This window comes from Pseudomonas sp. NPDC089741, assembly GCF_044748825.1.
Taxonomy (GTDB): Bacteria; Pseudomonadota; Gammaproteobacteria; order Pseudomonadales; family Pseudomonadaceae; genus Aquipseudomonas; species Aquipseudomonas helmanticensis.
The window spans coordinates 56879-287564 of sequence record NZ_JBIVGT010000003.1; the positions used below are offsets into that span (position 1 = coordinate 56879).

Consider the following 230686-nt stretch of genomic DNA (forward strand, 5'->3'; position numbering starts at 1 on the left):
CTGTCAGTAACGAGTAAGTTGACTGACACACCGCTATCGCGAGCAGGCTCACTCCTACAGGGGTTGCATTCCAAGGGGGAGGTCAGGAGTTTTCGATCAGGCTCTGCCGGCAATCGAGCAGCAGTTTCGCCCCGCCCAGATCGCTGCTGCCGACTTCCAGGCTGAAGCCGTGCAGACTGACAATCGCAGCCACTATCGACAAGCCCAGACCAAAGCCACTTTGCGGCTGCCCACCTTCAGCACGATAGAAGCGCTGGAACACCGCCTCACGTTCCGATTCGGGAATCCCCGGCCCTGAGTCGTGCACTTCGATCCGCGTCTGCCCACCGGCATTCACCCCGCGCAACATCACCGTGCCGCCGGGCGGGGTGAACTTGATCGAGTTGCTCAGCAGGTTCGCCAACGCCTCGAACAACAACGCCCGATCACCATTGAGCGGCGGTAATGTCTCCGGCATGTTCAGCTCGAAACACAGCTCGCCTTCCTCGGCCAACGGCAGGTAGAACTCATGCAATTCTTCCAGCAGTTGCACCGGATCCAGCTCGACGAACCCTGAACGCCGCTGCCGATCCTCCAGCTCGGAAATCCGCAGCAATCCGCGAAAACGCGCCATCAACGTGTCCGCTTCCGCCAGCACCAGATCCAGTTGCGCCGCCTCCTGCGTGCCTTCGCCGGCCTGTTGCTGCATGCGATACAACTGCGCGCGCAGGCGCGTCAGCGGGGTGCGCAAATCGTGGGCGATGTTGTCGCAGACGCCTTTGACCTCATTCATCAAGCGCTCGATACGTTCGAGCATGGCGTTGACGATGGCCGCGAGCATGTCCAGTTCATCGCGGCGGTTGGACAGCGGCAAACGGTGCGTCAGGTCACCGGCAACAATCGACTGCGCGCTGGCCTGAATCGCCCGAATCCGCCGCAACGGGCGGCGCCGCAGCAAATGCCAACCGGCAATCCCTGGCAGAATCGTCAGCGACACACCCCAGAACAGCGCATGCAAAATGATCCGCGTCACCGCGAACAGCGAGCCGTTGTCGCGCAGCAATACCAGCCAGCGCCCATCGCGGGTTTGCGTGGCGACGGCATCGCAGCTGTCATTGGGCAGGGTCGGGTCATCGGAGTCGGCGCAATCGGCGAGCATGTGGATCTTGCCGTCCAGCGGCAGGCCTTCGGGGATCTGCTGCAAGGCGCCGCCGAGGTAGACGCCCTGCGCGTCGAACAGACCGTAGGCGTCGATGCCGCGAATGTCGAAGGTCATGCTCGCGGCGAGGGCTTCTTCCAGTTGTTCACCGCGAAAGTGCGAGAACAGATGCTGACGTTGCATCAACGAATGTTTGGCGAGGTTGTCGAGGTAACCGGAGACTTCGTAATACATGACCCCCATGAGGATCGCGCTCCACGCCACGAACAGCGAACTGTACAGCGCCAGCAAACGGCTGCTGGAGGAGCGCCAACCGTCAGACGGGTTCGGCAATGACATAACCCGAGCCTCGTACCGTGCGGATCAGCGGAACGTTGCCCACTGCGTCGATCTTCTTGCGCAGACGGCCGATGTGCACGTCGATCAGGTTGGTGCCCGGGTCGAAGTGATAACCCCAGACTTCTTCGAAAATCATCATCCGCGAAAGGATCTGGCCACTGTTGCGCATGAGGAATTCGAGCAGTTTGTATTCGGTCGGCAGCAGCGTCAGTACCTGTTCGGCACGTCGCGCTTCGTGGCTGATCAGGTCCAGCTCAAGGTCGGCGACCTGCAAGGTGGTGGCCTGAGTCGCGCCGCTGTTCTGCCGACGCAGCAACACTTCGACCCGCGCTGCCATTTCATCGGTGGCGAACGGTTTGGTCAGATAATCATCGCCGCCGGCACGCAAGCCGCGCACGCGTTCATCGACATCGGAGAGGGCGCTGATCATCAGAATCGGCGTGGCCACGCCCATGGTGCGCAGCGTGGTGACGATGGCCAGGCCATCGAGTTCGGGGAGCATGCGATCGAGGGTGATCAAATCGTAGTTGCCGCTTACGGCGCGGTCGAGGCCTTCACGGCCATTGTCGACCCAGTCTACGTCCAGCCCGTGGCTGCTCAGTTCGGCGACGATTTCCCGAGCGGTCACGGCGTCGTCTTCGATGGTCAAGATACGAGTCATAGGCAGGCCTGCTGATCGGTTCAAACGGAATGGCAGCATTTTGCCAAGAAAATCCGCTGACGCTTTAAATTAACTTTCATGTTGTAGCTGTCATTTGCGCGCCTTGGCGATTAATTTGCGAGAACGTTGATATCATCTGGCCATAAATTCAATCAGGAGCGGTCCTGTGCGTATCTCCATTCGCCGTGGCTGGATGCCAATCACCGGGTTCTTATTGTTGCTGTTCAGCGCTTCAACCTGGGCGGCCAACACCCCGTGTTCCGGGAAAAAGGGCGGCATTGCTCGCTGCGATGGCGACCTGTTCCTGTGCAATGACGGCTCGATCAGCGGTTCGAAGAAAAGCTGCGCGGCCATGTTTGGCGAGCGCCAGCAGGCCCGACCGCAAAACTTCCTGCAGAGCGACGATGGCTGCGCCTGCGGCAGCGGATCGTTCTGCACTGGCCCACGCGGTGGCGTGTATTGCCTGACGCCCAGCGGTCACAAAAGCTACAAACGCAAATAGCTGGCATTTGTGCCAATGCATAAAACCCGCTGTTATCCGGCTGTTGTTGCAATTTGCATGGTCCTGGGAAGTTCATTCTTTATAACTGATTGAAAACAAACGATTTATTTAATTTCTGCGACTGGCACGGTCGCTGCAATTCCTCTGATGACGAGTTGTAACACCATTTTTCATGCCTGGAGCAGAACAACAATGAATAGATCCTCTGATGGGTTATATCCTGCCTTTGAAGAGTCGAGCAGCGTTTCGGGCGTGTCCTGGGGCGCGATTTTCGCAGGTGCTGCGGCAGCCGCTGCCCTGTCGATGATTTTGGTCCTGCTCGGTTTCGGTTTGGGTTTCTCTGCCGTTTCACCGTGGGCCGGAGAGGGCGTCAGCGCCAAGGGCCTGGGTATTTCAACCATTGTCTGGCTGGCGGCGACGCAAATCATCGCTTCCGGCATGGGCGGTTACATCGCCGGTCGCCTGCGGGTGAAGTGGGCGAACATGCACGGCGATGAGGTGTATTTCCGCGACACCGCGCACGGTTTCCTTGCCTGGTGTGTGGCGACGTTGGTCACCGCGGTTTTGGTGGTTGGCTCGGTCAGCAGCGTCATCAGTGGCGGTGTCCAGGCCGGTGCCAGTGCCGCTGGCGGTGCAGCCAGTGCCATGACTCAGGCAGCAGGTTCCGCTGCGGCGAACACCGACAGCAACCAGTACGGCTACTACATCGATAGCCTGTTTCGCGATGACCGTCCGGCCTCCGTCAGCGATGACGCCGCGCATGGCGCAGTAGCCCGCATCTTCGCGCAAAGCCTGGCCAACGGTCAGCTCAGCGCCGAAGACCGCACCTACCTCGCACAACTGGTGGCCCAGCGGACCAACCTGACGCAGGCCGATGCCGAACGTCGTGTTGACGAGATCTACGCCCGTACCCAGAAAGCCCTGGCCGATGCCAAGTTGAAAGCTCAACAAGCCGCCGACACCGCTGCCAAAGTCGCCGCCTGGACTTCGCTGTGGATGTTCATCTCGCTGCTGGCCGGTGCGTTCTTTGCCAGTTTCGCGGCTACTTTCGGCGGTCGCCGTCGCGATGCAGTCGAATACGTTGAAGTCGATACCTACACCACGACCACTCCAGTCCGTTAAACAAGGAGCATGACCATGCGCTCATTACTGCTGTTTTTCCTCGGCGTACCGATCCCGATCATCATTCTGATTGCTCTGTTCGTGCACTGATTGCTCCATTGAGGCCCATGCCTCGGCCGCTTCCACCTTCGGGTGGAAGCGGCTTTTTGCTTTCTGCGGGAACAGCGGCGAGAATCGGCGCCGGAAGTGGATTGGCCGCTTTTAACTCTCTTTAAGGATGAACACGTTGGACAAGAAGGAAACCAGGCGCCAGTTGGTTGAAATGCTCGAAGGCGGGCGCTCGAAAACTGAAACCTTCAAGGCGTTGTCGGGTGGTGCGGTTAAAGATCGCGTATTGGCGGCCTGGATTGCGGGTCGTCCGGATCCGGCACTGAGGGATAAGCATTCACTCAAAGTCACCCTGCTGGTTGTGTTGACCTGCATCCAGGCATTTATCGGCTCAGTCGCCGGCTTCTTCCTGTTCTATGACGCGAGCGCCGGCCTGGCATTGACCATGCTGTTGATCGCTGGTGGCATTCCGTTGTTGTTTGCATGGTGTTTTTACAAGAACGTGGCGGCGGCTTATACCGTCTACATTATCCTGACCATCAGTCAGGTTTCACGCATGTTCAAGGGTTATGAAGAAGATCCGGTATCGACCGTGATTGGCGTCGTCATCACTCTGGCCATGGTGTTCTACGCTGCCTGGGTCAAATCGCTGCTGTTCCCGGACCTTGCGTTGATCGGCCCGAAAAAGATCAAGGGGCAGTTCGTCTTCTCCAATTGATCGTTGGACAATCCGACCGCTTTCACTGGCCTGGATCAATATTTCCCGCGGCGATATCCCCTAACTTAAAAGATCCAAGCCCTTGCCGCGGGATCGACTACATTACCTGCACGCGCACCAGGTTGCGCTGACGGAGTACCGTAGTCCGACCTTCAAAATGCATTAGAAAAACGGGTCGACACGGTGTAGTGCAGCAAGGAGCTGGCGCAAAACTCCACTAAATTTTCACGGAAGATCATTGCAATGCACTGCCTAGAAAGAACCTTCGATATCCAGCCCTTGGCGCAGGCGGATATGACCGTCCACATCAACGGCCAAGCGGTCACCGCTGCAATCGGCGAAACCGTCCTCAGCGTCATTCAATCCCTCGGCGTACGCCAAATCGCGCGTAACGATCATGACCAGATCAGCGGCGCTTACTGCGGCATGGGCGTGTGCCAGTGCTGCCTGGTGAAAATCAATGGCCGACACAAGCGCCGCGCCTGCCAGACCGTGGTGCGCGACGGCATGCAGATCGAAACCCAGGTCAACCGCATCACTGCGCAGGAGGTCGTATGAACCTGCAACCGGTGATCGTCGGCGGTGGTCCGGCGGGAATGGCGGCGGCCATCGAACTGGCTCGTCATGGTGTGCGCTGCACCTTGCTTGAAGAGGCCTCGCGCCTCGGCGGCGTGGTCTATCGCGGGCCGCTGCGGGACGGTGTGCAACTGGATTACCTGGGGCCGCGCTACTCCGAAGCACTGGGCAAACTGCACGGTGAATTTCAGGAACAGTCCGGGCTGATCGACGTGCGCCTCAACCATCGTGTGGTCGGCGCCGAAGGCAGCCGCGCCTTGGTGGTGCTGGACGCCGACGAGCAACTGCACGAGATCGCGTATCCGCAGCTGCTGCTGGCGGCCGGTTGCCACGAACGCAGCGTGCCGTTTCCCGGCTGGACCTTGCCTGGGGTGATCATGCTCGGCGGTCTGCAACTGCAAATCAAAAGTGGTGTGGTCAAGCCGCAAGGGCCGGTGATCATCGCCGGCACCGGGCCGTTGCTGCCACTGGTGGCGACGCAGTTGCATGCTTCCGGCGTCAGTGTCGCCGGCGTGTATGAGGCCTGCGCATTCGGCAAGATTGCCCGCGAGAGCCTGGCATTGCTGAACAAACCGCAGCTGTTCCTCGATGGCTTGAGCATGCTGGCGTACCTGAAACTGCACGGCATCCCGATGAACTACGGCTGGGGCGTAGTCGAAGCGCATGGAGAAGGCGAGCTGAAAAGCGTCAGCGTCGCGCCGTACTCGGCGACGTGGGAGCCTGATCTGAGCCGGGTCGAGCGCTTCGAAGCGAAGACGCTGGCGGTCGGTTACGGCTTTATTCCGCGTACCCAGCTCAGCCAGCAAATGGGCCTCGATCACGGCTTCAGCGATGACGGATATCTGCGCGCCAATTCGAATGTCTGGCAGCAAAGCAATGAACCTCACGTGCATTTGGCCGGCGACATGGGCGGGATTCGCGGCGGTGAAGCGGCGATGCTGGCGGGCAAGATCGCGGCGACTTCGATCCTCCTGCAACGCGGTGTCCTCGAAGAAGAACTGGCCGGCGTGCGCCGCGACCGCTACCTGAGCAAACTCCGTGCGATCGTGCGGTTCCGCGCCGCCGTCGATCGCTACACCGAACGTGGCGTCGGCCAGACCGCTTTGCCGGCCGCCGACACGGTAATCTGCCGTTGCGAGCACGCCACCCGTGCCGACATCGATCTGGCGCTGGAGCAGGGCGTGCAAGACATCGCCAGCCTGAAAATGCGCACCCGCGTAAGCATGGGCGATTGCCAGGGGCGCATGTGCGTCGGCTATTGCAGCGACCGCTTGCGTCAGGCCACTGGGCGCAAGGATGTCGGTTGGCTGCGTCCGCGTTTCCCGATTGATCCGATTCCTTTTTCCGCGTTCCAGTCCATCGGCACGGAGGCCGCTGCCCATGAGTAAGTTCTATGACGTGGTCATCGCCGGTGGTGGCGTGATCGGGGCGTCCTGCGCCTATCAATTATCCAAGCGCAAAAACCTCAAGGTCGCGCTGATCGATGCCAAACGCCCGGGCAACGCGACCCGTGCTTCTGCCGGTGGTTTATGGGCGATCGGTGAGTCGGTCGGGCTTGGTTGCGGGGTGATTTTCTTCCGCATGATGTCGGCCAATCGCAAGCGCGAAACCCAGGGCGCAGCGGTGGCGGTCGATTCGAGCACGCCGCACATTCTGCCGGAGTCGTTCTTCGATTTTGCCTTGCAGTCCAACGCGCTGTACCCGGCGTTGCACCGCGAGTTGAAAGAACAGCACGGCATGGATTTCAAGTTTGAAAAGACTGGGTTGAAGTTCGTTATTTATGACGACGAGGACCGGCTCTACGCCGAGCACATCGTCAGCTGCATTCCGCACCTGGCCGATCAGGTGCGCTGGCTCGATCAGGCGGCGCTGCGCGAGGCCGAACCGAGCGTCAGCCATGAAGCGCGCGGGGCGCTGGAGTTTCTCTGCGACCATCAGGTCAGCCCGTTCCGCCTCGCCGATGCCTATGCCGAAGGTGCCCGGCAAAATGGCGTCGACTTCTACGTCAACACCAACGTCACCGGCGTGCTGCATCACGGCTCGCGCGTGACCGGCGTGCAGACAGCCGAGGAGGGCGTGTTCCACTGCAAGACCCTGATCAACGCGGCGGGCGCCTGGGCGGCGGATCTGAGTGAATGGGCCAGCGGCATTCGTATCCCGGTGAAACCGGTGAAGGGCCAGATCCTGCTGACCGAACGCATGCCGAAAATCCTCAACGGCTGCCTGACCACCAGCGATTGTTACGTCGCGCAAAAGGACAATGGCGAGATCCTGATCGGCAGCACCACCGAAGACAAAGGCTTCGACGTGACCACCACCTACCCGGAAATCGCCGGACTGGTGCAGGGTGCGGTGCGCTGTCTGCCGGAGCTGAAGGACGTCAACCTCAAACGCACCTGGGCGGGATTACGTCCGGGTTCGCCGGATGAGCTGCCGATCCTCGGACCGATGCGTGGCGTGGAGGGTTATTTGAATGCCTGCGGACATTTCCGCACCGGTATTCTGACCTCGGCGATCACGGGCGTGCTGCTCGACAAACTGGTCAACGACGAGCCGCTACCGCTGGACATCACGCCGTTCCTGGCGGACCGCTTTGAAGCGGCCCCGGTCCGACCAGCGCCCGAGCTCGAGCTGGCCTGACCCAATCCCCCGTAGGAGCTGCCGAAGGCTGCGATCTTTTGATCTGGTTTTTAAGATCAAGATCAAAAGATCGCAGCCTTCGGCAGCTCCTACAGGGTTCCGGGTCGTGTACAGAATATGGGTACGACTCGACCACTGTGGGAGCGGGCTTGCTCGCGAAGGCGCCAGTCCGGCCAACCTCATATTTGGATCTGTGCAAAGACGTCAGGTGTTGCGGGATTCTTCTTCGAGTTGATCCGACTCAAACAACCGCGCCAGTTCTGCCCGGGCTTCCTGGGCGGTTTGCAGGACTTTCGCCGCGTCGTCGTAGACCGCGTGTTGCGCCTCCAGCACCTGTTCGTCGTGATGCTTGAAGCGCTTGATCCGCGCATCGGCCTGAGCTTGCGTCAGACCGAGGCCGACCAGCGTGCGCCGGCTCATCTCCAGACTTGAGTAATAAGTCTCGCGAATCGCTTCCGCGCCGACATCGACCAAGCGGTGCACGTGCTGACGGTTACGTGCCCGGGCGATGATCTTCATGTGCGGATAGAGCTTGCGCACCACCTCGGCCGTCTTGATGTTGGTCTCCGGATCGTCCGTGGCAATCACGAAATACTCCGCCTCGCCGGCCTTGGCCGCATTGAGGATCTCCGGGCGCATCGGGTCGCCGTAGAACACCGGCACACCGCCAAAACTGCGTGACAGTTCGATGGTCTCCACCGAGGTGTCCAGCGCGACGAACTTGATGTTCTGCGCCCGCAGGATACGCGCGACGATCTGCCCCATCCGGCCCATGCCGGCAATCACCACGCGTGGCGTTTGCGTATCGATCTGGCGGAATTTTTCCGGCACTTCCACCGGTTGCACTTTCGGGCTGACCAGCCGCGCGCAGATCAACTGCAGCAGCGGCGTTACCGCCATCGACAGGGTAATCGTCAGCACCAAGAGGTCGTACAAACGTGGTTCGAACAGACCCTGATCGCGACCGATCTTGAACACCACAAAGGCAAATTCACCACCCGCCGCTAGAACGATGCCGAGGCGGATCGCACTGATCTTGTTCAACCCACCAGCCAGACGCCCGACCACAAACAGCAGCGGCAACTTCAGACCGATCAACAGCAGCGTCAGGCCCAACACCGTAATCGGCGCGCTGAGCAGCAGGCCGAGATTGGCACCCATGCCGACACTGATGAAAAACAGCCCGAGCAGCAGGCCCTTGAACGGCTCGATCTGCGCTTCCAGCTCATGGCGATATTCCGAGTCCGCCAGCAGCAGTCCGGCGAGAAACGCCCCGAGCGCCATCGACACACCAACCAGATCCATCAACCATGCCGTACCGATCACCACCAGCAACGCGGTGGCCGTGGACACCTCCGGCAGACCGGTTTTTGCCACCACGCGAAACACCGGACGCAACAGATAACGCCCGCCGACCACCACCACGGCAATACCGCCGAGCACCTGCAAGCCGTGATTCAGACTTTGCGCATTGCTGCTTTCATGGGCGCCGCCCGCCAGCATCGGCACCAGCGCGATCAGCGGGATCGCAGCGATGTCCTGGAACAGCAGAATGGCGAACGCCAGCCGCCCGTGGGGGCTGGTCAGTTCCTTGCGCTCGGCAAGGCTTTGCAGGCCGAACGCGGTAGACGACAGCGCCAGGCCGAGACCCAGCACAATCGCACTGTTCAACGGTTGGCCGAACACCGACAGCGCCAGCACGCCGATCACCGAAGCGGTCAGCAACACCTGCGCCAGCCCGACGCCGAACACCGATTTGCGCATCACCCACAACCGTCGCGGCGACAACTCAAGGCCGATGATAAACAGCAACAACACCACGCCCAGCTCGGAGATATGCGCAACGCTTTGCGGATTACCGATCAGGCCCAACACCGACGGGCCGATGATCACCCCGGCAAACAGATAACCGAGCACCGCGCCCAGTTGCAGACGTTTGGCCAAAGGCACGGTGAGCACGGCCGCGAACAGAAACACGACAGCGGCTTGCAACAGATTGCCTTCATGGGGCATGGAATGACTCCTGACAACGGTACGGCGGGGGGTGACAAGGATAAGGGCTGAATCGATTCCAGATCCACCGAAGATCTCCTTGTAGGAGCTGACGAGTGCAACGAGGCTGCGATCTTTTGATCTTGTTTTTGATTGCAAAGAATCAAGATCAAAAGATCGCAGCCTGCGGCAGCTCCTACAGGGGATTTTCATCGTTTCTGTGATAATTGGCATCAATTGGTTACATTCATAACCTCTGCGTATCAATCTCTAGAGTCCGCCATGGCCATCAACTTCGACCTCAACGACCTGCAAGCCTTTCGCGCCGTGGTCGAGCAGGGCAGTTTTCGCAAGGCCGCTGACACCGTGCGCCTGTCGCAACCGGCCTTGAGCCGACGCATCGAAAAACTCGAAGACGCCCTCGGCGTGAAGCTGTTCGAGCGCACCACGCGCAAGGTCAGCCTGACGCAGGCCGGGCGCGCCTTCATGCCGAGTGTCGAGCGTTTGCTGGATGATCTGGACGTGGCGTTGCTGGGCATCAGCGAGGTGGCCTCGACGCGTCTGGGCCATGTCACCGTGGCTTGCGTGCCGTCTGCGGCGTACTACTTCATGCCGCGCGTGGTCGCCCGCTATCACCAGCAATTCCCGCGCATCAAAGTCAAAGTCCTCGATTCCAGCGCCCACGATGTGCTCAGTGCGGTGGTCAATGGCGAGGCGGATTTCGGTTTGAGTTTTCTTGGCACGCAGGATGCCAAAGTCGACTTCGAAGCGCTTGTGCAGGAGTGCTACGTGGTCGCCTGCCGACGCGATCACCCGTTGGCCGGACGCAGCAGCGTGACGTGGGACGAGTTCTATCAGCAGGATTACATCTCGCTGGACAAGACTTCGGGCAATCGCTTCTTGCTCGATCAGGCCTTGAGCAGTGTGGTGCCGCAGCGTCAGAGCATCTGCGAAACCAAACATGTGACAACGATGATTGGTCTGGTCGAGGCTGGATTAGGCGTTGCGGCGGTGCCATTGATGGCGATGCCGGGGCCGGATCATCCGATCCTGACGCGGATACCGCTGACCGATCCGCAAGTGATGCGCAGTGTCGGCATCATCAAGCGCCGGGATCGCACGTTGACCCCGGCGGCATTGGAGCTGGAGCGGCTGGTGGTGGAAATGAAAGTCCAGCCGCCCACCATCAACGCTTGACCGAATCCAGCCCGGTGGCCTGCACATCCGCTTGTGCGGCAGGCGCGGCGAGGTAGGCGAGCAGGGCTTTCGCCTCTTGCGGATGTTGCGCACCGACGGGGATGCCGGCAGCAAAACGCGTCACCGACTGCACCGATTCCGGAATCTTCGCGACAAAACTCACCCCAGGCACCGGCAGCAATTCACTGACCTGCTGGAAGCCCAGTTGATAGTCGCCGGTGGCAACCACCGAGCCCACCGGGATTTTCGCGATCATCTTCGTCTTCGGTTTCAGCTGATCTTCGATGCCGAGTTTCTTGAACAACTGCTCTTCGATGTACACGCCGCTGGCGCTGTCGGAGTAGGCCACCGACTGTGCGTCGAGCAGGGTTTGCTTCAGGCCATCGACGCTGCTGATGTCCGGTTTCGGCGCGCCTTCACGCACCACCAGACCGATCCGTGAATCCGCCAGTTCGACGCGAGACGCCGGGTCGACCTTGCCTTGCTTGATCAGGTCATCGAGGGCGTAACCGACCATGATCACCACGTCGGCGTGCTCACCGCGCGCGAGACGATTGGGGATTGCCTCCGGTGCCTTGCCCATCGACGGGCCGAGTTGGGTGTCGAGGGTATTGCCGGTGGCGGCGGCGAATTTCGGGCCGAGAATTTTATAGGCGGCAGTGAAGCCGCCCGACGTCATCACGTTCAGTTGTTCTGCGTGTGCCAGAGCGCTGAAAGCGAAGAGGGCGATGGCAGTGAAGCTGAAAAGTTTTTTCATGGTCATCGCTCCTTATGCCGCCACTGGTTGCAGTCGACCGCCCGCGCGGCGATAGAGGTACAGCGTCGCGCACAACGCGCACAACGCGCCGATGCTCATCCAGTAACCTGGCGCGGCTTTGTCGCCGGTGTACTGAATCAGGAAGGTCGACATCGCCGGGGTGAACCCGCCGAAAATCGCCGTCGCCAGGCTGTAGGCGAGGGAGAAACCGGCGACGCGCACTTCGACCGGCATGATCTCGGTCAACGCCGGAATCATTGCGCCGTTGTACATGCCATAGATGAACGACAGCCACAGCAGCGACAGCAACATGTGGCTGAAACTCGGTGCCTGCACCAGGTACGACAGCGCCGGATAGGTGGTGGCCAGCGCCAGCAACGACATCGCAATCAGCACCGGACGACGACCGATACGATCCGACAACATGCCGCCAATCGGCAGCCAGAAGAAGTTCGACACGCCGACCAGCAGCGTCACCAGCAACGCATCGGAGGTGCTCAGGTGCAGCACGGTTTTGCCGAAGGTCGGTGCGTACACGGTGATCAGGTAAAACGCAGTGGTGGTCAGGGCGACCATCAGCATTCCGCCGAGCACCACGACCCAATTCTGGCCGAGGGTGCGGAACACTTCGCCCATGCTCGGACGGTGTTTGCGCGCAGCGAACTCTTCGGTTTCCGCCAGGTTACGGCGCAGCAGAAAGATGAACGGCACGATCATGCAGCCGACGAAAAACGGAATCCGCCAGCCCCACGCGGCAATCACCTCCGGCGCCATCCACGCGTTCAGGGCAAAGCCCAGCGCCGCCGCTACGATGATCGCCACTTGTTGACTGGCCGACTGCCAAGCGGTGAAGAAACCTTTGCGGCCCGGCGTGGCGATCTCGGACAAATACACCGAAACCCCGCCCAGTTCCGCACCGGCGGAGAAGCCTTGCAACAAGCGCCCGAGCAACACCAGCGCCGGTGCGAACAGACCGATACTTTCGTATCCGGGCACCAGCACAATCAATATCGTGCCGCTGGCCATGATCGACAACGTGACGATCAAACCCTTGCGGCGACCGACGTCATCGATGTACGCACCGAGCACGATGGCCCCCAGCGGGCGCATCAAAAAGCCTGCGCCGAACACTGCAAACGTCATCATCAGAGAGGCGAATTCACTGCTCGCCGGAAAGAACACCGACGCGATCTGCGTGGCATAGAAGCCGAACAGAAAGAAGTCGAACTGTTCGAGGAAATTGCCCGAGGTCACCCGGAAAATGGCGCCGGCCCGCGAGCCGCCGTGTGGGATTGAGGCTGTCATAGCAAAGGACTCCACCGCTTTTATGACGTGCGCCACGGAGAGTCAGCGCACGGATGTTATTGAGGCGGATGGTGGCCTAGGTGTAACAGGATGTTAATTGCATTATTGGCATGGATTGATGTGCAAAGCCGATCAATGTTCAAATCCCAACCAACTCACTAACCCTGTGGGAGCGAGCCTGCTCGCGAAAGCGGTGAATCAGGCGATGAAATGTCGATTGTGCTGGCCCATTCGCGAGCAGGCTCGCTCCCACAGGTTTTCGGGGTGCCTGCAACCTTCGCTAACACCCTGGCCCCTTGTGGGAGCTGGCTTGCCAGCGATGGCGGCCCGACTGGCGACTACAATCCCCGAGCCCTCCCAGGCAAAAAACACGGAATGATTGCCGAACTGTGCAGTCGGAGTTCAGGTATCACACATCAATGGAGGTTCACCGATGAACAGCAAAACCCTAATCGCCAGCCTGGCCCTCGTTGCCGGCATCGCTGGGATCAGCCCACTCGTTCAAGCGGCGCAAACCTCAAGCGAACCCTCCGTTCAATCGCCCGTCAGTGAACGCGAGTTGAAGGTCAACGACCGCGCCCCGGATATTTACCAACGCAGTGAAAAAGCGATCGACTGGAAAACCAAAGGCCTGAAGCAACCGGTCGATCAGGCGCAGTGGGTGCAGATCAATGACCAGTACGTCATGGTGATGATCACCAACGGGACCATTGTCGAGATGAAGCCGGTTCCGCGTTGAGTCTCCAGCAATAATTGGCCATGGAAGGCTGATTGCAATCGAGCGCCGTTCAGGTAAAACCCTTGAGGCCTTTCGAGTGACTGGAAGTCAGGAGCAATTGGTTGGACAAGAAACCTCTTTACCGCAAAGTAAACACGACCGCCCATAACGTCTGGCGTAACAATCCGGGTGGGCACTATCGATATGAGCGCAACACCAAGGCTGAAATCAACAGCCAGGCGTTGCGCGGTTCGATGCATGGCATCAAACATCACGGTTACGACTACACGCCGCTATTTCGTTTCCTGCTATCGCGAGTTGGCGGTAACTGGGATGAGATCTACAGCGAGGCCATTTCTCGACTGGATCGGCCAGATCCGGTGTACTGGCTGGTCGCGCAACATGAACATGAACGCCGGGATATCGTGGGAGTGGGGGAGTCTAGTTGTTTCAGCGGCTTATACATTGATGAACAAAAACGCCTGCAAATCGTTAATCCCACACTGAAAGCCGAGGACATGACGCCGACTTGTACCTGCTGTACGCATACCTTCAACGGTGTTGTGATCGGCGAACCTAAAGCCTGATTTCACTCCACGCGGCTATGGCTCATGGTCTGCCCACCACCCAACCGATACTGATTATTGCCACTGCGCTTGGCCTCATACATCGCCAGATCGGCAATGTGCAGTAATCGGTCCATCGCGGTCGCATGATCCGGAAACACTGCAACCCCAAGACTGGTGCCAATGTGGCGCTGGTCATTGCCGATGCTGATCGGTGGCGATAGCTCGATGAAAATCTTCTGGCAGATGCGCCGGGCTTCGTCCTGCAGATTGAGGCCAGGTGCCAGGCCTTGCAGGATGACCACGAATTCGTCGCCGCCGATTCGGGCAACGGTGTCGGTGCTGCGCAGGATGCGTTTCAGTCGCGACGCCATGGTGATCAGCACCCGGTCGCCGGCGGCGTGGCCATAATGATCGTTGATGGTTTTGAAACTGTTGAGATCAACGAACACCAGCGCAACCCGCGTGCTGCTTTGGCGCGCTTGATCCAGAGCCTCCGACAGCCGTTCTTCCAGCACCAGACGATTCGGCAACCCGGTCAGCGGGTCGAAATGGGCGAGGTGCTTGAGGTAGCTGGCCGAGGCTTTTTCTTCGGTGATGTCGCGCACCACCCCCATCATTTTGATCACCGCGTCGTGATCGTTACGCACCACGTTGCCGGTCTCGCGCAGCCAGCGGATCGTGCCGTCAGGCCAGACCACGCGATATTCCTCGTCGTGGTTTTCGCCGGTTTCCAGACAACGCAGTTCACCATCGCGCACCCTGACGCGATCGTCCGGGTGCACGCAGGAGCAGAAGAGTGCATAGGACGGCGTGATTTCCCCGATTTTGAACCCGAACATGCCGTAGATTGCGTCCGACCAGTACAGCCGATCCGTGTCGACTTCCCAGTCCCAGGTGCCGATGCGGGCGAAATACTGGCTGCGCTTGAAGCGCTCGGCGTCGCCGTCCTGATGGATGTTCCGGCCTTCAGCGGAGCGATTCAACAGGTCGCGGTATTCGGCGAGCTGGCGGCGCAAACCGCGTTCGCGCCAGATCAGCCAAGCAATCACGGCCAGCATGGTCATGCCAATGGCAAGGACGATCCAGAGCTGAATCATTCGGGCGCTGCCAGCATGGCGAATCGATCCGTGAAGTAATGGCGGTTGGCTATCTTAATTCTTCATCACTCGATTCGGATACAGCGTTGATCTACGCGTGCGGGTTGCCAATAACCGCCATTTCTGGGAAAACGGCGGCCTGCTGAACAATAGAGTGATTGTTATGAATGATGAATTGCAGGTAATCGATCTCCAGGTAGGCGAGGGCAAAGCCGCCGTAAAAGGCGCGCTGATCACCACGCAATACACTGGCTGGCTGGAAGACGGTAGCGAGTTCGATTCTTCCTACAGCCGTGGCAAACCTTTTCAGTGCGTGATTGGCACCGGCCGGGTCATCAAGGGGTGGGATCAGGGGCTGAAGGGCATGCAGGTGGGCGGCAAACGTAAATTGCTGGTGCCGGCGCATCTTGGCTATGGCGAGCGGACGATGGGCAAGATTCCGCCGAATTCGAATCTGGTGTTCGAGATTGAGTTGCTGGAAGTTTTGACGCGGGATGATTGATCACCAGAGTATCGTTCGGGAGTCGGATAAATGGATGTTGATCAGATTATTTACAAGGCAGTCGCGTGGCTGAGTCTTGAGCATGAAGGGCGGCGAGGGCCGATTCACAACATAGAAATCCTGTTGATGGGCGCCGGCTGTATTTTCGCAATGTTCGTATCGAAAAGTGCCCTGGCAAAACGCAAAGCCTTCACGGCCAGCACTGCGCAAGTTTTAAAAACGGCAGTCCTGACGGCGATGTCCTTTACCGAGAAAAATGGACAGCGGGTCAAAGTTTCAGGCGTTTTGCTTGAGGAAGGTGGCGCTTACATCGTCAAGGTGTCGCACGACGATGAAGAGGGTAAAACCCAATCCAGTGATTTACTCCCTACGCTGGAGGACGTCGAAGCTTATCTCAGGGCCCACACTCCGTTCATCCTGGCGGATTTTCGGCGGTGAATGCGCCGATATCGTCAAGTGTGTCCTCGATAGACCCGACCAGAGAGGGGAATTTCCCCTTGGTTATTTCGAGCGCTGGCAGAACCTCGTCGGTATCCAATTCGCCATGTCGGCGAGCGATGTGGCCAAGAGCGGTAATGGCAGAGGCAACGATTGCTTCGGTTTCGTTGAACAGGTGTTTCAGGCAGAGGTCCTGAGCCCAGACTCTGTCCACTTCATTCAGGCCGATAGAAGTCAGCGCAGCAACCACGTTTGCGGTTGCGCCGTTGGCCAGAAGTCTTAGAACCTCGTCTTGGCTTAATGATGGGTCTTGATAAATGAGGCTCATTGGCGAAGTTACCCCCTGATGCCGATAAAAAGATCGAGTTCCGATGGTAACTGTTGGTTAATCGCCAAGCCGATTTTTAGAACTTGGTCGGGAGTCAGCAAGTACTCGCCCTCAGGACTTTTACCAAGGTTTTTCCAGCCCATGGCAGCCAGGACTGCGGATTCAAATTCCAGCCCAACTGTCAGTTCGTATTTTAAGGCGTCGTCTTCGTCGTCACCTTTTAAGAAACCGCTAATCCATAAAAACATCTGAAGCCTCCTGTTTAAGAACGCTTTCGCGAGCAGGCTCGCTCCCACATTGGCATGGCGGTGTACTCAAATGCTGTGAGCCACCGCGAAGCTGTGTGAGCGCGCCTGCTCGCGAAGAACGATCACGCGGTCAATCAGGCTGCATGCGCCATCTCGGCCAGTGTGTCGGCCACGGTCCTTTGCAGTGAGGGGAGTCGTCGAGTCACGCGGCGCAGTGCGGGTAGCACAGCGTCGACTTCCAGTTCATCGAGTTGGCCGGAGGCGTTGACGGCGCAGGCGACGATGGTTTCTTGCTCACTTTCGCACAGCACCAGGCAGGCGTTTTGCGCCCAGCGTCCGTCTCGTTCGTTGAAGCCTATGGCCATCAATACCGCGACAACCTGTGCATCTGTTTTGTTGGCCATGGTCATTGCCTCAGGTCCGGCTCCAGGTTGTCGAGCGCGCGGTTGACCGCGAGTTCGCCAAGCATGACCACTTGCTGAATGCCCAGCAGGGTGTTGCGGTAAGGCGTTTCGAGCATGGCGGCGAAGTCGCTGAGCATGATGCTGGCCGAGGCCATGGATTCGCAGGCGTGGGCCAGCAGGGATTCGGTGTCCATGTCCGGGGCGACGAGGAACATGGTGCTGGGTGTTCGCTGGGGCGGGGCGTGAGGTTTGAGGTAGTGATCGAGGGCGCGTTCGGCGGCGTCGTTGAGTTTTGTCGGGTCGAGCGTGGAGTAGGGGGATGTTGGATCTGATTCGGGTATGGCATCCGCTTCTGGCGGATTTGGCGTTACTTTTAACATTTCGGAGGTTTCCAAAGTGATGCTGACACCACCTCGCGACTAAACCAGAAGGTGGCAGCTATGCACAGGTTAGTCGACCGGAAACCCACCCAAACCGGCGCACCCGAAGGCGCCCTGCGCACAGCTACCATTGAGTGAGGTATCGAAATACCTACTGTCTGGAACGTCGTGCAGTTTGAATGGATTACCGAGCGACTAAACCCGATCACTGAACATTCAGTGACGCGAACCAAGCTACCGGCAGCCCCCAAGCCGCACAAGCCGGCGGATTCTGGCGTAGTTGTAGGCAAAGGCGCAAGGCGCTGTAGCCTCCCCGATGATGCCGAAATGATGCTGCGTTTTTCAGCCCGCCATCGCCAGCAGGCTGGCTCCCACAGGGGATTTGTGTCGGGCACAAAATCTGGCAATAGCACGGATCAATGTGGGAACGGGCTTGCTCGCGAAGAGGCCGGCACATCCAGCATCTATGCAGTCAGGTACACCGCCTTCGCGGGCAAGCCCGCTCCCACAGGGTGATTTGTGTCGGGCATAAAACCTGACAACACGGCCAACCCAATGTAGGAGTGAGCCTGCTCGCGATGAGGTTGGCACATGCAATATCGACCTGCACGTCTGGCAGGTCGGCCCGCAAGCGCGGGCGGCGATCGTCAGCGTGGTGGTGGCGGCGGGCGTAACGGCAGAGGCGATTCGTGAGCGGTTGGCGCCAGTGCATGAGCTGGCGCATCTGACCATCGAGCTGCGTAGCGCCTAAGGTGTGGCCTCGGTGAACACTGGCATGCGCCCGTTGAGAGAAGGGCGGTAATGCCAGTGCAACCGGTCCAGATCGACGCCGTGAGCGAGGATCTCGCTGACCGTGGCGCTGGCGATGCTCATCGCCAGCAACTGCCCCGGGCATTGATGCCGACCACCGCCAAAACTGAAACTGCGCCGATTCGGGCGCTCGAGTAAAAACGCGTCAGGCCGTTCGTTGAGCGCCGGATCGCGATTGGCTGAGGCGAGTAACAACAGAATGACCTCTCCGGCCTCGACACGCACACCGTCAATCTCGCACGCGGCGGCGACAAATCGCCGAGTATTCTGCACCGATGGATCGAAGCGTTGCACTTCGGCCAACAGCGCCGGCATCGACGCAGTGCGCAACTCAGGCTGACGGCGCAACGTCAGCAACGCATTGCCAATCAAACCGCCGCTGGCCTCGTAAGTCTGTGAACAGAGGCCGATCAGATTGGCGATCAACCGCTGTTCATCACCTTCGAATCGCCGCCGAATACGCCTCAGCATTTCGCTGTCCGACTCGGCCAGCAACTCGATGAAATATCCGCGCAACTGCTCAGCCGCCGCGTGTGCCGCTGCCAATTGCAGGTCATTGCTCAAGGGGGACAGGCACGCGACGAAATCAGCGGTCAGTTCACTGATCGCCCGACCCTGCGCGGGGGTAAACCCAAGCAGTGCGGCGACCACGCACACCGGGCCGCGAAACATCGCTTTGTGCAAACCTCCGGCGTCTACCGTGATCAGTCGCGCGGCCACCAATGCGTTCACCGCAGCAACATCGATCAGCGCCAGTTCCGGCTCGATCGCCGAGCGCGGGCAACGCTGATGTTCGCCTTCATTCATCCGCATCAATTGCCCGAACACCTCGCCAGCCAAGCCTGAAGCAATCGCTTTGGGCACTGGTTCCTGCAGCGGGCGCACCCGACAATCGACGTGAGCCAACACCGCACACACCGCGCGCGCACTGCTGGCGACCCACAGTTTCAACTCGTGATGGAAGGTCAATCCGCCCTGAGCCCGCAGTTCGGCGTAATAAGGGTAGGGATCGGCAGCAGTCGCAGCGTTGATCGGGTCCATGGTTCGCAGCCTTGTCGTCGTGAAAGTGATGCGAGTATCTTCAGTCCACAGCGACGATGATTCGTCGGGGAGCGAAATATGTACGCAGAACATCAAGACATCGGCGTCTCGCAAGTGGCGGCGGCCATCGCGGAGCCGGCGCGAACCAAAATGCTCTGCTCGCTGATGGACGGCCATGCGCGCACCAGCACCGAATTGGCGGCCATTGCCGAGGTCAGCGCCTCCACCGCCAGCGCTCATTTGGCCAAACTCAAGGATCTGGCGCTGGTGCGCCTGCACGTGCAGGGCCGCCATCGTTATTACAGCCTGGCCGACAAGCGCGTGGCGCAGGCGCTGGAAGCATTGATGGTGATTGGGCAGAACACCGCGCCGACGTTCAAGCCGCACACGCCGGATCGCCTCCAATTCGCCCGCACCTGTTACGACCACATGGCCGGGACGCTGGCGGTGTTGCTGCATGATCGTTTGCTTGACGCGGGGTGGTTGCTGGAGACCGACGAGCAGGTGTATCGCTTGAGTGACAGTGGCGCGGCGTTGTTCGAAGCATTGGGTATTGAGGTGGAGGATTTGAGCACGATGCGGCGCAAATTTGCCTGCCCGTGCCTGGACTGGAGCATGCGTCGGCCGCATCTCGGCGGGTCGCTGGGGGCGGCATTGTTGCAAGCGGCGTTGAAGCGTAAATGGGTGACGCAGGATCTGGACAGTCGGGCGCTGGCGTTGACGGTGGTGGGGCGCAAGGAAATCGCTGTGCGGTTTGGGGTTGAGTTGGCGATTGATAAAAGCCAGATCAAAAGATCGCAGCGTTCCGCAGCTCCTACAGGGAGTTTGATCACCGGATAAATCCCGACTTTACCGAATCCATGTAGGAGCTGCGGAACGCTGCGATCTTTTGATCTTGAGCTTCCGCCCGACGAGGTGCGCATCTGCCACCTTGTAACCCCGCATCCGACTCTATACTGTATATCCAAACAGTAAAGAGCCCGCGCCATGCAAATCATCGACAAGCTCAGCATCCTCGCCGACGCCGCCAAGTACGACGCCTCCTGCGCAAGCAGCGGCGCGCCCAAGCGCAGCTCCGAGGGCAAGAGTGGCTTGGGCTCGACTGATGGCATGGGCATCTGCCACAGCTACACGCCGGACGGGCGTTGCGTGTCGTTGTTGAAAGTCCTGCTGACCAATTTCTGCCTTTACGATTGCCAGTACTGCGTTAATCGCCGCTCCAGCGACGTCCCCCGCGCGCGCTTCACCCCCGAAGAAGTGGTGGCGCTGACCCTGGATTTCTACCGGCGCAACTGCGTCAGCGGGCTGTTCCTCAGCTCCGGGATCATCCGTTCGGCGGACTACACCATGGAGCAACTGGTGCGGGTGGCGAAGCTGTTGCGTGAAGTGCATGAATTTCGCGGCTACATCCACCTCAAGACCATTCCCGACGCGGATCCGGCGCTGATCGAGGAAGCGGGGCGTTATGCTGATCGCCTGAGCGTGAACATCGAACTGCCCACCGATGCCAGCCTGCAAACCCTGGCGCCGGAGAAAGATATTGGCTCGATCAAGCAGGCGATGAACACCATCTACACCGGTGTGCAAACGGTGCTTAACGAACCCCGTTCGGCGAAGTTCGCGCCCGCCGGGCAGAGTACGCAAATGATCGTCGGCGCCGATGACACCGACGACAGCACAATCTTGCAAAGCGCTCAGTCGCTGTACGGCAACTACCGCTTGCGCCGCGTTTACTATTCCGCGTTCAGCCCGATCCCCGACAGCCCGAAAAGCGTGCCGCTGGCCGCGCCGCCGCTGATGCGCGAACACCGTTTGTACCAGGCCGATTTTCTCCTGCGCAGCTACGGGTACCGCGCCGACGAGCTGCTCAAGGGGCCGGGCAATCTGGCCTTGGACATCGACCCGAAACTGGCGTGGGCGTTGCAGAATCGCGAGGTGTTTCCACTGGATTTGAACCGCGCCGAAGCGTCGCTGATCGCGCGTATCCCGGGCATCGGCCTGCGCACCACCGAGCGGCTGGTCGAACTGCGCCGCCAACGAAAGATCCGCTATGAAGATGTCGCGCGCATGCGCTGCGTACTGGCCAAGGCCAAACCGTTCATCATCACCAGCGACTACCACCCGCAGCAGGCCGAAGTCACCAGCCATTTGCTTTATCAGCAATTGCGCGACCGGCCGATGCCGCAGCAGATGGGACTGTGGGGATGATCAATCTCGATTGCGACGACCTGTTCGGCACCTGGCGCCAACAAGCGCGCTGGCTACTCAGCCATGAAGTCGATCCAAGCCTGGTGAGTTGGGCATCGGAAGGCGTGGGCGATCTGTTTGCCAATGATGATGATCCGGTGCCGGAAGGGCAGGGGCCGTTTATGGCGAAGATTCCGCGCGTGTTGCTCGATACATTGGAGCAAGCGGCGCAATATCGAGGCGATCAACGCTGGAGTCTGCTTTACGAAGTGTTGTGGCGCGTCAGCCACGGCGATCGCACGGCAATGATGGCCGGTGACAAACTGGGCAGCGAGTTGCAGCGGCGGATCAAACAAGTCAACCGTGAAGCGCATCACCTGCATGCCTTTGTGCGTTTCATCGAGCGCCCGTCATCCAGTGCCGGCCCGCAATATGTCGCGTGGCACGAACCGGCCCACGACATCCTGCGCAGCGCCAGCGAGCATTTCGTCGGGCGCATGGGCCAGCATCGCTGGCTGATCGCCACGCCGCGTGACGGGGTTTATTACGATGGCGAACAACTGATCCATCAGCGCCAATGCCCGCTGGAATGGCAACAGTTGGCGCAGAACGTCGACGATCCGCATGGCGAACTGTGGCTGACCTATTACAGCCACATCTTCAACCCGGCGCGGTTGAACGAGAAGGTGATGCAAGGGCATTTGCCGGTGCGGTACTGGAAGAATCTGCCGGAGGGGGAGTTGATTCCGGGGTTGATTACGCAGGCGCGGATGGGCAAGCAGCAGAATGGGCAGGCGAGTGGGATAGCTGAACGACTTGGTAAACGGATAACGCTGAAAAGCCCCTCACCCTAACCCTCTCCCGGAGGGAGAGGGGACTGACCGGGGCGTTCTCGCGTATTACATCGACCTGAACTATCGAGCCGAACTCACATCTCGAATACCACAAAGATCGGCCCCCTTTCCCCCTCGCCCCCCTGGGGGAGAGGGCTGGGGTGAGGGGGAAAAAATCTCAAGCCCTACCCACCAAACGCAAAAAAAGCCCCCCACCAATCACTCGGTGGAGGGCTTTTCTACATCAGCAGCCGTCAGTTCAAACCTTGACGATCCAGCCCGCTGGCGCTTCGATGTCGCCGGTCTGCACGCCCGTCAGCTCTTTGTAGAGCTTCTGGGTTACAGGACCCACTTCGGTCTCGCTATGGAACACATGCAGATGATCGTTGTAGCTGATGCCACCGATCGGCGTGATCACCGCCGCGGTACCGCAAGCGCCGGCTTCCTTGAAGTCCGACAGCTTGTCGATCAGCACGTCGCCTTCAACCACTTCCAGGCCCAGACGCGATTTCGCCAGTTCGATCAGCGACAGGCGGGTGATGCCTGGCAGAACGGACGGCGAGTTCGGGGTAATGAACTTGTTGTCGTGGGTGATCCCGAAGAAGTTGGCCGAGCCGACTTCCTCGATCTTGGTGTGGGTCATCGGGTCCAGGTAGATCGCGTCAGCAAAGTTGGCTTTCTTGGCTTTCGAGCCCGGCATCAGGCTGGCCGCGTAGTTGCCACCGACCTTGGCCGCGCCGGTGCCTTGTGGGGCCGCGCGGTCGTAGCTGGAGATCTGGAAGTTGTGCGGGGTCAGGCCGCCCTTGAAGTAGGCGCCAACCGGAATGCAGAAGATCGAGAAGATGAACTCGGGTGCAGTGCGCACGCCAATATTGTCACCGACGCCGATCACGAACGGGCGCAGGTACAGCGCGCCGCCGGTGCCGTATGGCGGAATGAAGCGCTCGTTGGCACGCACCACTTCCTTACAGGCTTCGATGAACTGCTCGGTGTCGACTGTCGGCATCAGCAGACGCGCGCAGCTGCGTTGCATACGCAGGGCGTTCTGGTCCGGGCGGAACAGGTTGATCGAGCCGTCCTTGCAACGATAGGCCTTCATGCCTTCGAAGCACTGCTGGCCATAGTGAAGGGCAGTCGAGCCTTCGCTGATGTGCAGCACGTTGTCTTCGGTCAGGGTGCCTTTGTCCCACTCGCCATCGCGAAAGTACGACAGATAGCGTTTGTCGGTCTTGATGTAGTCAAAACCCAGCTTGTCCCAATTGATGCTTTCGTTACCCATGACACCCTCTATCACTGAACAACCGTCGAAACGGTTCAAGGCTTCTGACGTTTTTTGGATGGGCACAACAATACTTCATTCTTGAGCGGTTTCGCAGCCCGGACTATCGGATGACAGACAGATAGTTCGTGTTGACCTCAAGAATTCGCGAGCAGGTCGAATCGTCGCACCGTCGCTCCCACAGGGAAGTGCATTTCAAATGTGGGAGCGAGCCTGCTCGCGAAGGGGCCTACAGGTGCAACGCATGCCCGAGAGCACGCAACGCTGCTTCCAGCACCGCTTCACCCAAGGTTGGATGCGCATGAATGGTGCCGCCGATGTCTTCCAGCCGCGCGCCCATTTCGAGGCTTTGCGCAAACGCCGTGGACAATTCGGAAACCCCGACGCCCACCGCCTGCCAACCGACAATCACATGGTTATCCCGACGAGCGACCACGCGCACGAAGCCGCTTTTCGACTCCAGCGTCATCGCCCGGCCATTGGCGGCGAACGGGAAACTGGAAACGATGCAGTCCAGCCCCGCAGCCTTGGCCTCGTCCGGGGTCTTGCCGACCACCACCAGTTCCGGATCGGTAAAGCACACCGCAGCAATCGCCGTCGGGCTGAATTCGCGGGTTTTGCCGCTGATCAACTCGGCAACCATCTCGCCCTGAGCCATCGCACGGTGGGCCAGCATCGGCTCGCCGCTCAAGTCGCCGATGGCGTAGACGTTGCGCATGCTAGTCTGGCAGCGGCTGTCGATCTTGATCGCCGAACCGTTCATGTCCAGACTCAGTGCTTCGAGGTTCCAGCCCTGGGTATTCGGTTTGCGACCCACGGCGACCAGCACCTGATCAGTTTCCAGGTTCAGGGTTTCGCCCTCAGGGTCGCGCACCTGCAACGTGCCGTTGAACCCCAGCACGCTGTGTTTCAAATAGAGCTTCACGCCGAGTTGTTTCAGCGCGTCATGCACCGGTTGCGTCAGTTCGGCATCGTAGGCTGGCAGGATACGATCCTGCGCCTCGACCACACTGACGTCGGCGCCGAGCTTGCGATACGCGATACCCAGTTCCAGACCAATGTAACCACCGCCCACCACTACCAGACGTTTCGGCACGGATGTCGGCGCCAGCGCTTCGGTGGAGGAGATCACCGGCCCGCCAATCGGCAGAATCGGCAGATTGACGCTGGTCGACCCGGTTGCGAGCACCAAGTGCTCGCACTGAATGCGCGTGTCGCCGACATCCACGGTCTTGCCGTCGATGACTTTCGCCCAGCCATTGATGACCTGAACTTTGTTCTTCTTCAGCAGGGCAGCCACGCCAGTGGTCAGGCGATCAACGATGCCGTCCTTCCACTCGACACTTTTAGTGATGTCGAGGGTCGGCGCGGAAACGCTGATGCCCAGCGCCGAATGCTGACTGTGATGCTGGGTCTGGTGAAACTGCTCAGCGACATGGATCAGCGCTTTCGACGGGATGCAGCCGATGTTCAGGCACGTACCGCCCAGCGATTGGCCTTCGACCAGAATCGTCGGAATGCCCAGTTGCCCGGCGCGAATCGCCGTTACATAACCGCCGGGGCCGCCGCCAATGATCAGCAGCGTAGTGTTCAGAGATTGCATGCGAGCCTTACTCCACAAACAAAGTGGCAGGTTGTTCGATCAAGCCGCGAATGGCCTGGATGAAGAGTGCCGCGTCCATGCCGTCGACCACGCGGTGATCGAAGGAGCTGGAGAGGTTCATCATCTTGCGGATCACTACCTGGCCTTTGACGACCATCGGCCGTTCGACGATTTTGTTGACGCCGACGATCGCCACTTCCGGCAGGTTCAGCACCGGCGTGCTGACAATGCCGCCGAGTGCACCGAGGCTGGTCAGGGTGATGGTCGAACCGGACAACTCATCGCGGCTGGCCTTGCCATTGCGCGCGGCGTTGGCCAAGCGCGAGATCTCGGCGGCGTTGTCCCACAAGCTGCGCGCCTCGGCGTGACGCACCACCGGCACCATCAGGCCGACATCGCTTTGCGTGGCGACGCCGACATGCACGGCGCCGAGGCGAGTGATGACCTGGGCTTCGTCGTCGTAACGGGCGTTCATCTGCGGGAAGTCGCGCAGGGCGACGACCAAGGCGCGGACGAGGAACGGCAGCAGAGTCAACTTGCCACGGCTGGCACCGTGTTTTTCGTTCAGGTGCGCACGCAGCTCTTCAATCGCGGTGACGTCGATTTCCTCGACATAACTGAAGTGTGCGGCGCGCTGGGTCGCGTCCTGCATGCGCTGGGCGATCTTGCGGCGCATGCCGATCACTTGAATCTGTTCTTCGTCATTACGCTGGGCGTAAGCAGCAGCAACCGGCGCCGAAGCGTTCGACTGACCTTGCGCCAGATAGGCTTCAAGGTCGTCATGCAGCACACGACCGGCCGGGCCGGAACCGCGCACCAGACGTAATTGAATGCCCAGATCCAGCGCATGTTTGCGCACGGCCGGGGAGGCGAGTGGGCGTTCGTCTGCTTCGCGAGCAACCATCGGGCCTTGGCAAACGGCAGCCGGGCGCGGGGCGGCAGCAGCAGATTTGCTCTCAACAACGGTTTCAACTTTCGGCGCAGCCGGCGCTTCTTTGACGGCAGCCGGCGCAGCGGATTCTTTCAGATTGCCAGCACCTTCAACCTCAATGCTGATCAGCACACTGCCAACCGCCATCACTTCACCCGGCTGACCGCCGAGGGCAATCACCTTGCCGTGTACCGGCGACGGAATATCGACCATTGCCTTGTCGGTCATCACGTCCGCCAGCACCTGATCTTCAACCACCAGATCGCCGACCTTGACGTGCCATTGCGACAGTTCTACTTCTGCGATGCCTTCGCCGATGTCCGGCATCTTGATAACGTGCGTGCCCATTCAGACCTCCATAACCCGTTTCAACGCCGCGCCCACTCGGGACGGCCCTGGGAAATACGCCCACTCCTGCGCGTGCGGGTAGGGAGTGTCCCAACCAGTGACGCGTTCGATCGGCGCTTCCAGGTGATGGAAGCAATGCTCTTGCACCAGCGACACCAGTTCGGCGCCGAAACCGCAGGTGCGAGTGGCTTCGTGTACCACTACGCAACGGCCGGTTTTCTTCACCGATTTGACGATGGTTTCCAGGTCCAGCGGCCACAGGCTGCGCAGGTCGATGACTTCAGCGTCAACGCCGCTTTCTTCGGCAGCGACTTGCGAGACATACACGGTGGTGCCGTAAGTCAGCACCGTCACGTCTTTGCCCGGACGGGTGATCGCGGCAACGTCCAGCGGCACGGTGTAGTAGCCATCCGGAACCTGGGCTTGCGGGTGTTTCGACCACGGGGTTACCGGGCGGTCGTGGTGGCCGTCGAACGGGCCGTTGTACAGGCGCTTTGGCTCGAGGAAGATCACCGGATCATCGTTTTCGATGGAGGCGATCAGCAGGCCTTTGGCGTCGTACGGGTTGGACGGCATTACGGTGCGCAAGCCGCACACCTGAGTGAACATCGCCTCGATGCTCTGGCTGTGCGTCTGACCGCCGTAGATGCCGCCGCCGCAAGGCATGCGCAGGGTCATCGGTGCGGTGAACTCGCCGGCCGAGCGATAGCGCAGGCGCGCCGCTTCGGAAATGATCTGGTCGGACGCCGGGTAAACGTAGTCAGCGAACTGGATCTCGGCGACCGGACGCAGGCCGTAGGCACCCATGCCCACGGCGACGCCGACGATGCCGCTTTCCGAGATCGGCGCATCGAACACACGCGAGGCGCCGTACTTGGTTTGCAGGCCTTCGGTGCAACGGAACACGCCGCCGAAGTAGCCGACGTCCTGACCGAACACCACCACGTTGTCGTCACGCTCAAGCATCACATCCATGGCCGAGCGCAGGGCCTGGATCATGGTCATGGTGGTCGTGGTCATGGCGGTTTACATCTTATTTTTTTTGTTGTGATCGTTCATGTCAGATCCCCAACTGCTGACGCTGGCGCTTCAAGTGCTCCGGCATCTCTTTGTAGACGTCTTCGAACATGGTTGCGGCGCTTGGAATCTGCCCGCCGGCGAGGGTGCCGTACTGTTCGGCCTGTTTCTGCGCGGCAATCACTTCGGCTTCGAGTTCGGCGCTGACGGCGGTGTGTTCTTCTTCCGACCAGTGACCAACCTTGATCAGGTGCTGTTTCAGGCGCGCGATCGGGTCGCCGAGCGGGAAGTGGCTCCAGTCATCGGCCGGACGGTATTTCGACGGATCGTCGGAGGTCGAGTGCGGGCCGGCGCGGTAGGTGACCCATTCGATCATGGTCGGGCCGAGGTTGCGGCGGGCGCGTTCGGCAGCCCAGGCAGAAGCGGCGTAGACCGCGTAGAAGTCGTTGCCATCAACCCGCAGCGAAGCGATGCCGCAACCGACGCCGCGTCCGGCGAAAGTGGTGGCTTCACCGCCGGCAATCGCCTGGAAGGTCGAAATTGCCCATTGGTTGTTGACCACGTTGAGGATCACCGGCGCGCGATAAACGTGGGCGAAGGTGAGGGCGGTGTGGAAGTCCGATTCGGCGGTGGCGCCGTCACCAATCCACGCCGAGGCGATTTTGGTGTCGCCCTTGATCGCCGACGCCATGCCCCAGCCGACTGCCTGAATGAACTGGGTCGCGAGGTTGCCGGAAATGGTGAAAAAACCTGCTTCCTTGACCGAGTACATGATCGGCAACTGGCGACCCTTGAGCGGATCGCGCTCGTTGGACAGCAGTTGGCAGATCAGGTCGACCAGTGGCACTTCGCGAGCCATCAGGATGCTTTGCTGACGGTAGGTCGGAAAGCACATGTCGTCGATGTTCAAGGCCAACGCCTGGGCGCTGCCGATGGCTTCTTCGCCGAGGCTCTGCATGTAGAACGACATTTTTTTCTGACGCTGGGCAACGACCATACGGTTGTCGTAGATGCGCGTCTTGAGCATGGCGCGCATGCCTTTACGCAGAATCTCGACCGGCACGTTCTCGGCCCATGGGCCGAGGGCGTTGCCCTGATCGTCGAGCACACGAATAAGCCCACGCGCCAGGTCGGCGGTGTCGGCAGGTTCGACGTCGATGGAAGGTTTGCGCACCGTACCCGCATCGGTCAGATGCAGGTAGGAAAAATCGGTTTTGCAGCCTGGACGGCCCGAGGGTTCAGGGACGTGCAGACGCAGCGGTTCATACGCTTGGGTCATGGCTTCTACGCTCGATCTTGTGAATTTCTTGTAGTGAGCTGGCAGTCATTCCTCGGTAGAGGAAATCTTGTCCTACAACAATCATAGGCCCGGGCAAGAAGAATATTTATCTCTGTTTCGTTGCGCTGGAGACGATTTGCAGATAGAAATTCTGCATAAACATAAAAAACAGGTGGTTTTGTCTCATGCGCAAACTGGACCGTACCGACATCGGCATTCTCAACAGCCTTCAGGAGAACGCACGCATCACCAACGCCGACCTCGCACGCTCGGTGAATCTGTCGCCGACGCCGTGCTTCAATCGGGTTAAAGCGATGGAAGAATTAGGCCTGATTCGCGAGCAGGTGACGCTGCTGGACGCCGATCTGCTTGGGCTGCATGTGAACGTGTTCATTCACGTCAGCCTGGAGAAACAGGTGGAGGAGGCGTTGCAGCATTTCGAGGAAGCGATTTCCGATCGTCCCGAGGTGATGGAGTGCTATCTGATGGCTGGCGACCCGGATTATCTGATACGGGTGCTGGTGCCGACGATTCAGTCGCTGGAACGCTTCATGATGGATTTTTTGACCAAAGTGCCGGGGGTGGCGAATATCCGCTCAAGCTTTGCGCTGAAGCAGGTGCGCTATAAAACTGCGCTGCCGTTGCCGGCGAATGGGTTGACGCTGGGGACGTGAAGATCAAAAGATCGCAGCCTGCGGCAGCGCCTAAGTGCTGATCGTTCCCACGCTCCGCGTGGTAATGCAGCCCGTGACGCTCTGCGTCACTTCCCGAAGCGGAACGCGGAGCGTCCCCGGGGGCATTCCCACGCAGAGCGTGGGAACGATCAATTTCTCCTGTAGGAGCTGCCGCAGGCTGCGATCTTTTGACGTTAAAGCTTGTTGATCGGAATCTTCAAATAAACCACGCCGTTGTCCTCAGCCGCCGGCAAATTCCCCGCCCGCACATTCACCTGAATCGCCGGCAGCAACAGCGTCGGCATGCCCAACCCGGCGTCACGCTGGGTACGCATCTCGACGAACGCCGCTTCATCAACCCCGTCATGCACATGAATATTGCTTTTACGCTGCTCGCCAACCGTGCTCTGGCACTGCGACTCGCGGCCCTCTGGCGGATAGTCGTGGCAGACGTAAAGCTTCACGCTCGCCGGAAAAGCCAACAGCTTCTGGATCGAGTTGAACAGTTGATGCGCATTACCACCGGGGAAATCACAGCGTGCCGTACCCACGTCGGGCATGAACAGCGTGTCGCCCACCAGAATCTGCTCGCCATCGATCAAATAAGCCATGTCCGCCGGCGTATGCCCCGGCACATGCAGGGCCGTGGCCTTGAGGTTACCGATGCGGAATGACTCGTTCGGCGCAAACAGATGATCGAACTGCGAGCCGTCGACGCAGAATTCCGGCTCGAGATTGAACAGGACCTTGAACACGTTCTGCACTTTGCTGATCGACTCGCCAATGGCGATCTTGCCGCCCAGTTCCCTGCGCAGGTACGGCGCGGCGGACAGGTGATCGGCGTGGGCGTGGGTTTCCAGCAGCCACTGCACTTGCAGATTGTGTTGGCGCACGAAGGCGATGATCTTGTCGGCCTGCGCGGTACAGGTGCGGCCGGCGGCGCCGTCGTAATCGAGTACGGGATCGACAATTGCGCATTGCCCGCCGTCGGCTTCATAGACCACATAGCTGTAGGTCGAGGAGGCGGGGTCGAGGAACGATTCAATCTGCGCGGGCATGGACACCAACCTGAACAAGGGAAATGGGTTGCAACACTTTATCTAAAAACATAATGTTCGCAGCTTAAGTGACGTTGAAGGCATCGTGCAAATGCAATCCAGTCTGACCGAATGTGAAGTCGCCCAACTGCGCGCCTCGGCCTCCAAGGCCTGTGCGTTGCTCAAGGCGTTGGCCAATGAAGATCGCCTGTTGATTCTGTGTCAACTGACCCAGGGCGAACGCAATGTCGGCGAACTGGAAAAGATGACCGGCGTACGTCAGCCGACGCTGTCACAGCAACTGGGCATCCTGCGCGACGAAGGCATGGTCGCCACTCGCCGCGAAGGCAAATACATTTTTTATGGGCTGGCCAGCCCGGAAGTGATTCAGGTGATGAAGACCCTGTCGGGGCTTTATTGCGGGGCGGTGCTCAAGAGCTGGGAACAGCCGTAAATGCCAGCCAGTACACCAATCCCCCTGTAGGAGTGAGCCTGCTCGCGATAGCGGTGTACCAGTTGATAAAGATATTGGCTGACCCACCGCGATCGCGAGCAGGCTCACTCCTACAATGGATCTGTGTGATGGCTGAAATCCTTGCGTGCAGCAAAAGGAACAAGCAATGAACGATCAACACTGGGGCCCATCCATCAGTGCAGACATCGTGGTCATCGGCGGCGGTACCGCCGGTATCGGCTTCGTCGCCAGTCTGCTCAAGCGCGATCCGGACCTGAAAATCACCGTGATCGAACCAAGTTCACAGCACTATTACCAACCGGCGTGGACACTGGTCGGCGGTGGTGCGTACGACGTCAAGGACACCGTCAGGCCGATGGCCAAGGTGATGCCGCGCCAGGTCAATTGGGTGCAGGCCGCCGTCGCCGCGATTGACCCGGACGCACGCCAGTTGACCCTCAACGATCAACGCACGGTCAGCTATCAAAACCTGATTGTTTGTCCCGGCCTGCGTCTGGCCTGGGAGAAAATCGAAGGCTTGCAGGAAAGCCTTGGCCAACATGGCGTGACCTCCAACTACAGCTACCAGCACGCGCAATACACTTGGGATCAGGTGCAGAAACTGCGCGGCGGCAAAGCCCTGTTCACCCAGCCGGCGATGCCGATCAAATGCGCCGGCGCGCCACAAAAGGCCTTGTATCTGTCCTGCGATCACTGGCTCAAAACCGCTGTGCTGAACAATATCAATGTTGAGTTCAACCTCGCCGGCGCCGCACTGTTCGGCGTGGCGACGTTCGTGCCGCCACTGATGAAGTACATCGAAAAATACAACGCGCAACTGGCGTTCAACTCGAACCTGGTCAAGGTCGACGGCCCGGCGCAAACCGCCTGGTTCGAGACCAGGGACGCCGACGGCAACGTCACCCGCGAGGCGAAAACCTTCGATCTGCTGCACGTCGTGCCGCCGCAGGTTTCACCGGATTTCATTGCACAAAGCCGGCTGGCCGACGCCGCCGGCTGGTGCGAAGTCAATCCGCACAGCCTGCAACATCCGCGTTATCCCGACGTGTTCGCGCTCGGTGATATCTGCGGCACCAGCAACGCGAAAACCGCCGCGGCGGTGCGCAAGCAAGTCGTGGTGGTGGCGGAAAACCTGTTGGCGTTGCGCAAGCAACAACCGCTGCCATTAAAGTACGACGGCTACGGCTCGTGCCCGCTGACGGTGGAGAAGGGCAAAGTGATCCTTGCCGAGTTCGGTTACGCCGGCAAGTTGCTGCCGACCTTTCCACTCGACCCGACCGTGGCGCGGCGTTCGGCGTGGTTCCTCAAGGCGACGCTGCTGCCGTGGTTCTACTGGAACGGCATGCTCAAGGGTCGTGAGTGGCTGACCAGCCTGTCCAAGGTCGACTGAGAAAACCCTATGTTGCTGGCAAGTCTGTTTGGCGTGGTGATGGGGTTGGTCCTCGGTTTGACCGGGGCCGGCGGCGGCATTCTGGCGGTGCCGGCGCTGGTGCTCGGCCTCGGCTGGACGATGACGCAAGCGGCGCCAGTGGCGCTGTTTGCCGTCGGCAGTGCGGCGGCAGTCGGGGCCATCGACGGTTTGCGTCATGGTCTGGTGCGTTATCGTGCGGCGCTGTTGATTGCCGCGTTGGGCGCGGTGTTCTCGCCGTTGGGCATCTACTTCGCGCATCAGTTGCCGGAGAAGATCCTGATGATTCTGTTCAGCCTGCTGATGGTCATGGTCGCCTGGCGCATGCTGCGGCGTGAGCGTCAGGAAGCAGGCCCGAGCGATCATGGTCACGGCAGTTGGGGCCAGAAAAACTGCATGCTCGATGCAGAAACCGGGCGCTTCGACTGGACCGCCAAATGCACCGCGACCCTCGCCGCATTGGGCGCGGTCACAGGGGTCGTGTCGGGGTTGCTGGGGGTGGGTGGCGGCTTTTTGATCGTGCCGGCGTTCAAGCAACTGACCGATGTGCAGATGCGCGGGATTGTCGCGACGTCGTTGATGGTGATCAGCCTGATTTCGGTGATCGGGGTGATCGGCTCGTTTCACGCTGGTGTGCGGATTGACGGGCAGGGCGGTGCGTTCATCGTTGCCAGCATTGTTGGCATGATCATCGGGCGCAAGCTGTGCGCGCGGGTGCCGGCGCGGGCGTTGCAGGTGGGGTTTGCCAGTGTGTGTCTGGTGGTGGCGGGGTATATGTTGTTGCGGGCTTGATTATTTGAAGATCAAAAGATCGCAGCCTCGTTTCACTCGACAGCTCCTACATGGGAATGCGATTTCTGTAGGAGCTGCCGAAGGCTGCGATCTTTTAAGTTGTTACAACACCAGATGCGGCAACCACAGCGAAATCGCCGGAACGTAGGTCACCAGCATCAACACCAGAAACAGCACTGCGTAAAACGGCATGAGCGCCTTCACCGTGCTTTCAATACTCACCTTGCCCACCGCCGAACCGACAAACAGCACCGCACCTACCGGCGGTGTTATCAATCCGATCCCCAGGTTCACCAGCATGATCATGCCGAACTGCACCGGGTCTACGCCAATGCCGAGAATCACCGGCATCAGGATCGGCGTCAGAATCAGGATCAGCGGCGCCATGTCCATCACCGTGCCGAGCAACAGCAGCATGACGTTGATGCACATCAGGATCACGTAGCGGTTGTCCGACAGGGTCAGGAACAGCGTGGTGATTTTCGCCGGGATCTGCATCAGGGTCATGATGTAGCCGAAGCTCGCGGCGAAACCGATCAGGATCATCACGATCGAAATCGTCCGCACCGTGCGGTGCATCAGTTTTGGCAGTTCGCTCCACTTGTAATCGCGGTAGATGAACATGGTGACGAAGAACGCCCAGAGCACGGCAATCGCCGCCGACTCGGTCGCGGTAAAAATCCCCGAGAGAATGCCGCCGAGAATGATCACCATCGCCATCATGCCCCACAGCGCTTCGCCGCAGATTTTCAGCGCCTCACGCAGCGGAATGACGTCGCCTTTCGGGTAATCGCGTTTGCGCGCGAAGATCAGGCACAGCACCATCAGGCACGCGCTCATTAACAGGCCCGGCACCACGCCGGCCATGAACAGCGATGCAATGGACACCGTGCCACCGGCTGCCAATGAATACAGCACCGAGTTGTGGCTTGGCGGTGTCAGCAAGGCCTGCACCGAACCGCTGACGGTCACCGCTGTAGAGAACTCGCGCGGATAACCCTTGCGTTCCATCTCTGGAATCAACACCGAGCCTACCGAAGCCGTGTCGGCTACCGATGAACCGGAGATCGCGCCAAAAAACGTCGAGGCCATGATGTTGACCAGCGACAGGCCGCCGCGCACGAAGCCGACCAGCACCCCGGCAAACGCCACCAGCCGCCGCGACATGCCGCCCTCGGCCATGATCGCCCCGGCCAGGACAAAGAACGGAATCGCCAGCAGCGAGAACTTGTTGACCCCGCCGGCGACCTGAATCATCAAGGCCTGAAACGGAATGTCGATCCACCACGCGCCGATCAGTGCCGACAGCCCGAGGGCGTAGGCGACCGGCATGCCGATCAGAATCAATACGATAAAACTGCCCAGCAGAATCAATGCGTCCATCAGGCAGCCCCTTCGTTTTCTTCAACCAGATCGAACCGCACAACCCGACGGTTGCTCTGGTCGCCCAAAAACAGTTTTTCCAGTACGAACACCAGCGTCAGCGCGCCGCCAATCGGGATCGGCATATAGGTGATACCGACGCGCAAGGTCGGCAGCGCGCTCATGAACTGGTTCCACGTCGAAGCGCACAGCTTGGCGCCCCAGATCGCCATGAACAGGCAGATGGTGCCCATCAACAATTGGGAAATGATGCTCATGGTTCTGCGCAGATTCGGTGGCAAGCGGTCGGTGACCATCGCCACGGCCATGTGCGCGCCGGCACGATAACTGGCAGCTGCACCGATGAAGGTAAAGACCATCATCAGCAGGATCGCAGTGGGCTCCGGCCAGCTCGAACCGGTGCCAAGGGCATAGCGGGCGAACACGCCCCAGGGAATGATCAGGGCGATGGCCAGTACCGACAGGCCGGCGACCCAGATGCAGGTCATGTACAGCTTGTCATTGAGGCGCAGCAGCGAATTCTTCATCGGGTTCCACCGTAACCGGGCAGTCGCAAACGTCTTCGGACGCCAGCGCTGCCGGGCCTTTCATTGAGGGCTAAAAAAGTTATTGCACGGCTTCGATGCGCTTGATCAGGTCGGCATAAGGTGCGCCGTATTTCTCGCGAACCGAGGCAGTGGCCTCGTAGAAGGGTTTCTTGTCGACGGTGATGAACTCGACGCCGGCAGCCTTGAGTTTCTCTTCGCTGCTGGCGGACTTGGCATCCCACAACTTGCGCTCTTCAAGCTGTGCATCCTTGGCGGCTTTTTTCACCAGCGTCTGTTGGTCTGGGGTGAGTTTTTCCCAGGTGATTTTCGACATCACGATTGGCTCGGGCAGGATCAGGTGCCCGGTCAGGCTGTAGAACTTGGCGTTCTGGAAATGGTTGTGTTCGAGCAGGGTCGGCGGGTTGTTTTCCGCGCCGTCGATGACCCCGGTCTGCAGCGCGCTGAAGATTTCCCCGGTATCCATGGCTATGCCGTTGCCGCCCATGGCGTTGATGGTCTCGATGAACATCGGGTTGCCCTGCACGCGGATTTTCATGCCTTTGAGGTCTTCGAGTTTACGCACCGGTTTCTTGGTGTAGATGTTGCGCGTGCCGCCGTCCATCCAGGCCAGCGCGACCAGGCCGAATTCGGAATTGGTGATCTTGTCGAGGATCGCATCGCCGACTTCACCATCGATCACTGCGCGCATGTGCGCCTGGTCACGGAAAATGAACGGCATGTTGAACACGTTCACATCCGGCACCACCGGACCGACGATGCCGAGGCTGACGCGGGTCATCTGGATCGCGCCGACCTGTGCCTGTTCGATGACTTCTTTCTCCGAACCGAGCACGCCGCCCGGGAAGTATTTGAAGGTGAGTTCGCCATTGGTTTCCTTGGTCAGGGTTTTGCCCATGCTTTCTTCAGCGACCACGGTCGGATAACCGGCGGGGTGAATATCAGCGAACTTGATTTCCAGTGCCTGCGCGGCACCGGCGAAGGTGAACATCAGCGGGAGTGCAGCGGCGAGCAAGGTGCGTTTGAAGTCCATTGGGGGTGTCTCCAGTCTTGTTATTGTTGTGTTCAAGGCGCAGCGGTGCAGCAGAGGCGGGTTACAGCAAAGCGTCGAATAACGGTTCCGGCAGGCCTTTGACGCCGGGGTTCAGGGCGAACACGCCGCCGGCCAGGGAGCGCGGATCATGGTCGTCACCGGGGCGGATCGAGGCGACGAACAAGGTGTCCATCGCGCTGCCACCGAAGGCACACATGGTCGGTTTTTTTACCGGGACTTCGAGCGAAAAATCGAGTCTGCCGTCCGGTGCGAAACGGTGGATGAGGCCGGCGTCATTGGCGCAGATCCAGTAAAAACCTTCAGCGTCCACGGCCGCGCCATCGGGGCGACCGGGGAAGTGGTTCATGTCGACGAAAACGCGTCGGTTCGACGGTGTGCCGCTGTCAGTGTCGTAATCGAACGCCCAGATCAACTGCACGTCTGGATGCGAGTCGGACAGGTACATCGTTTTACCGTCGGGGCTGAAGCCGAGGCCGTTGGGCACGATGAAACCGTCGAGTTGCGCATCAACCACGCCAGACTGCCCGGCACCGTAGCGATAGAGCCGGCCCTCGAGCGCATTCAGGCCCATGTTCAAGACCATGCTGCCGGCCCAGAACCGGCCCTGACGGTCGCAGCGACCATCGTTGAGACGCATGTCTTCGCGGCTGTGTGCGACGCTGGCCAGCAGCTCACTGTCGAGGCTGCCGTCGGCGTGCGGCTGCAGATGAAAGAAACCGCTTTCCATGCCGGCGATCCAGCCGCCACGGCTGTGGCGAACGATGCAGGCGAGCATTTCCGGGGTTTTCCAGGTCTGTACATGCCCAGTGTCGGCGCTCCAGCGTTGCAGGCTGCCGTTGGGAATATCGACCCAGTACAACGCGTTTTCCTCTGGCACCCAGACCGGGCTTTCGCCCACGGCGTTGCGAGCATCGACGATCAATTCGGCTTGCATACTCAATCCCTTGTGTCGTTGTCAGAGTGTTCAGTCGCCAAACGGACCGGCGGCGACGAAGGCACCGCCCTGGTATATCCGCGCCGGGTCATCGGCGGCCGGCAGCGGCTGGGCTTCGACTTTTTCGCGGAATATTTCGGAGCTGTCCTTGGCGGCAAAACCGAGGTGGCTGGCGAAGCGGTTGTCCCACCACACGTCCTTGTTGGCGGACATGCCATAGACTACGGTGTGGCCGACGTTGGGCGTGTACAGCGAGTGTTCGAGCAATTGCGTGAGGTCGTCGAAGCTCAGCCAGGTGTGCATCATTCGGCGGTTTTGCGGCTCGGGGAACGAGGAGCCGATGCGGATGCTGACCGTCTCGATGCCGTAGCGATCGAAGTAGAAACTGGCCATGTCTTCGCCATAGGACTTGGACAAACCGTAGTAGCCATCGGGGCGGCGCGCGGAGCTGGCGTCGAGGTGTTCGTCCTGTTTGTAGAAGCCGATGACATGGTTGGAGCTGGCGAAGATCACCCGCTTCACACCATGCCGGCGCGCGGCTTCGTAGATATGGAAGACGCCGCAGATGTTGGCGCCGAGGATCTCTTCAAAGGGACGTTCAACGGAGACGCCGCCGAAGTGCAGGATCGCGTCGACGCCCTCGACCAGTTGGTGCACGGCGTGTTTGTCGGCGAGGTCGCAGAGCATCACTTCTTCGCGATCATCGACGGCCGGGGCGAGGGCGGCGATATCGGACAGGCGCAACACATTGGCGTACGGGCGCAAGCGTTCGCGCAGGACTTTGCCGAGGCCACCGGCAGCGCCGGTCAGCAGCAGGCGATTGAAAGGGGCGCGGGGAGTAGAGGTAGACGTCATGGCAATCCCTGGACACATTGTTATTAGGTTTGTTGTAGGTTGTCGTATGACTGCGATGAAGTATCGGTAGGGTTTCAGGAACTTGTCAACGCGACTTTCGGTGTAAATGACGGAAGGTGAAACAGTTTTTCTTTTCAGCGATCTCGCCTTGCAATGCATCACCTTGTAGGAGTGAGCCTGCTCGCGATGGCGGTGTATCAGTCCAGGAAGATATCGGCCGACACACCGCCATCGCGAGCAGGCTCACTCCTACAGAGGGCTTGCTCCCCGACGGCTTACAACAACGAAATCGGATAACTGATAAAGATCCGGTTCTCGTCAAACTCGTTGGTGCTGAAGTCCCGGCGCATGGTCGCGTTGCGCCATCTCACGTTGAGGTTCTTCAACGCTCCGCTCTGTACGGTGTAAGCCAGCTCCGACTCGCGGCCCCATTCCTTGCCGTCGGTGATGGTCCCGGTGTGCACGTTATCGCCGCTTATGTAGCGGTTCATCAGGGTCAGACCGGGAATGCCGAGGGCGACGAAGTTGTAGTCGTGACGCAGTTGCCAGGAGCGCTCCCTGGCGTTGTCATAACTGGCGTTGTAACTGTCGTTGGCCAACGTGCCGCCGCTGGTGCCGTTGACCCGCATCCAGGCATCGTCGCCGCTGAGTTTTTGCAGGCCGACGTAGAAGGTGTTGCCACCGTATTTGGCCGAGAGCATGGCGAACGCAGTTTTGTTGTCGAGATCGCCAGCCTGGGCACTGCCGTCTTCCTTGCCGGTGAAGAAACCGAGGTTGGCGCCCAGCGTCCAGTCGCCCAACGGCTGGCTGTGGCTGAGGTTGAAATACTGCTGCTGGTAGATGTCGCTGAGTTCGGCGTACCACACGCCAATCAGGGTGCGCTTGTCATTGAAGGTGTATTCACCGCCGCCGAAGTTGAAGCGGTCCGAGGTGAACGCGCCGCGACCATTCATCGACATGTCTTCCATGCTGGCGTCGTTGCGCGGGCTGTTGCCGCGAAACTGGCCGCCGTAGACGGTCAGGCCATTGATCTCGGTGGAAGTGATCTGGCCGCCGCGAAAGGTCTGCGGCAGGGAGCGGCCATCGTCGGAACGCAGGATCGGCAGCACCGGCATCCATTCACCGACCTTCAGTTCAGTCTTCGACACCTTGGCCTTCAGCGCGACACCAAGGCGCCCGAAGTTGTCCGCCGGACGTCCGTCATCGTGGATCGGCAACAGTTGCGTGCCGCCGCTGCCTTTGCCGCCATCAAGCTTTTGCGAATACAGCCCCAGCACATCAAGACCGAAACCGACGGTGCCCTGAGTGAATCCGGATTTGGCATCGAGAATGAAGTTCTGCGTCCACTCTTCGGCCTTGCCCTGGGCATTGGCCGGGTTGACGAAGTTGCGATTGAAGTAGGCATTGCGCAGGTTCAGCGTGGCTTTGCTGTCTTCGAGAAAGCCTTCGGCATCGGCGCTCATCGGTAGGGCGAGGGCCAGGCTGCTGCAGCCAATCAGGCTCAGGGTGGAACGCGGGCGAATAACGGAAAAACGCGAAGGGCGAACGGAATTGCGGACGAGTGTGCTCACTGTGACGCTCCCTGTTTCATTTGTTGTTTTTATTATTTGTCATACGTCGTCGTACAACATGGTTGCGGATATTTCCTGCGTTTCCCGGGAATGTCAACTCAAAGTTATACGATGACCTTTGTAGGAGCTGCGGCACGCTGCGATCTTTTGATCTGGCTTTAAAATCAAAAGATCGCAGCCTCGTTTCACTCGACAGCTCCTACAGGGGTTTGTGTTGTCCATGGGATGTGTGTTGCCGGTGAATTTGCGGCAAACTTCATCCACCTTCCGCACAAGGCCTTTCAATGGATCAATACGCCCCGCGCAACTGGCAGCCCCACGAGAAGCCCAGTCTGCCCGGTTCCCCCTCGACGCCGTTGCACTCCAACCGCAAGCGCCTGGCCTATGCGCTGGTCGGTTTGCTGGTGGCGTTGACCGGTGGGTTGGGCAACTCGCTGGTGGTCGCCAACCTGCCTTATCTGCAAGGTGCGCTCGGCGCGACCACAGCCGAAATGGCCTGGTTGCCGGCGGCGTACGTGATGACCAACGTGTCGATGAACCTGCTGCTGGTGAAGTTTCGTCAGCAGTTCGGTTTGCGCGCGTTCACCGAGGTGTTCCTGGTGCTGTATGCGCTGGTGACCTTCGGCCATTTGTTCGTCAATGACCTGAATTCGGCCGTGGCGGTGCGTGCGGCGCACGGCATGGTCGGTGCGGCGTTGAGTTCTCTGGGCCTGTATTACATGGTCCAGGCATTCCCGGCGAAGTGGCGGATGAAGGCGCTGGTGCTCGGTCTTGGCACCTCACAACTGGCCTTACCGCTGGCGCGGTTGTTCTCTGAAGACTTGCTGCAAATCGCCGAATGGCGTGGCTTGTACCTGTTCGAATTGGGCATGGCGCTGCTGTCGCTGGGCTGCGTGCTGATGCTCAAGTTGCCGCCGGGCGACCGCTTCAAAACCTTCGAAAAACTCGACTTCCTGACCTTCGCGATTCTCGCTACCGGCGTGGCGTTATTGTGCGCGGTGTTGTCGTTGGGGCGGATCGATTGGTGGCTGGAAGCCGACTGGATCGGTGTTGCCCTGGCCGCGTCCATCGCGCTGATTCTCGCCGGCCTGGCCATCGAGCATAACCGCAGCAACCCGATGCTGATGACCCGTTGGCTTGGCAGCGGAACGATGATTCGCCTGGCGCTGGCGGTGACCCTAATTCGTATGGTCACCTCGGAGCAGTCCACCGGGGCGGTGGGTTTCATGCAGAACCTGAACATGGGCTACGAGCAGTTGCACAGCCTGTACGTGGTGATGCTGATCGGCAGCGTCGCGGGGTTGTTGACCAGCGCGCTGACGATCGACCCCAAACACCTGCTGATGCCGTTGATCATCTCGCTGGGTCTGATGGCCACCGGGTCGGTGATGGACAGTTTTTCCAACAACCTGACCCGCCCGCAAAACCTCTATTTCAGTCAGTTCCTGCTGGCCTTCGGCAGCACGTTTTTTCTCGGCCCGACCATGGTTCTAGGCACGCGCAACGTGCTGACCAATCCGCGCAACCTGGTGAGTTTTTCCGTGCTGTTCGGGATCTGCAATAACCTCGGCGGCCTGCTTGGCGCGGCGCTTCTGGGCACCTTTCAGATCGTCCGCGAGAAATTCCACTCCAGCCAGATCGTCGAGCATCTGGTGATGTCCGATCCATTGGTGGCCGCGCGGGTACAGAGTGGCGGATCGGCGTACGGTTCGCTGCTCGCCGACCCGAGCCTGCGCAACCTGGCGGGTATTCGTAGCCTGTCCAACGCCGCCACGCGTGAGGCCAACGTGCTGGCCTATAACGACGTGTTCATGCTGATCGCCGTTATTGCGGTGCTGACCATGATCTGGCTGTCCATTCGCGCACTGTGGCTGATGAGCACCACCAAAGCCGTCGCCCCAGCGCCATCCACACCTTCCAGCGGTGCCACTTCTTCATGACCGAACCGACCACCACAACCACCAATGCCATCGCCGCCACGCCTGAGGGTGTGGCGCCGCCGTCATCGCCGAACACCGAGCCGCGCTCGCTGCGGGTGCGCATCATCTCTTCAATGGGCTTTGCCGCGATTGCCATTGTTGGTGTGTTGATCGTGCTCTACGCCTGGCAATTACCGCCGTTCAGCAGCGCGGTCGAGACCACCGAGAATGCGCTGATTCGCGGGCAGGTGACGATCATCGGCCCGCAGCTCGCCGGTTATGTCTACGAAGTGCCGGTGCAGGATTTCCAGTACGTGAAGGCTGGGGATTTGCTGGTGCGTCTGGATGATCGGATCTATCAGCAACGCCTCGACCAGTCGCTGGCGCAATTGGCAGTGCAAAAAGCCGCATTGGCCAACGTCGTGCAGCAACGCAACAGCGCCGAAGCGACAATCAAGTTGCGCCAAGCGGTGCAGGCTGACAGCGAAGCGCAATTGCGCAAGAGCGAGGCGGATTTGCGTCGCAACAAGGAATTGGTCAGTGACGGTTCGGTGTCCAAGCGTGAAATGGACGTAGCGCTGGCGGCCAATGCGCAAAGCGTTGCAGCGGTGGCGCAGGCCAAGGCCAATCTGGAAATCGCCCGGCAGGATCTGCAAGCAGTAATCGTCAATCGTGGCTCGCTGGAAGCGGCGGTGGCCAGCGCCGAAGCGGCGGTGCAACTGGCGCGAATCGACCTGTCGAATACGCGCATCGTTGCCCCGCGCGACGGCCAACTCGGGCAAATTGGCGTGCGCCTCGGCGCCTACGTCAACTCGGGGGCGCAGTTGATGGCGTTGGTGCCGAACCAGAAATGGGTGATCGCCAACATGAAGGAAACGCAGATGGACAATGTGCGGGTCGGGCAGCCGGTGCGCTTCAGCGTCGATGCGTTGAACCACCGTAAATTTACCGGGCATGTGCAGCATATTTCGCCGGGGACCGGGTCGGAATTTGCTTTGTTGCAGGCGGACAATGCCACCGGCAACTTCGTCAAAATCGCTCAGCGGGTGCCGGTGCGGATCACGATTGATGCGGATCAGCAGGAGGAGGAGCGGTTGCGTCCGGGGATGTCGGTGGTGGTCAGCATCGATACTGCAGCGGGTGATACCCAGCACCATTAAGATCAAAAGATCGCAGCCTTCGGCAGCTCCTACATGGGTAATCTGTAGGAGCTGCCGAAGGCTGCGATCTTTTGTTTTTCAGGCGGTGATCATCGGGGGCAGGGTGCCGAGTAGCGAGACGGCGGCTACGGCGCCAATGCCGAGCAACCACTCCAGCATCACGCTGCGCCGCAGGGTGCCCATGCGTTGTTCGCAGTCATCGATGCGCAAGCGGTTGAACAATGCCAATCCGAGCATGGCCAACACCAGCATTGCCTTGATCAACAGAATCAGTGCAAACCCGCTGAACAGTGGCGTCGGCCACCACTGCCCGGTCAACACGCGCACGTTGATCAAACCCGTGATCAGCAGCCCCGCGACCAACGCATAACCCACTCCACTGAAACGCCGCAGAACCACCGACATCGGTTCCGTTGGCTGACGCAGAATCATCACCAGCAACAACAGCCCGCCAAGCCACGCGGCGACGCAGGTCAGATGAACGATCTGATTGAGAATCAGCAGTTGCCCGCTCAGACCATCCAGCATCGCGCCGTGTCCGACCGGTGCCAGCGTCGCCAAAAGCAAGCCACTCAAGCCCAGGCGCAAAGGCATGCTTGAGCGCCAAGGCGTAAACAGCAAGGCCAACAGCGCGGCATTGAGCAGCAGGTGCCAGCGCCATACCTGACCAAAAAACGTGTTGCCCAGCACCAGCGCAACCGTGTCCGGATCAAACGCTGCCGCAGCCGAACCGGCCATGCTTGCCGTGATCAACAGCGCCCAGGCAATCCCGCTGACCAGCGCAACGGCAACCAACCAACGCGCCAGTCGCGCCAGCTGCCGGTCCACTTGCAGCGCTTCATCCTTGAGCAGCAACGGCCTGAACAGCCAGGCCCCGAACAACATCAACACCACGATGAAATGCACAAAGCGGCACAGCACCAGCGCTTCACTCATGAATTATTGGCCAACCTTGAACTGATAGGCGCCTTCGCTCTTGTGCGTGTCGACCGACACCGCGTGCCATTCGACTTTGTATTCACCGGCCGTCAGTGGTGCGGCCGGGGTGACGATGAGGGTTTTCTTGTCGCCTTCGGTGGTCAGCGCCTTGACGGCGACCGGCGCGCCATCGCGGGTCAGGGTGACTTTGGTGAAACTGGCTTCGACGCCTTCGGAGAAGGTCAGGCGCAAATCGGCCGGAGCAGCGACAGTGCTGTCGGCCGCCGGGGTCTGGCTTTTCAGGTGGGCGTGGGCAAATACCGAGGAAGCGGCGAACAGCGAGGCGAGCAGGGCAGTGGTGGTCATGACGTTCTTGAACAGCATCGCGGATACCTCTGGGGCAGGATCAAAGAATCGTCAGTTTAGCCATCCGCTCGCCGCTGTACGAAGTTTTGTTTGCAGCGGTCGCCCGCGCACCAGAGCGGATGCTAGTCTTGGGCAACGCTGTTGTCAGGGAGCCCACATGGGCAATCACAAGATCGAAATTCGCCGCAATAACGTCGAGAAAATTCTGCTCGCGGCGGAAAAAGTCTTCGCCGAAAAAGGCTTCGGCAGCACCGCGATGGCCGACATCGCCGCCGAAGTGCAACTGCCGCGTTCCAATCTGCATTATTACTTCAGCACCAAGAGTGAGTTGTACAGCGCGGTACTGTTCGACCTGCTGGAAGTGTGGAAGCAGGACGCGTTGTGCTTCGAGATGTTCGACGACCCGCGCGTGGTGCTGAGCAGCTACATCCGCGCCAAGATGAACCACTCGCGCAGTCGCCCTTACGGCTCGAAAGTCTGGGCCAACGAGATCATCCATGGCGCGCCGACACTGGGCGAGGCGCTGGATGTCAGCCTGTATGACTGGGCGAAAATGAAGGAAGCGAAGATTCGCCAGTGGGTCGAGGACAAGCGGATTCTGCCGGTGGAACCGTCGAGCCTGCTGTACATGATCTGGGCGTCGACGCAGCACTATGCCGACTTTGATCATCAGGTGAATATCCTCAACGAGCATCAGCCGTTGTCGGACATGCAGTTCGAGCGGGCGGTGCAGACGGTGACGAGTGTGATATTGCGCGGGATTGGCCTGGAACCCTAAAGCAGACCCTCACCCCAGCCCTCTCCCGGAGGGAGAGGGGGCCGACCGAGGTGTCTCTCGAGGTACATCGACCTGAAGAACCGAGTCGATTGCGGATTCAAAGCAAATCGTTCAGGTCGGTGGATTTCTGAAGCATCCCCCAATCAGTCCCCTCTCCCTTTGGGAGAGGGTTAGGGTGAGGGCCTTTCAGGATCATCCCCCAATTCAGACCGCAACGTGATACGGATTCCTCGGATCATGATTCCAGTCCAGAAACGGCTTCCCAGTTTCCATCGCCACCATCTCGATACAGTCCGCCACCGGACAAGTGATACATGATCGTTCCCACGCTCTGCGTGGGAATGCCTCTAGGGACGCTCCGCGTTCCAATGGGACGCAGAGCGTCCCGGGCTGCATTCCCACGCAGAACGTGGGAACGATCAGTCAAACCGCAACATGGTAGGGATTGCGCGGATCATGATTCCAGTCCAGAAACGGCTTCCCAGTTTCCATCGGCACCATCTCGATGCAATCCGCCACAGGGCAGGTGATCTGGCACAGATTGCAGCCCACGCACTCCTCATCGATCACTTCGTATTTATGCGTGCCATCCGCCTGCTTCAAACTGCTGATCGCCTGGTGTGACGTGTCCTCGCAAGCAATGTGACAACGCCCGCAACCAATGCACGCGTCCTGATCAATCTTCGCAATGACTTGATAGTTGATATCGAGGTACTTCCAGTCGGTGGTATTGCCCACCGCGCGCCCGGCAAACTCGCTGATATTGGCGTAACCCTGGCTGTCCATCCACCGCGACAGGCCGTCCTTCATCTCCTCGACAATCCGGAAACCATGCAGCATCGCCGCCGTGCACACCTGCACCGCGCCGCTGCCCAGCGCCATGAATTCCGCCGCATCGCGCCAACCGCCAATGCCGCCAATGCCGCAAATCGGCAGGCCCTGGGTCTGCGGATCGCGGGCGATTTCGGCGACCATGTTCAGCGCAATCGGCTTCACCGCCGAGCCACAGTAACCGCCGTGGGTGCTTTTGCTGCCGACCGTGGGCAGGGCGACCATGTGTTCCAGGTCGACGCTGGTGATCGAGTTGATCGTATTGATCAGCGACACCGCATCCGCACCACCGCGATGCGCCGCGCGGGCAGCGACGCGGATGTCGGTGATATTCGGCGTCAATTTGACGATCACCGGCAGCGAGCAATAGGTTTTGCACCAGCGCGTGACCTGCTCGACATACTCTGGGACCTGACCGACCGCCGCGCCCATGCCACGCTCGGGCATGCCGTGCGGGCAGCCGAAATTCAGCTCGATACCGTCAGCGCCGGTGGCTTCGACCAGCGGCAGAATGTGTTTCCACGACTCCTCGACGCACGGCACCATCAGCGACACGATCAACGCGCGATCCGGCCAGTCCTTCTTCACCTGAGTGATTTCACGCAGGTTGATCTCCAGCGAACGGTCGGTGATCAGCTCGATGTTGTTGATCCCGAGGACTTCGCGGTTGTTGCCGTAATGCGCCGAGTAACGCGACGAAACGTTGACCGCCGCCGGGTCCTCACCGAGGGTTTTCCAGACCACACCGCCCCAGCCTGCTTCAAAGGCACGGACGACGTTATAGGCTTTGTCAGTCGGCGGCGCGGAGGCCAGCCAGAACGGATTCGGTGCTTTGATGCCGGCGAAGACAATCGAAAGATCGGCCATTTACGCAGCCTCCACGTTGAGCATCAGTTGAGCGTTGATCGCCTCGGCGGCACATTTGCCGTGCTGCACGGCTTGCACGGTGAGGTCCTGATCGAGGCTGGTGCAGTCGCCGCCGGCATACACGCCGGGGATGCTGGTGCGCAGGTTTTCGTCGACCTGAATGCGTTCGCCCTGGCGCTTGAGTTCGCGGGCCAACGGGTCGGCGAGGGCGTTGCTGTCGAAGGACTGGCCGATGGCTTTGAAGATCGCGTCGGCCGCCAGTTCGAAGGTTTCGCCGGTGGTTTGCAGGCGCCCGTCGACCAGATCGGTGCGGGCGAAACGCATGCCGCGCACCTGGCCCTGAGCGTCGAGCAAGACTTCTTCCGGTTGCGCCCAGGTCAGCAGGCGTACCTGATTGGCTTTGGCGATGTCTTGTTCATGACCGGTGGCGCCCATGTCGGCGGCGCCTCGACGGTAAACAAGGTTGACGTCGCGAGCACCGAGACGAGCCATTTGCACAGCCATGTCGATCGCCGTGTTGCCGGCGCCAAGGACGATGCAGCGCTCGGCCAGCGGCAGTTGCGTGAGGTCATCGGCCTGGCGCAATTCGCGGATGTAATCGGTGGCGGCGAGCAGGCCCGGCGCATCTTCGTGGGCCAAACCAAGTTGTTTGCTGGCATTCAGGCCGAGGCCGAGGAACACCGCGTCGAACTGCTGATGCAGTTCGCTGAGGGTCAGATTCTCACCGAGCTTCTGCCCGTGGCGAATCTCGATGCCGCCGATCTGCAGGAGGAAATCCAGTTCCTTCTGCGCGTAATCGTCGACCAGTTTGTATTTAGCGATCCCGTACTCGTTGAGTCCGCCAGCCTTCTCCCGCGCTTCGAAAATCACCACCTCATGCCCATGCATGGCACTGCGATGTGCACAGGACAACCCCGCCGGCCCGGCACCGACCACGGCGATGCGTTTACCGCTGGCGGCGGCGCGCTGGAATGGGTGTTCGGTGAAGTGCGCGTTGTCGACGGCATAGCGTTGCAGCAGGCCGATCAGCACCGGCGCGCATTCGTGGGCGTTGTTGCGCACGCAGGCTTGCTGGCAGAGGATTTCGGTGGGGCAGACCCGCGCGCAACTGCCGCCGAGGATGTTTGCCGAAAGGATCTTCTGCGCGGCACCGGGCACGTTGTCCTGATGGATATTGCGGATGAACGAAGGGATGTCGATCTCGCTCGGGCACGCATTCACGCACGGCGCGTCGTAGCAATACAGGCAGCGCGAGGCTTCCAGATGCGCCTGTCGGTCGTTGAGCGGCGGCGCCAGATCGGTGAAATGGCCGGCGAGGGCGGCCGCGCTTTCGTGCGGGTGGGGGAGATGGTTCAGGGTCTCGATCACGGTTTTTTGCCTCACGGTAACTGCCTCTATCGGGCATTGGCCAAATCCCCGTGTAGGAGCTGCCGAAGGCTGCGATCTGTTGATCTTGATCTTAAAAAACAAGATCAAAAGATCGCAGCCTTCGGCAGCTCCTACAGGGGAATGCATTTCAAATGTGGGAGCGGGCTTGCTCGCGAAGGCCTCGATGTCAGCGTTTCACAGCAACAGGTTTATGCAACTCAGCCCGCTTGCTCAGCAAATCAAACACCGCCGGATACGCCGGCCGTTCGATGTAGCGCCCGGCACCACGCTCGGCGCGCAGATCGCCATCGGCCCAGACCACGCGGCCCTGGCTGACGGTATGGCTCGGTACGCCGCGCACGGTCTTGCCTTCGAAGATGTTGAAGTCCACCTGCTGATGGTGGGTCTTGGCGGAAATGGTGCGGCTGCCTTGCGGATCCCACAGCACCAGATCGGCATCGGCGCCGACGCGGATCGCACCTTTACGCGGATAGAGATTGAAGATCTTCGCGGTGTTGGTGGACGTGAGGGCGACAAAATCCTGCATCGACAAGCGACCGGAGTTGACCCCTTCATCCCACAGCACCGCCATGCGGTCTTCGATGCCGGCGGTGCCATTGGGAATCTTGCTGAAATCATCACGCCCGGCGGCTTTCTGCTCAGCGCAGAAACAGCAATGGTCAGTGGCGGTGGTGTGCAGATTGCCGTTTTGCAATCCGTGCCACAGCGCCTCCTGATGACCGCGCGGACGAAACGGCGGGCTCATCACGTAACCGGCAGCGGTCTGCCAATCCGGATGCTGATAGACGCTGTCGTCGAGCAGCAAATGCCCGGCCAGCACTTCGCCGTAAACCGGCTGGCCCTTGCTCCGTGCATAGGTGATTTCGTCGAGGGCTTCCTTGGTCGAGACGTGCACCAGGTACAACGGCGTGCCAATGGTTTCGGCGATACGAATCGCCCGGCTCGCCGCTTCCCCTTCAACCTGCGAAGGCCGCGACAGCGGATGCGCTTCCGGCCCGGTGATGCCCTGGGCCATCAACTTGCGTTGCAGGTGATAGACCAGTTCGCCGTTTTCCGCATGCACGGTCGGCACCGCGCCGAGTTCCAGGCAACGCTCGAAACTCGCTACCAGCGTGTCGTCGGCGGCCATGATCGCGTTCTTGTAGGCCATGAAATGCTTGAAGCTGTTGATCCCGTGATGGCTGACCAGCTCGGCCATTTCCTCACGCACCTGCTCGCTCCACCAGGTGATCGCGACGTGGAAGCCATAGTCCGACGCAGACTTTTCTGCCCAGCCGCGCCACTGATGAAACGCTTCCATCAACGACTGCTGCGGATTGGGAATCACGAAGTCGATGATCGACGTGGTGCCTCCGGCCAGACCGGCCGCCGTGCCGCTGTAAAAGTCTTCACTGGCGACGGTGCCCATGAACGGCAGTTGCATGTGCGTATGCGGATCGATGCCGCCGGGCATCAGGTATTGGCCGCTGCCGTCGAGCACTTCGGCGCCGGCGGGAATATCCAGGTTTTCACCGATGGCTTTGATCACGCCGTCGGCGCAATAGACGTCGGCGCGATAACTTTCATCATGGGTAACAACGGTGGCGCCACGGATCAACAGAGACATTCCGAGTTCCTCGCAGGCATGACCGACTGGTGCCGGTTCTAGATGTTTTATTGATGTACAGCGTTGCAGGGTGTATTCCTGTCAACGCTGTCAGGAATAGAAACTAGTCGCAGATTTGCAATAGATCAAGATTATTTTTTATAAGCTTATTACTGTTTTAAGTGTATGAAAAATAACGATAAAAAACGTAAATCACCAAAATGGTGAGGCCGTTCACCATTTTGACGCACTTGACAGGATGGAAATATGAGCAAGATTTCCTATGTGAAATCAGCCGCTTGAAGTTGAGCTGCGGTTGCTCGTTCACAATGAAAATAAATGCAGTGCACCAGTTTGAGTCCTGTCTGTTCGGACAACTTGCCAGGTGTTTAGCCTGAGCACCCAGACAAGTTTCCGCGAACTCATCCGGTGAATAATTAAAACTGATGAATATCAGAAAGTTGCAAAGCGTTTAACCCTCGGCCCGATGCGTAAGCGGGGCACCCGGCACGTTTATTGATGCCGCCGCTGACACCATGGCCGGTGCACGAAAGTTGTCAGTTCCTCCGGCCATCGTCCGGCTCGCACCTCGTGTGCCAGCCGCCTGATGAGCAAAAAATAATCAGAAGAACAGTGGAGCGGCCATGCAACAGAACAGATCGCAAGTGACCGAGCGCGACGGCTTGTTCGAACTCGAAGCCGGCAGCGACGTCCTCGACAGTCCCCGTTACAACCACGACATGGCACCGACCAAGGTGCGCGAACGAACCTGGAACAAATGGCACATCACCGCGCTGTGGGTCGGCATGTCGATCTGCGTGCCGACTTACACCCTCGGCGGTGTGCTGACGGCGTACTTCGGTTTGAGCGTTGGCGAAGCGCTGCTGGCGATTCTCTTCGCCAACGTCATCGTGCTGATTCCGCTGACTCTTAACGCGTTTCCCGGCACCAAGTACGGCATTCCGTTTCCCGTTCTACTGCGTTCGTCGTTCGGCATTCTCGGCTCCAACGTGCCGTGCCTGATTCGCGCGTTGGTGGCGTGTGGCTGGTTTGGCATCCAGACGATGTTTGGCGGATTGGCGATTCACCTGTTTCTCGGCTCGGTGTTCGACGGCTGGAAATCCCTCGGCGGCACGGGGGAGGTGATCGGCTTCATGGTGTTCTGGGCGCTCAACCTGTGGGTGGTGATTCGCGGCGCCGAGTCGATCAAGTGGCTGGAAACCTTGTCGGCGCCGTTGCTGGTGGCGGTCGGCGTGGGGTTACTGGTGTGGGCGATGCCCAATGTGTCGATGACAGAGCTGATGGCAATTCCGGCCAAACGTCCGGAAGGCGCGAGCGTGTACGGCTACTTCGCCGCCGGGCTGACGGCGATGGTCGGCTTCTGGGCCACCTTGTCGTTGAACATTCCCGACTTCAGCCGCTACGCCAAGAGCCAGAAGGATCAGATCCTCGGGCAGATTATCGGCCTGCCGCTGACCATGTTCCTGTTCGCTGCGCTGGGCGTGGTGATGACCGCCGCCTCGGTGAAACTGGTGGGTGTCACGGTGTCTGACCCGGTCACGCTGATCGGCCACATCCAGAGTCCGGTGTGGGTCGCGGTGGCCATGGCGCTGATCATCATCGCCACGCTGTCGACCAACACCGCTGCCAACATCGTGTCGCCGACCAACGATTTCCAGAACATCGCGCCGAAGGTCATCAACCGCACCAAAGCGGTGTTGCTGACCGGGTTGGTCGGGCTGATATTGATGGCCCATGAACTGCTGAAAAAACTCGGCTGGATCGTTTCCGACGTGAGTCTGGAAAGCGTCTATTCCAACTGGTTGCTCGGTTATTCGAGCCTGCTCGGGCCGATTGCCGGGATCATGGTGGTGGATTATTTCCTGATCAAGAAACAGCAACTTGACCTGGCCGGGTTGTATCGCGACGACGTTTATCCGGCGTGGAACTGGGCCGGGTTTCTCGCGTTTGGTGTGCCGGTGGTGCTGACGTTGTTGTCGTTGGGCAGCGATGCGTTCAGCTGGTTTTACAGCTACGGCTGGTTCACTGGTTCGGCGTTGGGCGGATTGATTTATTACGGGTTGTGCGTGATGCGCGCACAGCCTTCTGCCGTGAAAACAGCGGTGTAGGTGAGGGCCCCATCGCTGGCAAGCCAGCTCCCACAGGGATCGAGTCGTACACAAATTTTGTGTTCAATCCAAAACCTGTGGGAGCTGGCTTGCCAGCGATGGTGGCCTCAAAAACACCACAGCAATATCCATAAGAAAAAGCAGCCTGAGGAGATCCCCATGAACGCAGCCGTAGACGTTCTGCAATCGACCCATCAGCACATCAACCGCGATCGCCTGTGGGCCTCGCTCATGGAACTGGCCAAGCTCGGCGCCACGGTCAAGGGCGGCGTCTGTCGCCTGGCCCTGACCGACCTCGACCGCCAGGCCCGCGACCTGTTCGTGCAATGGTGCAAGGACGCCGGATGCAGCGTCACGGTCGATGAAGTCGGCAACATTTTCGCCCGTCGCCCGGGACGCAATCCCGATCTGCCGCCAGTGATGACCGGCAGCCACATCGACACGCAACCCACCGGCGGCAAGTTCGACGGCTGCTTCGGCGTACTCGCCGGTGTCGAAGTGCTGCGCACCCTCAACGACCTCAAAGTGGAAACCGAAGCACCGCTGGAAGTGGTGGTCTGGACGAATGAAGAAGGCTCACGCTTCGCCCCGTGCATGATGGGCTCGGGCGTGTTCGCCGAGAAATTCACCCTCGCAGAAACCCTCGCCAAGGTCGATGCCGAGGGCATCACCGTTGGCGAAGCGTTGAATGCCATCGGCTACGCCGGGCCGCGCAAGGTCAGCGGGCACAAGGTCGGTGCCTACTTCGAAGCGCACATCGAGCAAGGCCCGATCCTTGAAGACGAACAGAAAACCATCGGCGTGGTGCTCGGCGCGCTGGGGCAGAAGTGGTTCGACCTCAAGCTGCGCGGCGTCGAGGCCCATGCCGGCCCCACCCCGATGCACCTGCGCAAGGACGCCCTGGTTGGCGCCTCGGTGATCGTCGGTGCAGTCAATCGCGCCGCCCTCGGCCATCAACCACACGCCTGCGGCACGGTCGGCTGTCTGCAAGCCTATCCCGGCTCGCGCAACGTCATCCCCGGCGAAGTGCGCATGACCCTCGATTTCCGGCATCTGGAACCGGCGCGGTTGAATTCGATGATTGCCGAGGTCAAGCAAGTCATCGAAGCCACCTGTGAGGAACATGGCTTGACCTATGAGCTAACGCCGACCGCCGACTTCCCGCCGCTGTACTTCGAAAAAGGCTGCGTGGAAGCGGTGCGCGGTGCGGCGAAAGGGTTGGGGTTGTCGCACATGGACATCGTCAGTGGCGCTGGGCATGACGCGATTTTCCTCGCCGAACTGGGCCCGGCCGGGATGATCTTCGTGCCGTGCGAAGGCGGCATCAGCCACAACGAAATCGAAAACGCCGCGCCGGATGATCTGGCGGCGGGCTGTGCGGTGTTGTTGCGTGCGATGCTGGCGGCTTCGGCGATGGTGGCGGCCGGTAAAGCCGCCGCATAAACATCAAAAGATCGCAGCCCTGTGTAGGAGCTGCCGCAGGCTGCGATCTTTTCCTGTCACCCCAATGTCATGAAAATATGCGACGTTGCCGCCCCATGAAAATCATCACCTCCGGCGCGTCCTATCTGGACATCGACGCCTACGCTTGCTGCATCGCCTACGCAGAACTGCTCAATCTGCAAGGCATCCCCGCCCGCGCCGTCAGCAGCGCAACACCCAACGCCAGCGTCTCGAAAACCGTGCTTGATTGGGGCTACGCTTTTCAAACGCATGAAGCATCGCTGACGGATGAATTCATCCTGGTCGACGTATCCGACCATCACCATTTCGATCCCTTGGTGGTGCTCGACAGAGTGGTTGAAGTCATCGACCATCATCCGGGTTACGAAGATTACTGGGCACAGAAATTCGGTTCAGCCGCCGACATCCGCCCGATCGGTGCGGCGGCGACTCAGGTTTTCCAGCGTTGGCAGGCGGCAGGTTTGCTGGCAAAGATCAGTCAGCAAAGCGCCGCACTGCTGGCCACCGCAATTCTCGACAACACCCTGAATTTCACCAGCCAGATGACCACGCCAGCGGACATCGACGCCTACGCTGACCTCGCAGCTCGGGCGAACCTTGCGGCCGGCTGGCCCGAGCAGTACTTCCTCGAATGCCAGGCCAGCATCGAATCAGACCTTGCCAATGCCTTGGCAGCCGACCTGAAACGGATGAAACCCGAAAGCAATCTGCCGCAGATTTTCGCGCAAATGACCGTGTGGGATGCCGACGTATTGCTGCAAAAACACCGGCCAGCGATTAGCCAATGGATGGCGGAGCAGGGCGAAGACTGGCTGCTGAATGTCATCAGTATCCGTGACCGGAAAAGCTGCTTTCTCGCCGAGTCCGAACTCAGTCAACAAAAGCTGAATAGGCTGATGCCGTTTGGATGGTGGTGTGGAATGGCTGTTGTCGAGCCATCGATGCTACGCAAAGAACTCCTGAAGCTGAGCCTTTCAGTGGCTCGCTGTAGCAAATCCTGAAGACACTATGGAATTTGTAGGAGTGAGCCTGCTCGCGATAGCACACTGTCAGACACTGCAATATTGTCGGATGTACCGCCATCGCGAGCAGGCTCACTCCTACAGGGGATTTATGTGTGCAGTTGAGTCATGCGATTAGCCAGGACGGTCGTTTTTGTTTGTCTGGCTCTGGCGGCGGTCATTGCCATGCGGATTGCCGACATCCAGCAACCTTCTTTCCACTAGTACAACCTCTAGCGCTTGACGCTCGACCGGCGCCATTTGGTGTTCGCGCTTTTTCAGCTCCAGCAGAATGGGGCTGGACCAGGTGCGATAAGTCTGTTCGATGTTGCGACGCGACGTCATCAGTCTCTCCTTGATCAAGAGCCCGGTGTTGCTGGCAGGGGCTCAATCCGATGAGGGAATAACCTTAGTCGACAAACCTGGAAGTCGCGAATGGCCCTCTTTTTTGTTCATTAATGAGATAAATCTAAAGACTTAACTGTAGGAGAGACCTTATCTCTACCTTTGATCTAAAAAGCAGTTTCAAAATCTATCCTTGTCGGTGAGTATGGCCACTGTTTGTAAGCACTCAGAAGTCGTTACGTCGAATTTTCCATGGAGAAAATGGTTCATGACCATCAAGATCGAGGGAGTGATCGCCAGCAAGATTGGCTTTGCTTCTCACCAGAATTCTGTCCCGGTCCTCAGAGAGCTGACCGTTCACAACGATGGTGAAGCTGATTACAGCGATCTTGAACTGGAGCTTGTCGCGGATCCGCCCTTCCTTGAAGGCAAGACTTGGCGTCTGGATCGATTAAACAAAGATTCGACGCTGCATATTTCAGAACGCGATTTAAAGCTGAATGCCGCTTATCTCGCCGATTTGACGGAAAGCCTCAGTGCGACCCTTGTGCTGCGTCTACGTTGCAACGGTGAAGTTCTCAATAGTCAAATCTTCGCGGTTGAGCTTTTGGCAAGAAATGAGTGGGGTGGCGTTAACTCCATGCCAGAGCTCCTGCCCGCGTTTGCGATGCCAAATGACCCTGCGGTAGATCGGATACTCAAATCTGCTTCTGATGTTCTGCGCCGGGCTGGCAAAGCGGATGGCATCAACGGTTACGAAAGTAAGTCCAGAACCAGAACCTGGGAGCTCACGTCCGCAATATGGTCCGCAGTCTGCGGACTTAAATTGAGCTACGCGCTGCCACCTGCAAGCTTTGAGACTTACGGCCAGAAAGTCAGAACGCCAAGCCTTATATTAGAGGGCGGTGTTGCAACATGCCTGGACACAGCGTTGCTCTTTGCCGCAGCACTGGAGCAAGCCGGACTGAACGCACTTCTCTTGCTGACGAAAGGTCATGCTTTTGCAGGCGTTTGGTTGCAGCCTCAGGAATTTTCTCAACTGATTACAGATGAAGCTTCAGCGGTACGAAAGCGTATCGATCTGAAAGAAGCTCTCGTATTTGAAACCACTCTGGCAACGCAATTTCCTGTGCCTGGTTTCAGTCAGGCGATTAGTACAGCTGAGAGGCAGGTCAATGATGAGGATTTCATCATGGCCATTGATATGCATCGAGCACGCATGCAGCGCATTCGCCCTTTGGCAACGTCAATTCCTGCATCGAAATCAGATGTGATTCAAGAAGTGGAGGCGCCTCTTGAGGCATTGGAGATCGCGCCACAATTACCGGGCTTTGACGTAGAAATTCTCACTGAGTCAGAAACACCCGCCGGTAAGCTGACGCTGTGGCAGCGCAAGCTTCTCGACCTGACTACTCGAAATCGACTTTTACATCTACCGGATAGTGCTAAAGGCGTTCGCTTGATCTGTCCTGAGCCCGCTGAGCTAGAAGACCAATTGGCCAGCGGCAAGCGCATCAGGATCGTGTCTATACCGGATCTGGAGGCTGGAGGTAGAGATGCGGCACTCTATGAGCAACAAAATCGGGAGTCGCTCAGAGATGAATACGCTCGCAGTGCATTGTCTCGTGGTGAGGTCCTGGCCACCCTTGAGAAAGCTAAGCTCGAAGTAGCGCTGATTGACCTGTACCGTAAAGCTCGAAGTGATCTTGATGAAGGCGGAGCAAATACTCTCTTTCTTGCACTCGGGTTTTTAAAGTGGAAAAAGTCAGCAGACGACCCAAAAACCTATTCCGCTCCTTTAATTTTGCTACCCGTAAAACTTGATCGTAAAAGTGCGTTGTCCGGCGTGACGATGACTTTGCTTGAGGATGAGCCTCGCTTCAATTTGACCCTGCTCGAACTGTTACGACATGACTTTGAACTCGTTATTCCGGGGCTTGAAGGTGAGCTTCCCACCGACGACAGTGGCATTGATGTCACAGGGATCTGGAATACGGTGCGCCGCGCCATCAGAGATGTGCCGGGCTTCGAGGTCACCACAGAGCTAGTGCTGGGAACGTTCTCCTTCGCGAAATATTTGATGTGGCAGGATCTGGCCGCTCGCTCTGAGCAGCTTTTGAAGAGCCCGATGGTCAAGCATTTGCTGGAGAGAAGTGTTGGCGGTGAAGGTTTTGCTACGTCGGGGGAGTTTCCGCAGCCTCACGAGTTGGATAGAAAAGTCAGCCCGGCCGAGCTGTTTACACCGTTACCGGCTGACTCCTCCCAATTGGCTGCAGTTGTTGCCTCCGCCAGTGGTTGTGATTTCGTTCTTGATGGACCTCCCGGCACCGGTAAGTCCCAAACCATCGCCAACATGATCGCCCACAACCTGGCGCTAGGCCGCAGGGTCTTGTTCGTCGCAGAAAAAATGGCCGCTTTGGATGTTGTCTATCGTCGGCTTGAAGAAAAGGGGCTAGGCGAATTCTGCCTTGAGCTGCACTCCAGCAAAACATCCAAGGTTGAAGTACTTAAACAACTGGAGCGGGCTTGGGATGTTCGCGATGCATTGACCGCTGAAGAGTGGGCTGTAGAAACGGCAAAACTGCACAAGCTACGAAATCGATTGAACGAAGTCGTGGGAACCTTGCACCGTCGGCAACCTAATGGATTAACAGTCCATCAGGCGATAGGTCGTGTTGTACGAGATGGATACGCCGCGTTACCGCGTATTGCATGGCCAGAGGGAACATCTCACGACGCGGAAGATTACGTGCGCTTGCGTGACCTTGCCCGGCGTCTCGACTTGAATAGTCAGGCTGCCCACGATCTGTCAGCTGACTTCTCGCTCATCGCTCCAACCGAATGGTCAAACGGCTGGCAAGAGTCGATCGCTGCAGTATCCAGGGAACTGCCGGGAGTCATTGAGCGGCTGAAGATTGCCTGTAACAACTTGTTGAGAGCCACCGATCTTCCCCTAGCCGTTACGAGTGGGGAGGACATCGAGCGTTTTTGCCAGTTTGTAGCATTGTTGGTAGATACGCACGGTATCGATCTCTCTTTCGCATTCACGTTGAATGCAAGTGCCAAGATCGTTTCAGCCAAGAAAGCTGTGCAGATCCTCACAAATTACCAAGAGATTGAACACTCGCTGTCGGTGCGTTACGCCTCAGAAGCCTGCCGCACCATCAACCTCGAACAACTCAAAAGCGACTGGGAAACGGGCAAGACCAAGTTTTGGTTCCTCGCTACTTTGGCCAAGAAAAAGGTGGGTAAAAACCTTGCGGGTCAGGGCGGAGCGGTTGGACTCCCGAACGTTGAGCAGGATCTTGCCAGACTCTTCGAAATGTGTGATCTGCTCATTTCGCTGGACAGCTTGTCTGCAGATATAAACGCTGTGCCAGGATGGAGCGGAGTTTCTAGTGATCAATCCGCGATGACAGTAGCTTGGGAGCTCGCTGAACGCCTGAGAACATTGATCAGCTCAAACGCTGAATCCCCTGAAGATCTGATTGCACTGCGGGGGGCCACACAAAAGCTCGTGGTTGAAGCCAATGAGTTATTGGGCGGGGGTGGTTTTATCGCAGCAGGGCTTCACCAGTTAAAAGACGCATTGGAAGCGTTCAGTCAAACGAGCAAACGTTTCAATGAACTTAGTAATCGCCCGGTAGAGAGCAAATTAACAATTGAGTCGTTGCTTGATGCGTCCAATGCTATCTCTCGACAGGAGTCGAAGCTGAAAGCTTGGTGTGATTGGTGCCGGGTGCGTGATGAGGCAATAGCATCTGGGCTTCAACCGTTAACTGATGCATTGGCAATCAAAGGGTTGCCAGAGGGCGGGACTGTAGGCGCGTTCGAAACATCTTATGCACGTTGGTTCGCAAGGGTGATGATCGACGCGGAACCGTTGTTGCGTAATTTCGTGCCAGCAGAGCACGCTAGCGATATTGAGGCGTTTGTACGTCTGGATGATGATCTTTCCAAGCTAACTGTTCGATACATTCGAGCCAAGCTGTGTGGATTAATCCCGTCGAAAAACGAGATCGGCAAACAAGGTGGTTTCGGTATCCTGAAGCACGAACTGCAAAAATCACGTCGGCACAAACCCGTGCGACAGCTTGCTGTTGAGATGGGCGATGCCATGTCGAAACTCGCTCCTTGCATGCTGATGAGCCCTCTTTCGATTGCGCAGTATCTTCCAACGGATCTCGCACTTTTTGACTTGGTGATATTCGATGAGGCATCGCAAATTGCACCATGGGATGCCATAGGTTCAATCGCGAGGGGCAAGCAGGTGGTCATTGCGGGTGATCCCCGTCAGATGCCCCCAACAAACTTCTTCAATCGCGCCGCGTCTGCTGCAGAAGACGACACTGCTGAGGACATGGAGAGCATTTTGGATGAGTGTCTGGGCGCAGGCATCCCAAGTCATAGCCTCAGTTGGCACTACCGTAGTCGCCATGAAAGCTTGATCGCATTCTCGAATCATCGCTACTACGACAGTAATCTCATCACCTTTCCGGCGGCTGAAACGCGTGCCAGCGCTGTAGAGTGGCGACGTGTAGATGGTGTCTATGCAAAAGGCAAGGGCAGGCACAATCAGGCCGAGGCCGAGGCCATTGTTACCGAGACTGTGAAGCGTTTGATGGATCCGGCGTTTGTTGCGAGCGGGCATACTATTGGGATCATCACACTCAATAGCGACCAGCAAAGACTGATCAACGATCTACTGGATAGGGCGCGGCAACAGTTTCCGCAGATCGAGCCGTTCTTTCAGCACGACATTGCCGAGCCCGTCGTCGTAAAAAACCTGGAGACAGTCCAAGGCGATGAGCGCGATTTGATCATGCTGGGTATCGGGTATGGCCCAACCGAGCCAGGCGCGCAGGTTATGTCGATGAACTTCGGTCCATTGAACAAAGAAGGCGGATGGCGTCGTTTGAACGTGGCGATAACCCGTGCACGCAGGGAGATGATGGTTTTCTCATCTTTTGATTCTTCGATGATTGATTTAAATCGCACCAACGCCCGGGCTGTTCGCGATCTTAAGCACTTCATTGAGTTTGCCCAGAGAGGGCCAAGGGCTCTTGCTGAGGCAGTGCAGGGTTCAGTGGGCGGTTATGACTCGCCTTTTGAGGAAGCTGTTGCTCAAGAGCTGAGACGAAAAGGCTGGCAAGTCGTGCCGCAAATTGGGGTATCTCGTTTCCGAATTGATCTAGGCATTGTCCATCCGGACAGACCTGGTGATTATCTGGTTGGTGTTGAATGTGACGGTGCGACCTATCACAGTGCTGCCACCGCGCGCGATCGTGACAAAGTTCGTAGCGCAATCCTGCAAGGGTTGGGCTGGAAGCTGGTTCGGCTCTGGTCTACAGAGTGGTGGATTGATAAGTCTGGCGCGCTGGATCGGTTGCATGCATCGCTTGAGGCTCTTTTGGAAGAGTCGCGTGCAGCCGCTCTCGTTAGAAAACCAGTTCAGCAGGAATCCTCAATACCTCTTTTGTCATTGGTGCATAGCGCTCCATTGGCAAATGGCGTAGAGCAAGAGGAAATTTCTGCTATATCAGAGGGCGATTATTCTGACGAACTGCCTCCCGAAGTCAAAATCGCAAAGTCGTTTGCACTGCAGGCCTCACCCGCAATCAAGGATGAATACCGTGTCACCGACTTCACAAGCGTGGGCGAAAGAATCAATGCGGACGCGTTTTACTCGCCTGAATATGATGCAGTTCTTGCTGAATTGATTGCACATGTTTTGTTGCAGGAGGCTCCAATCCTCGACTCAGTGTTGGTACAGCGCGTAGCCCGGGCACATGGTTTTCAACGCTCTGGGCGTCTCATTCGAGAGCGAGTTCTTGATCTGACAGAGCAAAATCATCATCTGAAAGCGGATCCGGTTGATGGCCAATTTGTTTGGCATTCCGAAAGTGATATTGCTGGTTGGAACAAATATCGGACACCTGCGACTTTGGATGACGGCAGGTCGATGGAGGAGATCGCCGCTGAGGAACTACTGATGGTCGCCTCGTTGATTTCCACTGGCGACATGCCTTTGGAAATTGCCAAAACTTTTGGCGTGAAGCGTTTGACTGGAGCTGCACGTGAAAGGATAGAGCTGGCAATCAAGTCGATGTCAGATTTGTGATTTTTTTAAAGCAGTAAAACGAAAGGAGAGCATGGTGGTTGCCAGCTCTCCTTTTTCATTGCCTGTTTACTCGGTCGACTGAAAGTACGCCATCGCGAGCAGGCTCACTCCTACATGGGTTTTGTGGTGGGTTTGGGTCAGTCGTCGATGTTCATCAGTTGTTGGACGCCTTGCCAGGCTTCGGCGCGCATGCGTTCGATGTCGAGGCCCGGGATCACGCCGTTGTCGACAACAATTCTGCCGCCGACCAGGCTGTATTTCACGCTGATCGGTTCGCCCGCGACCACCGGGGCGACGGCGCTGTCGTGGAAGCCATAGAACCGAGGATGATCGAGGCTGTAGACCACCAGATCCGCCGCTTGCCCGACTTCGAGGGTGCCGACGGCGCCAAGGCCCAACACCTGCGCGCCACCCGCCGTACCCCAGTGAATGACATCTTCAGCGGTAGTCGCCGAGGCGCCTTGTTCGGCGCGGTGGATCAGCCATGCAGTGTTGGCTTCACCGACCATGCTTCCCGACTCATTCGACGCCACGCCGTCCACCCCCAGGGAAATCGGCACGCCGGCCTCATACATCTGCGGCACCGGTGCGACGCCGCTGCCCAGCCGGGCGTTGCTCACCGGGCAATGGGAGATGCCGGTGCCGGTTTGCGCCAGCATGCGGATTTCGCCCGGTTGCAGGTGCACGGCGTGGGCGAACCAGACGTCGGGGCCGAGCCATTCGTGTTCGGCGACGAACTCCACCGGCAGGCAGTTGTATTTTTCGCGGCAGAAATTCACGTAGTTCTGCGTTTCCGACAGGTGCGTGTGCAGGCGCAAACCGAGGCCGCGTGCGCTGTGCGCGAGTTCGCGTAGCAGCGTTGGCGGTAGCGAGAACGTCGGTGTGGTCGGGGCGACGACCACGCGGCGCATCGCGTCCGGGGTGTCCTGGTGATACAGCGATTTCAGCCGTTCGATATCGCCGACCATCTGCTCGAGGCTTTCCGGTTGCAGCGCGGTTTTCGAGAAGCCCGGATGTGCGCTCGCCGATTCCAGTGCGCCGCCACGGCACAGCACAAAACGCAGGCCAAATTCATCGGCCATATCAAACAACAGGTCGCCGGTCTCGGTGCTGCCGTGGGCGTGGTAGAGATAGTGGTGATCGGCGCAGGTGGTGACGCCGGACAGCAGCAACTCGACCATGCCCAGCCGTGCGGCGATCCGCGCCAGTTGCGGGGTAAAGCGGTTGAGCCGCGGGTAGGGCACGCTCGCCAGCCAGCCTTGCAGATCCTGATTCAACCCTTCGGGTACGGCTTTGAGCAGGTTCTGGAACAAGTGATGGTGAGTGTTGATCCAGCCCGGATAGACCACGCAATTGCGCGCGTCGATCAGCCGTTCGCCGGGTTGTGGTTCAAGGTTTGCGGCCATTTCGGCGATGCGACCGTTGACCACGCGGATGTCCACAGCGCCGGCCCGTGCGCGAGGGCCGCGCAGGCCGGTCATCACCGCGACCGGGTGCTTGATCAGGATGTTCTGAAGTTGTGTCATGGGCAGCTCCAAACTAAAGGATGTGCGAGGCGGATTTGCTGGCGGTGGTTTCCGCCACGCTGACGCCATTCAGCGCGGCGTTGAGCAGCACCGACACCAGGCAGGCGATGACCACGCTGCTGTGCAGGAACGGCTGCGACCACTCGGGAAGTTGTTTGAACAGGGTGGGGGCGAGCACCGGCACCAGCGCGGCGGCGATGGTGAAACCGACGATCAGCACGTTGTAGCGATTGCGCTCGTAGTCGACCTTGGCGAGGGTCTGAATACCCGCCGCCGCGACCACGCCGAACATCGCAATGCCGGCGCCACCGAGGGCGGCGGTCGGCATCGAGGCGATGATCGCGCCGGCCTTCGGCACCAAGGCAATCGAGCACATCAGCAAGCCGCTGACCGCGACCACCCAACGGCTGCGCACGCCGGTGAGGATCACCAGGCCGACGTTTTCCATGAAGGCGATAAACGGGAACGCCGCGAACATCCCGGCGATGGTGCTGGCCAAGCCATTGGCGCGCAGACCGTTGATGACTTGTTTGTCCTCGACCGGTTTTTCGACGATGTCGCCGATGGCCACGAACAGCCCCATCGACTCGACCATCTGCACGATCATCACCACCACCATGGTTGCGATGGGGATCAGGCTGAAGGTCGGCAAACCGAAGTAGAACGGGTAGGGCACGGTCAGCCACGGCGCTTCTTCAACGCTGTGAAAACTGCCCATGCCCAAGCCGTAGGCCAGACCGGCGCCGACCAGCATGCCGATCAACACCGCCATGTTGCGCAGCAGCGGGCTGCCATAACGGTTGACCAGCAGAATCGTCAGCAACACCACCACTGCCACGCCGAGGAATGCCGGCGCGCCAAAGTTGCTCGCGTTGCGCCCGCCGCCGACCCATTCATAGGCAATCGGGAACAGCTGCAAACCAATCACGGTGACGATGCAACCGGTCACTACGGGCGGGAAAAATCGCCGTAATCGACCGACGAAAGGCGCCATCAGCATGGTGAAGATCCCCGCGCCGATCACCGCTCCGCAAACCCCGGCAAACCCTACGTCCGGGTTGCTGCCGATGGCGATCACCGGGCCGACGCTGCTGAACGCCACGCCTTGCAGAATCGGCAGGCGCACGCCGAATTTCCAGAAGCCGACGGTTTGCAGGAGGGTGGCGATGCCTGAGCAGAACAGCGTGGTGCTAATCAACACCACCGTATCGGCATGGGACATTTTTAAGGCGCTGGCGACAATCAACGGCACGGCGATGGCGCCGATGTACGAGACGGCCATGTGCTGCAGGCCGAGGGTGAGCATCTGTCGCACCGGCAGAATGCGGTCGACGGGGTGCACGGTGGATGCGTTTTTTGCTGGGGATGTGGCTGACGACATGGGGAAACACCTCTGGCTGTTTTTATGCGGTAGAGAGGGGTATTCGTCTGATGCCTGCTGCAGATTCCCTGTAGGAGTGAGCCTGCTCGCGATAGCGATGAATCAGTCACCATCATTGCTCAATGACACACCGCTATCGCGAGCAGGCTCACTCCTACAGGTTTTGTGGCATCAGTCATTCGTACACAGGTGCCCGAAGCCGCCATCCACCGGCTTCGATGCCTTGTTTCAGCCTGCCAGGCAGGCGGCGAAGCCCTGGTTCAGCGCCGCGCGGTCCAGGTCGCGGCCGATGAAGACGATCTTGCTTGAGCGCGGCTCCGTGCCCCACGCGGTCGAGGCGCGGAATTCGACCAGGCTGTGCACGCCTTGCAGCACGTAGCGCTGGTCCTCGTTAGCCACAGCGAGCACGCCTTTCATGCGATAGAGGTTGTCGGCCTGGGACGAGCGCAGTTCGCTGATCCAGCGATGGAACGCCATCAGGTTGACCGCGCCGTCGACGGCGATGCCTACCGATGACACGCTTGGATCGTGTTGGTGGTCCTGCTCTTCAATAGAGTGCTCAGCGTGATGCTCATGGTCGTGATGATCGTGATCGTGCTGCTCCGCGCCGATTTCCATGAGCTTCTGCGTGCATTCAAATGCGCCGATACCGAGGATTTTCGTCAGGTCGATCTGCGCATGGGTCGAGGTCACCAGTTCCGCTGTGGCATTCAAGCCACGGATCTTGCCGCGCAGGGTTTCCACTTCGGCGCTGCTGACCAGATCGACCTTGTTGATGACGATCCGGTCGGCGCAGACGATCTGATCCACCGCCTGATTATCGACCCCGTCGAGTTGCAGATCCTCCAGGTGCTGGGCGATGTGCTTGGCGTCGACCATGGTCACGATCGCGTCGAGTTCGACTTCATCGGCGATCGGATCATTGATGAAAAAGCTCTGCGCCACCGGGTATGGATCGGCCAGGCCGCTGGTTTCGATGAGGATGTGATCGAGGCGCACCGGGCGCGCCACCAGCTCACGGACGATGCGCACCAGATCCTCGCGAACCTCGGCGGTGCAGCACACGCAGCCGTTGACCATCTCGTAGATTTCTTCGGTTTCCGAGCTGAGGACGAGGTCGCCGTCGATGCCGACTTCACCGAATTCGTTTTCGATCACGGCGATTTTGCGGCCGTGGTTTTCCTTGAGAATGTAATTGAGCAGGGTGGTTTTACCGGCACCGAGGAAACCGGTGAGGATGGTCACGGGGATTTTGGTGTTGCGCGTTGGGGCGTTGAAGGGGGTGTTCATGGTGAGGCTCCTTTGATTGACCGGTGCACACTGAATTCGGTTGACGCTGCTTTTTTGTAGGAGTGAGCCTGCTCGCGATAGCGGTGTGTCAGTCGACATTTACGTTACTGACACGCCGCCATCGCGAGCAGGCTCACTCCTACAAGGGGATAGGGGTTCTTGCCATCGTTGAGCGACGCCGGCATCAAGGCCGAACAGGTCGAGCACGCGGCCGAGGCTGTGGTCGACCATTTGCGCGAGGTTTTCCGGCCGGGCGTAGAAGGCCGGCACCGGCGGGGCGATGATCCCGCCCATCTCGGTGACGGCAGTCATGTTGCGCAGGTGGGCGAGGGTCAGCGGGGTTTCGCGGGCCATCAGCACCAGCGTGCGGCGCTCCTTGAGGGTGACGTCGGCGGCGCGGCCGATCAGCCCCGATGAGGTGCCAGTGGCAATCTCCGCCAGCGTCCTCATCGAACACGGCGCCACCACCATCCCGAGGCAGCGAAATGAGCCGCTGGCAATCCCGGCGGCAACGTCATCGGCGCGGTGGTAATGAGTGGCCAGCGCGGTGACGTCGGCGAGTTTGTAATCCGTCTCGTGGGCCATGGTCAGCAGCGCGGCGCGGCTGATGATCAGGTGGCTTTCGATGTCCAGGTCGTCGAGCAATTGCAGCAGGCGCACGCCGTAGATGAAGCCGGACGCGCCGCTGATGCCGACCACCATCCGTTGCCGGTTCACGACTCAAGACCTTTGAGCAAAAGCCGCGCGCGTTCGAGTACATCCTGATCGAGCTGCGCCTTGATCCCGTCGAAAGCCGAACCGCGTGTGGCATCCAGGCCCATTCGCGAAGTGGTGCCATTGACCGAGGACGAAGGATCGAGCGGACTGCCCGGCAAGCCATCAATGGTGAAAATATCCAGATGCGGCTGAAAGTGCGTGGCCAGCGCCCACAGCACCTGGCTGTCATCGCTGATGTCGATATCGCTGTCCACCGCGATCACGGTTTTCAGGTACGGATCCCAACCGAGCAGCGCCAGCATGATCTGCCGCGCTTCGCCGTCGCGGCTCTGGTCCAGCGCCACATAGCAATGAAAATGCGTGCCGGAGTTCGGGTAATGCACGGCGGTGACGGCAGGGAAACGCGCCTTGAGTTTCTCGCTCATTTCCGCTTCGCGCGGCAGACGGGCGAGGGTCAAATGCTCGGCATAGCGGCCGCCCATCACGTCGACCAGCCAGGCGTCCTTGCGCCGCAAGAGGGTATCGACGCGCAAGACGTTGTTGGTCGAGCGATCGGAGGAATAACCGCTGAACTCGCCGAACGGACCTTCCTCGGCATACGCCGCCGGATCGATAGTGCCTTCCAGCACGAACTCGGCAGAGGCCGGGACACCGATGCCGTAGCGCGGGGTTTTCACCAGCTCCAGCGGTGCGCCGAACAGCCCGCCGGCGACAGCACGCTCATCGCCGCCATAAGGCAGGCGCGCAGCAGCGGCGAGCATGAACAGCGGGTGCGCCCCCACCACCATCGCTACGCGCAATTCTTCGCCACGTTCGCGTGCGGTTTGCAGCATCCGCCACAAATGACCGCGTGAATGCAGGCTGGTGGCGAGGGCTTGACGGGCGTGGCGCATCGAGCGGTGATAGCTCATGTTGGCGATGCCGGTCAGCGGGTCTTCGGCGATGATGATCGCGTTGGTGATGTACGGGCCGCGATCGCTGTCGAAATGCTTGAGCATCGGCAACAGCGCCAGATCCAGCGCTTCGCCTTCGAAGACTTCATCGAGGATCGGGCCGCTCTCCACGTAACGCGGTGCGATCGGATTATTGGCGCGGGTCTGGAAGGTTTCGTGCAGCTGCGCCGGCGTTACGCCGAACAGCCGGGCGATGCGGGTCCGCGAGGCGAACATATTGCTTGCCACCGGCACGCCGAGGTGGCCGACGTTTGCGCAGATCAGCAGAGGATCGCGGCCCTGGGCGGCGAGGGCATCGACCAGGGCGGTGACGTCCTGATCGGCAGAAATGGCTTGGGTGATGGTCAGCACATCGTCCGGGTACTCACGGCGATAGGCGTCGATGAACACGTGAAAGTCCTGAGAATCGCCGAGCGTCGAACGGGTCATGGTTTCACCTCGTAAAAAGCAGGCACGCAGGGGTGATAGAGCGTTCGCGCGGCCAGCCGTTGGCCTGCCGGTCGAGCGAAACGCCGGGTCATCTTCGTGCCTGTAAAGTCGCTGTGTGTCGGTCGTAACACTGACCCCTGTGGGAGCGAGCCTGCTCGCGAATGCGGTATGTCATTCAACGTTAATGGCGACTGATCCACCGCTTTCGCGAGCAGGCTCGCTCCCACAGGTTTTGTGTATGGCTACAGGTAGGTGGTGGTCAGGCGTATGTCGGCCTCGGCCAGGTCTTTGGGCGGTGGCGTCGGTTCGATTCCGCACAACCGGGCGATGTTGTTGCCCAGGTAATCCTCGAGATGATCTTCATCTATGCCCAAGCCCTGCGGCGCCGGCGAGCACAACACCTCCAGTTCCCTTAGCCACATCCCCGGCTCATTCGGCGGTGAGTCCGTGCCGAATACGATCTTGTTGCGCGGCAGTTCCTTGGCGAATTCGACGATCCGCGACTGGAAACACCAGCCCGATTCGCAGTACACGTTCGGCGTGTCCATGGCCATCCAGAACGCTTCGAACGAGTAGTTGCCGCCGGTCTGAATACCGAAATGGCCGATGATGAAATTGACCATCGGGAACTCGCGGATGATCGGGTAGAACATCGTCGGAATCGTGTACGGGCCGTCGCCGGTGTGGATCAGCACAACGATGTTGTACTTGGCGCAGACCTTCATTGCCGGACGCAGCCAGTCGAGTGCGCGATCCGGGCGATAGCCGTGCATGTTGGCGTGCAGCTTGAGCATCTTGAAGCCGTATTCCTTGATGTGGAATTCCAGCTCCGCCGCACCGTTTTCCGGTCCCCAGCGCGGGTTGAAGTTGAAGTTGCCGATGAAGCGATCCGGGTACTTCATGCACAGTTCGGCGATGTACGACATGTAGTCGCGCACGCCTTCGCGGCCCCGGCGGTTGCCGTCGCGATAACCGGTGTTGCCCGGTGGCGGCTGGATGAAACCCATGTCGATGCGACGTGGTTTACCGTTGATCATGTACGGGCCGTCCATCAACTTGAGCATGCGCTCGCCAGTGAACGGTTCGCCGGTGTGGCGCCAGGCCTCGTCGACCAGATTTGTTGGGTGCAGATGGGTGTCGATGATCATCGGTTCAGCTCCTGGCCAGTTGAGTGGTGACGGGACGCTTGAGTTGCGCCTCTGCTTCGGAAACGGAACGGGGTGGCGGGGTCGGTTCGAGGCCGATCATCCGCGCGGTGTTGTTGCCCAAGTAGTCTTCGAGGGTGTCCTCGTCGAGATTCAGGCCTTGTGGCGGCTCGTGGCAGAGCACTTCGAGCAGGCGCAGCCACATGCCCGGTTCGTTCGGCGGCGTGTCGGTGCCGAAGAGGATTTTGTGCGTCGGCAAGACCTTGGCGAATTCGACGATTCGCGATTGCAGGCACCAGCCGGATTCGCAGTAGACGTTGGGCAACTCCATCGCCCATTGCATCGGTTCGAACACGTAGACGCCGCCGGTCTGCACGCCGAAGTGGGCCATGATGAAATTGACGTTGGGGAATTCCTTGATCATCGGCACCCATTCCGACGGGATGCTGTACGGCCCGTCGCCGGTGTGCAGCTTGACCGGAATGCCCAGTTCGGCGCATTTCTCGAAGCATGGGCGTACCCAGTCGAGCGCACGGTCAGGACGGTAGGCGTGCATGTTGGCCTGCATCTGCACCATGCCGAAACCGTGTTCCTTGACGTAGCGCTCGATCGCTTCGACGCCGTTTTCCACGCCGCAGCGCGGGTTGTAGACGAAGCAGCCGATGAAGCGATCCGGGTAGGTCTGGACCATTTTCAGGGTGTAGGCCATGTAAGCGTCGATGGATTCACGGCCGGTGAGGTCGCCGTCGGTCCAGGTGTAAATCGTGTTGCCTTGCGGCGGCTGGATGAAGGCTTTGTCAATGCGGCGAGGCTTGCCGTTGACCATGTACGGGCCATCCATCATCTCCAGCAGACGCTCGCCAGTGAACGGGTCACCGTCATGCCTCCAGGCGAGGTCCACGAGATCCGTGGGATAGCAGCTGATATCGATGATCATTGCAGTCGATCTCCTGATAGCGGGGAAAGGAGCCTTGCGGCTCTCGGCATCCACGTCCCGGGCAATCGGCCGTTGCTATGCGCAAGACACGCGCATTCCCTCGCCTGTTCGCATCCGGCCCGGGTGGGTGGCTGCTGAGGGCGAGTATTGGAAGGCGGGGTTGGGTTCGTACAATATTAATTGGGCGGGGTGGTGATATGCGTTCGATATGGGCAGATCAGGAGCTACCCTCACCCCAGCCCTCTCCCGGAGGGAGAGGGGGCCGACCGAGGTGTTTTTCGCGATGCATCGACCTGAGAAACCGAGTCGATTATGGATTCGGTGAGGCAGATTCAGGTCGACGATTTTCTGAAGCATCCCCCTCTCAGATCGAGTCGATTATAGATTCACAGCTGATCTCTCAAGTCGGTGTAACTCTTCAATATCCCCCAATCAGTCCCCTCTACCTCTGGGAGAGGGTTAGGGTGAGGGCTGGATTTCAAGCGTACACAAAGCCAACTGTTTGATGATTTCAACCACCGGCGCCACACGCTCCGCCTGCCCATGCGGCCACACCGCGTAAAGGTTGTAATGCGCGGCAATCTGCGCCTCGTTCAACGCCACCAACCGCCCACTGCGCAACGCATCGGCCGCCAATAATCCGCGCACCAGCCCCGCTCCAACGCCAGCCTCTGCAGCGGCGATAAGGTTGGCAGCATTATCAAAAATCACCCGCGCCGGCGGCTCGGTCGGCGTCATCCCGGCCGCATCCAGCCACGGAATCCACGACCGCCGCGTATACCCCAACAACGGCAACTGAAGAATCTGCGCCGGACTCAACGGCACCTGCAAACCATAGCGCTCCAGCAATTCCGGCGAGGCCACCGCCAACACTCGGTCGCCACAAATCTGCGTCATCTCGCAGTCATCCCAATCGCCATAGCCGTAGCGCAACGCCAGATCAACCCGCTCAAACGAGCTGCGATCACTGCGCGGCATCGACAGCAGCGTCACCTCGTAATCCGGCAGCCCGTCAAGCAACTGCGGCAAGCGCGGATTGAGCCAGCTCTGCGCCAGTTCGCTGTCCACGTCGAGGGTCAAACGCTGCGCCACGCTGCGGTTTTTCACCGAGGAAATCGCCCGGTCAATCTGCGCCAGACCATCCGACAAGACACTGGCAAACAACTGCCCGGCATCGGTCAGATTGCTGCCGCCGCCTTCACGCACGAACAGCGGCTGGCCGATGAAATCTTCCAGCGCGCGGATCTGCTGACTGATCGCGCTGTGGGTCAGATCAAGTTTGCGCGCGGCGCTGGAGAAACTGCCGCTGCGCGCGGCGTGGATAAACGCGCTCATGGACTGCACCGACGGGTATCGCTTGTACATGTTGTTAGTCCTGCTTACAGCGGTTGGCAGAAATCGTCGCTGGCCGGGTTTTGCTCGGGGTTCCAATAATCGGTCACCAGGCCCGCACAAAGACGGGCCGCTCTTTTGGAGCCTGACAATGATTGCATTCACGGTTAACGGCGAACGACGCGAGCTGGATGAAGCGTCCTCCTCCATGCCCTTGTTATGGGTCTTGCGTGATCAACTGAAACTCACCGGCACCAAGTTCGGTTGCGGGATGGGCCTGTGCGGTGCCTGCACCGTGCACCTGGACGGCGTTGCGGTGCGTTCCTGCCAACTGCCAGCGGCCGCCGTCGCGGGCCATAGCATCACCACGATCGAGGGGTTGTCGCCGACACAAAACCATCCGCTGCAACTGGCCTGGGTCGCCGAAGATGTGCCGCAATGCGGCTACTGTCAATCCGGGCAGATCATGTCCGCTGCCTCGTTGCTCAACACCGGTGCGGCGGTGACTGACGATTCGATCCGCAATGCGATGTCCGGAAATATCTGCCGTTGCGGCACTTACGGGCGCATCAACAAAGCCATCAAACGCGCGGCGAATACGCCGAAGGAGGCCTGATGAGCCTCATCGACGACACCCGCCTCGAACTGCCGCGCCGGGTATTTCTCAAGCAAGCGGCGACCGTGGCTTCAGGCCTGGCGATTGCCCTGTACCTGCCGAGCGGTATTGCCGCCAGCGACCCGAAAGCCCCGGCACCGGCCAGCGAATTCGAGCCGAATGCCTGGGTGCGCATCTTCCCCGACGGCACGGTGAAACTGGTCGTACACAAGCACGATTCCGGCACCGGCACACAAACGGCATTGGCTGCGTGCGTGGCCGAAGAGCTCGACGTCAACCCGATGACCGTGCAGGTGATCACCCCGGAAGATCCATTCTTCGAAACCTACATTCATCCGATCTGGAAAGTCTTCTCCACGGGCGGCAGCACCAGCGTTTCCCTCGAATACGATCGCTTGCGCATGGCCGGTGCCACGGCGCGGGCGCTGTTGATTACCGCTGCAGCGAAACAGTGGAAAGTCAGCCCCGACAGTTGCACCACCGAGGAAGGTCGCGTCGTTCACACGTCGAGTAAGCGTAGCCTCGGTTATGGCGAACTGGTCGGGGTCGCGGCGAATCTGCCAGCGCCGACCCACGTCACGCTGAAAGACCCGGCGCAGTTCAAATACATCGGCAAGCTGCGCCACAAACGTGATGCCGCAGCCAAGGTGTGCGGGCGGTTCAAGTACAGCATCGACGTGCAATTGCCGGACATGCTGGTCGCAGTGATTCAGCGCGCGCCTGTGGTTGGATCGAAAGTGCTCAGCGTCGATTCAGCAGCCGCTCTGCAAGTGCCGGGCGTGCGTAAAGTGCTGGCGATTCCAGGGCGTCCCGATGTGCTCGGCGGTAATCTGGAAGGCGTCGCGGTGTTGGCAGATACCTTCTGGGCGGCGCAGCAGGGCCGCAAAGTGCTGGAGATCAAGTGGAGCGATTCGCCGCTGGCCGGTTTTGACAGTGAACAGTTGTCCAGCGCTCAAGCCCAAGCCATCGGCGATCCGCAAGCACAAACGGTCAAAGCCATGTCCAACGGTGATGTCAGCGGGCAATGGGCGGGTGCGGCGAAGCTGATCGAAGCCGATTACACCATGCCCTACAAAGTACAAAACCCGCTGGAACCGATCTGCATCACCGCGCAGGTTAAGGACAAGGCGATCACCTATTGGGGCGGCGTGCAGGTGCCGTCCTCAGCGCTGGAAGCTGCGCAGACCGTGTGCGGGATCGACAAGGCCAACGTGACCATTCATGAGTTGGTCTCTGGCGGCAGCTTCGGTGCAAGGGAGGCCAAATACTGGTTGTTCGAGGTCGCGTATCTGGCGCAGAAAACCGGCGTACCGGTGAAGTTGCTCAACAGTCGCGAAGACGAAATGCATGCGCTGTTCAATCACCCGGCGACCTTGCATCGGGTCAAAGGCGCGCTCGACGCTCAAGGCAAACTCACCGCGCTGCAACTGCACGCGGTGTCGCCAGCCTCGCCGGAGCAGTGGGAGCCGGGTTATTTCGAACGTCCAGACAAGATGGATTACAGCACCACCGAAGCGATCACCGCGTGGGACTTCGCCTATCGTCCGCCGCACCTGGAACTGAACTGGGTCAAGCACGAAAGCGATGTGCCGAGCGGTTGGTATCGCTCGGTGAGTTTCATCCCCAACGTGTTTGCCGTGGAAAGTTTCATGGATGAGCTGGCCCATGCGGCGGGCGAGGATCCATTGGCGTTCCGGCTGGCCAATATGCACGAGCGGCCTCGCCATGTCGCGGTGCTCAAACAGGCTGCCGAGCGCGCCGGATGGGGTCAGCCGTTGCCAGCGGGCACGGCGCTGGGGATCGCGACCAATCAGGGCTACACCAGTTTTATCGCGGTAGTCGCGCGGGTCGCGACGGTGGATGGCAAGCCGAAAATCGAGAAACTCACCTGCGTGGTCGATTGCGGTTTGGCCGTGTCGCCGGGCGGTGTCGAGGAGCAGATCTACGGCGGCCTGATGTGGGGCTTTGGTCATGCGTTGTTCGATCGACTCGAGATCAAACAGGGCAGGGTGGTGCAGAGCAACTTCCACGACTATCGCGTCACGCGCATGTCCGATATGCCGGCCACCGACATCCTGGTGCTTGACGGTGAACCGAGCAAACCCGGCGGCGTTGGCGAGTTGGGCAGCCCTTCGGTGGTGCCGGCCATCGCCAATGCCTTGTTCGCGCTGACCGGCGTGCGCCAGCGTTCGACGCCACTGAGCCTGGGATAAATCGCCATGGACTTGCGCCTGTTGCGGTACTTCATGGCGTTGGCCGATGAGTTGCACTTCGGTCGCGCTGCCGAGCGCTTGCACATCTGCCAGCCGCCGCTGAGTCAGCAGATTCGTTTGCTGGAGGAGGAACTCGGCACGCCGCTGTTCGAGCGCAGCCATCATCGGGTCGAGCTGACGGCGGCGGGGCAGATGCTTAAGGAGCAGGCGCCGCTGGTTTTCGAGCAGCTCGAGCGGGCGCTGGATCTGACGCGGCAGACCGGCCGTGGTCAGCTCGGTGAACTGGAAATCGGCATGATCAGTTCGGTGATGGTCGGCGTGCTGCCGCGAGCCTTGCACCTGTTTCGCGAGCGCTACCCGCAGGTCAACTGGCGCTTGCACGAGATGACCCCGGCGGCGCAGGTCAAGGCGTTGAAGGAGAAACGCATCGATGCCTGCGTGTTTCGCGTCGGTTATGACGACCCGCTGTTGCGCAATGAACTGCTGATCTATGAACCGATTCATGTGGTGATGCCGGCGGATCATCCATTGGCTGAGCGGGAAGTGCTGGCGCCGGCGGACCTGGCGCAGGAGCCGTTTGTCGCGCTGGAGCTGAAGCAGTCGCGGTTCGCCAATTTTCTCTATCAGTGCTGCATTCAGGCCGGGTTTACGCCGCAGATCCGCCAGCAGGTGATCGAGGTGCAGACCTTGCTCAGCCTGGTGCGCGCAGGTTTTGGCGTGGCGCTGTTGCCGGCGTCCATCGAGCAATTGGCGCCGGCAGGACTGGTATTCCGCCGCCTGACCCCGGCATTGCCGGAAGTGCCGCTGTACGCGACGTACCGCGCGGATGATGCCTCGGCAGTCCTGAAACTGTTCCTCGACACCCTCCGCGAACTCAACGGCAACCCCCAACCCCTGTAGGAGCTGCCGAAGGCTGCGATCTTTTGATGTTGTTTTTAAAAGACAAGATCAAAAGATCGCAGCCTTCGGCAGCTCCTACAGGGGGATGTGTTGTGTGTGAATAGAGATGCACGATCGCGATTGGCTGCGGTCGTAGTCTTCACATGGGCGTATCACTTGTGGAGATCCAATGAGCCAGGAAGTCCTGACCACCGAAACCAATCGCCGCCAGTTGCAGCAAATCATCGCCGGGCTGTCGGACGGGGTGATTTTGCTGGAGCTGGACCAGAGCATTCTTTGGGCCAACGAAGCCGCGCTGGCCATGCACGGTGTCAGCCGGATTACTGACCTGGGCCACAATGCCGATGAATACGCCAAACAGTTCAACCTGCGCTATCGCAACAATCACTCGATCACCGCTGAAAACTACCCGATCAGCCGCGTGGCGCGCTGTGAGAGTTTTAATGACGTGCTGATTGAAGTGTCGCCAACCGATGATCCGGAGCGCATCTGGGTACACAGCGTGCGCAGCATGATCCTCACCGATCGCGAAGGGCAGCCCGAGTCGCTGGTGCTGATCATGAGCGACGTCACCGACTGGGCCAACGCCGAGCAGCGCTTCGAAAAGACCTTCAACGCCAATCCGGCGCCGGCAGTGATCTGCCGTCTCAGCGACCTGCGCTACATCAAGGTCAATCCGGGGTTTCTGGAAATGACCGGCTACACCCGCGATCAAGTGATCGGCACCTCGGCCTATGAGATCGATATTTTTGAGCGAGCCGAGAAAAAAGATTTGGCGATCCAGCGTCTGCGCGACGTTGCGACCATTCCGCAAATGCAGGCCGAACTGCGCTTGCCCGATGGCAGCAGCAAGCAAGTGATCGTCGCCGGGCAACCGCTGACGCTCAACGATGAGGATTGCATGCTGTTTTCCTTCGTCGACATGGAATTGCGCCACAAGGCCGAAGTGGCGTTGCGCCAAAGCGAAGAGCGCTTTGCCAAGGCGTTCCGTCTGACGCCCGTGCCGATCCTGATTTGCAGCGCTGACGAGCAGCAGATCATCGACGTCAATCAGGCCTTCCTCGAAACCCTCGCCTACGACGGCAGCGAGGTGCTCGGCAGGACCGTGACGCAGCTGGATTTCATCGATGACAACGGCGCACGCACGCGGTTGCTGGCAGCGCTGGAGAAAAATGGCCGGGTTGATCGGGTCGATGTGCGCGTGCGCAAGAAGGACGCCGAACTGCTCGAGTGCGCGCTGTCTGCCGACACTGTGAATATCCAGGACATTCCCTGCTACTTGCTGGTGTTGATGGACATCACCGAGCGCAAGCGCACCGAGCTTGAGCTGGTGGCAGCGATTGAAGAGGTGATGAAAGACGCTTCGTGGTTCAGCCGTACGCTGATCGAAAAGCTGGCCAATGTGAAGAGGGTCAACTCGCCGCAGCTGCCGAGCGTGTCGTTCACTGACCTGACGGCACGTGAACGCGATGTGCTCGGGTTGATCTGCGAAGGGCTGGCGGACAAGGAGATCGCCGCACGGTTGAAACTCGCACCGAATACCGTGCGCAATCATGTCGCGACGGTGTATTCCAAGCTCGATGTGCACAGCCGCAGCGAGGCGATTGTCTGGGCGCGGGAGCGTGGTCTGTTTGCCGGCGACTGGGCCGGTAAGGGCCAGCGATGAGGTGCAAATGCACTAGTGCGAGGGGTGCAAATTGAGGTGTCTTGACGAGGCCGCTGTTCCTAGTCTGGTGGGGTGCGATACGAGCCTTTTCAGGCTTGGGATCGTGTCCCGTCGAAGCCGTCAAAGGAACAACTCAATGATGAACCTTGCGCAATTGCGCGCACAGCTTGAGCGCAGTTTTTCGCCGCTGGCGTGTGAATGTCTGGTGGATGGTGATCATTCGCTGACCGTGAAGTTATATCACCCGGAGTCGGGGCAGGTGGACCTGGTGATCAGTGGGCTGAAACTCGACGCGCTGCGTACGCCTGAGTCGGTAGAGGCGTTGATCGAAGAGTTGCGCTACGAACTCGAAAGCAACTCCCTGCGCGCCTCACGCGACCCCGACCTGGCATAACCCATGTAGGAGCTGCCGCAGGCTGCCATCTGTTGATCTTGATCTTGATCTTGCATCTGAACACCAAGATCAAAAGATCGCAGCCTGCGGCAGCTCCTACAGGGTGCGAACGCAAATCAGGTTGTCAGAGCGAGATCAGGGGGCGAACGCAAATCAGATTGTCAGCGCGAGATCAGGGTGTGAACGCAAATCAGGTTGTCAGCGCGAGATCAGGGTGTGAACGCAAATCCGGTTGTCTGCGCGAGATCAAGGTGCGTACGCAACACCGGGTTGTCAGCGCAAAACCGGGTTGTGCGCGCGAAATCGACAGCCCGCGCAGGCTGATCTGGCGCCTTTACTGGCGCTTGCGGTGGCCTCGGCTATAAAGAATGAGTGGTCAGGTCTTGCGTGGCCGGTTGGGTCGCGCAAGTTTGTCTTCCATTTATCGCGGGTCGTCCTATGAACAATCCTGGGAAACGCGTGTTGCCGTTGGCTTTTTTTGCCGTGCTGCTGGCAGGCTGTGCCAGTCCGCCGCCACCGCCTCCTGTTGCTCCACCCCCACCGCCGGAACGTACATGCCAGGTCCTCGAAAACACTGAGGTTGCCGGCGACATGTATGTCGACGGGCAAGTGACTCGACACACCACCACCACCCGTTGCGTCACTCAATAACGCCGGCGGGGCACAAGTCCCGGGTTGAGCGGATTGTACTGGTGGCCGATCTGCTCGGCACGGCGGTGTTTGCCGTGGAAGGCGCCATTGCGGCGATGCGCAGTCAGCTCGACTTGCTCGGGGTGATGGTCATCGCGTTTATTGTCGCGCTCGGCGGTGGCGTGACGCGTGACTTGCTGATTGGCGCCACGCCACCCAACGCGGTGGCCGATTGGCGCTATCCGGCGCTGGCGTTTTTCATGGGCGGGCTGGCGTTCGTGTTCCATGAACACGTGCTGAGCTGGTCCGGTTCGACCCTGATTGTGCTGGACGCCGCCGGGTTGGCGCTGTTTGCCGTAGCCGGCGCGCAGAAGGCTTTGAATTTCGCGATTACGCCATTTGTGGCGATGCTGATGGGCACGATTACCGGCGTCGGCGGCGGGGTGATCCGGGACATCGTGCTGGCGCGGATACCCGTGGTGCTGCAGGCGGATCTGTATGCCAGTTCGGCGTTTACCGGTGCGGCGGTGTTGATCATCGCGCGGCGCTGCGGTGTGTCGCCGGTGGCAGCGGCGTTGCTGGCAGGCGCAGCGTGTCTGCTGCTGCGCCTGTTGTCAGTGCATTTCGGCTGGCAGTTACCGAAGGTCATTGACGCCTGAATCTCAAACCTCTTCCAGGCTGACCCAACGCTGCTCGCGCGCAGCGAGGCGAATCGCCGTGGCCAGACGCTCGACCGCCCAGGCCTGTTCGAAGTCGGTGCCACCCTGATGGTTGCCGGCCAGCGCCATCAGCACGTCATGCACCTCCAGCGTCTTCAGTTCGTTGTAGCCCAATTGATGACCCGGGGCTGGGCTGAATGCGGCGTAGCCCGGCAGGTTGGGGCCGGCGAGCAGGCGCTGGAAGCCGTCCTGCCCGGCGCGGAACAGACGCAGTTCATTCAAACGCTCCTGATCGAACGTCAGGGTGCCGCGCGTGCCACTGATTTCAAAGCTCAGGTGATTTTTGTAGCCGTGCTTGAGCCAACTGCTGCTGAACGTGCCTCGGGCGCCGTTGGCGAAACGCAGCAGGGCGTGCACTTGATCGTCGACGTTGATCGGTTTTTGCGTGGTGCCGGCCGGGCGTTGGGTGTGCACGGTGTGAGTGTCGGCACAAACGGCTTCAACGTCGCCGACCAGATAGCGCGCCATCGACAGCAAGTGACTGCCGAGATCGGCCAGTGCACCGCCGGCATGCGCCGGATCGCAGCGCCATGACCACGGCGAATCGGGGTCGGCCATGAAGTCTTCGCTGAATTCGCCCTGAAAGCTGATGATCTCGCCGAGTTCGCCGTCGCGAATCAGGTCATGCGCCAAGGTGATCATCGGGTTGTGCTGATAGTTGTAGCCGACCCGCGTGACCACACCGGCGTCTCTCGCCGCCTGACGCATCGCGCTGGCTTGTTCGAGGCTCACCGCCAGGGGCTTTTCGCAGTAAACCGCTTTGCCGGCAGCCAGGGCGGCCATGGCCATTGGATAGTGCAGGTGATTAGGGGTGGTGATGGCGACCAGATTGACTTTGGGGTCATTGATCAAGTGTTGCCAGTCGCTGTGATGGGCGGCAAATCCCCAGGCTTCGGCACACTGGCGGGCACGCTGTGGATCGGCGTCGGTGAGGGCGGCGAGGTTGAGTTTGAATGGCAGTTCGAAGACTGCACTGACATTGCGAAACGCCAAGGCATGGGCACGGCCCATGAAACCTGTGCCGATGAGACCGATACCGAGTTCGCGCATAGCCTTCTTCCTTTGGATTTTTATTTTCAGGAAGGCTATTTATGGAATAAAAATTCCCTTAATGCAAATTTCAGAATAATTATTCAATCCATGTAGGAGCTGCCGCAGGCTGCGATCTTTTTTTAAAGACAAGATCAAAAGATCGCAGCCTGCGGCAGCTCCTACATGGGTCAGTCGATCAGTACATGGGGTGGCTGGAGGTCAGGACAGGAAACCACCGTCCACATTCAGCGCAACGCCGGTGGTGTAGCTCGACGCATCACTCGCCAGGTACAACACCGCACCGGCCATTTCACTCGGATCGGCCACGCGTTTGAGCGGGATCTGCGTCAGCGCCTGCTTGAGGATCGCGTCGTTCTTCACCAGCGCCGAGGCGAACTTGGTGTCGGTCAGACCCGGCAACAGGGCGTTGCAACGGATGCCGAACTGCGCGCATTCCTTGGCGAAGACCTTGGTCATGTTGATCACCGCCGCCTTGGTCACCGAGTAGATGCCCTGGAAAATGCCCGGCGAGATACCGTTGATAGACGCCACGTTGATGATGCTGCCACCACCGTTTTCGCGCATCAGCTTGCCGGCTTCGACGGACATGAAGAAGTAGCCGCGAATGTTCACGTCAACGGTTTTCTGGAAGGCACTCAGATCAGTGTCCAGCACGTTGCAGAATTGCGGGTTGGTCGCGGCGTTGTTGACCAGAATGTCGAGGCGGCCGAACTGTTCCTTGATCCCGGCGAACACCTGGGCAATCTGCTCCATTTCACCGATGTGGCAGGCCACCGCAGTGGCTTTGCCGCCAGCCGCGATGATCGCATCGGCGACGTGCTGGCAGCCGTCGAGTTTGCGGCTCGAGACGATGACGTGGGCGCCTTGCTGGGCCAACAGTTTGGCGATCGCTTCACCGATGCCACGGCTGGCGCCGGAAACGAAAGCGATTTTACCGTCGAGGTCGAACAACTGAGTCTTGGACATAAGGGTTCCTGGGTGTGGGCCGTCAGAGGCTCGATTTCGCAATGACTTGCAGGCTCATCTGCTCCAGCAGTTTGTTCATGTGAATGAACTGCGCGAAGCGTTTGTCCTGGGTCTGGCCATGGTAGAAGCGGTAGTAGATCTGCTGCACGATGCCGGCCAGGCGGAACAGGCCGTAGGTGTAGTAGAAGTCGAAATTGTCGATCTGGATGCCCGAACGCTCGGCGTAGTAATCGACGAACTCGCGGCGCGTGAGCATGCCCGGCGCGTGGCTCGGCTGGCGGCGCATCAGTTGCACCGGCGCCGGATCGTCGGCCTGAATCCAATAGGCGAGGGTGTTGCCCAGGTCCATCAGCGGATCGCCGAGGGTGGTCAGTTCCCAGTCGAGCACGCCGATGATCTGCATCGGGTTGTGCGGGTCGAGGATGACGTTGTCGAAGCGGTAATCGTTATGAACGATGCTTGAGGTCGGATGATCGGCCGGCATCTTGTCGTTGAGCCAGGCTTTCACCGCTTGCCAGTGCGGCGCGTCCGGGGTCAGGGCCTTTTCGTAGCGCTCGCTCCAGCCTTTGATCTGGCGGGCGACGTAGCCTTCGGGTTTACCCAGATCGCCGAGGCCGCAAGCGTTGTAGTCAACGCGGTGCAGTTCGACGAAACGGTCGATGAAGCTTTTGCACAGTGCCTCGGTTTTCGCCGAATCGAGGCCCAGTTCCGGCGGCAGTTCCGAGCGCAGAATGATCCCGTTGACGCGTTCCATCACGTAGAACTCGGCGCCGATCACCGAATCGTCGGTGCAGTGCACGTAGGCTTTCGGGCAATACGGAAAGCCGTCGCGCAGCTGATTGAGAATGCGGAATTCGCGGCCCATGTCGTGGGCGGATTTGGCCTTGTGGCCGAATGGCGGACGGCGCAGGACGAATTCCTGCTCCGGGTATTCGAGCAGGTAGGTCAGGTTCGACGCACCGCCGGGGAACTGGCTGATCGCAGGTGTGCCGCTGAGGCCCGGAATGTGCGCCTTGAGGTACGGATCGATCAGGCTGGCATCGAGTTCTTCGCCAGAGCGGATACGGGTGGACTGGTCAGTAAGCGCCATGCTTATCCCTTCTGCTTATTTTGGAGGCCAGACATCATTGGCTAATCTAATGGCGCGCTCGGGCGGTCACAAGCGCGGGTCGGTCTTATAGGTTAGCGTGTTGCCGGATAATCACCTTTGGGAATGTGCGCGCCGGGCCATCGCAGGCTAAGGTTTAGCGGGTATGCCGTGTTCGCCAAGGAGGCTTGAGATGGGCTGTCCGCAAGTCTGTGCCAGTGCCACATTGCAATGCAGCTTTGGCGCCGCGCCGTCGATGCTCAACGTGCTGCCGGTGAATCGCACGCTGACCGGCGGCATGCCGGCGGCGAACATCATGGACCACATCCCGTTGGTCAACATCCTGCCGTTCGGGGTATGCATGAGCCTGGCCAATCCGATGGTCGCCGCCGCGACGGCTGCCGCGCTTGGCGTGTTGACGCCGATGCCGTGCATCCCGGCGACCGCAGCGCCGTGGATCCCCGGTGGAGCGCCGACGCTGTTGCTGGGCGGGATGCCGGCGATCGACGCCAACAGCACGCTGATGTGCACGTGGGCGGGAGTGATCAAGATTGTCATGCCGGGGCAGATGCAGATGCTCATCCCCTGAACCCCTGTAGGAGCTGCCGAAGGCTGCGATCTTGATGATCGCTCCCACGCTCCGCGTGGGAGCGCAGCCCGGGACGCTCTGCGTTCCATCCAGAGCCGAACGCAGAGCGTCGTTGAGGCGTTCCCACGCAGAGCGTGGGAACGATCATAAAACAGGATCAATAGATCGCAGCCTTCGGCAGCTCCTACACGGGGCGGTGGGGTTCGACAAATTCTGTGGGAGCGGGCTTGCTCGCGAAGAGGCCAGTCGATACAGCCGGAAAACTTCAGACCTGCTGCGGATCGGCCCACTGGCGATACCACCAGCGCACCCGCGAAATCGGCTTGCCATCGGCGCCCAGCGGTCGACCGTCCTCGGCATAACCTTGCTCCGGCTCGATCAACTGCCCATTCAGATACCGAGCTTCCAGCGCCGGTTTGCCATTGGCATGAAAGCGCTGATAACGCCCCTCACGTACGCCATCGCGATAAAACTCCGCCTCCGCCACTTGCCCGTCCGGGAAGTAATTGAACGCCTCGCCATGCAACAACCCCCGCCGATAGGTCGCCTTGCGCTGGAGAAACCCCTCTGGTGCGTAAAAACTCGCGACCCCTTGCAGCTTGTCGCGCACGAACGGCATTTGCGCCGAGACCTTGCCATTCGGGTGATACAGCAGTGACGTGCCCTGCAACTCACCCTCGCGGTAATGCAGATCGGCCTGCTTGCGCCCGTCATCCTTGATGTTCAGCGGCCCGTCGAGCTGACCGTCCTGCAAACGTCCCTTGAGCTGCTTGTCCGCCTGCTGCAGATCCAGCGGTATGATCGCCATGGCTTGTCCTTGTCAGTTGACCTGCACCAGGCCGCCCTTGATGGTCAGCATGCCGCCACCGTCGACGGTCTGCGAGGCCGCGCCCTTGTTGGTCAGGCTGATGCCGGCGTCGTTGGTCAGCGTCGTGCCGGCCTTGTTGTCCAGCGAAGTGCCGGCCTGATTGGTCAGCGCCGTGCCGGCCTTCTGCGTGATCGAAGTGCTGGCCGACGTCGCCAGATCGGCGCCGCTCTTGATGGTGAAACTGCCGCCGCTTTGCAGGGTGAGGGTGCCGCTGACCTTGATGGTCAGGTTGCCGTCCACGGTCAGGCTGTAATCGCCGGTGACCTTGTCGGTGTAGTTGCCGCCGGTGCTGTGGTTCTGATCGGCGCCGACTTTCACCGTTCGGCTGTCCTTCACATCGAGGCTGTCGCTGCCGGTCTGAATCGTGACGCTGCGTTTGCCCTTTTCCAGCGTGACGGTTTCGTCACCGTCCTTCACCGTGCGCGTGCGCGCGTTTTGTACCGTGAGGGTTTCGTCGTGGCCGACGGTGGCGGTGGTGTCGTTGAGCACGTTGATGTTCAGATCTTTCTGCGCCTGCAAGAACACTTCTTCGGCGTCTTTCTTGTCCTCGAAGCGCAATTCATTGAAGCCGCCACCACCCTTGGACGACTGGGTCTTGATCCCCGACTGGGTCTGATTGGCCGGCAGCGCGTAGGGCAGGGCGTTGTCGCCGTTGTAGACGCAACCGGTCACCAGTGGCCGATCCGGATCGCCGTCGATAAAGGTCACGATGACCTCCTGGCCGATGCGCGGCACAAACTGCATACCGAAACCCTTGCCGCTCCACGGCAGTACCACGCGCACCCAGCAGGAACTGGTCTCGTCGTTCTTGCCGTCGCGATCCCAAGGGAACTGCAACTTGATCCGCCCGTATTCGTCAGTCCAGATTTCCTCGCCGGATTTGCCAACGACGATCGCTGTTTGCGCATGCATGCGTGGTTTCGGTGTGGTGCGCTGCGGGCGAAACGTGGTGCTTTTGGGGATCGCTTCGAAGCGGTTGCGATAGCTTTCGTGAGTGGCGTCATGGGTGACCCGCGTCACCACCCAATCGATGTTCAGACTGCTGTCGTCATGCCCGTCGAGGGTGAACCAGTGCCCGGGAATCAGCCAGCGACAGTCACTCTCACCGACAAAGCGTTTCTCTTCACTGCGCAAACCGTCGACGCGCTGCTTGGTCAGCGCATCACCTTGGGCTTTGGCGTTGTAACCGCCCGGATGTTCATAGACTGACAGCGGGCCGGCTACTGCTTCAGCCTGGCCATACAGCGAGGTGGTCGGCGTGGTGAATTCGTAATCGGTGGCCCGATAGACCCCGGCCACCGCCTGCAAACACACCTGCCCTGAACGGATCCCGTGCAACTCGCGCAGCCCCAGTCCTTGCCCCAGATAGCTGACCTTCGGCCCGTTGGGAATCTGCACGAAGGCGTCGTTGCTGTCGCCCAAAACCAATGTGTGCTTACCGGCGTCGTGGGTGAAAAACCAGAAGATGCCATCCTCTTCGAGCAGCCGGGAGACGAAGGCGAAATCGCTCTCGCCGTACTGCACGCAGTATTCGCGCGGCGTGTAGCTGCCGGTCAGCGACAGTTTGAAATCGGTAAAACCGTACGCCTTGAAAATCGTCGTGACGATGTCGGAGGTGGCAAGGTTTTGGAAAATACGATTGTTGCTTCCGAGTGTCAGCCACCACAGCCACGGCCTCAGCAATAGCTGATAGCGCTCAGCAGTAGCATCGGCGGGGAGCTGGCGGATCTCGGCGACCAGCGCATCGAACGGGCGGACCAGGGCATCGTTGTGCAACGTCGTGGTGACGTGGCTGGCGACAGCGCTGGTCAGGGTGAGCGCGGTGCCGTCATTGAGGCCGTTGAGGATTTGTGAGCCGAGGGCATTGAGCGCTTCTTCGCCGGACAGCGATTCAGGGAAAAGCGCCGACAGTGAGGTGGCGGTGAGGGAGAGCGAAGTATTGCTGTCGACGGAACGCGGCATCGAAAATCCTCAAAGTCAGCGGAAATTGAACTTCAACCGGTGACGTCAAAAAGAATCGGCCGGTGATCCGGGCCAGACATGTCGAAGATATGCGCCAGCCCGGTGATGTCGACGACGTTGACGGTCACGTCCGCCGACGCCAGGACCCAGTCGAGAATCCCGCCTTTGGCTTGTGTCTGCTGCCCGCCCCAGCAATCGTAGGCAAGGCCTGCGGTGTCGAGTTGGCCGACGTTGGCGTAATCCAGATTGAGATCGCCGGTGGCGACCCATCGACCGCCCAGCGCGGTGCAGGATTTAAGTTGGCTTCGGGTCAGTCCGGTCTGCCCGGATTTGAAGTGCGCGAGAAACACATAGCCGGTATAGCCGTTGACCCCACTGGCCTCCACGGCAATCAGATCTCGGTTCAGGCCATGCAGGCTTCCCTGACTACAGACTTGAAGCCTTTCGAAGCTTTTGACCATGACGATGTAAGCGTTCGAATAACCACCGGTGAAAGAGTAGACCGTGTAGTTCTGATAGATGTCAGCGAGATTGCTGCGGTAATTAACGATCTGCGCCGAATGGATCTCGCATAAAAAGACAATGTCGGCATCCCAGGCATTACTTGAACAGCAGTTGTGCAGAAAAAAATCGACTTGGGTCTGTTTAACCTGTGAGGAGGATTTACCGTTTTTTTCGACGTTGAAACTCCCGATTCTCATGCCTCACCTTTCCTTATTCAATGTAGGCGTTGGCCACCTGCAGACAACTGCTGCAGGGCGCAAGGAATTGTTCATCGGCTTTGGCGACGGCCACGTAAGCGTGTAGAACCCGGGTGTCTTCGATGTCCGGGTGGCCGGCCAGCGATAGCTCGACGATGACATCCCCCCAGTGGTGTATCGCGCTGATGATTTTTTTCTCCGCACAGCCTGGGTTCCAGTACTGCGAGCTGATTTGCGGCAGCGTCGTTGTGCAGGCGCAGATTCCCTGCTCGTGGTTGTATGGCGTTGCGTCTATTGCCTGGCGAGTTGCGTGGTAGAGCCAGTTCGAGACGCCAAAACCGCCGGTGATCGCCCTGATGTTTCGCTGTATGTCCGGAGAAACGGCGGTGTACCAGTAGCCTTGTGCAGACCAGCAAACGGCAATGACGCCTGGAGCATTTATCCCTCGCCAAGTGAGAAAGTCCGAGAGCGTCTGTGCAACGGTATAGGTCCTCTCGTCCGGGCCTGGAATGTTGCCGAAGTGTCCGGCCAATAAATGCTTTGTCGTCCTGTCAAGGCTCATATCCAACTCCCTGTAATTCAGTCATCGAATTGGCCCAGTGCATAAGGCACTCGGTCTTTCACCTGCCATGCATCAGCGTTGACCCGGATGATTGCCGATCCGTAAACGTGCCAATACGCGCCTCTTTTGATGCAAATGACGGTGTGTTCATATCCACCCGTGTTGTCCTTGTCCGGGCCGAAATAACGGCGGCAACGCTCCTGAGTTGTGTTGTCAGGGCCTGAATAGTCATTGTTGGTCACGCGGATCTTTTGTGCGCCCACGACCAGGCCACCCATGGCGTTGCCATCGGAATCATGAAAAAAACGATTGCCCGTGGCGGTGGCATGAACCGAAAGCGCGCAGCCGTTCATGGGATAGGTCACCACCAGGGTGCCATCGGGTTGACCGCTGGGTACGTCGCAATAACGTGCTTCTCCCTGACTGAACGGGATGTACCAGTCCGGACCGCCGGCTACCACGTCTATCCGGTAGATACTTGACTGGTTATAGCGCGTGCAGGTCAGCGTGCATGCGCCTCCGACCGCGTCGCGGAGGGCATCGCCGCGTACGATGAACCCCCAGGCACTGATCGCGACACTAGGCTGGTTGCGTAGCAAAGCGAGTACTTCGTTACCGGGTTTCATGATCGGCGTGTCCATGTCTTGATCGGGGGCGATGGAGATCTACAGCCAACAGATTTTTTCTATGGTCCTTTTTGCTCTTCCTCTGCGACGGCGGCCGCCGCGCTGTCTTTGTTCTTTTTGTAAAAAATCAAAGTTTCGAGCTTGGTGTCTCGTTCAAGGGCAGAGGTATGCGAAGGGTAGTGGAGGAGTATTTTCTGGCCCATTTCCAGGATCCAGTTGTCAGGCGCCGCTGTTGGGGAATAGTTGTTTTCCAGGGCCGTACTGGAAAAAGAGTTTTTTGCCAGGATGTATTTGTTTTTTTTGTTACCCGTGATCAGGACGATTCCGCCTACTTTTAAACAGCGGTCGGTGTCTGCGTCGATTAACGAAAAACCATGCGGCGACACACCGATTATCAGATCCAGGCTTTTGGGCGTGAGGGTCGAATAGAAATTCGCAGAATGGCTGTAGTTGAAGAGAGGCTCAGGTGCACTCACCATCCCGGCAAATATCCCCAGCATCACCCCGTCCAGCACATTTTTTACTGAGGTCAGTGGGTCATAATTCAGAACTTCGCACTCTACGGAGAAATCATCCGCAGCCATCGGCAGCAAGCCAGCCGCTACATTAAGTACCTTCTTCATGTCGCCTCCCTTGAATTGATCCGTCTCGGCTTGTCCGTGCGAAGGCGGGCCGCTGAACTCAGAACTATTTTTTTGCAGGTTCCGGGATTCCGAAATAAGGACACCACCGTACCGGGCCCCAGACAGTAATCTTGTGCGTTTGGCCAATTCGACTGTGGTAGGGCGAATTGGGGTTTTCCGCGTTATTTCCTGCGACGCCCAATCCACCGTTCTTGATGATGCAGAATGCATGGCCGACAGAACTCGGACTTTCATTGAACCCATTGATACCGGTGTTGACCGCCAGGTATCGACCATCCAGATCTTTTGCCATCAATGTCTTGAGCTCTCCCCATGGCTTGTCGCTGTATATCTTCTTCATGCGTAGGTGGCCCGCAATCGATTCAACAATCGTGTCGTTCTCGAGTTTTCTGGCTGATTCGATCCAGCCCTTCTGTAAAAAGAAATTGATAGCGGCGTGTGCATTGATTCCCAGCACTTTGGAAAATGACATGGCCACGCAGTTTTTATCTTCCGCCAACCTGTCCTTTGGGGTTTTGCTGTCCAGGTCGTCAATTTGAAAAGGGTTATAAGGCATTGGCTCACTCCGGTTCTTTGACAAAGGTTGGCGTTCTCGCCCAGTAGGCAAAAGGGGGTTATTCCAACACCCACTCCGCCAACTTCCCCGTCACCTGCGTCATCAACACATTCTCGACATCCCGCGCGCCCGCTGCGCTGCACTTGGCGAGCACCGCTTTAACAATCCCTGAATCAAATTCGAACTGTTTGCCGGTCGCCGCCTTGTAGCGGCCACGCAATTTCTCCAGCTTGGCCAACACGATGCCTTCCAGCGTCGCCTCGTCCAGTGGCCGATACGCGACCACGGTCATGCGCGCCAGAAACGCCGGGCGGAAGGCTTGCAGGAGGACTTTGTGCAGCGCTTCGTTAAAGGCATCGCTGCCGAGTTGCGCGACCGGGGTGTCGAGCAACAACTCAGCGCCGACATTGCTGGTGGCGAGCATTACGGTGTTCTTGAAATCCACCACCAACCCGGTACCGTCCTCCATCAAGCCTTTATCGAAGACGTTGTAGAAGGCTTCGAGAACATCCGGGTGGGCCTTCTCGATTTCGTCCAGTAACACCACCGAATAGGGCTTGCGCCGTACCGCTTCGGTCAGCACGCCGCCGCTGCCGTAGCCGACATAACCGGGCGGCGCACCTTTGAGCTGGCTGACGGTGTGGGCTTCCTGGTACTCGGAAAGATTGATGCTGATCAGGTTGCGCTCGCCGCCATACAAGGCGTCGGCCAGCGCATAGGCGGTTTCGGTTTTGCCGACGCCGGTGGGGCCGACCAGCAGGAACACCCCGACCGGTTTTTGCGGGTCGGTGAGGCCGGCGCGGTAGGCTTGCAAGCGCTGCGCGATGGTGTTGAGCGCGGTGCTCTGGCCCATGACGCGCTGGCTCATCCGCGTGCCAAGAGTGCGCACGGCGTGGGCTTCGTCGGCGAGCATCTTGCCGACGGGAATGCCGGTCCAGCCGGCGATAACGGCGGCGACGGTTTTCGCGTCAACCTGTTCCGGCACCAGCGGATCGTCCTGGCGGATCGCATCCAGTCCAGCCTCAAGCCGCAGCAATTCGGCGGCCAGATGATCGATGCGGCTGTCGGTGGCCTCATCGGGTTTGTCGCTGTCGGCGCGCTCACTCAAATCGAGCAATTCGCGGCGGGTCACGAGCAGTTCGCGCACGGCCACACGTTCCTCGCCCCAGCGGGTTTCCAGTTCACGAATCGCTTGCACATTGGTTTTCGATTCATCTTCCAGCAGGGTGATGCGCTCACGGTGATCGAGGCCTGTGGCCTGTTCGCGGCGCAGGCGTTCGACTTCGTCTTTCAGGCTGTTCTGCCGGTGGCGCAGGCTTTCCAGTGGCGGCGGCACGTCGTGCTGGCCGAGGGCGACGCGGGCGCAGGCAGTGTCGAGGACGCTGATGGCTTTGTCCGGTAACTGGCGGCCGGAGATGTAGCGGTGCGAGAGTTTTACCGCTTCGTGAATCGCTGCATCGAGTACCTGCACGCCGTGGTGCTGCTCGAGTTTGGCGGCGACGCCACGGAGCATTTCCACGGCGGTGATTTCGTCCGGCTCTTCAACCTGCACCAGTTGAAAACGCCGGGCGAGGGCCGGGTCTTTCTCGAAGTATTTTTTATATTCCATCCAGGTCGTGGCAGCGAGGGTGCGCAACTCACCTCGGGCCAGCGCCGGTTTCAGCAGGTTGGCGGCATCGCTGCCGCCCTCGGCACCGCCCGCGCCGATCAGCGTGTGGGCTTCGTCGATGAACAGGATGATCGGTTTGTCGGCGTTGCGTACCGCGTCGATCACGCCTTTCAAACGTTGCTCGAATTCGCCTTTGACCCCGGCGCCGGCCTGCAACAAACCGAGGTCGAGCACGCGCAGGCTGACGTCTTGCAATGACGGCGGCACATCGCCGGCGGCGATGCGCAAGGCCAGGCCTTCGACCACGGCGGTTTTACCGACCCCGGGAGCGCCGACCAGAATCGGGTTGTTCTGCCGGCGCCTCAACAGAATGTCGATGCACTGACGGATCTCGCCGTCGCGCCCGACAATCGGATCGATGCGTCCGGCGTGGGCGTCGGCGGTCAGATCCTGAGTGTATTGATCGAACACCGAGTCTTGCCGTGGCGCAGGATGACCGGCGGATGCGTTTCGCGCACCGACATGTTCGCGCGAGTTTTCCGTCCACTCCAACAGGTTGGCGCGCAGGGCTTCCTTGGGGATACGCAGCAACGACGACGCACTGTTGAGCAGCAGGCTGCGGCGTTCATCGCGATCAATCAAGGCCAGCAACAGCAACCCGGAACGAATACTGTCGATGCCCAGCACGCTGGCCTGCACCACCGCGTCTTCCAGCAACCCGAGCGTGTGCCCCGACAAGGCTGGCGTGCGGGTACTGCCAGCCTTGAACAGGTCCAGTGCCTTGTTGATTTCCGCCGTCAGCGCATCACGTTCCAGACCAAAACGCGGCAACAGAAAAGCCAGGTCGCCGCCCTCGATGTCGAGCAGTTCCAGCAGTAAATGCTCAATCTCGACAAAGTGATGCCCGCGTTGCAAACACCGTTGCGCCGCACGTTCGAGCGCCCGGCGATTGTCCGGGTTGAGGCGTCCGATCAGGCTGGCCAGTTCCATTTCAGGTGATCTCCAGCTGACGAAGACGGGTTTCAATGGTTTGCACCGCGAGGCTGGCCTGGCGTTGCAAACCGCCGTTCCAGCTGAGTAGCGCTGGCGCCTGACGTCCAAGCTTCATTGGACCGGCGCCACGCACCAGCAACACCAGCCTGACGTCGAGGTCCGGGCCGAAATACAACGCGGCGAGGCTGGCCAGGGCCGGATGCGCTTCGCCGTCCGGCAAAAAACGCCCGGCTTGCGTCGCGGGCAGCGGCCCCAGCGTCAAGCGGATGCCGGCGTGTTCATCCCAGACCCGAGTCCCCGCCACGGCGGTGCGACCGAGCTGCAGATTGCGTCCGCCAGCCTTGATCAAACTGCGACTGGCCAGCGGGATTTCGCGCCACGCACCTTCGTAGGCACTCAGCTCAACCGGCACGGCGAATTGCTCGCGAACGATCGCCGCAAACCCGGCCAGCGAACGTCGGCCATCGGCAAACAGCGCGGTACAGGCCAGCACTGCACAATCGGGAACGGCTTGGCGTTCCTGCAAGGATTTCGGTAGCAACCCGGTCAGTGCGCGCAGTTGTGCCTGCACGGGCGAAGCACCGGGGGTGACAAAACCCAGGGCGATCCGGTGTTTGCGCATCACCTTGTAGAGCAGGCTGAGCAGGCGATGCTGGAACAGATCCAGAAACGCCGCCGGCGCATGATCCTTGGCCCGCGCCCGCTGTTGCAGCCATTCCTGGTAGGCATAGGGCAGGGGGCCGTCCGGCCCGCCAAGACCGAAGACCGGTGTGTCGATGGTCAACGGCTCACCGGGTTCTTCGCGCAGATCTTCGATCTGGCTGGCGGCAAACATCGGCGTCAACGGCCCGCGCAGTTTCAGCGCTTCCGCTTGGGGCGCTGTGCCGCTGCCGAGGGATTCGGCTTGCGGTTGTTCGCGCTCCAGCAACAGCAACGCCTGCAACAATTCAAACGCCTGCGGATCGCGGCGCAGACGCTGGCTCAGGGTCAGAGCGACAGCGGCATGCCGGCTTGGGGTTGCCATGCCTTGACCTCCTTGTCAGCCTGCATGAGCACCGTGCGCACAAAGCGATTGGCCGTGGCGTACACCGAGAAGAACTGCGCCAGCACGGCGGAAAACAACACCGCGCTACTGCCGACAAAATGCTGTGGATCGAGCTGCAGTTGCACCTCCAGACCATTACGCCAACCACGCCAGGCATCGGCGCCGACATGGCCGATCACCCGCTCGCAACTGAGGCTCAGCAGGCCTTCGATCTGGCGGATTGCGCTGGCCTCATCGCGCAGGTTGTGCAGGTGCAGAATCTCCTTCAGCGCATCCAGCGCCTGCGGGCCTTCGACCAGCGACAAGTGATTGAGGGTCAGTTGCGACACCAGCCGCCAGCGCGAATCACCGTCCAGTCGCGGCAGGCTCTGCGCGCTCGGCGGATTGCGCAGGCGTGCCCAGGCCACCGGCCCGGGACGCTCGAAACCCAGCGGGGTGCCGGCGGGCAAACTCTGCGCCAGATGACGATTGGTGCAGAGCAATTCGGCGGTGAGGCTGTAATCGGGCAGATCGGTCAGTGGGTCGAAGCGGGTGTCGACCACGCTGAGCAAGATATCGCTGCCGAGGCGGTTCGGGGTCATCCCGCTGACGCGCCGCGCATGCCAGTAACGCTGCTGATCGCCGCCGCTGTGCTGGCTGCCGTAATACGCCGGTAGCCGTTGCACGCCGGCGCTGGAACTGGCGCGCACGCTGCGAATGCTGTGGATCTCGACACTGTTTTCGCGGTGGCTGTCGGCGATCAGGCGGTATTCGCTACGCGTGCCGTCGGGGCGCAGTGGTTCCGACGTGCGCGGGAACAGGTTGATCACCGGCGCGCAGCCGAGGGCGATATCACTGGCCTGCAAATGCACGCGACTGGTGGGTGCACGGTCGAAGACGATGTACAGATACAAGGTCTGGCTGTCGCTGCTGACGCCGCTCAGCGGCAGGTCGAAGAAATGGAATTTGTCCGGGAAGGCAAAGTACTCGGCCAACAGACGCATGCCCGGGTGCACGCCATCTTCATCCGGCAACAGCACTTCGTCATCGCTGAAACCGACGACTTTCGGTAAACCCTGTACCGTCGCCGGCACGCTGCCGGGTGATCCCGCGAGCACCTGCACGGCATGCGCACCGAGCAAGTCGTACAGGCAGGCATTGATCACCGGCGAGGCGGCCAGATGAATGCGCAGTTGTTGAATGCCCAGCTCGGACCACTGGCTTTCACCCAGGCAGCTCAGGCTCAGGCGCAATGCCGAACGTGATTGCGCCACGCCGGTCAACGCCTGCGCTTCATCGCTGCCGAGCAACAGCGCTTCGGTCACTGCAACCGGCCACAGGCACACGGCGGCAGAGGTGCGAAAGTGCAGGCTTTCACCCTTGTGAGTGGTGACGAACAGCGGCGTGTCGCGGGGCAGGGGATAGCCTTCGTCGAGGTTGCCTTTGCTCGGGTCCGGCTCGAACTGGACGATGGCGCAGGACGGCAGGGGGCGCATCGCCAGCGGATAGAGTTGTTCGAGCAGGGCATCGCTGAACTCGGCGTAGTCGTCATCCAGACGCCGTTGCAGGCGTGCGGCGAGCAGCGCAAAACCTTCGAGCAAACGCTCGACATGCGGGTCGGGGCATTCGCCGGGCGACAGTTCCAGGCGCCGCGCGACTTTCGGATAACGCTCAGCGAACTGGCCGCCGGCGTGTCGTAGCCAGGTCAGTTCGCGTTGGTAATAGTCGAGCAGTTGCGGGTCAATCGAGTCGCTCATGGCGCACCTCCAGTCCTTGTCCGCCGGGCTCGATGACAAACGCTACCGGCCAGTGCTGCTGGCCGCTGCGCAACTCGCCGATCAGGCGAATGCTCATCTGCTGCGGTTGCTCGGGCACGGGATTGACCTGAACTTCGCCCAGACGCAGGCGCGGTTCGAAGTGGTTGATGGCCTCGCGGATGTCCCGCGCCAGTCGCCGCCGGTCATCGCTGCGCTGCTGTTGCAGAGCGCTCCAGTCGGCGATGCCGTAGTCGATCACGCTGGGAGGCTGGGTCAGCGTGCGCGGGCCACGGCGGGTATTGAACAGGCGCCCGAGCTCGGCGTGCACCGAGTCGAGCAGATCCTGCCGATCGAACTCCCGCGCACCGTCCGCCTCGCTGGAAGCGAGGCGTTCGAACAACGGTGGGAGGATGCCGGTGCCTGCCATGGCCGCGACGCCGGGTTAACTGACAAGCTTGTTGGCGGCCATGTCCCAGGTCGACGCGGCGGTGCCTTCCTTGGTGCCATCGTCCTTCTGCGCGGTGAGTTCCCATTTGATCTTGGTGAAGTTCAGCGACAGGGTTTCCACCGGTTTGCCGCCGGTACCGCCGCTGACGCTGACGTTGGAAATCACCACGTTGGTCAGGGTGTAGACGATAAACGGCATCAATTGCCCGCTGCCCTCGGCGGCGTTGCGGCCGATGGTGATGATGGCTTCGGGAATCGGTTTGCCGGCGCAGCAGTATTCGTTGAGGGACGGCGTCGAGCTGTCGACGAATTTGGTCAGGGTGAACTCGCCGACGTGCGGTTTGCCGGAGGTGCGCTCCGAGTTGCTGACGTCGTTGGTGACTTGCATGGCGACGTTGTGGCTGTAGGACATGACTTCGATCTTGTCCGCAAAACCTTCGAGCAGGCTGTCGCCTTTGATATCGCCGCCGAGGTCGAGAATGATTGCATCCATCGCTTGAAACTCCTGAAGAAATTCGAATTTGGCTGATCACTGACCTGTGGCGAGGGGGCTTGCCCCCGTTGGGGCGCGCAGCGGCCCTTGTTTTTTGGGGCTGCTGCGCAGCCCAACGGGGGCAAGCCCCCTCGCCACTAGGTTTTTTCTTGAGCTTTAAGCGGCAACCGGTGGCGGCAACGTCGCCACCAGGCGGATCGACGCCGTCAGTTCCTCAAGCTGGAAGTGCGGCCGCAGAAACACCGTCGCGCGATAGGCGCCCGGCTTGCCGGCCACTTCGGTGACGTCCACGCGCGCCTCGCGCAACGGGTACTGCGCCTTGATTTCCTGCGGCGCGTTGTCGTTGATCAGCACGTAATCGGCGATCCAGTTGTTGAGGTAGGTCTGCACGTTGTCGCGGGTCATGAAGCTGCCGACCTTGTCGCGCATGATCACCTTCAGGTAATGCGCGAACCGCGATGCCGCGAGCACGTACGGCAACATCGCCGATATGCGCGCGTTGGCGTTGGCCTCGTTGGTGTTGTAGACCTTGGATTTGTTGGTGGTCTGGCCGCCGAAGAACACCGCGACGTCGCTGTTCTTCTTGTGGCACAGGGCGATGAAACCGAGGTCGTTGAGCTCCTTCTCGCGGCGGTCGGTGATCGCCACTTCGGTCGGGCACTTCAACGACAGATCGCCGGAACTGGTACGGAAGGTATGCGCCGGCAAACCTTCTACCGCACCACCGCCTTCGGCACCGCGAATCGCCGCGCACCAACCGTACTTGGCAAACGCTTCGGTGATGCGTTGCGACAGCGCCCATGCGGCGTTGCCCCACAGGTATTTACTGTGATCGGTGCCGTTGACGTCTTCGACGTAATTGATGCCCTCCACCGGCGATGTGTCCGGGCCATACGGCAGGCGCAGGAGGAAGTGCGGCAGCACCAGCGAGACGTAGCGCGAGTCTTCGCTTTCGCGGAACGAGCGCCACTTGATCAGCTCCTGGCTCTCGAAGACTTTCGACAAATCACGCGGCACTGCCAGTTCGGTGAAGCTGTTCATGTCGAACAGGCGTGGGCTGGCGGCGGCAATGAACGGTGCGTGCGCGGCAGCGGCAACGTTCGAGAGTTTTTCCAGCAGACCGATGTCCTGCGGGTGGCGGCCGAAGGTGTAGTCACCGACCAGCAAGCTGAAAGGATGACCACCGAAGGTGCCGTATTCCTCCTCATAGATCTTCTTGAACAGTGCGCTCTGGTCGAATTCGACGGCTTTTTCCAGGTCGTTCTGCAGCTCTTTCTGTGTGACGTTGAGCAGACGCAGTTTCAGCCGGGTGCTGGTTTCGGTGTTCTGCACCAGCATGTGCAGGCCCCGCCACGAGGCTTCGAGTTTCTGCAGGTCGGGATGGTGCAGCACTTCGTTGAGCTGGGCGCTGATCAGCTCGTCGATCTGGCTGATGCGGTCGTTGATCATCGCCACCGTGTCCTTGTCGATGGCCATGCCTTCGTCAAGCACCTGCGTGGCGAATTCCGCGAGCATGTCGCGGGCGTAATCCTGCTGACTGTCATCGTGGGCCATGCGGCCGTCGAGAATGATCTGGTCGAGCAGGGACAGTGTCTCGGTCGTACTGTCGCTGGCTTGTTTCTGAGCAGAAGCGGGCATGACGAATTCTCCCTCGAATCAGGTGGATGATCAGGCTTGCGGTTCGGCCGGCGTCTCGGCATCAGCTGCCGGGGTAGCGGTGTCTGGGCGGGCCGATTTGATCTCTTGCAAGCCTTCGGTGTTGGCGATGACATCGCGCAACAGCTTGTCCAGATCATCGTTGCCGTCGAGCTTGGTCAGCAGATCGCGCAGACGCTGGCGGGCCTCGAACAAACGGCGCAGCGGGGTGACTTGCTCCACCACCTTGACCGGGTCGAAGTCGTCGATGTGTTTGAAATTGAGTTCGATATTGAGCTTGCTGTCGTCGCCGCTGAGGGTGTTGTTGACTTGCAGCGTGGCGCGCGGGCTGATAGAGGCGAGTACTTCGTTGAAGTTGTCGCGGTCGATTTCGGTAAAACGCCGTTCAGTCAGTTTTGCCAATGGTTCAAGCGGCTTGCCGGAGAGGTCGGCGAGAATCCCGACCACCAGCGGCAGTTCCTTTTTCTCGATGGCGTTGCCGATTTCGACGTCGTAGGTGATTTGCACTCGGGGCGGGCGCACCCGGTCGAGCTTGTGCTGAGTACTTTCTGCCATGTCGGCGGACTCCGATGCGATGGGCGGGCGCAATGCATCGGGGAGGCCCGTTCATCGCTTTCCCTTACTGGACCGTAGGTTAGAAAGGGGAGCAGATGACCTGTCGTTCCTTTGACAAACCTTCCTCATTCGGCAGTGCCTGCCGAACTACCCAAGACGCTAGAACAGGTCTATAAAAATGCAAGCGAAAACATTTTTGGACAGGCTCGGGAAAAGGAAAATTCATTTTGTACGGACGATTTTTTGTAGCGTTTCTGTTTGCGCTGCTGGCGGGCTGTTCCTTTTTCGGGCCGAAGGTCGACCTCGACAGCCTGACCCTCGATGTCGCGCCCAAGGCCAACGACGACACGCCGATCGCCGTGGATTTCATTGCGGTCGCCGACCCCGATCTGCTCAAGCAATTGTCGGCGATCAGTGCCAGCCAGTGGTTTGCCGGGCGCGAGCAGTATCAGCGCGACTATCGTCAACTGATGAGCGTGTGGGGACTGGAGCTGGTACCGGGACAATTCATCGACCGGCAGCCGTTCCCTTTGGGGGGCAAGAAGGCCGCTGGACTTTTGGTCTTCGCCAGCTATAACACTCCCGGAGCGCACCGCTTGCGGCTCGATGATCAGAGCGAAGCGTGGTTGAAGTTCGACAGCCGCGAGATGAGTCTGGTCAACGCCGACGAGCACTGAAATGCCACCGCTGCCGCCGGATCGCGGCTTGGTCGAAGGGAGTCGTATGAGTCTGCTACCTGACGCGGTTTGCTGGCACGAAGGCATGCAATTGCTGCCACAGCATTTTCAGTTGCAAGGGCTGCGTGCCGAAGCGCTCGGTGCGCATCTGGCGCTGGCATGCAACCCGTGGTTCTGGGGCGTCAGCCACATGGAGATCGATCCTTCGGCGTTGAGCTCCGGGGTGGTGCGGGTGTTGTCGCTGCAAGGGACAATGCCCGACGGTTTGCCGGTGGACCTGCAGGCCGGCATTGGCCCGACCCTGGAGCTGGATGTCGGTGCGGCGATCGATGTCAGCGATGATGCGACGGTCACCGTGTACCTGGCGATCAGCCCGATGTGGCGTGCCGGTCAGTTGCTGCCGCTCAAGGGCCGCTTGCAGTCGGTGGTCGGCGAGGCACTGCCGGATCTCACCAGCGGCGAATTCCCGGAGTCGATCACCGTCTGGCGTCCCAATCCACGGTTATGCACGCAACTGAACAAAGCCGATTCGATCTGCTTGCCGCTGCTGAAAATCCGCAAGGAGGGCGGCGGTTTTCTGCCGTTGTCCTACACGCCGCCAACACCGCTGCTGCTGCCGGAATCGCCCCTCGGTCGGCGCATCGCCGGACTGTGCGCGCGGGCGCGGGAGAAGTGCCTGTTTCTTGGTGGTCGTTTGCGTCAGGCGCAGCAGGCCGGCAATCAGGACGATGCGCTGGAAATCCGTCGTCAGTTGACCGCGTTGTGGCTGCGTCTGCCGGAAATCGAAGGCCTGCTGAACAGCCGCATCGCGCAGCCGCAGATCCTCTACGTGCACTTGCTCGGCCTGGCCGGCGCATGGTCGGCGCTCGATCCGCTGGCCGGCGTGCCGGCGTTTGCAGCGCTGGATTTTCTCGAATTGCAGCGTGGTTACGACGCCGTGCTGCAATGGCTGGAAACAACCCTTGAACTGATCCGCGCCGGCTACCGCAGCCTGGCCTTCGAACGCGGTGAACAGAGCTTCTCGATTCAGTTGCCGGACGAGCAACCGAGCCAGCGTCTGGTCATCGGTTTGCGCATGCCCAACGGTGCCAGCGAGCAGGCGGCGAACGACTGGCTGCGCGGCGCGATCATCGCCTCGGCGCCGCACATCGCGCTGCTCAGCCGTCAGCGCATGAGCGGTTTGAGCCATCAGGCCATGAGCCGAAGCGAGCAGGTGGCCTACAGCGTCGGCGACGACACGCGGCTGTTTGTGATCACTGCCGAAGGTGCCTGGTTCGATGCGCAACTGCCGCTGATGATCGCTGCCCCGGCGGCGAATTTGACCAGCAGTCCGTGGCAAGTGGTGCTGTTTATTGCCCAGAACAGTGAAAGTGCCTGATCACACAAGGAACGCCGTATGTCGCAAGGAAGTGCCGCAAGCCTGGGGTTGCAGGACGCACCGTTGAGCAGCGCGTTCCGCGAGGCATGGCAGCAATGGCAACACGACTGGGTGCATTTGCCCAAGGACAGCGAGGACGAAACAGCGCTGGTCGAGACCGTGGTCGAGTTGTCGACGCAGGCTTCGCAACGGTTGTGGCGCACGGCGTATTCGCGGGTTGGCGATTCGGCGACCGAGCAGGTCAAGGCGCTGGTTTACGCCTTCGTCGCCTTGATTGATGAAACCCTGTTGTTCGAACCCTGGCCGGGGCAGGCGGCATGGCAGGACAAACCGCTGGAGTCGCGGCTTTATTCCAGTCGTCAGGCCGGCGAGCAGGTGCCGGCGGCAATTCAAAGTCTGCTCGATGATCAGCAACCGCTCACACGCGACCTGGCCAACGTCTATTTGCAATGCTTGATTCTGGGTTTCCATGGACGCCTGCGCGGTGAGCACAGCCTCGCGCAATTGGCGAAGTGGCGGCTGGCGCTGTTCAACTTTGCCTGGCAGGACGAAGCCACGTATGACGATGTCAGCCGGCGGCTGATGCAGCCTTCGCTCGCGACGCCATTGCAGTTGCCGGTGCGCACGGCGCTGCCGGACGGCTTTCGCCTGGCCTTGGGGATTCTGGCGATGCTGCTGTTGCTGACGGGTCTCGGTCATTGGTTGTGGCGCGATATCGCTCAGGAGTTGCAACCGGTATTGCAAACCAGCGATGTGGTCGCCGCACCGGAGCAAGGCACATGAGCCCGCTGGCGATTGTCGCGTGGGTGGTTGCGCTGTTACTGCTGCTGGTGATCATCGCCGTGGCGGTGTGGTGGTTGCGCACCCAGAGCGGCGCGGCGATCCGCAGTTTTTATGCGTCGGTGCGCCATATGGAGCAGGAGCAGGGCAGTCAGGATCGTTATGAGATGCCGTGGCTGCTGATGCTTGGCGATGAAAATCAGGGCACGCAACTGGTCAGCGAATGGCGCTTGCAGCCGACCGACAAACCCGCCTGGTTCGGCCGCTGGTGGTCGGACCCCGAAGGCGCGGTGCTGGTGGTGCCGCAAGCGCTGTTCCTGCCGGATGACGGCATGCACCTGCAACGCGGCGGCTGGTGGCGACTGCTCGGCTTGATCCTGCGCCTGCGCAGCAAACGGCCGCTGGACGCAGTGATCTGGACGGTGCCGGCCAGTCGCCTGAGCAATCTCGAACAGGCCACCAGCCTTGGTTTGGCCGCGCGCCGCCGCTTCATTGATCTGCTGCAACGCTTCGGCCTGAGTGTGCCGGTGTATGTGATTGTCACCGGCCTGGAAGATTTGCCGGGGTTTCAGGAGTTGATCGCCGCGCTGCCGGAAGAGGCGCGCGAACGCACTTTGGGCTGGTCGTCACCGTACCCGCGTGACGCCGTCTGGCAAGGGCAATGGAGTGATCAGGCGCTGGATCGCCTGCATCGGGCGGTGGCGGAAGCGGTGATCGAGATCGGCACGTTGTCCGGGCAATTGAGTGCGGATCTATACGCCTTGCCGGATCGTCTGGAGACATTGCGGCGTGGTTTGCAGAATGTTCTCGAACCGGTTTTTCAGGGCAACGCACAGGGCGAAGCGCCGTGTTTTCGCGGCGTGTATTTCACTGCCAACATTGCCGGCGAAGATGCGCAGGACGGTTTTTCCGCCGACGACAGCGGCCTGCAGCGCAGTGCGTTTGCGCGGCAGTTGTGGCGGCAGCGACTGGTCGGTGAGCGCGGATTGGCGCAAAGCGTGCCGCGCCTGTTGCGTCTGCGCCAGCGCTGGCAACGGCTGACTGCCGGCGTGGCCTTGGTGATCGGGGTGGTCTGGGCGGTGGCGATGGTCTGGGCCTGGCATGTCTCGGTCAGGGACGCGCACGAGCTGGCGCGGCTGATGCAAAACGCGCAGAAAAGCTATGTCGCGGTCACCGATGACGCGCATCGCATCGAACCGACCCGGCGCAACGTCCAGTCTTTTTGGCGGGTGCTGGAAAAGGCTCCGCACTGGAACTATGTCTCGCTGGCGTTTCCGACCTCATGGTTTTCTTCGCTCGATACGCAACTTGAGCAAGAGGTCTTTCAGTCGACGCAACGGCATATTCTCTTGCCTCTGCATCAATTGCTGATCTCCGATCTGGCGAAAATCAAAGCGATCCGCAGCACCGACCGGCGCAGCAGCATCGAGAGCGAAGACCCGGCGCAGTGGCAGAATTATCAAAAAGCTACCGATCTGGTCGATCGCGCGTTGCGGCTGGAACAACAGAACCAATTGTTCAATCAGGTGCAAACCGATCAGCGCGCGCCGCTGGATGATCTGGTGCAGTTGAGCAACAGCGCGCTGTCGCTGAACCTCAACAGCGCGATCTTGCCCTACGCGCCGTTCTACAACCGATTGCTGGTAGCCGGTAACAGCGACGGCGACAATTTGCAGGCTCTCGACCTGAGCGTCGACCGCCCGCAGATCGTCAGCAATTTCTCCGGACTGATGCAGCGCTGGCTCGATCAGTACTTTCTCGCCGACAATTTTGTCAGTCGCGCCGGTTACCTGAAACTGCACCTGGATCAACTGCAAGCCGGCAGCGGCAATAGCCTGCGCGAGCTGGAAGACCTCAGCGCGCTGATCGACGATCTGCAAGCGGCGATTGCCCTGACCAATTCCACCTGGAGTCGCGGCAAGGGGCAGGAACTGGTGCCGGGCTATCGCGACTTTATCGACAAGGTGCGCAAGAGCTCGTTGTTGGGGCAGCAGGTCGGACAAGACCTCGACACCCAGGCGGCGCAGTTGCAGCAGAGCTTTCGCGATCAATGGATCGCCCAGGTCGGCTCGCGCGACAATTTGCTGGTGCAACAGGCCAGCGGGCAACTGGCGTTGCAAGAGCAGGTAGTGAAGCTGCACAACGCGATTCAGGCGTTGTTCAAACGTGATTTTGTCTCGGTGGCCCTGCGGGCCAGCCAGGACAACGTCAATATGCAAGGGCAGACAGTGGACGGCGATGACCTCAATGAGTCGCTGAAATACTTCGCCGATTACAACAGTTACGTCGCCGAAGAGCTGCCGCGCATTCCGCCGGATTATCGCAGTGCGTTGATGAAAACCGCCGAGAGCGCCGCCGCCCAGGCCATGTGGTTGAGCCTCAAGGATCTCAACGACCAAGCGCATCCTTACGCCGTGTTCAATGTCCGCGCCGAACAAGCCATGGACCTGCAAAAGGCTTTTGTCGAAGTTCATCGCACGGACCTGGCGACGCGCCTGCAAACCGCGCTCAACCGCCGTGCCATGGCGCAGATCATCAATGGCCTGGATGAAATTACCGCGCAACCGTTGTTCGGCGGGCGTACTGAAATCAGCCAGTGGGACGGCTCGAAAAACCTCGGCTTGCAATTGTTCGGCACCAACGATGTGCAGGACCTGAAACTGAGCCTCAAGCAGCAGTTCAACACCATGCTCGGCATCACCGAGCGACGGGCGACATCGTTGCAGTGGTTGATGACGCAGCAGGCCAATCTGTCCGCGCTCGATTACGAACGCGTGACGCAGTTCAGTGCGCTCAACGACGAATTGCTCAAGTACAAGGAGGCCAATCCGGCCAGTTCACCGGCGCAGATCGAGCAACTGGTCAGCCGCGATTTCGTCGAGATGGACACCGATACCTGCTTGCAGATGCTGCAGACCGCCAATCTGTCTGGCGGCCGTGGAACCCTGGCGATGCGCGCACTGGAGCTGCAACAGACGGCCATGCAACGCTGCCAGATGCTCCAGGTGCAGCAAGCGGCGGCAGCGTGGAATGAGCTGGCTAACTACTTCAATCAATACCTCGCGGATCGGTTTCCCTTTGCCAACGGTGTGCAGGCGCAAGATGCCGACCCGGCGCGGGTCCAGTATTTACTGGAGCTGATCGACAAACGCTTGCCGGTGGCGCAGGCGGGACTGGCCACCAATCAGACCCCGGAGCGTGTCGCCGCAGCAGACTTTCTCAATCGGCTGAAACAGGCCAGTACCTGGCTGGCGCCGCTGTTCGTGCGCGACAAGAGCGGCATTCTCGGCGTCGAACTCGACGTGCGTTGGCGCACTGACCGCGATGACGAGAAGGGCGCCGATCAAGTGATCGCCGGGGGCCTGCTGGCCGGTAACCAGCAGATCAATTATCCGGTGCCCGGCGAGCAGGCCAATCTGCGCTGGATGGTTGGTCAGCCGATTCGCCTGACTCTGCGTTGGGCGCGCAATGGCAAGGAGCGCCCGGTCAACGATCCGCTGCAACCGAATCTGGTCGTACGTGATCTGGAGGCCGGTTGGGAGTACGGCGGCCCTTGGTCATTGCTGCGGATGATGCGTGCGCACTTTTCCGTGCAGCGTCAGCCGAGCATGGATTACACCGAGTTTCCACTGGCCTTGCGCCTGCCGGTGACCGCATCCAGCGACAGCGTTACCAGTGAGTTCACGCGGATGTTTGTGCGCCTATCGCTGATGAGCCAAGGCTCGAAACTGCCGCTGTCGATTGCGCCGTTGCCGACCCGCGCACCGCGCTCGCCGTTTCAGTTGAGCAGTAGCACCGCCGCCATTGAATCGCAGAAGGAGGGCTTGTGAGCCTGCCATCGACCACATTGCCGGACCTGATAGATCAGTTGCTCGCGCCAATCAGCGCGGACGCGCCCTGTGGCGTCGATTTGCGTTACGAGCGCGAGTTCGACCAATTGCGCGACCTGCGCCGCGAGGACGACGCCAGTCTGCCGACCGGGGTCTGGCAGTCGACGTTGAAGCGGGCAAGCTGGCCCGAGGTCGAGAAACTCACCACCACGCTGTTGCTCGAACGCAGCAAGGACTTGATGCTCAGCGCCTGGCTCGGCGAAGCCTGGCTGCACCTGCAAGCGCTGGACGGACTGCCCGGCAGCCTGGCGCTGATCGCCGGATTGTGCGAGCGCTTTCCCGAGCATTTGCACCCGCAGGCCGAGGATGGCGATCAGTCGTGGCGGGTGATTCCGCTGGAATGGCTGGTGCGTCGCTACAGTGAAATATTGCTCACGCGAGTGCCGCTGTTCGGTGCGCGCAACAGCGATTTCGAGGCTTGCACCCTGGAAGTCTGGCGCCGTTTGCAGATTCAGCAAGTGCAGGCCAACGACAGTAAAAATGCCAAGACCTCGGCAGAAACCGCGCGCAGTGAACAGAAGAAAATCAACGAGCAGATTCGCGCGACGCCCTTGGCATTCTGGTTACGCACGCAGGGCAATCTGTTGTTGAGCCTGCAACACCTGCAACGGCTGGACCGCTGGAGCGATGCCTTCCTGGGCGATCAGGCACCGGGATTGCGTCCGTTGCAGGAAACCATTCAAGCGCTGCTGACACTGGTTCAGGAGTTTATCGCCATGCACCCACAACAACCGGCGCCGCCCCCGCCCGTGATCGAAACGCCTGTGCTGGTGACGCAGCCTGAACAACAAGCACCAGCCGCAGCGGTGTTTCGCGAGCCGGCCAACCGTGAAGAGGCCTATCGGCAATTGTTGTCGATCGCCGAATACCTGGCCCGCACCGAACCCCACAGCCCGGTGCCGTATCTGATCCGCCGCGGCGTCGAATGGGGCAATAAACCGCTGAGCGAACTGCTCGGAGAGTTGATCTCCGCCGACGCTGAATCGCGCCGCTTGTGGACGCTGCTCGGGGTGCTTTAGTGCACCCGCTGGTTGCTGATTTTCGGCGGCAGGGCGATGGGCGTCAGTACCGGTTGCCCGGAGAAGAACGCGGTCAGGTTTTTCCAGACCAGCTCCACCGTACCTTGCGTGGCTTCCGGTGAAAGGCCGGCGACGTGCGGGGTGAGCAGCACATTGCCGAGCGCTTTCAGGGCATCCGGCACTTGCGGTTCGTGGTCGAATACATCGAGTGCGGCGCCGGCAATGCGGCGTTGTTCAAGGGCGGTGATCAGATCCGCCGTGGCGATCACACTGGCGCGGGCAATGTTGACGATAAACCCGTTCGGGCCGAGCGCGTCGAGCACCGGACGCGTTACCAGCGACTGCGTGCCGATCCCGCCGGGCGTGGCGACGATCAGAAAGTCCGAAGCGCGGGCCAGCTCGGTCGGCGTCGAGCAGAACGCGTAGGGCACATCGTTGCGCAGTTGACGGTTGTGATAGCTGATCTGCATGTCGAAACCGAGGGCTGCCCGCTTGGCGATGGCCATGCCTACAGCACCCAAGCCAAGAATCCCCAAGCGTTTTCCGGCCAGCGACGGGCGCATGATTTTCGGCCATTCGCCCCGACGCACGGCAGCATCGCAACGCGGAATATCACGCACCAACGCCAGCAGCATGGCCATTGCATGGTCGGCCACCGACGAAGCGTTGACCCCGGCGCCGTTGGTCACGGTAATCCCGCGATCACTGGCCGCCTGCAGGTCGACGTGTTCGTAGCCGGCACCGATCACGGTGATGATTTTCAGCGCGGGCAGGGCAGCGATTTCGTCAGCGGTCAGGCCCAACGGGCCACGGGTCAATACCGCATCGATGCGACTGCCGTGGCTGGCGATGGCTTGTGCACGTTCGGCCGGCGTTGGCGCGAGGATCAGGTGAAAGCCCTGATGTTCGAGAATCGGCAAATAATCGTTGATGGTTTCAACCAGTACCAGAACGGTTGCGGGCATTGCGCGGCTCCTGTGATCGTCGGCGAGTTGGTCGCGAAAGTCGTTTCAGATTGCTGAATCCGCGCCGACTTGGCAATCGTTGTCATTCGCGCAGTGGTGCTTTGATTCTGGACGGCTTCGGGCAAGAAGCAAGGGTAGGCAGCACACCGGTGATCCGGTGTGCTGTCGACATCATTGGGCCGCTTGGGCTTTGGCTTGTTCAGCCAAGGCAATCGGCTTGAAATCGTAGGTCGGATAGAACTCGGTGCGATAACTGCCCCACGCGGTGTTTTCCAGGGCGAGGTTCACTTCCGCCAGACGCGTGACAGGAAAGCGCACGGTAACGACTTGGCCTATACCCATCATGATGTTCCAGCTCACCACTTCGACCCCGGCCGGGGGAAACTTTTTATGGAAACCCTGTTTCGCGAGCTGAGCCTTGAGTTCACTTAACGGTCGGGTTTGATCATGTTTCAGAAACACAGTCAGCATCATTGCGTTGTCGGCAGTGGTGACGACATTGTTTGCGGGTTGGGTAGCGGCTTGCGCGCTGACCCCGGCGCAATAGACGGAAGACATCAGTAACGTCGACATCAGCAGGTTTTTTAGTGACTTTTGCATATTGAACTCCTGTTTATTGCTTAATGGCGGACTTGGTTTCTATCGTTCCGGTATAGGGCGCGTGAACGACATGAATGCGAACGAGAGGATTGTTGTCGACCATGTCGCGGGGGACTTCCCGAGAATAAGTGAATTCACGGTTGTTCAATGTTTCCAAGCGCCTGACCCATGTTTTGGTCGGGCCGATATCCGGTACAAGAATGTGCTGCTGCTGATCGCCGGTGACAAAGAAGTAACCACCACCGCCGTTGTTGTACTTTGATTCGCCTGTATCGGTGTAAAAGAACTCGTATCGATTACGCTCGGGATCCCACGTCGATATGCCAACTACGCCGGGGTACCTGGCTTTGACGTCGGTTTCAGGGGCGCCGTCGATATAGACCTTGGTGGTCAGCCATCGCGGCGAAGAAGCCAGCTCGCGGACATCGGCGTGGGCGTTGGCGACCGGCGCAAGCAGTGCGGCCAACAACAGTCCGGTCATCATGTTCTTTTGCATGTTGTGTCCTCTTGATCACACTTTAATTATCAGTTTTCGAATTCGGGGCGATAAAAATATTGACCTGCCATGGAATAATGTTCAATGGCTGGGTAGTCGCTTGTAACAAATGGCTGGTATTCGATTTTAAGTAATGTTTTGTTGTAAGTGTTTTTGGCTGTGTAACTTGTAGGATTGTTCTGCAGGGTTGTTGGTTGATTCATTTATTTGTTGGCGTTTTCTGTGGTTAACGTTGCTGGCGCCATTAACTAATTACACGATGCTGTAGGACAAGAGATGCCGTAACAAATCTCTGGTTGACGCAACCGCAGCAAGTGAAGTTGCGTCTATTTCGGGACGCTTGCTTAGAACCTCACTGCAGCGCTGTCGATTAACCGTGCGAAAGCGGCACCGAGGGTCGCGTTGTGATGGTTGATGATCACTTCGGCCGATAGCGTAGCGGTGTCCATGCAAGTGTGGGCGTCGCTGACCAGCAGTGGTCTGAAGCCCAGATCGGCAGCGCTGCGACAGGTGCTGTCGATGCAGAACTGGCTTTTCATGCCGACCACATAGAGGTCTTCGATCTGTGCGGCTTTGAGTTGCTGCGCTAGGTCAGTGCCATGGAAAGCATTGGGGCGGGATTTGTCGAAGAGGGTGTCGATTTCAGCGTCCAGTTCAAGCGCGGGCAACAATTGCCAGAATGGACTGCCAGCGGCAATCGGTGAGCCGTCCGGGCCGGTGTGGCGCACGGCGAAGATTGGCACTTGATTCACGCGGGCCTGAGCGACCAGACGCTGGATGTTGGCCAGAACCTGTTCGCCTCGGTAGGGCTTTTCCTGGCCATGGAACAGGCCGACCTGCATATCGATGATCAACAGTGCTGCGGGCATGGTGGTTCTCCTTGAGTGCTGCGGATGCCGCACGGACGGGAGAAACAACAAGGCCCCGTCCATTGCTGGCGGGGCCTTGGGGTTGCTGCGCTGGAGTTAACTCACACAGAAACACCACGACCCGCCATTGGCGGTCGTGGTGGTACGGGTGAGGTGCAGCGCGCGAAGGTCCATCGGCCGATCATGCGGGTGGCATCGACGGGCTGTCAACCGGCGTATTGGGCGATGCCGTTGCCGAACGACCAGTTCTCTTTTTTCACTTCGACCAGATTGATGAACACGTCTTCCAGGCGGATGCCCAGTTGCGTGTTCAGGTTATGGGCGATGGTCTGGTACAGGGCTTTTTTCTGCTCCAGGGTGCGGCCTTCGTTGAGGGTGATCTGGATGATCACCAGTTGGTCGCTGCGCTGGATGCCCAGGTATTGCGGGTGCCCCTCGTTACCCAATCCTGAACCCTGAACCCCTGTAGGAGCTGTCGAGTGCAACGAGGCTGCGATCTTTTGATCCTGACCTTAAAGCGATCTTTTGATCCTGACCCTGAAGATCAAAAGATCGCAGCGTGCCGCAGCTCCTACAGGGATGCCGGATTTTGCCTACGAACTCGAAAGATCCATCTGCTATCCGGCGGGCGATGAATGCGAAATCATCAAGGCACAAGGCAGCTCGGGCGGTGGCTGCCACCAGCCAAGGAAGGCGAATGCTTCAGATCAACCGAGAACACCTGGAACTCGAAAGGCTGATGAACGAAACGCGCAAGCTTGTGGCAGAACGACAAAAGCTTGTGGCGGAGACAAAAAAGCTGGAAAGGGAGAAGAGTTTATATCCACTCGCCGTATTAGGTGGGGTGGTGACCGCAGTCACTGCAGTCGCGGGTGTTTTTTTCGAGTTCTGAGCAGGTGTTCGACAACCATCAAATCGATGACCCAGAGAGAGGAATCAGCATGAACACATTTGACCGCAAGGCCATGATGGAACAATCAGATCGCGAGCACGATGAATGGGTCGAAAAAATGCGTATCCAGGGCAAAGGCGATATGTACCCCATCTGGGGGATGCTGGCTTTCGGCATCTTTTGCATGTCATTGGGATTCATATTGGCTCGATCGATCTGATCCGGTTATTCCGCTCAGGTTCGACGCTGGAGGCTGTCGGAAAACGACATTGTACGTATCCGTAGCCGACAGCTATTTTCCCGAAAACGACACCCCGTTGATCTGCACCGCATAACCATTCCTCAGCTAAGTCTTTGCTTCTGAACATTTATCACGGAGAATCGCGCCCCTGTTTCGGCCGGAGCATGTCTGTCGGTTTTTTCCGACGCGTCCTGACCGAGTGGCAAGTGACCGGAATGCGGAGATCCGACCGGATGAATGATCAGGCCAATAGCGTCGAAGAGCGCTTTGATGCAGCAGCACCCGCTGAACTTTCGAGCTGGAATCGCCAGGACACCACCTGGATGTTGGGACTGTTTGGGACGGCCATCGGCGCCGGCACCCTATTTCTGCCAATCAATGCCGGGCTCGGTGGCTTCTGGCCGCTGGTGATCCTGACGCTGCTGGCGTTCCCGATGACGTTCTACGCGCACCGTGGCCTGACCCGCTTTGTGCTGTCCGGTCGCGAAGGCGCCGACATCACTGAAGTGGTCGAGCAGCATTTCGGCATCAAGGCCGGTGCGTTGATCACCTTGCTGTACTTCTTCGCGATCTTCCCGATCCTGCTGATCTACAGCGTCGGCCTGACTAACACGGTCGCCAGTTTCCTCGAACATCAACTGCACATCACGCCGCCACCGCGCGCGCTGCTGTCGTTCGTGCTGATCCTCGGTTTGCTGGCGGTGGTGCGTTGCGGCGAGCAGGCAATCGTCAAGGCGATGAGCCTGATGGTCTATCCATTCATCGTCGCGCTGCTGTTCCTCGCGGTGTACCTGATTCCGCACTGGAACGGCGGCATTCTCACCACCGTTTCGCAGGTGCCCGCGCCGTCCGCGCTGCTGCACACGCTGTGGCTGGCGATTCCGGTGATGGTGTTCTCGTTCAACCACTCGCCGATCATCTCGGCGTTTGCAGTGGATCAGAAGCGTCGTTATGGCGTGAATGCCGATGAGCGCAGCTCGCAGATCCTGTTCCGTGCCCATGCACTGATGGTGCTGATGGTGATGTTCTTCGTGTTCAGTTGCGTACTGACCCTGTCACCCGCGCAATTGGCTGAAGCGAAAGATCAGAACCTGTCGATCCTGTCGTACCTGGCCAACCACTTCAATAATCCGACCATCGAATTTGCCGCTCCGCTGATTGCGTTCGTGGCGATTTCCAAGTCGTTCCTCGGTCACTACATCGGCGCCAGCGAAGGCCTCAAGGGCCTGATCATCAAGAGCGGCAAGCGTCCGAGCGCCAAGGCACTGGATCGCATCGTTGCAGCGTTGATGCTGGTGGTGTGCTGGATTATCGCGACCCTGAACCCAAGCATTCTCGGCATGATCGAAACCGTCGGTGGCCCGGTCATCGCAGCGATCCTGTTCCTGATGCCGATGTACGCGATTCGCAAGATTCCGGCGATGGCGCGTTATCGTGGTCAGGCGTCGAACGTTTTCGTCGCGGCGGTTGGCCTGGTGGCGATTTCGGCGCTGGTTTACAAGCTGGCCGTTTAAAGACCAATAGATCGCATAGCTCCCAGCAGGCGCCGCCGCAGGCTGCGATCTTTGGCTTTTAAGCTACAGTACGCCGCTACGCATCCCTGATGCGTAGCGGCTTTTTTTCGTCTGGAGACAGTGGATTGTCGAGCGCCCCACCACCTGTGGAACAACCCAATCGCTGGCAGGATGTCCTCGCCGGCCTGTCGATCGCCGGCCTGTTGCTGCCCGAAGCCGTGGCGTACTCGACCATCGCCGCACTGGCGCCTCAGGCCGGGGTCATCGCCTTGTTTGCCGGGTTGCTGTGTTACGGGCTGTTCGGCACCAGTCGCTTCGCCATTGTGTCGGCGACGTCATCGTCAGCGGCGGTGCTCGCGGCAGCCACGGCGACCTTGGCCAATGGTGATCCGCAACTGCGCTCGACGCTGGCGGTCGGGCTGGTGCTGGTCACCGGCGCGTTGTTTCTGCTGGCCGGGATTTTTCGCCTCGGCAGCGTCACCTCGTTTATCGCCAAACCGGTCTTGCGCGGATTTGCCTTCGGTCTGGCGCTGACGATCATTCTCAAGCAAGTTGCCAGTGTGGTCGGCGTGCATCTGACCGACGCCAATCTGGTGCGCTTCGCCCCACAACTGCTGGAGCAATTGCCACAGTGGAACTGGCCGGCAGCGGCTGTCGCTGCCGTGGCGCTGGTGTTGCTCGGCGTGTTTGCGCGATTCCCGCGAGTGCCCGGCGGATTGCTGGTGGTGGTGATCGGCATCCTCGCCGGGCAATGGCTGCACTTGCCGGCGTATGGCGTGAAGTTGATCGGGGTGATCGATCTGAGCCTGGAGGTGCCGAATTTACCGGCCTTGCCGTTCGCCGACTGGCTGCGGTTAGGGGAGGTGGGGTTTGCGCTGGTGATGATTCTGTACGCGGAGTCCTACGGCTCGATCAGTTCGTATGCACTCAAGCATGGCGACCGTGTGACCTCGAACCGCGACTTGCTGGCACTCGGTGCGGCGAATCTGCTGTCCGGGTTGTTCCATGGCATGCCGGCGGGAGCGGGGTATTCGGCAACCTCGGCGAATGAGGCCGCGGGGGCTACTTCACGGATGGCTGGCGCGGTGGCGGCGCTGGTGGTGCTGGCCATCGTGCTGACCGTTTTGCCATGGATCGCGCTGACGCCGGAGCCAATCCTCGCCGCTATTGTCATGCATGCGTTGGGGCGGGGTTTGAGTTTGCAGCCGCTGTGGCGTTATTTCGTCTGGCGCCGGGATCGGGTGCTGGTGATTTGTGCGGTGGCGGCGGTGTTGGTGCTTGGCGTGCTGGACGGCTTGCTGGTAGCGGTGGCGATCAGTGTCTTGTTGATGCTCAAACAGATGTCGGCGGCGGACATCCAGGTGTTGGGGCGGATCGACGGCGGGCACGATTTTGTCGATATGCAGCGCCATCCCATTGCGCAGACGGAACCCGGCATTTTGATCATTCGGCCGGGCGAGGCGTTGTTCTTTGCCAACGTCGAACGGATTCTGGGGGCGGCGTTGCGCTTGGTGCGGCATTCGCAGGTACCGGTGCACACGGTGATTCTCAGTCTGGAAGAAACGCCGGATCTGGATGGCACCAGCATTGAGGCGTTGCAGGAGTTTTTCCTGCGGGTGCATCTGGACGGCAAACGATTGATTCTGGCGCGGCTCAAGCACGAGGCGCTGAGCGCGTTGGCGGAACTGCCAGAGGTGCCGGCCAATGATGTGATCCTCAGTGGCCTGAGCGTCGACGGTGCTGTCCAGCAAGCCCTCAACCTCAACCCGATACTGTAGGAGCTGCCGGGCCGAAGGTATGTGAACACAGGTCCCCGTGTTTTTCAGGGATAAAAAAACGCCGCACATCTCTCGATGGGCGGCGTTTTTCATTGCGTTGCAGCGTTAGGCTTGAACGACCGGAATGTTGGCGTTCGCAGCAGCTTCACGGAACTCGGCGATCTGGTCGAAGGACAGGTAGCGGTAGATATCGGCCGCCATGCTGTCGATCTTGCCAGCGTATTCCATGTACTCCTCGACGGTCGGCAGGCGACCCAGGATCGAAGCGACGGACGCCAACTCGGCCGAAGCCAGGTAGACGTTCGCGCCGTCGCCCAGACGGTTCGGGAAGTTACGGGTCGACGTCGACACCACGGTCGCGTTCGGCTCTACACGTGCCTGGTTACCCATGCACAGCGAGCAGCCCGGCATTTCCATGCGCGCGCCAGCCTTGCCGTAGATGCCGTAGTAGCCTTCTTCGGTCAGCTGGTGAGCGTCCATCTTGGTCGGCGGCGACAGCCACAGACGGGTTGGCAGCTGACCCTTGACCTGATCCAGCAATTTACCGGCAGCGCGGAAGTGCCCGATGTGGGTCATGCCCGAACCGCTGAACACTGCGTCGATCTTCTCGCCAGCAACGCTGGACAGCTGCCGGGCGTCGTCCGGATCGTTCGGCGCGCACAGTACAGGCTCGCTGATGTCGGCCAGATCGATTTCGATGATTTCGGCGTATTCGGCGTCGGCATCGGCTTCCATCAGTTCCGGGTTGGCAACCCAGGCTTCCATCGCTTGAGCACGGCGTTCCAGAGTACGCGCATCGCCGTAGCCTTCGCCGATCATCCAGCGCAGCAGGGTGATGTTGGAGTTCAGGTACTCGGTGATCGACTCTTTCGACAGCTTGATGGTGCAACCGGCAGCCGAACGGTCGGCCGCGGCGTCGGACAGTTCGAACGCCTGCTCGAGGGTCAGACCTTCCAGACCTTCGATTTCCAGGATGCGGCCGGAGAAGGCGTTTTTCTTGCCTTTCTTCTCGACGGTCAGCAGACCGTTCTGGATAGCGAAGTAAGGAATCGCATGAACCAGGTCACGCAGGGTGATGCCAGGTTTCATTTTGCCTTTGAAGCGCACCAGAATCGATTCCGGCATGTCCAGCGGCATGACGCCGGTGGCCGCAGCAAACGCAACCAGACCGGAACCGGCCGGGAACGAAATGCCCATCGGGAAACGGGTGTGCGAGTCACCACCGGTGCCGACGGTGTCTGGCAGCAGCATACGGTTCAGCCACGAGTGGATGATGCCGTCGCCCGGACGCAGGGAAACGCCGCCGCGGGTCATGATGAAGTCAGGCAGGGTGTGGTGGGTGGTCACGTCGATCGGCTTTGGATAGGCTGCGGTGTGGCAGAACGACTGCATTACCAGATCAGCGGAGAAGCCCAGGCACGCCAGGTCTTTCAGTTCGTCACGGGTCATTGGACCGGTGGTGTCCTGAGAACCCACGGTGGTCATTTTCGGTTCGCAGTAGGTGCCAGGACGGATGCCTTTGCCTTCTGCCAGACCGCAAGCCTTGCCGACCATTTTCTGCGCCAGGGTGTAACCCTTGGTGCTTTCGATCGGTGCATCAGGCTTCTTGAACAGGTCGAACGCCGGCAGACCCAGTTCGGCGCGAGCCTTCTCGGTCAGGCCGCGGCCAATGATCAGCGGGATACGGCCGCCAGCACGGACTTCGTCCAACAGAACCGGGGTCTTCATTTCGAAGGTGGTCAGGACTTCGTCGGTGCCGTGTTTGCAGACTTTGCCAGCATGCGGGTACAGGTCGATCACGTCGCCCATGTTCATGTTGGAAACGTCGAACTCGATTGGCAGTGCGCCGGCATCTTCCATGGTGTTGTAGAAGATTGGAGCGATTTTGCTGCCGAAGCAGAAACCGCCAGCGCGCTTGTTCGGCACGTAAGGAACGTCATCGCCGAAGAACCACAGTACCGAGTTGGTAGCGGATTTACGCGAAGAACCGGTACCGACCACATCACCGACGTAGGCGATCGGGAAGCCTTCACCGCGCATTTGTTCGATCTGCTTCATCGGGCCGATGGCGCCCTGCTGATCAGGAACGATGCCGTCGCGGGCCATTTTCAGCATGGCCAGGGCGTGCAGCGGGATGTCTGGACGCGACCAGGCATCTGGGGCAGGGGACAGGTCGTCAGTGTTGGTTTCGCCGGTAACCTTGAATACACGCAGGCTGATCTTGTCGGCCAGGGTCGGGCGGTTCTTGAACCACTCGCCGTCAGCCCAGGATTGCAGCACGGCTTTTGCGTGAGCGTTGCCGTTCTTGGCTTTTTCCGCGACGTCGTGGAACGCATCGAACATCAGCAGGGTGTGCTTGAGTTGCGCGGCAGCGACTGGCGCCAGCTCGGCGTCGTCCAGCAGGTCAACCAGAGTGACGATGTTGTAGCCGCCCTGCATGGTGCCGAGCAGTTCTACAGCGCGCTTTTTGTCCAGCAGCGGGGAGGAAACTTCGCCCTTGGCCAGAGCAGACAGGAAACCGGCTTTTACATAGGCCGCTTCGTCCACGCCTGGTGGAATGCGATTGGTGATCAGGTCAACGAGAAATTCTTCTTCGCCAGCCGGAGGGTTTTTCAGCAGCTCGACCAGGCCTGCTGTTTGTTCGGCGTTAAGCGGCTGGGGAACGATACCCAGGGCTGCACGCTCTTCGATATGTTTGCGGTAGGCTTCAAGCACAGTTATTACCCTCATCAGTGGTCCCAAATGGGTGTCCGGGACGCTCATCCCGAAATGGTCGTACTCATGCGCTGCGTGGCGTTGTGGGCCACTTAGCCAGAATTACCGACCATTCCTTACAGAAGCTGCTTTCAAAGTTTTACGCCTGCAGAACGGGGAGCTGATGAGGGTTGGCGATGGGCTTTTCCCCGCTGGAAAAACCCCTCGCCAACACCGCTCTGAAGGAACGACTGTGCTCGTGACGCTTTGAAAACAGCTTCTAACGGACATTGGCGCCTTAAAAGGCTGGCTGATTCTACGGCAAAAAAAAATTAAACGTAAGTTCGTCCCTGAAGTTTGAGGGGTGATGAATGTTAGACAAAGGGCTAACATGCCGACCTGTTCCGCGTTTCAGTGCCTTTGCCTACTTTATGCCCAATCAGACCATCAAGACCCCCTGCGTCGGCCTCTGCTCCACTGTTTACGGTGATCTGGTGTGCCGTGGCTGCAAGCGTTTCCACCACGAAGTGATCCATTGGAATGGTTACAACGAGGAGGAAAAACGCGCGGTGTGGCTGCGTCTGGAACAATTGCTGTCACAAGTGATGGCGGGCAAGGTCGAGATTTTCGATTCGGCGCGCCTGCGCGAGCAGCTCGAACAGCGCAAGATCCGCTTCGTGCCGCATCAATCGGAATATTGCTGGGCGTATCAACTGATCGCTCGTGGTGCGCGGGTGATCATTAATCTGGAAGCGTACGGGATGGTGTTGCTGCCGGAGTTTCGCGAGTGGAACCTGCCGGAATTGCGCGATGCCATTGATCGGGAATTCTTCCTGCTGTCGGAAGCGCATTATCAGCGCTACATCGCCCCCGGATTCCTCAAAGACGCCTTTGGCGCCTGAACCTCAAAAGATCGCAGCGTGCCGCAGCTCCTACAGGTTTGTGTGACGTCGGGCGCCCGCAATATCTGTAGGAGCTGCGGCACGCTGCGATCTTTTGATCTTTAATGTTTCACCGCCAACTCCACCAGATGATCCTCGACCTCCTGCGGCTTGAGCACCAGTACGTCGCTTTCCAGCTCGTCCAGCACCACTTCTGCGGTATTGCCGATCAACGCTCCTGACAAACCGGTTCGCGCCACCGTGCCGATCACGGTCACCGCCGCCTGCAGCTTGTGCGCCATAAACGGGATCAGCACATCTGCCGGGCCTTCCTCGATGTGCAAATGTTCGTCATCGACATCAAATTCCGCCTGAAACGCCCGACACTGCTCGCGATAGCGCGCTTCGATGGTTTCGCTCAGTTGGAAAGTCGGATCCGCCGCCGACAGCATCGGTGAAGGATGCGCCGCAATCACATGCAGGTGCGCCTTGGCCAGACTGGCAATGTCATAGCCGTGATCAATGATCGTGGTGTGCAGATGCCGGTGTTCGCCATCGGCATTGCCGACATCGACGGCGGCCAGGATCACGCGGTCCTTCCAGGACGTGGATGTTTTCACCAACAGCACCGGGGTCGGGCAGTGGCGCAAGAGTTTCCAGTCCGCCGGCGTCAGCAGGGCCTTTTTCAGCGGACTGTCGGGGAAATGCTGTTTGACCACCAGCCCGCAACCCTCGGCCTGCTGCACATCAATGATGGTTTCGTGCAGGCTCTCGTTCCACGCCTGTTCGGTCGTCACGCTGTAACCATCGGCTAACAGCGCGGCCTTGAGTACGCCGAGCATGCCGGCGTGGTCGTGCTTCTTGTCACACACCAGCAGGTGCAGATGGGCCTGGGTCACGCCTGCGATCAGCTTGGCGCGCTTGAGCGCCAGGCTTTCCGAATGTTCGGGTTCGATGACCACCAGAATGCTGCGAATGGCTTGCATGAGCGGAGTCTCCAGCAAAGAAAAGGCACGGCGTTGCACAACTATAGTTGCTGCTCATGCGCCTGCGACTTGATGCATATCAACGCGGGCGGCTGGTGGTCTGCGGGCAGGCCGGTATAATCGGCGCCCTTCGCTCGAACACCTTTACCGTGAGCCCCATGATCCTTCCCGAAATCCACGAATTCCTTGGCTGCCGCACCCCTGACGCCTGGGTCCAGGCCGCACTGGCCGATCAGGAAACCCTGCTGATCGACCACAAGAACTGCGAGTTCAAGGCTGCCAGCACCGCGCTGAGCCTGATAGCCAAGTACCATTCCCACGTCGACCTGATCAACATGATGTCGCGTCTGGCCCGGGAAGAACTGGTGCACCACGAGCAGGTCATGCGCCTGATGAAACGCCGCAAGATCGAGCTGCGCCAGCTGCATGCCGGCCGTTACGCGTCGAGCCTGCGCAAGGTGGTGCGTAGCCACGAGCCGGTGAAACTGGTCGATACGCTGGTGGTCGGGGCGTTTATCGAAGCGCGCAGTTGCGAGCGGTTCGAAGCGCTGGTGCCGCATCTGGATGAAGAACTCGGCAAGTTCTACTTTGGCCTGCTGAAAAGCGAGGCGCGGCATTTTCAGGGTTATCTGAAGCTCGCTTATCAGTACGGCGATGCCAAGGATGTTGCGCAGGTGATCGAGCGAGTCCGCGCTGCCGAGCAAGAGCTGATTGAATCGCCGGATGAAGAATTCCGCTTTCACAGCGGTGTGCCTGTAAACCGTTAAGATCAAAAGATCGCAGCCTTCGGCAGCTCCTACAGGGAAATGCATTCAAGATGTAGCAGCTGCCGAAGGCTGCGATCTTTGCGCGTGTGATTGTTAAAAACTCTTAAGAGTATGAAACATCAGCGCAAAACGGCCCTCGCCCACGAATGCCGCCATAATGTCGGCCCTTACACATGGGTTGGCACACGGTCGATATGGATAATCTGGGTTTTGGCAAAGTCCTGCTGGTGGAAGACGACGAGCGTCTTGCCGCGCTGATCGCCCACTTCCTCGAACAACACGGCTACGAAGTCCGCTCGGTGCATCGCGGCGATCTGGCGGTGGCCGCGTTTCTCGAATTCAAGCCGAAAGTAGTGGTGCTCGACCTGATGCTGCCGGGGCAGAGGGGCCTGCACGTGTGCCGCGAAATTCGCAGCGTGTCGGATACGCCGATCGTGATTCTGACCGCCAAGGAAGACGACCTCGACCACATTCTCGGCCTGGAATCGGGTGCCGATGACTACGTGATCAAACCGATCAAACCGCCGGTATTGCTGGCCCGCCTGCGCGCGTTGCAACGGCGGCAGGTGCCGGACAGCAATGTGGTCAGCCTGCTCGAGTTCGGCCATTTGAGGATCGACCGCAGTTGCCGCGAAGTGCGCCTGGCCGGGGAAGTCATCGAAATGACCACCATGGAGTTCGAGCTGTTGTGGCTGCTCGCCAGTGCGGCGGGCAAGACGCTCTCGCGCGACGACATTCTCAACCGCATGCGCGGCATTGCCTTCGACGGGCTCAATCGCAGCGTCGACGTGTACATCAGCAAATTGCGTAACAAACTCAAGGACAACCCTCGCGAGCCGGTGTGCATCAAGACCGTGTGGGGCAAAGGTTATCTGTTCAATCCGTTCGCCTGGGAGCTGTAGATGCTGCGGTTATTTTTCGGGCTGTTTCTGGTCATGACGGTGGGGCTGGTGTTGGCGTTGCAGACGGTTGAACACACGTTCGATGCGCTGCTCGATTATCAGCAACGCGACTACAACCGTGAAGCCGTGCGCGGTCAGGCCTGGACGCTCACTCAGCAGTTACGTGAACTCGATGGCCCTGCGCGGGAAAACCAGTTGCAATCGATACGCCCGCACTACGGGCTGGGGCTGACGCTGGTCGATGCCGGCCAACTGAACCTGACCGACGAGGAAAAAACCGAGCTGGCCGATGGCTTGCTGGTCATCCGCGACAAATACAGCCAATACATTTCCGCCATCGATGGCGGCCCGCAGTTGCTGAGTATTCGCCTGCCCGCCGAACCGAGCCTGATGCCTTTCTACATCGTCGCGGCGTACCTGATGATTGCCGTGGTGATCGGTATCGTCCTGTTCTTCTGGGTGCGTCCGCACTGGCGTGATCTGGAAAAACTGCGGCTGGCCGCCGAGCGTTTTGGCGGCAATGACTTGTCGTCGCGCATTCAATTGTCGAAACGCTCGAACATCCGCGACCTGGCCGAGCACTTCAATTTGATGGCGGCGCGTATCGAAGGTTTGATCGCCAATCAGCGCGAACTGACCAACGCTGTGTCCCATGAACTGCGCACGCCGATTGCGCGGTTGTCGTTTGAGCTCGACCAACTCAAGCAACAACCGGACGCCAGCCAGAACCGCGAGCTGATTGCCGATATGTATGCCGATCTCGGCGAGCTGGAAGAGATGGTCTCCGAACTGTTGACCTACGCCAGCCTTGAGCGCGGCGCGACGGTGATCAAGCGCGAAAACATCCAGGCCGCCAACTGGCTCGACAGCGTCGTCGGCAGCGTGGCGCTGGAAGCGGAAGCGGCGGGGGTGCAGTTGCTGATTGGCGATTGCCGGCTCGACACCGTGCGCATCGAACCGCGGTTCATGGCGCGGGCGGTCATCAATCTGCTGCGCAATGCCATTCGTTATGCCGAGCAGCGCGTGGAGGTGACGCTGGAGCGCAATGGCGAATACTACGAGGTGCGGGTCAACGACGACGGGCCGGGAGTGCCGCTGGATGGGCGCGAGAAGATTTTCGAGCCATTCTCGCGGCTGGATGCCAGCCGCGATCGGCGTACCGGCGGGTTTGGTTTGGGCCTGGCGCTGGTGCGACGAGTGTCGCAGTCGCATGGCGGGCAGGTCGAAGTCGGTGAATCGGCATGGGGCGGGGCATCGTTTCGGATGACCTGGGCGCATCTGGATTGATCTGCGTTGCCAGTCCCGGCCTGCTCGCGAAGAGGCCATCAATCACACCACAATTCCCCACTCATCTGAGCAACCCCAACCGCTCATGCCACTGCGCAATTGACTCTTGGGGATAAACCTCAAACTGCTTGTCTGCGGGCTTTGCGTTCACCTCAACCCACGAAGCCTTCGAACCGAGCATCAAGTGCGTGTGCTCCGGCGGCACCGGCAACGGCGTGTCGATGGCCGAGGCGAAGGGGTGGATCAGCTCCGGCCACTCCGGGCTGAACAGCCATAAACCGCTGCCGCACAGTGAGCAGAAATGCCGTTCGGCGGTGCTGCGGTGTGCACGTTTGTCGCCTTCGTCCTTCATCTTCGCGTGGTAGATCGAAATGTGTTTGCGCCCCTGAACCTTGAGGCTGGCCGAGTCGCCGCCGAGGTTGATCGCATAGCCACCACCGCCCTGGGTCTTGCGGCAGATCGAGCAGTAGCAGCGTTGATAAGGATAGGGGTGGGCGCTGGTCAGGCTGAAGGTGACGGCGCCGCAGTGGCAGGAGCCTTCGAGGTGCATGAGGGGCCTCCGGTGGGCTGGATGGGTTCGGTTCAGCCTAGAAGAGTTGTGGTGAATGCGCTGCCGCCATCGCTGGCAAGCGTTTCCCCTGTAGGAGCTGCCGCAGGCTGCGATCTTTTGATCTGGCCCTTCAAAATACACCATCAAAAGATCGCAGCCTGCGGCAGCTCCTACTGGACTCGTGCGACAGCTGCGGTCAGCATGTCGTCCTAAAAACAGGGATCCCAACCCATGCGTAGACTGCCCTCACTGGCCGCCCTGCGAACCTTCGAATGCGCCGCCCGTCACGCGCATTTCGGCCGGGCCGCCGCTGAACTGTGCGTCACCGACAGCGCCGTCAGCCACCAGATCCGCCAGCTCGAAGAGCAACTTGGCGTGTCGCTGTTCATCCGCGAAGGCCGGCAGATTCGCCCGACCATCGCCGCCGGACGGCTGATGCAGAGCCTGCAACAAGCCTTCGAACTGATCGGCGATGCCTGCGATGAACTGCGCGATCCGTCCTCGCTGGCGGTCTTGCGTTTGGCCGTCACCGCCGAACTCGCGCAAAAGTGGTTGATGAGCCGTCTCAGCGATTTCTACGCGCGCTATCCGCACATCACCTTGCACCTCTACGAACAGCCGATCGACGCCAGCGCCCCCGGCGAAGACATCGACCTGGCAATCACCTACGGCACCGGCCCGGTCGACAGCAGCGCCTATTTCGTCCGACCGTTGCCGGCGCTGCAATTCTTCCCGGTGTGCAGCCCCGGCCTGTTCAACCAAGGCACGCTGAAGACGCCGAAGGATCTGGCCCGCCATTGTCTGCTGCACGACGATCAGGACGGCAAGACCTGGACCGCATGGCTCACCAGCCACGCCGGCGATCTGCGCCCGCAGCGCCAGTTGTATTTCGCCCACGCCGGGCTGGCGCTGGAAGCGGCGGCGCAAGGGCAGGGCGTTGCGATGGGCGACAACCTCACTGCGCAGGAAGATTTGCAGAACGGTCGGCTGGTGCGGCCATTCGCCTCGAGCATGACCGCCCTCGGCCAATACGCGCTGGTCTGTGAACGGCTGCGCATGGAGCGTCCGGCAGTCGCGCAAATGCTCGAATGGTTCAACGATCAACTGACGGATTGATGAGTTGAATTCAACTGTTCCGCAATAATCATCGTTGGCGGGGGCTCTGCCTGCGACCGTAGCCTGTGGTCATTCCCATCGCGAACAACGAGGTTTGACCATGGCACGTTTGCTCGACTCCACCCCCAAACACGACGGCTTCCGTCTGCCCGGCGAATTCGAAAGCAAGTCCGGCTGCTGGCTCGGCTGGCCGGAGCGTACTGACGTCTGGCGCAACGGCGCCAAGCCTGCGCAGAAAGTCTGGGTGCAGATCGTCACCGCGATCTCCCACAGCGAACCGGTCACCGTTTGCGCCTCGGCCGCGCAATTCGCCACCGCGCGCCGGCAGTTGCCGCCGCAAGTACGCGTCGTGGAAATGACCTGCAACGACACCTGGTTTCGCGACAGCGGCCCGTGCTTTGTGGTCAATGACCAGAGCGGCGAAGTGCGCGGCGTCGACTTCGAATTCAATGCTTATGGCGGTCTCGACGGCGGCCTCTACTACCCGTGGGACAAGGACGATCAGATCGCCAGCAAGATCCTTGAAATCGAGCGTTTCGACCGCTACCGCGCGCCGTTGATTGCCGAACTCGGCGGTATCCAGAGCGACGGCCAGGGCAGCATCCTCACCACCGAACAGTGCCTGCTCAATCGCAATCGCAACCAGCATCTGGGCAAGGATGAAGTCACCCGCAGGCTCACCGATTACCTCGGCGCCGAACAAGTGATCTGGCTGCCGCGCGGCTGCAAGTTCGACGAAACCGATGGCCACGTCGATGACCTCGCCTGTTTCGTCCGTCCCGGCGAAGTGGTGCTGCAATGGACCGACAATCGCGACGATCCGCAATGGGAAATCTATCAGGAGGCCTACGATATTCTGCGCAGCACCCGTGACAGCCGTGGCCGCGAGCTGATCGTGCACAAACTGCCGCAACCGGATGTGCTGGAGTGGACCGCCGAAGAAGCCGAAGGCCTCGATCAGCAGGACAGCACCCACACCCGCCAGGCCGGCACTAAAATCTGCGCGTCGTACATCAACTATTACGCCGGCAACAGCTCGATCGTAGTGCCGCTGTTTGGCGATCGTCAGGATCAGGCCGCACTGGCGACGCTCGCCGAACTGTTTCCGCAGCACAAAATCGTCGGCATCGAAAACTCCCGGGAAATCCTCCTCGGTGGCGGCAACGTCGCGTGCATCACCATGCCGCAATACGCCGGCACGCCCGACCACAAGAAGGGAGCCTGACCATGCGCCTGCACAAACTGACTCAAGCGTTATTGCTGGTGCTTGCACCCTTGTGTGTGCAGGCCGCCGACACCGCGAAACCGGTGGTCAACCTGTACATCTGGGGCGAGTACCTGGCCCCGGACACCTTGAAGAATTTCGAGGCGAAAACCGGCATTCATGTGGTCGCCGATCACTTCGACTCGCTGGAAACCGTCGAGACCAAACTACTTACCGGGCGCAGCGGCTACGACCTGGTGCTGACCGCCGGCCAGCATCTGTCGCGGGCCATTGAAAGCGGCGCGATCCAGCCGCTGGACAAGGCCCGGGTGCCACACTTTGCCGGGGTTGGCGAGGAGTTTCGTCAGCACATGGCGGTGTTTGATCCGGGCAATCGTTTCGCCGGCATCTACGCTTGGGGTACCACTGGCGTGGGGTATCAGGAGGAGGCGATCAAGCAACGTCTGCCTGATGCGCCGACGGACAGTTGGGCGATGCTGTTCGATCCGGCGGTGGTTTCGAAATTTGCCGACTGCGGGGTGAGTTTGCTTAATGACCCGAACGAAGTGTTCGCCGCGGTCATGAAGTACATGGGCCTGGACATCAACCGGCAGAACCTCGATGACCTGAAACTCGCCGAGCAGCAATTGGCGAAGATCCGCCCGTACATCCGCTACTTCGACAATGATCTGAATATCAGCGATCTGGCCAACGGCAACACCTGCGTGGCGATGTCGTGGAACGGCAACGTGGCGATTGCGGCGGGACAGGCGCAGGCGGCGAACAAGCCATTCAAGCTCAGTTACCGGATTCCGAAAGAGGGCACATTGATCTGGTTTGACGCGATGGTCATTCCCAAGGACGCCCCGCACCCTCAGGCCGGATTGGCGTTGATGGATTATTTAATGACGCCGGAAGTGATGGCGCCGATCACCGACACCATTCATTACGCCAATGCGATCACGGCGGCGGATGGCTTGGTCGATGCATCGATCCGCAATGATCCGGGCACCTACCCCTCGGCCGACGTCAGGGCCACGCTGTACAGCAAAAACGATAACGGCAAAGCCTTCAATCGCGCCTTGATCCGCGCATTCAGCCGCCTGAAATCCGGCCTCTGACCCCGCAAATCCCCCTGTAGGAGCTGCCGCAGGCTGCGATCTTTTGATCCTGTTTTTTAAAATGAAAATCAAAAGATCGCAGCCTGCGGCAGCTCCTACAGGGATTTGTGTTGTACAGAGACAGATCATTGTGGGAGCGGACTTGCTCGCGAAGAACGATAACGCGGTCTATCTCTTGGCCACACGCCACAAATACCACGCAGCCACCGTTCGATAAGGGCTCCACGCCAGGCCGATTTCGATCATTTGCTTGCGCGTCGGTTGCACTTCCAGTCCCATCAACCGCCGATAGCCCTCACGTACGCCAAAGTCATCGGCCGGCAGAATGTCCATGCGCTCCAGGCTGTAGATCAGCAGCATCTCCACGGTCCAGCGGCCCACTCCGCGCAGGCTGATCAAGCGTTCGATCAACGCTTCATCGTCCATCGCCAGCGCCGTGGCGTAATCCGGCACCACGCCATCCAGCGTTGCCTGGGCAATGCCCTGAATCGTCGCAATCTTGCCGGCGGAAAATCCGCAACTGCGCATCCGTTCGAAATCGGTCGCAAGGATTTGTTCCGGGCGGGGGAATGACTGCCCGGGAAACAATCCGACCAACCGTCCGATGATCGCGTCGCCGGCCTTGGCATGCAGTTGCTGGTAGCCGATCGCCCGTACCAGCGACTCGTAAGGATCGCGCGCCGGATGCGGCTGATGCAGGCACGGGCCGACAGCGGCAATGTGCTGCTGCCAGTGCGGGTCGAGCGCAGCGAGGAATTCGCTCGCTGCCTGATAGTGCTCGGGCATGTTATTTCAGCAAGCCGTTGACTTCGCCATACGTGAAGGCCTTGAGGTCGTGGGTGTCGAGTTTGCCGCTGGCGAGGAAGCTTTTCACCAGCCCGCCCATCGCCCCGTAAAGGAATTCGGCGATGCCGGAGCCAGCGCTCAAGCGGCGCACGCCCAGCGCTTGCAGTTCTTCGGGCGAGGGCAGGCAGGCGAAGCCGAGTACGTTGACCGGCAGCGTCGTGCCTTTGCAGATCGCTTCGATCTCGTAGGCTGAGGTGACACCGGCGGCAAACAAGCCATCGGCACCGGCCGCCTGATACAACGCGGCGCGGCGCAGGGTTTCGGCGACGCGATCTTCAGCCGGCACCAGGCTTTTCAGATAGACATCGGTGCGCGCGTTGATGAACAGCTTGACCGAACGTTTGTCGGCGATTTGCCGCGCCACCTCGATCTTGCGCGCGAGCAACTCCGGCGCGTTGGAACCGTCCTCGATATTGATCCCGACGGCACCCGCCGCAATGACCGCTTCAAGCACCTCGGCGACACGCCCGAGATCATCGGAATAACCGGCCTCGACGTCCACGGTCAACGGCACGCTGATCACCCGGGCAATCGATTCCACCGTGGATACCAGGCGTTCGAGGGGCAAGGTGTTGCCGTCCGGATAACCGTGGGCCCAGGCCACCGCCGCACTGCTGGTGGCGACGGCCTGACCGCCGAGGTGTTCGACCAGTCGCGCGCCGGTAGCGTCGGCGACGTTGGTCAGCATCAGCAGGCCTTGCTGATGCAACTGGTGAAACCGGGTGTCGAGCGTGCTCATCGAAATTCCTTCTTGTTGATGGGTCAATATTCGTTAGAACGCCAAGGGTTGGCTGAGCTGTAGCGCGGCGCTTTCCAGCCTCAGCAAGAATGCCTTGCGCGGTTGTCCTCCACCATAGCCGGTCAGCGAGCCATCCGCGCCAATCACCCGATGACAAGGCACGACAATCGACAGCCGATTGTGCCCGTTGGCCAGCCCGACCGCGCGACTCGCGCCGGGTTTGCCCAACCCTGCGGCGATGGTGCCGTAGGTGCTGGTGTGACCGTAAGGAATTTGCAGCAGGGCCGCCCATACCTGTCGGGAAAATTCGCTGCCGGGCAAATGCAACGGCACTGTGAATACGTTCAGTTTGCCGGCGAAGTAGGCCGCCAGTTCCTCTTCGATCTGCTGCAAGTGTGCGTTATGCCCCGGCGCGATCGCGTAGCCGTAGCGGTTCTGCAACGCTTCAACTTCGCCGGTCAGCGCCGGTCGATCAAGAAACTCCAGTAACACCAATCCACGGCGTTCGGCCATGGCGATCATCGGCCCCAGTGGCGTGGTCAGCCGGGTGAACAGCAGCGGCTCGCTCTGTTCGGCGCGGCCCGGTGTGATGTGGAAGGACTTCTGGAAAGCGTCACGAAAACCGCTGAGCGATTCGTAACCCGAGTCGAACGCGGCATGATCAATCGAGGTGCCTTGTCTGATCCCGCCCAATGCCATGCCCAACCGCCGAGTACGTAGCCAAGCGTGGAAAGTCATGCCGAAATGCTGCTTGAACCAGCGCCGCAACTTCAACGGTTCGATGCCTGCGGCGAGCAGTTGCGCATCGCTCCAGCGCAGCTCAGGGGCGGCTTCCACGGCAGTGAGCAGGCGCTGCACCCAGTCTGGCGCAATAGCTGCGGCGTCCAGTGGCTTGCAGCGCAGGCAGGCGCGATAACCGGCGGTCAGGCATTCATCGGCGTGCGCGAAGAACTCGACGTTTTGCGGTTTCGGCTTGCGCGCCGTGCAACTGGGGCGGCAGAAAATTCCGGTGGTTTTCACGGCCGTGAAGAACACGCCTTCATAGGCAGTGTCGCGTTCGAGCATGGCGCGAACCATCTCGGCGTGGGGCGGCAGGGCAGCGGTTTGTATGTTCATGGGCTGAGAGTAAAACCAGATTCTCGATGGCTCCACCGGAAAATCGACAGTGAATTTTCCGTCTGCTGATCTACTGTGTAGGAGCTGCCGCAGGCTGCGATCTTTTGATGATCGTTCCCACGCTCTGCGTGGGAATGCAGCCGGGGACGCTCCGCGTCCGGTAATCAAAAGATCGCAGCCTGCGGCAGCTCCTACAGAGATTGTGAGGTGTTGGTTTATGCATCCGTTTTCCATTCAACATATTGATCACATTGTGCTGCGCGTAAAAGACCTGCAACGCAGCATCGATTTCTACGCTCGGGTGTTCGGCGCCGAGGTGGTCAGGCACAACGAACCGCTGGGGCTGGTGCACTTGCGTGCCGGCACCTCAATGATCGATCTCGTCGACCTGGCCGGTGAACTCGGGCGCAAGGGCGGCGGGGCGGCCGGTGCCGAGCGGCGCAATGTCGATCACTTCTGTCTGCGCATCGAGCCGTTCGACGAACAAGCGTTGACGGCGCACCTGCAATCGGCCGGACTGACCGTGGAAAAAGCCGCTCGACGCTTTGGCGCTGAAGGTTATGGCCTGTCTTTGTATTGCTTCGATCCGGACGGCAATCAGGTCGAACTCAAAGGCCCGTCCGAAGCGTAAGCCTCACGCGCGTTTGGCCAGCAACAGCACTGAAGCCGCCGCCGACAGCAGCCCCGCGCAGCAGCGGTTGAACATCCGCTTGCCGCGCGGCTCGGCGAACCAGCGGCGCATGCGCAGGCCCATCCAGGCATACGCAGCGATGGCGATCCATTCCAGCAACAGAAACAGCGCGCCGAGCACGGCAAATTGCGCCGGCACCGGGCGCGCTGGATCAACAAACTGCGGCAGGAATGCGGTGAACAGCAGAATCGCCTTGGGATTGCCGGCGGCCACCAGAAACTCCTGACGTGCCAGCCTGAACAAGCCCACCGACGCTCCCGCCACGTGCTGTTCGGCCTCGGGATTGGCGCGCCACAATTGCCAGGCCAGATACAACAGATACCCCGCGCCAATAATCTTGATCGCATGAAACAGCCATTCGGACGTTTGCAGCACCACCGACAACCCGGCGCCGGCCAGTGCGATCATCCCGGCGAACGCCAGAATCCGTCCGATACCGGCGGCGAAGGCACGGCGATAGCCATAGCGCGTGGCGTTGCTGACCGACAACAGGTTGTTCGGGCCGGGAGCCATGTTCAGGGCGAAACAGGCGGGGAGAAACAGCGAGAGGGTGGCGAGGTCCATGACGGCGCTCCAGAAACGAGTGCGCCATTTTTATCACAGCCCACACGCCGTCAGACCCATACAGTCAGGCGGCGCTGTCGCGGTACAGCCCGGCCATGCTGGACAACGCGGTCGAACTTTTTGCACAAGCTGCAACTCTGAAACCCTCAGAGGGCGATGGTTTCGGCAAAAAAACTCTCCGGTCGATCAACAAACGACGGTTGCCGTGCAAGACTTGCCCCCCTTGTTTCACCCACCCCGCATGGCCCCAGGCGGCCCCATCAAGAGCGATCTACATGCAAGCAAAGGCCCGTGAAGTTTATGTGCCACCGGTGCTGCAAGATCTGCGAGCCGGCACTGCCGAACTGCACATCGCACTGGAAAAACGCCTTCCGTTTTTCTCCGATACCCTCGATAAACACGCTTTTGTGCGGTTGATGCAGGCCTATTACGGCTTCTATCTGCCGCTGGAAAACGCCTTGCGAAACAGCGGTTCGATCCCCTGCGACTTTGATCTGCAGCCACGTCTCAAGGCACCAACCTTGCGCGCCGACCTGCAAGCGTTGGGCATGGGCGCCGAAGCGCTGCAACGTCTGCCGCAATGCGAGCAACTGCCCGTCATCGACTCCGGCGCCACCTGCCTCGGCGCGCTCTACGTACTTGAAGGCGCGACACTCGGCGGGCAGATCCTGCGCCGCGAGATCGCCACGCGACTGGGCCTGGAAGCCGACAATGGCGCGGCGTTTCTCGATATCTATGGCGCCGCCACTGGTCGCCGCTGGCGCGACTTCATCGAATATCTGGGCAATCGCCCGATCAGCGCCGACGAACGCACCGCCGTCGTCACAGCGGCACAAACCACATTCAACTGTTTCGAGCGCTGGCTCGAAAGCCGGGAGGTATTGGCATGACCCCACAAGACAAAGAAGCCTTTGAAGAGCTGCTGGCGAACTGTGCCGACGAGCCGATCCGTTTCCCCGGCGCGATCCAGCCGCACGGCTTGCTGCTGACCCTGAGCGAGCCTGCGCTGGAGATCGTTCAGGTCAGCGCCAACGTTGCAACCCTGCTGGACCGTGAGCCGCTCTGCCTGATCGGCCAGCCACTGGTGCAACTGATCGGCGACGCCGAGGCCGCGCAAGTGCGCGAGGCCATGCTGCAACCGGCATTGTCCGACACGCCGCCGCTGCACTTTCGCCTCAATGGCACGGCGTTCGATGGCTTGCTGCACCGGCATCAGGGCGTGCTGATTCTGGAGCTGGAAATCCACGTCGAAAACTTCCAGCCGCGCAACGTCGCCGGCAACCAGACCCATTTGGGGCGCATGCTCCAGCGTCTGCACGCGGCTACCTCGTTGCAGGCGCTGTACGACATCAGCGTCAAGGAAATCCAGGCCATGACCGGTTACGACCGGGTGCTGATCTATCGCTTCGAAGAGGAAGGACACGGCCAGGTCATCGCCGAAGCGTCCGACCCGTCGATGGAAGTGTTCAACGGTCTGTTCTTCCCGGCCTCGGACATTCCCGAGCAGGCCCGCGAGTTGTATCGGACCAATTGGCTGCGGATCATCCCCAATGCCGATTACCAGCCGGTGCCGTTGCTGCCGAAGCTGCGTCCGGACACCGACACCCCGCTGGATTTGAGTTTTGCCACCCTGCGCAGCGTGTCGCCGATCCACTGTCAGTACATGAAAAACATGGGCGTGCTGTCGTCAATGAGTATCTCGCTGCTCAAGGGCGACAAGCTCTGGGGTCTGATCAGTTGCGGCAACCGTCAGCCGCTGCACGTGCCGCATGAATTGCGCGCGGCGTGCCAGACCATCGGCCAGGTACTGTCGTTGCAGATCAGCGCGATGGAAGCGCTGGAAATCAGCCGTCAGCGTGAAGAAAAAGTCGAGGCGCTGGCTCTGCTCAATCAAGCGATGATCGATTCGCCGCAAAACGTTTTCGATGGCCTGGCCAACCAGCCGCAAGTGCTCATGGCGCTGAACAACGCCGGCGGTATCGCGATCATTGAAGACAACCAATTGCACCGTTACGGCAACTGCCCGGAGCCTGCGCAGATCCGCGCCCTGCACAAGTGGCTGCAGGACAGCGGCGAGCCGGTGTTCGCCAGTCATAATCTGGCCAGCGTGTATCCACCGGCCGCGGAGTATCAGCAAGTGGCCAGTGGCGTGCTTGCCATGAGCCTGCCCAAACCGGTCGACAACGGCGTGCTGTGGTTCCGCCCGGAGGTCAAAGAGAACATCAATTGGAGCGGTGATCCGCGCAAGCCGCTGGACCTGGAAAACTCCGACGCCGGCTTGCGCCTGCGCCCGCGCACCTCGTTTGAAATCTGGAAAGTCGAGATGGCCGGGATCTCCACCAAGTGGAGCCACGGCGATCTGTTCGCCGCCAACGACCTGCGTCGTTCGGCGCTGGAAAACGATCTGGCGCGCCAGGTCCGTCGCGAACAGGAAGCGGTGCGCGCCCGTGACGAGCTAGTGGCGGTGGTTTCCCACGACCTGCGCAATCCGATGACCGTTATCTCGATGCTCTGCGGCATGCTGCACAAAGCGTTCAGCTCCGATGGGCCGCACACCTCGCGGCGCATCTCGACGGCGATCGATACCATGCAGCAAGCCGCCGGGCGCATGAACACGCTGCTGGAGGATTTGCTCGACACCTCGAAAATCGATGCCGGGCGCTACAGCATTGCCCCGCAGATTCTGGATGTCGGGCAGATGTTCGAGGAAACCCAGTCGTTGCTAGGCCCGCTGGCGCTGGACAAGGACATCAGCATCTCGTTCGAAACCGACCCCGACCTGAAAATCCATGCCGACCCGGAGCGCTTGTTCCAGGTGCTGTCGAACCTGATCGGCAACGCGATCAAATTCACCCCGCGCAAAGGTTCGGTGGGCGTGCTGGCGAAGTCGGTGGGTGAGGAAATCGTGTTTACCGTGCGCGATACCGGCGAAGGCATTCCCAAGGAAAACCTGGCACGGGTGTTTGATCGTTACTGGACGGTGAAGGAGGGTAATCCCACCGGAACCGGATTGGGTCTGTACATCACGCAGGGCATCGTTGAAGCCCATGGTGGGCGGATCGAGGCCAGCAGCGAGCCGGGGCAGGGGACGGAGTTCCGGTTTACCGTGCCGGTGATGGCCGTGTGCGACTGACAGGCGCGGATCCTCACCACAACAGCCCGGCAGGTGTATGCCGGCCGGGCTGATTGCTTATCCAGCGTTACGGTTTTGCTGCGGTTCAGTCCAGGCCATGGAGCGCGCTGAACGCGTCTTTCGACAGCGGATTGAACCGGTCAGCTCTTATTTCGCTGATCGCATACAACGCACGGCCCGTACGACCGTTACCGTCACCAAAGCCGTGGAAGCCAACCACCGCTCCCAACAGCTGCTTGCTGAAATGTTCGTGCGCGGTGTCCAGAGTTTTCAGGTGATCCTGCATCACGGCAAAACCAGAGATGCTGCTGGCATATTTCTTGTCGCTGACACCCACGCGAACGATGTCCGAGGTGGCCGGTGCGATGCTGACATGCAACTGTCTGATCACATCCGGGTCGGTCAGTGATTTATTGCTGGCGGCGTACTCGCGCAAGATAGTGACAATGTTGTCGAGGTCGTTGCCGGGTGAGTTCGAGGCATGAACGATCCAGGCACCGGCTCGCTCGGCGTTATCGGTGAAGGCTCCAGCATTGTAGTGCGACTCGGGCAGTACACCGTTGTAAGGTGCTGCCCCCAGATCCTGTTTCAGCAAATTCTGCTGATGGCTTTTCATGTAGTTGACCTTGCGCGCCTCGATCTCGCTGACCGTTTCCAGCAGGTCGGAATAACCGCTGCCTGCCGAACGGGCGGAATTGTAATCGAGACCATTTTTGGACAGGACAGTCGTCAACAGATCGTCGAGTGCCGATTTGCCGATCAGCGCCTCAAGCTCCTGAGCTTTTTGCAGTTTTCGCGTGGCATCGATGACGGCATTGTTGAACAAGTGTTCCAGCTCCCAGGGGCTGGCAGTCTTCGGCAACGCAATGGTCTTGTCCGTCAGGCGAGTAAGGATCTGGGCCGCAGTTTCAAGGGTATCGTCCTTGAACAGTGCTCGCGCGTGCGCCACCGTCGGCAATGTCATGCGGATCTCGGCGGCGGCTCCGGTTTTTCCCAATGCCTTGACCAGGTCATAGGAGCCACTGCTGGCGGTGGTCAGGCGACGCAGTTGACGGGTTCCGGCTTTAGTGATCGAACTGCCGTAGTGACCGAGTTTCAACACGCCTTTGCCCGCCAGTTTGCCGGCGCCGACAATCAGTTGCGGCACCCCGTCGAGCGGATTGAAGAGCGACACCAGAACGCTGCCGGCCACTCGACCGAGACTCAACAGCCGGGTGCTGCTGGCCACTGCCTTGGCCAGGGCCCCGAAAGCCCCGATAAAGACAAAGGCCACGGCGAGTGTATCGATAACGCAACTGAACGCTGCCCCGCTGCGTTGATCGGGATCGTCCGAGCTGAGTTCTTGAATACAGCCTCTGAACGGAATGAAGATATTCAGAATGATGTTGGCAATGCGTTCGTACGCTTCTTGCCTTTCTTCGTATTCCGTCTGGTCATAGCCCATCCGGTAATATTCGTCATACGTGATGGTCGGGTTCTTCTGTGCAATGAAATCGGCAATGCTCTTGAGTCTGGGCGATTGATAACTTTGCATGGGTGAGGTGTACCAGCCTGAAGCCTGGTCGTACTCGGCAAACTCACCCAATCGATCAAGCAACATGCCGAACTCGCGGATATGTGCATACTCCTCCAGTTGCCAGTGATGGCGCGGCAATAATGTGTTGATGCCGGCCTGTTCGCTCTGATGCGGCGCTTCTCCCTTGAAGTAGGCTTCGTGCTCGGTAACGATATTTTCCAGGTAGGTCAGGCGCGGAAAATTTCCGGTTTCCGCGTTGGTCGTGTCGTCGAAGCTTCCGGTGTTTTCGTTAAACGCAGATGCCTTTGCGTATGCCTCGGCCAGGCGATCGCTTTTGCGGCATACACCCTGTAAGGGGAACAGTTCGAAACAATGATTCTGCTTCTTGTAACGGCACAGGATGACCACCCCGTGCGGGGAGAAGTGGTCCGCGCTGTGACCTTGAATATTGCGGTTTCCGCGTACCAGGTAGATGGTTGACGCGCCCTGTGTCAGGGCTTCGCGATCACTCATGCCGAGGTTGGAAAATGCCAGCCGGATCATTGTGCTGAGCCCGGACCTGAAGTTTTCGTGCTGTGGCTTGAGTTTTTCGCCATACAACTGATTGATTGGCGCGAGTGCCGCCAGGCCTGGATGCACATCGTGAAGATTGCGGCCGCTCGCTTGGCTGATGAGATTTTTGCGCTGTAGCTGGTTGGCGAGATAAAGATTGATCACTGTGTCGGTAATACGATTCCCTTTGTTCTTCGGTGAAAAGAACACCTCCCCATGTTTATCGATGCCAGCATCGAACAGCGTTTTTCTGGCCAGTTGCCGTCGGCTGACCGGGGCAGCGGTTACCGCCTTCAGCGCAGCCTCGAGTTCATTGGCGTAGGTGCTGTAGTGATTCATTGCCGCTGTGGCAACTTGTTCTACCGATAACGCTGCGTTTTCACGCGGCATCAGTTCGTTGATACTTGCCCACTCCATCACGCACTGCAGATTGAGGATTTGATGCAGTGTTCGTTGGGCATCGCTGAGCGGGGCAAGCGCGGCAAACTTCATCAGTTGGTCGTAAGACAATTTGCGCGATAGTCCGGGTGCGATCCTTTCAGTGAGCAGGACCGACTTGCGCAACATTACCCAGCCGGGCGAGCTGATCTGCAGTGTTGCGGGTGTGACGACCAGAAACTCCGGGGATTGCCCGGCCAGCACCAATTCCACGGCCAGCAGTGCGGCGAACGGACTGGCACGGTTGATCTGCTCAAAATGGGCTCTGAGACGAACGCGCGCCTGCGCCGCGTTTTCGTGTACGTAGAGCGATGCATAGCGCAAACCACGGTGCGTCTCGACCCGTTCCTCCGAGCCCATGTCCAGATCCAGCACAATGGCGCCCAGGAGTAGCCGGCTACGAGTGATCTCGGTGATTGTCTGTTTCGTTTCATCTGTCGGCAGCGCGTCGAAACAGCTCTGCGCAAACCTCTGCGCCTCGCTCGTTTGCACCAGGTGTTCCCACGCCAATAGTGGATCCTCCTGCACCATCGCGCCGCTCCACTTCTGCAACAGCACATCGGTCAGGTAGTTGATCAGCGGCTCGGTGTGCCGGCCCGCATCGGTCATCAACTGTCGGGTTTTCTGCAGGATCAGTGGGTATTGCTCTGGCTCGACTATCAGCGCGACATCCTGGGTTTCCTCGGAAATACCCCAGTAGTTGCCGAACTTTGGCGCTGTTGGCATGTTGAAGTTCAGGCAGTCGATCAGGTTCGCGATGTCTGCCTGGTCTTGCGGTGTATCGATTTCGTGAAAGGCCAGCCAGTGACGCAGAGGTATTGTGTTGCCAGAACATACAATGCCGCCTGTGCGCCACGCTGTAGCAGACAGAAGTTCAATGTCGGCCCGCAACGATTCAACTTCATAAAGTTTGTCAGTGATGATTGTGGAGTGAATGTAAATGCCTGTGGCGTCAATTTCTTCAGAACTTATGTAAACCTCTCCATTGCTTTTTACCATGACGAAGTGGTCGTCCGGGAGGGCGAGAGTGGCAGTGAATCTGATGAAGTCCGCCTGTTTGCATAATGTCTTCAGGAGCAGTTTTCCAGCGAGGTGTTCATTGTCGAATTGGCTTTGCGAAACCACCTCCGTGGCAAGTTGCATGAAGTCTTCGTCAACACGAAAAGTCTGCCTGAGAAATTGTCGGTTTTCCAGCGCTCTGGCAATACTGAAGCGCTCTTTCGCGTCAGCGGATGCAGGGGGAGAGGCAAACAGGTTGCGGCTAATGTCCATATCGGTTTCTTCTGTTTTTGGATTGATATAACGCAACTCACAGTCAACGTTAAGTGGCTACTCGTTAAGTGGTCGGGAATATAAATCATGCAACTTTGGTGGGTGTTGGTTTTAGGTTTCAGGCTGTTGTTAAAAGTGTCGAGATGTATAAGGGTTGTATGAAGCGTCAGAATTTTTTTTGCTGAAGCAGGGGCGACGACCTCAACTTGCAGGGCGACGGTGGTGGGTGATTTTGTTCAATACACCAGCGTGCGGTGGTGGCTACCTTTGGCGCCTTGTTCCCCGATTTGAAGCAGGTGTGCGATGAGTTTGATGATGTCGATGGCGGCGTTTGCCCTGGTGGCGTCGATTACCCCTGGACCGGTGAATATCGTCGCGTTGAGCTCCGGGGCGCAGTTCGGCTTCCGGGCCAGCCAGCGGCATGTGGCGGGGGCCACACTGGGTTTTGTGCTGTTGCTGGTGCTGATGGGGCTGGGGTTGCATGAGGTACTGAAACTGTGGCCATCGCTGACCCGGGTGGTGCAACTGGCCGGGGTGGCATTTCTGCTGTTCATGGCCTGGAAACTGGCCAGCGATGACGGGCAGTTGCACGCAAAGGATTCTGCGCGGGCGCCATCGATGCTTTATGGCGCAGTGATGCAGTGGCTCAATCCGAAAGCCTGGCTGGCCTGTGTGGCGGGAATGGGTGCGTTTGTGGCGGATGGCGAGGCGTGGCTGGTCTGGCAGTTTGCAGCGGTATATCTGGTGATCTGTTATCTGTCGGTGGGCTGCTGGGTGTATGCCGGGACGTTTTTGCGTGGGTATCTGAGCAACGCGGCGGGAATGCGCTGGTTCAATCGGAGCATGGCGCTGTTGCTGGCTGTCAGTGCGATCTACCTGCTGCTCACCTGACCCTGCCACAACCTTTGTGGCGGATCGGTCAGCCGCGATATTGCCCAGGTGTTGCGGCCAGATGCTGTTTGAAGGCCCGCTGAAAGTGCGCCTGATCGGCAAACCCGGCCTCCAGCGCGACGTCGGCAATCAACTGACCGCTGCGCAAACGCTCGCGGGCGAACTGGATGCGCTGATTGACCAGAAACGCATGCGGGGTCATACCGTAATGCTGCTTGAACGCGCGGATCAGGTACGACGGTGACAGCTGCGCCGCGGCGCAGATGGCGTCGAGGCTGAGCAGGTCGGTGCAATGTTCGCGGATGAACTCTGCGGCGTGCTCAAGTTTGAAATTCGGTTCGCGCAACGCTTGCCCGGCAGGATTCAGGCGCAGTTGCAGATCGCTGAAAAACTCCACCGCCGTGCTCTGCTTACGCAGCACATCCTGCTGCTCGTCGACCAGCACTTGGTAAAGCGCGGTCAAGTCGCGAAACAGCTCGGCATCGTGCAAGTGCGTGGCCGAGAACCGTCGGAATTCCACATCCTCGGCAAAGCCCAACTGATGCTGCAAATCCGTCAGCCATGGCGTCTCGACATACAACATCACGTACGACCACGGCTGATCATCGATGGGGTTGCAGGCGTGCACATCGCCGGGATTCATCAACACCACCGTGCCCGCCGCCACCTCGAATTGCGCCTGCTCATGCACGTAAGTACTGCGCCCGGCGGTGATCGCACCGATCGAGAAATGCGCGTGGGAATGCCGGGCGTAACAGACTTCGCGGCCATCGGCGATGGCCCGCGCTTCGATGAAGGGCAGGGCGTCGTCGCGCCAGAAGCGCGGGGCTTTTTCAGGGTTTTTGGCGGCAGCGTGTTTCATTGTGATTATTCCCGGCAGGCCAGTGCCCGAGTGTATTAGCTCTGGCCGGCAAAGGCTCGTTCCAGTTCGGCGATGTCGAGTTTTTTCATCTTGAACATGGCCTGCATCGCCCGCTGTGACTTGGCGGTGTCCGGGTCCAGCATCATGTGCATAAAGGCCACTGGCACGATCTGCCACGACACGCCGAACTTGTCCTTGAGCCAGCCGCATTGCTGGGCTTCGACCGGGCCGCCCTCGGACAGACGGCCCCAGAAATGGTCGACTTCTTCCTGATTCTGGCAGTTGACCTGAAACGAAATTGCCTCGCTGAATTTGAACATCGGCCCACCGTTGAGCCCGGTAAACGTCTGGCCATCGAGCTCGAAACTGACGGTCATCACCGCACCTTCCGGCTTGCCGTGAAATTCCTGACCAACTTTGCTGTAGTGGGTCAGGCCGGTGATTTTCGAGTGATCGAAGATCGAGCAGTAGAACTTCGCGGCGGCTTCGGCCTGATCGTCGAACCACAGGCAGGGCGTGAGCTTTTGAAAGCGTTGCATGGCAGTCATCCTCGGCAGGTTAGACACGCAGGATTTACAGCGTAGTCAGTCCTTGGTCGATTGCCGGTGCCGTAGATCGACAATTGCCGAGCATTGGAAATCCCGACGACGGAGACACCGGGCCGCAGACCGGCTTTTCCTTTCGGGCCTTGATGTAGTCGTAATGACAAGGTTTCAGGTCGAATTGACTATGTCCGGCTTGTGTCAAATTGACCTGTTATCGTGCAACCAACTGAATCTATTGAATTAAAAATCTGGCACGAGACTTGATGTACTCAGCTGACCTAAACGAACCGCTCAGGAGTACGCCACCATGCTCACTTTCTTTGAAAGCCCGCTGAACGTTCTGCACCTTTCGAGCAAAATCCTCGTCGCTGGTCTGCTCATGCTGTTGGCCGGCATCTACGGCGCGTATCTCTACAACGGCCACATGCCGATTGCACTGCTGGTGGCGATGCATGCCCTGACCATCCTCGGCCCGACCCTGATCAAGATCGGCTACGTCATGCGCCTGCTGGCGCAATACCGCATCCGTGGTCCGCAGATGATCCCGCAAACCGCGTAATCCCTGTGGGAGCGAGCCTGCTCGCGAAGGCGTCAGCACAGTCGGAGTCTATGTTGCCTGACACACCGCTTTCGCGAGCAGGCTCGCTCCCACAATGGCAGCAGGGTTTCCAGAATCTGCAGTCAACGCAAAATCCTGGGGGAACGGTGTTACTGAAATTTCAGCGTCGTTCAGCCACCATCAACAATGACTGCGGCACCGGGCTTTGCGGGTGTTGTGGCTCCTGCATGCCGACCAAGCGGAATCCGGCCATGTCCAGCGCATTGAACCAGCTCGACAACGTGCGCAAATACCACGGCATCGGCTGCCACTGGCCTTTGAACCCGGCGAAGGATTCTTCGCGCCAGCCGTCCTGGTAATCGCCTGCCGCTGCCGCCCACGGATGCAATGTCTGAATCACCAGCGCACCGCCGGGAACCAGTAGCACATTCATCGCGGCCAGTAGAGGAATAATGTCCTGATGCAGCAGCGCGAAATTCGCGCAGATCAAATCGAAGTCACAACCGATATCAACCTTGGCTTCGACCAGCGCGTCGTAGTCGGCGACGTGCACGGTGGGAGAACCAGCCAAACGCGCTGCTTCAGCCAGCTTCGCATCACCGTCCACGCCCACCGCGGCAATGCCCAGGTCCGCCAGCGCCCGCAACAACCAGCCTTCGCCGCAGCCCAGATCAAGCACACGCTCCGGCTGACGCCCCATGATCGCCAGCAGAATCGCCTGATTGGTCACCTGTTGACGGCTTTCGATAGCACCGCTGCGGATCACTTCGATCCAGGCATCAGCGTTGTCGTGCCAGCTCTGCAAAAGGCTGGATTCGGGGGAGGGCATGGCGGTGTCCGTACTATTGAAAACCCACAGTATGGACGCCACCGCGCGCGTTCGCTGAATTCAAATCCGCGCTGCAGGCGACGGCGAACAACAGCGGTTACTCCTTCAAGCTGACGTTATCCAACGCCTGATTCACCGCCAGTTCCCCCAGCATCACCACTTGGGCAATGCCCAGCAGCGTATTGCGATTGGGGCCGTCCAGCGATCCCGCAAAATCGCCAAGCATGACCGTTGCCGAGGCCAAAGACTCGCACGCATTCGCCAGTAACGATTCGGTATCGGTTTTCGGGTTGACCATGAACATGCTGCTGGGGCTGTAGGGCGTGGCCATGATCTGCGCGGGCGCAAGGTAATGATCGAGGGCGCGTTCGGCGGCGGCGTGAAGCTTCTTCGAATCGAATGATTCGTAGGGTGAAGCCGGATCTGTGACCAGCGGTTTTGTGGTTTCGGACATCAACTGAAACTCCTCGAGGCACTGCGAAAGAATGACACCCGGTAGGAGCTGCCTCAGGCTGCGATCTTTTGATCTTGCCTTTGATTGTTAAAGATCAAAGGATCGCAGCCTGCGGCAGCTCCTACAGGGGACTGCGGCGAGTTTGCTAGTGCGGCAAGCGGCGGCTGTCCAAGACTCGATTGACCATCAGCTCACTCAGCATGATCACCTGATGCAGCATCAGCATGGCCCGGCGTTGTGTGTTGTCGACGACATCGCCGATATCACGGGCCATGTCGCTGGCAGCGGCTAACGATTCGCAGGCTTCTACGAGCAGAGTTTCTTCGTCCACGGCGGGGTCGATGAGGAAGATCTTGCTGGTCTTGCGGGAAGGGATTGAGAGCTTCAGTGAGCCGGGGTTTAGATAGAAGTTGATGGCGCGGTCAGTCGCCTCTTTTATTTTTTGAGGTTCGAGAGTTGGGTCGTACGGGATCGGATCGACGTCCGGTGGGTTTGGTGTTGGTTTGAACATTGATGGAACTCCAATTTGAACAGTTGGAGCCATCACCCTCGCTACCAAACGGCGGGTGGCGGCCATGCGCAGGTTGGTAGACCGGTCAAATCGGGAAACCCGGCGCTCACGAATGAGCCCCACGCATGCCCACCATACAAAGCGATGCCTTAAAAACATCGTATGACGGTGTCGCAATAACCACAATTTAAGACGGGCTACCAAACCCGATCACTGTTTTGCAGTGACAGGGAAACGATATAGCCCGCACCAAAGCGCGTATGCCGGCGGATTCTGGCGTAAGCGTAGGTAACGGCGCAAGGCGTTGTAGGGCTTGTGGCGTAACGGTTTGTGTAATTTAAACGTGCGTGCAAAGTTGTGTTTATTTACGCTAAACATAGGAAAAAGGAGGTGCACCATGAAACCAGTCACCGGCGGCTGTCTGTGTGGCAACGTCCGTTTCGAACTCTCCGGCCAACCTTACCGCGTCGGCATCTGCCACTGCCTCGACTGCCGCAAACGCCACGGCGCGCTGTTCGGCACCTCGGCCATATTTCCCGAGGATGCGTTGAAGGTCACCGGTGAAGCCCGCGACTACAACGGGCGCTTTTTCTGCCCGCGCTGCGGCTCACCGGTGTTCACGCGTTCGGAAGATGAAGTAGAGGTCAACGTCGGATCGCTCGATGAGCCGAATCAGTTCAAACCCACTTACGAACTCTGGACCATCCGCCGCGAATCGTGGCTACCGTCGCTGCCATTGGCTCACCACTACGAGCGTGATCGTGAAAGCACGGGACGCACAGAGGAATGATGGACGTGAGCCCAATCACATCCCCCTTGTGGGAGCGAGCCTGCTCGCGAAAGCGGTGGGTCATTCAGCTCAAGTTCAACTGACAGATCGCATTCGCGAGCAGGCTCGCTCCCACAGGGGGGATGTGTACGGCTGCCAATGATCTCAGCCGCGAATAAAGGCCAGCAGATCAGCGTTAATCGTCTCGGCCTCCGTCGTCGGCATTCCGTGTGGAAACCCCGGATACGACTTCAACGTGCCATTCGGCAGCAACTTGGCCGACAACGGCGCCGAGTCCGCATACGGCACAATCTGGTCATCCTCGCCATGCATCACCAGCACCGGCACGGTGACCTTCTTCAAGTCCTCAGTAAAATCCGTCTGCGAAAACGCGACGATCCCGTCGTAATGCGCCTTCGCCCCACCGATCATGCCCTGACGCCACCAGTTGGCAATAATCCCCTCTGAAGGTGTAGCCCCTGGCCGGTTGTAGCCATAAAACGGCCCGCTCGGAATATCCCGATAAAACTGCGCGCGATTCGCCGCCAAATTCGCCTGAAACTCATCGAACACCGATTTTGGCAGCCCACCCGGATTGCTCTCGGTCTGCACCATCAGCGGCGGCACCGCACTGATCAGCACGCCTTTGGCGACGTTGTCCTGGCCATGCCGGGCGATGTAATGGATCACCTCACCGCCACCGGTCGAATGGCCGACATGTACGACGTTCTTCAGACCCAGATGATTGACCACTGCCAGCGTGTCGTCGGCGTAATGATCCATGTCGTGGCCATCCCAGACCTGACTCGAACGCCCATGCCCACGCCGATCATGGGCAACCACCCGGAAGCCTTTGCCGAGGAAAAACAGCATCTGCGCATCCCAATCGTCCGAGCTGAGCGGCCAGCCGTGGTGGAAGTGGATCACCGGCGCGTCTTTCGGGCCCCAGTCCTTGTAGAAAATCTCGACGCCGTCTTTGGTGGTGACAAATCCCATGTTCGCTACTCCAGACCAATGTGATGGATAACCCGCGTGGTGGGCGCGGACCGGTTTCGCTGATGACGTGGCTTCTAATGGCTCGGGTGCGAGCCGTTATCAACTGTAGGATTAAAGTCGACATCTGCATGACCGGTGGTCGCAACGTCTGGCTTCAGGCGCAAATTAGGCTTTGCTGAAAGGGATAAGCCGAGGCGCGCGTAGGCATTGATGGCCACAGCGACGCCCCTTCAGAACACCGTGAGTCTGAGGAAATTCCCCGATGCTGACCTTGAATATCAATGGCAAGGATCAGGAGCTCGATGTCCCCGCGGACATGCCGTTGCTCTGGGTCCTGCGCGATGTCGCGCACCTGACCGGTACTAAATTCGGCTGCGGCATGGCCCAGTGCGGGGCCTGCACCGTGCATGTCGACGGGGCGCCGTTGCGCGCCTGCATCACGCCCGCGACCGCCGTGGCCCACGGGCAGAAAATCCTCACCATCGAAGGCCTCTCCACCGACGGTTCGCACCCGGTGCAGCAAGCCTGGGCCGAACTCGACGTGGTGCAGTGCGGTTACTGCCAGTCGGGGCAGATCATGTCGGCCGCCGCCTTGCTGGCGAAAATCCCCAAACCCACCGACAGCGATATCGATCAGGCGCTCTCCGGCAATATCTGCCGCTGCGGCACCTATCCACGGATCCGCGCGGCTGTGAAGCGTGCGTCGGAAATCGGCTGATTTTGCGGGGAGATAGACGATGAACAGTCCTGTATCGCGTCGGGGTTTTCTCAAGGGCAGCGCCGTGTTGGGCGGCGGCTTGGTGGTGGCGTTTGTCGTCCCCGGTGGCCACAAGTTTGCCTATGCGGCGGAAAATGAAGGCAAGGTCTTTGCACCGAATGCCTTTTTACGCATTGCCGCGGACAACAGTGTGACGGTGCTGCTCGGGCATTCGGAGATGGGGCAGGGCATCTGGACCGGCCTGACCATGTTGATTGCCGAGGAGCTGGATGCCGATTGGTCGAAAATCCGCGTTGAACATTCACCGGCATCCGCGGCGGATTACGGCATGCCGGGATTTGGCGGCATGCAGATTACCGGCGGGTCGACGTCGACCTGGATGGAGTTTGACCGTTATCGGCTGGCGGGCGCGACGGCCCGGCAGATGTTGGTCGAGGCGGCGGCGAAACGTTTTGAAGTGGCGCCGTCGGCGATTCGCACCGAATCCGGTGTGGTGATTGTTGGCGATAAACGTGCGACTTACGGCGAGTTGGCGGATGCCGCCGGGCAACTGCCGGTGCCGGATCCGAAGTCGATCACCTTCAAGGAAGCCAAGGACTGGAAAGTCATCGGCAAACCGACCAAACGCCTCGACACGCCGGAGAAAATCACCGGCCGCGCGAAGTTCGGCATGGACGTGCAGTTTGAAGGCTTGATGACGGCCATGGTCGCGCGCGCGCCGGTGTTCGGTGCCAGCGTTAAATCCTTCGAAGGGGCTGAAGCGCTGGCGGTGCCGGGCGTGCACAAGGTGGTGCAAGTGCCGACGGGCGTGGCGGTGATTGCCGATCATTATTGGGCGGCGAAACTGGGCCGCGATGCGCTGAAGATCGATTGGGATCTGGGCCCGCATGCGGATCTGAGCAGCGAGAAATTGCTGGCGAGTTTCCGCAAACTGGCCGCCACGCAAGGCACCTCGGCCAGTCAGGCCGGGGATGCCAAGGGCGGTTTCGGCAAAGCCGCGAAGAAAATCGACGTCGAGTACAGCGTGCCGTATCTGGCTCACGCGCCGATGGAACCGCTCAATTGCACGGTAAAGATCAGCGCTGAAAAATGCGAAATCTGGACCGGCACGCAGTTTCAGACGCTCGATCAAATGGTCGCCGGCAAGATCACCGGGCTGAAACCGGAACAGGTGGAAATCCACACTGAATTCCTCGGCGGTGGTTTTGGTCGTCGCGCCAACCCGACCTCAGATTTCGTCGCCGAAGCGGTGCAAGTGGCGAAGGCCGCCGCGATGCCGGTGAAAACCGTGTGGTCGCGCGAAGACGATATTCGTGGCGGTTATTACCGTTCGATGTTCCTGCATCAGGCGAAAATCGGCTTGGGCGCTGATGGGTTGCCGTCGAGCTGGCAACACGTGCTGGTCGGGCAGTCGATCATGACCGGCACACTGATGGAGGCGACGATGGTCAAGAACGGCATCGACCCGACTTCGGTCGAAGGCGTTGCCGATAGCCCTTACGTCAAAGGCCTGGCCAATCATCAGGTCGATCTGCATTCGCCGCAGACCGGGATCAATGTGCTGTGGCTGCGCTCGGTGGGCCATAGCCACACCGGTTTCGTCATGGAATCGCTGATCGATGAAATGGCCACGGCGGCGGGCAAGGATCCGGTCGAATACCGACGCACCTTGCTCAAGGATCATCCTCGGCATTTGGGCGTACTCAATCTGGCGGTAGAGAAGGCTGACTGGAAAGCGCCACTGCCGGACGGTCATGCGCTCGGCGTCGCCGTACACGAATCTTTTGGCAGCTACGTGGCGCAGGTCGCCGAAGTGTCGCAGGACAATCTGGCGATTCGTGTGCATCGCGTGGTTTGCGCGGTGGACTGCGGGATTGCGGTGAACCCGCAGAGCATCGCTGCGCAGATGGAGTCGTGCATCACCTTCGGCCTGGGCATGGCGCTGCACAGCAAACTGACGCTCAAGGATGGCGCGGTGGTGCAGTCCAATTATCACGATTATCAGGTGTTGCGGCTCAACGAGATGCCGGTGGTGGAAGTGCACATCGTGCCCAGCAGCGACAAACCCGGCGGCATCGGCGAGGCCGGTGTGCCGCCGACCGCGCCGGCGGTGGCCAACGCGGTGTTCGCCCTGACCGGGCAGCGTCTGCGCGAGTTGCCGTTGCAACTGTCGGGGGTGTGAGATGAAACGACATCTGTTGTTGGGTGGGGTGATTCTGTTGGGGCTGGGCGGCTATGCCTCGGACTTGTTCGCGGATGATCAGGAAGCGTTGAAGGCATTCGGCACGGTGCAGAAAGTCTTCCAGAGCCCGCGCTGCCAGAACTGTCACATTCCCGGTGATTCGCCGTTGCAGTTCGATGCGGGCATCCCGCACGCAATGAACGTGGTGCGCGGCATGGAAGGCAAGGGTGCGGCCGGTTTGCCGTGCGCAACCTGTCACGCCGAAAACAATCCGCCGGCCAGTTACGGCCCGCATGCGCCACCGGGTGCGCCGCATTGGAGCCTGCCGCCGGCGTCGCACAAAATGGCCTGGATCGGTTTGCCGCCGGACAAGCTCTGCGCGCTGATCAAGGATCGCTCGAGTAACGGCGACCGTGATTTCGCCGCACTGCTCAAGCATGTCAATGAAGACAAACTGGTGTTGTGGGGCTGGAATCCCGGGGCAGGGCGCGCGCCGGTGCCGGTGCCGCACGATATTTTTGTCGCGCAATTCAAGCTCTGGGCCGATGCGGGCGGGCCGTGTCCGGTGGCAGGCCTTTGATCGGGTGAACGCTTGCCGAATTAACGCTACGCTTACAAGCATTGTTGCCAATGGAGTGTGCTGATGCTGGTTCCAGGAAAACCCGCCAATGAAACCGTGCGGCTTGAAGTGCTGCACGGTCTCAACCTTCTCGACTCGGCGCCGGAGGAGCGTTTCGACCGGCTGACGCGGCTGGCCAAACGCCTGTTCAATGTGCCGATTGCCCTGGTCACGCTGGTGGACAAGGATCGGCAGTGGTTCAAGTCCTGCGTGGGCCTGGACGCCACTGAAACGCCGAGGGATGTGTCGTTCTGCGGTCACGCGATCCTGCAAAACGATTTGTTGCTGGTGCCCGATGCCCGCGAGGACGTGCGTTTCCATGACAATCCGCTGGTCACAGGAGCACCGAATATTCGCTTCTACGCCGGCTACCCGCTGACGGTGCCGAATGGCAATAAGATGGGCACGTTGTGCCTGATCGACACCAAGCCGCGTGAACTCGACGACGAGGAGCGCGCGCTGCTGCGCGATCTGGCGGAGATGGCCGAGCAAGAGTTGACCGCCGTGCAGATGGCGAGCATGGACGAGCTGACGTTGCTGTCCAACCGACGCGGCTTCAAACAACTGGCGCAACATGCGCTGGACGCCTGCGCCCGCCTGGAGCGGCCGGCGACGTTGCTGTTTTTTGACCTGAATGATTTCAAGCAGATCAATGATCTATATGGGCATGCCGAAGGCGACAGTGCGCTGAAGACTTTTGCCGACGTGCTGCGCATTGCTTTTCGCGAGAGTGATGTGGTCGGGCGGCTGGGCGGGGATGAGTTTGTCGCGTTGCTGACGGGATCGAGCCATATCGAAACCAACGCGATCATGGCGCGGCTCAAGGAAATTCTTGAAGAGCGCAATGCCACGTTGCACCGGGGGTATGCGATTCGCTTCAGTGTTGGCCAGATTGAATATGATTCGAAACGCCATGAAACCGTGGATCGCCTGCTGGCGGATGCGGATGGGGCCATGTATGCGCACAAGCAGGCCCTGAAGCGTTGTTAGTGAATGCACCGCAGATCCCCTGTAGGAGTGAGCCTGCTCGCGATGGCGCCCGCCCATTCAATATCTTCATCGGCTGACCCACCGCTTTCGTGAGCAAGCTCACTCCCACAGGTGACAGTGTTGCAGGCATAAAAAAACCCGCCAGATCGGCGGGTTTTTTTAGGGGCTAACCGAAGATCACTCTTCGATGTTGCCCATGGCGGTGGTGTTGAAGCCGCCGTCGACGTACATGATTTCGCCGCTGATGCCCGACGCCAGGTCGGAGCACAGGAAAGCGCCGGCGTTGCCGACTTCGTCGATGGTGACGTTGCGACGCAGCGGAGTTTGCGCTTCGTTGGCGGCCAGCATTTTACGGAAGTTCTTGATACCCGACGCTGCCAGGGTACGGATCGGACCAGCCGATACGCAGTTGACGCGGGTGCCGTCCGGGCCCAGGGAGCCGGCCAGGTAACGTACGCCAGCTTCCAGCGAAGCCTTGGCCATGCCCATTACGTTGTAGTTCGGCATGGTGCGCTCGGCGCCCAGGTACGACAGGGTCAGCAGGCTGCCGTTGCGGCCTTTCATCATTTCGCGGCCGGCTTTGGCCAGGGCGACGAAGCTGTAGGCGCTGATGTCGTGAGCGATGCGGAAACCGTCACGGGTGGTGGCTTCGGTGAAGTCGCCGTCCAGTTGGTCGCCCGGGGCGAAACCAACGGAGTGCACGATGCAGTCCAGGCCGTCCCACTTCTTGCTCAGTGCTTCGAAGACCTTGGCGATTTCTTCATCGCTGGCCACGTCGCACGGGAAGCACAGCTCAGGGCTCGAACCCCAGCCTTGGGCGAATTCTTCAACACGACCTTTCAGTTTGTCGTTCTGATAAGTGAAGGCAAGCTCAGCGCCCTCGCGATGCATGGCGGCAGCGATGCCGGATGCGATGGACAGCTTGCTGGCGACACCGACGATCAGTACGCGCTTACCGGCGAGAAATCCCATGTGTTGCTCCTCTTTCAGGTTATTGCGCAGTGGCTGGTGCCAAAAAAGCGGCTTCCAGCAACTGCTGTGTATACGGATGTTGGGGGGCGGCAAAAATACTTTGCGCGTCTCCCTGTTCGACCACTTGGCCATGCTTGACCACCATCAACTGGTGGCTCAGCGCTTTGACGACAGCCAGGTCATGGCTGATAAACAAATACGTCAGGTTGTACTTGGCTTGCAGTGAACGCAACAGCTCCACCACTTGCCGCTGCACCGTCCGGTCGAGCGCCGAAGTCGGCTCGTCCAGCAGGATCAGCGCCGGTTTCAGCACCAAAGCCCGGGCAATGGCGATTCGTTGCCGTTGCCCACCGGAAAATTCGTGGGGGTAGCGGTGCCGGGTTTCCGGATCCAGACCTACCTCCTTCAATGCCGCAATAATCGCCGTCTGTTGCTCCTCAGCGGTGCCCATCTTGTGAATCCGCAGGCCTTCGCCAACGATATCGCTGACACACATGCGCGGGCTCAGGCTGCCAAACGGGTCCTGAAACACCACCTGCATCTCCCGACGCAACGGGCGAACCTCGTTCTGCGTCAGGCAGTCTAGCTGCTTGCCTTCAAAGCGGATCGCACCTTTGCTGCCAATCAGCCGCAAAATCGCCAGACCCAACGTGGATTTGCCGGAACCGCTTTCCCCGACAATCCCCAGAGTCTGACCCTGAGGCAGGCTGAAATTGATGCCGTCCACTGCCTTGACGTGATCCACCGTGCGTTTGAGCAGGCCTTTCTTGATCGGGAACCAGACTTTCAAGTCCTCGACCTCAAGCAGCGGCGCACCGATTTTATTGCTCGCCGGGCCTCCGCTGGGCTCCGCGCCGAGCAATTCCCGAGTGTACGGATGCTGCGGCGAACGGAACAGCTCTTCGCACGATGCCTGTTCGACGATGCAACCGCGCTGCATGACACATACACGATGCGCAATTCTTCGCACCAGGTTCAAATCGTGACTGATCAGTAACAGCGACATGCCCAAGCGGGCCTGCAATTCCTTGAGCAAATCGAGGATTTTCAGCTGAACGGTCACGTCCAAAGCGGTGGTCGGCTCGTCGGCAATCAGCAGTTCCGGCTCATTGGCCAAAGCCATGGCGATCATCACGCGCTGGCGCTGGCCGCCGGACAATTCGTGGGGCAGGGCCTTGAGGCGCTTGTGCGGCTCGGGGATGCCGACCATCTCCAGCAGCTCCAGCGTGCGCTTGGTCGCGACTTTGCCGGTCAGGCCCTTGTGGATGCCGAGGACTTCGTTGATCTGCTTCTCGATCGAGTGCAGCGGGTTCAGCGAGGTCATCGGCTCCTGAAAAATCATCGCGATGCGGTTGCCGCGAATATGGCGGATGGTCTTTTCGCTCAGGCCCAGCAGGTTTTGCCCGGCGTAATTGATGCTGCCGGCCGGATGACGGGCCATCGGGTAGGGCAGCAGGCGCAGGATCGAGTGTGCGGTTACCGATTTGCCCGAGCCGGATTCACCGACCAACGCCAGGGTTTCGCCACGCTTGATGTCGAAACTCACGCCTTCGACGACCCGGTGCACGCGCTCGCCGAAACCGAATTCGACGGCGAGGTCGCGCACTTCGATCAGATTGTCCTGATTCATTTCACTTCCTCGGGTCGAAGGCATCGCGAGCGGACTCGCCGATAAACACCAGCAAACTCAACATCAACGCCAGCACAGCAAAGGCACTCATACCCAGCCACGGCGCTTGCAGGTTGGATTTGCCCTGAGCGACCAGTTCACCCAGCGACGGACTGCCGGCCGGCAAGCCGAAACCGAGGAAGTCCAGCGCGGTGAGGGTGCCGATGGCGCCGGTGAGGATGAACGGCATGAACGTCATGGTCGAGACCATCGCGTTGGGCAGGATATGGCGGAACATGATCGCGCCGTTCTGCATGCCCAGCGCCCGTGCGGCGCGCACGTATTCGAGGTTGCGGCCACGGAGGAATTCGGCGCGCACCACGTCGACCAGGCTCATCCACGAGAACAGCAGCATGATCCCCAGCAGCCACCAGAAATTCGGCTGGACGAAACTGGCGAGAATGATCAGCAGATACAGCACTGGCAACCCCGACCAGATCTCCAGGAAACGCTGCCCGGCCAGATCGACCCAGCCGCCATAAAAGCCCTGCAACGCGCCGGCAATCACGCCGATGATCGAACTCAACACGGTCAGCGTCAGCGCGAACAGCACGGAAATGCGGAAGCCGTAAATCACTCGCGCCAATACATCGCGGCCCTGATCGTCAGTACCGAGCAGGTTGTCCGCCGACGGTGGCGCCGGCGCCGGAACTTTCAGGTCGTAGTTGATGCTTTGGTAGCTGTAAGGAATCGGCGCCCACAACACCCAGGCATCCTTGGCCTTGAGCAGTTCGCGGATGTACGGGCTCTTGTAGTTGGCCTCCAGAGGGAATTCACCGCCGAAAGCGGTTTCCGGGTAACGCTTGATCGCCGGGAAGTACCAGTTGTTGTCGTAATGCACCACCAGCGGCTTGTCGTTGGCGATCAGCTCGGCGCCCAGGCTTGCGCCGAACAGGATCAGAAACAGCCACAGCGACCACCAGCCGCGCTTGTTGGCCTTGAACAGTTCGAAGCGGCGGCGGTTGAGAGGGGACAGGTTCATCTCAATGCTCCCGGCTTTCGAAGTCGATGCGCGGATCGACCAGGGTGTAGGTGAGGTCGCCGATCAGTTTCACCACCAGCCCGAGCAGGGTGAAGATGAACAGGGTGCCGAACACCACCGGGTAATCGCGGTTGATCGCCGCTTCGAAACTCATCAGACCGAGGCCGTCGAGGGAGAAGATCACTTCCACCAGCAGGGAACCGGTGAAGAAGATGCCGATGAACGCCGACGGGAAACCGGCAATCACCAACAGCATGGCGTTGCGGAACACGTGGCCGTAGAGCACGCGATGACGGGTCAGGCCTTTGGCCTTGGCGGTGACCACATACTGTTTGTTGATTTCGTCGAGGAAGCTGTTTTTGGTCAGCAGGGTCATGGTCGCGAAGTTGCCGATCACCAGCGCCGTCACTGGCAGCGCCAAGTGCCAGAAGTAATCGAGGATCTTGCCGCCGAAACTCAGCTCATCGAAGTTGTTCGAGGTCAGGCCCCTAAGCGGAAACCAGTCCAGATAACTGCCGCCGGCAAACACCACGATCAGCAGGATCGCAAAGAGGAATGCCGGAATCGCGTAGCCGACGATGATCGCCGAGCTGGTCCAGACATCGAAGTGGCTGCCGTGTCGCGTGGCCTTGGCGATCCCCAGCGGGATCGACACCAGGTACATGATCAGCGTGCTCCACAGCCCCAGCGAGATCGACACCGGCATCTTTTCCTTGATCAGGTCGATGACCTTGGCGTCGCGGAAAAAACTGTCGCCGAAATCCAGCGTCGCGTAGTTTTTGACCATGATCCACAGGCGTTCCGGAGCCGACTTGTCGAACCCGTACATGTGCTCGATTTCCTTGATCAGGGCCGGGTCCAGCCCTTGCGCGCCGCGATACGACGAGCCGGCCACCGACACTTCGGCACCGCCGCCGGCAATCCGGCTGGTGGCGCCTTCGAAGCCTTCGAGCTTGGCGATCATCTGTTCTACCGGGCCACCGGGCGCGGCCTGGATGATCACGAAGTTAATCAGCAGGATGCCGAACAGGGTCGGGATGATCAGCAGCAGTCGCCGAAAAATATACGCCAGCATCTGATTACTCCGTGCCCACAGGGTCGGCTTGCAGTTTGGTTTCGACTTCTACCGCAGGTTTCGCGTCAGGCTTGACCCACCAGGTGTTGATGCCGATGTCGTATTTGGGTGAGACCTTCGGGTGACCGATGTGATTCCAGTAAGCCACGCGCCAGGTCTTGATGTGCCAGTTGGGAACCACGTAGTAACCCCATTGCAATACGCGATCCAGCGCGCGGGCGTGGGCCACCAGGCTTTTGCGCGAGTCGGCGTTGATCAGGTTCTCGACCAGTTGATCGACGATCGGATCCTTCAGCCCTATGGTGTTGCGGCTGCTGGCCTTGTCGGCAGCGGCGCTCATCCAGTATTCGCGCTGTTCATTACCCGGCGAGTTGGACTGCGGGAAGCTGCCGACCATCATGTCGAAATCCCGCGAACGCACGCGGTTGATGTACTGCGAGACGTCAACGCGGCGGATCACCAGATCGATGCCGAGGTCGCTGAGGTTGCGCTTGAACGGTAGCAAAACCCTTTCGAATTCGGTCTGCGCCAATAGAAATTCGATCACCACCGGTTTGCCCGTGGCGTCGACCATTTTATCGTCGACGATCTTCCAGCCGGCCTCTTGCAGCAGTTGATAGGCCTCGCGCTGCTGGGTGCGGATCATGCCGCTGGCGTCGGTCTTCGGATTGTCGAAGGCTTCGCTGAACACCTGTGCCGGCAGCTTGCTGCGGAACGGTTCAAGGATCGCCCGCTGATCGACGTCGGGCAGGCCCGTGGCGGCCATTTCCGAGTTCTCGAAGTAGCTGCGGGTACGGAAGTAGGCGCCGTTGAACAGTTGTTTGTTGGTCCATTCGAAATCGAACAGCAGACCGAGCGCCTGACGCACCCGCACGTCCTGGAACACTGGACGGCGCAGGTTATAAACGAAACCCTGCATGCCGGTCGGGTTGCTGTTGGCGATCTGTTCCTTGATCAGGCGACCTTCGGTGACGGCCGGAATGTTGTAGGCGTTGGCCCAGTTTTTCGCGGTCATTTCCAGCCAGTAATCGAACTGGCCAGCCTTCAAGGCTTCGAGGGCGACGGTGTTGTCGCGGTAGTAATCGGTGGTCATCGTGTCGAAGTTGTAGAAGCCACGATTGACCGGCAGGTCCTTGCCCCAGTAGTCCTTGACCCGTTCGTAACGCACCGAGCGGCCGGCCTTCACTTGAGCGACCTTGTACGGGCCGCTGCCCAGCGGAATCTCCAGGTTGCCCTTGCTGAAATCGCGATTGGCCCACCAGTGTTTCGGCAGCACCGGCAACTGCCCGAGGATCAGTGGCAGCTCGCGGTTGTTGCTGTGCTTGAACTTGAACAGCACTTTGAGCGGGTCTTCGGCGATCGCTTCGGACACGTCGCTGTAGTAGCCGCGAAACAGTGGCGAGCCTTCTTTGGTCAGCGTGTCGAAGCTGAACACGACGTCTTCGGCGCGTACTGGATGGCCATCGTGGAAACGCGCTTCCGGGCGCAGGTAGAAACGCACCCAGCTGTTGTCCGGGGCCTTTTCGATCCTGGCGGCGATCAGGCCGTATTCGGTGAACGGTTCGTCGAGGCTGTGCTTGGTCAGGGTGTCGTAGATCTGCCCGATGTCATCGGCCGGCACGCCTTTGCTGATGAACGGGTTGAGGCTGTCGAAGCCGCCGAAACCAGCCTGACGGAAAATCCCGCCCTTCGGCGCGTCGGGGTTCACGTAGTCGAATTGCTTGAAATCAGCCGGGTATTTCGGCGGCTCGTTGTACAGGGTCACGGCGTGTTGCGGGGCGGCACAGGCCAGCCCGGCGAACAGCAAGCCGCTGGCCTGGACGAGCAGGGCGCGGATGGGCGTCATTGATCTTTCTCCGAAGACTTCAGCCACCATGCGCTCAGGCCCAGGGTGTAGGGCGGCGTGGTGACGAAGGCCAACCGGTTGCGGTAGGCCAGGCGGTGATAATTGAGGTACCAGTTGGGAATGCTGTAGTGCTGCCAGAGCAACACGCGGTCGAGAGCCTTACCGGCGGCGACCTGTTCGTCGCGGGTGCGCGCGGCGAGCAATTGTTCGAGCAGGTGATCGACCACAGGGTTGGCGATGCCGGCGTAATTCTTGCTGCCCTTGACCGCAACCTGGCTGGAGTGGAAGTACTGCCACTGCTCAAGGCCCGGGCTGAGGGTCTGGTTGAGCGTCATCAGGATCATGTCGAAATCGAACTGATCGAGGCGTTGTTTGTACTGCGCACGATCGACCGTGCGCAGGCGCGCGTCGATGCCGATGCTGTTGAGGTTCTCGATGTACGGCTGGAGGATGCGCTCCAGATTCGGGTTGACCAGCAACAGTTCGAAGCGCAGCGGCTGGCCATTGGCGTTCTGCAGGCGCTGGCCGTTGAGCTTCCAGCCGGCCTCGGCGAGCAGCGCCAAGGCCTTGCGCATGGTCTCGCGAGGAATACCGCGTCCATCGGTTTGCGGCAAGGTGAACGGCTCGGTAAAGAGCTTCGCCGGTAACTGGTCTTTATACGGCTTGAGCATCAGCCATTCGTGCCCGACTGGCAGGCCGCTGGCGCTGAATTCGCTGTTGGGGTAATAGCTGGTCGTGCGTTTGTAGGCATCGCTGAACAGTGCGCGGTTGGTCCACTCGAAGTCGAACATCAGGCCCAGCGCTTCGCGGGTCTTGACGTCAGCGAAGGTGGCGCGGCGGGTGTTCATGAACAGGCCCTGACTCTGGGTCGGGATCTGATGCGGGATCTGCGCCTTGATCACATCGCCACGGCCTATGGCCGGGAAGTTGTAGCCGTTGGCCCAGTTCTTCGCCTGATGCTCGATGTAGATGTCGAACTCGCCGGCCTTGAACGCTTCGAAGGCGACATCGCTGTCACGGTAGAACTCGACCTCCATGCGGTCGAAGTTGTATTTGCCGCGATTGACCGCCAGATCCTTGCCCCAGTAATCCTTGACCCGCTCGAAGATCAACTGCCGGCCCGGCGTCACCGAAGTGATGCGATACGGCCCGCTGCCCAGCGGCGGTTCGAAGGTGGTGGCTTTGAAGTCGCGGTCTTTCCAATAGTGCTGCGGCAGCACGGGCAATTCCCCGAGGCGCAGGATCAACAGCGGATTGCCCGAGCGCTTGAGCACGAAACGGATGCGCTGCGGATTGAGGATATCGACGCGCAGCACTTCCTGAAGGGCGGTGCGGTACAGCGGATGACCTTCCTTGAGCAGCAAACGGTAGGAGAACGCCACGTCATAAGCGGTGATCGGCGTGCCGTCGTGGAAACGTGCCTCGGGGCGCAGATTGAACACCACCCAGCTGCGATCTTCGCTGTATTCCACCGATTGCGCGATCAAGCCGTAACTTGACGCCGGCTCGTCTCCCGACGGCGAATACTGGCCGGTGCCGACCATCAACGGCTCGTTCAGCTCGTTGATGCCGTACTGGAGGAAATTCGGCGTGGTCACCGGGCTGGTGCCCTTGAAGGTGTACGGGTTGACCGTATCGAAGGTGCCGAACGCCATCACCCGCAACGTACCGCCCTTGGGCGCTTGCGGGTTGACCCAGTCGAAGTGGGTAAATCTGGCCGGGTACTTGAGCGTGCCGAACTGCGCATAACCGTGACTTTCGGTAATCGTCGCGCTTGCGGTCGAGCTCAAGGCCAGGCTGATCAGGAGCAGGAGGAGGGGATGCTTCAAGTCAGATCCGATCCAGGCGGCTTGGGCTTTGTGGGCCGTACAGTAACAGCTTGTCTGGACAGGAAAAAGATGCGGATTGAAGAGCCCCTCACCCTAACCCTCTCCCGGGGGGAGAGGGGACTGACCGAGTTGTTTCTTCGAGCTACGCCGACCTGAACTGTCGAGTCGAACTCACGTTTTGAAAAGCCCCCGATCGGCTCCCTTTCCCCCTCGCCCCCCGTGGGGGAGAGGGCTGGGGTGAGGGGGATCGATCTAAAGCACGCCACAAAATCCGAAACAAAAAAAGCCCCCGAAAATTCAGGGGCTCTTCTGTCAGTGCGGCTGATAAACCGTGAGCATCTGCCCCGGCTTCAAAGCCTTGCCCGCACCCGGATTCCAGCGCTTGAGATGCTGCATCTCAACGTTGAATCGCTTGGCCACGACGTACAGCGTGTCGCCGCGCTTGACCTTGTACTGGGTCTGCTGCGCGCTGTCGTCCTTGCTTTTGGTCTTGCTGTTCGACGCAATCACCGTATTGACGCGCCCTGACTTGCGCGCCGGAGCGCGCTTGGTAGCGTCCTGCATGACCAGGGTCTGGCCGACCTTGAGGTTCTTGCCGGTGAGCTTGTTCCAGCGTTGCAGATCCTTGACTTCGACCTTGTTGGCCTTGGCGATGGAACCGAGGTTGTCGCCACGCTTGACGCGATAGGCGCGCTTGAGCTGCGCCACTTCAGACGGATCGGAACCTTCGAACACCGGTTTCAGCGAACGCGGGCTGATCAACTCTTCCGGCCGCATGGTCTGCAAGCTGGCGGTCAGCAATTGCGCCTTGGACGTCGGCACCAGCAGATGCTGGGGGCCATCGATGGTGGTGCGCTGCTTGAACGCCGGGTTGAGCTGGAACAGTTCGTCTTCGTCGATGTTCGCCACCGCAGCGACCTTGGACAGGTCCATGCGCTGGTTGATTTCGACGACCTGGAAGTACGGTTCGTTGGCGATCGGGCTGAGGTTCACGCCATAGGCTTCTGGCGCGAGTACCACTTGCGACAGCGCCAGCAGTTTCGGCACGTACGCCTGGGTCTCTGCCGGCAGCGGCAGGTTCCAGTAGTCGGTAGGCAAACCGAGTTTTTCGTTACGTTCGATGGCGCGGCTGACCGTACCTTCGCCGGCGTTGTACGCGGCCAAGGCCAGCAACCAGTCACCGTTGAACATATCGTGCAGACGGGTCAGGTAATCCATCGCTGCGGTGGTCGAGGCGGTGATATCGCGGCGGCCATCGTAGAAACGGGTCTGGCGCAGGTTGAAGTAACGCCCGGTGGAAGGAATGAATTGCCACAGACCCACAGCATCGGCCCGCGAATAGGCCATCGGGTTGTAGGCGCTTTCAATCACTGGCAGCAGGGCCAGTTCCAGCGGCATGTTGCGTTCTTCGAGGCGTTCGACGATGTAGTGAATATAGAGACTGCCGCGTTCACCGGCGTTCTCGAGGAAAGAGGGATTGCTGGCGAACCACAGGCGCTGTTGTTCGATGCGCGGGTTCACGCCCAGGCCTTCCTGCAACTGGAAGCCCTGGCGCATGCGTTCCCAGATATCCTGGGGAACCTGTGGGGTGGGCTTCTCGCTCAGCCAGATCGGCTTCTGCTTGGCTCGCGCAGCAATGTTCGGCGTATGGGTCGCTTCAGTCTGCGGAGCATGGCTGGAACAGCCCGCCAGCGTGGCGGACACAGCCACCGCGATGGCTTGCGCCAAGCGGGTCAATGCGTCTGAATTGACGGACTTACGTATGGATGACGACATTGGCTGGAAGTAAGTTCCGGGCAAAAATGTCGGGCGATTCTAGAAAGCGCACCCCTTGCGGTCAACCATTCAGAATTTTTGTACCAAGCAGAGGGGGGCTTAGAACTTATCTTTCCATGCCCGCAGAGCCGCAAAAACCTCACTCGGCGCCCGGTTTTGAGCGCCTGCCCGTTCGTCCACTTTTTGTGTAACTAATGTTTCACCGGTGCGCAAAAACGGATTGGTGAGTTTTTCCAGAGCCAGCGTCGAAGGCAAAGTCATGACGCCGTTCTGCCGTTGCTGGGTGACTTTTTCCAGACGGGCGGCAATGTCCGGGTTCGTCGGTTCGACGGCGGCGGCGAACTTGAGATTGCTCAGGGTGTATTCGTGAGTGCAGTAGACCAGCGTATCTTCCGGTAACGCGGCGAGACGGCTGAGCGAGTGATGCATCTGTTCCGGCGTGCCTTCGAACAAACGGCCGCAACCGGCGGCGAACAGGGTGTCGCCGCAGAACAGCAGGCCGTGATGGTAATAGGCGATGTGGCCGAGAGTGTGACCGGGCACCGCATAGACGTCGAAGTTCCAGCCGAGCACGCTGACGCTATCGTTGTCCTTGAGGGCCACATCGCGGCCCGGAATGTTTTCGCTGGCCGGGCCGTAGACTTTCGCGCCGCTCAGCGCTTTCAGGCGCTCGACGCCACCGACGTGATCATGGTGGTGGTGAGTGATCAGGATATCGCTCAAGACCCATTCCGGATGGGCCTCGAGCCATGCCATTACGGGCGCGGCATCGCCCGGATCGACCACCGCGCAGCGCTGGGTGCGGTGATCCTGTAACAACCAGATGTAGTTGTCGGTGAACGCGGGCAGGGCACTGATCTGTATCATCGTCGGAATTCGCCAAGCGGAAAACATTGGCGCATCTTAGTAGTTCCTGGCGCGTTGGAGAATGACATGACCGATAAAGCGTTCGCTCAGGCTGATCCGGACTGGCTGGCGTTGATCAGCGCCGCTCGTGAATGGCTGTCGGGGCCGCTCGGGCAATTTCTGCTGGATGAAGAGCGGCGCATGCTCGACGACGAGCTGGGCCGGTTCTTTGGCGGCTATCTGGTGCATTACGGGCCGTCGGCCGAAACCCCACCGTCGGCGCCGCAGGTGCAGCGCAATGTGCGTCTCGGTGCGCCGCTGCCCGGGGTCGAGATTGTCTGCGAAGAGCAGGCCTGGCCGCTGAGCGAGCATGCCGCCGACGTGGTGGTGATGCAGCACGGTCTGGATTTCTGCCTGTCGCCCCACGGTTTGCTGCGTGAAGCGGCGAGCAGTGTGCGCCCCGGCGGGCATCTGTTGATCATCGGCATCAATCCTTGGAGCACCTGGGGATTGCGGCATGTCTTCGCCCACGATGCCTTGCGCCAGGCGCGCTGCATCTCGCCATCACGGGTCGCCGACTGGCTCAATTTGCTGGGCTTTGCGCTGGAGAAACGTCGCTTCGGGTGCTATCGTCCGCCGCTCGCGTCGCCCAAGTGGCAGGCCCGACTGGCCGGCTGGGAACGCAAGGCCGGTGACTGGCAATTGTCGGGCGGCGGCTTCTATTTATTGGTGGCGCGCAAGATCGTGGTGGGCCTGCGGCCATTGCGTCAGGAGCGCCGCGAGCCAATGGGCAAGCTGATTCCGCTGCCGATGGCCAAGGTCAATCGCCGCCGCATCGAACCGTAAACCTTGTTTTATTTGTGGCCGGGTATGTCCCGGCCCGGGCCATCGTCGATCCGTGATCGGCGAGGCAGGCATTTATTCTGGATAGAGTGGCATGAGCGAAAGCGTTGAAAGCGTCGACACCGTAGAACTGTTCACCGACGGCGCCTGCAAAGGCAACCCCGGCCCGGGCGGCTGGGGCGCCTTGCTGGTGTGCAAGGGCGTTGAAAAGGAGTTGTGGGGCGGCGAAGCCAACACCACCAACAACCGCATGGAACTGCTCGGCGCGATTCGCGGCCTCGAAGCCTTGAAGCGGCCGTGCGAAGTGCTGCTGGTAACCGACTCGCAGTATGTGATGAAGGGCATCAACGAGTGGATGGTCAACTGGAAGAAGCGCGGCTGGAAAACCGCCGCGAAAGAGCCGGTGAAGAACGCTGACCTGTGGAAAGAACTCGACGAGCAGGTCAACCGCCACAAGGTCAAGTGGAAGTGGGTGCGCGGGCACATTGGTCATCACGGTAATGAGCGAGCTGACCAGTTGGCCAACCGTGGCGTCGATGAAGTGCGCGGTTACAAGCAGACCTGATTTCCAATACGTCCCCCTGTAGGAGCTGCCGCAGGCTGCGATCTTTTGATCTTGATTTTAAAAACCAACATCAAAAGATCGCAGCCTTCGGCAGCTCCTACAGGGTGGCGGGGTGTCATTCAAGCCGGCGCGCGCGATGCGAACCGTGGGCGTGTTAACATCCGCGTTTTTGCCCGATTGACCCGTTGAGAGCTGAGCACTGATGGCCACCAGATCCGTTTTCATCTTCTATCCACTTGTCAACGTTGTAATCTAATTTTTTTGCGTATTAATTTTCTATTTAACATATTGATATTTTTGAATTTTCAATCAGGCTGTTTGGTGCTGTTGGTTCAGTTTTGAACATTGGTACTCCAAAAAATGTAAACGGTGAGCTGTTTTTCGCCTCATTGTTTACATTCTCAAAAATACCTAATTCCCCTCCGGTTATAAGATTGGTCGGAAGGCGAAAGCGAATGGCGATCGTCTTCTATATCTGGTGTTTTTAAGGTTTTTTTCGGATTGAAATATGCCCGTTACCAACATACAGTTGGTCAGGCCCAGGCTTTTGTTGCGTTGTCAGAACGGGTCAGGGCCACCTTCAACACCATTGAATGTGATTTCAGGACCCTCGACCTCTGGCTGTCATCCGAATTGATAAAGCAATAAGCGCCCTCCTGACGATCAGCTATCAACAGAAGCGTCCACCCAGCTCGAAGTAGAAAGTTTGAGATTTCTTCACTGTGGGTACTCATCAATTTTGGCGTCTGGTCTATACCTGTCTGGCGCCTTTACATTGAAACTATGAAAAAGAAAGCCTTGAGTTCTGTCTGAGACCATCTCAACGGCGGAGGGCTGCCTCAGATTCACCCGCACCTTCAGCAACCTCACCGGCAGGCAGAGGCCAGAAACTCTTAGGACTGGGCCCATCTACTCTTTTTTCACTTCGTCTGCAAGAGCACGTAGATTTGCCGATGCTTTTGTCCTAGGTATCTGTGTGCATATTAGGCACTGCATGTGATTTAATTTCTTGGACAGATCTGGTCGGCACTGACCAAACAGCGTGACTTTATAAAAAACTTTATCGCTCATCTGACAAGACTCGGTAGTAAAGGGTTATCCGAGCATAGATGACAATAGACTGCTTGAATTGGTGCGGATGACGGGAGATCACCGCCGGTCTTTAGGCTGGGAATATCGAGCACGAGGTCTGCGGCCTCGCGTTTGAATTATGCGGAAAAAGAACTATATTGTTTGGTCATTAGACATCTCTATCTGGCGAGCATTCTCGCCTAAATGGGCGTCCGGTTTCATTAGGCCGCTACAGGGAGGGCTTTAGCATTTAGTAATCTCATCCCTTGATGAAATCCCCGCGGGGGGAATTGAGTGGGCGCTTGAGTGCACTGGCCTGAATCATCAGAAACTGCTACCTATCATTTTTCGCATTGAAGTATTGGGGGGGGGGGGAAGGATTTAATCTCACTTTCCGCGCCAAGGCTCTTTTGAAAACCAAGCAGCTACTCCATGTCCAGACGAAATGTCTTTGGCTTGACGGCCAGTTCCATTGTAGCAAGGTATGTGATGGCCCGCTAAGCTAAATCCGGATGCGGTGTGGGTTGATGCAGCCACGGCAGTTGAAGTGAAGGGCAAGTCCCGGCCGTATTGAAAGGAAGTGTACTGGCAGTGGGGGTGGAGGGAGTTAACTCTGCTAGAGACTAAGTTTATTTACGATAAGAATTGGTTGTTGGTTGATTTTAAATCTGTTTGGAATGTTGAAGTTGATCAGGCAGAATAGTTATACGGTTGGAATTCTGTTCGCTAATGGCGATGATTCCTGGTTTTTTGGATGGGCGCTTTTTTATTTGGTTTTTCGTTATGCATGGGGAAGGATAAGTGGTCAATATATATGAAGAGCTAGATGAAGGGGCAGGAGAACTTGATGAGAACGAGCAAAGAGAGGCTTATCTTGGCTTTTTCAGAAACTCATTTCCTTTTCTACTATGTCCTGCTCTTTTTAAGCGGAACGATGACCTTCCAAATCTAAATTGGGTAAGGGTTAAATATAGCGACCATGCTGGGCATGATTTTCCTGATCAACAGGGTGTATACATGTTTATGGTTAGCGTTGATAGCCAAAAGCTACCGTCAAACTCCTACGTGATGTATGTTGGGAAGGCAGGAGATACAGATTCATCTAATACAATATCGAAGAGATTTAGTGACTATGTAAACGTTTCTGGCTATAAAAAAAGACCAAAAGTTAAAAAGCTATTAAAGTACTTTTCGGAACATCTTTTTTATTGCTACTCAGTTTTGCCGGACGGTGATGCCACTTCAGTAGTGGAACAGGCGCTAGCTGATATTTTTGTTCCTCCTTGTTGTGTAATGGATTTCTCGGGCGAAGTTAGGAGCTTACTGCGTGGAGTGCGAATTATATGAATAAGCGCTTGGTTTTACCGTGTCTGCGTGGATACCTAGGGACATGGGTTACTTATAGCTGCATGATGAGGCTTTCGGATGCGGCTGATCTTATTGGATTTGCTCAGGAGCTTCATCAGATCGGTAAGCTATCAGATAAAATTCAACGAGAATTGAATGAAAATCGGGCTAAAGAAATATCTGACTATTTGATAAATAATGAAGATAGATTTTTCAATTCCTTGGTTGTGGCAATTTATGATGGGGATCCAAGCTGGCATGAAGTGGAAAGCATACGCCCTAATACTGAAGAGGCCTCGTCTCTTGAAATTCCAGATTATGCTGAGAACTGCTTAGGCTTTTTATCAATAACTAGAGATGAAAAGCTTTTTGCACTGGACGGGCAGCATCGTTTGGCGGGAATCAAGTCCGCGGTGGATGGCAATGAGGTTATTGGAAATGATTTGATTAGCGTAATTATAGTTGCGCATTCGAACACCCCTGCTGGAAAAGTTAGATCGAGAAGACTTTTTACCACCCTCAACAAGAAGGCAAAGCTTGTAAGTAAAGACGCGATTATCGCATTGGATGAGGATGACATTTCCGCCTGTGTGACTAGAATGTTGATTGAGTCGGATGAGTATCCTTGGTTTAACGAAAACAACGTCTCATTTAGCTCTGGGCCAGTTCGGGATGCGGTGAGCATAACTTCAATTGTTAATATATATGATAACGTCCAGAAGATAGTGGCCTATAAGCTTGGTGTCAAGGTTTCAGAATTGGATCAGTACCGCTTCAAGGATAATGAGGGCGTACTGAAGTTGGTAGTGGATTTTTTTAAGTATACGTTCAAGCACTGTCTTGAGTTGAGCAATGTGTTAGATAATGAAGCATCAGTGTCTGACTATAGAGGTGGTAACAATGGTGGTCATCTTTTATTCAGGCCGGTGGGTTGGGATTTATACACGGATGTTATAATTAGAGGAATGGAGCTCAGCGGTATCGAAATGGGTGAAATGATTAAAACAGTTCTGGCAAAAGATTTGTATCTTGGTGGTTCTGTGTTGGGAAATAAAATATGGTCGCCTAAACAAAATAGGATACTTAAGTTAAGTGCTAAAAATCAGAAAATTATAGCTCGTGACCTTCTTGAGTAAGAAATTTCTCCGCTTAACGGCCTCTCCAGGGTGTTCTGGCGTTGTCTGTTCTAACGGTGCGAGATATGAGTAATTTGTTGCAGCTTAGCCTAAAGTACGAGACTATTTTGCTAATCGTATAGGAGGCTCTCATGAAGGCGATACCAGCAGCTATTTTTTTTTTCTGTTTTAGCGCGATGTCCGTGTCTGTGCTAGCGGCTGATGCTGGCGATGCTGTGGCATCTGAGAGCTCTCAGCAAATGCTTCCTATGCCTGGAGTAGTATTTCCGGCTTATGTATTAGATCAAAATGAAAAAATTTATGTGATCAACCAAAAAATTGAAAATGCTAATGAGGTTTTATCGAGTATCAGCACTCAAGTTTCCGCGTTGAAGCAGTCTTTTTGGGAGCGGCTTTACCCAGCGTTATTTGGCGTGCTGGGGGTGGCGATTGCAGGGGTGGTTAACTATTTACTACAAGCTCGTCAAATTACTCATAATGAAAGTGAGCGCAAAGAGAAGTTTTCTTTCGATGCTAGGCAAAAATTATTTGAGTATCGCAATAAGCAGAATAATGAGTTTTATGGGCCGCTGCTTGTTTTGCTTGCGCAAAGTAAAGAGTTAAGCAATCAGTTGCATGAGCAATTAACTAATCTTGACCCGTCTCGCTATAAATTTGAAGATGATAGTAGTTCGGGTGTTGTTAAGCCAGCGCTATTCATTTATGAAAATTTTAGTAAGCGTCCCTTGCGACTTATTGAGGAGCTTCCCTACATAGGTCGACATGTGAAGGGGTTGCTCCCCCAGGTTTTTGTAATCATTGCAGTGGGTGATCGAATGGCGGCGCTCATTGAAAAATCCTCTGGACTCGCGAATCCTAAAAACTCTGAGTTGAGTGGTTGCTTGGGAAAATACCTTGCTCACCTCACAGCGCTTACGGACGCATACAAGCAAGCAGATCAAGGGAGCCCCGATGGCTCTATTCGGATCCATACAGCGGTCTTCCCGAGAAGGATTCAAGAATTGGTCAAAGCAGATTATGATGAGATCAGTAAACAGATCCAGGAATGGGAGTCAGAGGCGAAAGCACCTGCCGGGAGGGGAGTTGGAAATACTAGTGCCTGATATTGCGACGCTTAAGTACTATGAAGGTACTTATCGGGAATATGATAGATTTAGCTCTTCAATTGAGATGAGCGAGCAGTGGAAGTCATTTGAAAGCATGCTGCCTCCTGGAGGCACCGTACTCGATTTGGGATGTGGAACTGGGCGAGATATAAAGCATTTTCTCGAGGCTGGCTTTATCGTGGAAGGTGTAGAGCCTGCGCTTGCGATGGCTAACTGCGCGCGTTCAAAGACAGGCGCTAGGATATTTGATCTGGCTGCCGAACAAATTGCATTTGTAGAGGAGTATGATGGCATCTGGGCTTGTGCGTCTCTTATGCATATGCGTAAGTCTGCTTTTTTTTATACTTTGCCTAAAATCATCAAATCGCTCAAGCCTGGTGGGAGTTTTTATTTTTCACTGAAGCAGGGTGTGGGCGAAGCACGCAATGATGACGGTAGACTATTCAGCTTTTATGAGATGGATGAAATTATTTATCTGTTTTCGTTAATCTCGAATGCGCAGATCGTTAAACAATGGGTTTCGAAGGATGTAGCTGGGCGACGCGAAACTCAGTGGTTAAACATAATAGTCAAAAAACAGAATCTTAAATAGCGTTGGAAGGATCTAAAAACGCTGTCTTAGTGCTTTCAATAATACATAACGCTATTCAGATCTTTTATGGTTAAGCCCACCTCTGAAGGTGGGCTTTTTTATTTTCTTGCAATCAGTAATGCTACGTCTTTGAGGGAGCGTACATGCCCCATTTTATGTAGGCCTATCTCTATTAGAGAGGCGACATGCCTGACGGGATCCCACTTCAGCGCACTTTGATGTGTGAACTGCCTGAGCAGCGCTTCGTAAATATCTAAGTGCTCGCCAAATAGAGTTGGGGCGTTGAACTCCTGGCCATCCAGATCTGACACACTTGCATTGCCAAGCCCATTCTCGTCAGCGAGTGCAAGCGCGATCGCAAATCTGCTCAAAATATTGGGCGTCAGGCCTGTCTTCGATTTTAGGTATTTCAGCTTTGCAGTGGATGACGCTGATATTTTAAATTTGTGCGGAAATACGTTCATGCGTTTTGTGCCCACCGCCAGAAATAGCCTTCCTCTGCTTGAGTGGACCGGGTTTCTGGGTTGTATACCAGATGATAAGAGTGCGAAATACTTCCCTGTAGGCCTTCATAGAAGGCGTAATCAATTTCCGTATCCGTCGAGAGAATGATGACTTGGTGACTTGTTTTAGGGAAATAATTTTCCACGAGCTTTTTCCGATGAACCGAGTCCAGTCGGCCTAGTGGTGTGTCGATCACAACTGGCAGGCTTCGCCCTGACGTGCGAGCCAGCGCTTCCAAGATAGAGATCGCAAAGATTTGCTTCTCGCCGGCTGACAATTCTTCTTTACGAAGTATTACTCCTTCATCGTCGATCAATACGACCTCGAAGGTGTTTGGATCGATCTGAATGCTGAGATTCCGATCCTCTTTGCGAGCCAGACCATTGAATGAGGTGTAAAACTGCGACTCGAGCTCTTTGAGTTTTTCAATGCGAGCGCGAGTAGAGAACTCTTTCAGCACATTTCTGGCGTTTTGTGCAAGACCGGTCAGGCGCTCCTCTTCCTGAGACTCAGCTATTTCGGTGTAGAGATCGTCTAACTGGCGTGCAGCTACCGACAGACGTGCGAGGAGAGCCTTTGCCTCTTCAGCCATTACCGATTTCTGCTCCTCAAGAGCGGACAGCCGTCCTTGTAGCTGCCCTTGTTCGTTAAACAGTGGGATCAGTACTTTTTCGTCGGGCGCTCTAGCAATATTTTCCCGGGCGGATTCGATCTGGCTATCGGTTTCCTGGAGCGTCATCACTAAGTCAGCAGCACGCTGTTGGAGCGAGCCAACATCGTTCTGTAGGCGATGAGTGATGCTGAATCGTTGAGTGTCCGAAAGCTCGTGTACTGGAGCCTGTTGTTCAGCGCTGTTCGAGACCTCTGAGCCGAATGTCCTCAGAAAAATATCTTGAAGGGCAGGGAGCTGATCCTTTGTCATAGCGAAGGCAGATTCAACTTCTGCTAGAAAATTGCTCTGCTGACGTTGCAAGTATTCGGAAAGGACCTGCGCTTTTTCCGCGCGTTGCTCAGCGTCTATCTGCGCTAGCAGTTTCTCGTTGAGGCTTTGAGTTATTGCGAAAGGTAGCAGGCCGCTGAGCATGTCATGCAGGGTGTGCTCTATAGCTTTTTTGTCGCTAACCAATGCATCGAGGTTGACCGTTTCCTCTTGCCTGGAGGCGCTCCAGGCGCCGCCGCGTGCATTGATACTCGCTTCGATGTTGCCAAGGTTTTTGTTGGCCTCGACAGTATTCAAACGCATGAGGAGAAGCTTTTCGCGTACTTCTGCCAGCTGCTCGTTCAGATCGTTATATGTCCGTTCTGCTTCAGCAATTTTTTGCTTGCGATCTTCAGACGCCATTTTGACCGAGCGCCCTCTGATTATAACGGAGAGGTCGGAGTGCAATCTATCGATGAGATCCAAGCCTAAAAGCTTGTTGATCGACTCACGCAAAGCATCTCCGGATGTTTCTTCGGCAAGGCTCGCGATTTTTTCGCCGTCGAAGAAAAACAGTTCAGAAACGCCGATCGGGATCAGCTCGTTGAGAAATGCTTGTGCTTGGTCATAGGAAAGCTCGGTCAGGGGTTGGCCGTCTCTTGAAATGATCAGGCCTTCTTTTACCTTGCCAGCATGGTCAACAAACCAATCACGTGTCAGTTGATAGCTTGAAATAACGCCATATTGTGCGTAACGGAAAGTCAGCTCGACAGCCGCTCGCGTAGGCTTGGCGATGCTGTTGTGAGCTCTGTGAATACATTCACGAAGATACTGATGGTATTCGGCAACCGTTGCGCCGGAGCCCAGTACGCCTTTGCCGTACAAGGCAAGCTTCAGCGCGCTCAGAATGGTCGTTTTGCCGCCACCGTTTAGGCCGCCAAACAACACGATAGGCGCATTTTTGCCTCTTTTGATCTTAGGAGCTAGGTCAAAGTCGTGGGCTCCGCTAAACACGCGGAAATCTAGTACTGAAAGAGAGTCAATAATCATTGTAGCAAGCCATCTAGGTCGGCTTTCAGAGATTCGAAAGCAGTCTTATATGTGTCGGTAACTTTAGGTATGGCGCGTCGTTCCATCGCTTCATCCAATCCACCCCAGTCTTGCTCCAGGACTTTCTCCAGCTCGTCCAGAATGCCTTTTCGGCGTGAGAGCCCGGAGAATGACAACTCTGTATCGATGAGCTTCATGATCAGCGCTGCTGGAACCCCGCGCTCAGCTTCGAGTGCGTTGAGGATGGCAGCATCAGGTTCAGTGAACGCGCCGGCATCATTTTTGATCCATTCGACCGTATCTTCGGGATAAACCTCACCATAGATTTTAGGAAGTGAATCAATCCAGTCCGGTTCATTTGGATCCTTCAGCCACTGCTGGCGGATCACTTGCAACTCATCACGACCGATCAGCTCAATCTCACGATCGGTTTCACGTATGCCTTTCTCAATTTCCAAAAGTAGCTTCAGCCACTCACGGCGATATTTCATCCAATACGGACCAGGTACGTGCTTGGTGGCGGCATTGGAGTCGTCATCGATAGCTCCTCTTGCGAAGGTCACTTTGCCGGTACGACGTTTATAATTACGGAATTCAGTTTTATTTTCGGGCAGGGAGCTGGCGTGCAGTTGGTTACGGAACTGGAGTAGCGGCAGCATCCAGTCCTCTCCGCTGTCTACAAGCCCCTCGATCGCTTTGTCGTGTGTCACGACTGTGCAGGTCCAACAGCCGAAACGCGAGTTGCCGCACGATGGTGTATTGGTGTCGATGACGAGTGGGCATTCCCCAGCATTGGAGTCTTTGTAGAGCTCAAACAGTACTCGGTTAGAGCCGCCCCATGGCCTAGCAGCGCTCATGAGGTACTCCCAGACGTCATCCGCGTGCCACAGCTCAATAGGCATGTAGGTATAGGCGTTGGGCAATGTCGTGTGTCGACCCAATGCAGAACCGTCGATTTTGTGGCGTGTGATGACCTGGGCACGCGTGGAGCTTTCTTCTCGTCTGGAGCCAAGCACAACCACGACTTCACCGAAGCGAGCTACCTTGTCCTTGATGAACTCACTCACAGGGTCAATTTTCATCCGCTCAGTACACCAGCGGAATGCTTTGGTTGGGGCAGGGTAGCCCTTGCCCAAGAGGTTGGCCCAAAACGTCTCGCCTACTTTAGGAGTGACAGAGTGCGCTGTCATGGGGAGCTGATCCTGAATCGCCTGAGCGTTCACCGAATCAAGCACCTGGCGGATCATGTCGACGACTACAGGGGTTTCTACTCGAGTGTCGGAGGAGACCACGTACACGTGCTTATGGCGTTCCTCAGGCAGCAACATCTTCAAGGCGTAGTAAGTGAGTGAGAGAATCACGGTGGAGTCTTTACCACCGCTGAACCCTACCACCCAAGGACGATTATCTGCCTTGTAAATGCTCTGAAGCTCGCGGACAGCGTCCGCTAATGGTCGACCAGCAATGATCGCTTCTTGGACGAAGTCATCATGTGATGGATAGAGAAATTGATCATTACTCATTGTTGAGGAAACCTGTTTTCTAACTCCCGTTCAACCGTGGACAGCGGGACACCAAGCTTTTTCTTGATGAGACTGGCGGTGAGTGCAACGTTCGTTGTGGCTTTGGAGATCCGGCCGTGAACCATGGCGCGGCCTTCCCATTCAGGATTGGCTCTGGACCAGTCGATGCTGCGCAGATGGCAGATGATTTTTTTCCACTCGGAGTCCTTGCGGATGATCAACTCGGCACCAACGAGCCCCATCGCTTGCAGCATCACGCCGTGGGCATGGATGTAGTTGTCACGTAGCTCAGACGTCGACAGCTCTTTGTTTTTTGCCCTGATCCAATCTGGCATCTGTAGAGAAACCTCTTCCCAGAAAGACTTTGCGAGCTCTCTCTCGTTATGCGCGATGAGATCGCCTTTTCCTTTTTTCAAAAGGACGCGGGACGCATTCTTGATTGCGCTGAGGGTAAAGAGCTTGGAGCTGCGAGGGGATAGGCTGGACTTCTCCAGCTCCGTCATCCTGGAAAATACTTCTACATTTTTTGCCAGATATCTGGCCAGATCAGAAATCTGGTCTCTGTGGTCGTACAGGGTGCTGATTGAGTTGCTCGGCCGTACGGCATGCTTGTTGAGGTCGGCAAACATTTGCTGGCTGCGATTGAGTCCTTCATCAATAAAGAAAAGGACTGGAATGTTGTCGTGTCCAAGCTCTGGATTCTCACGAATTGCTTGCTCGATGGCAGCGCGGCGGTGCTGGCCGTCGTTGATCAGAATCGGAGCTTCCATAGGGATTGTTAGCGTGCCAATGCTTTGGCCTAGGCCAGTATCGGAGGCCGGAGTGAACTGTACAACGCCATCCACTGATGCTGTGATCGCGGATAGGGTGTAATCGTCGCGATTGTCAATTAGATATGCTGATATCTCTGGAACCCTTGCAAGATTCAATGTGCGTTGGGCGCGTAGGTCGGCGGGCACATTTTCTTCGTTGAAAATGAATATTTTTGGCACAAGGCGCATAGGGCACATCGCGATATAGCATGGCCGCCCGGCCTGGATGCCCCTGACGCATGGGAACGAGTGAACGAAAATATTCATAGCTCAGAACGTGTTTTTACTGTGAGTACGTTATTTTGCATATTTTTAACGTACACGCAAGGCGTTCACGATATGTCTCTAGGCGCAACCTCGGTTCAGAATGTGAGAAGAGCACTATCAAAATCGCTGGAAGGCTACGGCATAGGCTCCGTGTTGATGGGTATCAGCTATCCGGTGCTAAATGGAAATGTGCTAAATTGGTAGGTAAGCAAGAGCTAGCAGATGAGCCAAGGTATTTGAATGTTAATAGCAAACGAACCAAGGGTGATTTTCAGGCAGTTGTTGGGGGAAAGCCTTATGCGGGCTGCGATTGTTTTGCAAAAATGCATGGCTAGGGGCTTTAAATTTCAGCAGGTTTACTAAGTCGAGAGCAAGTAATCTCGTAATTACAGCTTCTATTATTTTTTTGTTGAAAATTTGGCTCGCTGTTAGTGTTTTTTTTGGCAGTTAAACTCAAAAGGCATTGGAGTTTGCTCCGAATATTAATACCGGACATGTCTTTAAATTCAGACTGGGTGAAATATGACTGACGATTTCGAAGATTTACAGGAAGAGCAAGAGTTTGACGTTGAGCTTTTGGGGAATTTTGGTCGGTTTGTATCATCAGGTTCCTATCCTGTTGAATATTTTATGGCTTCAATGCCAATGGCTCAAGCATATAAATATTTGAAATTCGCACGCGACGTCCAGATGGATGATATTAACTTTGACCTGCTGATGCAGCGCGATATTGATGAGAACCGTGTTGAAAAAGACATTATGCCTTATCTTCAGCAAGATGAGGCTACGGCCGCAACTAGACCTTTGTTTTTCCCTCCTTTATTAGCGGCCATCGTTCCAGTTAAGGATGAAAAAATCCAAGAGTATTACGGTGCTCGCTCCAAGATAATTCCAAAAGTTGGCTTCGCAGGGGTTTCGTGGGAAGGGCATTTTCGACTTTATGGAAAGACAACTGCAAGTGCTGATGGGCTGACTCTTCAGTCTGACCAGCCGGGAGAAAAGATAAAAGCCAAACAGGCCATACTAAATTTGAGGACGTCAGAGCTGGACCCTCATGGTGTTATGTTGATTGTTATTGATGGGCAGCATAGGCTCAGGGCCCTAAAAAGGTTGTGGGAGGAGCATCGGGATAAAGTGCGAGATTTAGTAGTTCCCGTTTGCGTTATGTACGCACCTAATTCGCATAGTGAAAATGCAGATAAGCTAAATGTTCCATCTGTTCCTCGTGTATTTAGGAATTTATTTGTCGATGTGAATTCAACAATGACGGTGGTTGGGGGGCATTTTAATATTCTTCTCTCCGATAAGAATATTGGAGATATGACATGTCGTGTGTTTTGTGATGACGTGCTTTCTAGATATGGAAAGGAGGGTCTGGCGTGTATCGAATGGAATACACGAACGCGCACTCATTCTTACAACGTAACAAAAGTTCACAGTCTAACCAGTATTGGAGTTCTTCAGCGAGGTCTCGAGGAGAACTTTAAACCCGACATGGTTGTTTCTTATCTTTTGGGAATATCTGATGCTGCAGAAGATCTATTTCCTGTAGGGGCAGACAAGGAGGATTTTTATCCGAAGATCAAATGGGATAAATATTCTTATGCTCAATCCAATGCTCTTAAGTTTAGGATTAAAGAGCATCTGACACCGCTTTTAGTAAGTCTGTATTTTGAGTCGGTGCCTTTCAAAAAATTGTACGGTTATTTTACAGAAGAAGTTGGGAAGCTTAAGTCGGATCTGCCGAAAGGCGGGCGCTCTGCAATATCTGCTCAAGCAATTCTGCAATCGCTTTTAGAGTACAAGCCTTTTGATGAAAAGGATTCTGATTTCAAAAAACGCTGGCTGGTATTTGAAGAGTCGATCGAAGCCAAGCGTGCAAGCAGCAGTTTTGGTATTGTAAGATATGCATTATTCCAAAGAGCGTTCTTCAATGTTGCTGGTATTTTCTTACGGTTCGGAATTCAGTACTCCGTACCACCAGAACGAGCCTTTAAAGCGGCGATCACACTATTGAATGTTATTTTTGATAAAAATAGCGATGTGTTTAATAATGAGAAAACGTATTTACAGTACACCGTATTCGAGCAGCGACGCATAAGAACTCGTGATGAGACTAAAGCTGCTATTCGAGATCTAATATTGGCTCATTTGCTTAGAGATGATATCAGGGCTTCCGTAGTAGCAGCGTTCTCCGATTCAGCGGGGCCTGAGCTTGATGTTTTATTAAATGATGAGGGGTTTACTTCTGCAGGCCAATTTCTTGGGCGGTATCGAGAGGAGCGAGCTAAGGCGTTCAAAAAAGGATATGAGCTTGATTATTCTTTGACAAATGAAGAGCGTGAAGATCTTCGCTTGAAAGAACTGGAGCAGCGTGCAATGGAGAGAGATGTCAAGGAAAAACGGCGCGATGAAAGCAGTCTCGTACGTCGTTTCGACAATGAAGTAGATCGTTTTATTGACGAGTATTTCGTCGAGGCTAAAAGAGACTTGCGTTCTTCTCTGGGGATTGAGGGGGATTTGCTAGAAAAAAATACTACCGACGAAACATCTGAAGTGGATGATATTTGATTGAAGCTATGGGATTTGGCTGAGTTTGAGGACCTTGATTATCTCAACATGTACGTTGCGGATGAGCTCGGGTCAACAAATTTTAGTAATTCTGTTCTGGTATGCCCCCGAGGTCACTCATTAGTGATCCCGGGGGTTGACGCTAAGAACTTTTTAACGCTCAAAATACCATTCGGAAAAAAGACACAGCGTTTTTTCCTGGCGTTGATTCATGCTTACAATGAGGCTGGGTTTTCCTCCAATCCTACTTGTCACTCTGCACGCGAGTCACTTACGGACAAAGAAGAGAAATTCGACTGGGGCGTATTGGCAGCACTTAATCAGGTTTTTAGCTTTGTAGAGTCTAGCTGTACTAAAGAAGTTGATTTTAGAGATTTGCAAAAGCTTGTTAATGATCAGGTTTTTTTAGAGGTGGGCGAGCTGGGTATAGCGTTTAAGACTGAGGTAAAGAACGTCTACTCTCCATATCTTTATTACTACGGTCGTATAATGGGTGAGGGGCTGCTATCTTCAGGACAGTTACGATCAGCGGGAGTTGCCGACGCAATTGCACTACATTGGCGTTTTCTGTTGGATGATGAGCATTGGAAGTATCAATGTGGTTCCGTAATTTTACTTAAACGATTGGAAAGATTTGCGCTGCTTTTGTCGAAATGCTATGTGCGGCCGACCTCCAAATACTTTAACTATCAAAGTAAATTCTGGCCATATCTGTTAGTTGCTTGTGCGGGTTGGTTTTTTCGTATGGCGATAGTACAACGAACATCATTGAATAAGTCGTCAAGCACTCTTTGCTTGACTCGAGCTTTTGAGTTGGCACTGCAAGCGCAGTCTCTACTTTGTAGTGCTGCAACGCTAGAAGCTAACGGTGAAATATTTTTCAATGGAACTCAGCTTGAAGGTTGCGGAAAAATTGTGTCTTTAGTTGAGAGGGGAATGATCCAGTCTCAATTGAAAGCTACCGATATTAATGATTGGGTAATTAGAGCTCGGACCCTGCTATCAGTTAGAAATCACTCGCGCTTAGCTCATGGGGTGGATGATGTTGATCAAGATGGCTTTGCAGAGATCATGAGATCTTTAAAGAGACTAATGTTGGAGTTTTTGGAGCCGCAGCTTTACCAGGAGTTCTCAGATACCTATTTGGAGCTAGCTCTGCCCACTTTTAAGATGCAGTTTAATGTTGGAATTAAAAAAATACTAGGAGATTATGTGGATTATCTGTAGCTCAAAATGCGACTTAGTTTGTCTTGTCATTGCGAAATGCAGGAGCTAAAAAAATAAAACAGATAGTCAACAGGTTTTTTGAGGTTGTTTTGCCTCTGATTAAAATGGCGCCGCTGTGTAACAGAGCCGGTTTTGCTGCTCTTACTCGTTACACTAGGGCTTTTAACCTCTTCAACGTGATGAAAATTAGCTCCTCCATTCGAACATTGTTGCGGCCTTCATGACTGCGGGCGAAGCGCATGGACTAGGTGCGTCGTTTAGAGACGCTTTCATTCCGTCTCTGGCGCAGTCCCCTTGCAACGGAAGTTCGCTCAACTCGCAGGTGTTGGCCAGCACGAAAGGAGTTGGGAGCTATGTCCAAGACGAGCCGCCTCTCTTAAGCGCGGTTCGTATTTTGCGACCGTTTACAGACCCTTTAAGGTGGTGTCGGCTTGCTTGCGCAGGATGTCCTCAGGTCAGGGGGACGTGGGCTAAAAATCCTGCATATAGGCGCGTTCTATTCGATGTAAAGCAGCATCATATTGGAAAGATTCATAATGAATGGAAGCATAGCTTTGCTATTTTTAGTCTGGTCCGAACTGTGTGCTATATCGTTTCGTACTGTGCTGGCTTCTAACATTTTTGCCAAAAACAATGCTTTCTCTTCATCCGGGAAATCCTGATTTCCTTTAATCATGATTTGGTAAATGAATAGCATCATTATGCGCTGATTTGATTTGTTCAGCGTCTCTCGCAGTTGCTTACTGTCTACGCCGAAGATATGAGGCAAAGCTTTGCTTTGAAATTTATCGGTTTTGAAGGCTGTCTCAATTATCTTATAAAAACAAAGATAGCTTTCGTCATAGAATCCGAGAAACTTATAATGCAGTCCTTTCTGATAGTGTTTCTTTATGTTGGTGGGTAGTAATGAGAAGCGCTCATGATTATTTATTACGAGCTCTTTGGTTATGTTGTTTGGGTGAATAGGGTAGTGGCCGGCTGACTCATGCCCGCCACTTTGTTGAAACATTCTAAACAGGCTTCGCTCAGTTTTTACGTACAGAGAAAGTGTGGCAGGTATAATCTTGGCAAAGTAGCCGGAAAGTTCGATGAAAGATATAATGTTTTCTTTGATTGTGTCTACTTTGTCTTGGAAATACTCCAACATGCTCACGCTAATAAGTGTTTTGGCAGGCAATTCAGGTTTGTCTTTCATTCTCCTTGCGATGTCTTTTTCTAACTTGTCGAAATCAATTTTTTTAAGTTTAAAATTTGTAGAGACTCTGTATTTGTCGGTTGCTTCATAGGTAAGCCGAAACAAGCTTTTGATAATGATTGACTTTAGTTGGATCGGCGTATTTTTCAGCGAGCAGTCAAAACTGAGCTGGAGATCGGGGATTTCTAAAGATTCGTCGAGCGTCACGGGGCCTGGATTTTCCCTCATTTTTTCACGCGCAACTGCAGTCGCGAAGCTGAATCCGGCATCAATTTCAAAATCAAGAATAAATTCACAATCATTGCTTTTTTTTTCGAAAAACTCTTCCCAGTTTATTGCAGTCAATGTTCGATAATAGTGCATTTTTCTTCCTAGGTAAGTGTGGGGCGAGTGTAGCTTGTGCTCGACCGCAGGCTAAGCTGATCAGTTGGCCGCTAATGAAAATCAGGTTGTCAGTGGATTCTATGGTCTTTCAAGTCATTCCTAGCTGCTGCGCGCTCCGGATGAGTCAGCTGATTTGCTGGGCGGGCTCCCCATAGCGTAGCGTTGACTTCATATCACTCAGCAACGTACTTCATGAGCGTCTTGGAGGCCCAGCCAAAGCTCGTTGCCTATGTGGCAAAACCACGTCCAATAGAGTGAGCGCTGCAGATATGGGATGGTAGGCTACATCGTTTTAGAGTATCGCGAAGCAGCGGGATAAAGCTATGCTGTGATTTACGGATCACTGATGCCCCCCAGCGAACAGTTCCTCTGAAAACACCGCCCCGAGTTAGGCTAGCGACTGTAGTGGTCTAATGAAACCAGACACCCATTTTGGCGAGAATGCTCGCCAGATAGGGGTGTTTAATGGCCAAACGCAGCCGCCGAACTACAGACGTTGAACGGCTTCGATTGCGCAGTCGGGTCAACGAATTGTTTACGCAAAGTCGAAATGCTACCGGTAGCCGCGGCATTCAAGGTGCGTGGCCTGATGCGGGAACTGTAATTAGTCAGCAAACAACTTCGCTCACATGCCTAGAAACAAGCGACGGTCGAGCGGCCTGATATTCTGAATATCTTGAATCGAGAGTTTGATGTTCCAGCGCCGAATCAGGTCTAGTGAGGCAACATCACCTACATCTGGGCTCAAGGGAAATGGCATTACCTGGTTGTCGTTTTGGATTTCAATGCACGTTCGATTGTCTGTTGGTCGCTATCAACCAAGCCGTGCGCGGATCTGGTCATCAAGGCGTTGGACTTGGCTTATGAACAGCGAGGCAGGCCTCAAGGGTAGCTGTTCCACTCGGATCAGGGGTCGCAATATGGCAGCCGTGAGTTTCGCCAACGTATCTGACATTATCGCATGAGTCGTCATGGACTGTTGGGGCAATGCGCAGATGGGGCGTGTGTTCCGGAGTTTGAAAGCTTAGTGGGTACTGACAGTGGCTACATGACGGCCCAAGCAGCGCACCGAGGTATCAGCCATTATTTGATGCATCGGTACAACTGGATTCGACCGCATCAGTTCAACGGTGGGTTGGCCCGAGCGCTCGGTCGAGAAATAACTTAACGTCGTGTCTGGGATTAGTTGACCAATAAAAAACTACGGATCATGTAAAAAGATCTGGCTCAGTCGGTTCATCAATATCCTCATCAATGTCTTCTTCCTCATCGCTCCACATCATACCCGCGAGACCAGATTTGTAGAGGTTGGCGTCGTAGCCACGCTTTTTGATATCAGGATGGGAATTCCTAATGGCCAAAACAGTACCCGTGATGACGACTTTTGGCTTGACCCGCTCCATGCGTTTGACTTGAATCAAACAGGCTACATCTAGCGTGCCACTCAACCACTCAGAGCGTGCCGATACGGAGGTGCCTTCGTTTCGATCGAAAACGAAGCGAATTTCGACGTTATTAACTGAGCGTTTCCCCAGAACTGGGTCGCTGCGAAGGGTTGCGGTGCCATGATTACTGAAACTGTGCCTGCCTTGTAAGAGAATCAGGTCATTTTCTTCGATCCAGACCGATAAGTTGCCGCGATCGAGATCGTCCGAGACATTTCGCACGACGCACCGATCGAGTACCCGTCTAAGCATTTGGGTCATGTAGAAATAGAGATATGGAGCCCCGGCGCTCTCGTACATCAGGTCGCCATTCGCGTTTCTAACTGCCCTCCCGTACTTGTCGCAAGTACCCGCTTCAAGGTTTTCTACATAGCCTGGGAGTCGGGAAAACGTTACTCCGCGTTCTTCTGCTAGTTCATAGAGTCTCAAGTGATTGAAGTACCACCAGTGACAACCCTGACTTTGCGTTGCCTTGTGCAACGCGTGACGATCCAAACGCTGAACCTCGGTTTCCCACCTCGCCTTGAAATCTGCGAGGCGATCGCTTGACAGCGTCATATTGAGGTCGCGCGTGGTATGTGCCTCGCCGTGGTGAAAACTGCACAGCACTGCGAGGTTGGCCGGGGAGTGATCTCCGCTTTGTGCCCAGGGTCGAATGTGGTGGACCACTATGGGCTTGTCGGGATCACGACAGACGCAGCACAGCCAACGGTTGGCGAAGAGCACTTTGATTAAGTCAGGCTTGGGAATAGGCGGGCGTGTTCCGTCTTGGATTGAGGCTACGTCCGCCTCACTGAGCCCGATACGCATCAGTTCCTCTGCGGCCATCAGTCTGAGCGATTTAAGGTAAAACCCCTGAATGCGGAGCTGCTTTGCCAGATCGTTGTCAATTCCGCGTGCAATCAAAGCAAGCTCAGTTCGGTTCGACTTCAAGGCCACCATTCCCTCGGATGCTTTTGATCGCAATCAGGTTCGCCTCCTGCAAGGCCAGAGGCAACGAATTCAATAGCGCTCCCATTAGGCTTACGCCGGCGCGAAATGATTATGCTATTGACCTACAGCAGCGCAGTTAGGCCTAGCCCATCGCATTACCCAAGCGAGCTCACGGGGACGTTACGCCTCCTATTCTCACATCTCTACATAGCTCGCAGTCATCGCTTCTCTACTTCTTCCACCCAGTAGCTGTAAGTGTGATCAGCTGCATCAGGTCGGTCGACCTTTGGTACGGCTTTCAATTGAAGAATCTTCGTCGCCAAAGCGTAAAGCTCGTCAGCTGCTGAGGGCTTCCAGCTTTTGCCGACTGCCCATGCCCTGAGGGCTTGTGGGTCGAATCCATGTTTTTTCCGTCGTAGAATACGCAAGGTGCGGTTGGCGTGCTCCTTGTCCCTCGTATTTAATATTGAATGGGCGAGGTTGATGCCGTCGGTCAGCCCTTGCATGGCCTGCTGAACTACCGGGTCATCGATCAATGCCTGAACCTGTGCTGGAGCAGCGCCGTCAATCAGGGGTGACCAAGATTTGATCCATTGCTCTACCGCACCCCCAGAAAAGGGCAGTGCAACCACCCCGGCAACCGGGCCAGCGGCGTCGATTTTGTCCATCAGATCTTTGCTCGCGTAAGCGCAGATCACCAGCGTATCTACCGAAAGGTGGCTGAGGGTTTTTTTGGTTTCCAAGTGCATGGGAATGTCGGCAATCGACACCGCCTTACCCTTTCCAAGCACCTTGCATACGGAGTCGCCCAAGCAAGAGCCAAGTGTGGTACTGGATTGGGCATTGGCTTTCATCGGTACCAGGAGCACTAGGTTGCGAATACCGTTGCGTGGATCTTCGCAGAGGCTCTTCACGTAACGGAATGCCGCTGCGAAATTCTCATTCGTGAAGACTGCTCTGATAGGTTTTGACATGAAACGATCCCTGTAGTGTTGAGGGCCTAGAGCTTCGGCTATGAGAAGGCAAAAAGCCAGTGTTCTCCACGTCGGCTTGTCGCGGAGGTACTGTTGATGGATCTGCGCTAGTCTGGTGAGTTCGTCGATGCCCTATTCGTTTAGGCTCAACCGGCAGTTACAGCAAGAGTCATGACCGTGCTGGATCAGATCACCAGCAGATGGAGCAGGGGAAGGTTGCGGGCTGCGACCGTTCCCTTGGCGACGGCTTGGGCAATGCTTAGTGATCTAATGAGCTGAAGTTACCCGACAAAACTTGATCAATTGTTTGTGACGAAGTCCAAGTAATACACTGAAGCGAACCCCTGCATTAGCGAAAGCTGGCCAGTGTGATGAATGCGGGTTGAAGCGCCGTGCTTTTCTGCGCTTGCACCCGAATCCATTTGTGGACGAGGTTTGCGTTGAGGCTATGGCTGAGAGCGATGCTGGCAATCGAAGCGCCGGGCTGGGCACACTGTTGAATGACCTGGGCCTTGAAGGATTTGGAATAAGAACGACGTTTTGGCTGCATGACATACCCGATTAAAAAGCTAGAATTGGTGCCCACTTAAATTTAAGTGCACACCATGTCCTGGCGTTGCGGGGTTAGGTAGATGACTCGGCCGGACGCATACGGTGAATGGGATCTAGGGCCACCGCTGAATCAAGGCCGGGCTAGCGGCCATGGGGCATGCGTGTGGTTGACGCCGGGTTGCTCGACTGATGCGCTGAGGGCATTCAAAAAAAATGACTTTCTGAGGGCTTTAAAATCAATAGGTTGTGCATCTTTTTTGACGTGATCGCTTCATAGTTTTTCAGTATTGTTGATAAAAACTTTTAAAGTTTTCGAAATAAATGAACCAGCTTCGGCTGGTTTTTATCAACCTCCCATGGCAAGAAGAAATCGGCCGGATGCACACGTTCGTGACCATCCCCCAAAGGCCGAAGTTTCAGTCTCAAGGCCGCTCCCAGCCCGAAGTCGGTTGCTCATGAGTTCTTCTCTTTGGGGTTCAGCCAATCAAGAACCTCCTTGCATATAGCAGGATCGCCGAGGTCGGCGATCAAGGTATCCTCGGCTTTTTCGCTCGGTCCGGTCTTCACCCATGCGAGCGATGAGTGATTGTCGGGAAGAAGCTGCTCGATAGCTGACCTCGAAGATTCGTCAGGTCCTACCGCGGGCCAAAGCATTAAGAGGAGAAGAGCTCGCCGCTTACCGTTCTCCGATATTCCGCGCGCAAGCTCAATGCGCTCTTGAAGATCCATTCGACATGCTGCGATGAGTGTCAACATTGCTGCGATTGATGGATCGCGCTTTGCCAAGAGATCTACGGTGATCTGGCCAATTACTGCAGAGTCCAGTATTTGTACTTCCATCAACATCGCGCGGACTGCCGCGCGCCTGACGTGAATGCGACCTGGCGTAACTGCGAGCTCTAAAAGCCGTTCTTGGAATGTGCTTCCGCCCTGCACAGCGATGATCCTGAACAAGTTAGCCCGGACCAGCCAGTCAGAGGATCCAAGCGCGATCTCCTGAAGCTTTTCAAGGATTTCCGCATCAAGTGGTGCGAGACCAGTGATCGCATTGACTGCCGAGCGCGCGATGGGGAATTCGTCCTCTTCGCCATAGAACCGTGATGATGAAGACCATTGATCGTGAGCTAGATGCAATAGCACCGGAAGATGGTTCAGGTGAGGCTTCTCCCCTAGTAGACGGACCAAGGCCTTCCTAATCGGGCTTCCCGGGGCATGTGCCAAAGCGAGTAATTCCGCCGGTAGGGGCGCCGTGATGTTGGCTCCAACTTCAAGGAGCGCCTTCGCCACGACATGGGAATATCTATGGTCGAGTGCCCCGGCAGTAATATCCTTCATTCCCAGCGCAATGGCGGCACCAATTGCTTCGACGCATGATTCGTGATCGTCGCTGTGGGCGAGGGTCCACTCTATGTCCGCGCGTGCAGAGCCTGGAAGATCAAGGTGTCGACGAATGCGCAACGCACGCACGCTCTGGCTTGATCGGACCGGCGTAGACAGAAGGTCGATAGCGGCCGAAGATAAAGCTAGCGCTTCTTCTTTCACGCTTTTCTGGGCTGCCCTGCAAAGCTCACGAAGCTCAGGATCGAGATGATTTAGAGCAATTGTAGCGGCTGCTTCAAGCTTGTCGCCGTCACGCTGGTGCCGGTCGTGAAGATGTGCGAGGTCGATCATGAGTTCGACAACCCGTTCATCCTTTCCAAGCTGACGAAGGTCATCGGCAATCGGCGGCAGTATGTCTGGTGTTTTTTCAATGACGCACGCCAGTGCTGCATGCCGTACTGCGGCTAGTGAAGATCCCTCACGTACGCGGGTAAGAAGTTGCTCCCGATACTGCTCGTCCCAATGCTTCACCATGATTAACCATAAGGCTTCCTCTTCGTCGCTACCGAATGCGGCGGCGAAAGCACCAGCGATTTCGTCGTTAGACGGCGGCTCGGCATCTGCTTCCGTCATGAGAGAACGCATCCAATAGGGTAGGAGCGGCGCGGCGTGACGGTGCTGCGCGAGACTGTGCCACCCGTTCACTTCACGCACACGATCGGCATAGGCTTGTAACAACTGCGCCGCCGTATAGCCATCATCATTGTCGGAGAGATGTTCGGCATAATCGCTGTTGTAGACGCCATTGATGATGGCAAGGTGGGTCGCACGCGTCTCCGACTGCTCGTCAGGGGTTGGTGTGAGTACCTCGATCGCTGCATCTACGATAGGCTCGAAGCTGTCAAGATCGCGCAAGGCGCCGGCAGCGATGACATCGCAGGAGTGGATTACCCCATAGCGGACGATGGTCGCAGCTGTTTCGAGATAGGCTGAGGTAAGGTCGGGCGCGAAGCGATTGAGGTCGTCGACAAAAGACAAACTGTAGTGATCGCGATCATTTGGCAGTATTTCACGGATATAGCGCCCGGCGATCACTGCAGTCGTTCGATCTGTGCGTAGGCGGTCGTACCAGGCTTCGGGATGTTCAGGGCTCTGCCAAAAATGCATACCAGCAAAGCTCCTATCCGGTCGGTGTAGAAGGTAGCGAGCAAACTCGGCAGCGTTGGACGCAGGTGACCCCGCCGCAGCTGCAAGCTTTGCATACTCGCTCAATTTGAAAGAAGGGTCGAGGAGACGGTCAGATAGCCAAGCGTCGATCTTAGCTGCCGCTTTAGGGCGCGGAAGGAGCCTCAGCTCTGGGATACGCTGTGCAGCAGCGACGATGCGCGCGGCGATCCCTGCTCCCCAATCTTCCCCTGGTCCATCTGGATCGGTCAGTACGTCGAGGAGTGTCCGCAATGCGAGGGTTACGGGAATCGAATGGCGCTTGAGTGCCGCTTCTACACCGGCTTCGACACGGGGATGATAATAACTTACGTCCCCTGCGCCTGAACGCAGGTTGCGTGCGGCGACGAAAAAATCCACCAAAGGCATAATGCCTTTTTCGAAGGCCGGCAGCGATTCGGCAAGATTAAGCTCCAAATTGCGAAGCATCTGGAGTGACAGATGATCGCTTGTCTTCAGAAACCCCCAGATAACGGCTGCGGCTCGAACATCTTCCCGCTCTTCAATTTGCTGAACGACTGTTAATTCAATCGACTGCTCATGGGCTTTGGCGATCGCGTCGCCTATGAACGCATGCTCACCATATTTCTGTGGACGCCCCGTGGTGCGCAGCGCATCGAAAAATTTTTCGATTTCAAGCGGGGTTGCCAAACTATCGAGTACCTGCGGCTCTGCCCCGGCCGCCAGTAGGCGTACGTCCCTTGGCAGAGTATCGATTCTTGTGCGATAGAGCCGCTGTCGCTCAGGCTTGCCGTAATGTTCTGCCTCGAGCCGAACCACCCACGGATCAACCGATTTCAGCGCGCCTGACGACATGGCCACGTCCCGCCGGCTCGTCGCTATGATCATTCTATCGGCACGTGCTCGCCCGAGCCATTGAGCAAGTTCGTCGTTCCAAGGCCGGTTTGCAGGATCGAAATCGTAGCGGCCCCACGGATCCTCGATGTCATAGAGAACAGGCGGCGACGTCACGTCATCGCGCAGCTGTTGCGGGCTGCGGATTGGAACGCGGGTCAACTCTGGGTTCTCGCGGTGAAGCTCTTCGTAGAGTTTGCTTGTCGCGAGCGTCTTTCCAGTCCCGGATTGGCCAATGATGATAGCGGCGTATTTTGGGCTTCCCATCCCGTCGCGCAGATCTTGCCAGTTTCGGGGGTGGACATAGTTATCGAGTTGCGGTGAACTGGCGAGGTAGCCGTCGTGGCTGCGGATCACTTGCGCGAGATCTTCCCGGCGCCAGCGTCCTTCGCCTGCGCGCCGAACGCGCAGCCGTGCCTCTTCGCGGAGCGCGCGGAGGCACTCGATCCAGCGTGAGTTCGGGACTCCAAACCGTTCGATCAGGATTCGTTTAATTTCTTGGATTAATTGTTCTACGCCCAAATTGCCAATAACGGCGACGCGCCCCGCGGCTCCTGCCGGTAACTCCTTGACCATCGAGGCAGGCATTCCGCTGCTATTAGGCCAACTCCCAGGACGTTTGATTGCTAGCCCTCTCGTTTTCCCGTTTAAAGCCGCGCTTGTTACTAAAAGGTATCGGATAGTAGGGGAGGCCAGCCGCCGCGCTGCCGATAATCGGGTTGCACTTCCATGTTTCAGGACACGACTGATGCCTTTGACGGTCCAAGCGTCGCCGCTGCGGAGTTTTGCCTGCACGACGAGGGTGTAGCCATCCAGACCAACTTTTGTTGCTATGCGCCCGGGCTCGTAGTCTTCCAGTTGCGCTTCGAGATCTTCCTCGCTCCCGGGCTCAAGTTCGACCATCTGAGTCAGGCCAGTACCAAGCATTAGATCGAGGGCCAACCAGATGGAGATGTCGACTTGATAGTCATAGCCAGCGAGAGAGTGGGCGCCTGAACCTGCTTCCTCCCCAGCGTCACGGTCTGCTGAGAACATCGGCTCCTCATTCTCTTCCATATCATTTCACTCCGACTTGTGCGCCTGCGTTTCTACAACGGTAGGCATATCCTACTTGAATTCCTATAAGCCTCTGTACAGGGCAAAAAAGGAACGCATTCCGTGCATTTGCAGAGAACGAGGCATCTCCCAAGTCCTAAACGCTGAAGTGAAAACGCCTAACCAAGAAATCTTCTGTAAACCTTTTTTTTCAACTGTTAACCACACTGGTTAACAGTGAAAAAAATTGGTTCACAGTTCAGCAGTGCACCGAGTTCACGTGCCTAGTTGGGAGTTGCCGAGACACCCATTGCACGGCAGTCGATCCGGTTACCGCGGTTCATGACTATAAGCTGAGGTAAAAAAGTGAACGAAACAATGGCCAGCTTTTGCTTCGGCCTAGAGGCAATGCTGAAGGTCAAAGCCTGAGCTGACCATGATAGGGAGTGCTATGAATTGCACCTGTGAGAGGAGTACTTCTTCTATACGTTGGCTAGCCTCAAACAGGAGCGCCGGATCTATCAGATCTTCTCTCGACGGCGGAGTCGATCGGGCGACTCGAAGCCGCGCCCAAACTATGCAGGCAGTTCGTTTTGCTCCGATCCGTTCCCGACGTGCAATCAGTTTGACATTTCGTGGCTCGAGAGGCATATAAGATGACGTTGAGTGATCTGGCTGGGCCTTTTACCTGACTGCGTCGCGGAGGGTATGAACATTGGATTTGTTCGAGGACGACGTCCCGTCGAAGGCACTGAACGCCGCCTTAAGCCCGTTGGCCTAACCACTCGAAGCTCCAGCCGACCTACCTGCGGAAATTCGACTTGTCGCAGCTGTCTCGCGGCTCCTTGATTTCCACCAGACTCGAAGCTCTGGTAGCACTGTTTCAGTCCCCGAAGTGCCAGAGACTGCCGCGTACAACCTTCATCTAGCTATCTCTCTGATCACCGCGCTTGGACAATGGGAATTGGAGCAAGGCCAAGCTCTTGTTTCGCTCAAACAGCTAAAGCAGCTTGCGAGCGAGGATGTGCAGTTGGTAAGTGATGCAGTGCTGGAACACTGCGTCCTGTCGCTCTCGAGCCCGCGGGAGATCCGTTTCGGCGTGAAGAAAAGCGCCTATCTCGGACTGATCCTCAAGGCTGCTCGACCGCAGCTCTACGTGGCCCAGCGTTCTACGCTTACCCCACGAATTATCTGATCGATACCGAGCACGGTGTTATCGTGGATGGCAGAGCAGGCACTTCACTCGATTGGCGCATTGTAAGAAGTCGAGCGACATCTAAGGGAAATGCGCGACGAAGACCGTTGGCGGTTACGCCAGAAAACGGCAGTGCCCATCGCTGAAAAACTGCATGAGTGGATGCTGGCCCAACGCGAACTTGTGCCCGAGGGTTCGGCCACGGCCAAGGCCCAGGATTACACCGTAAAACGCTGCTTAGCGATGACGTAATGACGGAGCTTTGCCCATCGATAACAATGCAGTCGACAACCAGATCCGACCGAGAGCACTTGGACGTTCGAGCTGGTTTTTTGCCGGATCGCTGCGCAGGGGTAAACAGGCTGCGGCAATCATGAGTTTGATCCAGCCAGCACGCATGAATTGGCATGATCCGTATGCTTATCTTAAGGACGTCCTCATACGCCTGCCGATGCAGCGGGCGAATGAAATTACCGAGTTGCTGCCGCATGTGTGGGCGCCCGTCTAACCACGCAAGGTGTGTTGGGCAAACACTACTTCATATTTGACCGCTTGCGATTTGCAGAGACTATCTACCGACTCCCGGCGTCACCGAAATAATCATCCTTTGTGACTAGACCGAGATTATCGGTGAGATCCTGGCCGTCCTCGCTGAACAGATGTTGAGTTCGCCGCTCCTGCTTGAGGTAAGCCAATGTTTGGAAGAAGCAATCCTCACAAAGGTGCAGTTCATAGCGCTCCCCATCATGGGCAGTGCCATAGCCCCAGTGTGCTTGTAGGGTGCCGAACTGATGCCCGCCAGTAGCCAAGCGGGTGGAGCAACGGCATACATCGCACACGACGTCAGTAACGATCTCCACTTCGACTCTGCCAGTTATTTTCATCGCTGACTCCTACAAGCGCTCTGACCTTTGCTTTCAGCATACACGCTCCAGAACGGAGCGTAGGCTAGCCATTGTAGTATCCACCGGGTGAATCCATGGTCGTTGCCTGCCAGTCATGATCGTGAAATGTGGTGATCAATTCCATGTAAATGGCTAGTCAGGTCGAATGCGATTGGATGTGCGAGTTTGCGCAATATCCAACCATGCAAGTTGAGTTGTCGGAACGCTTACGATTGAATGCCTTTAATGCGACATTCGATGAGGCCAGTTGCCTTGACTCACTAGGCAAGCGGAAGCCGAAATGCGAATTGTCCCAAGTGCGATCTGGATACAAAGTATGTGTCTAAAGTTCAAAACGAAACAAATCAAAGACGGGACTCGGTAGCTTCACATGGGAGCTTCATTCTCAAACGATCTGCATGTCTTTGCGCTGAATTCCGTGTCCAGGATTATTTGCCCGGTCATTTTTTAACAGCGCCGGCTTCGGTTGTTCAGGCTTATGTATCCCTGCCCGGTTAGCGTGCAAGTCGTTCTCCTTCCTTTGTGTGTATGAAGGGCCTTCGCCATTTTGGGCCAATTGAAATGCCCTTTAGTCGAGCATTCGCGTCGTCCACCAACTGCGCTACCCGCTTGGCATAGTGATCCTGAACGTGAAAATTACCAATTGCGTATGTGGTTAGATGGCAAAGCAGTCCTTGAGCGCCACGCTTAAGCGCGGCAGCCACGGCGCCACCTGTACAAATGGCAGACGTTGCTATAACTGGAATGCTGCCGAACGCGAATAGCTCGCTCTCCAATACTGGATGCGTGCCACCTATCACAACAAGCACATCGGCGCCTGCCGCGAGGGCAAAGTTAGCCTGGTTCGCTTGGTCGATCTGTTGCAGCACGCGCACACCTGCACGCTTGAAATGTTCTATCGCTCCCCACTCGCCCGGCGGCAACATGACCGTTGAGATCTGCGCCTCCACACAAGCCTCGATCTGTGCATTGAAATGCGAACGAACGGTAGCAGCTCGCTCTAGGACGACCGCGAAAGGCTCCTGGCTCAACATTCGATACGTCTGAATTTCCCGACGAACCTCTGAGCCAGTTTTGTTGCCTAGCTTCATGCATCCAAGACCACCCGCATTACTAATCGCTGCGGCAAATTCGGCCTGCACAAGATGGCAATCAATCATGCATAGAATTGGATATTTGCAGCGGAGCATATCTAACAATGGTGTGTACAACGGCGGTTGAGGCATTTGGTGATTCCTGATTCGCAACTAAGTCATCGACGATGAGGATCATAAGTCAGTACCGACTTAATGGCGCATTCGGTTAAATGCTGTCGGACATCAAGAAAATTGAACCCACAGGTATCAATAAAAATGATACGAAATCACATTTATTTGAATTGGTGTTTGTGCATGGATCAGTAGCAAAATCTCGCCGCTTCGAAAGTTTGTACTTTGGTTTTATCCTCCTCCGTGTCTAATTAGACACATTTTATAGGCTTTTCTCGGTGTTTTTGGGAAAAGCCTCTTTTTACTCTCGGAACGCTCATGCAGTCATCTGCAAAAGTTGCAATTTTTTTTCTGATAGGAACTTTGTTTTTAGGGGGATGTTCATTCCAGAGCATTGTTCCCACTTCCCACCTCATGACTCCTGCTGATCTTGGCTCATCCAAGACGCTGGCTCACCTGTCTATTGCTCAGTGGCCAAAAACCCATTGGTGGAAAATTTTTGCTGATCCACAACTTGACGAGCTCGTAAGCGAGGCATTGAGAGGTAGTCCTACTCTCGCTCAGGCTGCTGCACGAGTTCGCGGAGCGCAAGCAATAGAAGGTACTCAAGATGCGCGACTGCGACCTCACCTTGATGCCAACCTGGGTGTCAGTCGCCTTCGCTACAGCGAAAACGGTACCGCCTCTGCAGTTTTGGCCGGTACATGGCAAACCTTAGGTCAAGGAAGTCTTGATGGAGGTTATGAGGTTGATCTTTGGGGTAAAAATCGTGCTGCACTCGAGGCGGTCATCGGCCGTGCTCGCGCAACGGATGTCGATGAGCAGGGAGCGCGACTGGTCCTGGCTTTCAATGTGGTGCAGGCCTACATCGAGTTGGCACGGCTCACGAACCAGCTGCATATCGAACAGCAAATTCTTAGCGATGCGGTCGGCATTCATGATCTGGCCGAGAAGCGGCTTGCTGCCAAGTTAGATAATCAGATTGATTTGGTCCAGGCGCAAACGACGGCACTTACTGCACGTACGCGGTTGCTGGCCATTCAGGAGTCGCTAGAGCTCACGCGCAATCGTCTGTCAGCTCTAGTCGGTCAAGGCCCGGATCGCGGAGAGGCAATTCGGCCCCCGAACCTCTCTTCGTCTTTATCACTTGCCGTGCCCAGCCAGTTGCCTGTGGAGTTGTTGGGCCATCGTCCCGACGTGGTCGCGCAGCGATGGCGAGTCGAAGCCGCGAGTGAAGACATTAAGGTGGCCAAAGCACAGTTCTACCCCAATATGAACCTATCAGCTGTCATAGGCTTGCAGAGCTTGGGCTTGGGCAGTTTCGCGAACTCTGGTAGTAAGTTGTTCAGCGTTGGGCCAGCTCTAAGTCTTCCGTTGTTCGACGGTGGCCGATTGAGGGCGAATCTGGCCAGTCAAGACGCTGCTTATGATTTGGCGGTTGAACAGTATAACCAGACTCTGGTTGACGCTCTGCATGATATCGCCGATCAGTTGGCTTCCATACGCTGGCTAGTCCCTCGTCTGAACGAGCAACAACGAACAGTAGATACCGCGGAAGAAGCTTTTCGGCTGGTTGAACAGCGCTACGCTGCGGGACTCGCAACCTATATCCAAGTGCTGAGCGCACAAGCAGTGGTTTCCACCCAGCGACGAGACTTGACGGATTTGCAGGCGCGAGGATTGGGGTTACAAGCCAGCCTTGCAAGAGCCTTGGGTGGCGGATATCGACCCGAGTCTTTCGAGGGGGCAGTGCATTGAATTGATTGCACTACATCGAATGGTTACGAGCTCCAATTTTCTCGTAACGCCCGCCAAGACCTTAAGCGCGGAGCCTGTCATCAGGCAAAACACCGCGAGTTTTGCGGTGCGTAGCATTTTCAGCAAACATCAACCTATCTCCGAGTAAAATATGCCTAGCCCCGCCCAACTTTTTAATGGACGCTATTTGTTCGTTAGTATCGTAGGACTCTCGCTTGTCACCGCATTGCTGGTTTGGATTGGATCTGACCTGAGTAGCGAGAGCACGGAAGATGCGTATGTCCAAGGCAACGTCGTACAGGTGACCAGTCAGGTCGGTGGAACGGTGATTGGAATCGAGGCCGATACGACCGACTCTGTGGAGCCTGGTCGCGTTGTAGTGCGCTTGAATCCGGTCGATGCCGAGATTCGTTACAAGCATGCTGAAGCAGCACTTGGCCGTGCAACTCGCCAGACACGCAGTCAATATCTTCAGGTCCAGCAGTTAAATGCCGAAGTAGATCAACGCCGGAATGACCTGAATAAAGCCACTGCGGACCTCGCCAGGCGCCAGCAGTTAGCGTCGAGCGGAGCGGTGTCTGGCGAGGAGATCAATCACGCTGAAGTGATTGTGCAAAATGCTCACGCTGCACTTGATGCTGCACATCAGGCATTGGCGCAGCGTCGCGCTTTGGTTGATGGTACTCAGTTGAATAATCACCCGGAAGTTATGGCCGCCGCAGCCGATCTGCGTGACGCCTACATAGCCCTGATGCGGACAAACATTTCAGCCCCGGTCGAGGGCACCGTCACCCAGCGAAGCGTGCAAGCAGGCCAACACATCAACCCAGGCGTCTCCCTGATGTCAGTGGTGCCGCTAAACACATTGTGGGTTAACGCTAATTTCAAGGAGTCGCAGCTTGAACACCTGCGGGTTGGTCAGCCAGCGACGCTTACCTCGGATGTTTATGGCTCCTCGGTGGAATATCACGGGACGATTGTAGGCCTTGATGCTGGTACAGGCAGTGCGTTTTCGTTGCTCCCTGCACAGAACGCAACGGGCAATTGGATCAAAGTGACCCAACGCATCCCTGTGAGGATCGCGCTGGAGCCCGCGGAGTTGGGACGCCACCCACTAAGGATTGGCCTTACCATGCACGCGAAAATCGACACCCAAGACCGCAGTGGGTCGCAGGTCAGCGCCGGTATGATTCTGGACCCATCCTACGAAACACACGTGTTTGACCAGGAAATGCACGATGCGGATCAGCGGGTTGTACAAGTGATACGCGCCAACGACGGCACTAAAGACGGCAATAACGCCGCATTTGCCGACCGGTAACTCCATGACACGCCGACACACCTTGCTGGTCATGATATTTTTGCTCAATTTGGTCGAGTTCTTACAAATCGGCATGGTCTCGTTTGCTGCAGCGCCAATACGTGGCGAGATTGATGCCAGCCCCGAAGAGTTTAGTTTCGTTGCAGCGCTCTACGCCTGCATCGCGGTAGTGATGATCGCTAAAAAGCACTGGTTTATTGAGCGTTTGGGGCTTCGCCAGTACGTGCACGCCTCAATCGCGGTGCATATCGTAGGGTGCTTGGTATGTGCAGCCAGCCATAGCCTCGAGATGTTCACCGCAGGGCGTGTCGTCATGGCTATTGGTGGAGGGGCATTTATGACTGTGTCGCGCGTGCTCGTGCATCAATTGCCTGCTGGCCCGGAACGGTTTGGTGGGGTCAAGTCGTTCTTTTCCGGATTGGCATTAGGTACCGGTGCGGCACCGTTCTTGGCCTCCGTAGCAGTGACTGAAGATCGCTGGCAAGCCATGTTTTGGATATTAATCGGTGTGACTGTCTCCGTCGCCCTGCTGGCTTATCGCTGTTTGCCAGCAGATGCCCACCCCGAGGACGAACGCAGCCAGTCCAGCCTAGGCAGAATTTTACTTCTAGCAGTTTCGAGTTTTTTTCTGCTCTATTTGCTTCAGCGTTCGTATTACGACTTTTACGACGATCGAGCGGTGATCATGATCTTCGCCGGTTTGGCCAGTCTCGCGTTGTATATCTACTTCAGAGCGGAACAACGTCATGAGCAGCCGCTGCTTCTTGTCCGCGAACTTTGGCAGCAGCCACGGTTCGTGTTAGGGGTCGCGGTGTTTAGCTTCGCTTATCTCATACAAGGAGCCAATAATTACGTTCTGCCAATGTTCCTGCAGGCAGGCATGGGGTACCCTTGGGAGAACATCGGCCACTATCAGTCATTGGGCCTGGCAGTGACAGTTGTGACGTGGATTGTGATGCTCAGAATTATCAAGACACATCCAGGCTCGAAGAAATTTCACGTCGCTGGTTTTATCGCATTGGGGGGCTTTGCATTGCTGCTGTCGCAAACAGCCCCCGATACTGATCTTGCTGGGCACATATTACCGGCGTTGATGCTCAACGGTTGTTTCATCATGCTAGTGATACCCACCACAGCCATTCAAGCGTTCGCAGATGTCTCTTATGACGATAAGTTATTTGCTCATGCCCAGCAGATGAAAAATATGCTGCGCGAAATCTCAACTGCACTCGGTACGTGTTTGGCCACGCTGATCACGCAATGGCGCAGCACGGAACAGTACAATATCGTTGATACGCGGTTGATACACGGAGACGCGGCGTTCATCAGATACACAGACACAATCACCCAGTATTTTGGACATTCGTTTGAAGGTGCTAGGTCCGCCAATATGGCTATGGCGTACATCGGCCAGCAGGTTAGCCGACAGGTTAGCTATCTGGTGGGTGTCGAGTACTTCTACGCCATCACTGCCCTTGCGGTAGTTTGCACACTCTTTCTTGCTTGGCAGCGCGTGTTCCGCTGAAAGCTCCTTGCATGCTCACTCTATATGGATGTAGCAAATTTAATCTTGGAGTCTCATGGATATCGATTTTACCCGCACGTTCCTAGAAATTGCCCGCCAGGGTGGTTTCTCCGCTGCTGCGGAACGTCTCCACCTGACACAGACCGCTGTCACAGCGCGCATTCAGAAATTGGAAAGCTATTTGAACTGTAAGTTATTCGAGCGCCATCGAACTGGCGCTCGACTTACTCCGGACGGAGAAGCATTTCTTATTTTTGCTAACCAAATGATGCAAACGTGGGATAACGCCCAGTCCAGCCTTCCTAGGCTCGGTGGGGCACGGCAAATCTTGCGCATCGGAGGTGAGACTAGCTTGTGCAACCCTCTCGTGGTGCGTTGGGTCGCTCGGTTACGGGAGTGCATGAGCAGTTTTACCGTCAACGCAAAGATCGATAGCCATGACATTCTTCTGGACCAGCTTGAACGAGGAGAATTGGACGTTGCTCTTGTCTACCGGCCCCATTATTGGTCGGGAGTGCAGGTTGAACAATTGCTTGAAGAAAAATTGATCCTTGTTACTACGAATAAGCCAGCGCCGTATGTCTACATCCACTGGGGTCAAGAGTTTAAGGAGGAGCACGACAAGGTGTTTCCGGAGCACAGACAACCCGATGTTTCGTTCAATCTCGGACCCATTGCTTTGCAGTACATTTTGGAGAATGGCGGTTCTGCCTATTTTCGAACGCGCGTTGTGCAAAGTTACCTCGAGCATGGCGTACTTTCTCGTGTTCCTCAGGCTCCAGAGTTCACCTATCCCACATACCTCGTGTACTCCCATGAGAGAAACAACGCTGCCTTACAACAAGCACTTGATGTATTGAGAGTTCTTGTGAAAGAAGATCCGGACTGGTCGCAACGGTGGGATCCATTAGGTCCGCAAAAAAGCCGCTACGAGCTAATCAAAGGTAAACGCCAAGGTTCTGAATCTGTATTCGCGGGTGATGCCCTCGCGCTTCGAGCGTGAGTAAATGTCCCGACCGTCTATCAGCTCGCATAAAGCCATGGTGTGGTCGAGAACAGATTATAGATAGCGCGTAGCATTGCTCCTTTTTTCACCATCTTGATGATGTCTTGTCCTGCCCTAGCGCATCGTCCACCTGCTCGCCCTGCAAAATATGGCCACTGGCTTTGTGATTATGATTGAAAATGAGCCCGCGATCCGAGTAATGGGCACGCTGACGGGCTTCAGGCATGGCAGGAGTATTGATACCGGAGTAGGGGCGCCAGGTAGCGGCGTTGTTTTAGAAAGGTGAACTAGCAGCTTCATCGCTATCTTCAGGAGATCAGCATGTCGAGATTCTAAAAAGCAAATGGCAGTTTGGATTTAGCATTTTTCGCAAAAAATAATTCTTCATTGGCTCTTTTTGATGCAATGGAGGCAGAGAAATACCAAGCTTTACCATCGCGCTGATAACCATATTTATGTGCTTTCGAACCCGCTGCACAAGCTTTTAAGTTCAAATACTGCGAATTTGAGGGTAGCGCCGAAGAGAGTTCGGGCAAGTGCTGCGCTTCAGTTAGCATTCGGGTGCTTGGATTTACCTTAATGATTTACTTTGATCGTATCGTAATGTGGTCCCTCGCGGTATGCCTGCGCAGTTATTGAGATGGATGACGGTTGGCCGAATGCTAGGCACACGTCAAAAACTTTTTGCTAGTTTGACTGACAGGACAACTTATAGCGGATGGCGACAACAAGGTGTCCAATTAGGCTGTTTTTACAGATCCAATATTCTGCGTGACCTGTCAGTCATTTTAGTTGCACTAACAGGGGAGGTTTTATATAGTGGCTAAATAATATCAACTATATAACTTTCCATCATGGTTGCCTCAGGCCACTGGGTGGAGTGTTTCTCACGTGAGAACGTCCATGCCTAATAGCTCTTTGCACTTCAAATTGTTCTGGACGGCCCTGATTGGGACTGTTGCCGTTATGACGCTGCTTTTAGGTTCAATTGCCTATATTGCTTATGGCTCGTCAGTTAAAGAAACCTCAACACTGGTCAATACGATCGTCAAAGCCAATGCCAAGGAAGTTGAGGTTGAACTAGGAATTGGTTTTACAGTTGCCGAATCGCTGGCTAGTGTCGCGTCGGCGATGCAACAACAGCACGTTGATCGTCAGACTGCCGATGCCATCACCCGGCAATTGTTTGAGGCCAATCCGCAACTGTTAGGTTTGGGACAGTATTGGGAAACCAACGCATTTGATGGCAAGGACGGCGAGTTTGCCAACCGGCCGAATCACGATGCCAGCGGCCGTTACCTGACTTACTGGAATCGTGCGAGTGGCTCGGTGAAGTCGGAGGCGCTGGCCGGTTATGCTCCGGAAAACGCCGATAACCAGTACTACTATCAACCGTTGCGCAGCCGTCAGCCGTGGGCTTCCGAACCGTTTGCCTACAGCACGGGCACCGGTCAGAGAGTCATGATGATGTCGATCATGGTGCCGCTACTACAGGACGGTAAAACCTTAGGCGTGGCGGGTGTAGACATCCCGCTCGAGAACATCAACCGCCAACTGGCGAAAATCGATGCCTACAAAGGCTATGGAGCACTGGTGTCCAGCAGTGGCCTGTATGCCAGCCACCCTGACGCAAAGCTCTTGAGCCAGCCGGCCGATGATCTGCCGAAAGCTGCCAAAGACGCGATCAAGGAGGGCCAGCCATACCGCTTCCAGCGCGATGGCTGGGGTTACGTGCTGCAGCCGGTGCGTATCGGCAAGGCGCCGAACACTTGGTCCCTGATGGTAGCGTATCCGCTTGCCGAAGCGATGGCGTGGATCAATCACTTCCTCTATATCGCCGTGCTCATAGGTCTTGTAGCGCTATTAGCGTTGGCTATTGTGCTGTGGCATTTGCTGGCGTGGCAGATCCGTCCACTGTCGGGTTTGACCGTCGGTATTCAAGCGTGGGGTGGGGAATTGGGGCTGCGTTTTGAGCAGCGCAGTGGCGATGAAACCGGAAAATTGGCCGGCGCGTTTAATCAGTTCATCCAGCGTCTAGGTGATCTGGTGGGCTCGATCCGCCACAGCAGCGCGGCCCTGATGCAAATCTCTAATCACTTAGGCGATACCACGCAGGCCGTCGCCGAACGGGCAACGTCGCAGCACACCGCCACCGAAGAAATGGCCAGCGGCGTTACCGCACTGGCGCATTCCGTGACAGAAATGTCGCAGCAAGCCGAAGACGTGGAGCAACTGGCACACAATACCGAAGTGCTGACCAAGAACATTTCTGGGGACATGAGCCTGACCCTGGCCGGGATCACCCACATCGATCAAACCATGAATGTTGTCGCCGGCGCCGTGGGCGATCTTGAAAAGCGCTCGCAACAGATTGCTGGGATTATTGCGGTGATTCGCAGCATCGCTGATCAGACCAATCTGCTGGCACTTAACGCAGCTATCGAAGCCGCTCGGGCGGGGGAGCAGGGCCGTGGTTTCGCGGTGGTCGCAGACGAAGTGCGGCAACTCGCGGAACGCACCAGCCGTTCTACCGGCGAAATCGGCGAGATGATCGGCGCTATCGGTTCGGACGTGCGCAACACCGTCGCCAACGTTCAGCAGGTCGGGGAAGCGGTGCGTCAGGGCGTCGTGCAACTGACCACCTCGGCGCAAGGTGTTGATCAGATTCGCCAGCACGCACAGGATATTCTAACCCGCATCAGTGAAGTCGCGCGCCAGACGCAAAGTCAGGCTGCAACGGGTGAACAACTATCCGTTGCGATTCAGGGTGTCAGTCGGATCTCCGAACAGAACGATCATGCGATCCGCAGTCTGCTCGATCAGTCCAAGCAATTGCGCGATCAGGCCGGTTCGTTGAACCAGCAACTGACGCAATTCAGGGATTGAAACTCACCTGCGGATACCTGAACAAGCCGAACCGCCAAAGGTACGGCTGGCGTGCCACACATAGACCACGGCCCTGGCCAATAGCTGACTTGCCGTCTCCAGCCCCCAGCCTTGCATGAATAGCACGGTGCCCGGATCTTGGCCATCGTCCAGCCGCGCTTCGTGTTCGGACGACAGTGCGCCGCCACATACAGCCGGCCTTCGACGCTGCGCGGCGTACCCATCGGCAATGCCGGCCTACTTCTCCTCGGCCGTCGAGCAACAGATCGAGATAATGTTCAAGCCCCTGAGCTGCCACTAACAAGCCTGCTACACCGCGCGTGCCAAGCACGTGAGGTCACCGCGCTCCAGAGTTTCTCGGGGCTGATGTGCAGGTTTTCAATGACCTGGACGGTGTGGGGGGAGGATCGCGTTGACTACCTCCTTGATGCGCCTAATCCCTCGTCATTGCTTAGGCCACTAGCTTCTTCGATAAATTGTCTGGCCGATTCGGCGCGCGATATTTCAACAATCCTATGTCGGTGCTTTTCTTGTTGGTGTAAGAGGCGATGCCTCGGTTTAACAAGTAGTGGCAACCCGATGTCAACATTCCACCGAGCTTCAAGCGACTGAAGATAGGGGTGATTAATTAAACTGGCAGAAAAGGGGGGTAACCGGCGTCGTGCAAATTGTCATTGCCGGTTGCGAAGATTGCGCAAACGATCAATCAGCGGAAGAGGAGGATTGCGTGGGTGTTTTTTTAGTCGATACGCCAATGCTGGGCGCGTTAACCGCAACAGGCGTGCCGTCTCTGAAGCGTTGTGTTGGCTGCGCTCCATTGCTGCGTGAATCAGCGCATCCTCGACCGATAACAGGCGATTCCGCTTTGAATGATTTGGTCGATCCAGCCAGGTGCCTCTTCCGAAGTTGAATTTACAATTCTTTTGTCGCTGGCAAGGTCAATGCTTTCGGCCATTTGTGGTGAATGCGGAAGAGCGCGTCGACGTCGATGCTCTGGTCGCCATCGGTGATGATCACGCCACGCTCCATCAGGTTTTCGAGCTCGCGGATGTTTCCGGGCCAGTCGTAGTGCAGGTAAACCTCGATGGTGCGATCAGAAAGCCCCAAGGTTATTTTCTTGTAACTGACGTGGAGTTTTTCTAAGAAGTTACCCTCACGCTCCGCTGGATTGTACCCCGGTAATTAGGTGCCAGGAGTACATCAAAACACTCACCGACGGAATTTGGTGTTGCAGGATGCATATCCGGGCGCCTATTCACGGAGTTGGCCGCCAGCCTAAAGGCGCAAACGTGCCTTGCGCCGCAGGATTGAGATGAAAGGACTCTTAAGCCACGTTGAAGAACCCAACCTTGGTGGTGAGTCGATCCGCCAGCTCCGCAAGTTCCTGGTTGGAGTTTTCCAGCACTTGGGATCCCGCGGCCGATAGCACGGCGGAGCTGTGGATCCGCGTGACGTTCTGCGCTACTTCTTCGGCGGTCGTGCTCTGTTGCACAGAGGCGCTGGCGATTTGCGCGTTCATTTCATTGATGGCACCCACTTCTGCGCTGATCTTGTTCAGAGCGGCTTGGGAGTCACGGGTCTGTGACACGGTGACTTGGGCTAGGTTGCGGCTGCGTTGCATTATATCAGCGGCGTGCTGGGTACCGCTTTGCAGCTTGCCAATCATATCGCGGATTTCTTGGGTAGACTCCTGAGTCCGAGTCGCCAGAGAGCGAACCTCATCGGCGACCACCGCAAAGCCTCGACCGTGTTCGCCGGCTCGGGCCGCTTCGATCGCCGCATTTAACGCCAACAGGTTGGTTTGTGCAGCGATGGCATTTATTACCTCAATTACCGTTTCGATGTTTTCACTGTCGCTAGACACCTGATTGACCCGAGTGGTTGCCTCCTCAAGGATTGTTGCCAATTCTTCGATAGCCACCGTAACCGCGCCCACCAGGCGATGGCCGCTGTCTACCTGAGCATCTGCCTGAACAGTGGCCTTCGCGGCGGCGGAAGCGTAGCCGGAAACTTCACTGACCGAAGCGGCCATCTGGGTGATGGCGGCAGAGACCTGTTGGGCTTCGCTGGTTTGCAGATTGATTTGTTGGCGGTTATCGCTGGACGCCGAAAGCATTTTGACCGAAGCGTGACGCAAGTCTTGGGCCGCCGAGCGCACGTCAGTGATGGTGTTGCCGAGCCGTGTCAGGGTGTTTTTTAGAATGCCCATGACGCTGTCGGGATGCAGGGTCTGGATGTTCTGGTTCAGTTCGCCCTTAGCTAGACGGCGAATGGCGTCGGCGACTTCTTCAGGCTCGGCGCCAAGGGTGGACTTCACCTTACGGATGATCAGCACCGACACCACCACGCTCAGCAGAATTGCGGCGGCGCTGGCCAGTAGCATTAGCACGGCGAAACTACTGGCGGCGCTCTGGACTAAGTCCAATCGCCGTTGGATGGTTGCCTCTTCGAAATCGATCAGCGCATTCACCCGCTTGAGCCATTCGGTGTAGTACGCCGATGTCTGGGCGAGCAGCAGAGTTTGCGCGCCGGCAATATCATTGCCACGGCGCAGGTTAATGACTTGTTCGGTAGATGCTAGCGCCTGGGATTCAATGGCCTTGATCTCGGCCAGCATGCGAATTTCGTCGGCGCTGGGTTGGGTTGTGCCGAACAGCCGATCCATCATGCCGGCGGAGTTCAGGTAGTCGTTCTTGAGCTGGGTAATTTGCGCCAGGTATTGATTTAGTGCCTGATCATCCTTGACCAACACCGCGTCCCTGATTGCGATCGCTCGGTTGTGCACGCTGCCGCGAAAATTGATGGCGTGGTGTTGAATGAGGGCGGATTTTTCACCAACCTCATTGAGCGTGCTATCGATAAAGCCAACACGTTGAATGCCGACGGCGGTTACCAGGACCAATAAGGAAAGTGTGGACGCGAAGCCCAGTCCTATGCGCATCGCTAACGAGACAGGTTTTTTCATGGAAGGCTCGATGAGGGTGGTTGAGCAGGTGATGGCTAAAAGCTATCTACTCGAACGAGCATGAAGCAGCGTCGTCACTCCGTCCAATTGGTAAATGAGATGGAGGTCATTGAGTCCACCAATAGATCAGAGCTAGCTGTCATGAGAGCACCTGCTTAGGTTGTCGATCGTGGTCGCGAATCCATGACTGGAAGTAATCAACGGGAGGGAGAGGATTCATGCTTGGTGTTGGTGGAGCGACGTGGATCGCAAAACCTATCGCCTCCATGAGCGCATTGAGGAGGTGAGGCCTCAGCTACTCGTCTTGGTATGACCTGTATTCATACCCTCATGACTTTTAATGGTTACAGCCCCGCCAACCCCAAGTGTTAAAAAATCGCAAACCAGCTCATCAACAACAAAAAGAGCATTTGCAATCATGACCAAGCACCACTGCCGCGTCCCCCGGCAGCCCCTCGCTGCGCTCTTCGAACCCCGACTGTTGCCCCGCGATCTTCACGATCCGCGTGCGCTTCTGATCACCCAAAAATCCAAAAAGAGTATTGCCCCATGAAAGAACTCGACCTGTACATCGGTGAAGGTTTCGAAGGCCCAGGCGTGAACGCCGCGCACATCAACATTCTGATTGGGCCGCGCAACGGTCCGGCGGGGCAAGCGTTTGCCAATAGCCTGGCTTCGCCGAGCCAGGGCCATTGCCCGTTCATGGTGATCGCCCAGCCGAACATTCCAGTCAAACCGATGACCCTGTATGTCAATAAAGCCGCGATCAGCAGCGATCTGCACGGCAACGCCACGTGGGGCGCATCCCAGGCCGGGATCGCCAAGGCTGTTCTGGAAGCACTGCTGGACGGCACCTTGCCGCCGGAAGCCGAGGACGAGTGGGCCATCGTCACCGCCAACTGGGTCAACCCGGCCTGCGATGACCTCGACGCGGTTTACCTGAACAACTATAACGCCTGCCGCACTGCGATCCGCGCCGCCCTGACCGGCAAACCGGAAACCGCGCAACTGGCGGACGTGGTCGATCACATCAGCAACCCTTTCTACACGCCAAAAGCCTGAGGTCCGCGCCATGCAGTACATTCGTTTGGGCAACTCCGGCCTGCAAGTTTCCCGCCTGTGCCTGGGCACCATGAACATGGGCACCCCGGACTGGAAGCCGTGGATTTTCGATGAGAAGCAAAGCGAGCCGATCGTCGCCCATGCTTTGGACAACGGCGTGAATTTCATCGACCTGGCGGACTTCTATTCCGCTGGCGTCGGCGAGGAAGTGGTGGGGCGCATCATCAAGCGCCTGGCCCGTCGCGACGACCTGGTTATCACCACCAAAGTCGGTTACGGCACCCGCAACGGCATCAATGCCAGCGGTCATTCGCGCAAGCACATCATGGACAGCATCGACGCCTCGCTGAAGCGTCTGAACACGGATTACGTTGATGTGTTCATGCTGCATTACTTCGATGTGAACACCCCGGTCGAAGAAACCATGAGCGCCATGAATGACATCGTGCGTTCCGGCAAGGCCCGTTACATCGGCGTCTCGACCATGCTCACCGGGCAACTGGCGAAGATCCTCATGGCCTGCGAGCGCAATGGCTGGGTCAAGCCGATCAATATGCAGCTGCAACTGAACTGCGCCTACCGCGAAGAAGAGCGCGAGATGATTCCGTTCTGCCGCGACCAGGGGCTCGGTGTTTCGGTGTTCAGTCCGCTGGCCCGTGGCTTGCTGACTGGCGACGTGCAATCGACCCGCAACCAGACCGACTTTTTCACTCAGCAGATGTACAGCGACGAAGCCTCATTCGAGATTGCTCACTCAGTACAGCGCGTGGCCCGCGCCCGAAATGTGTCGAACGCGCAGATCGCCCAGGCCTGGGTCGCCAATCATCCGGGGGTCGATTGCATGCTGGTTGGCGCCGACACCACCGCGCAGTTCGACAGTGCCTTGGCAGCCTTGGAAACCAGGCTCGATGCCGAAGAACTGCATGAGCTAGAACGCAACTACACCCCGTGCGACGTGATCAACGATTACACCGCCGGCAAACGCATCCTGCGCTCGGCCCGTCCGGCGCTGGAACGCTTCACTCTGACCGAGGCCGTGGCATGAGCGCGCTGATCCGTAACGGCAATTTCATCGATGGCCAATGGTTCAGCAATGGTTCCACGTACCCGGTGTTGAACCCGGCCAACGGCGAGCTCATCGTCGAAGTGCAAAAGGCTGGCGCGGAAGAAACCGACCTCGCGATTGCCGCCGCCAACCGGGCCTTGCCAGCCTGGCGCAAACTGACCGCCAAGGAACGCAGCCAGAAGCTCAAGCGCTGGAGCGAGCTGATGCTGAGCAATCAGAAGGACTTGGCCACGTTGCTCAGCCGCGAGCAGGGCAAACCCTTGGCCGAAGCCATGGGGGAAGTGGTCTATGCCGCGAGTTTTCTGGAATGGTTCGCCGAAGAAGCCAAGCGCGCTTACGGTGACGTGATTCCGAGCCACAAAGCCGACGCACGGATCATCGTGGTCAAGGAAGCCATCGGTGTGGTCGCGGCGATCACCCCGTGGAACTTCCCGCTGGCGATGGTCACCCGCAAGGTCGGTCCGGCGCTGGCGGCGGGTTGCACGATGATCCTCAAGCCGTCAGAAGAAACCCCGCTGTCGGCCTTCGCTCTGGCGGTGCTGGCCGAGCAGGCGGGCATTCCCGCCGGCGTGTTCAACATCGTCTCGGGTGATGCGGTGGCGATTGGCGGAGCGCTGCAAGCCTCCAGCGTCGTGCGCAAACTGTCGTTCACCGGCTCGACCCGCACCGGTAAACTGCTGATGCGTCAGGCCTCGGAAACCCTGAAAAAAGTCTCGCTTGAACTGGGAGGTAATGCACCGTTTATTGTATTCGACGACGCCGATCTGGACGCCGCCGTCAAAGGCGCCATGGCCTCGAAATTCCGCAACACTGGGCAGACCTGCGTTTGCGTGAATCGCTTCTTTATTCAGGACGGCGTGTACGAAGCCTTCACCGGCAAACTGGCTGAAGCGGTCGCGGCGATGCGCGTCGGCAGTGCGCTGGACAGTGAAACCGAGCAAGGCCCACTGATCAACGTCGCCGCGTTGGCCAAGGTTGAACTGCATGTCGGTGATGCTCTGGAGAAGGGCGCCAAGCTGTTGTGCGGCGGTCGTCGCCATGTCCTGGGCGGCACTTTTTACGAGCCGACCATCCTCACCGAAGCCAACAGCGAGATGCTGATCGCCCAGGACGAAACCTTCGGCCCTGTCGCCGCGTGCTTCCGCTTCAAGGACGAAGCCGAAGTGCTGCAACGGGCCAACGACACGCCGTACGGCTTGTCGGCGTATTTCTACAGCCGCGACATCGGCCGTGTTTGGCGCATGGCCGAAGGCCTGGAAGCGGGCATCGTCGGGATCAACGAAGGGATCATCTCCACGGAAGTCGCGCCGTTCGGCGGCATCAAGGAATCGGGCCTCGGTCGCGAAGGCTCGAAGTACGGCCTGGAAGACTACCTGGAAATCAAATACCTGTTGATGGGCGGTCTCTAATACACACCGCGTAACCAATGTGGGAGCGGACTTGCTTGCGAAGGCGGTGTATCAGTTTGCCTTGATGGTGCCTGACACGCCGCTTTCGCGAGCAAGCCCGCTCCCACAGGTTCCACAGGCCCCACAGGTAAAAAAGACCGGTTTCATTTCTCCGTCAATAACAACAACTGGAGACGAACATGTCCGCTCAATCGATAAAGATCGACGACCTGCCCATCGGGCGCTTTCATCTCAAAATCGCCGGCCTGACCTTCGGCGCGCATTTCACCGACGGCTACATCCTCGGCCTGATCGGGATCGCCTTCACCCTGCTGAGCCCGCAGATGCACCTCGATGCCTTTTGGCAGGGTCTGATCGGCGCCTCGGCGTTGATCGGCCTGTTTCTCGGCAGCCTGTTCTTCGGTTGGATCTCCGACAAGGTCGGCCGGCAAAAAATCTTCCTGGTCAGTTTTGTGCTGATCTCCATTGCTTCGGTGATGCAGTTCTACGCTGAAACGGCCCTGCAATTGTTTCTCTGTCGGGTATTGATCGGCATTGGCCTGGGCGGCGACTTCAGCGTCGGCCACGCCATGCTTGCCGAGTTTTCGCCGAAGAAACATCGCGGCGTGTTGCTCGGTTCGTTCAGCGTGATCTGGACCTTCGGCTACGTAGCGGCGACATTCGTCGGCACGGCCATGCTCAACCTTGGCGACGATGCCTGGCGCTGGATGCTGGCTTCGTCGGCGATCCCGGCGGCGATCATCTTAATCGCGCGAATCGGCACCCCGGAGTCACCGCGCTGGTTGGTCAATCAGGGCCGCGTCGCCGAAGCCCGGGCCATCGTCAAAAAACACTTGGGCGATAACGTCGAACTCGACGAAACCCGCTCCACCGAAACCCGCTCCGGCTACGCGGTGCTGTTCAGCCGTGAATACCGAAAGCGCACCGCGTTCAACTGCCTGTTCTTCGTGTGCATCGTGATGCCGTACTTCGCGATCTACACCTTCCTGCCGTCGATTCTGCAGAAGATGGGCCTCGCGGAAGGCTTTGGCACCGAACTGATGCTGAACATGCTGCTGATCCTTGGCGCCCTGATCGGCATTTGGTGCACGGTGAAATTCTCGCGCCGGGGCTTCTTGATCAACTCGTTCATCATCCTGGCAGTGGCGTTGTTTCTGCTGGCAGTGTTGCCGGGCAGCGCGGCGTTCCTGATGGTACTGGTGTTTGGCCTGTTCACGCTGGTGTTGTCGGCAGTGAGCAACTTGGTGGGCGTGTTCCCGGCTGAGAGCTTCCCGACCGAAGTCCGGGCCAGCGGGATTGGACTGGCCACGGCGGTGAGTCGCTTGGGTTCGGCGGTCAGTACCTTTCTGTTGCCGGTGAGCGTCGCGGGAATTGGGTTGAGCCCGACCATGGGCATACTCGCGGCGATCCTGGCGCTGGGTGCAATGATTTCCTGGGCCTGGGCGCCGGAAACCAAATCCCTGACACTGAGCCAAGCGTGCAAGGCGCAGAGCCCGGTGGAGGCTGGGGAGCCTATGGCCGTCAAAGTCGCAACCCCGCTCTAAACAAAAAGCCACCCATCTCGTGGGAGCGAGCTAGCCGGCGATGAAGCGATTACATTCAACAGGGAGGTTGACTGATACTCCCCCCATCCCGAGCAAGCTCGCTTCGACAGAAAACCCGTCTGGAATGCATGCGGGTTAACCAAAAGAATAACAGTTACTTTTTTGAGTCTCCGAGGCAGCACCTCCGTTTGTGCGCGCAAGTGTCCTTTGGGATGGTGTGATTTCTAACTTCTGCTATCCATGAAGATCATCGTTCGATGGTATTTTAGGTACGAAAGTCTATTGACATTATTGTTGGCATACTCGGTGATCGAACCTTCGAGTTCTGAGTAGATTTTATTCAGATCGGACATTGACTGGTTTTGTTGGCTAATAATGATCTGGCCGTTATCCTGTATGGATATATAGCCATTTTCGTAGAGTGCATCACAGGTCACACATTGCAACATGGCGATATTATCAATATCTGCCCGTTCTTCATGGGTGCACTTGGCGCGTGGTTTTACATGCGCAGCAACCAGCATTTTTGCGGGCAGTGTTTTTTTGCATAGCATGCAGGCACCGGAATCTATGTTTTTGGAGTTTGATTCGTCCTGATGCCGCAGTAATAGATACTCGCGGATCAGATGTTGTTCAGCTCGAAACTTTGTTAGCACGCTTGTTTGTGGATCGAGCGATTCAAGTTCGCTTGCCAGTATTGCGATTTTGTGCTTGATTTTTTCAATTCTTTCCGCGATTTGGTTTCTTTTGAGGGAGATCTTGATGGAATAATCATCATCAAGGGGTTGATAAAGATCCTTTCTTCTTCCTTCTCCGTCTTTGTAATAAAGGGTAGGGTAAGTGTGAATGGTCGCTTTATAAGCATCAGGAATTTTCCCTTTTATTTTGCGACCAAGCTCCATCGATTCTAAAGGCGCACCATGCGCCCTAATCATATTTAGTACCAGAAGTTGACTGGTAACGATGCTTGTCATTTCATATGTAGTAAGCATCTCGATAAGTGATTGTCCAGGTACTCGAAAACCGGGTGTTGTTTCTTTTAAAAAGTTCTTAGCAATACAGAATTCATCAATGGCACTATCCGAGTGATCAAGTAGCTCGACATACGTAGGTTGTCCTTCATTCGCGGCACTGTTGAATATGTGCTTTAGTCCTCGCTTTATTGCGGGTATGAGTTTTTCAGTGCTGAGCGGCCCTTCATAACAAGAGAAGATAGGCTTTAGAATACTGCTTATTCTTTCGTCTCTCGATGTGAGCGCATAGAATTTTCCTCCCGATAATTCGAGATAGTCAGGTTCTGAAGAAATAAGATCTATGATGTAATCTCTGTTTTCTTTTGACTCATCTCTGAGTGTGTCAGGCGCAAGGCTATTCCATGAAGAATTGGTCAGTAAATCTGTGGAGAACAAACCGCCGAAATAAGTCGCAACTTTTCCAGCGAACTGAATGACGTCTCTTGTTTCCAATAAGTGCTCTTGAGTGTTATCAAAAATAATGTGGTGGTCGTTGAACTCTTTGATATAAAAATCGAGTGGGATGCCAAATGCTTGGGCGAATTGAACTGCGATTGGTAGGTATATGTTGTCGCCGATGACGTGGTTTTTGATCAGCTCGCTCTGGATTCGGTCTGCAAATACAGGCTTTGGAGCGTTAGTTATTTCGCTAATCAGTTTTTCCAGTAATGTTCTTAATTCTATGATGTCGGTTTTATCTGCAAGTGTGATCGGATCTTTTACTGCTAGTCCACGTTCGAGTCGGCTAAGTTCTGCTGGAAAAGCGTGGTCAACGAAATTTGCAATAATTTGACGCGCGCGCTCTCTAGTGACTACTTTTTTCAGCTCCGGAAGTTTTCCCAGAGCATCGAGAGTAATTTTTCTTCGAGATGATTCTTGAGTGAAATATTTTTTGAGGATAACTCTTGCTGTTTCAGATGATTTTTTTTGATACATCCGATCAATGAGAGTAGTTACGATTTCCTGATACGGCGTACTCATAGACAGTCCTTGTTTTCGCCAATGATTGATTTGGGTTTGGCCGAGTGTATCAGTAAGGAAGTGAACCGGCATTGGCGACATTGACTTGCATTTTAGGCCAGAGCAGCTGCCGTATAGCAGCCCTCAAGGATTACTCACCAATCCTAACCACTGCGTAAACAACCGCACCTTCGACAACCCCAGTTTGTCATTCGCCACATCCAGCCAGTATCCATACGGCCCGACCACTTCCACCGGAGTGATCGACAGCAGACTGCCGTTGGCCAGTTCCTTCTCGATCATCTGCCGGTCAATCACCGCCAACCCGCCACCGGCCAGCGCCGTGTGAATCACTTGGTCCAGGGTGCTAAATTCAAGCCCTTGCGCCGCATCGATATCGTTTCGGCCCATCGCCGTCAGCCAGTTCTCCCAGACCTTCAAGCGCTTGCCATCGTGCAGGATGTGCAACAACGGGAAGTGCCGCAGGTCCGGCGGTTGGCCGTTGATGAACAGCTCCGGACTGGCCACGGCCATATGCCGTTCCATCACCAATAACTGACTACTGCAATGGCTCACGGCGTCGAGGCCGAAACGGATGTAACAGTCGATTTCCGCCAGACTGTCGTGGCCAGTTTGGTTGGTTACGCTGAGGCTGATGTCCGGGTAGCGCTGGCAGAACGCACGCAGGTGCGCCGCCAACCAGCGCGTGGCCCAGGTTGGCGGCGCGACGATGCGCAGTCGTTGGCGCAGGTTGGGCACACGGACCGCTTGCAGGGCACGCTCGACGTGATCGAAGGCGTCACTCAGTTGCGGAGAGAGTGCGAGGCCGGTTTCGGTCAGCGTCAGGCCTTGGGGCGTGCGGATGAACAAGGCCACGCCGAGGTAGTCTTCGAGTTGCTTGATCTGACGACTGACTGCGCCTTGGGTGACATTCAGCTCCAAGGCTGCCTGGCTGAAACTGCGATGCCGGGCGACTTCTTCGAAGACGCGCAGCATGTTGAGCGAGGGCAGTTGACGCATGGAAGGGTGGCTCCGGACTTGGCGCCGAGGTGGGCCAGGTTTATTGTTTTTGGTGGTAGTTCTGTAGGGCGTATCTGACTCTTCTGGCAGGGATTGATGCAAGGGTTACTCGAGAGGACGCTATCGCGGGCAAGCCTTGCTCCTACGGTTATTGGGTGGATGCGCCACCGGATTTCTGTAGAAGCAAGGCTTGCCCGTGATCGCGCCTTCAGGGACGCCAAAAATCCGGTATCAGAAGTAATACCCAATGTTCATATACAACTGGTTCTCCCACTGGTTACTCCCGCCGGATGCCAAACTCTCGGTGTAGCTGCTACCCCCGATATACGGATCATTCTTGCCATACAGCCACTCCGTCGCGATCCACAGTTTGCTGAAGGAAAACGACGTACCGAGGATCAACCGCTGCGAGGTCTTGAACTCATCAGCGGATTTGTCGAAGGCGCTGTAGTTGGCGTACAGCTTCACGCCACTGATCTGATCAAACAGGTATTTGCCGCTGACGTCGTAGCTCAGATCCGCGACGTACAGGTTGCCGCGACTGGCGACGTTGTAAGTGCCGTCGTAACCGCCGAGGGTCACCACTTCATCGGTGCCGGCATTGCGTGGCGACATCTGTTGCCGCGCCGCTTGCAACTGCACGCCCCACGGACCGTTCTTGCCTAGGTAGTGCACGGCCACGGCGTTGCGCCGGCCGTCGTTGTCGGTGTCCTTGTTCTCCAGGGTCGAAGTCAGGCCGGAAATGCCGACTTCAGATTTCCACGGTCCCAGGTCCAGGGCCTTGGCCACTCGCAGCACCACGGTGTTGCGTTCCTGGTTGTCGCTGCCGTCGCCCACGTAGCTGTCGGCCCCGGACACCACGCTGGAATAGGTTACCCCTTTGCTGGTGCCTTTGCCTTGCCACGCCGGGCGCAGGTAGTAACCGGCCTGGATGTTCCAGTCGCCGCTTTGCTGGATGTACTTGGCGCCGACCTGTTGCACATCTTCCAGGCCGATGACGTTGCCCAGGGTCTCGTAGAAGGTGCTACCGAAGTACGGCTGCAAGCCGAACGGCACCGTGTTCAGGCCTACCTGCACTTGCTGGTCGGGGTTGAACTTGTAGCCGACCCAGGCGAACTTGGCGAACTGGATATCCCCATAGTTCTTGGTGTACTGGTAAGGATAGGAGCGTCCGTAGAAACGGTATTGCGCCTCACCGATCCAGGTGTCGGAGTTGTACTTGGCGCTGAGGAACACCGTGTCCAGGCCAAACTTCTGGATGTCGCGATCCGGGTCGTAGTCCCAACGGGCCCGAATGGCACCGCCGAGGTCGAGGTTGTCGGTGACCTGCACCGCCATGGCCGGGGCCGAGAAGGCGCCTAACAGCGTAATTAAAACAATGGTACGGACCGCAAAAGGGGGGATTGTGCGCACAGTCATACTCCTGATTTTTTAGTTGTCGTTGGCAACAGCAACCCATGCCGCAGCGAACGCTGCGACCCGGGGAAAGGGTTATGAGGTCAGTTGGCCTGAGGTCGGATCAGCCTCAGCGGTGGTTCAGCGACGGGCACTACCGGTATCGCCGAAGCACCGGGCGCCGCCGCGAGCAATGTCTGGGTGTAGGTGTTCTGTGGACGCAGCAATACCTGCTGCGCGGTGCCGTATTCCACCACTTCGCCCTGGCGCATCACCGCGATGTAATCGCTGATTTTCGCCGCCACCCGCAGGTCGTGGGTGATGAACAAAATGCTCAGGTTCAGGCGCTGTTGCAGTTCGGCGAGTAGCTCCAGCACTTGTTTTTGCACCGAGACATCCAGCGCCGAAACGCTTTCATCGGCAATTAACACTTCCGGGCGCATCGCCAGGGCCCGGGCGATGCCGATGCGCTGCCGCTGGCCGCCGGAGAACTGCCGGGGCTTGCGCTTCAGGGCATCCCGTTTGAGACCGACCTGTTCCAGCAGATCCCCGGCCTCGGTCCACGCATCCTTGGCCGACAGCCCGCGCAGTTGCGCGGCGCGGGCGATGATGTCGCCGACCCGATGCCGTGGATTCAGCGAACCGTACGGGTCCTGGAAAATCATCTGGATCCGCCGCCGATTCGCCGCCAACGCCGAACCGCGCAGCGCGAGGAAGTCCGTGTCACCGACCCAGACGTGACCGCTGTCGCTGTCCACCAGCCGGATTGCTGCTTTCACCAAGGTGCTTTTGCCCGAGCCGGACTCGCCGACAATCGCCAACGTTTTGCCCCTCGGCAGTTGCAGCGAAACGTCCTTGAGCGCCGGCACCAAGCGACCGCCGACGTTGTAGGTTTTGGTCAGGTGCTCGATGCGCAACGCCAACTCGCCGTCGGCGCACGGCGCGTGCAACTCGGGGTGCAGCGCCGGCACGGCGGCGATCAGCTTGCGGGTGTAAGGGTGTTTCGGTGCGTTGAGCACTTGATCTCGCTCGCCGATTTCCACCAATACACCGCCCTCCATCACGGCGATACGGTCGGCAATTTCCGCCACCACACCGAAGTCGTGAGTGATGAACAAAATGCCGTGCTGGCCGCGATTGCGCAGGTCACGCACCAGTTTCAATACTTGGGCCTGAGTGGTGACGTCCAGCGCCGTGGTCGGTTCGTCGGCAATCAGCAAATCGGGGTTCATTGCCAGCGCCATGGCAATCACCACCCGTTGGCATTGGCCGCCGGAGAGTTGATGAGGAAAGCTGTTGGCAATCCGTGGCGGGTCAGGCAATTGGGTGGAGTCGAGCAGGGCGAGCATGCGTTCGCGGCGCTCGGCGGCGGGCATGCTCGGAGCGTGAATGTCGAAGATCTCCTCGACTTGCTGGCCGATGTGAATCGCCGGGTTCAGTGCCGCCATCGGCTCCTGGAAAATCATCGCGATACGGTTGCCACGCAAGCTGCGCAACGAGTGCTCGTCCATGCAGCAGATGTCGTCACCGAGAAAGTCGATCACCCCTGCGCTGTGGCGTAGGCCCTTGGCGTAGTCGCCCATGATCGCCGCCGAGAGCACCGATTTACCGGAGCCGGACTCGCCGATCACACAGAGGATTTCACCTTTGCGCACGTCGAGGCTGATGCCTTTGACGGCGTGGCTACGGTCGGCACCGGCGGGCAACTCGATGGAGAGGTTTTCCACACGTAGTACTTGTTGTTGGCTCATGCTCAACTCCTTGCGCCTTTCTGGGCGTGTTCGTCCAGACCGTCCGCCAACAGGCTCAGGCCCAGCATCAGGGTGGAGATGGCAATGCACGGGAAGATCACCAGGTGCGGGAAGGCGATGGCCATACTGCGGCCTTCGTTGATCATGCCACCCCAGTCCGGGGTGGGTGGCGGCAGGCCGAGGCCGAGGAAGCCGAGGGCGCCGATCATGATCGCGGTGTAGCCGATGCGCAGGCAGAAATCGACGATCAACGGTCCGCCACAGTTCGGCAGAATTTCCACCAGCATGATCCGCAGCGCGCCTTCGCCCTGGGTGATGGCGCTGAGCACGTAGTCCCGGGAGCGGATGTCGATGGTCAGCGCGCGCATGATCCGGAAGATCGCCGGGGCACTGGTGAAGGTCACCGCAATCAGAATGTTCAGGGCCGAGGCACCGAGGGCGATGATGATCACGATGTACAACACCAGCACCGGGAACGACAGCACGGTGTCGGCGACGTAGGACAACAACCCATCGACCCATCCATTGAAGTAACCGGCGCACAGACCCATGGCGATGCCGACGGCGAACGCAGTCAGGGTCGCGAGGATCGACCAGAACAACACCGTGCGGGTGCCCCAGATCAGCCGCGACAGAATGTCCCGGCCGATCATGTCAGTACCCAACAGAAAGCTCACACCATTGCCGTCCGGGGTCATCGGCGTCAACAGCGGGGTGAAGCTTTCCAAAGGGTCATGAGGCGCCAGCCAGGGCGCAAAAATCGCCATCAGCACCCAGCCGCCGACCAGCAGCAAACCGAGCAATGCCAAAGGATGTTTGAACGAATTGAGGAAGTTCATTGGCCACCTCCGCCAAGACTGCGCAAGGTGATGCGCGGGTTGAGCCAGGTGTAGGCCAGGTCCGAGAAGATTTTGGTCGCGCCGACCACGATGCCGCTGATCATTGCGCAGGCTTCGATCAGGTATACGTCATGGTTCAGCGATGCGGTGTAGAGCAGCGAGCCGAAGCCTTTGTAGGCGAAGAACACCTCGACCACGATCACGTTCGATAGCAGCCAGGGGATGTACAACATAATCACCGTGATTGGCGCGATCAACACGTTGCGCAAGGCATGGCGCAGCACAATCCGTGAGGTCGACGCGCCTTTGAGGCGGGCGGTGCGGATGTACGGCGCCTGCATCACCTCAACCATCGAGGCCCGGGTGATCCGCGCCAGATAACCGATGCCGAACAGGCACAGCACCATCAGTGGCAGCGCCAGTTCCACGGCGTTGAAGCCGTCGCTCATACTGCTCACGCCCGGCAGCCAGTTGAGCCAGAAGACGAAGATCGCCGAGACGAACACCGCACTGGCGAAGTCCGGAATCGAAGTGGTGATGATCGACAGGAATGACACCAGCCGATCCACCGCCGAGCCTTGGCGAATCCCGGCCAGAATGCCAAGGGTCAACGCCACCGGCACCATCACCGCCAAAGCCAGACCCGCAAGGATCAGGGTTTGCCCGAGGTTCGGCAGCAACAGGTCGATCACCGGCTCACGAAAGTGCACCGAAGTGCCCCAGTCGCCGCTGAGAAAATCCTTTAGCCACACCAGGTAGCGCCAGACGAAGGGTTGGTTGTAACCGTGTTCCACCAGCCACGCGGCGCGCTGGTCGGCGGCAGAGTAGGGGCCGAGGACGTTGATCGCGACGTCTTCGATGTTCAGTTCCAGGGCCAGGAACACGATCACTGACACCGACAACAGGGTTGCCGCCAGCGCCAATAATTTACGCAAAAGAAACTTAGCCATGCTCGCACGCTCCGGCTAATCAAGGGATGGCGGCCCAACCCACCGAGGTGGGAGAGCCGCATGAGGTGCGCTTGAATCAGGCGCTCAACCAGACTTCATCCATTGGGTAGAAGTCCGATGGGTGAACCTGGAATCCCTGGACTTTCTTGCTCGCGGCGGTGAATTTGTCGCCCCAGAACGGCTGCACCATGACGCAGGCGTCCTGCAGGATTTGCTCGACGTTTTGCATGGCGGCAGCGCGCTGTTTCGGGTCGATGATGCCCATGGCTTTATCGAGTGCAGCGTCGAACGCCGGGTCGCTGTAGTGGCTTTCGTTCCAGGCGGCGCCGCTGCGATAAGCCAGTTCCAAGGACATCACGCCCAAAGGGCGATGGGCCCAGTAGGTGAGGCTAAACGCGGCTTTGTCCCAGATCGGCCAGTACTGGGTGGCCGGGATCACTTTCAGGTTGATGCGGATCCCAGCTTCGGCGCAGTTCTGTTGCAGGATCTGCGCGCAGTCCTGTTCATAGCGGCCCTGGGTGTTGCCGACGATCAGGTCGATGTCGATGCCGTTCGGGTGGCCGGCCTCTGCGAGGAGTTTTTTCGCGCCTGCGACGTCGCGTTCACGCTTAGGCAGCGGGAAGTATTCCGGGTGGGACGGGGCCACGTGATGGTCCTCGCCCAACGTGCCCATGCCGCGATAGGCGATCTTGAGCATTTGCGCGTTGTCGGCGCAGAGCACTACGGCCTTGCGAATCCGCACATCATCGAACGGCTTCTGGTCGCAGGCCATGCGCATGACCACTGTTTGCGCCGATTTGCAGGTCAGCAACTGCGCCCCCGGCAAGCGCTTGGCCAAGTCCAGTTCGGCCACGGTCACTCGGTAGAGTACGTCCACTTGTCCGGCCTGGAGTGCCGCAAGGTGCGTCGAGACGTCGGTGCCCATGTCGACGTAGCGCAACTCGTCGAGGTTGGCCGGTTTGCGCCAGTAATCAGCGCGCTTGGTGAAGGTTGCCTGCTTGTTGACCGCAAATGACACCAGTTTGAACGGCCCGGTGCACAGTGGATTTTTTACCCAGTCATCCCCGGCCTTGAAGCTGCGGTGGACGATGGCGCAGGTGAACGCGCTGAGCATTTCCGGGATCGCCAGCATCGGTCGCTTGAGCATCAGCCGGAACTGGAAGTTGCTGATTTTTTCGAAGGCGCTGATGTCCTGGAACGCGGTGCGGTTGACCGACTTCGAGTCGGCAGCGATCCAGCGCTGGATGTTGTGCTGCACATCCTCGACGTTGAAGGTGTCGCCGTTGCTCCACTTCACGTCCTGGCGCAGGTTGAAAGTCCAGGTCATGAGGTCGTCGGACGGGCTCCAGCTCTCGGCCAGATACGGGTGGGTGATGTTGTCAGCGTCGACCCAGGTCAGGAACTCCAGGGAATTGCGCAGCAGGTTCGAGGCTTCGATCCAGGTGATCAGCATCGGATCCTGGATTTCCTGGATGGCACAGGCAAATCGCAGCGTACCGCCCTGACGTGGCGGAACAGCCTCGGCGGCGCGGGCCGAATTACCGATTAGGGCGGAGCCAAGGAAAGTGCTGGCGCTGGCAGCGGTAATGCCAAGCAGTGCGGCGGTACGCAGGAACTGCCGGCGGTTGATCTCGCCACTTTTGACTTGAATGCATAGGTCGTTGACCGCTGGATGCGGCAAGGCGCCGTCCAGAGTTGTTAGCTCGTCGAGATGGGGCATGGGGCAGCTCTCATGTTGTTTTTTTTTGAGATGGCCGCAGTTTTGTCATCAGTGTAAAGATCGACAAACGATAAATTCATCGGTCGAACGTTCGATAAATGCATGTTACTGAGTGCATGGATCGCGAGTGCTTGAAATAGACGGCCTGCCATCAGCCAATGGGGTCAATTGTGGGAGCGGACTTGCTCGCGAAAGCGGTGGGTCATTCAATAAAAAAGGCAGCCTGACATGACGCTATCGCGAGCCAGTCCGCTCCCTCCCACATACACACACACAGCAGATCTTCTTCGGACTCAAGTCCCTCTGCACAACACAAAAATGCATGTTGCTCAGGAAATTTCCCCCAAGCCGTGGGATGCTTGGCATTCGTCAGCCCTTGCGCGAGTCCTCTTCATGAAACGCAAAATGCCCGCGCTCAATGCGCTCAAAGCCTTCGAAGTGGCCGGCAGCACCGGAAGCTTTACCCGGGCGGCGGAGTTGCTCAATGTCACCCAGAGCGCGGTCAGCCGCCAGGTGCGCCAGCTCGAAGAACAACTGGGCGAGAACCTGCTGGAGCGCCGGCATCATCACCTCGAATTGACCAGCGCCGGCCGTGTGTTGTTACGGGCGCTGCACCAGTCGTTCGACAAGATCGAGCTGACGGTGCGCAGTATCCAGCAGAAATCTCACGCCAATCGGCTGCACATCAACGCGCCGCCGACCTTCACCAACCGTTGGCTCATGCCGCGCCTCGGACGCCTGCGCGAGATGCACCCGGAGCTGGAGTTGAGTATCACCACGCGCCTGCAAGACAGCCTCGCGGAAACCAGCACCCTGGACTGCGCGATCCGTTTCGGCGATGGCGAATGGGATGGCCTCGACGCCTCGCTGCTGATGCAGGAACGGCACATCGCGGTGTGCGCGCCGTCCCTCTATGCGCGGGAATGGACCGAGGGCGGCATAGACCTCAACCACTTGACCCTGCTGCATGTACTGGCACGGGAAGACCAGCGCTACCTGACCTGGAAACACTGGCTGGACGCGGCGAAAATCAGTGGGGTCGACACCCAGGGCGGTTATGAATTCGATCTACTGGATTTGGCGATTCGCGCGGCGACTGATGGCTTGGGCATCACCATCGCCGACTGGCACATGGTCGCCCCGGAACTGGCCAGTGGGCAACTGACCCAGGTGCTGAACGTGCATGTGGAAGGGCATCAATCCTACTGGCTTGTGACCCGGCCGGAGCAGACTTTGATGCCGCAATTGCAGGTATTCAGCCAGTGGTTGCAGGAGGAGATTTGGTTGGCGCAACGGCAGCTCGAACCGTCCACAGCTGCCAGCTAAATACCCCAAATCCCCTGTAGGAGCTGTCGAGTGCAACGAGGCTGCCATCTTTTGATTTTTTAAAAGCAACATTAAAAGATTGCAGCCTGCAGCAGCTCCAGGGGGGCGTGCGGTTCTTTGAGGTAACCTGCTTTTTTCGAATGTTTCCCCGCTCAATAAATCGTTTGTTCAACCCCGCTAGGATGTCAAGACTGCTGGAACTGGATAAAAACAACGATGGGCGATGCACATGCGACTCGAGCGAAACTTTGTAAACGGTCACTTCATTGAACCTGCCAGCGAAGCGCTGATTGCAGTCTTCAACCCGGCCACCGAAGCGCTGGTGGGTCACGTCTCGGCGGCGACCGCCGATGAAGCGGTCAATGCGGTCGAAGCCGCCGCTGCTGCTCAGAAAACCTGGGGCAAACTCACCAGCATCGAACGCGCCGAACACCTGCGATCCTTCGCCGACGCCCTGGATGCCTGCGCCGAAAACATCGGTGCCGCCCTGGCAGCCGAATCCGGCAAGAGCGTTGCCGATGCCAGCAATGAAGCCCGCTACGCGGCGCAGATCACCCGTTACCACGCTGAATGGGCGCGCCGCATCGAAGGCGAAATCATTCCCAGCGACACCCCTAACGAAAACCTGTTCCTGCACCGCGAGCCGATTGGCGTGGTCGCGTGCCTGATTCCGTTCAACTACCCGGTCTACACCTTGCTGCGCAAAATCGCTCCGGCGCTGATCGCTGGCAACACCGTGGTGGTGCGCCCGAGCAACAACACCCCGACCTCGGCGTTCGAAATCGCCAAGGCGGTGCAGCAATCCGGAATGCCTGCCGGTGTGGTGAACATCCTGACCATGGATCACGCCACGGCCGCCGCCGTTTGTACGCACAAGGCGGTCGGCTTGATCACCCTGACCGGCAGCGTCAACGCCGGGCGCATCGTGCTCGATTACTGTAAGGCCAACATCGCCAAGCCGTCGCTGGAACTGGGCGGCAAGACCCCGGCAATCATCGAAGCCGACGCCGACCTTGAAACCGCCGCTACCGCGATCGTTGCCTCCAAGACCACTCACTGCGGCCAGTTGTGCACGGCGGTGGAGCGGGTCTATGTGCAAGAAAGCGTCTACGAACTATTCCTCGCCTTGCTGAAAGCCAAAATCAGCGCCGTGAAGTTCGGCGACCGCACCACCGATGCGAACCTTATGGGCCCGTTGGTCAACGCCAGCTCCCAACGGAACATTCATGCCATGGTCGAGCGCGCCATCGCCGCCGGTGCTGTACTGGAAACAGGCGGTGTGCTGCCGGATGGCAAGGGTCATTTCTATCCGCCGACCCTGCTCAGCAACTGCCGCCAGGACATGGAAATCATCCAGGAAGAAATCTTTGGCCCGGTGTTGCCGGTGCTCAAGTACCGCGACATCGACGAAGCGCTGGCCATGGCCAACGACCATCAGTTCGGCCTGTCCTCGGTGCTGTACACCGAGAACTACCGCACCACGATGAAAGTCGCCAACGCCATCGAAGCCGGCGAGTTGTACGTCAATCGCACCCCGGCAGACCCGTACCAGGGCTTCCACGCCGGCTGGAAACGCTCGGGCCTGGGCGGTGATGACGGCAAGCACGGCATGCTCGAATTCACCCAGACCCGTCTGGTGGTCATGAAGTATTGATTCACCGCAACACGCCTCACGCTGCACCCATAAAAACAATTATCAGGGGCGCCCGGACCACCGGGCTGCCCGAGGTCTCCTAGATGTCCAAGCATGCATCCACTGCTGCCGCTGTTCAGGGTTCGAACGCGGGTTCAAAAAGCCACAGTGACAAGGGAAGTCGCTATTTCCAACTGATGCTATTGGTGCTGGCCGCCGGTGCGATCTATCCGATCCTGTACCTGCGCCAGGTCTACCAGACCACCATGCTCGAAGTGTTCCAGATCAACCACAGCGAGCTGGGTTATCTGTACTCGATGCTCGGCACGATTTTCCTTCTGAGTTATTTGCCTAGCGGCTGGCTGGCGGACCGCATTGCCCCGCGTTTCCTGATCTTCTTTTCGCTGGTCGCCACCGGCGCTCTGGGCCTCTGGTATTCCACCGCGCCGTCGATGACCGGGTTGATGATCATCTTCGGTTGCTGGGGCCTGACCACCGGCCTGACGTTCTGGGCTTCGGTGCTCAAGCGCGTGAAGATGATCGCTCATCACACTGAACAGGGCCGGTTCTTCGGCATCCTCGATGGCGGTCGTGGGCTGGTCGAAGCCTTGCTGGCGACTGTCGCACTCGGACTGTTTGCTTTCGCCACCGAAACACGTGGCGACACCGCCGCCGAAGGTTTCAAACACGTGGTCTACCTCTATGCCTTCACCTGTATCGCCATCGGCTGTGTGCTGGTGTTGATCAAGGACCCGAAGTCGATGGAAGACACGGCGGCGGTGGAGAAGGGCAAGTACAACCTGCTCAGCGACCTGACGACCCTGGTGAAAATCCCCGAGCTGTGGCTGGTGACGGCCATCGTGTTCTGCGGTTATCACATTTTCTGGGCCACCTACAGCTTCTCCGATTATCTGCAGGGCGGCGGCATGACCGCGGTCATGGCAGGCACCATCACCACCATCAAATTGTGGATGCGTCCGATTGGCGGGATCGGCGGTGGCTGGCTGGGTGACAAGTTCTCGAACATTTCGGTGCTGGTCGTGGCGCTGTTCCTCGCGACCCTGGCGATGGTCGGCCTTATTCTGTTCCCTGCGCTCAACAGCATGGGCCTGCTGATCGGCACGGTGATCTTCATCGGTTTGATGACCTATGCCATTCGCGGCCTGTACTGGGCGATCCTCGACACCTGCAACATTCCGCTGCGCATCACTGGCCTGGCTATCGGCATTGTCTCGGTAATCGGTTACTTGCCGGACGCTTTCATTCCCTTGATCAACGGCTACCTCACCGAACATTTCCCGGGTGCCTTTGGTTACAAGCTGTATTTCGGCTACATCGCCTTCGTCGGCCTGCTCGGGACCCTGGCGGCCCTGACCCTGCGCGCTCGAATCAACCGTAAATCTTTGATCAAGACTTCTTTGAACTAAACAGGTGCCTGAGATGAAAATCGTCGCCCTTGAAACCCATATCGTCGCCGTACCGCCACCGCACATCGGCGGCATGTACTGGCTGTTCGTCAAGCTCAAGACCGATTGCGGCATCGAAGGGGTGGGCGAAATCTACGCCGCGACCTTCGGCCCCAAAGCCATGCTGCCGATCATCGAAGACGTGTTCGAACGCTACCTGCTCAACCACGACCCGCACCACATCGAACGTTTCTTCCGTCAGGCCTATTCGAGCGGTTTCACCCAGCGTCCGGACCTGACCATGATGGGCGTGGTCAGCGGCCTGGAGATGGCCTGCTGGGACATCATCGGCAAAGCGGCGAACAAACCGGTGTACGAACTGCTGGGCGGCAAGGTCAACGAACGCCTGCGCTCCTACACCTATCTGTACCCGGTCAACAGTAAGGGCGAGTACGACTACGACGACCCGGACCTGGCCGCCGAGTGCGCGATCGAGAACATGAACAAAGGCTTCACCGCCGTGAAGTTCGACCCGGCCGGACCTTACACCGCGTACTCCGGGCATCAGATCTCGCTGGAAGTGCTGGAGCGCTGCGAAACCTTCTGCCGCAAGATCCGCGAAGCGGTGGGCGACAAGTGCGATTTGCTGTTCGGCACGCATGGGCAAATGGTGCCGTCCTCGGCCATCCGCCTGGCCAAGCGTCTGGAAAAGTACGATCCATTGTGGTTCGAAGAACCGGTGCCGCCGGGGCAGGAAGAGGCCATGGCACAAGTCGCCGCAAAGACCAGCATTCCGATTGCCACCGGCGAACGCCTGACCACCAAGTACGAATTCTTCAAGCTGCTGCAGGCTGGCGGTGCGTCGATTCTGCAGATGAACGTCGCCCGCTGCGGCGGTCTGCTGGAAGCCAAGAAAATCGCGAGCATGGCCGAGGCTTATTACGCGCAGATCGCACCGCACCTCTACAACGGGCCGATTGGCGCGGCGGCGAGTTTCCAGCTGGCCACCTGCACGCCGAACTTCCTGATCCAGGAAAGCATCATGACCTGGGGCGGTTTCCATGCCGAAGTCCTGACCAAGCCATTGCAATGGGAGGACGGCTACATCATTCCGTCCACCGAACCCGGCCTGGGCGTGGAATTGAACATGGGCGTGGTGCGCAAGCATTCGCCGTACACCGGCGAGCGCCTGCACCTGCAAATGGCGCCGACCCCGGCTGACGTCAAAGACACATCGCCAGCCCGAGGCTGACGGGGCAGGAGCAACTACTGTGGGAGCCAGCCTGCTGGCGATAGCGGTGAATAAGTCGACATTGATGTTGAATGTCAAACCGTCATCGCCAGCAGGCTGGCTCCCACAGGGAATCGCCTCGTTCATTCGAATTTTGTACAACGACTTACGCGGTAACCGTGCATGACTTACGACTACATCATCGCTGGCGCTGGCGCCGCAGGCTGCATTCTTGCCAATCGGCTGTCGGCTTCCGGGAAATACTCGGTGCTGCTGCTCGAAGCGGGCGGCAAGGACAGTTCCCTGTGGTTCAAGATTCCGGTCGGCTTCGCCAAAATGTATTACAACCCGACCTTCAACTGGATGTACTACAGTCAGCCGCAAAAACAGCTGAACAACCGCGAAATCTACGCCCCACGCGGCAAAGTGCAGGGCGGCTCGGGTTCGATCAACGCGATGATCTATGTCCGTGGCCAGGCCCATGACTTCGACGACTGGGCGGCCAACGGCAACGAGGGCTGGGGTTTCAAGGACGTGCTGCCGTACTTCCGCAAACTGGAAAACCATCCGCTGGGCGACAGCGAATACCACGGCGGCAGCGGTCCGATCAGCATCACCCCGATGAAGGGCCAGACCCATCCGATCTGTGATGTGTTCCTCAAGGGCTGCGACGAACTCGGCTATCCGCACAGTGACGATTTCAACGGGCCGAAGTTCGAAGGCTCGGGAATCTACGACGTCAACACCCGCAACGGTCAACGCTGCTCCAGCAGTTTTGCCCATCTGCATCCGGCATTGAGCCGGCCAAACCTGACGGTCGAGCATTACGCGCTGGTGGATCGGGTGTTGTTCGACAACGGTCGCGCAACCGGAATTTCCATCACCCAGCATGGCGTGGCGCGCACCTTCGCCGCGAGCAAGGAAGTGATCCTCTGTGCCGGTGCCGTGGACACACCGAAGATTCTGCAATTATCCGGAGTCGCGGATCAGGCGCTGCTGGCCAGACACAACATCCCGTTGGTCAAGCACCTGCCGGCCGTAGGGCAAAACCTGCAAGACCACCTGTGCGCCAGCTATTACTACAAGGCAAACATCCCGACGCTCAACGACCAACTCAGTTCGCTGTTCGGTCAGTTCAAGCTGGGTCTCAAATACCTGTTCACCCGCAAGGGCGCACTCGCGATGAGCGTCAATCAGGCCGGCGGATTCTTCCGCGGCAACGAACAGCAAGCCAACCCGAACTTGCAGCTGTACTTCAACCCGCTTTCGTACCAGATTCCGAAAAACAACAAGGCCAGCCTCAAGCCCGAGCCGTACTCAGGCTTCCTGCTGTGCTTCAATCCGTGCCGGCCGACCAGCCGCGGGCACATCGAGATTGCTTCGAAAAACCCGCGGGACGCCGCACTGATCGACCCGAATTACCTGAGCACACAAAAGGACATCGACGAGGTGATCCAGGGCAGCCGCCTGATGCGCAAGATCATGCAGGCGCCGGCACTCAAAGGCATCACCGTCGAGGAAGTACTGCCCGGCCCGGCCATCGAAAGCGACGAGCAGATGCTGCAGTATTTTCGTGAAAACAGTGGTTCGATTTACCACCTGTGCGGGTCCTGCGCGATGGGCGCGGACGAGCAGCAATCGGTGGTCGACAAGCGTCTTAAAGTCCATGGTCTGAACGGTTTGCGCATTGTCGATGCGTCGATTTTTCCCAACGTCACTTCCGGCAATACCCATGCGGCAGTGTTGATGGTGGCAGAGAAGGGAGCTGATCTGATTTTGCAAGATTCCTGATTTCGTTGTCATCTCTATGGAAAAGCGTCTGGATAGACTGCTTATAACCGATTCTTGCCAGTCAGGACGGAACGGAACCGGGCCGCAAGCGGCCAATCATATGATCTAAACCATGAGGGGTTTCGCAGTAAAGAATCTGACCTATATCAAGGAAACAGTGAAGGCGTAAGCAGGGAAAACAAAGAGCCCAGCCGACCATTTTCGGATCTGGCCGAGTTTCGCTATCACGAAAACACCGTGAGAAGCTGCCGGGCGCACAACATGTGCGCCCGGCTTCCAGATAGAAGTGGATGTTTATCGCAGCGCTGTCGCAATCTATAGGCTCCTAGGCAGTGCCTGGCAACTGGATACGCTATCCCCACCATCAAGAGAAAGAACTCCTTCGGTTGTCCGCATCCCAGATACTTTAGCAACACCGGTTCCTGATGGAGGTTACTCGGGCGTGCATGCCACTGCGAAAATCGATGGGGCAATGTTGAATGAGAGTGGATTTTTCACTGACCTTGAGAGTGCTTTCGATAAACCCGCAAGCTGATGGCAACTGAGGTCTCCAGACCAATAGGGAAAAGCGTGGCCGCGAAGCCCAGTCCTATGTGCATCGCTATTGAGAAAGGGTATTCATAAAGGGGGTTGACGATAGTGCTTAAACAGGTGAAGTCTGAAACCATCCTGCGGACAGCGGGAAGCCACGCCTCCCCTCCGTCCAAGTAGAGGAGATGAAGGTCGTGGCGCCCATCGGTAGCCCATTCTTAGCCGTCCATGAAAAAGCCTGATTGGGCTTTCGATCGTGGTAGTAACCTAGTGCTAATAGCTCGCGGGAGATGGGCAATCAAAGTTTGCGCTGGCGGATCGGAGTTGTTTCCAAAGGTTTCATCGTCCCCATGAACAAGATCATGTCATTTACAGCTCGCGTTATTGCACTGGATGCATTTTTGGTCTTGCTTCGCTAGCATTAGTTGCTTGTGTTCCTTCGTTGCGAGGGTTTTCGATGAGTTATCAGGTTCTTGCACGTAAATGGCGTCCACGCTCGTTCCGCGAAATGGTCGGCCAGACCCATGTGCTCAAGGCTCTGATCAATGCCTTGAACAGTCAGCGGCTGCACCACGCCTACTTGTTCACCGGCACGCGCGGCGTTGGCAAGACCACCATTGCGCGGATCATCGCCAAATGCCTGAACTGTGAAACAGGTATCACTTCTACGCCCTGCGGGGAGTGCTTGATGTGTCGCGAGATCGATGAGGGCCGCTTTGTCGACCTGATCGAGATCGACGCTGCGAGCCGGACCAAGGTCGAGGACACCCGCGAGCTGCTCGACAACGTGCAGTACGCCCCGAACCGCGGGCGCTTCAAGGTCTACCTGATCGACGAAGTGCACATGCTCTCCAGTCATTCCTTCAATGCGCTGCTGAAAACTCTCGAGGAGCCGCCGCCCTACGTTAAGTTCATCCTGGCGACCACCGATCCGCAGAAACTTCCGGCAACCATTCTTTCCCGCTGCCTGCAGTTCTCTCTGAAGAACATGACCCCGGAACGGGTGGTCGAGCATTTGACCCACGTGCTGACGGTCGAAAACGTACCGTTTGAAGACGACGCATTGTGGCTGCTGGGCCGCGCGGCTGATGGTTCGATGCGTGACGCCATGGGCTTGGCCGATCAGGCGATTGCCTTCGGTGAAGGCAAAGTCATGGCCGCTGACGTGCGGGCAATGCTCGGAACCCTGGATCATGGCCAGGTGTTCGATGTCCTGCATTCGCTGATCGAAGGCGATGCCAAGGCGCTGTTCGAAGCCGTCCATCATTTGGCCGACCTAGGCCCGGATTGGAACGGCGTACTTTCAGAAATCCTTAATGTGCTTCAGCGGGTTGCGATTGCCCAGGCCTTGCCTGAAGGTCTCGACAATGATCACGGCGATCGTGATCGAGTGCTCGCACTGGCCCGGGCGTTGCCCGCCGAAGACGTACAGTTTTATTACCAAATGGGGCTGATCGGCCGCCACGACTTGCCGTTGGCGCCGAATCCTCGTGGTGGTTTCGAAATGATCCTGCTGCGGATGCTCGCGTTCCAACCGGCGGACACCGAGGACGCTCCGAAGCAACCGCTAAAGCCAGTCGGAATCAGCCAGGCCACAGTTGATTTCGCCAATTCAGTGGCTTTTGCGTCTGTTATTGCCCCGGTAGTCGCTGCGGCAATCGTACCAGTGATGCCCGCATTGGTTGCGGTGGTTGCCCCCGAATCTGCATCGACGCTTGTCATCGTACCCGAGCCAGTGGTCGACCCCGTAGTGATCGAAGCAGTTGTCGGTCTGCCTGGAACGACCTGAAAAAGCCTAAAGTCGTTCAACAATCTGCGGTCCAAATTGCTCGATGTACCCGACTGGGTTGCCGCGCCGGTGTCCTGGCCGTCCGTGGTGAGTTGGGTGCCTCCACGCGGGGCATAGATCTAGATGACGAGCATCTTAGGACAAATACTACATTGAGCCAGGTATGGATTTGGCCTTCAGCTATCCCGATGAGTGGGCGGGTGAACACCACGGCATAGTCGATGGCGGTAGCTGAATTTTCAGCGGCAGCGAAGCTGGCCACCGCTTTGACGCTGCCATGGCTGCAACTGCTCCCGAAACCAATCTCCCGAATGACTGGCAGTATCGCGGCCAACTGCACCTTGATCGCCGGCGATGGAGACATTTGGCTTTCACATTTTGACCCGGCCTGTAAGCCTTATTCAGTCCCACCCAGCGACGGCGCCTTAACGACGCGCTGAACCAATATCACTGGCGCAAGCTTACCCTGAGCATAAAACTGATCAAGCCCGATCAGGAAACCCGCGGCTCAGACCGCATGCCGACGTCGCGCATACGTTCAGCGCTAGGTCGACGAGTCGATTCACCGTGATCCGTTCAACCAGCATATGAAACAGTAGTCCCGTGTGGTGATCCGCATCGCTGCTATTAGCCGCTAGAAAACTTGAGCAGCTTGGTTTATTAACTGAAGGCGTGATACTAACAGACCTGATTTGTTAATTTTCAAACGGTTCGAGGTGATTACTACGATATGGGGACTCAGCCTAGTGAAACAAGCTCCACAAGCTGGAAAAAAAGCCAATAACGGCCCGTTTGGCTTAAGCACTCATATCGACAAGGCGTCGTCTCGACGCTAGATCCTGAGCGTGACCGCTGGCACGCGTTAAATAGAATCGGCGTGTTTGTGTTTCAAGCAACCTCGGGCTAAACATCTATGCAAATTTTATCTCATATTTTTTGGGAAAAAACGACAAGTTCTTTTTAGTAAGAAATGATAGAGCAATTATTTTTAATCAATTTATTCCTGATGTTTAAATAAGCACAATAAATGAAAATGTAGAGAGTCACGGACGCCATAAGTTTAGCAGTCCCTCGACTAATCAAAACGTCCAGTCACAAGAGCACGTCTAAAATGATTCGCGATCTGGGCAGAGGGAGGACGACAAATTGCCGCTTTTTCTGTCAGTGTGACGCGGGAGGTTCAGACGTAGAAGCTAGGGGTGTGCCGCAATTACTTTTCAACCCTTTCCGGAAAAATTAATGATTTTTAAGTGTTTTATAAAACTAAAACGCCGTCTGTTATGCGTTTACTGCAGCTTCTGGACTGTGGTTTTTTTAAATCAAAAAAAATGATTCACTTAGCAATAATTTGAATTTGTCACGCATTAATCAGAGTACCAGAATGCGACCTTGATATTAGGTACTTTAGCGCTCAACGGACTCGTGATGAATAATACACATACGGCCAGCCAAACGATCTCTAATGATGTGGACTCGGTTTACAATTACTCTATTGTCCGAAAATTCACATTGGCAACTTTGATCTGGGGCATTCTCGGGATGGGGATGGGGGTGTTTATAGCAGCACAACTGGTGTGGCCTGAACTAAATTTCGGCTTGATGTGGACTACCTTTGGAAGACTTCGACCAATTCACACGAATATTGTAATTTTTGCATTCGGTGGCGGTGCATTGTTCGCAACGTCGTTATATGTAGTTCAACGTACATCCAGAGCACGACTGGTTTCTGATGGATTAGCTAACTTTATGTTTTGGGGTTGGCAACTGTCAATTTTAGCAATGATTATAAGTTATTCACTTGGATATACGACTTCCAAAGAATACGCGGAAATGGAGTGGCCCATTGCAGTTTTCGTGACAATTGTTTGGGTTGTCTACGCCTATTTATTCTTTGGTACAATTGCGATAAGGAAAGTCAAGCATATTTACGTGGGGAATTGGTTCTATGGCGCATTTATTGTTGTCACCGGAATGGTGCACGTCATTAACCATTTTTCCATTCCAGTAAGTTTTCTTAAGTCATATTCCTTTTATTCGGGTGCGACCGACGCAATGATTCAATGGTGGTATGGGCATAGCGTTGTAGGATTCATCCTGTCCGTTGGCTTTTTAGGCATGATGTACTATTTCGTGCCTAAACAAGCGGATAGACCTATTTATTCTTATCGGCTTTCTATTGTTCATTTCTGGGCGATAATCACCGTATATATTTGGGCTGGTCCTCATCATCTTCATTATACTGCACTTCCAGACTGGGCTCAGTCATTGGGCATGGCGATGTCCATTATTCTGTTGGCTCCAAGTTGGGGAGGCATGATTAACGGTATGATGACTTTGTCCGGAGCGTGGCATAAATTAAGAAATGATCCGATCCTAAGATTCCTCATTGTTTCCCTTGCATTCTACGGAATGTCGACGTTTGAAGGACCTATGATGGCGATTAAAACGGTCAACTCATTGTCTCATTATACTGACTGGACAATAGGACATGTGCACGCCGGGGCGCTTGGCTGGGTGGCAATGATCACTATTGGCACGCTTTATCATATGATTCCAAAGCTGTATGGTCGGGAACAAATGTACAGCGTTGGACTTATTAATACGCATTTTTGGCTGGCCACTATTGGCACAGTGCTCTATATCGCTTCTATGTGGGTCAATGGTATCACTCAAGGGCTAATGTGGCGGGCTATCAATGATGACGGTACTTTGACGTATTCCTTTGTTGAAGCGTTACAGGCCAGCCACCCAGGTTATATTGTTCGTTTGATCGGCGGGTCGACATTTGCGAGCGGGATGTTAATGATGGGTTATAACACGTGGAAAACCATTCGAGGTGGTGAGAAGGTCGAGAATATGCCAATTGCTGTACCTGCTAATTGATCGGAGTACCGATGCAAGCACTTATGTTTTTTATAGCGATTGGCACGCTTGTAGTAGGATTGTTTTATACGCTGAAAACGAGTTCTGTAGATGACATCCAACAAGCTGCATTACTTCCATTTGCTGATGATCCTGAAGCTGCAAACAAAATTACACAATCGACTGGCATGACATTCGATAAAATTGTGAATGGCGTTGAGCTAGATTTAACTGCCGCTCCCAACGATTCAACTGACAGTTTTGTTGCATAACTGATTTCCATCTCCAAGGACGGAAAATTTCGTATCTCAAATGAGATACAGAGGCTCATCAGTACGATGGGCCTTTTTTTATGGAAAAATAAGTAGAGGATCCGATTATTAATATATTGCCTGAGTTATGCGACATCCTAATTATGTGTTTTTTTTCACGAAATTTTGGGAGTATAGAAAAACTACAGTTTGAGTGGTGCTATTCATGCGAACAGATACATCTGACAAGTTGGTGTTCTCATCTGCGGTATAATTTGTCCCTTTTGAGAAGGTGTTTCTGTCATCCCCATCAAAACCAATGTCGACCCTCTACAAATTTACTTAATTCTCAACGCTTCGACTTCCCTCCTTCAGTTGCTTCCAAAAGCCCAGCTCATTTCCTCATGAGTTTTCGTGATCAGCCCATTCTCGGCGAGTGATGCGCCTCGGTGTATTTCTCAGGTGGGTCTGCTGCCGTGACTGCTGCAAACACGTGAAAGCCATCAGTGTGTCTGGATCGCAATGTCCACATCGAGCTCCTTGACTGATGCGTTTTCTCAAGCCTGCGAGCGGCTCTCGCGTTGCACGCCTAAATGTATGGGCTGTATTGGGGATACGTTCGATTGCTGTTGCGTCTAGCTTGGCAAGCGATGCTTAACACTTTGCAGAGGGCGCAACCACGTCCCTGGTGATAGGCGATTTGAGTTGCTCAAGGGCATTGTTACGCAGCGTTTGCTCCCAAGACGGACTCCGTAGATCGGCGAAGAGCTGCAGCCCTATTTCGGTCAGGCCATGCATTAAAGAACTGGGCTAGTTAGAAGTGCTAAAATAAAAACGGCGATGGACACGAACATTTGATTTTGGCATGGAGGTTTTCTGCAACCATCCGAAGTCGCGAGTGGTTTGCGATTTCTCTCTTGTGGTGCCAAATATGGCCGAGAGTTAGTTGATCGCGTTCGCGTCGAAGAGGCATTACCGAATGCTCACGGCCATCATCAGGGAAGATCCTCATGCCAGCCTGATGGCTGTTGCCGTGTGGTCTTCAGACCTGCAAACGCTAGAGCAGGTACGCATGGCGGAGGCACCAACGGCAAACCAAGCGTTAATGACGGCCTATCTGGTGAAGGCTGAAGTCCAAACGCTCTGGACGCCGTGTGCTGATTGGGGCTGGTGGTCGACTTGGAAATAGTGGTTGGCCCATGCTTCTGAAAGCGAGATTCCGGCTCTGATCTTATCTACCTAATCGGTATAGTAATACTGACGCGTATTGCAAGCCGATGCATACCGCATGACTGGGGGAATAAAATTGAATAACAGCAGTGAAATGAATGATACACGGTTGCCGAAATAGAAAATTTTTTTCTTGAAGGTCAGAGGCATCCACTCACTGCATGAATCTTTGCCTATGAACTCAGATCAGCCAGCGAAAAAAATAGCACTCCTCATAGACATAGATGCAGCAGTGCATTGCAAACAGAGCGCACCAAAACATTCCTCTTCAAGAGTTTGTAGAATTTACGAGACACGCCAACTCGATTAATAAGATGGTTCCCGCGCTCCGCACTGACGCAAAGTCCTGATCTCGCTGTTCATTTATAGATTAGGATCATAGGCACGAATTTATGGTTTTCTATTTTGTAAACCTAATCTCTAAATGAGGATGATATGAGCTCACCTCACCTCCGATATGAAGAACTTTATGGGCATGTCTCGGTAAAGGCAAATCTCTAACTGCTGCATTCCAGGTTTTTATCAGTTGGTTGGCATAATCAAAAAATGATGCTCCTTCCGTTGTTAGTCTGGTTCTTGTACTTGTGCGGAGAAATAGTTTGCAATTTAAGCTTCGTTCTAGTTTTTGAACTCTAGCTATAATGACTGCTTGGGTTATGTGTAATTTCTCTCCAGCGGTGATAAAGCTGCCACAGTTAACAATTTCTAAAAATGTTTTTGCTAGCTCGATATCCATTTTTTTGAACTGCCATAAATTTTTTAGTGAATTAAATGTTTGATAAAAACCTACCCATGCCATTTCCATGTATAAAATGGAATTTGGTTTCCTGCACCATTTTTTCGATGTTGATAAAAAGTAATTAACGCTAGATCGTTGGATTTATCGTTGTTTGTTGTTAGGACCAATCACAATCAGTCGCTATAATCTGTTTCAGTAATTTTATCGCCAAATTTAATTCATCTGTTGGCCCGATGTGCGAATAAACCAAATAGGTTGGGTAACTAAACTCTGGTGCTGAGCTCACGCGCTCTAGAATTCCTTTATCGATATAAGGTTGAACCACTCGAGCTCGGAAATATCCTGAGCCTCCATTGTTTAGAATGTACTGCAGAGCTGCTGGCCCCAAATTAAATGACAAAGCTGCGCTAGCATATTCTTGCAACGCCCCATCATGCAATTGTCTAAATCTAGTGCCCCAATCAACATAGATATATGGGGTAGGTTTCATTGTAGAACTAACAAGAATTAACTTTTCTTCAAGGATTAGTTCAACCTGCAACCCGGGCCAATAAGTAGGTTGATATACAAGGATCGCGTCTAAAAGCCCTAGTTCAAGTTGGTGCAATAACGTTATGCTGTCACCTATTTTTGTCTTTATCGCATGCGATGTTATATTTTTATTTAACTCACGAACCCAGTTTAAAATGAGAGGTTTGTATAAGCTAACCTCGCCTCCGATGTGGAGTATTTTATTTATGCCCTCTGGCAGTGGAAGGTCTCTAACTGCTGCTTCCCAAGTTTGTATTAGTCTATTAGCATAGAGAACGAACACTTCTCCGTCGGCTGTTAGCTTAGCCCCTGTTTTATTGCGGACAAATAGCTTGCTGTTCAGACTATTTTCCAATTTTTGGATTCGGGCTGTAATAGCTGTTTGTGTCACGTGCAACCTTTCCGCAGCGGCGATAAAGCTGCCACATCTGACGATCTCCAAAAACGTTTTTGCAACTTCAATATCCATCTTTTTATCACCATAAAATCATATGTTACTAAAATGAAAATACTTAGAGAAAAACGTTGAAAAGCAAAATTACAATCATAGGTTATCAATTATCAAGATTTGTTTTCCATATGTAGATATTTCTCAAGATCATTATGTCAAGTTGCGTTAAATATTAGTATGAGCGTCATTAGGTTTTGTATTTTTCCGTGGCAATTAACATTTGCTGTTTTTTTAAAGGTAAATCCTCTTAGTTTGAATTTATCCAAAGTTTATATATTATTTTCTAGTAATTTTTTTTTTTGAAAAAAATCATATAAGAAAAAATTGTTATTTGGAGTAAATGTTTACTTGTCCCGTTGTGTATTAAATTTTGCCAGGGCTAGATTCGTGAAAGCCAATGACGCCGTACTGTGATAGCCACTCTTTCGTCTCATGAGAACCGCTTGACGCTCAAGCGGGTCGTTGATTAGTGGAACTTTGCACACCGTGCGAATCTGAGTGGCGATGGCCTCTGGCAAAATAGTAGCGACAGGTGTATGCCGGATAACTTCGAGCAAGGTATTAATCGAGTTCGTTTCTATAATCACTTTGGGTGTGATTTGCAATCTTTCGAAGTATTCATCAATGAATGCTCGAGTTTCAAAATTCGAAGTTGGCAGTGCAAATTGTAGTTCTGTAATCCCCTCAACGGTTAAAGTGTGCTGAGAGTTGTAAAGTGAATGAGCACTGCCGACGACTATTCCTAGAGTTTCTACAAAAGCTGGAATAGATTCGATTTCCGCATTTACAATCTGATCAAATGCAATTGCAATATCAAACGAATCATTCATCAATCCAGTTTCTAGATCGCTGACGCTTAATTCATAGATCTCTAAATGAATGCTGGGAAACGCTGCGGCATAATCATTTACTAGAGACCCGGCAAGATATGCCATAAAGGTTGGGGTCATTGCGAGCCTGAGAATGCCACGAGACAAATCCTTTATGTCTTGCAAAGCACGCCTACCTGCCGATAGCTCCGATAACACTCGGCGGGCGCAGTCTATGTATGCCAGTCCGGCCTCTGTGGGTTTAACCATGCGAGAAGTTCGGTCGAATAAGCTGACGCCAAGAGTGCCTTCAAGTTGCCTGATCTGTTGCGAGAGAGTTGGCTGGGATACGTGCAGCATTTCCGCAGCTCGTGTGAAACCTCCATTATCCGCAACGGCCAACAAATACCGTAGATGCCGAAGTAAAATCACAATCACCACCTTTTTATTAGAATAAATTCTACATATTGGTAAAAGATTTCAGTTTCTAATCTAGTATAAGTTCTGGACTAGCACGTTCCACTGACATTCCTAAGTCATTCCACTGACTATCGAATTTAAATCAATGTGAATTATTTCGTGGGTATTTCACGATGAAGTTCTTTCTGTTTATTTTTATTCTTATTAGCATTAGTGCTTTATATTGAGAAACTCCAAAAATCATACTTAATGCTAGTATCACACAAATCCATCCGCTTACTAAAAATCGCAAGTTTGTTGGCACAATTAGTGTTGTCCATATGATGATCAATGAGCCTATGCCACTCAGAAAAACAATTGCTGAAAGAATAACTGTAAGCCAACGAAGTGTGCTGCTCATGTTATGTTCTCTCTCTAGTCTACGTAAAATTGACGTGCAAAATTCCAACTTGGTTTGTGCGCAGATTTTTATTAAAAATATGAATTTAACAAATTTATCTGGTTTGAAATTTTGCTCCTGGTAATTATCAAGCGTTTGTTATGGTGGTTGTAATGTTCAGGTCGGTCTATTTTTAAATGTTGATTTTTAGGCTGGTTAATTTTATTGAATATCCCTAGCTGCAGTAAAAGACTAAAATCCATCCACGTTTCAGTTTGATGCGTTTCCCGTACTCACGACCCGCAAACAAAGAACCTAATCTTTGCCTGGTTTCACAAGATGGTGTGTGGATCAATTTTCTCGCTTGTCTAAATTGATATCGTTTTCATGCAAACTAAACAGCCATTTGTTTTTAACGCCCGAAGATTGAAAAGCTCAAGAGGGAATATTGCGAAGGAGTATTGCGAAGGAGTATTGCGAAGGAGTATTGCGAAGGAGTATTGCGAAGGAGTATTGCGAGGAAGTGTTTTGAAAGGATGTTCCGAAAAAATGTTGAAAAGGAGTGTTGCGAAGGAGTATAGCGAAGAGGTAATTCGAGGGAATATTGCGAAGAGGTATTTGAGAGGAAATTTTGTTAGCGCTGATTTAACGCCATCAATATTTTTATGAGATAGGATGTGTTTTTTTTTGAAGCTCGCTTTATCGTGCATGGCGCTCTCCCAGAAACGGCTCGAGTTTATGGCCGCGCACCGCTTTCGTCAACCAAATTTTCAGCGCTTAAAAAGCGTTTAGGCATCCTTAATTCACGATTCGGCGATGTGAAATGGTCGAAATTTGATGAATAGAGGTCGCAGCTGCGGACGCGGATTGAGAAGAATCGACGCGGCTCAGAGGTACCCTATGGGAAGAGAAATTCGAGTCGTGGCAGTAGTCTTTAGGACAACGAAAGGCCATTTACACTCAGACTTCAGTCCGATCTGCTGGGCTGTCGAACTGTCTGTCGCAAGGTGTTCTGTCGGAATACGATGGTATTAAAGTCGAGCAGATGGCTGGACTTAACCAGTTCTGGGTAGGTGCTCGACCTCAAGCTCTCGGCAAAAAGCCCCACCGCGGTCAAGCTGGCCCGAGTGTGCAACGGTTCGCAACGCGAATTCAGTTGCACTCAGCGCCCCACTGCAGCCTTAGCGAATTAACAGACACCGTGCAGGGCCGCCGTCGATTTTGGCCAAGAGGTAGTCACGCACTGCATTATGTTCGACAAGGGCGCGTAACATGTTCGTGAATGCCTTCACCGATCACAGGTCTTACTCCAGCCGACGCGCCGTGGTCGCTTCGTCGAAGAGGCCGTACAATATTTTGATACTCGCCGAATCCAGCACCCTCGACGGCCTCCAAGGCTAGGAAGGGATCAACCGTTGCACCTCGACAGCTGAAAGAAGAAGTCGGATCGTGGCTGCAAATACTGAGCGTACGGCTGCTAGGCCTTGCTTCAGCGACATCGAATCGTGCCCGGCCATTCATGTCCGGGGAACTGCCGAGACACCGCCGCGATGGAGACTCCTCTTCCGTACGCCGAAGGCCAAGCGGGTGTACCTAACGGGCTACGCCAGCTATCAAGTGGGGAAAGCAGACCTGTTCGACTACATCCGTTTTTATAAACGCCGCCGGCGCCACTTGACGTTGGGCTACCTCAGTCCGATGGCGTTTGAGTGGCAAAATGCGAGTAATAGCTCTTAACTGCCTGTCCATCGGTTCCGGGACAGACCAAGGTGATGAGAAGCGCTGTTGACCCGGCTGCAGCTTGCCTAGAGCAGGCTTGGAGTCAGTGGCTATCTCTGGGCAATAGTCACCAACCGGCCAAAAGCAGCAGCTCGAAGGTATCAACAATATCAGGGTCGATTCACCTCCGCGAATCCTTGGGGCCAAAAGACGGCTGTGCGGTGACTTAGCAAGTGCAGGGGCCGAACGTTACGTCGCGGGTATATCTTCATAGATGCATCGTGACTGGAAAGGCTTTTCCTGTAACAAATACAGGCCTCGCACTGTGTAGCGCTTGCCGCAATCCAGGTCGATACAAAATAGATTTCCAGTCGATGATTCATTCAAGCTTACGTGCAAACGCACTACGCGCTCCATTCGCCAATGCTGTGAGCGATTCATCGAGGGCGGTGTGACCAGCATCAACGAGCGAACGGAGCAATCACCTGCCAACTGCCCCAGCAACAAGTCGAGTTGTGCGGCATCGGCCACCAACAGCGTATGACCAAAAGCGAGGCCGTCTTCCTGAACCTCAAGATATAGGTGAAACCAAGGGGTTTCCAAATCGCGCTCTACCACTCCCCAGTATTGGATGGGCTCGCCAGTCGGACCCGGAGGAAAGCGTTCTGCTGCAGACTGGGTAAAGAACATGCGAAAGACTCTCGTAAAAACGAACCCTATAGATTGTAGCCCTAAAGTGCTCAAAAAAGGCTTTATCGTTCTTTTTGTGAGTTACACAAATGGAACTGAAACAAGCTTTTGGCCGGGCCCTCAAGGCTCTGCGTCTGGAACGTCATCTGACTCAGGAAGATTTTTCGGACGTGAGCAGTCGAACCTACCTGAGCACATTAGAGCGAGGTATTAAATGTCCGACGTTGGACAAGATAGTCGAGCTGGCCTCGGTACTCGGCGTTCATCCGCTGACGTTAATCGCCGAGAGTTTTCTAGTGCTTGAACCAGGGCAGAGCATGGAGTCGCTAATCAGTCAGATTCGGAGAGAAGCGGACGACATCAATGGTGTGAACTCTACAAATCCCCCTAGTGGAGAATTGGTTTCAGATAAGTAACTCGCCCGTTGAGCCGGAAGAGAAGGGTGACTTTTCAGTCGTAGGTTGACGAAGCTCTTCTGCAGGTCAATGAATCCCACAGACATCGAATTCCTCTATTCGGTTTCTAAATGGCGGTTGCTGTAAACCTGTTTTTTACACTGTTAACCACCGCGGGTAACAGAGCAAAAACTAAGGTACAACGGGAACTTAGCGTTTAATTTTTCGCTCAGGCGCTACAAACAGTGAGTGTTCGCCATGTCCACGGATCTGTGTATCCGAACGATACTTCGTACTCTCATAACGACCGTGGCGCTGATATTGACTCTCTGGAGTTTGCCAATCCAGTGAAGTGGACGGTATACGGTCTACGATTTTAACTGCTGACTGAGCTATTCATGCAGCTTTCAAAGAAAGTGGCTTGGTTGGTGACCCATGCGAGAAAATGTCTGCTGCTTTTCTTGATGCGTTTACCGCCTGGAGTTCTCTAACGTTACCTGTGGCTCATGGATAGTTGGGAGGGGGGCCATCAGCCGCTCTCGTGTCAGACCCGAGAT

Annotated in this window: 192 protein-coding genes and 8 pseudogenes (1 of these 200 only partly in view); 92 read left to right on the top strand and 108 right to left on the bottom strand. The window is 57.2% G+C overall.

The genetic code is table 11. The features are described from left to right. Positions 1-82: 82 nt before the first annotated feature. Together ACIPZE_RS04300 and ACIPZE_RS04305 are read right to left on the bottom strand one after the other, a co-directional pair. Positions 83-1477, bottom strand: coding sequence for a HAMP domain-containing sensor histidine kinase (locus ACIPZE_RS04300; protein WP_283436046.1), 1395 nt, complete (start codon positions 1475-1477; stop codon positions 83-85). Continuing rightward, entirely contained in the window at positions 1455-2138 is a 684-nt protein-coding gene (locus tag ACIPZE_RS04305) for a response regulator transcription factor (protein WP_129394452.1), read from the bottom strand. The genes ACIPZE_RS04300 and ACIPZE_RS04305 overlap by 23 nt, the downstream gene beginning before the upstream one ends. 193 nt (positions 2139-2331) lie before the next feature. Here ACIPZE_RS04305 and ACIPZE_RS04310 point away from each other — a divergent pair, with 193 nt between their 5' ends. The 6 genes from ACIPZE_RS04310 to hcnC all read left to right on the top strand — a co-directional run bounded on the left by ACIPZE_RS04310 (position 2332) and on the right by hcnC (position 7744). Further along, complete coding sequence (locus tag ACIPZE_RS04310) at positions 2332-2640, top strand: hypothetical protein (protein WP_283438609.1); 309 nt, start codon at positions 2332-2334, stop codon at positions 2638-2640. Positions 2641-2832: 192 nt separating this feature from the next. Continuing rightward, positions 2833-3762, top strand: a complete 930-nt coding sequence (locus ACIPZE_RS04315; RefSeq protein ID WP_400771607.1) for a hypothetical protein — start codon at positions 2833-2835, stop codon at positions 3760-3762. A 226-nt stretch (positions 3763-3988) separates the two neighbouring features. After that, positions 3989-4528 (top strand): hypothetical protein, encoded by a 540-nt coding sequence (locus ACIPZE_RS04320; RefSeq protein ID WP_283436048.1) that lies wholly within the window; start codon positions 3989-3991, stop codon positions 4526-4528. A 243-nt stretch (positions 4529-4771) separates the two neighbouring features. Further along, positions 4772-5086, top strand: a complete 315-nt coding sequence (locus tag ACIPZE_RS04325; RefSeq protein ID WP_129394448.1) for a (2Fe-2S)-binding protein — start codon at positions 4772-4774, stop codon at positions 5084-5086. Further along, positions 5083-6492 carry a cyanide-forming glycine dehydrogenase subunit HcnB gene (gene hcnB / locus ACIPZE_RS04330; protein WP_400771609.1) on the top strand — a complete coding sequence of 470 codons (1410 nt, stop codon included), beginning with the start codon at positions 5083-5085 and terminating at the stop codon, positions 6490-6492. The genes ACIPZE_RS04325 and hcnB overlap by 4 nt, the downstream gene beginning before the upstream one ends. Further along, the gene (hcnC, locus tag ACIPZE_RS04335) at positions 6485-7744 is read left to right on the top strand and encodes a cyanide-forming glycine dehydrogenase subunit HcnC (RefSeq protein ID WP_400771611.1); all 1260 of its coding nucleotides are present in this window, start codon (positions 6485-6487) and stop codon (positions 7742-7744) included. The genes hcnB and hcnC overlap by 8 nt, the downstream gene beginning before the upstream one ends. A 204-nt stretch (positions 7745-7948) precedes the next feature. On the opposite strand, the gene ACIPZE_RS04340 is transcribed toward hcnC, so the two are convergent. After that, on the bottom strand, positions 7949-9757 hold the full coding sequence (locus ACIPZE_RS04340; RefSeq protein ID WP_400771613.1) for a monovalent cation:proton antiporter-2 (CPA2) family protein: 1809 nt from the start codon (positions 9755-9757) through the stop codon (positions 7949-7951). A gap of 261 nt (positions 9758-10018) precedes the next feature. Here ACIPZE_RS04340 and ACIPZE_RS04345 point away from each other — a divergent pair, with 261 nt between their 5' ends. Next, complete coding sequence (locus tag ACIPZE_RS04345) at positions 10019-10933, top strand: LysR family transcriptional regulator (RefSeq protein ID WP_283436052.1); 915 nt, start codon at positions 10019-10021, stop codon at positions 10931-10933. Here ACIPZE_RS04345 and ACIPZE_RS04350 read toward each other — a convergent pair. Together ACIPZE_RS04350 and ACIPZE_RS04355 are read right to left on the bottom strand one after the other, a co-directional pair. Continuing rightward, complete coding sequence (locus tag ACIPZE_RS04350) at positions 10923-11690, bottom strand: substrate-binding domain-containing protein (RefSeq protein WP_400771615.1); 768 nt, start codon at positions 11688-11690, stop codon at positions 10923-10925. The two genes, ACIPZE_RS04345 and ACIPZE_RS04350, sit on opposite strands and share 11 nt — an antisense overlap. 12 nt (positions 11691-11702) lie before the next feature. Beyond that, the gene (locus ACIPZE_RS04355) at positions 11703-12995 is read right to left on the bottom strand and encodes an MFS transporter (RefSeq protein ID WP_129394442.1); all 1293 of its coding nucleotides are present in this window, start codon (positions 12993-12995) and stop codon (positions 11703-11705) included. 433 nt (positions 12996-13428) lie between these two features. On the opposite strand from ACIPZE_RS04355, the gene ACIPZE_RS04360 reads away from it, so the two are divergent. Both ACIPZE_RS04360 and ACIPZE_RS04365 read left to right on the top strand, forming a co-directional pair. Then, positions 13429-13734 carry an RcnB family protein gene (locus tag ACIPZE_RS04360; RefSeq protein WP_129394441.1) on the top strand — a complete coding sequence of 102 codons (306 nt, stop codon included), beginning with the start codon at positions 13429-13431 and terminating at the stop codon, positions 13732-13734. 101 nt (positions 13735-13835) lie between these two features. Next, a complete protein-coding gene (locus ACIPZE_RS04365; RefSeq protein WP_400771617.1) occupies positions 13836-14300 on the top strand; it encodes a hypothetical protein in 465 nt (154 codons plus the stop codon). A 2-nt stretch (positions 14301-14302) separates the two neighbouring features. Here the strand turns inward: ACIPZE_RS04365 and ACIPZE_RS04370 are convergent, their stop codons facing one another. Then, a complete protein-coding gene (locus ACIPZE_RS04370; protein WP_400771619.1) occupies positions 14303-15379 on the bottom strand; it encodes a diguanylate cyclase domain-containing protein in 1077 nt (358 codons plus the stop codon). Between the two features lie 163 nt (positions 15380-15542). Between ACIPZE_RS04370 and ACIPZE_RS04375 the strand changes: the two genes are divergently transcribed. After that, positions 15543-15881 (top strand): FKBP-type peptidyl-prolyl cis-trans isomerase, encoded by a 339-nt coding sequence (locus ACIPZE_RS04375; protein WP_283438610.1) that lies wholly within the window; start codon positions 15543-15545, stop codon positions 15879-15881. 30 nt (positions 15882-15911) lie between these two features. Next, positions 15912-16319, top strand: a complete 408-nt coding sequence (locus ACIPZE_RS04380) for a hypothetical protein (RefSeq protein WP_400771620.1) — start codon at positions 15912-15914, stop codon at positions 16317-16319. Here the strand turns inward: ACIPZE_RS04380 and ACIPZE_RS04385 are convergent. From ACIPZE_RS04385 to ACIPZE_RS04400, 4 genes are all read right to left on the bottom strand, one after another. After that, positions 16294-16647 (bottom strand): hypothetical protein, encoded by a 354-nt coding sequence (locus tag ACIPZE_RS04385; protein WP_283436057.1) that lies wholly within the window; start codon positions 16645-16647, stop codon positions 16294-16296. The genes ACIPZE_RS04380 and ACIPZE_RS04385 overlap by 26 nt on opposite strands. 8 nt (positions 16648-16655) lie before the next feature. Beyond that, a complete protein-coding gene (locus ACIPZE_RS04390; protein ID WP_400771622.1) occupies positions 16656-16895 on the bottom strand; it encodes a pyocin S6 family toxin immunity protein in 240 nt (79 codons plus the stop codon). A 134-nt stretch (positions 16896-17029) separates the two neighbouring features. Beyond that, positions 17030-17299: a hypothetical protein gene (locus ACIPZE_RS04395; RefSeq protein WP_283436059.1), complete on the bottom strand. Its 270-nt coding sequence runs from the start codon at positions 17297-17299 to the stop codon at positions 17030-17032. A 2-nt stretch (positions 17300-17301) separates the two neighbouring features. After that, positions 17302-17679 (bottom strand): DUF6124 family protein, encoded by a 378-nt coding sequence (locus ACIPZE_RS04400; RefSeq protein WP_283436060.1) that lies wholly within the window; start codon positions 17677-17679, stop codon positions 17302-17304. Positions 17680-18280: 601 nt separating this feature from the next. Here ACIPZE_RS04400 and ACIPZE_RS04405 point away from each other — a divergent pair. Continuing rightward, a pseudogene (locus ACIPZE_RS04405) lies at positions 18281-18430 on the top strand (cation transporter); the annotation flags it as partial. On the opposite strand, the gene ACIPZE_RS04410 reads toward ACIPZE_RS04405, so the two are convergent. After that, entirely contained in the window at positions 18427-19530 is a 1104-nt protein-coding gene (locus ACIPZE_RS04410; RefSeq protein WP_400771624.1) for a cytochrome P450, read from the bottom strand. The pseudogene ACIPZE_RS04405 and the gene ACIPZE_RS04410 sit on opposite strands and share 4 nt — an antisense overlap. 78 nt (positions 19531-19608) lie before the next feature. On the opposite strand from ACIPZE_RS04410, the gene ACIPZE_RS04415 reads away from it, so the two are divergent. From ACIPZE_RS04415 to ACIPZE_RS04425, 3 genes are all read left to right on the top strand, one after another. Further along, positions 19609-20370, top strand: a complete 762-nt coding sequence (locus tag ACIPZE_RS04415) for an ArsR/SmtB family transcription factor (RefSeq protein ID WP_400771626.1) — start codon at positions 19609-19611, stop codon at positions 20368-20370. A 147-nt stretch (positions 20371-20517) separates the two neighbouring features. Beyond that, positions 20518-21738 carry a putative DNA modification/repair radical SAM protein gene (locus tag ACIPZE_RS04420; RefSeq protein ID WP_400771627.1) on the top strand — a complete coding sequence of 407 codons (1221 nt, stop codon included), beginning with the start codon at positions 20518-20520 and terminating at the stop codon, positions 21736-21738. Beyond that, entirely contained in the window at positions 21735-22571 is an 837-nt protein-coding gene (locus tag ACIPZE_RS04425; protein ID WP_400771629.1) for a TIGR03915 family putative DNA repair protein, read from the top strand. The genes ACIPZE_RS04420 and ACIPZE_RS04425 overlap by 4 nt, the downstream gene beginning before the upstream one ends. A 238-nt stretch (positions 22572-22809) precedes the next feature. Here the strand turns inward: ACIPZE_RS04425 and ACIPZE_RS04430 are convergent, their stop codons facing one another. The 5 genes from ACIPZE_RS04430 to ACIPZE_RS04450 form a co-directional block, all read right to left on the bottom strand. Continuing rightward, complete coding sequence (locus tag ACIPZE_RS04430) at positions 22810-23829, bottom strand: branched-chain amino acid aminotransferase (RefSeq protein ID WP_053121443.1); 1020 nt, start codon at positions 23827-23829, stop codon at positions 22810-22812. A gap of 229 nt (positions 23830-24058) precedes the next feature. Beyond that, on the bottom strand, positions 24059-25432 hold the full coding sequence (gene lpdA, locus ACIPZE_RS04435; RefSeq protein WP_283436065.1) for a dihydrolipoyl dehydrogenase: 1374 nt from the start codon (positions 25430-25432) through the stop codon (positions 24059-24061). Between the two features lie 7 nt (positions 25433-25439). After that, positions 25440-26711, bottom strand: coding sequence for a dihydrolipoamide acetyltransferase family protein (locus ACIPZE_RS04440; protein ID WP_400771630.1), 1272 nt, complete (start codon positions 26709-26711; stop codon positions 25440-25442). Beyond that, complete coding sequence (locus ACIPZE_RS04445; protein ID WP_400771632.1) at positions 26712-27731, bottom strand: alpha-ketoacid dehydrogenase subunit beta; 1020 nt, start codon at positions 27729-27731, stop codon at positions 26712-26714. A 40-nt stretch (positions 27732-27771) separates the two neighbouring features. Next, on the bottom strand, positions 27772-29007 hold the full coding sequence (locus tag ACIPZE_RS04450; protein ID WP_102899278.1) for a 3-methyl-2-oxobutanoate dehydrogenase (2-methylpropanoyl-transferring) subunit alpha: 1236 nt from the start codon (positions 29005-29007) through the stop codon (positions 27772-27774). 185 nt (positions 29008-29192) lie between these two features. Here ACIPZE_RS04450 and bkdR point away from each other — a divergent pair, with 185 nt between their 5' ends. After that, positions 29193-29681 carry a Bkd operon transcriptional regulator BkdR gene (gene bkdR / locus ACIPZE_RS04455; RefSeq protein WP_008059350.1) on the top strand — a complete coding sequence of 163 codons (489 nt, stop codon included), beginning with the start codon at positions 29193-29195 and terminating at the stop codon, positions 29679-29681. Between the two features lie 194 nt (positions 29682-29875). On the opposite strand, the gene ACIPZE_RS04460 is transcribed toward bkdR, so the two are convergent. Continuing rightward, positions 29876-30739: an MBL fold metallo-hydrolase gene (locus ACIPZE_RS04460; RefSeq protein ID WP_400771634.1), complete on the bottom strand. Its 864-nt coding sequence runs from the start codon at positions 30737-30739 to the stop codon at positions 29876-29878. A 91-nt stretch (positions 30740-30830) separates the two neighbouring features. Between ACIPZE_RS04460 and ACIPZE_RS04465 the strand changes: the two genes are divergently transcribed. The 3 genes from ACIPZE_RS04465 to ACIPZE_RS04475 all read left to right on the top strand — a co-directional run bounded on the left by ACIPZE_RS04465 (position 30831) and on the right by ACIPZE_RS04475 (position 33393). Beyond that, a complete protein-coding gene (locus ACIPZE_RS04465; protein ID WP_283436068.1) occupies positions 30831-31172 on the top strand; it encodes a helix-turn-helix transcriptional regulator in 342 nt (113 codons plus the stop codon). Between the two features lie 166 nt (positions 31173-31338). Further along, complete coding sequence (locus ACIPZE_RS04470) at positions 31339-32583, top strand: FAD-dependent oxidoreductase (RefSeq protein ID WP_400771636.1); 1245 nt, start codon at positions 31339-31341, stop codon at positions 32581-32583. A gap of 9 nt (positions 32584-32592) precedes the next feature. Beyond that, positions 32593-33393 carry a sulfite exporter TauE/SafE family protein gene (locus tag ACIPZE_RS04475; RefSeq protein WP_283436070.1) on the top strand — a complete coding sequence of 267 codons (801 nt, stop codon included), beginning with the start codon at positions 32593-32595 and terminating at the stop codon, positions 33391-33393. Between the two features lie 102 nt (positions 33394-33495). Here the strand turns inward: ACIPZE_RS04475 and ACIPZE_RS04480 are convergent, their stop codons facing one another. From ACIPZE_RS04480 to ACIPZE_RS04505, 6 genes are all read right to left on the bottom strand, one after another. Further along, the gene (locus ACIPZE_RS04480) at positions 33496-34776 is read right to left on the bottom strand and encodes a TRAP transporter large permease (RefSeq protein WP_129394423.1); all 1281 of its coding nucleotides are present in this window, start codon (positions 34774-34776) and stop codon (positions 33496-33498) included. Further along, entirely contained in the window at positions 34776-35303 is a 528-nt protein-coding gene (locus ACIPZE_RS04485) for a TRAP transporter small permease (RefSeq protein ID WP_283436071.1), read from the bottom strand. Before ACIPZE_RS04485 ends, ACIPZE_RS04480 begins: the two co-directional genes overlap by 1 nt. A gap of 79 nt (positions 35304-35382) precedes the next feature. Further along, on the bottom strand, positions 35383-36354 hold the full coding sequence (locus tag ACIPZE_RS04490) for a TRAP transporter substrate-binding protein (protein WP_283436072.1): 972 nt from the start codon (positions 36352-36354) through the stop codon (positions 35383-35385). A gap of 61 nt (positions 36355-36415) precedes the next feature. Continuing rightward, complete coding sequence (locus ACIPZE_RS04495) at positions 36416-37309, bottom strand: SMP-30/gluconolactonase/LRE family protein (protein ID WP_400771639.1); 894 nt, start codon at positions 37307-37309, stop codon at positions 36416-36418. Positions 37310-37339: 30 nt separating this feature from the next. Then, entirely contained in the window at positions 37340-38164 is an 825-nt protein-coding gene (locus ACIPZE_RS04500) for an NAD(P)-dependent oxidoreductase (RefSeq protein WP_283436074.1), read from the bottom strand. A gap of 275 nt (positions 38165-38439) precedes the next feature. Then, positions 38440-39735 (bottom strand): OprD family porin, encoded by a 1296-nt coding sequence (locus tag ACIPZE_RS04505; protein ID WP_129394417.1) that lies wholly within the window; start codon positions 39733-39735, stop codon positions 38440-38442. A 284-nt stretch (positions 39736-40019) separates the two neighbouring features. On the opposite strand from ACIPZE_RS04505, the gene ACIPZE_RS04510 reads away from it, so the two are divergent. Continuing rightward, complete coding sequence (locus tag ACIPZE_RS04510; RefSeq protein ID WP_400771641.1) at positions 40020-41675, top strand: MFS transporter; 1656 nt, start codon at positions 40020-40022, stop codon at positions 41673-41675. Beyond that, positions 41672-42814 (top strand): HlyD family secretion protein, encoded by a 1143-nt coding sequence (locus tag ACIPZE_RS04515; RefSeq protein WP_400771643.1) that lies wholly within the window; start codon positions 41672-41674, stop codon positions 42812-42814. The genes ACIPZE_RS04510 and ACIPZE_RS04515 overlap by 4 nt, the downstream gene beginning before the upstream one ends. Positions 42815-42892: 78 nt before the next feature. On the opposite strand, the gene copD is transcribed toward ACIPZE_RS04515, so the two are convergent. Next, positions 42893-43750 (bottom strand): copper homeostasis membrane protein CopD, encoded by an 858-nt coding sequence (gene copD / locus ACIPZE_RS04520; RefSeq protein ID WP_283436077.1) that lies wholly within the window; start codon positions 43748-43750, stop codon positions 42893-42895. A gap of 3 nt (positions 43751-43753) precedes the next feature. Next, positions 43754-44116 (bottom strand): copper homeostasis periplasmic binding protein CopC, encoded by a 363-nt coding sequence (gene copC, locus ACIPZE_RS04525; RefSeq protein WP_283436078.1) that lies wholly within the window; start codon positions 44114-44116, stop codon positions 43754-43756. A 139-nt stretch (positions 44117-44255) separates the two neighbouring features. Here copC and ACIPZE_RS04530 point away from each other — a divergent pair, with 139 nt between their 5' ends. Next, positions 44256-44876 (top strand): TetR/AcrR family transcriptional regulator, encoded by a 621-nt coding sequence (locus ACIPZE_RS04530; RefSeq protein WP_129394412.1) that lies wholly within the window; start codon positions 44256-44258, stop codon positions 44874-44876. Positions 44877-45299: 423 nt separating this feature from the next. On the opposite strand, the gene preA is transcribed toward ACIPZE_RS04530, so the two are convergent. The 3 genes from preA to hydA form a co-directional block, all read right to left on the bottom strand. Then, a complete protein-coding gene (gene preA / locus ACIPZE_RS04535; protein WP_283436079.1) occupies positions 45300-46574 on the bottom strand; it encodes an NAD-dependent dihydropyrimidine dehydrogenase subunit PreA in 1275 nt (424 codons plus the stop codon). Beyond that, positions 46575-47942, bottom strand: coding sequence for an NAD(P)-dependent oxidoreductase (locus tag ACIPZE_RS04540; protein ID WP_283438611.1), 1368 nt, complete (start codon positions 47940-47942; stop codon positions 46575-46577). A gap of 187 nt (positions 47943-48129) precedes the next feature. After that, positions 48130-49569, bottom strand: coding sequence for a dihydropyrimidinase (gene hydA, locus ACIPZE_RS04545; RefSeq protein ID WP_283436080.1), 1440 nt, complete (start codon positions 49567-49569; stop codon positions 48130-48132). Between the two features lie 623 nt (positions 49570-50192). Here hydA and ACIPZE_RS04550 point away from each other — a divergent pair. From ACIPZE_RS04550 to ACIPZE_RS04560, 3 genes are all read left to right on the top strand, one after another. Further along, positions 50193-51677 carry an NCS1 family nucleobase:cation symporter-1 gene (locus tag ACIPZE_RS04550; RefSeq protein WP_400771647.1) on the top strand — a complete coding sequence of 495 codons (1485 nt, stop codon included), beginning with the start codon at positions 50193-50195 and terminating at the stop codon, positions 51675-51677. 159 nt (positions 51678-51836) lie between these two features. Further along, positions 51837-53120, top strand: a complete 1284-nt coding sequence (locus ACIPZE_RS04555; protein ID WP_400771649.1) for a Zn-dependent hydrolase — start codon at positions 51837-51839, stop codon at positions 53118-53120. A 95-nt stretch (positions 53121-53215) separates the two neighbouring features. Then, positions 53216-54142, top strand: a complete 927-nt coding sequence (locus tag ACIPZE_RS04560) for a DHH family protein (RefSeq protein ID WP_400771650.1) — start codon at positions 53216-53218, stop codon at positions 54140-54142. 135 nt (positions 54143-54277) lie between these two features. On the opposite strand, the gene ACIPZE_RS04565 is transcribed toward ACIPZE_RS04560, so the two are convergent. Further along, positions 54278-54487 (bottom strand): hypothetical protein, encoded by a 210-nt coding sequence (locus tag ACIPZE_RS04565; RefSeq protein ID WP_400771651.1) that lies wholly within the window; start codon positions 54485-54487, stop codon positions 54278-54280. A 268-nt stretch (positions 54488-54755) separates the two neighbouring features. On the opposite strand from ACIPZE_RS04565, the gene ACIPZE_RS04570 reads away from it, so the two are divergent. Next, the gene (locus tag ACIPZE_RS04570) at positions 54756-60608 is read left to right on the top strand and encodes a DUF3320 domain-containing protein (RefSeq protein ID WP_400771652.1); all 5853 of its coding nucleotides are present in this window, start codon (positions 54756-54758) and stop codon (positions 60606-60608) included. Positions 60609-60745: 137 nt separating this feature from the next. Here ACIPZE_RS04570 and ACIPZE_RS04575 read toward each other — a convergent pair whose 3' ends face one another. From ACIPZE_RS04575 to ACIPZE_RS04610, 8 genes are all read right to left on the bottom strand, one after another. Then, positions 60746-62134: an amidohydrolase family protein gene (locus tag ACIPZE_RS04575; RefSeq protein ID WP_400771654.1), complete on the bottom strand. Its 1389-nt coding sequence runs from the start codon at positions 62132-62134 to the stop codon at positions 60746-60748. Between the two features lie 13 nt (positions 62135-62147). After that, the gene (locus ACIPZE_RS04580) at positions 62148-63515 is read right to left on the bottom strand and encodes a nucleobase:cation symporter-2 family protein (protein ID WP_400771655.1); all 1368 of its coding nucleotides are present in this window, start codon (positions 63513-63515) and stop codon (positions 62148-62150) included. A 228-nt stretch (positions 63516-63743) separates the two neighbouring features. Next, positions 63744-64805, bottom strand: coding sequence for a CobW family GTP-binding protein (locus ACIPZE_RS04585; RefSeq protein WP_400771657.1), 1062 nt, complete (start codon positions 64803-64805; stop codon positions 63744-63746). Positions 64806-64904: 99 nt separating this feature from the next. Next, positions 64905-65507, bottom strand: a complete 603-nt coding sequence (locus ACIPZE_RS04590; RefSeq protein ID WP_400771865.1) for a UbiX family flavin prenyltransferase — start codon at positions 65505-65507, stop codon at positions 64905-64907. Between the two features lie 11 nt (positions 65508-65518). Beyond that, positions 65519-66904: a UbiD family decarboxylase gene (locus ACIPZE_RS04595; protein WP_400771659.1), complete on the bottom strand. Its 1386-nt coding sequence runs from the start codon at positions 66902-66904 to the stop codon at positions 65519-65521. Positions 66905-67146: 242 nt separating this feature from the next. Further along, a complete protein-coding gene (locus ACIPZE_RS04600; protein WP_008081961.1) occupies positions 67147-68052 on the bottom strand; it encodes an amidohydrolase family protein in 906 nt (301 codons plus the stop codon). 4 nt (positions 68053-68056) lie between these two features. Further along, positions 68057-68986 (bottom strand): amidohydrolase family protein, encoded by a 930-nt coding sequence (locus ACIPZE_RS04605; RefSeq protein WP_008081962.1) that lies wholly within the window; start codon positions 68984-68986, stop codon positions 68057-68059. A gap of 459 nt (positions 68987-69445) precedes the next feature. After that, positions 69446-70351, bottom strand: coding sequence for a LysR substrate-binding domain-containing protein (locus ACIPZE_RS04610; protein ID WP_283436091.1), 906 nt, complete (start codon positions 70349-70351; stop codon positions 69446-69448). A 118-nt stretch (positions 70352-70469) separates the two neighbouring features. Here ACIPZE_RS04610 and ACIPZE_RS04615 point away from each other — a divergent pair, with 118 nt between their 5' ends. The 6 genes from ACIPZE_RS04615 (at position 70470) to ACIPZE_RS04640 (ending at position 77396) form a co-directional block, all read left to right on the top strand. After that, entirely contained in the window at positions 70470-70934 is a 465-nt protein-coding gene (locus ACIPZE_RS04615; RefSeq protein ID WP_400771661.1) for a (2Fe-2S)-binding protein, read from the top strand. Then, a complete protein-coding gene (locus ACIPZE_RS04620) occupies positions 70934-73147 on the top strand; it encodes a molybdopterin cofactor-binding domain-containing protein (protein WP_400771662.1) in 2214 nt (737 codons plus the stop codon). The genes ACIPZE_RS04615 and ACIPZE_RS04620 overlap by 1 nt, the downstream gene beginning before the upstream one ends. Before the next feature lie 6 nt (positions 73148-73153). Further along, positions 73154-74047 (top strand): LysR substrate-binding domain-containing protein, encoded by an 894-nt coding sequence (locus ACIPZE_RS04625; protein WP_283436094.1) that lies wholly within the window; start codon positions 73154-73156, stop codon positions 74045-74047. A gap of 169 nt (positions 74048-74216) precedes the next feature. Continuing rightward, positions 74217-75713 (top strand): helix-turn-helix transcriptional regulator, encoded by a 1497-nt coding sequence (locus ACIPZE_RS04630; protein ID WP_400771664.1) that lies wholly within the window; start codon positions 74217-74219, stop codon positions 75711-75713. Positions 75714-75849: 136 nt separating this feature from the next. Further along, positions 75850-76107 carry a DUF1652 domain-containing protein gene (locus ACIPZE_RS04635; RefSeq protein ID WP_129394393.1) on the top strand — a complete coding sequence of 86 codons (258 nt, stop codon included), beginning with the start codon at positions 75850-75852 and terminating at the stop codon, positions 76105-76107. 692 nt (positions 76108-76799) lie between these two features. Next, the gene (locus tag ACIPZE_RS04640) at positions 76800-77396 is read left to right on the top strand and encodes a trimeric intracellular cation channel family protein (RefSeq protein ID WP_400771666.1); all 597 of its coding nucleotides are present in this window, start codon (positions 76800-76802) and stop codon (positions 77394-77396) included. 3 nt (positions 77397-77399) lie between these two features. Here ACIPZE_RS04640 and ACIPZE_RS04645 read toward each other — a convergent pair whose 3' ends face one another. From ACIPZE_RS04645 to ACIPZE_RS04655, 3 genes are all read right to left on the bottom strand, one after another. Further along, positions 77400-78506 carry a Gfo/Idh/MocA family protein gene (locus ACIPZE_RS04645; RefSeq protein WP_283436097.1) on the bottom strand — a complete coding sequence of 369 codons (1107 nt, stop codon included), beginning with the start codon at positions 78504-78506 and terminating at the stop codon, positions 77400-77402. 201 nt (positions 78507-78707) lie between these two features. After that, complete coding sequence (locus ACIPZE_RS04650) at positions 78708-79475, bottom strand: SDR family oxidoreductase (protein ID WP_016985259.1); 768 nt, start codon at positions 79473-79475, stop codon at positions 78708-78710. Between the two features lie 22 nt (positions 79476-79497). Continuing rightward, positions 79498-80565: a phosphotransferase family protein gene (locus ACIPZE_RS04655; protein WP_283436098.1), complete on the bottom strand. Its 1068-nt coding sequence runs from the start codon at positions 80563-80565 to the stop codon at positions 79498-79500. 190 nt (positions 80566-80755) lie between these two features. Between ACIPZE_RS04655 and ACIPZE_RS04660 the strand changes: the two genes are divergently transcribed. Then, on the top strand, positions 80756-81151 hold the full coding sequence (locus ACIPZE_RS04660) for a DUF4280 domain-containing protein (protein ID WP_129394389.1): 396 nt from the start codon (positions 80756-80758) through the stop codon (positions 81149-81151). Positions 81152-81416: 265 nt separating this feature from the next. On the opposite strand, the gene ACIPZE_RS04665 is transcribed toward ACIPZE_RS04660, so the two are convergent. The 14 genes from ACIPZE_RS04665 to tssB all read right to left on the bottom strand — a co-directional run bounded on the left by ACIPZE_RS04665 (position 81417) and on the right by tssB (position 95604). Then, the gene (locus tag ACIPZE_RS04665) at positions 81417-81959 is read right to left on the bottom strand and encodes a toxin-antitoxin system YwqK family antitoxin (protein ID WP_400771669.1); all 543 of its coding nucleotides are present in this window, start codon (positions 81957-81959) and stop codon (positions 81417-81419) included. A 12-nt stretch (positions 81960-81971) separates the two neighbouring features. Further along, positions 81972-83981: a type VI secretion system tip protein TssI/VgrG gene (tssI, locus tag ACIPZE_RS04670; RefSeq protein WP_400771671.1), complete on the bottom strand. Its 2010-nt coding sequence runs from the start codon at positions 83979-83981 to the stop codon at positions 81972-81974. A 32-nt stretch (positions 83982-84013) separates the two neighbouring features. Further along, positions 84014-84682: a hypothetical protein gene (locus tag ACIPZE_RS04675; RefSeq protein ID WP_283436102.1), complete on the bottom strand. Its 669-nt coding sequence runs from the start codon at positions 84680-84682 to the stop codon at positions 84014-84016. 13 nt (positions 84683-84695) lie between these two features. Further along, on the bottom strand, positions 84696-85244 hold the full coding sequence (locus tag ACIPZE_RS04680) for a hypothetical protein (RefSeq protein WP_283436103.1): 549 nt from the start codon (positions 85242-85244) through the stop codon (positions 84696-84698). 17 nt (positions 85245-85261) lie between these two features. Continuing rightward, positions 85262-85885 (bottom strand): hypothetical protein, encoded by a 624-nt coding sequence (locus tag ACIPZE_RS04685; RefSeq protein WP_400771673.1) that lies wholly within the window; start codon positions 85883-85885, stop codon positions 85262-85264. 44 nt (positions 85886-85929) lie between these two features. Next, complete coding sequence (locus tag ACIPZE_RS04690; RefSeq protein ID WP_283436105.1) at positions 85930-86493, bottom strand: hypothetical protein; 564 nt, start codon at positions 86491-86493, stop codon at positions 85930-85932. Positions 86494-86557: 64 nt separating this feature from the next. After that, positions 86558-87070 (bottom strand): hypothetical protein, encoded by a 513-nt coding sequence (locus tag ACIPZE_RS04695; protein ID WP_283436106.1) that lies wholly within the window; start codon positions 87068-87070, stop codon positions 86558-86560. 58 nt (positions 87071-87128) lie between these two features. Next, positions 87129-89669 (bottom strand): type VI secretion system ATPase TssH, encoded by a 2541-nt coding sequence (gene tssH, locus ACIPZE_RS04700; protein ID WP_283436107.1) that lies wholly within the window; start codon positions 89667-89669, stop codon positions 87129-87131. 1 nt (position 89670) lies between these two features. Next, a complete protein-coding gene (gene tssG / locus ACIPZE_RS04705) occupies positions 89671-90696 on the bottom strand; it encodes a type VI secretion system baseplate subunit TssG (protein ID WP_400771676.1) in 1026 nt (341 codons plus the stop codon). Beyond that, on the bottom strand, positions 90660-92453 hold the full coding sequence (gene tssF / locus ACIPZE_RS04710; protein WP_283436109.1) for a type VI secretion system baseplate subunit TssF: 1794 nt from the start codon (positions 92451-92453) through the stop codon (positions 90660-90662). Before tssF ends, tssG begins: the two co-directional genes overlap by 37 nt. Then, positions 92437-92880 (bottom strand): type VI secretion system baseplate subunit TssE, encoded by a 444-nt coding sequence (tssE, locus tag ACIPZE_RS04715; protein ID WP_129394381.1) that lies wholly within the window; start codon positions 92878-92880, stop codon positions 92437-92439. The genes tssF and tssE overlap by 17 nt, the downstream gene beginning before the upstream one ends. Before the next feature lie 15 nt (positions 92881-92895). Next, on the bottom strand, positions 92896-93393 hold the full coding sequence (locus tag ACIPZE_RS04720) for an Hcp family type VI secretion system effector (protein WP_129394380.1): 498 nt from the start codon (positions 93391-93393) through the stop codon (positions 92896-92898). A 156-nt stretch (positions 93394-93549) separates the two neighbouring features. Continuing rightward, the gene (tssC, locus tag ACIPZE_RS04725; RefSeq protein WP_129394379.1) at positions 93550-95031 is read right to left on the bottom strand and encodes a type VI secretion system contractile sheath large subunit; all 1482 of its coding nucleotides are present in this window, start codon (positions 95029-95031) and stop codon (positions 93550-93552) included. A 30-nt stretch (positions 95032-95061) separates the two neighbouring features. Next, positions 95062-95604, bottom strand: coding sequence for a type VI secretion system contractile sheath small subunit (gene tssB / locus ACIPZE_RS04730; protein ID WP_400771679.1), 543 nt, complete (start codon positions 95602-95604; stop codon positions 95062-95064). A 227-nt stretch (positions 95605-95831) separates the two neighbouring features. Between tssB and ACIPZE_RS04735 the strand changes: the two genes are divergently transcribed. From ACIPZE_RS04735 to tssA, 5 genes are read left to right on the top strand one after another with little or no spacing between them, the layout of a single operon-like run. Beyond that, positions 95832-96281: a type VI secretion protein gene (locus ACIPZE_RS04735; RefSeq protein ID WP_129394378.1), complete on the top strand. Its 450-nt coding sequence runs from the start codon at positions 95832-95834 to the stop codon at positions 96279-96281. A gap of 46 nt (positions 96282-96327) precedes the next feature. Next, positions 96328-97659 (top strand): type VI secretion system baseplate subunit TssK, encoded by a 1332-nt coding sequence (gene tssK / locus ACIPZE_RS04740; RefSeq protein ID WP_400771680.1) that lies wholly within the window; start codon positions 96328-96330, stop codon positions 97657-97659. Positions 97660-97677: 18 nt separating this feature from the next. After that, positions 97678-98442 carry a DotU/TssL family secretion system protein gene (locus ACIPZE_RS04745; protein ID WP_400771682.1) on the top strand — a complete coding sequence of 255 codons (765 nt, stop codon included), beginning with the start codon at positions 97678-97680 and terminating at the stop codon, positions 98440-98442. Next, entirely contained in the window at positions 98439-102269 is a 3831-nt protein-coding gene (locus ACIPZE_RS04750; protein WP_400771684.1) for a type VI secretion system protein, read from the top strand. The genes ACIPZE_RS04745 and ACIPZE_RS04750 overlap by 4 nt, the downstream gene beginning before the upstream one ends. Beyond that, a complete protein-coding gene (gene tssA, locus ACIPZE_RS04755) occupies positions 102266-103348 on the top strand; it encodes a type VI secretion system protein TssA (RefSeq protein ID WP_400771686.1) in 1083 nt (360 codons plus the stop codon). Before ACIPZE_RS04750 ends, tssA begins: the two co-directional genes overlap by 4 nt. Here the strand turns inward: tssA and ACIPZE_RS04760 are convergent. The 5 genes and pseudogenes from ACIPZE_RS04760 to ACIPZE_RS04780 all read right to left on the bottom strand — a co-directional run. Further along, a complete protein-coding gene (locus ACIPZE_RS04760; RefSeq protein WP_400771688.1) occupies positions 103345-104313 on the bottom strand; it encodes a 2-hydroxyacid dehydrogenase in 969 nt (322 codons plus the stop codon). The two genes, tssA and ACIPZE_RS04760, sit on opposite strands and share 4 nt — an antisense overlap. Positions 104314-104484: 171 nt before the next feature. Then, positions 104485-104913: a hypothetical protein gene (locus ACIPZE_RS04765; RefSeq protein ID WP_400771690.1), complete on the bottom strand. Its 429-nt coding sequence runs from the start codon at positions 104911-104913 to the stop codon at positions 104485-104487. A 13-nt stretch (positions 104914-104926) separates the two neighbouring features. Next, entirely contained in the window at positions 104927-105409 is a 483-nt protein-coding gene (locus tag ACIPZE_RS04770) for a DUF4822 domain-containing protein (protein WP_283436115.1), read from the bottom strand. A gap of 344 nt (positions 105410-105753) precedes the next feature. Next, entirely contained in the window at positions 105754-106278 is a 525-nt protein-coding gene (locus ACIPZE_RS04775; protein ID WP_400771692.1) for a cysteine hydrolase family protein, read from the bottom strand. A gap of 206 nt (positions 106279-106484) precedes the next feature. Continuing rightward, a pseudogene (locus tag ACIPZE_RS04780) lies at positions 106485-106706 on the bottom strand (tautomerase family protein); the annotation flags it as partial. 269 nt (positions 106707-106975) lie between these two features. Here ACIPZE_RS04780 and ACIPZE_RS04785 point away from each other — a divergent pair. The 4 genes from ACIPZE_RS04785 to ACIPZE_RS04800 all read left to right on the top strand — a co-directional run bounded on the left by ACIPZE_RS04785 (position 106976) and on the right by ACIPZE_RS04800 (position 110703). After that, a complete protein-coding gene (locus ACIPZE_RS04785; RefSeq protein WP_400771693.1) occupies positions 106976-107170 on the top strand; it encodes a hypothetical protein in 195 nt (64 codons plus the stop codon). Between the two features lie 49 nt (positions 107171-107219). Next, the gene (locus tag ACIPZE_RS04790; RefSeq protein WP_164979437.1) at positions 107220-107390 is read left to right on the top strand and encodes a hypothetical protein; all 171 of its coding nucleotides are present in this window, start codon (positions 107220-107222) and stop codon (positions 107388-107390) included. Positions 107391-107644: 254 nt separating this feature from the next. Then, a complete protein-coding gene (locus ACIPZE_RS04795) occupies positions 107645-108925 on the top strand; it encodes a serine/threonine transporter (RefSeq protein ID WP_129394367.1) in 1281 nt (426 codons plus the stop codon). A 125-nt stretch (positions 108926-109050) separates the two neighbouring features. Then, the gene (locus ACIPZE_RS04800; protein ID WP_400771694.1) at positions 109051-110703 is read left to right on the top strand and encodes a SulP family inorganic anion transporter; all 1653 of its coding nucleotides are present in this window, start codon (positions 109051-109053) and stop codon (positions 110701-110703) included. 105 nt (positions 110704-110808) lie between these two features. Here the strand turns inward: ACIPZE_RS04800 and acnB are convergent, their stop codons facing one another. Then, on the bottom strand, positions 110809-113418 hold the full coding sequence (acnB, locus tag ACIPZE_RS04805; protein WP_400771867.1) for a bifunctional aconitate hydratase 2/2-methylisocitrate dehydratase: 2610 nt from the start codon (positions 113416-113418) through the stop codon (positions 110809-110811). A 410-nt stretch (positions 113419-113828) separates the two neighbouring features. Here acnB and ACIPZE_RS04810 point away from each other — a divergent pair, with 410 nt between their 5' ends. Beyond that, entirely contained in the window at positions 113829-114299 is a 471-nt protein-coding gene (locus ACIPZE_RS04810; protein WP_045123298.1) for a DUF1289 domain-containing protein, read from the top strand. Between the two features lie 101 nt (positions 114300-114400). Here ACIPZE_RS04810 and ACIPZE_RS04815 read toward each other — a convergent pair whose 3' ends face one another. Next, complete coding sequence (locus ACIPZE_RS04815) at positions 114401-115264, bottom strand: universal stress protein (RefSeq protein ID WP_400771696.1); 864 nt, start codon at positions 115262-115264, stop codon at positions 114401-114403. A 158-nt stretch (positions 115265-115422) separates the two neighbouring features. Between ACIPZE_RS04815 and ACIPZE_RS04820 the strand changes: the two genes are divergently transcribed. From ACIPZE_RS04820 to ACIPZE_RS04830, 3 genes are all read left to right on the top strand, one after another. Then, the gene (locus ACIPZE_RS04820) at positions 115423-116031 is read left to right on the top strand and encodes a tRNA-(ms[2]io[6]A)-hydroxylase (RefSeq protein ID WP_283436120.1); all 609 of its coding nucleotides are present in this window, start codon (positions 115423-115425) and stop codon (positions 116029-116031) included. A gap of 194 nt (positions 116032-116225) precedes the next feature. Then, positions 116226-116933, top strand: coding sequence for a response regulator (locus tag ACIPZE_RS04825; RefSeq protein ID WP_400771869.1), 708 nt, complete (start codon positions 116226-116228; stop codon positions 116931-116933). Then, positions 116934-118220 (top strand): ATP-binding protein, encoded by a 1287-nt coding sequence (locus ACIPZE_RS04830; protein WP_283436121.1) that lies wholly within the window; start codon positions 116934-116936, stop codon positions 118218-118220. A gap of 61 nt (positions 118221-118281) precedes the next feature. Here ACIPZE_RS04830 and ACIPZE_RS04835 read toward each other — a convergent pair whose 3' ends face one another. Then, a complete protein-coding gene (locus tag ACIPZE_RS04835) occupies positions 118282-118770 on the bottom strand; it encodes a GFA family protein (RefSeq protein WP_283436122.1) in 489 nt (162 codons plus the stop codon). Between the two features lie 231 nt (positions 118771-119001). Between ACIPZE_RS04835 and ACIPZE_RS04840 the strand changes: the two genes are divergently transcribed. The 3 genes from ACIPZE_RS04840 to ACIPZE_RS04850 all read left to right on the top strand — a co-directional run bounded on the left by ACIPZE_RS04840 (position 119002) and on the right by ACIPZE_RS04850 (position 122211). Then, positions 119002-119886 (top strand): LysR substrate-binding domain-containing protein, encoded by an 885-nt coding sequence (locus tag ACIPZE_RS04840; protein WP_283436123.1) that lies wholly within the window; start codon positions 119002-119004, stop codon positions 119884-119886. 100 nt (positions 119887-119986) lie between these two features. Next, positions 119987-121111 carry an agmatine deiminase gene (gene aguA, locus ACIPZE_RS04845; RefSeq protein WP_283436124.1) on the top strand — a complete coding sequence of 375 codons (1125 nt, stop codon included), beginning with the start codon at positions 119987-119989 and terminating at the stop codon, positions 121109-121111. Between the two features lie 2 nt (positions 121112-121113). Next, entirely contained in the window at positions 121114-122211 is a 1098-nt protein-coding gene (locus tag ACIPZE_RS04850) for an extracellular solute-binding protein (RefSeq protein ID WP_400771699.1), read from the top strand. 168 nt (positions 122212-122379) lie between these two features. On the opposite strand, the gene ACIPZE_RS04855 is transcribed toward ACIPZE_RS04850, so the two are convergent. The 3 genes from ACIPZE_RS04855 to ACIPZE_RS04865 are packed head-to-tail and all read right to left on the bottom strand — an operon-like array spanning position 122380 to position 124912. Then, positions 122380-122997, bottom strand: a complete 618-nt coding sequence (locus ACIPZE_RS04855; protein WP_283436126.1) for a DNA-3-methyladenine glycosylase — start codon at positions 122995-122997, stop codon at positions 122380-122382. 1 nt (position 122998) lies between these two features. Beyond that, on the bottom strand, positions 122999-123796 hold the full coding sequence (locus ACIPZE_RS04860; RefSeq protein WP_129394355.1) for an isocitrate lyase/phosphoenolpyruvate mutase family protein: 798 nt from the start codon (positions 123794-123796) through the stop codon (positions 122999-123001). Between the two features lie 33 nt (positions 123797-123829). Further along, entirely contained in the window at positions 123830-124912 is a 1083-nt protein-coding gene (locus ACIPZE_RS04865) for a bifunctional transcriptional activator/DNA repair enzyme AdaA (RefSeq protein ID WP_400771702.1), read from the bottom strand. Positions 124913-125129: 217 nt separating this feature from the next. Between ACIPZE_RS04865 and ACIPZE_RS04870 the strand changes: the two genes are divergently transcribed. Then, positions 125130-125543 carry a VOC family protein gene (locus ACIPZE_RS04870; RefSeq protein ID WP_283436129.1) on the top strand — a complete coding sequence of 138 codons (414 nt, stop codon included), beginning with the start codon at positions 125130-125132 and terminating at the stop codon, positions 125541-125543. A 3-nt stretch (positions 125544-125546) separates the two neighbouring features. Here ACIPZE_RS04870 and ACIPZE_RS04875 read toward each other — a convergent pair whose 3' ends face one another. After that, a complete protein-coding gene (locus tag ACIPZE_RS04875; protein ID WP_283436130.1) occupies positions 125547-126167 on the bottom strand; it encodes a LysE family translocator in 621 nt (206 codons plus the stop codon). Positions 126168-126442: 275 nt separating this feature from the next. Here ACIPZE_RS04875 and ACIPZE_RS04880 point away from each other — a divergent pair, with 275 nt between their 5' ends. Both ACIPZE_RS04880 and ACIPZE_RS04885 read left to right on the top strand, forming a co-directional pair. Further along, positions 126443-127057, top strand: coding sequence for a biliverdin-producing heme oxygenase (locus ACIPZE_RS04880; RefSeq protein WP_400771704.1), 615 nt, complete (start codon positions 126443-126445; stop codon positions 127055-127057). Next, complete coding sequence (locus ACIPZE_RS04885) at positions 127054-129300, top strand: ATP-binding protein (RefSeq protein ID WP_400771706.1); 2247 nt, start codon at positions 127054-127056, stop codon at positions 129298-129300. Before ACIPZE_RS04880 ends, ACIPZE_RS04885 begins: the two co-directional genes overlap by 4 nt. Before the next feature lie 85 nt (positions 129301-129385). Here the strand turns inward: ACIPZE_RS04885 and ACIPZE_RS04890 are convergent, their stop codons facing one another. Beyond that, on the bottom strand, positions 129386-133114 hold the full coding sequence (locus ACIPZE_RS04890) for a hypothetical protein (RefSeq protein ID WP_400771707.1): 3729 nt from the start codon (positions 133112-133114) through the stop codon (positions 129386-129388). Positions 133115-133381: 267 nt separating this feature from the next. Between ACIPZE_RS04890 and ACIPZE_RS04895 the strand changes: the two genes are divergently transcribed. After that, positions 133382-133969 carry a LysE family translocator gene (locus tag ACIPZE_RS04895; RefSeq protein ID WP_400771709.1) on the top strand — a complete coding sequence of 196 codons (588 nt, stop codon included), beginning with the start codon at positions 133382-133384 and terminating at the stop codon, positions 133967-133969. A 28-nt stretch (positions 133970-133997) separates the two neighbouring features. Here ACIPZE_RS04895 and ACIPZE_RS04900 read toward each other — a convergent pair whose 3' ends face one another. Further along, positions 133998-134831: an AraC family transcriptional regulator gene (locus ACIPZE_RS04900; protein WP_400771711.1), complete on the bottom strand. Its 834-nt coding sequence runs from the start codon at positions 134829-134831 to the stop codon at positions 133998-134000. A 35-nt stretch (positions 134832-134866) separates the two neighbouring features. After that, the gene (locus tag ACIPZE_RS04905) at positions 134867-135370 is read right to left on the bottom strand and encodes a VOC family protein (protein WP_400771713.1); all 504 of its coding nucleotides are present in this window, start codon (positions 135368-135370) and stop codon (positions 134867-134869) included. Positions 135371-135683: 313 nt separating this feature from the next. Here ACIPZE_RS04905 and ACIPZE_RS04910 point away from each other — a divergent pair, with 313 nt between their 5' ends. Then, positions 135684-135935, top strand: a complete 252-nt coding sequence (locus ACIPZE_RS04910; RefSeq protein WP_283436137.1) for a transmembrane sensor/regulator PpyR — start codon at positions 135684-135686, stop codon at positions 135933-135935. A 160-nt stretch (positions 135936-136095) separates the two neighbouring features. On the opposite strand, the gene ACIPZE_RS04915 is transcribed toward ACIPZE_RS04910, so the two are convergent. From ACIPZE_RS04915 to ACIPZE_RS04925, 3 genes are all read right to left on the bottom strand, one after another. Beyond that, the gene (locus tag ACIPZE_RS04915; RefSeq protein WP_400771715.1) at positions 136096-136764 is read right to left on the bottom strand and encodes a class I SAM-dependent methyltransferase; all 669 of its coding nucleotides are present in this window, start codon (positions 136762-136764) and stop codon (positions 136096-136098) included. A 97-nt stretch (positions 136765-136861) separates the two neighbouring features. After that, positions 136862-137218 (bottom strand): DUF6124 family protein, encoded by a 357-nt coding sequence (locus ACIPZE_RS04920; RefSeq protein ID WP_400771716.1) that lies wholly within the window; start codon positions 137216-137218, stop codon positions 136862-136864. Between the two features lie 145 nt (positions 137219-137363). Further along, positions 137364-137729: a DUF6124 family protein gene (locus ACIPZE_RS04925; protein WP_283436140.1), complete on the bottom strand. Its 366-nt coding sequence runs from the start codon at positions 137727-137729 to the stop codon at positions 137364-137366. Positions 137730-138126: 397 nt separating this feature from the next. Here ACIPZE_RS04925 and ACIPZE_RS04930 point away from each other — a divergent pair, with 397 nt between their 5' ends. Then, positions 138127-138519 carry a GFA family protein gene (locus ACIPZE_RS04930; protein WP_283436141.1) on the top strand — a complete coding sequence of 131 codons (393 nt, stop codon included), beginning with the start codon at positions 138127-138129 and terminating at the stop codon, positions 138517-138519. A gap of 144 nt (positions 138520-138663) precedes the next feature. Here ACIPZE_RS04930 and ACIPZE_RS04935 read toward each other — a convergent pair whose 3' ends face one another. Next, a complete protein-coding gene (locus tag ACIPZE_RS04935; protein ID WP_283436142.1) occupies positions 138664-139494 on the bottom strand; it encodes an alpha/beta fold hydrolase in 831 nt (276 codons plus the stop codon). A 262-nt stretch (positions 139495-139756) separates the two neighbouring features. Here ACIPZE_RS04935 and ACIPZE_RS04940 point away from each other — a divergent pair, with 262 nt between their 5' ends. The 4 genes from ACIPZE_RS04940 (at position 139757) to ACIPZE_RS04955 (ending at position 144003) form a co-directional block, all read left to right on the top strand. Further along, the gene (locus ACIPZE_RS04940; RefSeq protein WP_003224136.1) at positions 139757-140212 is read left to right on the top strand and encodes a (2Fe-2S)-binding protein; all 456 of its coding nucleotides are present in this window, start codon (positions 139757-139759) and stop codon (positions 140210-140212) included. 19 nt (positions 140213-140231) lie between these two features. Then, positions 140232-142394 (top strand): xanthine dehydrogenase family protein molybdopterin-binding subunit, encoded by a 2163-nt coding sequence (locus ACIPZE_RS04945; RefSeq protein WP_283436144.1) that lies wholly within the window; start codon positions 140232-140234, stop codon positions 142392-142394. A 1-nt stretch (position 142395) separates the two neighbouring features. Beyond that, positions 142396-142974 carry a hypothetical protein gene (locus ACIPZE_RS04950; RefSeq protein WP_400771718.1) on the top strand — a complete coding sequence of 193 codons (579 nt, stop codon included), beginning with the start codon at positions 142396-142398 and terminating at the stop codon, positions 142972-142974. Positions 142975-143037: 63 nt separating this feature from the next. Further along, positions 143038-144003 (top strand): sensor domain-containing diguanylate cyclase, encoded by a 966-nt coding sequence (locus ACIPZE_RS04955; protein WP_400771720.1) that lies wholly within the window; start codon positions 143038-143040, stop codon positions 144001-144003. Positions 144004-144180: 177 nt separating this feature from the next. On the opposite strand, the gene fabI is transcribed toward ACIPZE_RS04955, so the two are convergent. The 8 genes from fabI to gloB all read right to left on the bottom strand — a co-directional run bounded on the left by fabI (position 144181) and on the right by gloB (position 155019). Next, positions 144181-144975 (bottom strand): enoyl-ACP reductase FabI, encoded by a 795-nt coding sequence (gene fabI, locus ACIPZE_RS04960; protein ID WP_007910591.1) that lies wholly within the window; start codon positions 144973-144975, stop codon positions 144181-144183. Between the two features lie 19 nt (positions 144976-144994). Further along, positions 144995-146605, bottom strand: a complete 1611-nt coding sequence (locus tag ACIPZE_RS04965; RefSeq protein WP_400771722.1) for an ABC transporter ATP-binding protein — start codon at positions 146603-146605, stop codon at positions 144995-144997. A 1-nt stretch (position 146606) separates the two neighbouring features. Then, a complete protein-coding gene (locus ACIPZE_RS04970; protein ID WP_016987120.1) occupies positions 146607-147626 on the bottom strand; it encodes an ABC transporter permease in 1020 nt (339 codons plus the stop codon). A gap of 1 nt (position 147627) precedes the next feature. Then, positions 147628-148701, bottom strand: a complete 1074-nt coding sequence (locus ACIPZE_RS04975) for a microcin C ABC transporter permease YejB (RefSeq protein WP_016987121.1) — start codon at positions 148699-148701, stop codon at positions 147628-147630. A 4-nt stretch (positions 148702-148705) separates the two neighbouring features. After that, positions 148706-150547, bottom strand: a complete 1842-nt coding sequence (locus ACIPZE_RS04980) for an extracellular solute-binding protein (RefSeq protein ID WP_400771724.1) — start codon at positions 150545-150547, stop codon at positions 148706-148708. Continuing rightward, a complete protein-coding gene (locus ACIPZE_RS04985; RefSeq protein WP_400771726.1) occupies positions 150544-152376 on the bottom strand; it encodes an extracellular solute-binding protein in 1833 nt (610 codons plus the stop codon). Before ACIPZE_RS04985 ends, ACIPZE_RS04980 begins: the two co-directional genes overlap by 4 nt. Positions 152377-152688: 312 nt before the next feature. Next, positions 152689-154152, bottom strand: coding sequence for a transglycosylase SLT domain-containing protein (locus ACIPZE_RS04990; protein WP_283436149.1), 1464 nt, complete (start codon positions 154150-154152; stop codon positions 152689-152691). Between the two features lie 99 nt (positions 154153-154251). Continuing rightward, complete coding sequence (gloB, locus tag ACIPZE_RS04995) at positions 154252-155019, bottom strand: hydroxyacylglutathione hydrolase (RefSeq protein ID WP_400771728.1); 768 nt, start codon at positions 155017-155019, stop codon at positions 154252-154254. Between the two features lie 66 nt (positions 155020-155085). Here gloB and ACIPZE_RS05000 point away from each other — a divergent pair, with 66 nt between their 5' ends. From ACIPZE_RS05000 to ACIPZE_RS05025, 6 genes are all read left to right on the top strand, one after another. Then, on the top strand, positions 155086-155844 hold the full coding sequence (locus tag ACIPZE_RS05000) for a class I SAM-dependent methyltransferase (RefSeq protein WP_122594331.1): 759 nt from the start codon (positions 155086-155088) through the stop codon (positions 155842-155844). Positions 155845-155935: 91 nt separating this feature from the next. After that, positions 155936-156406 (top strand): ribonuclease HI, encoded by a 471-nt coding sequence (rnhA, locus tag ACIPZE_RS05005; protein ID WP_283436151.1) that lies wholly within the window; start codon positions 155936-155938, stop codon positions 156404-156406. A gap of 1872 nt (positions 156407-158278) precedes the next feature. Further along, positions 158279-158824 carry a hypothetical protein gene (locus tag ACIPZE_RS05010; RefSeq protein WP_400771730.1) on the top strand — a complete coding sequence of 182 codons (546 nt, stop codon included), beginning with the start codon at positions 158279-158281 and terminating at the stop codon, positions 158822-158824. Further along, positions 158821-159960, top strand: coding sequence for a DGQHR domain-containing protein (locus tag ACIPZE_RS05015; protein ID WP_400771731.1), 1140 nt, complete (start codon positions 158821-158823; stop codon positions 159958-159960). Before ACIPZE_RS05010 ends, ACIPZE_RS05015 begins: the two co-directional genes overlap by 4 nt. Positions 159961-160091: 131 nt before the next feature. Beyond that, a complete protein-coding gene (locus ACIPZE_RS05020; RefSeq protein WP_400771733.1) occupies positions 160092-161063 on the top strand; it encodes a hypothetical protein in 972 nt (323 codons plus the stop codon). Then, positions 161044-161658: a class I SAM-dependent methyltransferase gene (locus ACIPZE_RS05025; protein ID WP_400771735.1), complete on the top strand. Its 615-nt coding sequence runs from the start codon at positions 161044-161046 to the stop codon at positions 161656-161658. The genes ACIPZE_RS05020 and ACIPZE_RS05025 overlap by 20 nt, the downstream gene beginning before the upstream one ends. Positions 161659-161756: 98 nt before the next feature. On the opposite strand, the gene ACIPZE_RS05030 is transcribed toward ACIPZE_RS05025, so the two are convergent. The 4 genes from ACIPZE_RS05030 to dndB are packed head-to-tail and all read right to left on the bottom strand — an operon-like array spanning position 161757 to position 166733. After that, on the bottom strand, positions 161757-162122 hold the full coding sequence (locus tag ACIPZE_RS05030) for a DndE family protein (RefSeq protein ID WP_400771736.1): 366 nt from the start codon (positions 162120-162122) through the stop codon (positions 161757-161759). Continuing rightward, entirely contained in the window at positions 162119-164131 is a 2013-nt protein-coding gene (dndD, locus tag ACIPZE_RS05035; protein WP_400771738.1) for a DNA sulfur modification protein DndD, read from the bottom strand. The genes ACIPZE_RS05030 and dndD overlap by 4 nt, the downstream gene beginning before the upstream one ends. After that, positions 164128-165654, bottom strand: coding sequence for a DNA phosphorothioation system sulfurtransferase DndC (gene dndC, locus ACIPZE_RS05040; RefSeq protein WP_400771740.1), 1527 nt, complete (start codon positions 165652-165654; stop codon positions 164128-164130). The genes dndD and dndC overlap by 4 nt, the downstream gene beginning before the upstream one ends. Next, the gene (gene dndB, locus ACIPZE_RS05045) at positions 165651-166733 is read right to left on the bottom strand and encodes a DNA sulfur modification protein DndB (RefSeq protein ID WP_400771742.1); all 1083 of its coding nucleotides are present in this window, start codon (positions 166731-166733) and stop codon (positions 165651-165653) included. Before dndB ends, dndC begins: the two co-directional genes overlap by 4 nt. Before the next feature lie 522 nt (positions 166734-167255). Here dndB and ACIPZE_RS05050 point away from each other — a divergent pair. Together ACIPZE_RS05050 and ACIPZE_RS05055 are read left to right on the top strand one after the other, a co-directional pair. After that, positions 167256-169304, top strand: coding sequence for a hypothetical protein (locus ACIPZE_RS05050; protein ID WP_400771744.1), 2049 nt, complete (start codon positions 167256-167258; stop codon positions 169302-169304). Continuing rightward, a complete protein-coding gene (locus tag ACIPZE_RS05055; RefSeq protein ID WP_400771746.1) occupies positions 169305-170531 on the top strand; it encodes a hypothetical protein in 1227 nt (408 codons plus the stop codon). A 496-nt stretch (positions 170532-171027) separates the two neighbouring features. Here ACIPZE_RS05055 and ACIPZE_RS05060 read toward each other — a convergent pair whose 3' ends face one another. Continuing rightward, complete coding sequence (locus ACIPZE_RS05060) at positions 171028-172089, bottom strand: hypothetical protein (RefSeq protein WP_400771748.1); 1062 nt, start codon at positions 172087-172089, stop codon at positions 171028-171030. Positions 172090-172590: 501 nt separating this feature from the next. Between ACIPZE_RS05060 and ACIPZE_RS05065 the strand changes: the two are divergent. Then, positions 172591-173300: pseudogene (locus ACIPZE_RS05065) on the top strand (IS3 family transposase); the annotation flags it as partial. A gap of 18 nt (positions 173301-173318) precedes the next feature. Here ACIPZE_RS05065 and ACIPZE_RS05070 read toward each other — a convergent pair. Together ACIPZE_RS05070 and ACIPZE_RS05075 are read right to left on the bottom strand one after the other, a co-directional pair. Beyond that, on the bottom strand, positions 173319-174488 hold the full coding sequence (locus ACIPZE_RS05070; protein ID WP_400771750.1) for an HNH endonuclease signature motif containing protein: 1170 nt from the start codon (positions 174486-174488) through the stop codon (positions 173319-173321). A gap of 218 nt (positions 174489-174706) precedes the next feature. Further along, positions 174707-175462, bottom strand: coding sequence for a hypothetical protein (locus tag ACIPZE_RS05075; protein WP_400771752.1), 756 nt, complete (start codon positions 175460-175462; stop codon positions 174707-174709). A gap of 171 nt (positions 175463-175633) precedes the next feature. Between ACIPZE_RS05075 and ACIPZE_RS05080 the strand changes: the two genes are divergently transcribed. Continuing rightward, complete coding sequence (locus tag ACIPZE_RS05080; RefSeq protein ID WP_400771754.1) at positions 175634-175741, top strand: hypothetical protein; 108 nt, start codon at positions 175634-175636, stop codon at positions 175739-175741. A gap of 70 nt (positions 175742-175811) precedes the next feature. Here ACIPZE_RS05080 and ACIPZE_RS05085 read toward each other — a convergent pair whose 3' ends face one another. Next, positions 175812-176012 (bottom strand): transposase, encoded by a 201-nt coding sequence (locus tag ACIPZE_RS05085; protein WP_400771871.1) that lies wholly within the window; start codon positions 176010-176012, stop codon positions 175812-175814. 455 nt (positions 176013-176467) lie between these two features. Further along, the gene (locus ACIPZE_RS05090) at positions 176468-180469 is read right to left on the bottom strand and encodes a hypothetical protein (protein ID WP_400771756.1); all 4002 of its coding nucleotides are present in this window, start codon (positions 180467-180469) and stop codon (positions 176468-176470) included. Positions 180470-181343: 874 nt separating this feature from the next. Between ACIPZE_RS05090 and ACIPZE_RS05095 the strand changes: the two genes are divergently transcribed. Both ACIPZE_RS05095 and ACIPZE_RS05100 read left to right on the top strand, forming a co-directional pair. Further along, a complete protein-coding gene (locus ACIPZE_RS05095; RefSeq protein WP_400771758.1) occupies positions 181344-181643 on the top strand; it encodes a hypothetical protein in 300 nt (99 codons plus the stop codon). A gap of 21 nt (positions 181644-181664) precedes the next feature. Further along, positions 181665-182151 (top strand): annotated as a pseudogene (locus tag ACIPZE_RS05100) (transposase); the annotation flags it as partial. A 64-nt stretch (positions 182152-182215) separates the two neighbouring features. On the opposite strand, the gene ACIPZE_RS05105 reads toward ACIPZE_RS05100, so the two are convergent. Both ACIPZE_RS05105 and ACIPZE_RS05110 read right to left on the bottom strand, forming a co-directional pair. Further along, positions 182216-182527 carry a hypothetical protein gene (locus ACIPZE_RS05105; RefSeq protein ID WP_400771760.1) on the bottom strand — a complete coding sequence of 104 codons (312 nt, stop codon included), beginning with the start codon at positions 182525-182527 and terminating at the stop codon, positions 182216-182218. Positions 182528-183042: 515 nt separating this feature from the next. After that, positions 183043-183774 carry a nitronate monooxygenase gene (locus tag ACIPZE_RS05110; protein ID WP_400771761.1) on the bottom strand — a complete coding sequence of 244 codons (732 nt, stop codon included), beginning with the start codon at positions 183772-183774 and terminating at the stop codon, positions 183043-183045. Between the two features lie 300 nt (positions 183775-184074). Here ACIPZE_RS05110 and ACIPZE_RS05115 point away from each other — a divergent pair, with 300 nt between their 5' ends. From ACIPZE_RS05115 to ACIPZE_RS05130, 4 genes are all read left to right on the top strand, one after another. Continuing rightward, a complete protein-coding gene (locus ACIPZE_RS05115) occupies positions 184075-185514 on the top strand; it encodes an efflux transporter outer membrane subunit (RefSeq protein WP_400771763.1) in 1440 nt (479 codons plus the stop codon). Between the two features lie 151 nt (positions 185515-185665). Further along, positions 185666-186835, top strand: a complete 1170-nt coding sequence (locus ACIPZE_RS05120; RefSeq protein ID WP_400771764.1) for an HlyD family efflux transporter periplasmic adaptor subunit — start codon at positions 185666-185668, stop codon at positions 186833-186835. A 4-nt stretch (positions 186836-186839) separates the two neighbouring features. Next, positions 186840-188360, top strand: coding sequence for an MFS transporter (locus ACIPZE_RS05125; RefSeq protein WP_400771765.1), 1521 nt, complete (start codon positions 186840-186842; stop codon positions 188358-188360). Between the two features lie 55 nt (positions 188361-188415). Next, positions 188416-189363 carry a LysR family transcriptional regulator gene (locus tag ACIPZE_RS05130; protein WP_400771766.1) on the top strand — a complete coding sequence of 316 codons (948 nt, stop codon included), beginning with the start codon at positions 188416-188418 and terminating at the stop codon, positions 189361-189363. 335 nt (positions 189364-189698) lie between these two features. Here ACIPZE_RS05130 and ACIPZE_RS05135 read toward each other — a convergent pair whose 3' ends face one another. Next, positions 189699-189923 (bottom strand): hypothetical protein, encoded by a 225-nt coding sequence (locus ACIPZE_RS05135; RefSeq protein WP_400771768.1) that lies wholly within the window; start codon positions 189921-189923, stop codon positions 189699-189701. Positions 189924-190497: 574 nt separating this feature from the next. On the opposite strand from ACIPZE_RS05135, the pseudogene ACIPZE_RS05140 reads away from it, so the two are divergent. Together ACIPZE_RS05140 and ACIPZE_RS05145 are read left to right on the top strand one after the other, a co-directional pair. Continuing rightward, a pseudogene (locus tag ACIPZE_RS05140) lies at positions 190498-191391 on the top strand (cache domain-containing protein); the annotation flags it as partial. Positions 191392-191736: 345 nt separating this feature from the next. Then, a pseudogene (locus ACIPZE_RS05145) lies at positions 191737-192252 on the top strand (methyl-accepting chemotaxis protein); the annotation flags it as partial. Positions 192253-192923: 671 nt separating this feature from the next. On the opposite strand, the gene ACIPZE_RS05150 reads toward ACIPZE_RS05145, so the two are convergent. The 3 genes from ACIPZE_RS05150 to ACIPZE_RS05160 form a co-directional block, all read right to left on the bottom strand. Continuing rightward, on the bottom strand, positions 192924-193070 hold the full coding sequence (locus ACIPZE_RS05150; protein ID WP_400771770.1) for a helix-turn-helix domain-containing protein: 147 nt from the start codon (positions 193068-193070) through the stop codon (positions 192924-192926). A gap of 94 nt (positions 193071-193164) precedes the next feature. Then, positions 193165-193359, bottom strand: coding sequence for a hypothetical protein (locus ACIPZE_RS05155; protein ID WP_400771772.1), 195 nt, complete (start codon positions 193357-193359; stop codon positions 193165-193167). A gap of 217 nt (positions 193360-193576) precedes the next feature. Then, positions 193577-195217: a methyl-accepting chemotaxis protein gene (locus ACIPZE_RS05160; protein ID WP_400771774.1), complete on the bottom strand. Its 1641-nt coding sequence runs from the start codon at positions 195215-195217 to the stop codon at positions 193577-193579. A gap of 549 nt (positions 195218-195766) precedes the next feature. Between ACIPZE_RS05160 and fae the strand changes: the two genes are divergently transcribed. The 4 genes from fae to ACIPZE_RS05180 all read left to right on the top strand — a co-directional run bounded on the left by fae (position 195767) and on the right by ACIPZE_RS05180 (position 200298). Then, the gene (fae, locus tag ACIPZE_RS05165; RefSeq protein WP_054615233.1) at positions 195767-196279 is read left to right on the top strand and encodes a formaldehyde-activating enzyme; all 513 of its coding nucleotides are present in this window, start codon (positions 195767-195769) and stop codon (positions 196277-196279) included. Positions 196280-196289: 10 nt separating this feature from the next. Next, complete coding sequence (locus ACIPZE_RS05170) at positions 196290-197324, top strand: aldo/keto reductase (protein ID WP_400771776.1); 1035 nt, start codon at positions 196290-196292, stop codon at positions 197322-197324. Next, entirely contained in the window at positions 197321-198754 is a 1434-nt protein-coding gene (locus tag ACIPZE_RS05175) for an NAD-dependent succinate-semialdehyde dehydrogenase (RefSeq protein WP_400771778.1), read from the top strand. Before ACIPZE_RS05170 ends, ACIPZE_RS05175 begins: the two co-directional genes overlap by 4 nt. 179 nt (positions 198755-198933) lie before the next feature. Next, positions 198934-200298: an MFS transporter gene (locus ACIPZE_RS05180; protein WP_400771779.1), complete on the top strand. Its 1365-nt coding sequence runs from the start codon at positions 198934-198936 to the stop codon at positions 200296-200298. Positions 200299-200522: 224 nt separating this feature from the next. Here the strand turns inward: ACIPZE_RS05180 and ACIPZE_RS05185 are convergent, their stop codons facing one another. The 7 genes from ACIPZE_RS05185 to ACIPZE_RS05215 all read right to left on the bottom strand — a co-directional run bounded on the left by ACIPZE_RS05185 (position 200523) and on the right by ACIPZE_RS05215 (position 209946). Next, the gene (locus tag ACIPZE_RS05185) at positions 200523-202292 is read right to left on the bottom strand and encodes an HNH endonuclease (protein ID WP_400771781.1); all 1770 of its coding nucleotides are present in this window, start codon (positions 202290-202292) and stop codon (positions 200523-200525) included. A gap of 123 nt (positions 202293-202415) precedes the next feature. Further along, positions 202416-203291 carry a LysR substrate-binding domain-containing protein gene (locus tag ACIPZE_RS05190; RefSeq protein ID WP_400771782.1) on the bottom strand — a complete coding sequence of 292 codons (876 nt, stop codon included), beginning with the start codon at positions 203289-203291 and terminating at the stop codon, positions 202416-202418. A gap of 231 nt (positions 203292-203522) precedes the next feature. Continuing rightward, positions 203523-204629 carry a hypothetical protein gene (locus tag ACIPZE_RS05195; RefSeq protein ID WP_400771872.1) on the bottom strand — a complete coding sequence of 369 codons (1107 nt, stop codon included), beginning with the start codon at positions 204627-204629 and terminating at the stop codon, positions 203523-203525. 161 nt (positions 204630-204790) lie between these two features. Beyond that, positions 204791-206437: a dipeptide ABC transporter ATP-binding protein gene (locus ACIPZE_RS05200; RefSeq protein WP_400771784.1), complete on the bottom strand. Its 1647-nt coding sequence runs from the start codon at positions 206435-206437 to the stop codon at positions 204791-204793. Positions 206438-206439: 2 nt separating this feature from the next. Then, positions 206440-207276, bottom strand: coding sequence for an ABC transporter permease (locus tag ACIPZE_RS05205; RefSeq protein ID WP_400771785.1), 837 nt, complete (start codon positions 207274-207276; stop codon positions 206440-206442). After that, positions 207273-208226 carry an ABC transporter permease gene (locus ACIPZE_RS05210; RefSeq protein WP_400771787.1) on the bottom strand — a complete coding sequence of 318 codons (954 nt, stop codon included), beginning with the start codon at positions 208224-208226 and terminating at the stop codon, positions 207273-207275. The genes ACIPZE_RS05205 and ACIPZE_RS05210 overlap by 4 nt, the downstream gene beginning before the upstream one ends. 76 nt (positions 208227-208302) lie before the next feature. After that, entirely contained in the window at positions 208303-209946 is a 1644-nt protein-coding gene (locus ACIPZE_RS05215) for an ABC transporter substrate-binding protein (RefSeq protein WP_400771788.1), read from the bottom strand. Between the two features lie 393 nt (positions 209947-210339). Here ACIPZE_RS05215 and ACIPZE_RS05220 point away from each other — a divergent pair, with 393 nt between their 5' ends. From ACIPZE_RS05220 to ACIPZE_RS05260, 9 genes and pseudogenes are all read left to right on the top strand, one after another. Continuing rightward, on the top strand, positions 210340-211272 hold the full coding sequence (locus tag ACIPZE_RS05220) for a LysR substrate-binding domain-containing protein (RefSeq protein ID WP_400771789.1): 933 nt from the start codon (positions 210340-210342) through the stop codon (positions 211270-211272). 229 nt (positions 211273-211501) lie between these two features. Further along, positions 211502-212926: an aldehyde dehydrogenase gene (aldA, locus tag ACIPZE_RS05225; protein WP_400771874.1), complete on the top strand. Its 1425-nt coding sequence runs from the start codon at positions 211502-211504 to the stop codon at positions 212924-212926. A gap of 83 nt (positions 212927-213009) precedes the next feature. Next, a complete protein-coding gene (locus ACIPZE_RS05230) occupies positions 213010-214332 on the top strand; it encodes a nitrate/nitrite transporter (protein ID WP_400771791.1) in 1323 nt (440 codons plus the stop codon). A 13-nt stretch (positions 214333-214345) separates the two neighbouring features. Next, positions 214346-215563 carry a mandelate racemase/muconate lactonizing enzyme family protein gene (locus tag ACIPZE_RS05235; RefSeq protein ID WP_400771793.1) on the top strand — a complete coding sequence of 406 codons (1218 nt, stop codon included), beginning with the start codon at positions 214346-214348 and terminating at the stop codon, positions 215561-215563. Between the two features lie 162 nt (positions 215564-215725). Beyond that, positions 215726-217333 carry a GMC family oxidoreductase gene (locus tag ACIPZE_RS05240; RefSeq protein WP_400771795.1) on the top strand — a complete coding sequence of 536 codons (1608 nt, stop codon included), beginning with the start codon at positions 215726-215728 and terminating at the stop codon, positions 217331-217333. Between the two features lie 988 nt (positions 217334-218321). After that, a pseudogene (dnaX, locus tag ACIPZE_RS05245) lies at positions 218322-219641 on the top strand (DNA polymerase III subunit gamma/tau); the annotation flags it as partial. Between the two features lie 1437 nt (positions 219642-221078). Then, positions 221079-222536 (top strand): cytochrome-c oxidase, cbb3-type subunit I, encoded by a 1458-nt coding sequence (gene ccoN, locus ACIPZE_RS05250; RefSeq protein WP_400771797.1) that lies wholly within the window; start codon positions 221079-221081, stop codon positions 222534-222536. Between the two features lie 11 nt (positions 222537-222547). Beyond that, the gene (locus ACIPZE_RS05255; RefSeq protein ID WP_400771799.1) at positions 222548-222787 is read left to right on the top strand and encodes a hypothetical protein; all 240 of its coding nucleotides are present in this window, start codon (positions 222548-222550) and stop codon (positions 222785-222787) included. Positions 222788-223745: 958 nt separating this feature from the next. Then, positions 223746-223955, top strand: coding sequence for a hypothetical protein (locus ACIPZE_RS05260; RefSeq protein ID WP_400771801.1), 210 nt, complete (start codon positions 223746-223748; stop codon positions 223953-223955). A gap of 468 nt (positions 223956-224423) precedes the next feature. Here ACIPZE_RS05260 and ACIPZE_RS05265 read toward each other — a convergent pair. The 3 genes and pseudogenes from ACIPZE_RS05265 to cynR all read right to left on the bottom strand — a co-directional run. Then, a pseudogene (locus ACIPZE_RS05265) lies at positions 224424-224732 on the bottom strand (LysR family transcriptional regulator); the annotation flags it as partial. A 160-nt stretch (positions 224733-224892) separates the two neighbouring features. Further along, a complete protein-coding gene (locus ACIPZE_RS05270; RefSeq protein WP_400771803.1) occupies positions 224893-225735 on the bottom strand; it encodes a LysR family transcriptional regulator in 843 nt (280 codons plus the stop codon). 326 nt (positions 225736-226061) lie between these two features. Next, entirely contained in the window at positions 226062-226955 is an 894-nt protein-coding gene (gene cynR / locus ACIPZE_RS05275) for a transcriptional regulator CynR (protein WP_400771876.1), read from the bottom strand. Between the two features lie 1819 nt (positions 226956-228774). Here cynR and ACIPZE_RS05280 point away from each other — a divergent pair. Further along, positions 228775-229062, top strand: coding sequence for an IS3 family transposase (locus ACIPZE_RS05280; protein ID WP_400771804.1), 288 nt, complete (start codon positions 228775-228777; stop codon positions 229060-229062). Positions 229063-229293: 231 nt separating this feature from the next. On the opposite strand, the gene ACIPZE_RS05285 is transcribed toward ACIPZE_RS05280, so the two are convergent. After that, complete coding sequence (locus ACIPZE_RS05285; RefSeq protein ID WP_400771806.1) at positions 229294-229734, bottom strand: hypothetical protein; 441 nt, start codon at positions 229732-229734, stop codon at positions 229294-229296. A gap of 89 nt (positions 229735-229823) precedes the next feature. Here ACIPZE_RS05285 and ACIPZE_RS05290 point away from each other — a divergent pair, with 89 nt between their 5' ends. Further along, a complete protein-coding gene (locus ACIPZE_RS05290; RefSeq protein ID WP_400771807.1) occupies positions 229824-230150 on the top strand; it encodes a helix-turn-helix domain-containing protein in 327 nt (108 codons plus the stop codon). A gap of 449 nt (positions 230151-230599) precedes the next feature. On the opposite strand, the gene ACIPZE_RS05295 is transcribed toward ACIPZE_RS05290, so the two are convergent. Next, positions 230600-230686, bottom strand: the 3' end of a protein-coding gene (locus ACIPZE_RS05295; protein ID WP_400771809.1) for a hypothetical protein. It continues 357 nt past the right edge of the window; the window shows 87 of its 444 coding nt (coding positions 358-444); its start codon lies beyond the right edge, outside the window; its stop codon occupies positions 230600-230602.

Excerpts from the sequence above, each read along its gene's own strand:
- tssF (WP_283436109.1), bottom strand. The coding sequence starts at position 92,453 with ATGAGCGACTCGATTGACCCGCAACTGCTCGACTATTACCAACGCGAA.
- ACIPZE_RS05125 (WP_400771765.1), top strand. The coding sequence starts at position 186,840 with ATGACACGCCGACACACCTTGCTGGTCATGATATTTTTGCTCAATTTG.
- tssI (WP_400771671.1), bottom strand. The coding sequence starts at position 83,981 with ATGCCGCGTTCCGTCGACAGCAATACTTCGCTCTCCCTCACCGCCACC.
- ACIPZE_RS04720 (WP_129394380.1), bottom strand. The coding sequence starts at position 93,393 with ATGGATGCAATCATTCTCGACCTCGGCGGCGATATCAAAGGCGACAGC.
- ACIPZE_RS04340 (WP_400771613.1), bottom strand. The coding sequence starts at position 9,757 with ATGCCCCATGAAGGCAATCTGTTGCAAGCCGCTGTCGTGTTTCTGTTC.
- ACIPZE_RS04625 (WP_283436094.1), top strand. The coding sequence starts at position 73,154 with ATGGACTTGCGCCTGTTGCGGTACTTCATGGCGTTGGCCGATGAGTTG.
- ACIPZE_RS05120 (WP_400771764.1), top strand. The coding sequence starts at position 185,666 with ATGCCTAGCCCCGCCCAACTTTTTAATGGACGCTATTTGTTCGTTAGT.
- ACIPZE_RS04650 (WP_016985259.1), bottom strand. The coding sequence starts at position 79,475 with ATGTCCAAGACTCAGTTGTTCGACCTCGACGGTAAAATCGCTTTCGTT.
- ACIPZE_RS04480 (WP_129394423.1), bottom strand. The coding sequence starts at position 34,776 with ATGGACGCATTGATTCTGCTGGGCAGTTTTATCGTATTGATTCTGATC.
- ACIPZE_RS04500 (WP_283436074.1), bottom strand. The coding sequence starts at position 38,164 with ATGACGTCTACCTCTACTCCCCGCGCCCCTTTCAATCGCCTGCTGCTG.
- ACIPZE_RS04835 (WP_283436122.1), bottom strand. The coding sequence starts at position 118,770 with ATGCACCTCGAAGGCTCCTGCCACTGCGGCGCCGTCACCTTCAGCCTG.
- ACIPZE_RS05000 (WP_122594331.1), top strand. The coding sequence starts at position 155,086 with ATGACCGATAAAGCGTTCGCTCAGGCTGATCCGGACTGGCTGGCGTTG.
- tssB (WP_400771679.1), bottom strand. The coding sequence starts at position 95,604 with ATGGCAGAAAGTACTCAGCACAAGCTCGACCGGGTGCGCCCGCCCCGA.
- ACIPZE_RS04315 (WP_400771607.1), top strand. The coding sequence starts at position 2,833 with ATGAATAGATCCTCTGATGGGTTATATCCTGCCTTTGAAGAGTCGAGC.
- gloB (WP_400771728.1), bottom strand. The coding sequence starts at position 155,019 with ATGATACAGATCAGTGCCCTGCCCGCGTTCACCGACAACTACATCTGG.
- bkdR (WP_008059350.1), top strand. The coding sequence starts at position 29,193 with ATGCGCAAACTGGACCGTACCGACATCGGCATTCTCAACAGCCTTCAG.
- ACIPZE_RS04460 (WP_400771634.1), bottom strand. The coding sequence starts at position 30,739 with ATGCCCGCGCAGATTGAATCGTTCCTCGACCCCGCCTCCTCGACCTAC.
- ACIPZE_RS04610 (WP_283436091.1), bottom strand. The coding sequence starts at position 70,351 with ATGTACAAGCGATACCCGTCGGTGCAGTCCATGAGCGCGTTTATCCAC.
- ACIPZE_RS04385 (WP_283436057.1), bottom strand. The coding sequence starts at position 16,647 with ATGAGCCTCATTTATCAAGACCCATCATTAAGCCAAGACGAGGTTCTA.
- ACIPZE_RS04425 (WP_400771629.1), top strand. The coding sequence starts at position 21,735 with ATGATCAATCTCGATTGCGACGACCTGTTCGGCACCTGGCGCCAACAA.
- ACIPZE_RS04825 (WP_400771869.1), top strand. The coding sequence starts at position 116,226 with ATGGATAATCTGGGTTTTGGCAAAGTCCTGCTGGTGGAAGACGACGAG.
- ACIPZE_RS04635 (WP_129394393.1), top strand. The coding sequence starts at position 75,850 with ATGATGAACCTTGCGCAATTGCGCGCACAGCTTGAGCGCAGTTTTTCG.
- ACIPZE_RS04905 (WP_400771713.1), bottom strand. The coding sequence starts at position 135,370 with ATGCAACGCTTTCAAAAGCTCACGCCCTGCCTGTGGTTCGACGATCAG.
- ACIPZE_RS04900 (WP_400771711.1), bottom strand. The coding sequence starts at position 134,831 with ATGAAACACGCTGCCGCCAAAAACCCTGAAAAAGCCCCGCGCTTCTGG.
- dndB (WP_400771742.1), bottom strand. The coding sequence starts at position 166,733 with ATGAATATTTTCGTTCACTCGTTCCCATGCGTCAGGGGCATCCAGGCC.
- ACIPZE_RS04450 (WP_102899278.1), bottom strand. The coding sequence starts at position 29,007 with ATGACCCAAGCGTATGAACCGCTGCGTCTGCACGTCCCTGAACCCTCG.
- rnhA (WP_283436151.1), top strand. The coding sequence starts at position 155,936 with ATGAGCGAAAGCGTTGAAAGCGTCGACACCGTAGAACTGTTCACCGAC.
- hcnC (WP_400771611.1), top strand. The coding sequence starts at position 6,485 with ATGAGTAAGTTCTATGACGTGGTCATCGCCGGTGGTGGCGTGATCGGG.
- ACIPZE_RS04655 (WP_283436098.1), bottom strand. The coding sequence starts at position 80,565 with ATGGCGCTTACTGACCAGTCCACCCGTATCCGCTCTGGCGAAGAACTC.
- ACIPZE_RS05090 (WP_400771756.1), bottom strand. The coding sequence starts at position 180,469 with ATGGAAGAGAATGAGGAGCCGATGTTCTCAGCAGACCGTGACGCTGGG.
- ACIPZE_RS05115 (WP_400771763.1), top strand. The coding sequence starts at position 184,075 with ATGCAGTCATCTGCAAAAGTTGCAATTTTTTTTCTGATAGGAACTTTG.
- tssG (WP_400771676.1), bottom strand. The coding sequence starts at position 90,696 with ATGGCAACCCCAAGCCGGCATGCCGCTGTCGCTCTGACCCTGAGCCAG.
- ACIPZE_RS04675 (WP_283436102.1), bottom strand. The coding sequence starts at position 84,682 with ATGAGAATCGGGAGTTTCAACGTCGAAAAAAACGGTAAATCCTCCTCA.
- ACIPZE_RS04945 (WP_283436144.1), top strand. The coding sequence starts at position 140,232 with ATGAACAGTCCTGTATCGCGTCGGGGTTTTCTCAAGGGCAGCGCCGTG.
- ACIPZE_RS04580 (WP_400771655.1), bottom strand. The coding sequence starts at position 63,515 with ATGTCGTCAGCCACATCCCCAGCAAAAAACGCATCCACCGTGCACCCC.
- ccoN (WP_400771797.1), top strand. The coding sequence starts at position 221,079 with ATGAATAATACACATACGGCCAGCCAAACGATCTCTAATGATGTGGAC.
- ACIPZE_RS05240 (WP_400771795.1), top strand. The coding sequence starts at position 215,726 with ATGACTTACGACTACATCATCGCTGGCGCTGGCGCCGCAGGCTGCATT.
- ACIPZE_RS04840 (WP_283436123.1), top strand. The coding sequence starts at position 119,002 with ATGCGTAGACTGCCCTCACTGGCCGCCCTGCGAACCTTCGAATGCGCC.
- ACIPZE_RS04770 (WP_283436115.1), bottom strand. The coding sequence starts at position 105,409 with ATGCAAAAGAACATGATGACCGGACTGTTGTTGGCCGCACTGCTTGCG.
- ACIPZE_RS04980 (WP_400771724.1), bottom strand. The coding sequence starts at position 150,547 with ATGACGCCCATCCGCGCCCTGCTCGTCCAGGCCAGCGGCTTGCTGTTC.
- ACIPZE_RS05290 (WP_400771807.1), top strand. The coding sequence starts at position 229,824 with ATGGAACTGAAACAAGCTTTTGGCCGGGCCCTCAAGGCTCTGCGTCTG.
- ACIPZE_RS04750 (WP_400771684.1), top strand. The coding sequence starts at position 98,439 with ATGAGCCCGCTGGCGATTGTCGCGTGGGTGGTTGCGCTGTTACTGCTG.
- ACIPZE_RS04395 (WP_283436059.1), bottom strand. The coding sequence starts at position 17,299 with ATGGCCAACAAAACAGATGCACAGGTTGTCGCGGTATTGATGGCCATA.
- ACIPZE_RS04910 (WP_283436137.1), top strand. The coding sequence starts at position 135,684 with ATGCTCACTTTCTTTGAAAGCCCGCTGAACGTTCTGCACCTTTCGAGC.
- ACIPZE_RS04970 (WP_016987120.1), bottom strand. The coding sequence starts at position 147,626 with ATGAACCTGTCCCCTCTCAACCGCCGCCGCTTCGAACTGTTCAAGGCC.
- ACIPZE_RS04495 (WP_400771639.1), bottom strand. The coding sequence starts at position 37,309 with ATGCAAGCCGAATTGATCGTCGATGCTCGCAACGCCGTGGGCGAAAGC.
- ACIPZE_RS04555 (WP_400771649.1), top strand. The coding sequence starts at position 51,837 with ATGAACGCAGCCGTAGACGTTCTGCAATCGACCCATCAGCACATCAAC.
- ACIPZE_RS05160 (WP_400771774.1), bottom strand. The coding sequence starts at position 195,217 with ATGAAAAAACCTGTCTCGTTAGCGATGCGCATAGGACTGGGCTTCGCG.
- tssK (WP_400771680.1), top strand. The coding sequence starts at position 96,328 with ATGAGTCTGCTACCTGACGCGGTTTGCTGGCACGAAGGCATGCAATTG.
- ACIPZE_RS04370 (WP_400771619.1), bottom strand. The coding sequence starts at position 15,379 with ATGATTCAGCTCTGGATCGTCCTTGCCATTGGCATGACCATGCTGGCC.
- ACIPZE_RS05285 (WP_400771806.1), bottom strand. The coding sequence starts at position 229,734 with ATGTTCTTTACCCAGTCTGCAGCAGAACGCTTTCCTCCGGGTCCGACT.
- ACIPZE_RS04565 (WP_400771651.1), bottom strand. The coding sequence starts at position 54,487 with ATGACGTCGCGTCGCAACATCGAACAGACTTATCGCACCTGGTCCAGC.
- ACIPZE_RS04830 (WP_283436121.1), top strand. The coding sequence starts at position 116,934 with ATGCTGCGGTTATTTTTCGGGCTGTTTCTGGTCATGACGGTGGGGCTG.
- ACIPZE_RS04775 (WP_400771692.1), bottom strand. The coding sequence starts at position 106,278 with ATGCCCGCAGCACTGTTGATCATCGATATGCAGGTCGGCCTGTTCCAT.
- ACIPZE_RS04310 (WP_283438609.1), top strand. The coding sequence starts at position 2,332 with ATGCCAATCACCGGGTTCTTATTGTTGCTGTTCAGCGCTTCAACCTGG.
- ACIPZE_RS04560 (WP_400771650.1), top strand. The coding sequence starts at position 53,216 with ATGAAAATCATCACCTCCGGCGCGTCCTATCTGGACATCGACGCCTAC.
- ACIPZE_RS05205 (WP_400771785.1), bottom strand. The coding sequence starts at position 207,276 with ATGAACTTCCTCAATTCGTTCAAACATCCTTTGGCATTGCTCGGTTTG.
- ACIPZE_RS04975 (WP_016987121.1), bottom strand. The coding sequence starts at position 148,701 with ATGCTGGCGTATATTTTTCGGCGACTGCTGCTGATCATCCCGACCCTG.
- ACIPZE_RS05110 (WP_400771761.1), bottom strand. The coding sequence starts at position 183,774 with ATGCCTCAACCGCCGTTGTACACACCATTGTTAGATATGCTCCGCTGC.
- ACIPZE_RS04925 (WP_283436140.1), bottom strand. The coding sequence starts at position 137,729 with ATGTTCAAACCAACACCAAACCCACCGGACGTCGATCCGATCCCGTAC.
- ACIPZE_RS04880 (WP_400771704.1), top strand. The coding sequence starts at position 126,443 with ATGCAAGCAAAGGCCCGTGAAGTTTATGTGCCACCGGTGCTGCAAGAT.
- ACIPZE_RS05130 (WP_400771766.1), top strand. The coding sequence starts at position 188,416 with ATGGATATCGATTTTACCCGCACGTTCCTAGAAATTGCCCGCCAGGGT.
- ACIPZE_RS04305 (WP_129394452.1), bottom strand. The coding sequence starts at position 2,138 with ATGACTCGTATCTTGACCATCGAAGACGACGCCGTGACCGCTCGGGAA.
- ACIPZE_RS04585 (WP_400771657.1), bottom strand. The coding sequence starts at position 64,805 with ATGAACACCCCCTTCAACGCCCCAACGCGCAACACCAAAATCCCCGTG.
- ACIPZE_RS04600 (WP_008081961.1), bottom strand. The coding sequence starts at position 68,052 with ATGATCATCGACACCCATCTGCACCCAACAAATCTGGTCGACGAGGCC.
- ACIPZE_RS04660 (WP_129394389.1), top strand. The coding sequence starts at position 80,756 with ATGGGCTGTCCGCAAGTCTGTGCCAGTGCCACATTGCAATGCAGCTTT.
- ACIPZE_RS04360 (WP_129394441.1), top strand. The coding sequence starts at position 13,429 with ATGAACAGCAAAACCCTAATCGCCAGCCTGGCCCTCGTTGCCGGCATC.
- ACIPZE_RS04965 (WP_400771722.1), bottom strand. The coding sequence starts at position 146,605 with ATGAATCAGGACAATCTGATCGAAGTGCGCGACCTCGCCGTCGAATTC.
- ACIPZE_RS04470 (WP_400771636.1), top strand. The coding sequence starts at position 31,339 with ATGAACGATCAACACTGGGGCCCATCCATCAGTGCAGACATCGTGGTC.
- ACIPZE_RS04570 (WP_400771652.1), top strand. The coding sequence starts at position 54,756 with ATGACCATCAAGATCGAGGGAGTGATCGCCAGCAAGATTGGCTTTGCT.
- ACIPZE_RS05200 (WP_400771784.1), bottom strand. The coding sequence starts at position 206,437 with ATGAGCCAACAACAAGTACTACGTGTGGAAAACCTCTCCATCGAGTTG.
- ACIPZE_RS05015 (WP_400771731.1), top strand. The coding sequence starts at position 158,821 with ATGAATAAGCGCTTGGTTTTACCGTGTCTGCGTGGATACCTAGGGACA.
- ACIPZE_RS05030 (WP_400771736.1), bottom strand. The coding sequence starts at position 162,122 with ATGAACGTATTTCCGCACAAATTTAAAATATCAGCGTCATCCACTGCA.
- ACIPZE_RS04465 (WP_283436068.1), top strand. The coding sequence starts at position 30,831 with ATGCAATCCAGTCTGACCGAATGTGAAGTCGCCCAACTGCGCGCCTCG.
- ACIPZE_RS04645 (WP_283436097.1), bottom strand. The coding sequence starts at position 78,506 with ATGCGCGAACTCGGTATCGGTCTCATCGGCACAGGTTTCATGGGCCGT.
- aldA (WP_400771874.1), top strand. The coding sequence starts at position 211,502 with ATGCGACTCGAGCGAAACTTTGTAAACGGTCACTTCATTGAACCTGCC.
- ACIPZE_RS04855 (WP_283436126.1), bottom strand. The coding sequence starts at position 122,997 with ATGCCCGAGCACTATCAGGCAGCGAGCGAATTCCTCGCTGCGCTCGAC.
- ACIPZE_RS05060 (WP_400771748.1), bottom strand. The coding sequence starts at position 172,089 with ATGCACTATTATCGAACATTGACTGCAATAAACTGGGAAGAGTTTTTC.
- ACIPZE_RS04685 (WP_400771673.1), bottom strand. The coding sequence starts at position 85,885 with ATGGACACGCCGATCATGAAACCCGGTAACGAAGTACTCGCTTTGCTA.
- ACIPZE_RS05085 (WP_400771871.1), bottom strand. The coding sequence starts at position 176,012 with ATGCAGCCAAAACGTCGTTCTTATTCCAAATCCTTCAAGGCCCAGGTC.
- ACIPZE_RS04790 (WP_164979437.1), top strand. The coding sequence starts at position 107,220 with ATGAACACATTTGACCGCAAGGCCATGATGGAACAATCAGATCGCGAG.
- ACIPZE_RS04595 (WP_400771659.1), bottom strand. The coding sequence starts at position 66,904 with ATGACCCGTTCGACGCTCGGCGATTCTCAGGACTTTCACGTGTTCATC.
- ACIPZE_RS04785 (WP_400771693.1), top strand. The coding sequence starts at position 106,976 with ATGCTTCAGATCAACCGAGAACACCTGGAACTCGAAAGGCTGATGAAC.
- ACIPZE_RS04415 (WP_400771626.1), top strand. The coding sequence starts at position 19,609 with ATGTACGCAGAACATCAAGACATCGGCGTCTCGCAAGTGGCGGCGGCC.
- ACIPZE_RS05190 (WP_400771782.1), bottom strand. The coding sequence starts at position 203,291 with ATGCGTCAACTGCCCTCGCTCAACATGCTGCGCGTCTTCGAAGAAGTC.
- ACIPZE_RS04990 (WP_283436149.1), bottom strand. The coding sequence starts at position 154,152 with ATGTCGTCATCCATACGTAAGTCCGTCAATTCAGACGCATTGACCCGC.
- ACIPZE_RS04605 (WP_008081962.1), bottom strand. The coding sequence starts at position 68,986 with ATGATCATCGATATCAGCTGCTATCCCACGGATCTCGTGGACCTCGCC.
- ACIPZE_RS04515 (WP_400771643.1), top strand. The coding sequence starts at position 41,672 with ATGACCGAACCGACCACCACAACCACCAATGCCATCGCCGCCACGCCT.
- ACIPZE_RS04940 (WP_003224136.1), top strand. The coding sequence starts at position 139,757 with ATGCTGACCTTGAATATCAATGGCAAGGATCAGGAGCTCGATGTCCCC.
- ACIPZE_RS05260 (WP_400771801.1), top strand. The coding sequence starts at position 223,746 with ATGCTCACGGCCATCATCAGGGAAGATCCTCATGCCAGCCTGATGGCT.
- preA (WP_283436079.1), bottom strand. The coding sequence starts at position 46,574 with ATGGCCGATCTTTCGATTGTCTTCGCCGGCATCAAAGCACCGAATCCG.
- ACIPZE_RS04380 (WP_400771620.1), top strand. The coding sequence starts at position 15,912 with ATGGATGTTGATCAGATTATTTACAAGGCAGTCGCGTGGCTGAGTCTT.
- tssH (WP_283436107.1), bottom strand. The coding sequence starts at position 89,669 with ATGGAACTGGCCAGCCTGATCGGACGCCTCAACCCGGACAATCGCCGG.
- ACIPZE_RS05105 (WP_400771760.1), bottom strand. The coding sequence starts at position 182,527 with ATGAAAATAACTGGCAGAGTCGAAGTGGAGATCGTTACTGACGTCGTG.
- ACIPZE_RS04475 (WP_283436070.1), top strand. The coding sequence starts at position 32,593 with ATGTTGCTGGCAAGTCTGTTTGGCGTGGTGATGGGGTTGGTCCTCGGT.
- fabI (WP_007910591.1), bottom strand. The coding sequence starts at position 144,975 with ATGGGATTTCTCGCCGGTAAGCGCGTACTGATCGTCGGTGTCGCCAGC.
- ACIPZE_RS05185 (WP_400771781.1), bottom strand. The coding sequence starts at position 202,292 with ATGAGTACGCCGTATCAGGAAATCGTAACTACTCTCATTGATCGGATG.
- ACIPZE_RS04420 (WP_400771627.1), top strand. The coding sequence starts at position 20,518 with ATGCAAATCATCGACAAGCTCAGCATCCTCGCCGACGCCGCCAAGTAC.
- ACIPZE_RS04760 (WP_400771688.1), bottom strand. The coding sequence starts at position 104,313 with ATGCCCGCAACCGTTCTGGTACTGGTTGAAACCATCAACGATTATTTG.
- ACIPZE_RS05075 (WP_400771752.1), bottom strand. The coding sequence starts at position 175,462 with ATGTCAAAACCTATCAGAGCAGTCTTCACGAATGAGAATTTCGCAGCG.
- tssC (WP_129394379.1), bottom strand. The coding sequence starts at position 95,031 with ATGCCCGCTTCTGCTCAGAAACAAGCCAGCGACAGTACGACCGAGACA.
- ACIPZE_RS04865 (WP_400771702.1), bottom strand. The coding sequence starts at position 124,912 with ATGAACATACAAACCGCTGCCCTGCCGCCCCACGCCGAGATGGTTCGC.
- lpdA (WP_283436065.1), bottom strand. The coding sequence starts at position 25,432 with ATGCAATCTCTGAACACTACGCTGCTGATCATTGGCGGCGGCCCCGGC.
- ACIPZE_RS05020 (WP_400771733.1), top strand. The coding sequence starts at position 160,092 with ATGAAGGCGATACCAGCAGCTATTTTTTTTTTCTGTTTTAGCGCGATG.
- ACIPZE_RS04665 (WP_400771669.1), bottom strand. The coding sequence starts at position 81,959 with ATGGCGATCATACCGCTGGATCTGCAGCAGGCGGACAAGCAGCTCAAG.
- ACIPZE_RS05215 (WP_400771788.1), bottom strand. The coding sequence starts at position 209,946 with ATGCCCCATCTCGACGAGCTAACAACTCTGGACGGCGCCTTGCCGCAT.
- ACIPZE_RS04915 (WP_400771715.1), bottom strand. The coding sequence starts at position 136,764 with ATGCCCTCCCCCGAATCCAGCCTTTTGCAGAGCTGGCACGACAACGCT.
- aguA (WP_283436124.1), top strand. The coding sequence starts at position 119,987 with ATGGCACGTTTGCTCGACTCCACCCCCAAACACGACGGCTTCCGTCTG.
- ACIPZE_RS04695 (WP_283436106.1), bottom strand. The coding sequence starts at position 87,070 with ATGCCTTATAACCCTTTTCAAATTGACGACCTGGACAGCAAAACCCCA.
- ACIPZE_RS04870 (WP_283436129.1), top strand. The coding sequence starts at position 125,130 with ATGCATCCGTTTTCCATTCAACATATTGATCACATTGTGCTGCGCGTA.
- ACIPZE_RS04620 (WP_400771662.1), top strand. The coding sequence starts at position 70,934 with ATGAGCCTCATCGACGACACCCGCCTCGAACTGCCGCGCCGGGTATTT.
- copD (WP_283436077.1), bottom strand. The coding sequence starts at position 43,750 with ATGAGTGAAGCGCTGGTGCTGTGCCGCTTTGTGCATTTCATCGTGGTG.
- ACIPZE_RS04350 (WP_400771615.1), bottom strand. The coding sequence starts at position 11,690 with ATGAAAAAACTTTTCAGCTTCACTGCCATCGCCCTCTTCGCTTTCAGC.
- ACIPZE_RS04490 (WP_283436072.1), bottom strand. The coding sequence starts at position 36,354 with ATGGACTTCAAACGCACCTTGCTCGCCGCTGCACTCCCGCTGATGTTC.
- ACIPZE_RS04955 (WP_400771720.1), top strand. The coding sequence starts at position 143,038 with ATGCTGGTTCCAGGAAAACCCGCCAATGAAACCGTGCGGCTTGAAGTG.
- ACIPZE_RS04530 (WP_129394412.1), top strand. The coding sequence starts at position 44,256 with ATGGGCAATCACAAGATCGAAATTCGCCGCAATAACGTCGAGAAAATT.
- ACIPZE_RS04745 (WP_400771682.1), top strand. The coding sequence starts at position 97,678 with ATGTCGCAAGGAAGTGCCGCAAGCCTGGGGTTGCAGGACGCACCGTTG.
- ACIPZE_RS04485 (WP_283436071.1), bottom strand. The coding sequence starts at position 35,303 with ATGAAGAATTCGCTGCTGCGCCTCAATGACAAGCTGTACATGACCTGC.
- ACIPZE_RS05170 (WP_400771776.1), top strand. The coding sequence starts at position 196,290 with ATGCAGTACATTCGTTTGGGCAACTCCGGCCTGCAAGTTTCCCGCCTG.
- ACIPZE_RS05050 (WP_400771744.1), top strand. The coding sequence starts at position 167,256 with ATGACTGACGATTTCGAAGATTTACAGGAAGAGCAAGAGTTTGACGTT.
- ACIPZE_RS04860 (WP_129394355.1), bottom strand. The coding sequence starts at position 123,796 with ATGAGCACGCTCGACACCCGGTTTCACCAGTTGCATCAGCAAGGCCTG.
- ACIPZE_RS04930 (WP_283436141.1), top strand. The coding sequence starts at position 138,127 with ATGAAACCAGTCACCGGCGGCTGTCTGTGTGGCAACGTCCGTTTCGAA.
- ACIPZE_RS04630 (WP_400771664.1), top strand. The coding sequence starts at position 74,217 with ATGAGCCAGGAAGTCCTGACCACCGAAACCAATCGCCGCCAGTTGCAG.
- ACIPZE_RS04440 (WP_400771630.1), bottom strand. The coding sequence starts at position 26,711 with ATGGGCACGCACGTTATCAAGATGCCGGACATCGGCGAAGGCATCGCA.
- ACIPZE_RS05150 (WP_400771770.1), bottom strand. The coding sequence starts at position 193,070 with ATGGAGCGCAGCCAACACAACGCTTCAGAGACGGCACGCCTGTTGCGG.
- ACIPZE_RS05230 (WP_400771791.1), top strand. The coding sequence starts at position 213,010 with ATGTCCAAGCATGCATCCACTGCTGCCGCTGTTCAGGGTTCGAACGCG.
- ACIPZE_RS04615 (WP_400771661.1), top strand. The coding sequence starts at position 70,470 with ATGATTGCATTCACGGTTAACGGCGAACGACGCGAGCTGGATGAAGCG.
- ACIPZE_RS04550 (WP_400771647.1), top strand. The coding sequence starts at position 50,193 with ATGCAACAGAACAGATCGCAAGTGACCGAGCGCGACGGCTTGTTCGAA.
- hydA (WP_283436080.1), bottom strand. The coding sequence starts at position 49,569 with ATGTCTCTGTTGATCCGTGGCGCCACCGTTGTTACCCATGATGAAAGT.
- ACIPZE_RS04885 (WP_400771706.1), top strand. The coding sequence starts at position 127,054 with ATGACCCCACAAGACAAAGAAGCCTTTGAAGAGCTGCTGGCGAACTGT.
- ACIPZE_RS04820 (WP_283436120.1), top strand. The coding sequence starts at position 115,423 with ATGATCCTTCCCGAAATCCACGAATTCCTTGGCTGCCGCACCCCTGAC.
- ACIPZE_RS04590 (WP_400771865.1), bottom strand. The coding sequence starts at position 65,507 with ATGGTGGTCGGCATCAGCGGCGCGTCCGGCTTCATCTACGGCGTGCGC.
- ACIPZE_RS04345 (WP_283436052.1), top strand. The coding sequence starts at position 10,019 with ATGGCCATCAACTTCGACCTCAACGACCTGCAAGCCTTTCGCGCCGTG.
- ACIPZE_RS04875 (WP_283436130.1), bottom strand. The coding sequence starts at position 126,167 with ATGGACCTCGCCACCCTCTCGCTGTTTCTCCCCGCCTGTTTCGCCCTG.
- ACIPZE_RS04850 (WP_400771699.1), top strand. The coding sequence starts at position 121,114 with ATGCGCCTGCACAAACTGACTCAAGCGTTATTGCTGGTGCTTGCACCC.
- copC (WP_283436078.1), bottom strand. The coding sequence starts at position 44,116 with ATGCTGTTCAAGAACGTCATGACCACCACTGCCCTGCTCGCCTCGCTG.
- ACIPZE_RS04400 (WP_283436060.1), bottom strand. The coding sequence starts at position 17,679 with ATGTTAAAAGTAACGCCAAATCCGCCAGAAGCGGATGCCATACCCGAA.
- ACIPZE_RS04690 (WP_283436105.1), bottom strand. The coding sequence starts at position 86,493 with ATGAAGAAGGTACTTAATGTAGCGGCTGGCTTGCTGCCGATGGCTGCG.
- ACIPZE_RS04375 (WP_283438610.1), top strand. The coding sequence starts at position 15,543 with ATGAATGATGAATTGCAGGTAATCGATCTCCAGGTAGGCGAGGGCAAA.
- ACIPZE_RS05175 (WP_400771778.1), top strand. The coding sequence starts at position 197,321 with ATGAGCGCGCTGATCCGTAACGGCAATTTCATCGATGGCCAATGGTTC.
- ACIPZE_RS04795 (WP_129394367.1), top strand. The coding sequence starts at position 107,645 with ATGAATGATCAGGCCAATAGCGTCGAAGAGCGCTTTGATGCAGCAGCA.
- ACIPZE_RS04810 (WP_045123298.1), top strand. The coding sequence starts at position 113,829 with ATGCCCAATCAGACCATCAAGACCCCCTGCGTCGGCCTCTGCTCCACT.
- ACIPZE_RS04815 (WP_400771696.1), bottom strand. The coding sequence starts at position 115,264 with ATGCAAGCCATTCGCAGCATTCTGGTGGTCATCGAACCCGAACATTCG.
- ACIPZE_RS04300 (WP_283436046.1), bottom strand. The coding sequence starts at position 1,477 with ATGTCATTGCCGAACCCGTCTGACGGTTGGCGCTCCTCCAGCAGCCGT.
- ACIPZE_RS04950 (WP_400771718.1), top strand. The coding sequence starts at position 142,396 with ATGAAACGACATCTGTTGTTGGGTGGGGTGATTCTGTTGGGGCTGGGC.
- dndD (WP_400771738.1), bottom strand. The coding sequence starts at position 164,131 with ATGATTATTGACTCTCTTTCAGTACTAGATTTCCGCGTGTTTAGCGGA.
- ACIPZE_RS04510 (WP_400771641.1), top strand. The coding sequence starts at position 40,020 with ATGGATCAATACGCCCCGCGCAACTGGCAGCCCCACGAGAAGCCCAGT.
- ACIPZE_RS05135 (WP_400771768.1), bottom strand. The coding sequence starts at position 189,923 with ATGCTAACTGAAGCGCAGCACTTGCCCGAACTCTCTTCGGCGCTACCC.
- ACIPZE_RS05195 (WP_400771872.1), bottom strand. The coding sequence starts at position 204,629 with ATGGCGGTGCAGGTCACCGACAACCTCGACCTCGGCGGTGCCATTCGG.
- ACIPZE_RS04935 (WP_283436142.1), bottom strand. The coding sequence starts at position 139,494 with ATGGGATTTGTCACCACCAAAGACGGCGTCGAGATTTTCTACAAGGAC.
- ACIPZE_RS05210 (WP_400771787.1), bottom strand. The coding sequence starts at position 208,226 with ATGGCTAAGTTTCTTTTGCGTAAATTATTGGCGCTGGCGGCAACCCTG.
- ACIPZE_RS05270 (WP_400771803.1), bottom strand. The coding sequence starts at position 225,735 with ATGGATATTGAAGTTGCAAAAACGTTTTTGGAGATCGTCAGATGTGGC.
- ACIPZE_RS05255 (WP_400771799.1), top strand. The coding sequence starts at position 222,548 with ATGCAAGCACTTATGTTTTTTATAGCGATTGGCACGCTTGTAGTAGGA.
- ACIPZE_RS04920 (WP_400771716.1), bottom strand. The coding sequence starts at position 137,218 with ATGTCCGAAACCACAAAACCGCTGGTCACAGATCCGGCTTCACCCTAC.
- ACIPZE_RS05220 (WP_400771789.1), top strand. The coding sequence starts at position 210,340 with ATGAAACGCAAAATGCCCGCGCTCAATGCGCTCAAAGCCTTCGAAGTG.
- ACIPZE_RS04325 (WP_129394448.1), top strand. The coding sequence starts at position 4,772 with ATGCACTGCCTAGAAAGAACCTTCGATATCCAGCCCTTGGCGCAGGCG.
- ACIPZE_RS04680 (WP_283436103.1), bottom strand. The coding sequence starts at position 85,244 with ATGAGCCTTGACAGGACGACAAAGCATTTATTGGCCGGACACTTCGGC.
- ACIPZE_RS05180 (WP_400771779.1), top strand. The coding sequence starts at position 198,934 with ATGTCCGCTCAATCGATAAAGATCGACGACCTGCCCATCGGGCGCTTT.
- ACIPZE_RS04430 (WP_053121443.1), bottom strand. The coding sequence starts at position 23,829 with ATGGGTAACGAAAGCATCAATTGGGACAAGCTGGGTTTTGACTACATC.
- ACIPZE_RS04895 (WP_400771709.1), top strand. The coding sequence starts at position 133,382 with ATGAGTTTGATGATGTCGATGGCGGCGTTTGCCCTGGTGGCGTCGATT.
- ACIPZE_RS04355 (WP_129394442.1), bottom strand. The coding sequence starts at position 12,995 with ATGACAGCCTCAATCCCACACGGCGGCTCGCGGGCCGGCGCCATTTTC.
- ACIPZE_RS04445 (WP_400771632.1), bottom strand. The coding sequence starts at position 27,731 with ATGACCACGACCACCATGACCATGATCCAGGCCCTGCGCTCGGCCATG.
- ACIPZE_RS05080 (WP_400771754.1), top strand. The coding sequence starts at position 175,634 with ATGACCGTGCTGGATCAGATCACCAGCAGATGGAGCAGGGGAAGGTTG.
- ACIPZE_RS04410 (WP_400771624.1), bottom strand. The coding sequence starts at position 19,530 with ATGGACCCGATCAACGCTGCGACTGCTGCCGATCCCTACCCTTATTAC.
- fae (WP_054615233.1), top strand. The coding sequence starts at position 195,767 with ATGAAAGAACTCGACCTGTACATCGGTGAAGGTTTCGAAGGCCCAGGC.
- hcnB (WP_400771609.1), top strand. The coding sequence starts at position 5,083 with ATGAACCTGCAACCGGTGATCGTCGGCGGTGGTCCGGCGGGAATGGCG.
- ACIPZE_RS04765 (WP_400771690.1), bottom strand. The coding sequence starts at position 104,913 with ATGCAAAAGTCACTAAAAAACCTGCTGATGTCGACGTTACTGATGTCT.
- dndC (WP_400771740.1), bottom strand. The coding sequence starts at position 165,654 with ATGAGTAATGATCAATTTCTCTATCCATCACATGATGACTTCGTCCAA.
- ACIPZE_RS05235 (WP_400771793.1), top strand. The coding sequence starts at position 214,346 with ATGAAAATCGTCGCCCTTGAAACCCATATCGTCGCCGTACCGCCACCG.
- tssE (WP_129394381.1), bottom strand. The coding sequence starts at position 92,880 with ATGGCAGGCACCGGCATCCTCCCACCGTTGTTCGAACGCCTCGCTTCC.
- ACIPZE_RS04390 (WP_400771622.1), bottom strand. The coding sequence starts at position 16,895 with ATGTTTTTATGGATTAGCGGTTTCTTAAAAGGTGACGACGAAGACGAC.
- ACIPZE_RS04575 (WP_400771654.1), bottom strand. The coding sequence starts at position 62,134 with ATGACACAACTTCAGAACATCCTGATCAAGCACCCGGTCGCGGTGATG.